Origin of the sequence: Streptomyces puniciscabiei, from assembly GCF_006715785.1 — a bacterium.
Lineage (GTDB): Bacteria > Actinomycetota > Actinomycetes > Streptomycetales > Streptomycetaceae > Streptomyces > Streptomyces puniciscabiei.
In genome coordinates, this window is record NZ_VFNX01000002.1 from 790115 (window position 1) to 1020800 (window position 230686).

The 230686-nt window shown below is 72.0% G+C and carries 192 protein-coding genes and 16 pseudogenes (2 of these 208 cut by a window edge); 103 read left to right on the forward strand and 105 right to left on the reverse strand.

Features of this window, described 5'->3' with window-relative positions:
- A protein-coding gene (glgB, locus tag FB563_RS34585; RefSeq protein WP_055707906.1) for a 1,4-alpha-glucan branching enzyme crosses the window boundary here: on the forward strand, positions 1–2192 show its 3' portion. Its footprint begins 10 nt before the window's first position; 2192 of the gene's 2202 nt are visible here — the last part of the coding sequence; its start codon lies off the left edge, out of view; its stop codon occupies positions 2190–2192.
- 94 nt (positions 2193–2286) lie between these two features.
- Entirely contained in the window at positions 2287–3375 is a 1089-nt protein-coding gene (locus tag FB563_RS34590) for a glutamate--cysteine ligase 2 (protein ID WP_055707905.1), read from the forward strand.
- Positions 3376–3408: 33 nt separating this feature from the next.
- On the opposite strand, the gene FB563_RS34595 is transcribed toward FB563_RS34590, so the two are convergent.
- Positions 3409–3642: a DUF6480 family protein gene (locus tag FB563_RS34595; protein WP_055707904.1), complete on the reverse strand. Its 234-nt coding sequence runs from the start codon at positions 3640–3642 to the stop codon at positions 3409–3411.
- Between the two features lie 150 nt (positions 3643–3792).
- On the opposite strand from FB563_RS34595, the gene FB563_RS34600 reads away from it, so the two are divergent.
- The 4 genes from FB563_RS34600 to FB563_RS34615 all read left to right on the forward strand — a co-directional run bounded on the left by FB563_RS34600 (position 3793) and on the right by FB563_RS34615 (position 10757).
- Complete coding sequence (locus FB563_RS34600) at positions 3793–5691, forward strand: AMP-dependent synthetase/ligase (RefSeq protein ID WP_055707903.1); 1899 nt, start codon at positions 3793–3795, stop codon at positions 5689–5691.
- Between the two features lie 241 nt (positions 5692–5932).
- A complete protein-coding gene (locus FB563_RS34605) occupies positions 5933–6367 on the forward strand; it encodes an ATP-binding protein (RefSeq protein WP_055707902.1) in 435 nt (144 codons plus the stop codon).
- A gap of 201 nt (positions 6368–6568) precedes the next feature.
- The gene (locus tag FB563_RS34610; RefSeq protein ID WP_055707909.1) at positions 6569–7942 is read left to right on the forward strand and encodes an NAD(P)/FAD-dependent oxidoreductase; all 1374 of its coding nucleotides are present in this window, start codon (positions 6569–6571) and stop codon (positions 7940–7942) included.
- Positions 7943–8534: 592 nt separating this feature from the next.
- Positions 8535–10757, forward strand: a complete 2223-nt coding sequence (locus FB563_RS34615; protein ID WP_055706479.1) for an FUSC family protein — start codon at positions 8535–8537, stop codon at positions 10755–10757.
- Positions 10758–10776: 19 nt separating this feature from the next.
- Here the strand turns inward: FB563_RS34615 and FB563_RS34620 are convergent, their stop codons facing one another.
- Complete coding sequence (locus FB563_RS34620) at positions 10777–11631, reverse strand: SigB/SigF/SigG family RNA polymerase sigma factor (protein WP_055706480.1); 855 nt, start codon at positions 11629–11631, stop codon at positions 10777–10779.
- A gap of 233 nt (positions 11632–11864) precedes the next feature.
- A complete protein-coding gene (locus FB563_RS34625) occupies positions 11865–12299 on the reverse strand; it encodes an ATP-binding protein (RefSeq protein WP_055706481.1) in 435 nt (144 codons plus the stop codon).
- Positions 12300–12423: 124 nt separating this feature from the next.
- Here FB563_RS34625 and FB563_RS34630 point away from each other — a divergent pair, with 124 nt between their 5' ends.
- Positions 12424–12666, forward strand: a complete 243-nt coding sequence (locus FB563_RS34630) for a hypothetical protein (protein WP_055706482.1) — start codon at positions 12424–12426, stop codon at positions 12664–12666.
- A 279-nt stretch (positions 12667–12945) separates the two neighbouring features.
- A complete protein-coding gene (locus FB563_RS34635) occupies positions 12946–13404 on the forward strand; it encodes a cyclic nucleotide-binding domain-containing protein (RefSeq protein ID WP_055706483.1) in 459 nt (152 codons plus the stop codon).
- A gap of 1 nt (position 13405) precedes the next feature.
- On the opposite strand, the gene FB563_RS34640 is transcribed toward FB563_RS34635, so the two are convergent.
- A complete protein-coding gene (locus FB563_RS34640) occupies positions 13406–14704 on the reverse strand; it encodes an MFS transporter (protein ID WP_055706484.1) in 1299 nt (432 codons plus the stop codon).
- 95 nt (positions 14705–14799) lie between these two features.
- Positions 14800–15417 carry a LysE/ArgO family amino acid transporter gene (locus FB563_RS34645; protein ID WP_055706485.1) on the reverse strand — a complete coding sequence of 206 codons (618 nt, stop codon included), beginning with the start codon at positions 15415–15417 and terminating at the stop codon, positions 14800–14802.
- 67 nt (positions 15418–15484) lie between these two features.
- Between FB563_RS34645 and FB563_RS34650 the strand changes: the two genes are divergently transcribed.
- Positions 15485–16372, forward strand: a complete 888-nt coding sequence (locus FB563_RS34650) for a LysR family transcriptional regulator ArgP (protein ID WP_055706486.1) — start codon at positions 15485–15487, stop codon at positions 16370–16372.
- A gap of 352 nt (positions 16373–16724) precedes the next feature.
- Entirely contained in the window at positions 16725–16976 is a 252-nt protein-coding gene (locus FB563_RS34655; RefSeq protein WP_055706487.1) for a WhiB family transcriptional regulator, read from the forward strand.
- A 116-nt stretch (positions 16977–17092) separates the two neighbouring features.
- On the opposite strand, the gene FB563_RS34660 is transcribed toward FB563_RS34655, so the two are convergent.
- The 5 genes from FB563_RS34660 to FB563_RS34680 form a co-directional block, all read right to left on the reverse strand.
- A complete protein-coding gene (locus tag FB563_RS34660) occupies positions 17093–17545 on the reverse strand; it encodes a DUF6098 family protein (RefSeq protein WP_055706488.1) in 453 nt (150 codons plus the stop codon).
- 79 nt (positions 17546–17624) lie between these two features.
- Positions 17625–19502, reverse strand: a complete 1878-nt coding sequence (locus FB563_RS34665) for a sensor histidine kinase (protein WP_234357768.1) — start codon at positions 19500–19502, stop codon at positions 17625–17627.
- Positions 19503–20187: 685 nt separating this feature from the next.
- Positions 20188–20892, reverse strand: coding sequence for a response regulator transcription factor (locus FB563_RS34670; RefSeq protein WP_055710496.1), 705 nt, complete (start codon positions 20890–20892; stop codon positions 20188–20190).
- 20 nt (positions 20893–20912) lie between these two features.
- Positions 20913–21455 (reverse strand): hypothetical protein, encoded by a 543-nt coding sequence (locus FB563_RS34675; protein ID WP_142219152.1) that lies wholly within the window; start codon positions 21453–21455, stop codon positions 20913–20915.
- A gap of 42 nt (positions 21456–21497) precedes the next feature.
- On the reverse strand, positions 21498–22907 hold the full coding sequence (locus FB563_RS34680; RefSeq protein ID WP_142219153.1) for a M1 family metallopeptidase: 1410 nt from the start codon (positions 22905–22907) through the stop codon (positions 21498–21500).
- Between the two features lie 171 nt (positions 22908–23078).
- On the opposite strand from FB563_RS34680, the gene FB563_RS34685 reads away from it, so the two are divergent.
- Positions 23079–23435: a DUF488 domain-containing protein gene (locus tag FB563_RS34685; RefSeq protein WP_055705823.1), complete on the forward strand. Its 357-nt coding sequence runs from the start codon at positions 23079–23081 to the stop codon at positions 23433–23435.
- 2 nt (positions 23436–23437) lie between these two features.
- On the opposite strand, the gene FB563_RS34690 is transcribed toward FB563_RS34685, so the two are convergent.
- Together FB563_RS34690 and FB563_RS34695 are read right to left on the reverse strand one after the other, a co-directional pair.
- Positions 23438–25111, reverse strand: coding sequence for an FAD-binding dehydrogenase (locus tag FB563_RS34690; RefSeq protein ID WP_055705824.1), 1674 nt, complete (start codon positions 25109–25111; stop codon positions 23438–23440).
- 17 nt (positions 25112–25128) lie between these two features.
- Positions 25129–25755, reverse strand: a complete 627-nt coding sequence (locus FB563_RS34695; protein ID WP_055705825.1) for a TetR/AcrR family transcriptional regulator — start codon at positions 25753–25755, stop codon at positions 25129–25131.
- Positions 25756–25858: 103 nt separating this feature from the next.
- Here FB563_RS34695 and FB563_RS34700 point away from each other — a divergent pair, with 103 nt between their 5' ends.
- The 3 genes from FB563_RS34700 to FB563_RS34710 all read left to right on the forward strand — a co-directional run bounded on the left by FB563_RS34700 (position 25859) and on the right by FB563_RS34710 (position 28581).
- The gene (locus tag FB563_RS34700) at positions 25859–26488 is read left to right on the forward strand and encodes an alpha-ketoglutarate-dependent dioxygenase AlkB (protein ID WP_055705826.1); all 630 of its coding nucleotides are present in this window, start codon (positions 25859–25861) and stop codon (positions 26486–26488) included.
- Between the two features lie 79 nt (positions 26489–26567).
- Positions 26568–27314 carry an MBL fold metallo-hydrolase gene (locus FB563_RS34705; RefSeq protein WP_055705827.1) on the forward strand — a complete coding sequence of 249 codons (747 nt, stop codon included), beginning with the start codon at positions 26568–26570 and terminating at the stop codon, positions 27312–27314.
- A 31-nt stretch (positions 27315–27345) separates the two neighbouring features.
- Entirely contained in the window at positions 27346–28581 is a 1236-nt protein-coding gene (locus tag FB563_RS34710) for a DUF4032 domain-containing protein (RefSeq protein WP_055705828.1), read from the forward strand.
- 1 nt (position 28582) lies between these two features.
- Here the strand turns inward: FB563_RS34710 and FB563_RS34715 are convergent, their stop codons facing one another.
- The gene (locus FB563_RS34715) at positions 28583–29449 is read right to left on the reverse strand and encodes a universal stress protein (protein WP_055705829.1); all 867 of its coding nucleotides are present in this window, start codon (positions 29447–29449) and stop codon (positions 28583–28585) included.
- 173 nt (positions 29450–29622) lie between these two features.
- Here FB563_RS34715 and FB563_RS34720 point away from each other — a divergent pair, with 173 nt between their 5' ends.
- From FB563_RS34720 to FB563_RS34735, 4 genes and pseudogenes are all read left to right on the forward strand, one after another.
- Positions 29623–31299: an NAD(P)/FAD-dependent oxidoreductase gene (locus tag FB563_RS34720; protein WP_055705830.1), complete on the forward strand. Its 1677-nt coding sequence runs from the start codon at positions 29623–29625 to the stop codon at positions 31297–31299.
- 16 nt (positions 31300–31315) lie between these two features.
- On the forward strand, positions 31316–32785 hold the full coding sequence (locus tag FB563_RS34725) for an ATP-binding protein (protein WP_055705831.1): 1470 nt from the start codon (positions 31316–31318) through the stop codon (positions 32783–32785).
- The gene (locus tag FB563_RS34730; protein ID WP_055705832.1) at positions 32782–33144 is read left to right on the forward strand and encodes a UBP-type zinc finger domain-containing protein; all 363 of its coding nucleotides are present in this window, start codon (positions 32782–32784) and stop codon (positions 33142–33144) included. The genes FB563_RS34725 and FB563_RS34730 overlap by 4 nt, the downstream gene beginning before the upstream one ends.
- A gap of 42 nt (positions 33145–33186) precedes the next feature.
- A pseudogene (locus FB563_RS34735) lies at positions 33187–33890 on the forward strand (AAA family ATPase); the annotation flags it as partial.
- A gap of 128 nt (positions 33891–34018) precedes the next feature.
- On the opposite strand, the gene FB563_RS34740 reads toward FB563_RS34735, so the two are convergent.
- Positions 34019–35275, reverse strand: coding sequence for an SGNH/GDSL hydrolase family protein (locus FB563_RS34740; RefSeq protein WP_055705849.1), 1257 nt, complete (start codon positions 35273–35275; stop codon positions 34019–34021).
- A gap of 610 nt (positions 35276–35885) precedes the next feature.
- Positions 35886–37670, reverse strand: a complete 1785-nt coding sequence (locus FB563_RS34745) for a M4 family metallopeptidase (protein WP_055705835.1) — start codon at positions 37668–37670, stop codon at positions 35886–35888.
- Positions 37671–38010: 340 nt separating this feature from the next.
- Between FB563_RS34745 and FB563_RS34750 the strand changes: the two genes are divergently transcribed.
- From FB563_RS34750 to FB563_RS34790, 9 genes and pseudogenes are all read left to right on the forward strand, one after another.
- Positions 38011–38688, forward strand: coding sequence for an AIM24 family protein (locus FB563_RS34750; RefSeq protein ID WP_055705836.1), 678 nt, complete (start codon positions 38011–38013; stop codon positions 38686–38688).
- 156 nt (positions 38689–38844) lie between these two features.
- Positions 38845–39885, forward strand: coding sequence for a tetratricopeptide repeat protein (locus tag FB563_RS34755; RefSeq protein ID WP_055705837.1), 1041 nt, complete (start codon positions 38845–38847; stop codon positions 39883–39885).
- Entirely contained in the window at positions 39882–40901 is a 1020-nt protein-coding gene (locus FB563_RS34760; protein ID WP_055705838.1) for a polyprenyl synthetase family protein, read from the forward strand. The genes FB563_RS34755 and FB563_RS34760 overlap by 4 nt, the downstream gene beginning before the upstream one ends.
- 189 nt (positions 40902–41090) lie before the next feature.
- The gene (locus FB563_RS34765) at positions 41091–42053 is read left to right on the forward strand and encodes a threonine/serine dehydratase family protein (protein WP_055705839.1); all 963 of its coding nucleotides are present in this window, start codon (positions 41091–41093) and stop codon (positions 42051–42053) included.
- Between the two features lie 198 nt (positions 42054–42251).
- Complete coding sequence (locus tag FB563_RS34770; protein WP_055705840.1) at positions 42252–43817, forward strand: serine/threonine protein kinase; 1566 nt, start codon at positions 42252–42254, stop codon at positions 43815–43817.
- Between the two features lie 50 nt (positions 43818–43867).
- Positions 43868–44839 carry an LLM class F420-dependent oxidoreductase gene (locus FB563_RS34775; protein ID WP_055705841.1) on the forward strand — a complete coding sequence of 324 codons (972 nt, stop codon included), beginning with the start codon at positions 43868–43870 and terminating at the stop codon, positions 44837–44839.
- 244 nt (positions 44840–45083) lie between these two features.
- Positions 45084–45332 (forward strand): annotated as a pseudogene (locus FB563_RS45635) (hypothetical protein); the annotation flags it as partial.
- A gap of 83 nt (positions 45333–45415) precedes the next feature.
- Positions 45416–45841 carry an SsgA family sporulation/cell division regulator gene (locus FB563_RS34785; RefSeq protein WP_055705843.1) on the forward strand — a complete coding sequence of 142 codons (426 nt, stop codon included), beginning with the start codon at positions 45416–45418 and terminating at the stop codon, positions 45839–45841.
- 206 nt (positions 45842–46047) lie between these two features.
- Positions 46048–46461 (forward strand): VOC family protein, encoded by a 414-nt coding sequence (locus FB563_RS34790; RefSeq protein ID WP_055705844.1) that lies wholly within the window; start codon positions 46048–46050, stop codon positions 46459–46461.
- Here FB563_RS34790 and FB563_RS34795 read toward each other — a convergent pair.
- The 5 genes from FB563_RS34795 to FB563_RS34815 all read right to left on the reverse strand — a co-directional run bounded on the left by FB563_RS34795 (position 46458) and on the right by FB563_RS34815 (position 51107).
- Positions 46458–46982, reverse strand: coding sequence for a DUF6328 family protein (locus tag FB563_RS34795; RefSeq protein WP_055705845.1), 525 nt, complete (start codon positions 46980–46982; stop codon positions 46458–46460). The genes FB563_RS34790 and FB563_RS34795 overlap by 4 nt on opposite strands.
- 53 nt (positions 46983–47035) lie before the next feature.
- Entirely contained in the window at positions 47036–48019 is a 984-nt protein-coding gene (locus tag FB563_RS34800) for an aldo/keto reductase (RefSeq protein ID WP_055705846.1), read from the reverse strand.
- 70 nt (positions 48020–48089) lie between these two features.
- Complete coding sequence (locus tag FB563_RS34805; RefSeq protein ID WP_055705847.1) at positions 48090–48698, reverse strand: TetR/AcrR family transcriptional regulator; 609 nt, start codon at positions 48696–48698, stop codon at positions 48090–48092.
- The gene (locus tag FB563_RS34810; protein WP_142219154.1) at positions 48695–50185 is read right to left on the reverse strand and encodes an MFS transporter; all 1491 of its coding nucleotides are present in this window, start codon (positions 50183–50185) and stop codon (positions 48695–48697) included. The genes FB563_RS34805 and FB563_RS34810 overlap by 4 nt, the downstream gene beginning before the upstream one ends.
- A gap of 100 nt (positions 50186–50285) precedes the next feature.
- The gene (locus tag FB563_RS34815; protein ID WP_079048938.1) at positions 50286–51107 is read right to left on the reverse strand and encodes a lipase family protein; all 822 of its coding nucleotides are present in this window, start codon (positions 51105–51107) and stop codon (positions 50286–50288) included.
- A gap of 338 nt (positions 51108–51445) precedes the next feature.
- Between FB563_RS34815 and melC1 the strand changes: the two genes are divergently transcribed.
- Complete coding sequence (gene melC1, locus FB563_RS34820; RefSeq protein ID WP_055708070.1) at positions 51446–51832, forward strand: apotyrosinase chaperone MelC1; 387 nt, start codon at positions 51446–51448, stop codon at positions 51830–51832.
- Positions 51833–51869: 37 nt separating this feature from the next.
- Positions 51870–52691 carry a tyrosinase MelC2 gene (melC2, locus tag FB563_RS34825; protein ID WP_055708069.1) on the forward strand — a complete coding sequence of 274 codons (822 nt, stop codon included), beginning with the start codon at positions 51870–51872 and terminating at the stop codon, positions 52689–52691.
- Positions 52692–52706: 15 nt separating this feature from the next.
- Here melC2 and FB563_RS34830 read toward each other — a convergent pair whose 3' ends face one another.
- The gene (locus FB563_RS34830) at positions 52707–53405 is read right to left on the reverse strand and encodes a ribonuclease H family protein (RefSeq protein ID WP_055708068.1); all 699 of its coding nucleotides are present in this window, start codon (positions 53403–53405) and stop codon (positions 52707–52709) included.
- Between the two features lie 33 nt (positions 53406–53438).
- Positions 53439–54233 (reverse strand): VOC family protein, encoded by a 795-nt coding sequence (locus FB563_RS34835; RefSeq protein WP_055708067.1) that lies wholly within the window; start codon positions 54231–54233, stop codon positions 53439–53441.
- Between the two features lie 161 nt (positions 54234–54394).
- Here FB563_RS34835 and FB563_RS34840 point away from each other — a divergent pair, with 161 nt between their 5' ends.
- The 5 genes from FB563_RS34840 (at position 54395) to FB563_RS34860 (ending at position 60069) form a co-directional block, all read left to right on the forward strand.
- Complete coding sequence (locus FB563_RS34840; RefSeq protein WP_199832914.1) at positions 54395–55402, forward strand: zinc-binding alcohol dehydrogenase family protein; 1008 nt, start codon at positions 54395–54397, stop codon at positions 55400–55402.
- A gap of 253 nt (positions 55403–55655) precedes the next feature.
- A complete protein-coding gene (locus FB563_RS34845) occupies positions 55656–57098 on the forward strand; it encodes a family 2B encapsulin nanocompartment shell protein (protein WP_055708065.1) in 1443 nt (480 codons plus the stop codon).
- 16 nt (positions 57099–57114) lie between these two features.
- Positions 57115–58164 carry a family 2 encapsulin nanocompartment cargo protein terpene cyclase gene (locus tag FB563_RS34850; RefSeq protein WP_055708064.1) on the forward strand — a complete coding sequence of 350 codons (1050 nt, stop codon included), beginning with the start codon at positions 57115–57117 and terminating at the stop codon, positions 58162–58164.
- A gap of 48 nt (positions 58165–58212) precedes the next feature.
- A complete protein-coding gene (locus FB563_RS34855) occupies positions 58213–59091 on the forward strand; it encodes a geranyl diphosphate 2-C-methyltransferase (protein WP_055708063.1) in 879 nt (292 codons plus the stop codon).
- A 102-nt stretch (positions 59092–59193) separates the two neighbouring features.
- Positions 59194–60069 (forward strand): aminoglycoside phosphotransferase family protein, encoded by an 876-nt coding sequence (locus FB563_RS34860; protein ID WP_055708071.1) that lies wholly within the window; start codon positions 59194–59196, stop codon positions 60067–60069.
- A 21-nt stretch (positions 60070–60090) separates the two neighbouring features.
- Here FB563_RS34860 and FB563_RS34865 read toward each other — a convergent pair whose 3' ends face one another.
- Positions 60091–60573 (reverse strand): VOC family protein, encoded by a 483-nt coding sequence (locus FB563_RS34865; protein WP_055708062.1) that lies wholly within the window; start codon positions 60571–60573, stop codon positions 60091–60093.
- Positions 60574–60824: 251 nt separating this feature from the next.
- On the opposite strand from FB563_RS34865, the gene FB563_RS34870 reads away from it, so the two are divergent.
- Positions 60825–61709 (forward strand): RNA polymerase sigma factor SigF, encoded by an 885-nt coding sequence (locus FB563_RS34870; RefSeq protein WP_055708061.1) that lies wholly within the window; start codon positions 60825–60827, stop codon positions 61707–61709.
- A gap of 33 nt (positions 61710–61742) precedes the next feature.
- Here the strand turns inward: FB563_RS34870 and FB563_RS34875 are convergent, their stop codons facing one another.
- Positions 61743–62195 (reverse strand): ATP-binding protein, encoded by a 453-nt coding sequence (locus FB563_RS34875; protein WP_055708060.1) that lies wholly within the window; start codon positions 62193–62195, stop codon positions 61743–61745.
- A gap of 467 nt (positions 62196–62662) precedes the next feature.
- Positions 62663–63886, reverse strand: a pseudogene (locus FB563_RS44550) (DUF6777 domain-containing protein); the annotation flags it as partial.
- Positions 63887–64087: 201 nt separating this feature from the next.
- Here FB563_RS44550 and FB563_RS34885 point away from each other — a divergent pair.
- Positions 64088–65356, forward strand: a complete 1269-nt coding sequence (locus FB563_RS34885; protein ID WP_055708057.1) for a streptophobe family protein — start codon at positions 64088–64090, stop codon at positions 65354–65356.
- A gap of 6 nt (positions 65357–65362) precedes the next feature.
- Here FB563_RS34885 and FB563_RS34890 read toward each other — a convergent pair whose 3' ends face one another.
- The 5 genes from FB563_RS34890 to FB563_RS34910 all read right to left on the reverse strand — a co-directional run bounded on the left by FB563_RS34890 (position 65363) and on the right by FB563_RS34910 (position 70032).
- On the reverse strand, positions 65363–65587 hold the full coding sequence (locus tag FB563_RS34890) for a hypothetical protein (RefSeq protein WP_055708056.1): 225 nt from the start codon (positions 65585–65587) through the stop codon (positions 65363–65365).
- Positions 65588–65620: 33 nt separating this feature from the next.
- The gene (locus tag FB563_RS34895) at positions 65621–66622 is read right to left on the reverse strand and encodes a serine/threonine-protein kinase (RefSeq protein WP_055708055.1); all 1002 of its coding nucleotides are present in this window, start codon (positions 66620–66622) and stop codon (positions 65621–65623) included.
- On the reverse strand, positions 66622–67173 hold the full coding sequence (locus tag FB563_RS34900; protein ID WP_055708054.1) for a hypothetical protein: 552 nt from the start codon (positions 67171–67173) through the stop codon (positions 66622–66624). Before FB563_RS34900 ends, FB563_RS34895 begins: the two co-directional genes overlap by 1 nt.
- Before the next feature lie 38 nt (positions 67174–67211).
- A complete protein-coding gene (locus tag FB563_RS34905; protein WP_142219155.1) occupies positions 67212–69551 on the reverse strand; it encodes an FHA domain-containing protein in 2340 nt (779 codons plus the stop codon).
- A 70-nt stretch (positions 69552–69621) separates the two neighbouring features.
- Positions 69622–70032 (reverse strand): hypothetical protein, encoded by a 411-nt coding sequence (locus FB563_RS34910; protein ID WP_055704659.1) that lies wholly within the window; start codon positions 70030–70032, stop codon positions 69622–69624.
- 326 nt (positions 70033–70358) lie between these two features.
- Here FB563_RS34910 and FB563_RS34915 point away from each other — a divergent pair, with 326 nt between their 5' ends.
- Together FB563_RS34915 and FB563_RS34920 are read left to right on the forward strand one after the other, a co-directional pair.
- Positions 70359–70742, forward strand: coding sequence for a nuclear transport factor 2 family protein (locus FB563_RS34915; RefSeq protein WP_055704658.1), 384 nt, complete (start codon positions 70359–70361; stop codon positions 70740–70742).
- Between the two features lie 98 nt (positions 70743–70840).
- Positions 70841–71125, forward strand: coding sequence for a DUF1905 domain-containing protein (locus FB563_RS34920; protein ID WP_055704657.1), 285 nt, complete (start codon positions 70841–70843; stop codon positions 71123–71125).
- Positions 71126–71292: 167 nt separating this feature from the next.
- On the opposite strand, the gene mgrA is transcribed toward FB563_RS34920, so the two are convergent.
- Positions 71293–72285: an L-glyceraldehyde 3-phosphate reductase gene (mgrA, locus tag FB563_RS34925; protein WP_055704656.1), complete on the reverse strand. Its 993-nt coding sequence runs from the start codon at positions 72283–72285 to the stop codon at positions 71293–71295.
- Positions 72286–72430: 145 nt separating this feature from the next.
- Between mgrA and FB563_RS34930 the strand changes: the two genes are divergently transcribed.
- Together FB563_RS34930 and FB563_RS34935 are read left to right on the forward strand one after the other, a co-directional pair.
- Positions 72431–73333: a LysR family transcriptional regulator gene (locus FB563_RS34930; RefSeq protein ID WP_055704655.1), complete on the forward strand. Its 903-nt coding sequence runs from the start codon at positions 72431–72433 to the stop codon at positions 73331–73333.
- 111 nt (positions 73334–73444) lie between these two features.
- A complete protein-coding gene (locus FB563_RS34935; RefSeq protein ID WP_142219156.1) occupies positions 73445–73960 on the forward strand; it encodes a mycothiol transferase in 516 nt (171 codons plus the stop codon).
- Here FB563_RS34935 and FB563_RS34940 read toward each other — a convergent pair.
- The 9 genes from FB563_RS34940 to FB563_RS34980 all read right to left on the reverse strand — a co-directional run bounded on the left by FB563_RS34940 (position 73942) and on the right by FB563_RS34980 (position 82779).
- Positions 73942–75021: an adenosine deaminase gene (locus FB563_RS34940; protein WP_055704653.1), complete on the reverse strand. Its 1080-nt coding sequence runs from the start codon at positions 75019–75021 to the stop codon at positions 73942–73944. The genes FB563_RS34935 and FB563_RS34940 overlap by 19 nt on opposite strands.
- A gap of 45 nt (positions 75022–75066) precedes the next feature.
- Positions 75067–75459 (reverse strand): VOC family protein, encoded by a 393-nt coding sequence (locus FB563_RS34945; RefSeq protein WP_055704652.1) that lies wholly within the window; start codon positions 75457–75459, stop codon positions 75067–75069.
- A gap of 179 nt (positions 75460–75638) precedes the next feature.
- Positions 75639–76565, reverse strand: a complete 927-nt coding sequence (locus tag FB563_RS34950; RefSeq protein ID WP_055704651.1) for a M48 family metalloprotease — start codon at positions 76563–76565, stop codon at positions 75639–75641.
- Complete coding sequence (locus FB563_RS34955) at positions 76562–76942, reverse strand: BlaI/MecI/CopY family transcriptional regulator (RefSeq protein WP_055704650.1); 381 nt, start codon at positions 76940–76942, stop codon at positions 76562–76564. The genes FB563_RS34950 and FB563_RS34955 overlap by 4 nt, the downstream gene beginning before the upstream one ends.
- Positions 76943–78038: 1096 nt before the next feature.
- Positions 78039–79361: an aldehyde dehydrogenase family protein gene (locus FB563_RS34960; RefSeq protein ID WP_055704649.1), complete on the reverse strand. Its 1323-nt coding sequence runs from the start codon at positions 79359–79361 to the stop codon at positions 78039–78041.
- A 114-nt stretch (positions 79362–79475) separates the two neighbouring features.
- On the reverse strand, positions 79476–80678 hold the full coding sequence (locus FB563_RS34965) for an RNA polymerase sigma factor (RefSeq protein WP_055704648.1): 1203 nt from the start codon (positions 80676–80678) through the stop codon (positions 79476–79478).
- Positions 80679–80801: 123 nt separating this feature from the next.
- Positions 80802–81230 (reverse strand): ATP-binding protein, encoded by a 429-nt coding sequence (locus tag FB563_RS34970; RefSeq protein WP_079048577.1) that lies wholly within the window; start codon positions 81228–81230, stop codon positions 80802–80804.
- A 120-nt stretch (positions 81231–81350) separates the two neighbouring features.
- Positions 81351–82151 carry an anti-sigma factor family protein gene (locus FB563_RS34975; RefSeq protein ID WP_055704665.1) on the reverse strand — a complete coding sequence of 267 codons (801 nt, stop codon included), beginning with the start codon at positions 82149–82151 and terminating at the stop codon, positions 81351–81353.
- Between the two features lie 25 nt (positions 82152–82176).
- Entirely contained in the window at positions 82177–82779 is a 603-nt protein-coding gene (locus FB563_RS34980; protein WP_055704647.1) for a sigma-70 family RNA polymerase sigma factor, read from the reverse strand.
- A 164-nt stretch (positions 82780–82943) separates the two neighbouring features.
- Between FB563_RS34980 and FB563_RS44555 the strand changes: the two genes are divergently transcribed.
- A complete protein-coding gene (locus tag FB563_RS44555; protein WP_234357604.1) occupies positions 82944–83465 on the forward strand; it encodes a cupredoxin domain-containing protein in 522 nt (173 codons plus the stop codon).
- A complete protein-coding gene (locus tag FB563_RS34990; protein WP_055704646.1) occupies positions 83462–84466 on the forward strand; it encodes a metallophosphoesterase family protein in 1005 nt (334 codons plus the stop codon). The genes FB563_RS44555 and FB563_RS34990 overlap by 4 nt, the downstream gene beginning before the upstream one ends.
- Positions 84467–84468: 2 nt before the next feature.
- On the opposite strand, the gene FB563_RS34995 is transcribed toward FB563_RS34990, so the two are convergent.
- Positions 84469–84819: a YciI family protein gene (locus FB563_RS34995; protein ID WP_055704645.1), complete on the reverse strand. Its 351-nt coding sequence runs from the start codon at positions 84817–84819 to the stop codon at positions 84469–84471.
- Between the two features lie 112 nt (positions 84820–84931).
- Between FB563_RS34995 and FB563_RS35000 the strand changes: the two genes are divergently transcribed.
- Positions 84932–85969: an acyl-CoA dehydrogenase family protein gene (locus FB563_RS35000; protein WP_055704644.1), complete on the forward strand. Its 1038-nt coding sequence runs from the start codon at positions 84932–84934 to the stop codon at positions 85967–85969.
- Positions 85970–85984: 15 nt separating this feature from the next.
- Here FB563_RS35000 and FB563_RS35005 read toward each other — a convergent pair whose 3' ends face one another.
- From FB563_RS35005 to FB563_RS45640, 7 genes are all read right to left on the reverse strand, one after another.
- Positions 85985–86524 (reverse strand): HXXEE domain-containing protein, encoded by a 540-nt coding sequence (locus tag FB563_RS35005; protein ID WP_055704643.1) that lies wholly within the window; start codon positions 86522–86524, stop codon positions 85985–85987.
- Between the two features lie 28 nt (positions 86525–86552).
- Entirely contained in the window at positions 86553–87695 is a 1143-nt protein-coding gene (locus FB563_RS35010) for an LLM class flavin-dependent oxidoreductase (RefSeq protein ID WP_055704642.1), read from the reverse strand.
- Between the two features lie 25 nt (positions 87696–87720).
- Entirely contained in the window at positions 87721–88905 is a 1185-nt protein-coding gene (locus FB563_RS35015) for an SfnB family sulfur acquisition oxidoreductase (RefSeq protein ID WP_055704641.1), read from the reverse strand.
- Between the two features lie 5 nt (positions 88906–88910).
- Positions 88911–89465, reverse strand: coding sequence for an NADPH-dependent FMN reductase (ssuE, locus tag FB563_RS35020; protein ID WP_055704640.1), 555 nt, complete (start codon positions 89463–89465; stop codon positions 88911–88913).
- A gap of 65 nt (positions 89466–89530) precedes the next feature.
- Positions 89531–90751, reverse strand: coding sequence for an acyl-CoA dehydrogenase family protein (locus FB563_RS35025; RefSeq protein WP_055704639.1), 1221 nt, complete (start codon positions 90749–90751; stop codon positions 89531–89533).
- Between the two features lie 47 nt (positions 90752–90798).
- A complete protein-coding gene (gene sfnG / locus FB563_RS35030; protein ID WP_055704638.1) occupies positions 90799–91920 on the reverse strand; it encodes a dimethylsulfone monooxygenase SfnG in 1122 nt (373 codons plus the stop codon).
- A gap of 134 nt (positions 91921–92054) precedes the next feature.
- On the reverse strand, positions 92055–92138 hold the full coding sequence (locus FB563_RS45640; protein ID WP_356032329.1) for a putative leader peptide: 84 nt from the start codon (positions 92136–92138) through the stop codon (positions 92055–92057).
- A 137-nt stretch (positions 92139–92275) separates the two neighbouring features.
- Here FB563_RS45640 and FB563_RS35040 point away from each other — a divergent pair, with 137 nt between their 5' ends.
- Both FB563_RS35040 and FB563_RS35045 read left to right on the forward strand, forming a co-directional pair.
- The gene (locus tag FB563_RS35040) at positions 92276–93196 is read left to right on the forward strand and encodes a LysR family transcriptional regulator (RefSeq protein WP_055704637.1); all 921 of its coding nucleotides are present in this window, start codon (positions 92276–92278) and stop codon (positions 93194–93196) included.
- A 90-nt stretch (positions 93197–93286) separates the two neighbouring features.
- Entirely contained in the window at positions 93287–93721 is a 435-nt protein-coding gene (locus tag FB563_RS35045; RefSeq protein WP_055704636.1) for an SPW repeat protein, read from the forward strand.
- Positions 93722–93805: 84 nt separating this feature from the next.
- Here the strand turns inward: FB563_RS35045 and FB563_RS35050 are convergent, their stop codons facing one another.
- From FB563_RS35050 to FB563_RS35060, 3 genes are all read right to left on the reverse strand, one after another.
- The gene (locus FB563_RS35050) at positions 93806–94573 is read right to left on the reverse strand and encodes an ArsR/SmtB family transcription factor (protein ID WP_055704635.1); all 768 of its coding nucleotides are present in this window, start codon (positions 94571–94573) and stop codon (positions 93806–93808) included.
- A 55-nt stretch (positions 94574–94628) separates the two neighbouring features.
- A complete protein-coding gene (locus FB563_RS35055) occupies positions 94629–95159 on the reverse strand; it encodes a hypothetical protein (RefSeq protein WP_055704634.1) in 531 nt (176 codons plus the stop codon).
- Positions 95160–95247: 88 nt separating this feature from the next.
- Positions 95248–96699, reverse strand: coding sequence for an APC family permease (locus FB563_RS35060; protein ID WP_079048575.1), 1452 nt, complete (start codon positions 96697–96699; stop codon positions 95248–95250).
- A 118-nt stretch (positions 96700–96817) separates the two neighbouring features.
- Between FB563_RS35060 and FB563_RS35065 the strand changes: the two genes are divergently transcribed.
- Positions 96818–98002 (forward strand): ROK family transcriptional regulator, encoded by a 1185-nt coding sequence (locus FB563_RS35065; protein ID WP_055704633.1) that lies wholly within the window; start codon positions 96818–96820, stop codon positions 98000–98002.
- Between the two features lie 118 nt (positions 98003–98120).
- Here the strand turns inward: FB563_RS35065 and FB563_RS35070 are convergent, their stop codons facing one another.
- Positions 98121–99581: a M6 family metallopeptidase gene (locus FB563_RS35070; protein WP_055704632.1), complete on the reverse strand. Its 1461-nt coding sequence runs from the start codon at positions 99579–99581 to the stop codon at positions 98121–98123.
- Positions 99582–99793: 212 nt separating this feature from the next.
- Here FB563_RS35070 and FB563_RS35075 point away from each other — a divergent pair, with 212 nt between their 5' ends.
- Complete coding sequence (locus FB563_RS35075; RefSeq protein ID WP_055704631.1) at positions 99794–100057, forward strand: GlsB/YeaQ/YmgE family stress response membrane protein; 264 nt, start codon at positions 99794–99796, stop codon at positions 100055–100057.
- Between the two features lie 7 nt (positions 100058–100064).
- Here FB563_RS35075 and FB563_RS35080 read toward each other — a convergent pair whose 3' ends face one another.
- Positions 100065–100841, reverse strand: a complete 777-nt coding sequence (locus FB563_RS35080; protein ID WP_055704630.1) for a GNAT family N-acetyltransferase — start codon at positions 100839–100841, stop codon at positions 100065–100067.
- A 140-nt stretch (positions 100842–100981) separates the two neighbouring features.
- Here FB563_RS35080 and FB563_RS35090 point away from each other — a divergent pair, with 140 nt between their 5' ends.
- The gene (locus FB563_RS35090) at positions 100982–101224 is read left to right on the forward strand and encodes a hypothetical protein (RefSeq protein WP_055704629.1); all 243 of its coding nucleotides are present in this window, start codon (positions 100982–100984) and stop codon (positions 101222–101224) included.
- A gap of 261 nt (positions 101225–101485) precedes the next feature.
- Here the strand turns inward: FB563_RS35090 and FB563_RS35095 are convergent, their stop codons facing one another.
- The 3 genes from FB563_RS35095 to FB563_RS35105 form a co-directional block, all read right to left on the reverse strand.
- The gene (locus tag FB563_RS35095) at positions 101486–102340 is read right to left on the reverse strand and encodes a GNAT family N-acetyltransferase (protein ID WP_055704628.1); all 855 of its coding nucleotides are present in this window, start codon (positions 102338–102340) and stop codon (positions 101486–101488) included.
- A complete protein-coding gene (locus tag FB563_RS35100; protein ID WP_063797028.1) occupies positions 102337–102858 on the reverse strand; it encodes a hypothetical protein in 522 nt (173 codons plus the stop codon). The genes FB563_RS35095 and FB563_RS35100 overlap by 4 nt, the downstream gene beginning before the upstream one ends.
- Before the next feature lie 91 nt (positions 102859–102949).
- Positions 102950–103570: a chaplin gene (locus FB563_RS35105; RefSeq protein ID WP_055704627.1), complete on the reverse strand. Its 621-nt coding sequence runs from the start codon at positions 103568–103570 to the stop codon at positions 102950–102952.
- Positions 103571–103879: 309 nt separating this feature from the next.
- Between FB563_RS35105 and FB563_RS35110 the strand changes: the two genes are divergently transcribed.
- Positions 103880–105475 carry an alpha/beta hydrolase gene (locus FB563_RS35110; protein WP_055704626.1) on the forward strand — a complete coding sequence of 532 codons (1596 nt, stop codon included), beginning with the start codon at positions 103880–103882 and terminating at the stop codon, positions 105473–105475.
- Between the two features lie 311 nt (positions 105476–105786).
- The gene (locus FB563_RS35115) at positions 105787–106317 is read left to right on the forward strand and encodes a DUF4232 domain-containing protein (protein WP_055704625.1); all 531 of its coding nucleotides are present in this window, start codon (positions 105787–105789) and stop codon (positions 106315–106317) included.
- Here FB563_RS35115 and asnB read toward each other — a convergent pair.
- Entirely contained in the window at positions 106307–108148 is a 1842-nt protein-coding gene (gene asnB / locus FB563_RS35120) for an asparagine synthase (glutamine-hydrolyzing) (RefSeq protein WP_055704624.1), read from the reverse strand. The two genes, FB563_RS35115 and asnB, sit on opposite strands and share 11 nt — an antisense overlap.
- 257 nt (positions 108149–108405) lie before the next feature.
- Positions 108406–109185 carry an alpha/beta fold hydrolase gene (locus FB563_RS35125; protein ID WP_055704623.1) on the reverse strand — a complete coding sequence of 260 codons (780 nt, stop codon included), beginning with the start codon at positions 109183–109185 and terminating at the stop codon, positions 108406–108408.
- 180 nt (positions 109186–109365) lie between these two features.
- Between FB563_RS35125 and FB563_RS35130 the strand changes: the two genes are divergently transcribed.
- Positions 109366–110460 (forward strand): baeRF3 domain-containing protein, encoded by a 1095-nt coding sequence (locus tag FB563_RS35130; RefSeq protein WP_055704622.1) that lies wholly within the window; start codon positions 109366–109368, stop codon positions 110458–110460.
- An 82-nt stretch (positions 110461–110542) separates the two neighbouring features.
- Positions 110543–111577 carry a Gfo/Idh/MocA family protein gene (locus FB563_RS35135; RefSeq protein WP_079048573.1) on the forward strand — a complete coding sequence of 345 codons (1035 nt, stop codon included), beginning with the start codon at positions 110543–110545 and terminating at the stop codon, positions 111575–111577.
- Here the strand turns inward: FB563_RS35135 and FB563_RS35140 are convergent.
- Positions 111567–113591 carry a phosphocholine-specific phospholipase C gene (locus tag FB563_RS35140; protein WP_055704621.1) on the reverse strand — a complete coding sequence of 675 codons (2025 nt, stop codon included), beginning with the start codon at positions 113589–113591 and terminating at the stop codon, positions 111567–111569. The genes FB563_RS35135 and FB563_RS35140 overlap by 11 nt on opposite strands.
- Positions 113592–113722: 131 nt before the next feature.
- A complete protein-coding gene (locus FB563_RS35145) occupies positions 113723–114139 on the reverse strand; it encodes an SsgA family sporulation/cell division regulator (protein ID WP_055704620.1) in 417 nt (138 codons plus the stop codon).
- Between the two features lie 348 nt (positions 114140–114487).
- On the opposite strand from FB563_RS35145, the gene FB563_RS35150 reads away from it, so the two are divergent.
- On the forward strand, positions 114488–115918 hold the full coding sequence (locus FB563_RS35150; RefSeq protein ID WP_055704619.1) for a PP2C family protein-serine/threonine phosphatase: 1431 nt from the start codon (positions 114488–114490) through the stop codon (positions 115916–115918).
- A gap of 93 nt (positions 115919–116011) precedes the next feature.
- On the opposite strand, the gene FB563_RS35155 is transcribed toward FB563_RS35150, so the two are convergent.
- Positions 116012–117505, reverse strand: coding sequence for a DNA-binding protein NsdB (locus tag FB563_RS35155; RefSeq protein ID WP_055704618.1), 1494 nt, complete (start codon positions 117503–117505; stop codon positions 116012–116014).
- Positions 117506–117837: 332 nt separating this feature from the next.
- On the opposite strand from FB563_RS35155, the gene FB563_RS35160 reads away from it, so the two are divergent.
- Both FB563_RS35160 and FB563_RS35165 read left to right on the forward strand, forming a co-directional pair.
- Positions 117838–118983 (forward strand): aminoglycoside phosphotransferase family protein, encoded by a 1146-nt coding sequence (locus FB563_RS35160; protein WP_055704617.1) that lies wholly within the window; start codon positions 117838–117840, stop codon positions 118981–118983.
- A gap of 522 nt (positions 118984–119505) precedes the next feature.
- The gene (locus FB563_RS35165) at positions 119506–121476 is read left to right on the forward strand and encodes an N-acetylmuramoyl-L-alanine amidase (RefSeq protein ID WP_055704616.1); all 1971 of its coding nucleotides are present in this window, start codon (positions 119506–119508) and stop codon (positions 121474–121476) included.
- 12 nt (positions 121477–121488) lie between these two features.
- On the opposite strand, the gene FB563_RS35170 is transcribed toward FB563_RS35165, so the two are convergent.
- The 8 genes from FB563_RS35170 to FB563_RS35205 form a co-directional block, all read right to left on the reverse strand.
- Positions 121489–121986: a glycosyltransferase family protein gene (locus tag FB563_RS35170; protein ID WP_030339601.1), complete on the reverse strand. Its 498-nt coding sequence runs from the start codon at positions 121984–121986 to the stop codon at positions 121489–121491.
- A gap of 147 nt (positions 121987–122133) precedes the next feature.
- Positions 122134–123549 (reverse strand): 3-hydroxybutyrate oligomer hydrolase family protein, encoded by a 1416-nt coding sequence (locus FB563_RS35175; RefSeq protein ID WP_055704615.1) that lies wholly within the window; start codon positions 123547–123549, stop codon positions 122134–122136.
- Between the two features lie 221 nt (positions 123550–123770).
- Entirely contained in the window at positions 123771–124703 is a 933-nt protein-coding gene (locus FB563_RS35180; RefSeq protein WP_055704614.1) for a universal stress protein, read from the reverse strand.
- Positions 124704–124886: 183 nt separating this feature from the next.
- Complete coding sequence (locus FB563_RS35185; RefSeq protein ID WP_055704613.1) at positions 124887–125129, reverse strand: DUF397 domain-containing protein; 243 nt, start codon at positions 125127–125129, stop codon at positions 124887–124889.
- 82 nt (positions 125130–125211) lie between these two features.
- Complete coding sequence (locus tag FB563_RS35190) at positions 125212–126378, reverse strand: thiolase domain-containing protein (protein ID WP_055704612.1); 1167 nt, start codon at positions 126376–126378, stop codon at positions 125212–125214.
- Positions 126375–127424, reverse strand: a complete 1050-nt coding sequence (locus FB563_RS35195; RefSeq protein ID WP_055704611.1) for a thiolase domain-containing protein — start codon at positions 127422–127424, stop codon at positions 126375–126377. The genes FB563_RS35190 and FB563_RS35195 overlap by 4 nt, the downstream gene beginning before the upstream one ends.
- Positions 127421–128362, reverse strand: coding sequence for a Zn-ribbon domain-containing OB-fold protein (locus FB563_RS35200; protein ID WP_055704610.1), 942 nt, complete (start codon positions 128360–128362; stop codon positions 127421–127423). Before FB563_RS35200 ends, FB563_RS35195 begins: the two co-directional genes overlap by 4 nt.
- Before the next feature lie 180 nt (positions 128363–128542).
- Positions 128543–129343, reverse strand: a complete 801-nt coding sequence (locus tag FB563_RS35205; RefSeq protein WP_055704661.1) for a crotonase/enoyl-CoA hydratase family protein — start codon at positions 129341–129343, stop codon at positions 128543–128545.
- A 187-nt stretch (positions 129344–129530) separates the two neighbouring features.
- Here FB563_RS35205 and FB563_RS35210 point away from each other — a divergent pair, with 187 nt between their 5' ends.
- The gene (locus FB563_RS35210) at positions 129531–131147 is read left to right on the forward strand and encodes an acyl-CoA synthetase (RefSeq protein ID WP_055704609.1); all 1617 of its coding nucleotides are present in this window, start codon (positions 129531–129533) and stop codon (positions 131145–131147) included.
- Between the two features lie 397 nt (positions 131148–131544).
- Entirely contained in the window at positions 131545–133146 is a 1602-nt protein-coding gene (locus FB563_RS35215) for an alkaline phosphatase family protein (protein WP_234357603.1), read from the forward strand.
- A gap of 194 nt (positions 133147–133340) precedes the next feature.
- Here FB563_RS35215 and FB563_RS35220 read toward each other — a convergent pair.
- Positions 133341–134192: pseudogene (locus FB563_RS35220) on the reverse strand (alpha/beta fold hydrolase); the annotation flags it as partial.
- Positions 134193–134420: 228 nt separating this feature from the next.
- On the opposite strand from FB563_RS35220, the gene paaK reads away from it, so the two are divergent.
- Positions 134421–135743: a phenylacetate--CoA ligase PaaK gene (paaK, locus tag FB563_RS35225; protein ID WP_055704608.1), complete on the forward strand. Its 1323-nt coding sequence runs from the start codon at positions 134421–134423 to the stop codon at positions 135741–135743.
- Positions 135744–135879: 136 nt separating this feature from the next.
- Here paaK and FB563_RS35230 read toward each other — a convergent pair whose 3' ends face one another.
- Positions 135880–137127 (reverse strand): MFS transporter, encoded by a 1248-nt coding sequence (locus FB563_RS35230; RefSeq protein ID WP_055704607.1) that lies wholly within the window; start codon positions 137125–137127, stop codon positions 135880–135882.
- A 78-nt stretch (positions 137128–137205) separates the two neighbouring features.
- On the opposite strand from FB563_RS35230, the gene FB563_RS35235 reads away from it, so the two are divergent.
- The 3 genes from FB563_RS35235 (at position 137206) to FB563_RS35245 (ending at position 139167) form a co-directional block, all read left to right on the forward strand.
- A complete protein-coding gene (locus FB563_RS35235; protein WP_055704606.1) occupies positions 137206–137769 on the forward strand; it encodes a CGNR zinc finger domain-containing protein in 564 nt (187 codons plus the stop codon).
- 72 nt (positions 137770–137841) lie between these two features.
- A complete protein-coding gene (locus FB563_RS35240; protein ID WP_055704605.1) occupies positions 137842–138174 on the forward strand; it encodes an ArsR/SmtB family transcription factor in 333 nt (110 codons plus the stop codon).
- A 102-nt stretch (positions 138175–138276) separates the two neighbouring features.
- Positions 138277–139167 carry a TIGR03620 family F420-dependent LLM class oxidoreductase gene (locus FB563_RS35245; RefSeq protein WP_055704604.1) on the forward strand — a complete coding sequence of 297 codons (891 nt, stop codon included), beginning with the start codon at positions 138277–138279 and terminating at the stop codon, positions 139165–139167.
- A 9-nt stretch (positions 139168–139176) separates the two neighbouring features.
- Here the strand turns inward: FB563_RS35245 and FB563_RS35250 are convergent, their stop codons facing one another.
- The gene (locus FB563_RS35250; protein WP_055704603.1) at positions 139177–140673 is read right to left on the reverse strand and encodes an acyl-CoA synthetase; all 1497 of its coding nucleotides are present in this window, start codon (positions 140671–140673) and stop codon (positions 139177–139179) included.
- A 350-nt stretch (positions 140674–141023) separates the two neighbouring features.
- On the opposite strand from FB563_RS35250, the gene FB563_RS35255 reads away from it, so the two are divergent.
- From FB563_RS35255 to FB563_RS35265, 3 genes are all read left to right on the forward strand, one after another.
- Positions 141024–142319, forward strand: coding sequence for a cytochrome P450 (locus FB563_RS35255; protein ID WP_234357602.1), 1296 nt, complete (start codon positions 141024–141026; stop codon positions 142317–142319).
- Positions 142294–143310, forward strand: coding sequence for a (-)-alpha-amorphene synthase (locus tag FB563_RS35260; protein WP_167528543.1), 1017 nt, complete (start codon positions 142294–142296; stop codon positions 143308–143310). Before FB563_RS35255 ends, FB563_RS35260 begins: the two co-directional genes overlap by 26 nt.
- 214 nt (positions 143311–143524) lie before the next feature.
- Positions 143525–146395, forward strand: a complete 2871-nt coding sequence (locus FB563_RS35265) for an ATP-binding protein (protein WP_234357601.1) — start codon at positions 143525–143527, stop codon at positions 146393–146395.
- A 36-nt stretch (positions 146396–146431) separates the two neighbouring features.
- Here the strand turns inward: FB563_RS35265 and FB563_RS35270 are convergent, their stop codons facing one another.
- The 5 genes from FB563_RS35270 to FB563_RS35290 all read right to left on the reverse strand — a co-directional run bounded on the left by FB563_RS35270 (position 146432) and on the right by FB563_RS35290 (position 154059).
- Positions 146432–147985: an acyl-CoA synthetase gene (locus tag FB563_RS35270; RefSeq protein ID WP_055704599.1), complete on the reverse strand. Its 1554-nt coding sequence runs from the start codon at positions 147983–147985 to the stop codon at positions 146432–146434.
- Positions 147982–149091 carry an NAD(P)H-dependent flavin oxidoreductase gene (locus tag FB563_RS35275; RefSeq protein ID WP_055704598.1) on the reverse strand — a complete coding sequence of 370 codons (1110 nt, stop codon included), beginning with the start codon at positions 149089–149091 and terminating at the stop codon, positions 147982–147984. Before FB563_RS35275 ends, FB563_RS35270 begins: the two co-directional genes overlap by 4 nt.
- A 77-nt stretch (positions 149092–149168) precedes the next feature.
- Entirely contained in the window at positions 149169–150734 is a 1566-nt protein-coding gene (locus FB563_RS35280) for a phytoene desaturase family protein (RefSeq protein WP_055704597.1), read from the reverse strand.
- Between the two features lie 117 nt (positions 150735–150851).
- Positions 150852–153077, reverse strand: coding sequence for a serine/threonine-protein kinase (locus tag FB563_RS35285; RefSeq protein WP_055704596.1), 2226 nt, complete (start codon positions 153075–153077; stop codon positions 150852–150854).
- Between the two features lie 115 nt (positions 153078–153192).
- A complete protein-coding gene (locus FB563_RS35290) occupies positions 153193–154059 on the reverse strand; it encodes an oxygenase MpaB family protein (protein WP_244329064.1) in 867 nt (288 codons plus the stop codon).
- A 514-nt stretch (positions 154060–154573) separates the two neighbouring features.
- Here FB563_RS35290 and FB563_RS35295 point away from each other — a divergent pair.
- A complete protein-coding gene (locus tag FB563_RS35295; protein WP_142219158.1) occupies positions 154574–154819 on the forward strand; it encodes a hypothetical protein in 246 nt (81 codons plus the stop codon).
- Here FB563_RS35295 and FB563_RS35300 read toward each other — a convergent pair.
- Both FB563_RS35300 and FB563_RS44560 read right to left on the reverse strand, forming a co-directional pair.
- Entirely contained in the window at positions 154792–155661 is an 870-nt protein-coding gene (locus FB563_RS35300) for an NmrA family NAD(P)-binding protein (protein WP_142219159.1), read from the reverse strand. The two genes, FB563_RS35295 and FB563_RS35300, sit on opposite strands and share 28 nt — an antisense overlap.
- Before the next feature lie 110 nt (positions 155662–155771).
- Positions 155772–156501 (reverse strand): annotated as a pseudogene (locus tag FB563_RS44560) (universal stress protein); the annotation flags it as partial.
- Positions 156502–156567: 66 nt separating this feature from the next.
- On the opposite strand from FB563_RS44560, the pseudogene FB563_RS45005 reads away from it, so the two are divergent.
- Positions 156568–156696: pseudogene (locus FB563_RS45005) on the forward strand (CBS domain-containing protein); the annotation flags it as partial.
- A gap of 125 nt (positions 156697–156821) precedes the next feature.
- Positions 156822–156962 (forward strand): SHOCT domain-containing protein, encoded by a 141-nt coding sequence (locus FB563_RS43320; protein WP_167528544.1) that lies wholly within the window; start codon positions 156822–156824, stop codon positions 156960–156962.
- Positions 156963–157210: 248 nt separating this feature from the next.
- On the opposite strand, the gene FB563_RS35315 is transcribed toward FB563_RS43320, so the two are convergent.
- Together FB563_RS35315 and FB563_RS35320 are read right to left on the reverse strand one after the other, a co-directional pair.
- The gene (locus FB563_RS35315) at positions 157211–158686 is read right to left on the reverse strand and encodes a bifunctional aminoglycoside phosphotransferase/ATP-binding protein (RefSeq protein WP_142219169.1); all 1476 of its coding nucleotides are present in this window, start codon (positions 158684–158686) and stop codon (positions 157211–157213) included.
- A 151-nt stretch (positions 158687–158837) separates the two neighbouring features.
- Positions 158838–158930, reverse strand: a pseudogene (locus tag FB563_RS35320) (universal stress protein); the annotation flags it as partial.
- A 281-nt stretch (positions 158931–159211) separates the two neighbouring features.
- Between FB563_RS35320 and FB563_RS35325 the strand changes: the two are divergent.
- Both FB563_RS35325 and FB563_RS45310 read left to right on the forward strand, forming a co-directional pair.
- The gene (locus FB563_RS35325) at positions 159212–159487 is read left to right on the forward strand and encodes a DUF1876 domain-containing protein (protein ID WP_142219160.1); all 276 of its coding nucleotides are present in this window, start codon (positions 159212–159214) and stop codon (positions 159485–159487) included.
- A 40-nt stretch (positions 159488–159527) separates the two neighbouring features.
- Positions 159528–159728: a helix-turn-helix domain-containing protein gene (locus FB563_RS45310; protein WP_341874448.1), complete on the forward strand. Its 201-nt coding sequence runs from the start codon at positions 159528–159530 to the stop codon at positions 159726–159728.
- A gap of 221 nt (positions 159729–159949) precedes the next feature.
- Here the strand turns inward: FB563_RS45310 and FB563_RS35335 are convergent, their stop codons facing one another.
- Complete coding sequence (locus FB563_RS35335; RefSeq protein ID WP_142218408.1) at positions 159950–160699, reverse strand: transposase family protein; 750 nt, start codon at positions 160697–160699, stop codon at positions 159950–159952.
- 1024 nt (positions 160700–161723) lie between these two features.
- A pseudogene (locus FB563_RS44575) lies at positions 161724–161889 on the reverse strand (TetR/AcrR family transcriptional regulator); the annotation flags it as partial.
- 272 nt (positions 161890–162161) lie between these two features.
- Here FB563_RS44575 and FB563_RS35345 point away from each other — a divergent pair.
- Both FB563_RS35345 and FB563_RS35350 read left to right on the forward strand, forming a co-directional pair.
- A pseudogene (locus tag FB563_RS35345) lies at positions 162162–162594 on the forward strand (NF041680 family putative transposase); the annotation flags it as partial.
- 49 nt (positions 162595–162643) lie between these two features.
- A complete protein-coding gene (locus FB563_RS35350; RefSeq protein ID WP_142219161.1) occupies positions 162644–162961 on the forward strand; it encodes a hypothetical protein in 318 nt (105 codons plus the stop codon).
- Between the two features lie 9 nt (positions 162962–162970).
- On the opposite strand, the gene FB563_RS35355 is transcribed toward FB563_RS35350, so the two are convergent.
- Entirely contained in the window at positions 162971–163441 is a 471-nt protein-coding gene (locus FB563_RS35355; protein ID WP_055704727.1) for a hypothetical protein, read from the reverse strand.
- Between the two features lie 750 nt (positions 163442–164191).
- Between FB563_RS35355 and FB563_RS35360 the strand changes: the two genes are divergently transcribed.
- Entirely contained in the window at positions 164192–164686 is a 495-nt protein-coding gene (locus tag FB563_RS35360) for a virginiamycin B lyase family protein (protein ID WP_425281750.1), read from the forward strand.
- 88 nt (positions 164687–164774) lie between these two features.
- Here FB563_RS35360 and FB563_RS35365 read toward each other — a convergent pair whose 3' ends face one another.
- Positions 164775–165248: a hypothetical protein gene (locus tag FB563_RS35365; protein ID WP_055704729.1), complete on the reverse strand. Its 474-nt coding sequence runs from the start codon at positions 165246–165248 to the stop codon at positions 164775–164777.
- Between the two features lie 199 nt (positions 165249–165447).
- Between FB563_RS35365 and FB563_RS35370 the strand changes: the two genes are divergently transcribed.
- Positions 165448–166413, forward strand: coding sequence for a hypothetical protein (locus FB563_RS35370; RefSeq protein WP_055704730.1), 966 nt, complete (start codon positions 165448–165450; stop codon positions 166411–166413).
- A gap of 5 nt (positions 166414–166418) precedes the next feature.
- Here FB563_RS35370 and FB563_RS45645 read toward each other — a convergent pair.
- Positions 166419–166575, reverse strand: a pseudogene (locus tag FB563_RS45645) (IS5/IS1182 family transposase); the annotation flags it as partial.
- 703 nt (positions 166576–167278) lie between these two features.
- Complete coding sequence (locus tag FB563_RS35380) at positions 167279–169480, reverse strand: MMPL family transporter (RefSeq protein ID WP_234357615.1); 2202 nt, start codon at positions 169478–169480, stop codon at positions 167279–167281.
- 235 nt (positions 169481–169715) lie between these two features.
- Here FB563_RS35380 and FB563_RS35385 point away from each other — a divergent pair, with 235 nt between their 5' ends.
- From FB563_RS35385 to FB563_RS35395, 4 genes are all read left to right on the forward strand, one after another.
- Positions 169716–170339: a TetR/AcrR family transcriptional regulator gene (locus tag FB563_RS35385; RefSeq protein WP_055704732.1), complete on the forward strand. Its 624-nt coding sequence runs from the start codon at positions 169716–169718 to the stop codon at positions 170337–170339.
- 432 nt (positions 170340–170771) lie between these two features.
- The gene (locus FB563_RS35390; protein WP_159045450.1) at positions 170772–171353 is read left to right on the forward strand and encodes an IS3 family transposase; all 582 of its coding nucleotides are present in this window, start codon (positions 170772–170774) and stop codon (positions 171351–171353) included.
- 84 nt (positions 171354–171437) lie between these two features.
- The gene (locus FB563_RS45010; protein WP_267888631.1) at positions 171438–171560 is read left to right on the forward strand and encodes a hypothetical protein; all 123 of its coding nucleotides are present in this window, start codon (positions 171438–171440) and stop codon (positions 171558–171560) included.
- On the forward strand, positions 171557–171856 hold the full coding sequence (locus tag FB563_RS35395) for a hypothetical protein (protein WP_142219162.1): 300 nt from the start codon (positions 171557–171559) through the stop codon (positions 171854–171856). The genes FB563_RS45010 and FB563_RS35395 overlap by 4 nt, the downstream gene beginning before the upstream one ends.
- A 167-nt stretch (positions 171857–172023) precedes the next feature.
- On the opposite strand, the gene FB563_RS35400 is transcribed toward FB563_RS35395, so the two are convergent.
- Positions 172024–172773: a glucose 1-dehydrogenase gene (locus FB563_RS35400; protein WP_055704733.1), complete on the reverse strand. Its 750-nt coding sequence runs from the start codon at positions 172771–172773 to the stop codon at positions 172024–172026.
- A gap of 395 nt (positions 172774–173168) precedes the next feature.
- Between FB563_RS35400 and FB563_RS35405 the strand changes: the two genes are divergently transcribed.
- Positions 173169–173756, forward strand: a complete 588-nt coding sequence (locus FB563_RS35405; RefSeq protein WP_055704734.1) for a TetR/AcrR family transcriptional regulator — start codon at positions 173169–173171, stop codon at positions 173754–173756.
- Between the two features lie 604 nt (positions 173757–174360).
- Positions 174361–174804, forward strand: a complete 444-nt coding sequence (locus tag FB563_RS35410; protein ID WP_063797034.1) for a VOC family protein — start codon at positions 174361–174363, stop codon at positions 174802–174804.
- A gap of 262 nt (positions 174805–175066) precedes the next feature.
- Here FB563_RS35410 and FB563_RS35415 read toward each other — a convergent pair whose 3' ends face one another.
- A complete protein-coding gene (locus tag FB563_RS35415; protein WP_055704736.1) occupies positions 175067–175894 on the reverse strand; it encodes an alpha/beta fold hydrolase in 828 nt (275 codons plus the stop codon).
- Between the two features lie 345 nt (positions 175895–176239).
- On the opposite strand from FB563_RS35415, the gene FB563_RS35420 reads away from it, so the two are divergent.
- The 4 genes and pseudogenes from FB563_RS35420 to FB563_RS35435 all read left to right on the forward strand — a co-directional run bounded on the left by FB563_RS35420 (position 176240) and on the right by FB563_RS35435 (position 179629).
- Positions 176240–177727 carry an FAD-dependent monooxygenase gene (locus tag FB563_RS35420; RefSeq protein ID WP_055704737.1) on the forward strand — a complete coding sequence of 496 codons (1488 nt, stop codon included), beginning with the start codon at positions 176240–176242 and terminating at the stop codon, positions 177725–177727.
- Between the two features lie 26 nt (positions 177728–177753).
- Positions 177754–178602 (forward strand): annotated as a pseudogene (locus tag FB563_RS35425) (IS5 family transposase).
- Between the two features lie 153 nt (positions 178603–178755).
- Entirely contained in the window at positions 178756–179250 is a 495-nt protein-coding gene (locus FB563_RS43610; protein WP_208766329.1) for a glycoside hydrolase family 18 protein, read from the forward strand.
- Positions 179240–179629 (forward strand): HIT family protein, encoded by a 390-nt coding sequence (locus FB563_RS35435; RefSeq protein ID WP_234357616.1) that lies wholly within the window; start codon positions 179240–179242, stop codon positions 179627–179629. The genes FB563_RS43610 and FB563_RS35435 overlap by 11 nt, the downstream gene beginning before the upstream one ends.
- A gap of 102 nt (positions 179630–179731) precedes the next feature.
- Here FB563_RS35435 and FB563_RS35440 read toward each other — a convergent pair whose 3' ends face one another.
- From FB563_RS35440 to FB563_RS35465, 4 genes are all read right to left on the reverse strand, one after another.
- Positions 179732–180871 carry an alpha/beta hydrolase gene (locus tag FB563_RS35440; protein WP_055704739.1) on the reverse strand — a complete coding sequence of 380 codons (1140 nt, stop codon included), beginning with the start codon at positions 180869–180871 and terminating at the stop codon, positions 179732–179734.
- Positions 180868–183558: a thioester reductase domain-containing protein gene (locus FB563_RS35445; RefSeq protein WP_055704740.1), complete on the reverse strand. Its 2691-nt coding sequence runs from the start codon at positions 183556–183558 to the stop codon at positions 180868–180870. The genes FB563_RS35440 and FB563_RS35445 overlap by 4 nt, the downstream gene beginning before the upstream one ends.
- Before the next feature lie 89 nt (positions 183559–183647).
- Positions 183648–197405, reverse strand: coding sequence for a type I polyketide synthase (locus FB563_RS35460; protein ID WP_055704741.1), 13758 nt, complete (start codon positions 197403–197405; stop codon positions 183648–183650).
- A gap of 181 nt (positions 197406–197586) precedes the next feature.
- Positions 197587–199314 (reverse strand): fatty acyl-AMP ligase, encoded by a 1728-nt coding sequence (locus FB563_RS35465; RefSeq protein WP_055704742.1) that lies wholly within the window; start codon positions 199312–199314, stop codon positions 197587–197589.
- 746 nt (positions 199315–200060) lie between these two features.
- Here FB563_RS35465 and FB563_RS35475 point away from each other — a divergent pair.
- From FB563_RS35475 to FB563_RS35485, 3 genes and pseudogenes are all read left to right on the forward strand, one after another.
- Positions 200061–201482: pseudogene (locus FB563_RS35475) on the forward strand (HelD family protein); the annotation flags it as partial.
- 32 nt (positions 201483–201514) lie between these two features.
- A complete protein-coding gene (locus tag FB563_RS35480; protein WP_055704743.1) occupies positions 201515–201799 on the forward strand; it encodes a hypothetical protein in 285 nt (94 codons plus the stop codon).
- A 4-nt stretch (positions 201800–201803) separates the two neighbouring features.
- Positions 201804–202421 (forward strand): hypothetical protein, encoded by a 618-nt coding sequence (locus FB563_RS35485; RefSeq protein ID WP_055704744.1) that lies wholly within the window; start codon positions 201804–201806, stop codon positions 202419–202421.
- 243 nt (positions 202422–202664) lie between these two features.
- On the opposite strand, the gene FB563_RS45015 is transcribed toward FB563_RS35485, so the two are convergent.
- Together FB563_RS45015 and FB563_RS35495 are read right to left on the reverse strand one after the other, a co-directional pair.
- The gene (locus FB563_RS45015; RefSeq protein WP_142219163.1) at positions 202665–203027 is read right to left on the reverse strand and encodes a hypothetical protein; all 363 of its coding nucleotides are present in this window, start codon (positions 203025–203027) and stop codon (positions 202665–202667) included.
- Positions 203028–203257: 230 nt separating this feature from the next.
- A complete protein-coding gene (locus FB563_RS35495; RefSeq protein ID WP_055704745.1) occupies positions 203258–203713 on the reverse strand; it encodes a MarR family winged helix-turn-helix transcriptional regulator in 456 nt (151 codons plus the stop codon).
- A 107-nt stretch (positions 203714–203820) separates the two neighbouring features.
- Here FB563_RS35495 and FB563_RS35500 point away from each other — a divergent pair, with 107 nt between their 5' ends.
- From FB563_RS35500 to FB563_RS35510, 3 genes are all read left to right on the forward strand, one after another.
- Entirely contained in the window at positions 203821–204750 is a 930-nt protein-coding gene (locus FB563_RS35500; RefSeq protein WP_055704746.1) for an alpha/beta hydrolase, read from the forward strand.
- Positions 204751–205076: 326 nt separating this feature from the next.
- Positions 205077–205820: a beta-phosphoglucomutase family hydrolase gene (locus FB563_RS35505; RefSeq protein WP_055704747.1), complete on the forward strand. Its 744-nt coding sequence runs from the start codon at positions 205077–205079 to the stop codon at positions 205818–205820.
- On the forward strand, positions 205817–208213 hold the full coding sequence (locus FB563_RS35510; protein ID WP_055704748.1) for a glycoside hydrolase family 65 protein: 2397 nt from the start codon (positions 205817–205819) through the stop codon (positions 208211–208213). Before FB563_RS35505 ends, FB563_RS35510 begins: the two co-directional genes overlap by 4 nt.
- Before the next feature lie 281 nt (positions 208214–208494).
- Here the strand turns inward: FB563_RS35510 and FB563_RS35515 are convergent, their stop codons facing one another.
- From FB563_RS35515 to FB563_RS35525, 3 genes and pseudogenes are all read right to left on the reverse strand, one after another.
- Positions 208495–208992, reverse strand: coding sequence for a peptidylprolyl isomerase (locus FB563_RS35515; protein ID WP_142219170.1), 498 nt, complete (start codon positions 208990–208992; stop codon positions 208495–208497).
- A gap of 207 nt (positions 208993–209199) precedes the next feature.
- Positions 209200–209289 (reverse strand): annotated as a pseudogene (locus tag FB563_RS35520) (IS5/IS1182 family transposase); the annotation flags it as partial.
- Between the two features lie 69 nt (positions 209290–209358).
- Positions 209359–209997, reverse strand: coding sequence for an HAD family hydrolase (locus FB563_RS35525; protein WP_055708354.1), 639 nt, complete (start codon positions 209995–209997; stop codon positions 209359–209361).
- 323 nt (positions 209998–210320) lie between these two features.
- Between FB563_RS35525 and FB563_RS35530 the strand changes: the two genes are divergently transcribed.
- From FB563_RS35530 to FB563_RS35560, 7 genes and pseudogenes are all read left to right on the forward strand, one after another.
- Complete coding sequence (locus FB563_RS35530; RefSeq protein ID WP_055708328.1) at positions 210321–211343, forward strand: hypothetical protein; 1023 nt, start codon at positions 210321–210323, stop codon at positions 211341–211343.
- Between the two features lie 549 nt (positions 211344–211892).
- On the forward strand, positions 211893–213095 hold the full coding sequence (locus FB563_RS35535; protein WP_055708329.1) for a PP2C family protein-serine/threonine phosphatase: 1203 nt from the start codon (positions 211893–211895) through the stop codon (positions 213093–213095).
- A 202-nt stretch (positions 213096–213297) separates the two neighbouring features.
- Positions 213298–213550 (forward strand): annotated as a pseudogene (locus FB563_RS44585) (enoyl-CoA hydratase/isomerase family protein); the annotation flags it as partial.
- 206 nt (positions 213551–213756) lie between these two features.
- On the forward strand, positions 213757–214248 hold the full coding sequence (locus FB563_RS35545; protein ID WP_055708330.1) for a DUF2975 domain-containing protein: 492 nt from the start codon (positions 213757–213759) through the stop codon (positions 214246–214248).
- Positions 214248–214469, forward strand: coding sequence for a helix-turn-helix domain-containing protein (locus FB563_RS35550; protein ID WP_055708331.1), 222 nt, complete (start codon positions 214248–214250; stop codon positions 214467–214469). The genes FB563_RS35545 and FB563_RS35550 overlap by 1 nt, the downstream gene beginning before the upstream one ends.
- A gap of 42 nt (positions 214470–214511) precedes the next feature.
- Positions 214512–215039, forward strand: coding sequence for a hypothetical protein (locus tag FB563_RS45650; protein ID WP_063797114.1), 528 nt, complete (start codon positions 214512–214514; stop codon positions 215037–215039).
- A 432-nt stretch (positions 215040–215471) separates the two neighbouring features.
- Positions 215472–216530 carry a zinc-dependent alcohol dehydrogenase family protein gene (locus FB563_RS35560; RefSeq protein ID WP_055708333.1) on the forward strand — a complete coding sequence of 353 codons (1059 nt, stop codon included), beginning with the start codon at positions 215472–215474 and terminating at the stop codon, positions 216528–216530.
- Between the two features lie 378 nt (positions 216531–216908).
- Here FB563_RS35560 and FB563_RS35565 read toward each other — a convergent pair whose 3' ends face one another.
- Positions 216909–217265 (reverse strand): hypothetical protein, encoded by a 357-nt coding sequence (locus FB563_RS35565; protein WP_055708334.1) that lies wholly within the window; start codon positions 217263–217265, stop codon positions 216909–216911.
- Positions 217266–217492: 227 nt separating this feature from the next.
- Between FB563_RS35565 and FB563_RS35570 the strand changes: the two genes are divergently transcribed.
- Complete coding sequence (locus FB563_RS35570) at positions 217493–217699, forward strand: hypothetical protein (RefSeq protein ID WP_055708335.1); 207 nt, start codon at positions 217493–217495, stop codon at positions 217697–217699.
- 370 nt (positions 217700–218069) lie between these two features.
- On the opposite strand, the pseudogene FB563_RS35575 reads toward FB563_RS35570, so the two are convergent.
- The 3 genes and pseudogenes from FB563_RS35575 to FB563_RS35585 all read right to left on the reverse strand — a co-directional run.
- Positions 218070–218255, reverse strand: a pseudogene (locus tag FB563_RS35575) (oxidoreductase); the annotation flags it as partial.
- Positions 218256–218359: 104 nt separating this feature from the next.
- Positions 218360–219343 (reverse strand): aldo/keto reductase, encoded by a 984-nt coding sequence (locus FB563_RS35580; protein ID WP_055708337.1) that lies wholly within the window; start codon positions 219341–219343, stop codon positions 218360–218362.
- A 215-nt stretch (positions 219344–219558) separates the two neighbouring features.
- Entirely contained in the window at positions 219559–220404 is an 846-nt protein-coding gene (locus tag FB563_RS35585) for an SDR family oxidoreductase (RefSeq protein ID WP_055708338.1), read from the reverse strand.
- Between the two features lie 130 nt (positions 220405–220534).
- Between FB563_RS35585 and FB563_RS35590 the strand changes: the two genes are divergently transcribed.
- Positions 220535–221125 (forward strand): TetR/AcrR family transcriptional regulator, encoded by a 591-nt coding sequence (locus FB563_RS35590; protein WP_055708339.1) that lies wholly within the window; start codon positions 220535–220537, stop codon positions 221123–221125.
- Positions 221126–221244: 119 nt separating this feature from the next.
- The gene (locus FB563_RS35595; RefSeq protein ID WP_055708340.1) at positions 221245–221847 is read left to right on the forward strand and encodes a DinB family protein; all 603 of its coding nucleotides are present in this window, start codon (positions 221245–221247) and stop codon (positions 221845–221847) included.
- A 383-nt stretch (positions 221848–222230) separates the two neighbouring features.
- Here FB563_RS35595 and coaD read toward each other — a convergent pair whose 3' ends face one another.
- Positions 222231–222722, reverse strand: a complete 492-nt coding sequence (gene coaD, locus FB563_RS35600; RefSeq protein WP_063797116.1) for a pantetheine-phosphate adenylyltransferase — start codon at positions 222720–222722, stop codon at positions 222231–222233.
- 599 nt (positions 222723–223321) lie between these two features.
- Here coaD and FB563_RS45655 point away from each other — a divergent pair.
- Positions 223322–223568 (forward strand): annotated as a pseudogene (locus tag FB563_RS45655) (NF041680 family putative transposase); the annotation flags it as partial.
- Between the two features lie 636 nt (positions 223569–224204).
- The gene (locus tag FB563_RS35615; RefSeq protein WP_055708341.1) at positions 224205–224705 is read left to right on the forward strand and encodes a DUF4232 domain-containing protein; all 501 of its coding nucleotides are present in this window, start codon (positions 224205–224207) and stop codon (positions 224703–224705) included.
- Positions 224706–225121: 416 nt separating this feature from the next.
- On the opposite strand, the gene FB563_RS35620 is transcribed toward FB563_RS35615, so the two are convergent.
- Together FB563_RS35620 and FB563_RS35625 are read right to left on the reverse strand one after the other, a co-directional pair.
- Positions 225122–225553 (reverse strand): VOC family protein, encoded by a 432-nt coding sequence (locus FB563_RS35620; RefSeq protein ID WP_063797115.1) that lies wholly within the window; start codon positions 225551–225553, stop codon positions 225122–225124.
- Positions 225554–225979: 426 nt separating this feature from the next.
- The gene (locus FB563_RS35625; RefSeq protein ID WP_055708343.1) at positions 225980–226810 is read right to left on the reverse strand and encodes a dienelactone hydrolase family protein; all 831 of its coding nucleotides are present in this window, start codon (positions 226808–226810) and stop codon (positions 225980–225982) included.
- 138 nt (positions 226811–226948) lie between these two features.
- Here FB563_RS35625 and FB563_RS35630 point away from each other — a divergent pair, with 138 nt between their 5' ends.
- Positions 226949–228034 carry a GlxA family transcriptional regulator gene (locus tag FB563_RS35630; RefSeq protein ID WP_055708344.1) on the forward strand — a complete coding sequence of 362 codons (1086 nt, stop codon included), beginning with the start codon at positions 226949–226951 and terminating at the stop codon, positions 228032–228034.
- Between the two features lie 734 nt (positions 228035–228768).
- Positions 228769–230686, forward strand: partial view of a SpoIIE family protein phosphatase gene (locus FB563_RS35635; RefSeq protein WP_234357876.1) — the 5' portion only. Its footprint extends 1172 nt past the window's final position; only the first 1918 of its 3090 coding nucleotides appear in the window; it begins with the start codon at positions 228769–228771; its stop codon lies off the right edge, out of view.

Genomic DNA, 230686 nt, shown 5'->3' on the forward strand with positions numbered 1-230686 from the left:
GCGACACCTCGCGTCCCGAGGCCGCCGGCCCCGCGCCGGCCCCGGCCCCGCCGCTCGACCCGGCCGACCACGGCCGGCTGCTCGGCGGCGCCCACCACGATCCGCACGCCCTGCTCGGCGCCCACCCGGTCCCGGGCGGCACCCTGTTCCGGGCGCTGCGTCCGAACGCGCGCGCCGTGCACGTCGTGGTCGACGGAGTGCGCAGCCCCCTGCGCTCGGAGGGCGACGGTCTCTTCGCGGCCGTCCTGCCGTACGCGGAGATCCCGTCGTACACGCTGCTGGTGACGTACGACGACGCCGAGCAGGAGGTGCACGATCCGTACCGCTTCCTGCCCGCCCTGGGCGAGCTGGACCTGCACCTGATCCGTGAGGGCCGGCACGAGCAGCTGTGGCAGGCGCTCGGCGCCGAGCCGATGACGCACCAGGGCGTGACCGGCACCCGCTTCACCGTGTGGGCGCCCAACGCCCAGGGCGTGCGGGTGGCCGGGGACTTCACGTACTGGGACGGCACCCAGTACCCGATGCGGTCGCTCGGCGCGTCCGGGGTGTGGGAGCTGTTCCTGCCCGGGATCGGCGAGGGCGCCCGCTACAAGTTCGAGATCACCTCGCGGTACGGCCACCGGTTCCTCAAGGCCGACCCGATGGCGCGGTGCACGGAGGTGCCGCCGGACACGGCCTCGATCGTCACGGCCTCGGCGTACGACTGGGGCGACGCGGAGTGGATGGCCCACCGGGGTGACACGCCCGTGCACCAGGCGCCGTTCTCCGTGTACGAGGTGCATCTGCCGTCCTGGCGCCCAGGGCTGAACTACCGCCAGCTCGCCGAGGAACTGCCCGCATACGTGAAGGAGATGGGCTTCACGCATGTCGAGCTGATGCCGGTCGCCGGGCATCCGTTCAGCGGCTCCTGGGGCTACCAGGTGACCTCCTACTACGCGCCGACACCCCGCCTCGGCTCGCCGGACGACTTCAGACACCTGGTGGACTCCCTGCACCGGGCCGGCATCGGCGTGATCATGGACTGGGTGCCGGCGCACTTCCCCAAGGACGACTGGGCGCTGGCCCGGTTCGACGGGGACCCGCTCTACGAACCCGGGAACGCGACGCGCGCCGAGCACCCGGACTGGGGGACGTACGAGTTCGACTACGGCCGCACCGAGGTACGCAACTTCCTGGTCGCCAACGCGGTGTACTGGTGCCAGGAGTTCCACATCGACGGGCTGCGCGTGGACGCGGTCGCCTCGATGCTCTACCTCGACTACTCGCGGGATTCCGGCCAGTGGGAGCCGAACGTCTTCGGCGGGCGGGAGGACCTGGACGCGGTCGCCTTCCTGCAGGAGATGAACGCCACCGTCTACCGGCGCTGCCCGGGCGTGGTGACCATCGCCGAGGAGTCCACCGCCTGGGACGGGGTGACCCGGCCGACGGACAGCGGCGGGCTCGGCTTCGGGCTGAAGTGGAACATGGGCTGGATGCACGACTCGCTGCAGTACATCCAGAAGGAGCCGGTGCACCGCAAGTACCACCACAACGAGATGACCTTCTCGATGGTGTACGCGTACAGCGAGAACTACGTCCTGCCCATCTCCCACGACGAGGTGGTGCACGGCAAGCAGGCGCTGGTGTCGAAGATGCCGGGCGACTGGTGGCAGCGGCGCGCGAACCACCGCGCGTATCTCGGCTTCATGTGGGCTCATCCGGGCAAACAGCTGTTGTTCATGGGCCAGGAGTTCGCCCAGGGGGCGGAGTGGTCCGAGGCGCACGGCCCCGAGTGGTGGCTGCTCGGCGACGACTACCACTCGGCCGGGGACCACCGGGGCGTGCGGGACCTGGTACGGGACCTGAACACCGTGTACCGGGCGACCCCGGCGCTGTGGCAGCGGGACACCGATCCGGGCGGCTTCCGGTGGGTGCTGGGCGACGCCGCGGACGACAACGTCTTCGCGTTCCTGCGGTTCGCCGCCGACGGCTCCCCCCTGCTGTCGGTGTCGAACTTCTCCCCGGTCGTCCGGCACGACTACCGGCTGTGGACCGGCGAGGAGATCCCGGCCTGGCAGGAGGGGCTGAACACCGACGACCTCCGCTACGGCGGCAGCGGGGTCGGCGACGAGGGGCTGCTGAAGCCCGAGGACGGGTTCCTGACGCTCACGCTGCCGCCGCTGGCCACGGTCTGGCTGGCGCCGGAGCACTGAAACCACAGGTGTCGGCTGCCCGCCCAGGGGCAGTCGGGGGTCGTACAGAGCCTCGACTGCCCGTCGTGGCATGGACACGGAAGGGTGGCACCACGTGCGCACCGTGGGAGTGGAGGAAGAACTCCTTCTGGTCGACCCGGACAGCGGCGAGCCGAAGGCACTGGCGGCGGCCGTCCTGGCGCGGGTCGCCCATGACGATCCGGGGCAGGAGGTCTTCGAGAAGGAGCTGTTCCGGCAGATGCTGGAGTTCGCCACTCATCCGCAGTCGGACATGGCGGACCTCGGCGAGGAGATCGTGCGCTGCCGCAAGGAGGCGGCGCGGCACGCCGGGGAGCTCGGCTGCGCGGTGGTGGCGCTGGCCACCTCTCCCCTGCCGGTCAGCCCCGCCCTCAGCGTGAACGACCGCTACCAGTGGCTGGCCGAGCACTACGGGATACCGACGTGGGAGCAGCTGGTGTGCGGCTGCCATGTGCATGTGTGCGTGGAGTCCGACGAGGAGGGCATCGCCGTCCTCGACCGGATCCGCCCCTGGCTCCCGGTCCTCCGCGCGATCAGTGCGAACTCGCCGTTCTGGCAGGGCCGGGACACCAGCTACGCCAGCTACCGCAGTCAGGTGTGGAACCGCTGGCCGTCGGCCGGGCCGACCGAGCCGTTCACGTCGGCCGAGCGGTATCACCAGCGGGTGGCGGACATGGTGGCCACCGGGGCGGTGCTGGACACGAGGATGGTCTACTTCGACGCGCGGCTGTCCGCCCGCTATCCCACCGTCGAGGTCCGGGTGGCGGACGTGTGCCTCGGCGCGGACACCGCCGTGCTGATCGCGACGCTGACCCGCGCGCTGGTGGAGACGGCCGCACGTGACTGGCGGGCCGGCCGGCCGGCGCCCGGCCACAGCGTGAGCCTGCTCCGGCTCGCCGACTGGCAGGCGGCCCGGTTCGGCCTGGAGGAGAACCTGCTCGACCCGGCGGCCATGCGGCCCGAACCCGCGCCACAGGTGCTGCGGTCGCTGCTCGCCCACACCGGGGACGCGCTGACCGCGACCGGCGACGCGGACCGGGCCGAACAAGGCATCACGGAGCTGCTGCGGCGCGGCAACGGGGCCCGCGAGCAGCGCAGGCTGCTGGAGCACGGCGGCGGCCTGCGGGAGGTCGTCACCGAGTGCGTCCGGCGTACCCAGGGCTGACCGCCGGGCGTGACCAGGGCTCACCGCCCGCGGTCAGAAGATCAGCACCAGGGCGTACACCAGGAAGAACAGCGCGACCAGGGCGACGACGACGAGGATCAGCGTCAGCGGCGCCTTGGCCCACCCGCGGGGCGGGTTGTGCGTCTCCTGGGGCCCCGCCTCGGGCATGCTGCTCTCGGCGGGCGGCGTCTCGCCGGGCGGTACCGAGCCCCCGGGCTCCAGCCCGGTGGTCCGCTCCGGTTCCGGATCGGGGTTCACATGACTCATGTCTGCCGAGTCCCCAGGACACGGCCGCATCATCAGCCGATCACGACTTCCTCGTTCGCGGCACCGAACACGTTCCGCTGGGCTACATTCGAGCACCGCCGACACCGAGCCGGTCGGCGGTGTGACCCTCTGTACACCCAGGAGCAGCGCATGCCCGACGTCGCCCTCGCTCCCGCCGTTGCCCCGCCGCTCACCGGCGGTCTCGCCGACAGCGTCTTCGACACCGCGGAGCGCAGTCCCACCCTGCCGGTGCTCGCCCACCGGGCGGACTCGGCGGCCACCGTGTGGCAGGAGGTGACGGCCGTCGAGCTCCGCGACGAGGTCGTCGACCTGGCCAAGGGGCTGATCGCCGCCGGGATCTCCCCCGGCCACCGGGTGGCCCTGATGTCCCGTACCCGCTACGAGTGGACGGTGTTCGCCCACGCCCTGTGGACCGTGGGCGCCGAGATCGTGCCCATCCATCCGGCCTCCTCGCGGGACCAGGTCGAGTGGATCCTGCGGGACGCCGGCTGTGTGGCCGTGGTCGTGGAGGACGAGCAGGGCGTCATGACCGTCGGCACGGTGTGCGCCGGGCTGCCCCGGCTGCGCCACGTCTGGCAGCTGGACGCGGACGCGCTGCCCGAACTCGCCGAGCTGGGCACGGTCGTGCCGTACACCACCGTGGAGTCGCTGCGCCGGATCGTGCTGCCGGACGCCACCGCGGCGGTCGTGTACACCTCCGGCACCTCCGGCCGTCCCCAGGGCTGCGCGCTGAGCCACCGCAACCTCGCCTACCCCTGCGACACGCTGCTGGCCGGCTGGCTGCACACCGCGGCCCCGCCGGGCGTACAGCCGTCCGTGCTGGCGTTTCTGCCGTTCTCCCATGTGTACGGCCTCATGATCATGCTGATGTGCGTGCGCGGCGGTGCCCTGATGGGGCACGAGCCGGAGCTGACCGAGGCGTCGCTGGCGTCGGCGCTGACCACGTTCCGGCCGACGTACCTGTACGGCGTGCCGTCGGTGTTCGAGAAGCTCTACAAGAAGTTCCTGCAGGCGGCCGGGCAGGCCGGCCGGGGTGCGCTGTTCGAGCGGGCGGCGCAGACCGCGCGGGACTTCGCCGAGTCGCAGGAGCGCCAGCGGCTGGGCACCGGGCCGGGGCCGGGGTTCGAGCTGAGGCTGCAACACGCCCTGTACGAGCGGACGGTGTACCGCAGGCTGCGCGCGGCGCTCGGCGGGCGGGTGGTGCGCGGCACCTCCGGCGGTTCCTCGCTCAGCCGGGAACTGTCGCTGTTCTACGAGGGCATCGGGGTGTTCGTCCACGACGGGTACGGCCTCACCGAGGCCTCCGGCGGGATCACCATGCAGCCGCTCGGCCGGGAGAAGTCCGGCACGGTCGGCCGGCCGCTGCCGGGCACCGAGATGCAGGTGGCCGACGACGGGGAGATCCTGGTGCGCGGCCCGTCGGTGTTCCAGGGGTATGCCGGCGACGAGCCGGCGACGCGGGCCGTGCTGCGCGGCGGCTGGCTGGCGACCGGGGACATCGGGCGGATGGACTCCGAGGGCTATCTGACGATCACCGGGCGCAAGAAGGACATCATCGTCACCAGCGGCGGCAAGAGCGTCGCCCCGGCGCCGCTGGAGGAGCGGCTGCGCATGCATCCGCTGGTCCACCAGGCGGTCGTGATCGGCGACGACCGGCCCTGCGTCGGCGCCCTGATCACTCTGGACCCGGACTTCCTCGCGCACTGGCGGGGCACCCTGGCACTGCCGGGCGACAGTCCCGGCCGGGAGAGCCGTGAGGAGAGCGCGCTGCGGGAGGAGATCGCGCGGGCCGTCGCCTCCGCCAACAGCGCCGTGTCCCGGTCGGAGTCCATCCGGGTCTACCGGGTGCTGCCGGAGCCGTTCGCCACGGACAACGGACTGCTCACCCCGTCGATGAAGCTGCGCCGGGACGCCATCGTGCGGCACTACGCCGCCGAGATCGACGCCATGTACCAGGCGCGGTCCCGGGCGGCGCGATGGCCGCAGGAGCCGGCGGACTGGGACGAGCAGGACGACGTCTTCCGCTGACGCCCGCCGTCCGGGAACATCGTCGGGATCACCAGGCGGCGGGTGCATGGCGTCGCGCGGCCGGGGCACCTTCCGGCCGAGGGCCACGAGGAGGAAGTCCGACTGCAGGACCCGACCGATGCGGACGGATATCCGGCCCGGCTGCGGGAACTCGCAGGCACAGAATGAGATCAGCACCGACAGCCGTCCTGGTCACAGGGCCGAGCCACGGCCCTGACCGACCGGGACCGGGGAATGCGAGATGGCGACGGAGCCGCGTGGGAACGACACACCGCCCTCGGAGGACGGGTACGAGCGCACCTTCTCCTTCGACGGTGAACTGCGCAATGTCACGGAGGCCCGGCTCGCGGCGGAGAACTTCCTGTGCGCGCTCGCCACCCAGGCCCCGCCCGCCGCGCCCGAGTACTGGGACGACATCCTGCTGGTCGTCACGGAGCTGGCCGCCAACGTGATCCAGTACGCGCCCGGGCCGTTCGGTCTGCGGATGCGCCGCACCTTCGACGGCGTGCACGTGACGATGCGCGACACGAGCACCACCAAGCCGGAACCGCGGCCCTTCCACCCGCGCACGGGCGGCGGCGGAATCGGCTGGCACCTGGTGCACACGCTGTGCACGCAGGTCAGCGTCGTCGTCCATGACGAGGGCAAGGACATCCATGTGTTCCTCCCCTGGTGACCGCGGCACGTGTACGACGTGTATCTGTGCGACAACCGGTTACTCCAGCCCCAGCGGGGGCATGCTGGTGCCCACGCGTTCGTCTGCCTGCCGCACCCGGCTGGCGGGACGGCTCGGGGCACGGTGGGATCACAGGTGGTGCGCACCGATCCAGGGCAGACGAACGGTGTGGAGTCGGACCGCCTGGAGCCGCAGAAAGGGATGAACACCGTGACACGACCCAGGATCCTGGTGGTTGGCGCAGGCTTCGCCGGAGTCGAGTGCGTCCGCCGTCTGGAGCGCAAACTCGCGCCCGCCGAGGCCGACGTCACCCTGGTGACGCCGCAGTCCTACCAGCTGTATCTGCCCCTGCTGCCCCAGGTCGCCTCCGGCGTGCTCACGCCGCAGTCGATCGCCCTGAGCCTGCGCCGCAGCAAGAAGTACCGCACCCGGATCATCCCGGGCGGCGCGATCGGCGTGGATCTGAAGGCCAAGGTGTGCGTCGTCCGCACCATCAACGACAAGATCGTCAACGAGCCGTACGACTACATCGTGCTGGCACCCGGCAGCGTGACCCGCACCTTCGACATCCCGGGGCTGACCGAGCACGCCTTCGGCATGAAGACCCTCGCCGAGGCCGCCTACATCCGCGACCACGTCATCTCGCAGCTGGATCTCGCCGACGCCAGTGACGACCCGGCGGAGCGGGCGGCGCGGCTGCAGTTCGTGGTGGTCGGCGGGGGCTACGCCGGCACCGAGACCGCCGCCTGTCTGCAACGGCTGACGCACGCCGCCGTACAGCGCTACCCGCGGCTGGATCCCGGCCTGATCAAGTGGCATCTGATCGACATCGCGCCCAAGTTGATGCCGGAGCTCGGCGAGAAGCTCGGCCGCAGCGCGCAGGAGATCCTGGGGCGGCGTGGCATCGAGGTGTCGCTGGGCGTGTCGATCGACAAGGCCGGCGCGGCGGAGGTCACCTTCACCGACGGCCGGGTGGTGCCGACACACACACTGATCTGGACGGCGGGCGTGGTCGCGAGCCCGCTGATCGCCACGCTCGGCGCGGAGACGGTGCGGGGCCGGCTGGCGGTCACCCCCGAGATGTGCCTGCCGGGCCACGACGGGGTGTTCGCGCTCGGTGACTCGGCCGCCGTGCCGGACCTGACCAAGGGCGACGGCGCGGTGTGCCCGCCGACCGCGCAGCACGCCATGCGGCAGGGCAAGAAGGTCGCGGACAACGTCATCGCGACGCTGCGGGGCGCGCCGATGCAGCCGTACGTGCATCACGACCTGGGCCTGGTCGTCGACCTCGGGGGCAAGGACGCGGTGTCCAAGCCGCTCGGCGTCGAGCTGCGCGGGGTGCCGGCCCAGGTGGTCGCCCGCGGTTACCACTGGTCGGCGCTGCGCACCAATGTCGCCAAGGCCCGGGTGATGACCAACTGGCTGCTGAACGCGGTCGCCGGCGACGATTTCGTCCGCACGGGCTTCCAGGCCCGCAAGCCGGCCCGGCTGAAGGACTTCGAGTTCACCGACGCGTATCTGACACCGGAGCAGGTACGGGCACGGGTGGACGGCACCGGCGCCGACAACCCGTGAGGTGAACCGGATCGTCGACGCCGCCGGTCGCCTGCCCGGGGCCGGCGTTCCTCACCGGTGGCCGGCACCGGTCATATGGACGGGGAACAGGGCATCGGCGCGAACTGGTCGTGCCGCGACTCGGTCAAGGGCGCGGGGCTCTGTTCGTTCCGCGGCCACCGCCGCACGGCCGTGACCCGATCCGCAGGCGCGGCGCACCGTCCCGGCTCGCGACCTGGTACGGGAGCCCGGCGCGGCCAGGCACCCCGTCGGCACCCGCCCCCCGCGGAAACCCGGCAGAATCCGGCGCGTCACCCCCGCCCCCGATGCGGCGCGCCCGGCCAGGATGCCGTACCCGGCCCGGGACCGGCGCCCCCTCGTCCGGGCATGTGCCAGGGACGGCCCGCACCCTGCCATGGACGGCCCGCCACCCGGCCGTGGCGAGGCCGTCTCTGCGGCGCCTACCCGCCCGCGGCCGCGCCCCCGGGTGGCCGCCCCCCTCGCCGAGGGCAAGCAGTCCGCACCGGCGTGCGATGCTGGGTCGGAGATCGATTTCCAGCACGGGAGAGAGCGCGGCGGCGTGAGCACAGCGGGACGACCTGGGCGGGTACGGATGTGGGACCGGCTCGCGGCGTCCGATCCCGGGCTGCTCCGGCTCACCGCGGGACTGCGCACGGTCACCGCGATCGCGCTCACCCTCGCCGTCCTGGCCATCCTGCGGGTGCCGGTGCCCCAACTGGTCGCCGGCGCCATGGCGGCGATGGTGTCGACCTTCGCCATCCGGGAGCAGCAGCGCCCGGCGCAGGCCCTCACCCTCGCGCTCGGTCTGCCGGTGGCCCTGGCGTCGGTGTCGCTGGGCGCGCTGCTGAACGGGCGGGTCGTCGCCGGGGACCTGTTCTTCGTCGTCCTCATCTTCTGCGCGGTCTACGGCCGCAGGTTCGGCGACCGCGGCACGGCGCTCGGCCTGATCGGCTTCCAGATCTACTTCCTCTCCCTGTTCGTGCACGCGACGAGTTCGGTGCTGCCCGCGCTGTACGGGGTCATCTGCGTGGCCTTCGCGTGCAGCGCCGCCGCGCGCTTCGTGCTGCTGCCGCAGACCCCGGCGGGCACGCTGGACCGGCTGCGGCGGGCGTTCCGCGCCCGGCTCGCGCAGCTGATCGCCGTCCAGGCCGAGTTGCTGGACGCCGGGCCGGACGACGTGGACAAGGTCCTGGAGGAGCTGCGCACCGCCACCGCGCGGCTGCACGAGACGGCACTGCTGATCCAGGGGCGGCTGGAGGACGGCACCTCCGACCCGGCGGTGGCCCGGCTGCTGCAGCGCCGGATCGCGGACGCCGAGATCGCCTCCGAGCGGCTCGGACTGCTGCTGCTGACCTCGCGCAGCGCCGAGCGGACCGACACCCTCACCCTGCATCTGCCGGGCGCCGCGCTGCCGTCGGGCGGGGAGCTTCCGGTGCGGGAGGAGGCGACGGAGGCGCTGCGCCGGGATCTGCAGGCGCTGCGGCTGCTGATGCTGCGGCCGGTCGGTGAGGCCCGGGGGACCGCGCTCGCCCAGGTGCGCAACCGGCTGCTCGGCTACCGCGAGGAGGAGCGACTGCCCAAGGCCTCGCCTGCCGTGCAGGACGTCTTCCGTGGGCTCGGCGAGGCCGCCCGGGCCGCGCTGGGGCTGCGGGTCGCGCTGGACGGGCCGCAGGACGAGTCCGACGACACCCCGGCGACAACCCGCTCGCGCGAGGAGCTGGACGCGGAGGACGCCGCGATCGAGGCGGGCGAGGAGGCCGAGGCCGAGGAGCCGGGGCCGAGCGGTCTGCAGCGGCCCACCACGCGGGCCGCGGTCCAGGTGGCCGTGGGCTCCGCGCTGGCCATCGCGGGCGGCGAGCTGTTGTCCAGTCAGCGCTGGTACTGGGCGGTGCTGACCTGCTGGATCGTGTTCATCAACACCGCCTCGACGGGCGAGATCCTGGTCAAGGGCTACCGGCGGTTGCTGGGCACGGTGCTCGGGGTGGTGGCCGGCATCGTGCTGGCCGGTCTCGTCGGGCACCACACGTGGACGGCCTTCGGCCTGGTGCTGGTGTTCATCTTCGCGATGTTCTACACCGCGCCCCTGTCGTACACGCTGATGTCGTTCTTCGTCACGGCGATGCTGGGGCTGCTGTACACGCTGCTGAACACCTACAGCATGGCGGTGCTGGTGCTGCGGGTGGAGGAGACGGCGCTCGGCGCGGCCTGCGGGGTGATCGCGGCCGCGGTGGTGCTGCCGATCCACACCGACCGCCGTACGAACGAGCTCCTCGGTACGGTCCTCGACCGGCTCGCCGAGGTGACCCGGGCCGCCGTGGAGCAGCTGAGCGGCGGGGCGGGCGCCGATCTGGTGGAGCAGGCGCGCGATCTGGACCAGGCGCTGGCCGACCTGCGCGCGGCCACCCAGCCGCTGACCCATCCGATCACCCCGCTGCGCTCGCGCCGCGACACCGCCCGGTACGTGGTGGCGCTGCTGGAGACCTGCGCCTACCACGGGCGTTCGCTCGCGGCCACGGCCGAGCTGCTGCCGACGCATCCGTCGATCGCCGCGGATCCCCGGCTGCGCGGGGCGTGCGGGCGGATCGTGCACAACATCGAGGCGATCGCCGCGCATGTCGCCGACCCGCGGGCCACGGCGCGGATCGAGACCGGCCCCAGCATCGCCTCGATGCTGGAGCCGGGGACGCTGCGCACCCCGCGCTACGGCCGGGTCACCGACCGGGTGCTGCGCCATCTGCAGCGGCTGGACGAGGGGGTCTCGGGTCTGGCCCGGTCGCTGGGCATCACCACCCAGGCGGACCGGCCGGGCAAGTGACGGGCCGTCGGCCGGGCCCTCACGCCGTGCCGGGCCCGTACGCGCGCCGGCCCATGGCCTCGTCGCGGACCCGGGCGCAGCTGCGGCTGATCAGCCGGGAGACGTGCATCTGGGAGATGCCCAGCTGGTCGGCGATGCGGCTCTGCGTCATGTCCTCGAAGAACCGCATGTAGAGGATGGCCCGTTCCCGTTCGGGCAGTCGGCGCAGCCCTTCCTTGGCGGCCTCGCGGTCGACCACGACGTCGTACGAGGTGTCCGCCGCTCCGAGGGTGTCGGCGAGGCTGTAGCCGTCCTCCCCGCCGGCCAGTTCGGCGTCCAGCGACAGGGTGCTGAAGCTCTCCAGCGCCTCCATGCCCGCACTGACCTCCTCCTCGCTGAGGCCCGTGTGGGCGGCCAGGGCGGTGACGGTGGGTTCGGGGCTGCCGGGGTGCTGGGTGAGCTCGCGGCGGGCCACGCGCACCCGGTTGCGCAGTTCCTGCACCCGGCGCGGCACCCTCAGGGCCCACATCCGGTCCCGGAAGTGCCGCTTGACCTCGCCGGTGATGGTCGGCACGGCGTAACTCTCGAAGGCCCCGCGGGACGGGTCGTACCGGTCGACGGCCTTGACCAGCCCGAGCGCCGCCACCTGCCGCAGGTCCTCGACGGACTCGCCGCGGTCGCGGAAGCGGCCGGCGATCCGGTGGGCCATGGGCAGCCAGGCGGCGACGAGTTCGTCGCGTACGGCGTCCCGCTCGGGGCCGTCCTCCAGCTCCGCCAGCCGGTCGAACAGCGCGGCGGTGTCGGGGGCGTCGTCATGGGACCGCCGCGCCGGAGCTGCGGCGGCGGAGTCCGTGGTGGGCGTGCCGGGACGGCTTGTCGACATGTCGGTCAGCATGCGGAATCGCTCCTGAGACGTGGTGCCGGGCACACGGCCGGAATGGGATTCCGGGCCGGGCTCGAACGGTTGTGTCAGGGGTCGCCGCGGGTCGCTCGCCCGGTCCGCCGAAAGGGGGACCCAGGCGGTCCTACGGTTCCCGCTGGGCGCGCGCCTCCGGTCCGAAGCACGAGTTTCCGCCTGCCCCTTGCTCCGGGGGACAAACACCACGGGGGCGGAACTTCCCGCACCGTTCAGCGCAGCGGTACGACGGCCGTGATGCGCTTGCCCCCGCAGGGCAGCTGCGCGACCCGGACGTCCCGTGACAGGCGGCAGACGATGGGCCAGCCACGGCCGCCCGGGCGGGTGCGGCCGCGGTCGTCGCCGGGCGGGGCGACCACCGGCAGCTCGTCGCTGCGGTCGCTGACCGACACCCGTACGCCGCCGGAGTCGACGTCGACGTCGAACCCGGTGATGCCGCCGCCGTGCAGGATGGCGTTGGTGGTGAGCTCCGAGGTGACCAGCAGGGCGTCCTCCATGGCCGCGGCATCGCAGCAGATGGCACATGCCCGGCACCGCTCGGCCACCACGCGCCGCACGGTTCTGCGGGCGTCGGCCGGCCGGCACGGCACTCGGCGGCGAGCTTCCCGCAGGGTCCCGGAGCAGTTGGTCCGGTGCTTGTCGCGCATCCCTTCCTCCTTGAGCGATGCCCGGTTTGCCAAGCTCTCTCCTTTTCGCCTGACCTTTTCCGGAGCTGTCAAACACGCTCGGTGCCGGTGTCATCACCGCGGCCTCGCCGGGTACCCGGCGCGTATGACCGATGTCGTGGACGCGGACGAATTGCTGCGGCGCATCCAGCGCGGCCGGCACCATGCGGCCGAGGCGGAACGGGCCTGGCGGGAACGCGCGCAGAGCCTGACGGCGACGGATCCGGACGGCGCGCGGGAGGCGGCGGCCCGGGCGTGGGCGTTCGAGGCGGTGGCGCGGGTGCTGGGGGAGATCATCTGCCCGGGTGGGCCGCCGGTCGCCGGGGAAGGCGTGAAACAGGTCACCTGACCGGCTACCGATTGGTAGAACACCCGCGAGATGGTTTATCGTTCATACATACGTGATGCCGGAGGTGACCGGAACCGTCCTTCCTCCCTGCCTGGCATCACCGCAGACGGCCCTGGCTGGCTTCCCCCGTCCAGCCAGGGCTTCTTGCTGCCCGGAACCGGCTGTGGACCGGGCCCCGCGGCGAAATCCGCGTCCCCCGAGGTGCCCGCGGGGGCGGCAGCGGCTGAAATGGGCTTAGCGAAAGCACCCGCGAACCGCCTCGGCGAGGAGCCCCGCGCCATGACCAAAGCGATAAAACTGCTGACCGCCCTGCCCCAGGCACAGCGCGAGCGCCTGATGGAACTGGCCAAGGAGGTCTCGTTCCCCGAGGACACCCGCATCTTCGAGGCGGGCGGCACCGCCGACCGGTTCTGGGTGATCCGTTCCGGCGCGGTCCACCTGGACCAGCAGGTCACCTCCCGGCAGCGGGTCACCGTGGCCACGCTCGGCGCGGGCGACATGCTCGGCTGGTCCTGGCTGTTCCCGCCGTACCAGTGGGACTTCGGCGCGGTGGCCTTCACCGACGTGCGCGCCTACGAGTTCGACGGGCCCTCGGTGCTCGCGCTGTGCGTGGAGGACCCGCTGCTCGGGCTGTCGCTGGTGCGGACGGTGGCCGAGATCCTCGCCCACCGCCTGGAGACGACCCGGGGCAAGCTGATGGACCAGTACACGAGCCGACGGCGTCCCGGCCTGATCTGAGTCAGATCCGGTAGCGTCGCAGCGCCGGTACGGAGGCGCCCAGGGCCAGCATCACCACGACGACCAGCGCGCCGCCGCCCGCCACCGCGGCCCGCGGCCCGAAGGCCGAGCCGGCCGTGCCGTGCAGGACGTCGGCCAGGCGTGGCCCGCCCGCGACGACCACCGTGAACACGCCCTGCATCCGGCCGCGCATCTCGTCCGTCGCGGCCGACAGGAGGATGGCGCCACGGAACACCATCGACACCATGTCGGCGACACCGGCCGCGGCGAGGAAGGCCAGGGCCACCCAGAGGTTGCGGCTCAGCCCGAACCCGGCGACGGCCACGCCCCAGCCGACGACCGCCCCGATGACCATCCAGCCGTGCCGACGGGCCCGGGAGAACGCCCCGGAGAACAGGCCTCCGAGTACCGCGCCGACGGGGATGCCGGCGAACAGCACGCCGAGCGCGAGCCCTTCGCCGTACGAGTGGTACGTCTGCGCCGCGAGCTGGGGGAACAGGGCGCGGGGCATGCCCAGGACCATGGCGACGATGTCGGCGAGGAAGGACAGCAGCAGCACCTTGTGCCGCGAGATGTACCGGAAGCCGGCGGCGATCTCCCGCACTCCCGCCCGGCGGGCCGCGCCCTCGCCGAGCGGTGGCAGCGCCGGCAGCCGGAAGACGGCCCACACGGTCACGCACAGCGCCACCGCGTCGATCAGGTACAGCTCGGGGAGCCCGATGACCGGGATCAGCACACCGGCGAGCAGGGGGCCGGCGACCAGGCCGGTCTGCATGACCGTGGAGCCGAGCGCGTTCGCGGCGGGCAGCTGCTCGGCGGGCACCAGGCGGGCGATGGAGGCGTTGCGGGCCGGGGAGTTGAGCCCGAAGAACGCCTGCTGGCACGCGAGCAGCACCATCAGTACGGCGACGGAGTCCATCCCCGTGACGGCCTGGGCCCAGAACAGCAGCGAGGTGACCGCGATACCGGTGTTGGTGACCAGCAGCAGCTTGCGGCGGTCCACGGTGTCGGCGACCGCGCCGCCCCACAGCGCGAACGCCACCATCGGCACGAGACCGGCCAGGCTCGCGTACCCGACCCACGCCGAGGAGTGCGTGACGTCGTAGATCTGCTTGGGCACGGCCACGGCGGTCAGCTGGCTGCCGACGGCGGTGACGATGGTCGACGACCACAGGCGCCGGTAGGCCGGGATGCCCAGCGGGCGGGTGTCCATCGCCCAGCGGCGCCAGCCGCGCCGGGGCGGGGCCGCCGCAGCCGTCGCGGCGTCGGGTGGGGCGGTGCTGCTCTCGCTGGTGTCCACGGGTGTCCTGTGTCCGATTGAGGTTGCTCGCTACATCTTTTCCATTCGAGAGCCTAACTATCTCAGGAACGCCCGCGCACATCGAACGGGTTTGCTCAGGCTCCGGTCAAGAGCGTGGCCCCCAGCGCCAGCACGGTGAGGGCGACCAGGCCGTCCAGGACCCGCCACGCCGCCGGCCGGGCCAGGAAACGGCCGAGCAGCCGGGCGCCGAAGCCGAGCGCCGCGAACCAGCACAGGCTGGCGAGCGCGGCGCCGAGCCCGAAAGTCCAGCGCAGCGCGCCCCGGTCGGCGGCGAGGGAACCGAGCAGGAACACGGTGTCCAGGTACACGTGCGGATTCAGCCAGGTCATCGCCAGGCAGGTCAGGACCGCCCGGCGCCGGGAACCCGCGGCGTCCCCCTCGGCGCTGAGCCCGGCCGTGCCCGGCACGATCACCCGGCGGGCGGCGAGGACCCCGTAGCCGAGCAGGAAGAGACCGCCGACGGTCCCGACCGCCCGGAGAGCCCTGGGCCACGCCACCACGACCGCCCCGACCCCGCCGACGCCGAGCGCGATGAGCAGCGCGTCGGACAGCGCGCAGATCCCCACCACGGCGAGGACCGCGTCCCGGCGCACCCCCTGCCGCAGGACGAAGGCGTTCTGGGCGCCGATGGCGACGATCAGGGAGAGGCCGGTGCCGAATCCGGCGGCCGCGGCGGTCAGGGCGTGGTTCATGCGATCGAACCTAAGAAGGCCGACGGTCCGAAGTACAGCTAAACATTCTTACGTATCCTCAGCAGCCGTGATGACCGACATTCCGCTGGAACAGGTGCGGACCCTGCTCGCCGTGGTAGACGAGGGCACCTTCGACGCCGCCGCGGCCGCCCTGCACGTGACCCCGTCGGCGGTCAGCCAGCGGGTCAAGGCCCTCGAACAGCGCACCGGCCGGGTACTGCTGCAGCGCACCAAGCCGGTGCGGCCCACCGAGTCCGGCGCGGTACTGGTGCGCTACGCCCGGCAGCTCGCCCGGCTGGAACGCGACGCCCGGGCCGAACTCGGGCTGAACGGCGCCGGGGAGCCGACCCGGGTGCCGGTGGCGGTGAACGCGGACTCGCTGGCGACCTGGTTCCTGCCGGCGCTGACCCGGGTGGCGGGGCTCTGCTACGAACTGCACCGGGAGGACGAGGACCACACGGCGGCCCTGCTGCGCGAGGGTCTGGTGATGGCGGCGGTGACCACGGCCGCCGATCCGGTGCCGGGCTGCACCGTCCGGCCACTCGGCCGGATGCGCTATCTGCCCGTCGCCGCACCGGAGTTCACCGCCGCCCACCTCGGCGGACGGCCGCTGCCCGAGGCACTGGCCGAGGCCCCGGCCGTGCTCTTCGACCGCAAGGACGACTTCCAGGACGCCTTCGTACGCCGGCTGGGCCGGGGCTCCGCCGGACGGCACAGGCACCTGGTGCCCACCTCGGAGGGCTTCCTGGACGCGGTCGCCGCCGGGCTCGGCTGGGGCATGGTGCCGGAGGTACAGGCGCATCCGCTTCTGGCCGGGGGCCGGTTGGTGCTCCTCGCGCCCGAGGAGTGGATGGACGTCACGCTGTACTGGCAGCAGTGGAGACTGGACTCCCCCGCGCTGGCCGCACTGGCCGAGGCGGTGACGGCGACGGCCGCCGAGTCCCTACGCCGCTGACGGCCGCGTCACGTTTCATCCGTTTCGCACCCCAGGCAAGGCACTGCGGAGTACGGTGGTCGGGCGGTGGCGCGGCGGACGGCGGTCCCGGCCGGATCCCCGCCCCCAACTCCGCGCCCCCGGTGCCCGGTCGGGTACGGGTGCCCGCGGCCCTGTCGCCCATCCGCCCCCGTTCCCCGGCCTGTTGCACGCATACGACCCGCCCGGGCCGTGCGCGCGCCCGTGGCCGGATCGCGGCCGTCGCCCGATCCCCTGTCGCCCACGCCGTTTCACCCGGCCCCGACCGGTCACCCGAACCCGCAGTACGCATTCGACAGGCACGGACGACTTCGATCGGATCCAGGAGACTTCCATGGACAACTGGCGCGACCATGCCGCGTGCCGCCATGAGGACCCCGACCTGTTCTTCCCCATCGGCACCACCGGTCCGGCGCTCGTGCAGACCCAGCGGGCCAAGGCGGTCTGCGGCCGGTGCCCCGTCCAGGAGGAGTGCCTGGACTGGGCGCTGGAGACGGGCCAGGGCATCGGCGTCTGGGGCGGGACGACCGAGCTGGAGCGCCGGGCACTGCACCGTCGCGCCCGCTCCCGGCCACGCTCCGGCTGACCGGTGCGGCTCGGGCCGGCCTTGGCGGACGCGGCCGACCCGAGCGACTCCGGCTGACCGGATGGCTCGGGATGACCTGGGCGGCTCCGGCCGGCCCGGCGCCCGCGGTCCGGGCCTCAGCGGCCACCGCGGCGCAGGGCCCCCCACTCCCGCTCCTGCCGGGCCACCTCCTCCTTCGCCGCGTCGATCACCTCGTCCGCGATCCAGCACAGCGGCTCGGCATCACTCACGAGCGGCTCGTTGTCGGGGCCCCGGCCGCTCTCCCGGCCGCGCAGGACCCAGGGACGTACGCCGGGGCCCTTGTCGTGCGGCAGGTGCGCGTAGTCGTACAGGCGGCGGGCCACCCACAGCTCCATCGACCGGTCCGCCCACCAGTCCTCGACATCGAGCGGATTGGCGGACAGCCCGGGCATGGGTACGCCGGTGAGGTCGTCGGTGCTGGAGGCCTCGGCCAGGTCGGCGCCGGGCCCCTCGGACCAGCGGACGTACAGGCCCTGGTGCTTCTCCACCAGGCGGGCCACCTCGGCGAGCGTGGACAGGACCGGCAGGTCCGCCTCCGGTGCGCTCATGGCATGACCTCCCTCGACGGCGCCGCGCGACCGGAGTACCCCCTGGCGCGGGCACGGAATCCGACGGCGGCCCGCGCCTTCACGGATCCTCGCGCGGCGGCTCCCGGCCGGGCAGCCGCAGGGTGAAGACCGCGCCCGCGCCGGGCTCGCTCGCGGCCTCCGCCGTCCCCGCGTGGGCGGCGAGCAGGTGGCGCACGATCGGCAGGCCCAGGCCGCTGCCGCCGGTGCGGCGGCTGCGGGACTTCTCGGCGCGCCAGAACCGGTCGAAGACGTGCGTAAGGTCCTCGGGCGCGATGCCCGGGCCGGTGTCGGTGACGGTCAGCACGACGTCGGCGCCGTCCCGGCGGGCGGCCAGCGTGACCGTGCCGTCGGCCGGGGTGTGCCGCAGCGCGTTGGAGACCAGGTTCCCGAGGGCCTGCCGCATCCGCACCGGGTCGGCGTCGAGCCATGCGGTGGCGTCGGCCTCGGTGCGCAGGGCGACTGCGGCGGCGTCGGCGGCGACCCGGTGGGCGGCGGCCACCTGCTCCAGCAGATCGCCGGCGCGCAGCGGCTCGCGGTGCAGCCGCAGGGTGCCGGCGTCGGCGGCGGAGAGGTCCTGCAGGTCGTCGATGATCCGCTGCAGGACGAGCGCCTCCTCGTGCAGCGAGTCCAGCAGGGGCGGGTCGGGTTCGACGACTCCGTCGCGTACGACCTCCAGCCAGCCGCGGATGTTGGTGAGCGGGCTGCGCAGCTCGTGCGCGATGTCGCTGACCATCGCCTTGCGCTGGGCCTCCAGGCGCGCCCGGCGTTCGGTCAGGTCGTTGAAGGCCTCGGCGAGGATGCCGGTCTCGTCCCGGGTGGTCACCGGCACCCGTACGTGCAGTTCGGGCGGCTGCTGGGCGGCCTCGGTCAGCGCGCGCAGCGGCCGTACCAGCCGGGTGGCGACGAGGGCGGTCACGGCGACGGTGACGGCGAGGACCGCTCCGGCCGCGCCGATCACCTTGGCCTTGTTGGCCGGGGACATGTCGAAGCGGGAGGGGTTCTGGTCGCCGATGCCGAGGAACAGGTCGGCCACCGGGGCGACGTACGGCGCCAGTTGGGTGCGCCGGGCGGTCAGGACGCAGTTCCGGGCGGCCCTCGCCGTCGCCGCCTTGCCCGCTCGGGCGTACTTGGCGACGAGGTACCCACCGCCGAACGGGTCCTTGCCGCTGGGATCGAAGGTGAGGAAGAGCTGCCCGCCGAGGTCCAGACCGGCCTGTTTCAGACACGGCCGGGCGAGGTCGGTGAGCTCGGCCAGGGCCCTGCGTTCCGTCGCGGTTGGGGTGTTGAGCCGGCCGTCCTCGCACACCGTCGCCCCGAAGCCCGCGGGGTCGGCGCCGTCCGGGGCGGTGACGACGGGGCGCCCGCCGGCCGTGCGGACGACCGTGGCCTGGAGGCCGTAGCGCTCGTAACAGTGCTTGCGTTCGGCGGCCAGCGCCTCCAGCTTCGCGCGTTCCGGCGCCGGGAGCCGGTAGGGGCCGACCACGCGTGGGTCGATGCCGCTGAGCTGGGCGCCGGTCTCGCTGTAGGTGTCGGTGCGCAGCGGGTCGACGGTGGCGGCGGGCCGGGGCGGCAGCGGGGTGCCGCGCGGCGCGGAGTCGGCGACGAGGGTGCGGTCGGCGGAGGTGAGCGCGATCCGGCGTCCGGTCTCGGCGGCCAGCTGCCGGACGGTGCGCCGGACGTCCGTCCAGTCGGAGTGAGTGGCGGCGTACCCGCTGAGCCGGGCCAGGATGCTGTTGTCGGCCGCGAGGTCCTGGCCCTGTTCCTCCTTCAGGGCGCTGGTGGTGGTGGTCACCGCGAGCCAGGCGGTGGCGGCCACCGAGCAGACGGCGATCAGGGCGGAGACGGACAGCAGCCGGACGAGAAGCCGCTTGCGCAACGGGATCCGCCGCCGCTTCCCGGGCACCTGCCGCCCGGCACCGCCCTGCCCAAGCCGCACGGGCACACTGGGCCGCCCTCGAACCCACCGGCGCCTCACGGCCGCCTTCCCCCGCCCCGCATCCGCCGACACCCCAAGAACGCCTCCCACCCGGCCCGAACCTGCGAACCCGTCACGGACGTGGCCCATCCGGCCAAATCCGGCCCACGCGCCACGGACGCCCGCCGCCGGCTTCGAACCACACCGCTCCCCACGCACACCACCCACCCGGCCGGGGCTTCCCCCCTCCCCCGCACACCTCCCGCCCAGCCCGGGCCTGCCCCACCCTGACGGATACCGGCCGCCCGGAACGGCACCGCGCGACGCGGCGCGCCGACCAGCCGGCCCAGACCTCCCCGCGCCCCACGCACACCACCCACCCCGCACCGATCTGCCCGCGCCCCCGGACACCGCCCACCCAGCCAGAGCTCCCCCACCCCCACGGACGTCCCCCCTCCAACCCGGCCTGTCCCACCCCCACGGCCACCGGCCGCCCGGAACGCCACCGCACGACGCGGCGCGCCGACCGCCCCACCGAGACCTCCCCGCGCCCCACGCACACAGCCCAGCCCACACGGCCAGGGTCTGCCCCCCGGACACCGCCCGCCCGGCCAGGACTCCCCCGCGCCCCGCGAAGCCTCCCGCCGGCCCCAGCCTGCACGTCCCCCACGCACACCGCCCACCCCGCCCGGAGCTCTCCCGTGGCTCACGGGCGGTTGCCGGTCAGTTTGTAGCCGACGCCGAACACCGTCAGCAGGCGGGCCGGTCGGCGGGGGTCGGGCTCGATCTTGCGGCGCAGGTTCATGATGTGCACGTCGACGGCCCGCTCGGTGGAGGCCCGGTCGATGCCGCGGGTGCACTGCAGCAGCTGCCGTCGGGTGAACACCCGTTCCGGCTCGGCGGCCATGGCCAGCAGGATCTGGAACTCGGCGGGCGTGCAGTCGACGGTCGCGCCGTCACAGCGCACCTCGTGCCGTACGGGGTCGACGGTGATTCCGGCGGCCCGGACCACGGGGTCGCCGTCCCGGGTGCCGGTGCCCCGCCCGCTGCGCCTGAGCACCGTGCGGATCCGGGCCATCAGCTCGCGCGGGCTGTACGGCTTGGTCATGTAGTCGTCGGCGCCCAGTTCGAGGCCGAGCAGCAGGTCGTCCTCGGCGGAGCGGGCGGTGAGCATCACCACCGGGATGTCCGGGTCCGCGCCGCCGCGCAGCGCCCGGCACACGCCGAAGCCGTCGACGACCGGGAGCATCAGGTCCAGGACGACGAGGTCGGGTCCGAGGCTGCGGGCGGCTTCCAGCGCGGCGGCGCCGTCGTGCACCACCGTGGCGGTGTGTCCCTCGGCCAGCAGGGAGCGGCGGATCAGTTCGGCCTGCTTCTCGTCGTCCTCGGCGACCAGTACATGTGCGCACACGAGTTCGGATCCTAGGCGGCTCAGGCGGCGAGCCAGTCGGCGTGTCCCATGACGACGGCCGGATGCCGTCCCGGGTCGAGGGTGCGCGGCAGTTCCTTCAGGTGTGCCTTGGCCACGCTGACACAGCCGTGCGTGGGGCCGCCGTGGTCGACGTGCGGCCGCACTCCGCCGCCGCGCTTGGGGCCGAGCGGCCGGGTCCAGTCCAGCGGCAAGGTGCCGGGCCTGCGGTTGTAGTCGATGGCGATGACGTAGTCGAAGCATCCCTCGCGCGGTTCGCCCTCGAAGCCGGTGCGCCGGTGCAGGACCACTGTGCAGAGCGGGGAGTCCTTGCCGCGCCCGGTGACCACGACGGCCTGTCCGCAGCGCTCGGGTATCCCCGCCGACCGGAGGGGGCCGAGGCCGGGTCTGCCGTGGGGTGCCTGTGCCGCCTGGACCTCGGGGGTGGCGGCGGGTGCCGGGCGGGTGGGGGGTGTGCGGCGCTCGGTCGCCTCGGCTCCGCCGCCGCAGCCGGTGAGCAGCAGCGGGGAGGCGAGGACGGCGATTGCGGTTCTGCGATGGATCACGGTGTCGACCATGGCCGACACTTGTTTGGAACTGGTGAGAGTTCAGGCGTCCTTCGGCTTTCCTCCGGTGAACAGCCAGGTGTGGAACAGCCCGTCCAGCCGCTTCCCGGAGATCCGCTCGGCCAGCCGCTCGAACTGTGCCGTCGTACCGTGTGCGTCGCGGTGTGCCGCGGCCCAGGCGCGCAGGATCCGGAAGAAGTCCGGGTCGCCGACGGCCTTGCGCACCTCGTGCAGGGTCATGGCACCGCGGGCGTAGACGGGCGTGTCGAAGATGTTCCGGCCGCTGCCCGGGTCGCCGGGCGGGAAGGCCCACAGGTGGTCGCTCGCGGGGCGGGCGTAGAGGGCGTCGAAGGTCTTCCGGGCGCTGTCGCCGCCGTGCTGCTCGGCGTACAGCCACTCGGCGTAGGTGGCGAAGCCCTCGTTGAGCCAGATGTCCTTCCAGGCGGTCAGGGAGACGGAGTCGCCGAACCACTGGTGGGCGTTCTCGTGGACGAGGGTGCTGATGTCGGGCGCGGAGTCGTAGAGCGGCCGGGTCTGGGTCTCCAGGGCGTAGCCGACGTCCGGGGCGTGGTCGACGATCGACCCGGCGGAGCGGAACGGGTACGGCCCGAACAGCCCTCTCTCCCAGGCGAGTACGGACGGCAGCTTCTTCAGCACCGGTGCCGCCGCGCTCGCCTCGCGCGGGTCGACGGCGTTGTACACGTGGATGCCGTCGGGGGTGGTGTACTGCTCGACCTCGAACGTTCCGACGGTGGCGGTGGCCAGGTAGGCGGCCATCGGCCGGCTCTCGCGCCAGTGGAAGGTCGTACGGCCGTGCTCGGTGCGCCGGCCGAGCAGCTCGCCGTTGGAGACGGCCGTGCGCCCCTGCGGGACGGTGATGGTGATGTCGTACGACGACTTGTCCTCGGGGTGCGCGTTCGCCGGGAACCAGGTCATCGCGCCCTGCGGCTCGCCCGCGACGAAGGCGCCGTCGTCGGTGGGGATCCAGCCGTCCGCGCTGCCGTCGGGGTCGGTGACCGGCCTCGGAGTGCCTTCGTAGGTGACGGTGACCCGGAAGGCGCGGCCCGTGCGCAGGGTGTGGCGGGGGGTGACGACGAGTTCCTGGCCGGCGCGCCGAAAGGCCGCGGGGATGCCGTCGACGGCGACGCCGGTGACCTTCAGGCCCGTCAGGTCGAGGTCGAAACGGCTGAGGTTCTGGCCGGCGCGGGCGGCGATCACGGCCCTGCCGTCGAGGTGCCGGGAGGAGGTGTCGTAGCGGAGCGTCAGGTCGTAGTGCCGGACGTGGTAGCCGCCGTTGCCGCTGAGCGGGAAGTAGGGGTCGCCCGCGCCCGACGCGCCGGGTGTGCCCGCCGCCGTGGGTCCGGCGGCGCCGACGAGTGCCGCTAGGGCGACGGGGACGGTGGCGAGGAGCGCGGTACGGCGTCGGGCGGGCGGTCTGTGCGGTGGCGTCACGGGCGCTCCTCGGGGGGTGGCGGGTGATCGGCTGGCCGACAGACTAGGGGCGCCTGTGCTCCGGTCCCCCTCTCATTCTGGTCAAGTCTGGCCGCGGCGCCGCCGGGCGGACCGGGCGCGCGCCAAGTACGCTCGCAACAGCGACCGCCGTTCCGAGAGGGAGTGACGACCGTGAGCGTGCGTGTGCGCCGGATCTACGACCCGCCCGAGGCCGACGACGGCCTGCGCGTCCTGGTCGACCGGCTGTGGCCGCGCGGCCTCGCCAAGGACGAGGCGCACATCGACGAGTGGCCCAAAGGGCTCACGCCCTCGACCGAGCTGCGCAAGTGGTATCACGCCGGCGAGGGCTCGTACGAGGAGTTCCGCCGCCGCTACGAGGCGGAGCTCGACGCTCCTGAGGCCGCCGAACTCCTCGACGGCCTCAGGAAGTCGGTCCGCAAGGGCAGGGTGACCCTGCTGACGGCGTCCAAGGCACCGGAGCAGAGCCAGGCCGCGGTGCTGGCGGAGCTGCTGAAGCGCACCCGCTGAGGTCAGCCGGTGTGCCTGGCCGCGTGCCGGCCGGCGGCCCGCCCGGAGAACAGGCAGCCGCCGAGGAAGGTGCCCTCCAGCGCGTTGTAGCCGTGCACCCCGCCGCCGCCGAAGCCGGCCACCTCGCCCGCCGCGTACAGCCCCTCGATCGGCGTGCCGTCGGCGGCCAGGGCGCGCGAGTCGAGGTCGGTCTGGATGCCGCCCAGGGTCTTGCGGGTCAGGATGTGGAGCTTGACGCCGATGAGGGGGCCCGCGGCAGGGTCGAGGATGCGGTGCGGCGTGGCCACCCGGCCGAGCCGGTCGCCGATGTAGCGGCGGGCGTTGCGGATGCCCTGGACCTGGGAGTCCTTGCTGTAGGGGTTGGCCATCTGCAGGTCGCGGGCCTCGATCTGGCGGCGCACCTCGGCCGCGTCGAGCAGCGGCTTGTCGGTCAGTGCGTTCATCTTGCCGACCAGCTGCTCCAGGTTGCCCGCGGTCACGAAGTCGGCGCCCTGGTCCAGGAAGGCCTGCACCGGTGCGGGTGCGCCCTTGCCGAGCAGCCGGTCGCGCAGCACGGCCCTGCGGTCCTTGGCGGTGATGTCGGGGTTCTGCTCGGAGCCGGAGAGCGCGAACTCCTTCTCGATGATCTTCCGGGTGAGGATGAACCAGGAGTGGTCGTACCCGGCGATGTCCTCGGTGGTGCGCAGGTACTTGAGGGTGCTGAGGGTGTCGTAGCCCGGCAGGCAGGGGTCGGGCAGCCGGCGGCCGAGGGCGTCCAGCCAGATGGACGACGGGCCGGGCAGGATGCGGATGCCGTGGCCGGGCCAGATCGGGTCCCAGTTCTGCAGGCCCTCGGTGTAGTGCCACATGCGGTCCCGGTTGACCAGCCGGACACCGGCCTCGGCGCTGATGTCGAGCATCCGGCCGTCGACGTAGGCCGGGACGCCGGTGACCATCTCGGCCGGCGGGGTGCCGAGCCGGGCGGGCCAGTAGCGGCGGACGATGTCGTGGTCGGCGCCGATCCCGCCGGTGGTGACGACGACCGCCTGCGCGGTGAGTTCGAAGTCGCCGGCGCGGTCCCGGTTGGAGGCAACGCCGCGCGGCGCGTGGTCCTCGGCCAGGACGGTGCCGCGCACCCCGCGCGCCGTGCCGCCCTCGATGACCAGCTCGTCGACCCGGTGGCGGTGGTGGAAGGTCAGCAGTCCGTCCCGGGCGGCCTGGCGGGCGTGGCGGACGAAGGGTTCGACCACGCCGGTGCCGGTGCCCCAGGCGATGTGGAAGCGGGGTACGGAGTTGCCGTGCCCGCCCGCCCTGAGGTCGCCGCGCTCGGCCCAGCCGACGGTCGGCAGCAGTTCGATGCCGTGGCCCTTGAGCCAGGACCGCTTCTCGCCGGCCGCGAACTCGACATAGGCGCGGGCCCAGCGCACCGCCCAGGAGTCCTCGTCCTCCAGGCGGTCGAACCGCGCGCTGCCCTGCCAGTCGTTCCAGGCGAGGTCGAAGGAGTCCTTGATGCCGAGGCGGCGCTGCTCGGGCGAGTCGACGAGGAAGAGCCCGCCGAAGGACCAGAAGGCCTGTCCGCCGAGGTTGGCGGCGTTCTCCTGGTCGACCAGGGCCACCCGGCGGCCCCGGCGGTTGAGCTCGTGCGCCGCGACCAGGCCGGCGAGGCCCGCTCCGACGACGATGACGTCCGCGTCCATCGTGACTGTGTCCTTCCTCAGATCCTCGATGAGGAGCTGCTGCCGTCGGTGAGAAGTGCGGTGAGCAGTTGCTTCAGCCAGGCCCGGGCGGCCTCGACGTCCTTGTCCAGCAGAAGCTGGACGGTGACGCCGTCGTACGCGGCGACCACCGCGTGCGCGGCGCCGGCCGCATCGCCGAGCACGGCGGGCAGTTCGGTGTGGCCGCGGGCGCGGAACAGGCGGTCGGCGATCGCCTCCCGTAGCCGGGCGCGGTGGTCGAGGAGGGCCCGGGCGACCTCCTCGTCGCGCGCTGCGTGCACCAGGAAGTCGGTCTTGACCAGCAGCCAGTCCACGTCGAGCAGCAGCACCTCGGTGACCCGGTCCACCGAGGCGGGCACGTCGAGAGCGGGGCCGTCCTGGGCGAGGGCGTCGGCCACCTGGGAGGCGATGAGGTCGGCCCGCTCCTGGTAGAGGGCGAAGAACAGTTCGTCCAGGGTGGCGAAGTTGGAGTAGAAGGCGCCGCGGCTGAAGCCGGCCGCGTCGCAGATCTCCTCGATGGAGACCCGTCCGAAGCCCTTGGCCGCGAACACCTCGAACGCCGCCTCGAGCAGCCTGGCCCGGGTGCGGACCCGGCGGCGGGTGACGCGCTTGGGGGTGTCTTCCATCGGCCCTCACTTTCGATACGCGAATGTATCCGATACATCGGTGCATCGAAAGCCCTCGTGATCACATGGGAACGTACATTCGATTAAGGAGTACGCTGGGCTCATGTCCACGCACCTCCAGGGCTCCCTGTTCGACCAGACCGACGAGCTGCGGCTCGGCCCGCTGGACGGGCTGCGCCGGACCGAGCTGGGGTCGGGAGCGTGGATCGACGTCCTGCCGGGCTGGCTGAGCGGGGCCGACGCCCTCTTCGAGGAGCTGGCGGCGGACGTGCCGTGGCGCGCGGAGCGCCGCAAGATGTACGACGCCGTGGTGGCCGTACCACGCCTGCTTGCCTTCTACGCGGCCCACGACCCGCTTCCCCATCCGGTGCTGGACGAGGCCCGCGACGCCCTGTCCCAGCACTACGCCGAGGAACTGGGCGAGCCGTTCACCACCGCCGGGCTGTGCTTCTACCGCGACGGCAGGGACAGCGTGGCCTGGCACGGCGACCGGATCGGGCGGGGTGCCCGGGAGGACACGATGGTCGCGATCCTGTCCGTCGGCGCGCCCCGGGACCTGTTGCTGCGTCCGGCGGGCGGAGGCGGTGCGTCCCTGCGGCGGCCGCTCGGACACGGCGATCTGATCGTGATGGGCGGCTCCTGCCAGCGGACCTGGGAACACTGCGTACCGAAGACCGCCCGGGCCACGGGGCCGCGCATCAGCATCCAGTTCCGGCCGCACGGTGTGCAGTGACGCGACCCCCGCGGTGCGGGGCACGGGCGGATCTGGTTGGCTGTGCCCGACGATCAGCCGCACAGGGCTCGGGGAGATCATGCGGGCAGAGGTACACCAAGTCGCCGACGGCATCCATCTGGTGCACGGCAACCACGTCAACTGGGTGATCCTGAAGGACGGGGACGCCGTCACCCTGGTGGACACCGGCTATCCGGGAGACCGCGAGGGACTCCTGGCTTCCCTGGCGGAGGTGGGCAGTTCACCGGAGGCGGTCACCGCCGTGCTCATCACCCACGCGCACAACGACCACCTGGGCTCGGCCGAGTACCTGCGCGCCACCCACGGCACCCCCGTGTACCTGCACCCGGCCGAAGTACCGCACGCACGGCGGGACTTCCTCCACCAGGCCGGCATCGGCGACGTGGTGCGCAACGCCTGGCGGCCGGGCGTCGTGCCGTGGGCGCGGCACGTGATCCAGGTGGGCGGCACCCAGCACAATCCGGTCACCGCGCCCGAGCCGTTCCCGAACGAGGGCCCGCTGGACCTGCCCGGCGGCCCGGTGCCCGTGCACACCCCCGGCCACACCGACGGCCACTGCGCCTACCACCTTCCCGAGGCGGGCATCGTCATCTCCGGTGACACCCTGGTGAGCGGCCACGCGACCTCGCGCGTCAAGGGGCCGCAGATACTGCTCGACTTCTTCCATCACGACCGCGCCGGCGTCCTGGCCTCCCTCGGGACGATCGGCGCGCTCGACGCCGACACCCTGCTGCCCGGTCACGGGCCGGTCCACCGGGGTTCGGTGCGCGCGGCGGCCGAGCTGGCCCGGGACCGGGCCTCCTAGAACACCCGGCCGGGGCCTTAGGGTTCGTGCCATGGCCTTGCAGATCAGCGCCACGAACCCGGAGCACCCCGCGCTCCTGCTCGCCCTGCCCTGGGACGTGCCCCTTCAGGAGTGGCCCGAGGAGTACCTCGTGCCGCTCCCGAGGGGCATCTCCCGGCACGTCGTGCGATACGCGCACGCCGGCGACGAGGTGATCGCCGTCAAGGAGCTGGCCGAGCGGCCCGCGCTGCGCGAGTACGGGCTGCTGCGCGACCTCGACCGGCTCGGCATCCCCGCCGTCGACCCGCTCGCCGTGGTCACCGGCCGCACCGACCGCTCGGGCGCCCCGCTGGAGCCGGTGCTGATCACCCGGCATCTGCGCGGCTCGATGCCGTACCGCTCCATGTTCGAGACCACCATGCGCCCGGCGACCATGCACCGGCTGATGGACGCCCTCGCCGTGCTGCTGGTCCGGCTGCACCTGGCCGGGTTCGCGTGGGGCGACTGCTCGCTGTCCAACACCCTCTTCCGTCGGGACGCGGGCGCCTACGCCGCTTATCTGGTCGACGCCGAGACCGGCGACCTGCACCCACGGCTCAGCCCCGGGCAGCGGGAGTACGACCTGGATCTGGCCCGGGTGAACATCAGCGGCGAGCTGCTGGACCTGGAGGCGTCCGGCGCGCTGCACCCGTCCGTGGACCCGGTGGAGTTCGGGCACGAGATCTGCACCCGGTACCAGGGGCTGTGGCAGGAGCTGACCCGTACCTCGGTGTACCCGGCGGGCAAGTACCACTACATCGAACGCCGGATCCGGCGGCTGAACGACCTCGGTTTCGACGTGGCCGAGATGCAGATCGAGCACTCGGCGGGCGGCGACACGGTCACCTTCGTGCCGAAGGTCGTCGACGCCGGCCACCACCAGCGCCAGCTGCTGCGGCTGACCGGCCTGGACGCCGAGGAGAACCAGGCGCGGCGGCTGCTGAACGACCTGGAGAGCTGGATGGCCACCCAGGACGACTACGCGCCCGGCGACCCCCTCGCCGCCCGCCCCGAGGTCCTGGCCCACCGATGGGTGCGGGACGTGTTCCGGCCCACCGTGCGGGCCGTCCCGCGGGAGCTGCGCGGCTCCATGGACCCGGCCGAGATCTACCACGAACTCCTCGAACACCGCTGGTACCTGTCCGAGCGCGCCCAGCACGACATAGGACTCGACACCGCCGTCCAGGACTACATCGACCACGTGCTGCCCAGGGCACGGGCCACCCTGCAGCCGACCGAGGCCGAGTGACTCACTCGTGCGGGACCACGGCGACCGGGCACTCGGCGTGGTGCAGCATCCCGTGCGCGACCGAGCCGATCCGGGTGCCCACGGCCGTACGGTGCGCCCGGCGCCCGACGACCAGCAGCTGGGCCGCAGCGGCCGCCACCAGCAGCACCTGGCCCGCGCTGCCCAGCTCGACGTGCTCTGACACGGGCACCTCCGGGAACCGCTCCCGCCACGGCCCGAGCGCCTCGGTCAGCGCCTGCCGCTCGTAGGGCTCGAGACCGCCCGCGTCGTCGAGGAGCCTGAGCGAGCCGGGGCTGTATGCGAAGACCGGCGGCAGGGTCCATGCCCGTACGGCCCGTACGGCCGCGCCCCGGGCCGCGGCCGTCTCGAACGCGAACCGCAGCGTGGCCGCGCTGTCCTCGGGGTCGCCGTGCTGGCCGACCACGACGTCCCGTCCGGCGGCCTCGGCCGCCGGACGGTCCCCGGCACGCACCAGGACCACCGGCCGGGCCGCCTCGGCGATCACCTGCTGTCCGACCGACCCCAGCAGGAACCCGACCACTGGCCCGTGCCCGCGCGAGCCCAGCACCAGCATCTCCGCCTCCGCCGCGGCCCGGGCCAGCGCCTGCACGGGCTCGCCCTCGACCACGTCGACGCTCACCGCGAGCCCCGGATGGCGCCCCGAGACGGCCCGCACCGCCTCCGCCACCCCTTGCGACACCCAGTCGTGCTGGGTGTCCCGGTCGGTGTCGGCGAGCGACTCGGCGTACCGCCACGCGTGCACGACGCGCAGGGGCAGCGCACGGCGCACGGCCTCCCGGCCCGCCCACTCCAGCGCGGCCAGGCTCTCCTCGGTGCCGTCCACCCCTGCCGTGATCGTGCGTGCCATGCGCGGGCCTCCTCGTCGTCGCCGCTCTCCCGGTGCTGGTGCCCACTATCGGGCACCGGCCCGCACGGCTATCCGAGGGCGGATCGGGGCGATCGAACATACGATGGCTGCGAACGGGTGCGGTGGTCCCCACGACACCGGCCCGTGGAACCGACGCTCGGGGTGGGAGACGCATGGCACAGGCCGCCGAGGCAGCGCGGACCGTCATCCTGACCGTGGACGACGACCCGGGGGTCTCCCGTGCCGTCGCCCGCGACCTGCGGCGGCGCTACGGCGAGTCGTACCGGATCGTGCGCGCGGAGTCCGGGGAGTCCGCGCTGCAGGCGCTGCGCGAGCTGAAGCTGCGCGGCGAACTGGTCGCGGTGATCCTGGCCGACTACCGCATGCCGCAGATGAACGGCATCGAGTTCCTGGAACAGGCGCTGGACGTCTATCCGGGGGCGCGGCGGGTGCTGCTCACCGCGTACGCGGACACCAACGCCGCCATCGACGCGATCAATGTCGTCGATCTCGATCACTATCTGCTCAAGCCCTGGGATCCGCCGGAGGAGAAGCTCTATCCGGTGCTCGACGACCTGCTTCAGGCGTGGCGCAGCAGCGCCTACCGGCCCGTGCCCAGCACCAAGGTCGTCGGGCACCGCTGGTCCGCGCGCTCGTCCGACGTGCGCGAGTTCCTCGCCCGCAACCAGGTGCCGTACCGCTGGTACTCGGTGGAGGAACCGGAGGGACAGCGGCTGCTGGCGGCCGCCGGACAGGACGGGCGACGGCTGCCGCTGGTGATCACACCTGACGGCACGGCCCTGGTCGAGCCCGAGGCGCCCGAGCTGGCCGCGCGGGTGGGGCTGGCGACGACTCCGACCGCCGACTTCTACGACCTGATCGTGATCGGCGGCGGGCCGGCCGGGCTCGGCGCGGCCGTGTACGGGGCCTCCGAGGGGCTCAGGACCGTCCTGGTGGAGCGGTCGGCGACCGGTGGGCAGGCCGGACAGAGCTCCCGGATCGAGAACTACCTGGGCTTCCCCGACGGCGTCTCCGGCGCCCAGCTCACCGACCGGGCGCGCCGCCAGGCGGCCAAGTTCGGCGCCGAGATCCTGACCACCCGCGAGGTGACGGGACTCGAGGTCAACGGCGCCGCCCGGGTCGTACGGTTCGCGGACGGTACGGCGATCGCCGCGCACAGCGTGATCCTCGCGACCGGCGTGCAGTACCGGCAGCTTCAGGCGCAGGGCTGCACCGACCTCACCGGCTGCGGCGTGTTCTACGGCTCGGCGCTGACCGAGGCCGCCTCCTGCCAGGGGCAGGACATCTACATCGTCGGCGGCGCCAACTCGGCGGGCCAGGCGGCGATGTACCTGTCCCGGGGCGCGAAGTCGGTGACGCTGCTGGTGCGCGGCCCCGACCTGTCGGCCTCGATGTCCCACTACCTGATCCAGCAGATCAACGAGGCGCCCAACATCTCGGTGCGCCCGCACACGGTCGTGGACGCGGCGCACGGCTCGGACCACCTGGAGCAGCTGACGCTGCGTCACACCGTGACCGGGGCGTGCGAACGGGTCGACGCGCAGTGGATGTTCGTGTTCATCGGTGCCGCCCCGCTGACCGACTGGCTGGGCGACGCGGTGCTGCGCGACGAGCGCGGGTTCATCCTGGCCGGGCCCGATCTGACGGCCGACGGGCGGCCGCCGGCCGGCTGGGAGCTGGACCGGCCGCCGTACCACCTGGAGACCAGCGTGCCCGGCGTGTTCGTGGCGGGTGACGCGCGTGCCGAGTCCGCGAAGCGGGTCGCGTCCGCCGTCGGAGAGGGAGCCATGGCCGTGATGCTCGTCCACCGGTATCTGGAACAGTCATGAGCGATCAGGAGCAGTCATGAGCGGGCAGATCGTGCCGTGCAGTCCCAAGGAGATCGGCTCGCTGTTCCTCTTCGAGAAGCTGAGCCCCGAGCAGCTGGGCCGGTTGTGCTGCGCGGGGCGGGTGGAGCTGTTCCAGCCCGGTCCGGTGTACACCGAGGGCGACCCGGCCACCTGCTTCTTCGTGATGATCGAGGGCACGGTGGTGCTGTCCCGCCGGGTCGGCGGCGACGACGTGGAGGTCACCCGCACCTCGCAGCGCGGGGTGTACGCGGGCGCGATGCAGGCCTACCTCGGCGACCGGGTGCCGCAGGTCTACACCAACTCGATGCGGGTGACGGAGCCGACGCGGTTCTTCGTGCTGCCGGCGGACATCTTCGCGGACGTCATGACCGAGTGGTTCCCGATGGCCGTGCACCTGCTGGAGGGCCTCTTTTTCGGGTCCAAGCGCACCCAGGCGGCGATCGGGCAGCAGGAGCGGCTGCTGGCGCTCGGCTCGCTGTCGGCCGGGCTCACGCACGAGCTGAACAACCCGGCCGCGGCAGCGGTCCGGGCCACCGCGACCCTGCGCGAACGGGTCGCGAAGATGCGGCACAAGCTCGCCGTGGTCGCCGAAGGGCCCTTCTCCCGGGACGCGCTGGCGAGCCTGATCGAGATCCAGGAGCGCACCGCCGAACGGGTCGCCAAGGCCCCGGTGCTCAGTCCGCTGGAGGCCGCCGACCGGGAGGACCTGCTCACCGACTGGCTGGAGGACCACGGCATCGACCACGGCTGGCAGCTGGCGCCGACCTTCGTGCAGGCCGGGCTCGACGTCGACTGGCTGGAGCAGGTCGCGGCGGCCGTGGACGAGGAGATCCTGGGCGGCGCGGTCGCCTGGCTCAACTACACCATCGAGACCGAGCTGTTGATGAACGAGATCGAGGACTCCACCACCCGTATCTCGCACCTCGTCGACGCGGCCAAGCAGTACTCGCAGCTGGACCGGGCGCCCTACCGCGTGGTCGACGTGCACGAACTCCTCGACAGCACCCTGCTGATGCTCTCCGGCAAGATCGGCGCCGGCATCGGGGTCGTGAAGGAGTACGACCGCACGCTGCCGCCGGTGCCCGCCTATCCGGCGGAGCTGAACCAGGTGTGGACCAACCTGATCGACAACGCGGTGTCCGCGATCAACGGCGCGGGCGGCACGGGCACGTTGACCGTACGGACCGCGCTCGACCACGAGCGGCTGCTGGTGGAGTTCCGGGACACCGGGCCCGGGGTGCCGCCGGAGATCAAGGACCGGATCTTCGACCCGTTCTTCACCACCAAGCCGGTCGGCGAGGGCACCGGGCTGGGTCTGGACATCTCCTGGCGGATCGTCGTCAACAAGCACCACGGCAGCCTGCGCGTGGAGTCGGTGCCGGGCGACACCCGCTTCCAGGTGCTGCTCCCGCTGACCGCCGAGCTGCCGGACACATCCGTCGAGCGAGCGGAGGAAGCCGTATGAGCACCAGCGACAAGGCCGACGCGATCGACCCGGGCGTCCCGCCCAGCGGCACCGGCTGCGTGGAGTGCGAGGAGGCCGGCGGCTGGTGGTTCCACCTGCGCCGGTGCGCGCGGTGCGGGCACATCGGGTGCTGCGACGACTCCCCCGCGAAGCACGCCACCGCGCACTACCAGGCCACGGGGCATCCGGTGATCCGGAGTTTCGAGCCGGGTGAGGAGTGGTTCTGGGACTACACCACGGAGGAGTTGTACACCGCGGGGCCCGAACTGGCGCCGCCCGAGAGCCATCCCGTCGATCAGCCGGTGCCGGGGCCGGTGGGGCGGGTGCCGAAGAACTGGGCGGAGACGCTGCGGGGTTGAGTACCGGTCCCGTCCCCTGCGTCACAGGCCCCATGTCAGTCCCTGGTGACAGGAAGAGGGCGTGTCGCAGATCGTCTTCAGACACGGCTGCTGGACGAGGTCGCGGGGCAGGCGGCGCGGGCGGGGAGCACCGTGGTCACCGGGCACTGCGTCGGCCTCGGTGACGTGGGCCTGCCGTATCTGCCGTTCACCGAGATCCTGGGCGCGCTCGCGGCCGACGAGCGCTTCGCAGCCGTGCCGGCCGCGCATCCCGCGGTGGACCGGCTGCCGGGCGCGGGCACGGAGCCCGCGGGCGGCCCGGACGGGCGGCCCGGACTGCGGAGGACATGGCCGGGCTGCTGACCGAACTGACCGTCGTGGCACCGCTGCTGCTGGTCCTGGAGGACCTGCACTGGGCCGACCGGTCCTCCCGGGACCTGCTGCGCTTCCTGCTCAGCCGGGGTGTGCTGCACCGGCCGGGCGGCGGCCCCGAGCGGCGCCTGGCGGTCCTCGCCTCCTACCGTGCGGACGATCTGCACCGCCGCCACCCCCTGCGCCCGCTCCTCGCCGAGCTGGTCCGGCTGCCGGCCGTAGAGCGGCTGGAGCTGCGGCCGCTGCCGGATCCGCAGGTCGCCCAGCTGGTGCGGGCCCTGGAGGACCGGCCGCTGCCCGAGGCCGTCGTACGGGGCATCGTGGCCCGTGCCGAGGGCAACGCGTTCTACGCGCAGGAGCTGTTCGCGGCGGCCGGCACGCACGCCGGCGGGGTGTGCACGTCTCCAACCTCCTGGCCAAGCTGGGCGCCGCGAGCCGTACCTAGGCGGTGGCGATCGCCTACCGCCGCGGGCTGATCGCGCCGGAGCCGAGCGGGGCGGGGTGAGCCGGCCGGAACTGCCGGTCAGCGGGTGCAGTCGAGGCTGCGGAAGTCGACGGCGTCGGCCAGTGCCCGCATGCCCTTGTCGTCGGGGTGGAGGTGGTCACCGCCGTCGAGGAGCGGCAGCAGCCGTGCGGAGTCGTGGGGGCTGCTCAGGGTTCGGTCGAAGTCGGTGACCGCGTCGAACTCCCCGCTGGTGCGCAGGAACCGGTTCACCTCCCGGCGTACGGCCTCGGCGGCCGGGTCCCATTCGGGCCGGCCTTCGAAGGGGGCGATCGTGGCGGCGACCACGCACTTCCCCGCCGCGTGCACCCGCTCGGCGATCTTCCGGTAGCCCCAGATGAGGTCCTGCGCGCTGACACCGGTGTGCGCCTTGAGGTCGTTCACCCCCTCGAAGAGGAAGACGGTGCGCACTCCGGGCAGGGACAGCACGTCCCGGTCCAGCCGGTGCAGGGCGCTCTGCCCGGTGCCGTCGGCGAGCACCTGGTTGCCCGCGATGCCTTCGTCGGCGACGCCCTGGACGGCCGTCCGGGCCGTGTGCAGGCGCCTCGCCAGGTAGTCGGGCCAGCGGCGGTTCAGATCCGCGGTGGAGTGCCAGCCGTCGGTGAGGGAGTCGCCGAGCGCGACCACGCTCCCGGTGCTGCGGGAGGGCTGTACGGACACGGCGTCGAGGTACCACCAGGAGCCGGTGGTCCGCGTCCAGTTGGTGCCGCTCTCCTCGGCGGCGTGGTCGCCCCCGCCCGTGTAGGAGGTCTGCATCGCCAGCAAGTGGCCGGTCGCCGGTCCGGCCGCGGCCGGGGTGTGCAGGCTGACCACCAGGTCGGTGCCGGCCCGCAGCGGAGCGGGCAGGGGGTCGCTCCAGGCGGCGGCACCCTCCGGGACGACGACGGTACGGGCGCCGCCGAAGGTCAGCGGCCGGTTGCTGCCCGGCCGCAGGGCGGCGCCCTCGCTGCGCACTCCGGCGTAGACGCTGTCCACGGTCAACGGCCGGTCACCGAAGGCGTTGCTCAGGCGGACGCGGAGATCGTCGCCGCCGACGCTGGTGTGCACGATCAGCCGGTAGCCCTCCGCACCGGTGGTCTCGCCCATGCGGTCGGCGCTCGCCGCCCAGGTGACGACCCCGGAGGCCTGCTCGGCGGACGCGGGCAGAGCGGTCGCCCGCGCGGGCGCTGACTGGCAGACGACGGCGGTGAGCAGGGCGGCGGCGACGCGGCGGACGCGTCCGAACCGGCCGGTCCTCGCGCGAGGTCCCGGGGCACGACGGACCTGCCGGGGTGGCATCAGGACCGTCCGGGACGTGCCTGCGTATCCCACGCAGGTCATGGTCGCGCCGACACGGCGGTCGCGCACCTCGGTGGGCGGTCGCCTGCCGGCGGCGCGGGTCGGCCACGCACCCCCGCGAGCGGCTCCGGTCCTGGTCATCGGGCGGACGCTCGGGCCGCCACCCGCCGAGGGACGAGCGGGCCGTACCCGGCCGCAGGGCAAGAGGGCCGCGGCGGGCGAGCCGGCCGTACGTGGTCGCGCCGACACGGCGGTCGCGCACCTCGGTGGGCGGTCGCCTGCCGGCGGCGCGGGTCGGCCACGCACCCCCGCGAGCGGCTCCGGTCCTGGTCATCGGGCGGACGCTCGGGCCGCCACCCGCCGAGGGACGAGCGGGCCGTACCCGGCCGCCGGGCAAGAGGCCCGCGGCGGGCGAGCCGGCGGTACGTGGTCGCGCCCGGACTGCCCCGGGCACATCACCTTCTCCCGCCGGTCGGGGCGCTCACCACAGCCGGGATCGGCAGCTCAGGCGTCGCTCGTGGCACCGGCGGCGGTTGGGGCAGTCCGTCCGCCGCCCCGGACATGCGGATGCCCCGCGCGGGGCGGGGCATCCGGTGGTGCGGCGGCTGCGTCAGTGATGCGCGGCCGGGGTGTTGGCGGCGGTGACGTTGACCGCGGCCCACGCCTTGTCCACCGTCTTGTACTCGGTGCTGTTCGCGCCGTACAGGTCCTTGGCCGCCTTCAGCGTCGCGACGCGCGCGTCGTGGAAGTCGGTCGTGGAGACCATGTAGCGGGTGAGCGCACGGTAGAAGATCGCGGTGGCCTTGGCCCGGCCGATGCCCTTGACCGTGGAGTGGTCGTAGGTCGGCGAGTCGTAGTTGACCCCGTTGATGGTCTTCTTGCCGCTGCCCTCCGCGAGGAGGTAGTAGGCGTGCGAGGAGACACCGGACCCGGCGTGCACCTCGGTGTAGTAGGTGTCCGGCGACCAGTAGTCGATCGTGCCCTCGAGCTTGTCGAGCGACGGGTGGTCGAGACGGCGCAGGAACTTCTGGGCGAGGCCCAGCTTCTCGCCGATCAGGTAGTCCGGCGTGTCCTTCTTGTTGTTGGTGAAGAACTCGACGTTGGAGCCGAAGACATCGGCGAGCGACTCGTTCAGCGCGCCGGGCTCGCCGTACTGGTTGCCGTCGGCGTCGACGTAGGTCGGCTGCAGCTTGGCGGTCGCGTCCACCACGCCGTGGGTCAGCTCGTGACCGGTGACGTCGAGGACGACGAGCGGCTTCTTGAAGGTCTGGCCGTCGCCGTCGCCGTACAGCATGCAGTTGCAGGTCGGGTCCCAGAAGGCGTTGGCGACCTTCTTGCCCCAGTGGACCATGCCCTGGGCCGCCTTGCTGTTGTTGGCTATGCCATTGCGGCCGAAGGTCTTCTTGTAGAAGTCCAGGGTCTGGGTGATGCCGTACTGGGCGTCGGCGGCGGCGCTGGCACGGTTGCTGGTCGTGCCGTTGCCCCACACGTTGGTGGTGCTGGTGAACTGCGCGCCCGCGCCGAACTTCTCGGTGTACGAGCCCTTGGCGTCCCGGGTCTCGGTGCCGTACCGGCTCGGGTCCTTGAGCTGGTAGTGGCCGCGCGAGGTCGCCGTGGTGGTCAGGCCGACGCTGCCCACGAAGAGGGTCTTGCCGGTGCCCTTCGCGGCCGACGGGTAACGGGTGGCGCCGGAGACGCCGGAGCCGAGGAGCGACTCGGGGGCGGGGGAGGCGGTGCCGGTGGCCGGGTCGATCGTCTCGCCGTGCTTGCGCAGGTTCTCGAGCAGCTTCGGCGACAGGAACTCGTCGCTGTCGGGCGTGTTGCTGCGCACCTTGCCGGTGACGGCGTCGATGACGACGGTGTTGGTGCCGTCCTGGCCGGTCACGGACACCTGGTAGGCGAGGGCGGAGGATCCGCCGCGCGCGTCGACGACGAGCTGGGCGGTGCCCGCGTCGCCCTTGGCGGCCTGGGCGGCCTTGGCGGCGGCCTGGTCCGCGGTCAGCTTGGCCTGGGTGGCGGAAGGTTCGACTGCGTGGCCGGCGGCGCGGGTCACGCCGGTGTAGCCCAGCTGGTGGTCGAGGTGGACGATGAGGTCGCCGCCGAGCACCGGCATGCCGTCGTGCGTGCGGACGAACCGGACGTGCCGGGCGCCCTCGGGGTCGAGCATGACGTCCTGCGCGTGCAGTTCGTCGCCCTGGGAGACGCCGGTCGCCGAGGCGTGGGCGAAGGCCGCGGTGCGCGCCGCCTCGGCCACCGCGGTGGCGTTCGTGGTGGTGGACGTCGAGGACCGCTCCGCCCCCGTGGAGGGACCCGCGAAAGCCGTTCCGGCCAGGCCCGTGGCAGCGGTGGTCACCGCGATGGCGACTGCGACGCTGCGTATGTGCGGTCTACGCAAGGATCAGGGTTCCTTCGTACTGAGGCAGCCGGGATCCCCAACTGCCTTGACGCATGACGCGGTTTCACGTCACGGGGGCTGGTCGGGCCCCAAGGCGTAACCCTTACGGATCAGTCATGTCCACGTAAAGGTGGAATGATCGATTTCGCAACCTTCTATGGCAATCCTTTACGAATGCGCTCCATAGAGTGGCCACTGCCTGACCAACTGTGTGTCGGCTGTGGAGACGTCGGCTCAATCCCCCGGGTTCCGAGGGCGGAATGTGACCGAGGTCTCATCAAGCCTCGTGCACTTTGCGTGATCTTGGCGGAATGGCATCCTCCGGGACACCATGCCCCGCATGAAGGGTGATCTCTTTTCCAGTGAGCACGTGGTGCAGCCGGCGGTGGAGCCGGGCATGTCCGTCGAGAACGCCAAGTGCGTCAAGTACGCGGTGAACGGCGAGATGTACGCCCGTCAGGGCGCGATGATCGCCCATCGCGGGGACCTGAAGTTCGAGCGCAAGGGGCAGGGCGTCGGCGGCATGCTGAAGCGTGCGGTCACCGGTGAGGGGCTGCCCCTGATGGCGGTGCGGGGACAGGGCGAGGCCTGGTTCGCGCACGAGGCCCAGAACTGCTTCATCGTCGAGATCGAGCCCGGCGACCAGTTCACCGTCAACGGGCGCAACGTGCTGTGTTTCGACGCCTCGCTGTCGTACGACATCAAGACGGTGAAGGGGTCCGGCATCGCCGGCGGCGGCCTGTTCAACAGCGTGTTCAGCGGGCAGGGCCGGCTCGGTCTGGTCTGCGAGGGCAACCCGCTGGTGATACCGGTCTCCGCGCAGTCCCCGGTGTACGTCGACACGGACGCGGTGGTCGGCTGGACCGCGCATCTTCAGACCTCGCTGCACCGCTCCCAGTCCATCGGCTCGATGCTGCGCGGCGGTTCCGGCGAGGCCGTGCAGCTGATGCTCCGGGGCGACGGCTTCGTCGTGGTGCGCCCGAGCGAGCTGACCCCGAACAAGACCCAGCAGCACTGAACGTTCACAGGGTGATCCGCGTCGCACGAGCAACCCCCCTCGCCGTCCCCGCGTCTTGATCGGCAACAGACCGACACGCCCCGGTCCCCTCGGCCGGGGCGTCAATCCGAGATGCTATACACGCTGCGTATACACGCCGTGTATAGAGAGGTACGTATGTACGGCAAGGCTTTCGCCCCGGAGTACCAGGGCGCCCTGACCACCCTGTCCGTGAACTCCTCGCTGGTCGAAGTGCTGGCGGAGGGCACCGAGAAGCTGCGCGAGGCCGAGCGGTCGGGGCGCAGCGCCGAGGCGGCCCGTTGTGGGCTGGCCGTCGCCGAGGCGCACCGGCGGCTCGGCCACACGGCGGAGGCGGACCGGGCCTGGAAGGCGAGTTACCGCGCCGCCCGCGCGGCCGGCGACACCGCCGCGATGGCGTGGGCGCTGTGGAGCGGCGGCACCCTCGCCCGGCAGCGCGGGGCCTTCCCGCTGGCCTGGCGGCTGCTGGGACTCGCGGCCGAACTCGGCGAGCGCGGCGGCGACATCGTCGTCCGCGGCTACTCACTGGCCGGCCTCGCGGAGACCGGCCGGATCCAGGGCGACTACGCGGCGGTCGGCCGGCTGCACGAGCAGTTGCTGGCCGAGGCGCGCAGGCGCGGCGAGGCCCGGCACACGGTGTGGGCGCTGGAGGGCATCGCGCAGATGCACCGCAACACCGGCGACCACGACACGGCGTACGCGCTGTTCGAGGAGGCGGCGCAGATAGCCGAGCAGGCGGAGGACCGGCGGGGGCACGCCTGGGCGCTGCGCGGACTCGCCGACATCCTGTCCGTGCGCGACAAGGACACCGAGCGGGCACTGGAGCTGCTGTCCCGCGCGGAGGCCTCCTGCCGGGCGATGAACCTCTCCAGCGCCCTCGCCTACAACCACAAGATGCGCGGCAACGTCCTGTACCGGGCGGAACGTTACGCCGAGGCGCGGGAGATGTACGAGCTGGCCCTGGAGGAGTTCCGCGCGATGAGCGAACCGCGCGGCGAGGCGCTGGCCCGGCTGGGCCTGGCCAAGTCACGGGCGCAGCTGGGCCGGGACCGAGCGGAGACCGCGGCCGAACTCGCCGAGCTGGCAAGGACGTTGGAGCGCAGCGGGCTCAAACACGCCCGGGAGATGGTGGCCCGGGCCCAGGAGGAGTTCGGTCTGGACGCGGAGGCGGCCCGGTGACCACCGTACAGGCGCCGCCATCGGCGCAGGATGTCCTCGTCCGCTGCGGTGAGTTGGTCCGCCCGGCACTGCGCGAGGCGGTGGGCCGGCTGCATCCGTGGGTGGCCGAGATGGCCGGGTACTCCTTCGGCTGGTGCGAGGTCGGCGGGGCGCCCGCCACCGCGCCCGGCGGCAAGGGCGTACGGCAGGCGCTGGCGGTGCTCGGCGCCGAGGCGGCGGGCGCCGACGGGCGGGCCGGTGTCCCGGCGGCGGTCGCGATGGAGCTGGTGCACGCCTTCTCCCTGCTGCACGACGACATCATGGACGGCGACGCGACCCGGCGCCGCCGCCCCGCCGTGTGGAAGGCGTACGGCACGGGACCGGCGGTGCTCGCCGGTGACGCCCTGTTCGCGCTGGCGGTGGAGACCCTCGCGACCGCTCCGCAGGGCGCCGGCGCCGTACGACTGCTGTCGGCGGCCCTCGCCGATCTGGTGCGCGGGCAGGCCGACGACCTGCTGTTCGCCACCCGGCCCTGGACGGGCCCGGAGCGGGTCAGGCCCGAGGAGTACCGGTCGATGGCGGAGGGCAAGACCGGCGCGCTGCTGGGCTGCGCCGCCGCGCTGGGCGCCGTGCTCGGCGGGGCGGACGAGGCCACGGCCGGCGCGCTGGACCGGGCCGGACGGTATCTCGGCGTCGCCTTCCAGCTGGTCGACGACGTGCTGGGCATCTGGGGCGACCCGGCCGTCACCGGCAAGCCGGTGGGTGGCGATCTGCGAGAGGGCAAGAAGACGTACCCGGTGCTGGCCGCGCTCGCCTCCCCGGCGGCCCGCGCCCTGCCCGGACTGCTCGACGCGCCGGTCCGCGCCGCGGAGGCCGCCGCGCTGATCGAGGCGGCGGGCGGCCGTACCGCGGCGCTGACCGAGGCCCGTGCGCACACGGCCGCCGCCCGGGCACTGCTCGCACAGGCACCGCTGGCCGCCGAGGCGGCCGGGGACCTCTTCCGGCTGCTGGACTTCCTGGTGGGCCGCGAGGTGTAGGCCCTGTCGCGGACCCCCCTCGCCCGGCCTGCGGCCGGGGCCGCCGGCCACACCCCGGGCAGCCGCACCACCGACCACTCCGGTCAGCACACCCGGGCCGGCTGCGACACCGTGTTGACCCCGGGCGTCCACGCGGGTCAGGGTGCGAACGGCGCGCCCCTCGTCCCCGCGCCGGAAGGGTGGAGCACCTTGATCGGCATCAAGGAGATCGAAGCCGCGGCGGAGCGGATCGCCGGACATGTCGTACGGACGCCCACCGTGCCGAGTCCGGGGCTGACCGAGCTGCTCGGCGTTCCGGTCACCGCCAAACTCGAACTGCTGCAGCGCACCGGCTCGTTCAAGGCACGCGGGGCGACGGCGAAGCTGCTGTCGCTGAGCGAGGCCGAGCGGGCGGCGGGCGTGGTCGCGGTCAGCGGCGGCAACCACGGGATCGCCCTCGCGGTGATGGCCGCGGCCCTGCATGTGAAGGCGACCGTGGTGATGCCCCGTACCGCTCCCGGGCGATCCATCGCGCTCGCCGAGCGGGCGGGGGCGCAGGTGCGGCTGACCGACGGCATGGACAGCGCCTTCTCGCTGGTGACACGGCTCAGGGACGAGGGGCTGACACTGGTCCACCCGTTCGACGACCCGGTGGTGATCGCCGGACAGGGCACGGTCGGGCTGGAGTTGGCCGAGGACGCGGTGGACGGCCTCACGGACGTCGTGGTCAGCATCGGCGGCGGCGGGCTGATCGCCGGGGTCGCGGCGGCCCTCGCCGCCCGGCGTCCCGGCGTGCGCGTCTGGGGCGTGGAGACCGAGGGCGCCGAGGCCGCGTCCGGCGCGCTGAGGGCGGGCGGACCGGTGCCGGTGCGCCTGTCGTCCCTGGTCACCACGCTCAGCGCGCCCTCCGTCTCCCAGCTGACGTACGACCATGTGTCCGCGCTGGTCGAGGAGGTGCTGGTGGTACCGGACCGGGACGCGGTGCAGGGCTCGCTGGACCTCGCCGAGCACGCCAAGGTGTGGGCCGAGCCGGCCGCGGGCTGTCTGCTGTCGGCGGCCCGCCGGATCGCGGCCCGGGTCGGCGACGGCGCCCGGATCGGGCTCGTGGTCTGCGGCGGCAATACGACACCACGGGAGCTGACGGGCTGGGCCGAGCAGTTCGGGCTGTTGTGATGCCAGGGCCGTCCCCGGGAATTTACCCTCGGTTACCCGCAGGTCGAACGGCCCCGGGCGCGGCCATCCCAAACTCGAAAGCCCTTTCGAAGAATTGAATGAAAGGCAGGAACGGCGCCGGACTCGCGGATTCTTTGAACGCACCCCCGCACGCCCCGCGTACCTCTGTGAGACACGCAACAGGGGTTTCAGCGAGGGATGACCATGACCAAGGCGCACGTCTCCGCACACGAGTTGGTCGCCGGACGGTACCGGCTCCTGGAGGTCTTCGCCCGCGAGACCAACCGCCTGTGGTGGTACGCCGAGGACGTGGCCGCGGACCAGCCCCGGCTGGTGGCCCAGACCACCCTGCCGGAGCCCGCCGGTGACGACACCGCGCGCCGGGTCACGGCTCGCGTCGTGCGGACCGCCGAGACGATGCGGCTGGTGTGTCCCGGCCAGGTGGCCACGGTCGTCGACGCCGTGGTGGAGGCCGGCACCCTGTGGACGGTCGTCGAGTGGATCGACGGCACACCCCTCGTCGAACTCCTCGACCGCGAGGGTGCCTTCAACGTCGCGCGGGCGGCCCGGATCGGCCTGGAACTGCTCGACGTGCTGCAGGCCGCGCACGCCGAGGGCATCACGCACGGCGAGCTGAGCCCCGGCCAGGTCTTCGTCCGGGACAGCGGCCCGGTCGTCGTCACCGGGTTCGGGCTGGCCGGTGCGACCCTGGTGCCACGGCTCGCGGCACCGTCCTACGCCTCGCCCGAACAGGCCCGCGACGAGCGCATCGGACCGGCCGCCGACCTGTGGGCACTGGGCGCGCTGCTGTACACGATGGTGGAGGGCCGGCCGCCGTTCCGTGACCGCGGCCGGCCCGACGCCACCCTGAAGGCCGTGGACCGGCTGCCGCTGCGCACCCCGCTGCGCACGGGCTCACTCACCCAGGCCGTGCAGGGGCTGCTGCGGAAGAACTCGCGCGAGCGGCTGACCCGGCAGGTGGTCCAGGAGGCCCTGATCCGCACCCTCGACGAGGACGCCGACGCCGACCGCGAGCCGGCCCCCGTACCCCGGCTGCGCGGCGCGTACGCCGGCGTCCGCCTGGCCGGGCGGCAGCCGAGCAGGGGGATCCTGGCGGCCGGTACCGCGCTGGCCGTGGTCACCGTCGCCGCCGCCGTCCTGGCCGCGACCCACCAGCTGCCGGGCACCGGCAGCGCCCAGGCACCGGCCCGCCCCACCGCCTCGGCCGCCCCGTCCGGCAGGCACACCGCGGGCACGGCGTCCTCCTCCCCGGCCCCGGCTCCGAACGGCTCACCCGCCCTGCCGGCCGGTTATCACCCCTACACCGCCCCGGAGGGCTTCTCCGTCGCTCTGCCGGACGGCTGGAAGCGGCTGACCACCTCCCGCGTCGGCGGCGCCTACCGCGTCACCTTCGGCCCGGACGGCACCTCCCCCACCCTCGCCGTCACGCACAGTGAGCACGTGGGCCCGGATCCCGTGGCCGTCTGGCGGGACGACGTCGAACCCGATCTGCAGCGGCTGCCCGGTTACCACCGCGTCGGCACCGTCCGGGCCACCGCCTACCAGGGGTACAAGGCCGCCGACCTGGAGTGGCTGGCGGGGACGGGAGACGCGCGGGTCCACACCTTCGGGCGCGGCTTCCTGACCGGCGGCGGCGACGCCTTCTCCCTGCGCTTCACGACCCCGGCCGCGACCTGGGACGATGCCACGAACCGGCTGGCACTGAGGACGTTCCTGCAGACGTTCCGGGCACCGGCGGACTGACGGGAGCCGGTGGTTCGTTTTCCTCCCCGCCACCCGGGGACTCGCCGGTCATGGTGCAAATCGGATACACGATGATGACCGAGCAGGCAGGTCCCCGGGAACTGGTGGACCACGTGGTGCGGGCCGAGGAGGCCGGGTTCGACTTCTCGGTGATCTCCGACCACTACTTTCCGTGGCTGCGCTCGCAGGGCCACTCCTCGTACGCGTGGAGCGTGCTGGGCGCCGCCGCCCAGGCCACCTCGCGGATTCCGCTGATGACCTATGTGACCTGCCCCATCCTGCGCTACCACCCGGCGATCGTGGCGCAGAAGGCGGCCACGGTGCAGCTGCTGTCCGAGGGAAGGTTCCGGCTCGGGCTGGGCGCCGGGGAGAACCTGAACGAACATGTGGTGGGCGGCGGCTGGCCTCCGGTGGACGTGCGCCACGAGATGCTCGAGGAGGCCGTGGGGATCATCCGCGCGCTGTTCGAGGGCGGCCATGTCACCCACCACGGGCCGCACTACGACGTGGACTCGGCCCGGCTGTGGGACCTGCCGGACCAGCCCCCGCCGATCGGGATCGCCGTCTCCGGCGACCAGTCCTGCAAACTCGCGGGACACCTCGCCGACCTGGTCATCGCGACCGAGCCGAAGCCGGGGCTGCTGGAGGCCTTCGACCGGCACGGCGGCGCCGGCAAACCCCGGGTGGGCCAGCTGCCGGTGTGCTACGACCCCGACCGGGACACGGCGGTCAAGCGCGCCCACTCCCAGTTCCGCTGGTTCGGGCTCGGCTGGAAGGTGAACGCCGAACTGCCGCACCCCGACTCCTTCGAGTCCGCGACACAGTTCGTGGACGAGGACGACGTCGCCGCCTCCATCCCGTGCGGCGACGACCCGGACGCCTTCGTGGAGGCCGTACGGCCGTACGCCGAGGCCGGGTTCGGGGAGATCGCGCTCGTGCAGATCGGCGGCGACGCGCAGCAGGAGTACCTGGACTGGTCGGCGAAGACCCTGCTGCCCGCGCTGCGGGAGGCCTTCGGCTGACAGAACGGTCCCTGGGGTCCCTGTGGCCCTTTCTGTCCGCGCCCGCTGCGGCCGACGCGCCGCTGTCCGACCTGGCGGCGCGCGACGCCCGTGAGCGCGGCCGGCCGGCCGCTCCCCGGAGGGGGTCATGCGCTGCTGCAAGGCCTGGGACCGGGCCGCCGACGACGGGTTCGTGCGCACTTCGTTGCCCTGCGGCCGGGCCGGGAGACCGAGCTGCCGGACGCGGACGAGTGGCCCGGGCCGAGGGCATCCGCCCACCAAGACACTGGAGGCCGCCGAGAACCCGACCCCGCTGCGTGCCGCGATCCCCGCCGACCCCGCCACCGCCCGCACGGCCCGCGCCGCCCTGCTGGACCGGGTGCCGGAGGACCCCGAGCTGCCGGACGAGCCGGTGCGTGACGTCGTACGGACCGACGACCTGGAGAAGGCCGTCGGCACCGGGAGCCGGGCCTCCGACCGGATCGGGTACGTCCGGCAGATCGCCGGAGCCGGCGGGAATCCGCCGCCTGGTTGAGCATTCCGGGCGTCACGGGGGTACTGGAGGACCCTGAGCCGATCGTCGCCGGAGGCCCTCGCGTGACCGTTTTCGTGCACAAGACCCTGGTGGTACAGCTGCGCTCGGAAGGCACCGGCCGGTGCCCCGTGCTCGCCCATCTCCGTTACGACGCCGACGACCCGTTCGCCGTCACCGCCGTCTTCGGCCACGACGGCCGGGTGCTGGCCTGCTGGCGGCTGGACCGGGAGATGCTCTCCGAGGGCCTGGTGCGGCCCGTCGGCGTCGGCGACGTACGGCTGCGGCCGGCCGCGACCGGTGCCTGGCACGAGCTGCGCATGGAGTTCCTCGGGGACGTCCGCCCGGACGGCGGCCGGCAGCACGCGGTGGTGTTCGCCTGGGCGCCCGCGGTCGCCGCGTTCCTGCGGGAAACCCATCGGCTCGTGCCGCCGGGGCAGGAACGCGCCCCCGTCGACGAGCTGTTGGCCGAGATCCTCTCCGCGGGCTGAAGATCTCGGGCGGTTGCCCCGGCCCGTAGTGATCAGTAAGGTCACCCGGGTGACTGCCGGGTCGGCCATGTGCCACGCACGAGTGAGGTTCCCGGCCTCGGCGTGAGCGCGAGGCGGGCGCGAGGCCCGCCGTTGTCTCCGTGTGCTCCAGCCCCGGCGCCCAGGCCGGCGCCGCTTCCCAAGGACCCCGACACCCGGAGACACCCATGCAGAGCTCTGTTCAGCACACCCGGACGACCGCCGTCCGGCTCGACCACACCGCCGTCCTCGCCGCGGACCGCCGGCTGTCGGCGGAGTTCCTCGCCGCCGTCCTGGGGCTGGAGGTCGGCGCCCCGTTCGGGCCGTTCCTGCCGGTCGACCTCGGCAACGGGGTGACGCTCGACTACTACGAGAAGCGTGACGAGCCGATCCAGCCGCAGCACTACGCGTTCCTCGTGCCCGACGAAGGGTTCGACGGCATGATCGCCCGCCTGGAGGCGCTCGGCGTCACCTACTACGCCGACCCGCACCACGGCGAGCCCGGCCGGATCAACCGCCTCTTCGGGGGCCGTGGCGCGTACTTCGCCGACCCGGCCGGGCACAACATGGAGGTCATGACCCGGCCGTACGTCCGCCCCTAGCCGGGGCCCCCGGACGGGCGCGCGTCCCCGTCGCCGGACGGGGACGTGTGCCGGCGGCGGGTCCAGAGGGGCAGGCCGAGCCACCACAGCAGGTACCAGGCGACGACCAGTGACACCAGGACCGGCACACAAGTGCTGTGCGTGGCCACCCGGAGGATCAGCAGCAGCGCCGACGTCATGGTGGCGAGCAGCATGACCAGGCCCACCAGGGTCATCCGGGATGCCAGCCGCACCGCCCGCGGCTTGACCTGGCGGCCGGAGACCAGCCGGTGCAGGGAGACCGGCCCGATGAGGGCCCCCGTGGTGCAGGCGCCCAGGACGACCGTCACGATGTAGATGACCTGGTCGGCGTGGGGCAGCGTGGCGTACTTCGGCTGGAAGACGACGGTCAGCAGGAAGCCGAACAGGATCTGCACGCCCGTCTGGGCGACGCGGACTTCCTGGATGAGATCGCCCCACATCCGGTCGGCCCGCTCCTCCTCGGTCTCGTTGCGCCCCCTGCGCTGTCCTTCCGCCGTCATGCGGTGTCGTGTATCCGCCCGGCCGTTCGTTCAAACGGTGGGTACGGGAGTGCCTACCACCGGTGCTCGACCTGTTCCCTGATCCGCCGCTCGTACAGCTCGCGGATCGCGGTGACCGTCTCCGGCGGCAGCGGCGGCAGCTTGGCCGCGGCCGCGTTCGCGCGGGCCTGCTCGGGGTTGCGGGCGCCGGGGATCACCGTGGTCACGCCGTCCTGCTCCATGATCCAGCGCAGCGCGAGCTGGGCCGGGGTGTAGCCCTCGGGTGCGAGCGCGGCGAACTCGGCGGCGGCCTCGACCCCGCTCTCGTAGTCGACGCCGGAGAAGGTCTCGCCCTGGTCGAAGGCCTCGCCGTGCCGGTTGAAGGTGCGGTGGTCGTCGGCCGCGAACACCGTGTGCCTGGTGTACCTGCCGGACAGCAGACCGGAGGCCAGGGGCACGCGCGCGATGATGCCGACGCCGGCCTCGCGGGCGGCGGGGAGCACCTCGTACAGGGGCTTCATGCGGAACGGGTTGAGGATGATCTGCACGCTCGCCACGTGCGGCCGGGCGATGGCGGTCAGCGCCTCGGCGCAGGTCTCCACGCTCACCCCGTACGCCGCGACGCGCTCCTCCTCGACCAGGGTGTCCAGGGCGTCGAACACCGCGTCGGAGGAATACACGGGCGTCGGCGGGCAGTGCAGCTGGACCAGGTCGATGCGGTCGACGCCGAGATTGCGGCGGGAGCGGTCGTTCCAGGTACGGAAGTTGTCCAGGACGTAGTTCTCGGGGATCTGCTCGACCCGGCGGCCCATCTTGGTCGCCACCAGCACATGCAGGTCGGGCCGGCCGCGCAGGAAGGAGCCGATGGTCTCCTCGCTGCGTCCGTCGCCGTACACGTCGGCCGTGTCGAAGAAGGTGACGCCCGCCTCGGCCGCGGCCTCGAGGACGGCGAGCGCCTCCTTGTCGTCCACGTCGCCCCAGTCGGCGCCCAGCTGCCATGTGCCGAGTCCGATCACCGATGCCCACTGACCCGACCTGCCGATCACGCGTTCGTCCATGGCGCCAGTGTGTCATCCGGCACCCGGCTACTGTGGGAACGAGCTGCTCCGGCGGGCGGGCCGGGTGGCTTCACCCTCGTGGGCGAGGGGCGTCGTTCGGCGTCAACTGGGCTTGGACGAGCGGGCCGTAGCGGTCGGCGATGGTGTCGGCGTCGGTCTCGCGCAGGTGCGGGCCGCGTGCGATGCCGTACATCACGCCGAGGCCGACGAGTGCGGCGACGGCGAGTTCGGCGCGCAGCCCCGCGTCGGGGCCGGTGAGCCGGGCGGCGAGGCGTTCGGTCACCTGGGCGCGGAAGTTGGCACGCAGGATGTCGCCGTGGTCACCGTGCAACGGGGCGAAGGCGATGCGCAGCAGCGGGTCGGCGCCGCGCTCGCGCTGGCTCGCGAGGACGTGCCGGACCATGTGCCGGCCGAGGCCGGCGAGCGGCGCGTCCAGCAGGGCGTCCGCGTCGGTGTCGAAGGACATCACGCGGGCGAACAGGGCGTCCTTGTTGCCGAAGTACTTCACGATCAACGGCGGGCTGACTCCGGCGCGTTCGGCGACCGCCTTGAGCGTGATGTCGGCGTGCGCGTGCCGGGCGAGGAGGTGGCGGGCCGCTGTGAGGATGGCCGCCTTGGTGGCCTCGGCGTCACGGCGCGCGGACAGGCTCGGTGCGGGTGGAGTGCTCACGCCTCTCATGCTCCCTCCATCGCCTGGTCGCGGGGGCCGCGGGTGGGGTCCGTGGCGTGCCGGGGGCCGCCCAGGGTGCCGTCGCCGGGGATGGACAGGGCGGCGGCGCAGGCGGCGAGGGCGACGGCGCCGGCCATCGCGAACGCGAGCAGATAGCCGTGCAGGGTGGGTGTCGCGACGCCGGCGACCGGGCTGCTGTGGTGCACGAGGACGGCGGCGACGGCGGCGCTGGAGGTGGCCTGGCCGATGGTGCGCATGAGGACGTTGACGCCGTTGGCGGAGGCGGTCTGTCCGGCGGGGACGGCCCGCAGGATGAGCGTGGGCAGCGCCGAGTAGGCGAGGGTGGTGCCGGTCGCGACCACGGTGGCACCGGCGATGATCATCCACAGGTCGCGGCTGTCGGCGATGCGGACCGCGTAGCCGCAGGCGATGACGGCGGCGCCCAGCGCGAGGGTGGTCCGCGGGCCGCGCGCGGCCGAGATGCGGGCCGACAGCGGCGAGAACAGCAGCATGGTCACGCCGCCCGGCAGCAGGCACAGACCGGTGGCGACGATCGACAGGCCGAGGCCGTAGCCGGTGGCCTTCGGCGCCTGCACCAGCTGGGCGGTGACCAGCGAGTTGGCGTAGAAGGCGAACCCGGTCAGCAGGGCGGCCACGTGCGACAGGCCGACGCGCGGCCGGCCGACCAGCCGCAGATCGACAAGCGGCCGTTCGGCGCGCAGTTGCTGCCACCACCACAGGGCGAGCACGACGGCGGCGCCGAGGAACAGCCCGAGGACCCGGGCGCTCCCCCAGCCCCAGGAGCCGCCCTGCGAGACGCCGAGCAGCAAGCAGACCAGGCCGGCGGCGAGCCCCAGCGCCCCGGTCACGTCGAACCGTCCGGGCTCGCGCACCGGTGACTCCTTGACCGCCCACCAGGTCGCCGCCACGCCCGCCGCGCCCAGGGCGCTGGTCAGCCAGAACATGGTGTGCCAGTCGGCGTACTGGACGACCAGCGCGGCGAGCGGCAGGCCGAGCGCGGCGCCGATGCCGACGGTGGAGCTCATCAGCGCCACCGCCGAGCCCCGCCGGTCGGGCGGGAGTTCGTCGCGCAGGATGCTGATGGACAGGGGGACGACCGAGGCGGCGGCGCCCTGGAGGGCGCGGGCGGCGATGAGCAGGCCGATGTCGGAGGTCAGTGCGCACAGCACCGAGCCGAGGGTCATCAGGGCCAGCGCGCAGGTGAGCACCCGCCGCTTGCCGTACATGTCGCCGGCCCGGCCGAGCACCGGGGTGAGGACCGCGCCGGACAGGAGGGTCGCGGTGACCGTCCAGGAGACGGTCGCGGCGGACGCGCCGGTGAGCCGGGGCAGGTCCGGCAGGAGGGGGACGACGACGGTCTGCATGACCGCCATGAGGATGCCGCCCGACGCCAGCACCGGGATGGTGAGCCGGTCCCGCAGCGGGGGCGCGAGGGCCGGGCCGGGCGGCTGGGGTATGGGGGCGGGCTGGTCCATCCGGCGCTCCTGGGTACGACACGACTGCTCGGTGAATGGCCATTCACCCTACCGAGTGAATGGCCATTCACCAACGTGCGTGGCAGGCGGCTCGGATCATTCAGTCGAGGTTCTTCTCCAGAGCGGCGAGATAGTTGTGCATGAAGTGGTCGCGCAGGCCGTCGGAGGCGGGAGCGAAGGCGTCGGCGGTCAGTCCGGTCGCCCGGTCGGTGAGCGCCGACAGCATCGGCATGCTCTCGTGCAGCCGGCCGTGCGAGTCGATGTATCGCAGGGCGCGGACATGGGTGAAGACGGGCTCGGGCGGCAGTTGGGGAACGATGTCGTTGTTGTTGACGAAGCGGTACATCCGGCCGCCGAATCCCTTGTGGAACGCCTCGGCGAGCAGCCGGTCGCAGGTGCGCGGCTGGCCGTAGGTGTACACGCCGTCGGCGGCCAGGTGCGGGTCCTCCAGGTACATCCGGGCGCCGGCCAGCATCGCGAGGGCGCCGCCCAGGCTGTGCCCGGTGAAGTACACGCTCTGACCGTCGGTGCGCAGTTCTGCGAGGGTGGTGTGGACGGCCGGGTAGACCGATTCCAGGGCCTCGGCGAATCCGTGGTGGACGTATCCGTTGCCGCCGGGTCCGGGCCTCGGCGGGGTGGTGGAGTCGGTGAGCCAGTCCTTGATCTGCGTGGGTTCGGTGCCGCGGAACGCGGTGACGATCATCCGGTCACTGGCCAGGGTGTACGCCTGGGTGTCCTGCAGCGGGAAGGGCGGGGTGAACCGGGTCTCGTGGTGGCGGACCTGGTCGAAGCCCCACTGGGCCGCCTGTTCCTCGATGACGGCGCGGTCCTTGTAGGCCAGGTCGGCCGCTCGGGCCAGCCAGTAGGCGCGTTGCAGGCTGTAGCCGGACGAGGTCTGGTCGAACGAGACGGGCACGGCCATGGGCGGGACTCCTCGGTCACCCTGTGTAGTCATATGGAACGGCAGGGTAGCAGCGCGCCCGGGCTGCCCGATCGCGTCAGTTTGGCGTGGTGAGCCGGGCCACTCGAACGGAGGGCGGACGGCAAGGTCCGCCGGGAACGGGGCCGGCGCGGCAAGGAATTCCCCGTTCCGGAGCGCGTCACGCCCCGGCCACGGCAAGATCATCTTGGTTCAACTCTGTATGACATGTGGCTAATTGTCCGGATCACAGCCAACCGGTTCCGAGGGATTTCCTCCCGTCCCGGAGTCCCCGATAGGCATGCGGCGTCACCACCGGAACACCCTCCAGGAGGACCCGTATGCCCGACATCACCCGGCGCCGCGCACTCACCGCGACCGCGGCCCTCGCCGCGACGGCCACCGTGGCCACTCTCGCGGCACCCGCCGCCTCGGCCGCCGGCCATGAGCACCCCATGCCGATGCCGGGGAGCTTCGACGAGGTCTACAAGGGCCGCCGGATACAGGGCCGGCCGATGACCACGGGCTCCGGCGGTCACCACCACGACCACGGCGGCGGTTACGAGGTGCTGGTCGACGGCGTGCAGCTGCACGTGATGCGCAACGCCGACGGCACCTGGATCAGCGTCGTCAGCCACTACGCCCCGGTGCCCACCCCGCGCGCCGCCGCCCGGGCCGCGGTGGACGAGCTGCAGGGCGCCCCGCTGCTGCCCTTCCCCGCCAACTGACCGCCCCCCCCAAGGACTTTCCGGAGCATCGCGCACCATGACCGTACGCAAGAGCCAGGCCACCCTGACCGCCGACGAGAAGAAGCGGTTCGTGTCCGCCGTCCTCGAACTCAAGCGCAACGGGCGCTACGACGAGTTCGTCCGCACGCACAACGAGTTCATCATGTCGGACACCGACACCGGCGAGCGGACCGGCCACCGCTCACCGTCGTTCCTGCCCTGGCACCGCAGATTCCTGCTCGACTTCGAGCAGGCGCTGCAGTCCGTGGACCCCTCGGTCGCACTGCCGTACTGGGACTGGAGCACCGACCGCACGGTGCGAGCCTCGCTGTGGGCGCCGGACTTCCTCGGCGGCACCGGTCGCAGCACGGACGGCCGGGTGATGGACGGCCCGTTCGCCGCGTCGGCCGGCAACTGGCCGCTGACCATACGCGTCGACGGCCGTACCTTCCTGCGCCGCTCGCTGGGCACGGCCGTGCGCGAGCTGCCGACGCGCGCCGAGGTGGAGTCGGTGCTGTCGATACCGGCGTACGACATGGCGCCGTACAACAGCGCCTCGGACGGCTTCCGCAACAACCTGGAGGGGTGGCGCGGGGTCAATCTGCACAACCGGGTCCACGTCTGGGTCGGCGGGCAGATGGCCACCGGGGTGTCCCCCAACGACCCGGTGTTCTGGCTGCACCACGCCTACGTCGACAAGCTGTGGGCGGAGTGGCAGCGGCGGCACCCCGGCGCGGGGTACGTGCCGGCCGGCGGCACGCCGGACGTCGTGGACCTCGACGAGACGATGAAGCCGTGGAACGACGTGCGTCCGGCGGACCTGCTGGACCACACGAGGTTCTACACGTTCGACAGCTGACCGGACCCGGTGTGGTCAGGCCTCGGCGGTACGGCACTCCGGGTGGCCCCAGCCCTGCGCGTTCTTGGCGATGGACTCGCCGGCCGCGTAGGAGCGGCCGCACAGGCAGCGGCCGGGGAACTTCGCCTTGATGGTGCGCGACGAGGACGCTCCGCCGCCGGTGCGGCGGGGCGCCTTACGGCGCGGGGCGGCCGCCTTCGGGGTGTCGGGCGAGGGCGGCGGCGCGGGGGAACCGAGCGCGCTGCCGGCGGCCTCCTGCACGGAGGCGGCCTGGCTGGCGGCGCGGTCGGCGAAGTCGTTCAGCGGGTCGCCGTCGACCTGGTGGGCGGGGACGTAGCGGAACTCGACCGTACGGCCGTCGAGGAGCGCGTCGATGCGGACGACGAGGTCCTGGTTGGCGACGGGCTTGCCGGCGGACGTCTTCCAGCCGTTGCGCTTCCAGCCGGGCAGCCAGGTGGTGACCGCCTTCATCGCGTACTGGGAGTCCATCCGGATCTCCAGCGGTACCTCGGGCTCGACGGCCGCGAGCAGCCGCTCCAGGGCGGTGAGTTCGGCGACGTTGTTGGTGGCCCGGCCGAGCGGGCCGGCCTCCCAGCGGGCGGGGGTCCGCTCGTCGCCGTCGGAGATCACCCACGCCCATCCGGCCGGTCCGGGGTTGCCCTTCGAAGCCCCGTCGCACGCGGCCACCACACGTTCACGCATGCGCACGATCATGCCATGGCCGCGCCGGGCCCCGCCGCGGCCGGGTCAGGCCTCCTCGACCTTGGGCATCTCGCCCTCCGTGGTCGTGATGTCGATCACGGAGAAGTTCGCGCCCTGCGGGTCGCTCAGCGCCGCGAACCGGCCGAAGGGGCTGCTCATCGGCCCGAACCGGAGGACACCGCCGAGCCTGGTGGCACGGGCCACGGCCGCGTCGCAGTCGTCGACGGTGAAGTAGACGTTGATGTACGAGGGCACCTCGGGCGGGAAGTCGTCGGTCATCCGCATCCGGCCGAGGACGGTGTCCTCGCCCACGTCGAACATGCGGAAGTCCACCGCGTCGTCCACGATGTCCTTCATCCGGTACGGGAAGATTGCGGAGAGGAAGGCGTCGGCCTTCTCCGGCTCACGGGTGAAGACCTCGGCCCAGCAGTAGGCCCCCGGGGTCGCCGTCGCCTCGAAGCCCTCGTGGCTGCCGGCCTGCCAGACGCCGAAGACGGCCCCGCTGGGCTCGCGGGCCAGACACATCGTGCCGAAGTCGCCCACCTGCATCGGCTCCATCAGCACCTCGCCGCCGTTCTCCCGGATCTTCTCCGAGGTGGCGGCGGCGTCGGGGGAGGCGAAGTACAGGCACCACTGCGACTGGCCCTCCTGCCCGGGCATGGGCGGGACGACGGCCGCCACCGCCTTGCCGTCCGCGTAGGCCTGCGTGTAGTTGCCGTACTCCGACGACGACTCGCCGAAGGTCCAGCCGAGGACGTCGCCGTAGAACCGTTTGGCTCCCTCGACGTCGCTGAACATCGCATCGGCCCAACAGGGCGTTCCCTCGGGTTGCACGGCCATGCTCGCGGCCCTCCTGGTCTTCGCGTCCGTACGGATGATCCCCACCTCAGGCGGTATGTCCCGAAGCTCACGCTAGCCACACCGGGGGCGCCCCGCGCGCCGAACCGGGAAGCCGCCGGACACTGGGTGGTGGAGGCGACGGCGCGATGACGGCAGACACGATGCGAGCGTGGTCGGTGGTGCGGCCGGGGCCGGTCGAGGGGCATCCCCTGCGACTGGTGGAGCGGCCCGTGCCGGTGCCCGGGGCGGACGAGCTGCTGGTGCGGGTGCGCGCCTGCGGGGTGTGCCGGACCGATCTGCACGTCGCCGAGGGCGATCTGCCGGTGCACCGGTCCGGGGTGACCCCCGGCCACGAGGTGGTCGGCGAGGTCGCGGGCGCCGGGGCCGCGGTGCGGGGCTTCACGGCCGGGGACCGGGTGGGCGTGGCCTGGCTGCGGCGCACCGACGGGGTGTGCGCGTACTGCGCACGGGGCGCCGAGAACCTGTGCCCGCGCTCGCGGTACACGGGCTGGGACGCCGACGGCGGATACGCCGAGTACACGACCGTGCCGGCGGCGTTCGCGTACCGGCTGCCCGGCGCCCTGGCCGATCTGGCGGCGGCGCCGCTGCTGTGCGCGGGGATCATCGGATTCCGTGCGCTGCGGCGGACCGGACTGCCCGAGGGCGGGCGGCTCGGCCTGTACGGGTTCGGGGGCAGCGCCCATCTGTGCGCCCAGGTGGCGCTCGCCGAGGGGGCCACCGTGCATGTGATCACCCGGGAGCCCGCCGCCCGCAGGCTGGCCCTGGAACTGGGCGCGGCCTCCGCGCGGGGCCTGCACGAGGCGCCGCCGGAGCCGCTGGACGCGGCGATCCTCTTCGCCCCGGCCGGCGAGCTGGTCCCGGTGGCACTCCGCGCCCTCGACCGCGGCGGCGTGCTGGCCCTCGCCGGGATCCACCTGACCGACGTACCGCCGCTGCACTACGAGACCGAGCTGTTCTACGAGAAGGAGCTGCGCAGCGTCACCGCGAACACCCGTGCCGACGGCCGGGAGTTCCTCGCCCTGGCCGCCCGGCACGGCGTCCGCGCGACCACGCACGCGTATCCGCTCTCCCGCGCTCCCCAGGCGCTTCGCGACCTCAAGGCCGGACGGTTCGACGGGGCGGCCGTCCTGTACGCCGACCTGTCCTGAGCAGCGGGGAGGCGCACCACACCGGCGCGCGGGAACACCGCCGGGGGGCGCAGTGCACCGGCGCCCGGGCACACCGTTTGCCGCTCGTGCCCCGATCAGCAGGTTTACGCACCCGAGTGCCGGGTTCTGCCCCCTTCGCGCTGTATCGGGCACCTCACCAGGACTGTTTGGCTTGGCCTGGGTGCAGGATCACCACGTTCACCATCCGGCGATCCGGCCACCCCTGTTCGCACACAGCTCCGCTGGAGGGAATGTGACCACACCGGACAGCGCCACCGGTCCCGCCGTCGACGAGCCCGCCCGCGACCCATCGGCCGACGGGCAGCTCACCAGCCTGAGCACCCGGGCGGCACGCCAGCTCGCCACGACCACCAAGTCCGAGCCGCAGATGCAGGCCATCACCTCACGATGGCTGCTGAAGACCCTGCCGTGGGTGGACGTCAAGGGCGGCGCCTACCGGGTCAACCGCCGCCTGACGCTGCGCGCGGGCCGCGGCCGGGTGCACTTCGAGCAGAACGGCGCCGACGACATCCGGGTCATCCCTCAGACGCTGACCGAGCTGCCCATCCTGCGCGGCTACCCCGACGTCGACGTGCTGCGTGAGATCGCCGGCCGTTTCCGGCCCCGGGAGGTACGCGCCGGGCAGGTGCTGTTCGAGGCCGGCCAGCCGGTGACGGAGGCGTATCTGGTCGTCCACGGCCGGTTCACCCGCTACGCCACCGGCAAGTACGGCGAGGAGGAGATCACCGGGGTCGTCACCGACGGCGACCAGATGGGCGACGAGGCGGTCGGACAGTCCGATCCGCTGTGGCTGTCCTCGGTGCGGGCCGAGACCGCGGGCGTGGTGCTGGCGCTGCCCTGGGCCGTGGTGCAGGAGTTCACCGAGCGGGTGCCGTCCCTCGCCGCGCATCTCCAGGCGTATGTCGAGCGGCAGCGGCGGCCGACGAACCGCAAGGGCGAGGCCGAGGTTCCGGTGCAGGCGGGCCATGTCGGCGAGCCCACGCTGCCCGGCGGCTTCGTGGACTACGAACTCGCCCCGCGCGAATACGAGTTGTCCCTCACCCAGACCGTGCTGCGGGTGCACACCCGGGTCGCCGACCTCTACAACCACCCGATGGACCAGACCCAGCAGCAGCTCCGCCTCACGGTCGAGGAGATCCGCGAGCGTCAGGAGTGGGAGCTGGTCAACAACCGGGAGTTCGGGCTGCTGCACAACGTCGACTACGGCCAGCGGATCAGCACCTTCACCGGCCCGCCCACCCCGGACGACATGGACGAACTGCTCTCCATGCGGCGCAAGACGAAGGTGTTCCTCGCCCATCCCAAGGCGATCGCGGCGTTCTTCCGACAATGCAACCGGCGTGGACTGGTTCCCGGCACCGTCAGCGTCGACGGCCACGAGGTACCGGCGTGGCGCGGTGTGCCGATCTTTCCCTGTGGCAAGATCCCGATCAGCGACGACCACACCAGCAGCATCATCGCCCTGCGCACCGGCGAGGCCGACCAGGGGGTCATCGGCCTCTATCAGACCGGCATCCCGGAGGAGCACCAGCCGGGCCTGAACGTCCGGTTCATGGGCATCGACTCTGCCGCGATCGTCAACTACCTGGTGACCGCTTACTACTCGCTGGCCATTCTCGTGCCCGACGCGGCCGGGATCCTGGAGAACGTCCAGATCGGCCGGCTCCCCGAATGACCGCCTGGAGCACCCCATGACCACACCCACGACCGGCTACCGGCTGCCCGGCCCCCCGAACCTCGCCCAGAGCCTCAAGAACCGGCGCAGCGGAGCCATCCCCGGGCTGCTGTACCGGCCCGCGGTGCCCGCCGACCCCGAGAAGACGGCCGAGGTCGACCGCCGCCTGGAGACCTGGGCACGGGAGCTGGACCTGTTTCCCACGGCCTGGAAGGGAGACTTCTCCGGCTTCCAGTTCGGCCGGGCCGTCGTGCTCCAGCACCCGGGCGGCCTCGACCTGGACCGTCTCACCGCCGCCGGGAAGCTGCTGCTGGCCGAGAACATCGTCGACTCCTGCTACTGCGAGGAGGACGAGGGCAGGGGCGGATCACGGCGCGGCCTGGGCGGCCCGCTGATCATCGCGCAGTCGGCGCTCGACCCCTACCACGGCATCCCGGAGCTGGAGGAGGAGTGGCGCCGGGGCATCCAGGCCGACGGTCCGCTGCGTTCGTACCGCTTCGCCCTCGAGGACTACGCCACGTTCGCCACGCCCAGCCAGACCGACCGGTTCGTGCACGACATCGCCCGGCTGCACATGGGTTATCTCGCCGAGGCCGCCTGGATGGAGACGGGGTACGTGCCGCGGGTCTGGGAGTACCTGGTGATGCGGCAGTTCAACAACTTCCGTCCCTGTCTGTCGCTCGTCGACGCCGTGGACGGCTATGAACTGCCCGAACAGATCTACGCCCGCCCCGAGATCCAGCGGATCACGGCCCTGGCCTGCAACGCCACCACGATCGTCAACGACCTCTACTCCTTCACCAAGGAACTGGCGAGCGACCCCGACCATCTGAACCTGCCGCAGGTCGTCGCCGCCAACGAGCGGTGCGGGCTGAAGGCCGCCTATCTGAAGTCCGTCGAGATCCACAACCGGATCATGGAGGCCTTCGAGGAGGAGTCGGCCGTACTGTCCGCCACCTCGCCCCTCGTGGAGCGGTACGCCCGGGGGCTCGCCGCCTGGGTGTCCGGCAACCACGAGTGGCACGCCACCAACACCCACCGCTACCACCTGCCCGACTACTGGTGACCGCCCCTCTTTCCGAAACACCGTCACATGCACCACGAGGAGCCATCGTTGACCACTGCCCCCGTTGACCGGACCACGCCCGTTCCGGTCCCGGCCCAGTCCACCTACCAGAGCCGGGTCGCGGACTACTGGAACGCCGAGGAGAACCCGGTCAACCTCGAACTCGGCAAGATCGACGACTTGTACCACCATCACTACGGCATCGGGGCGGCCGACTGCTCGGTGCTCGACGAGCCCGATCCGGCCCTGCGCCGGGACCGCCTCACCGCCGAACTGCACCGACTGGAGCACGCACAGGCCGAGTTGCTCGCCTCGCACCTCGGTCCCCTGACCCCCGCCGACCGTGTCTTCGACGCGGGCTGCGGCCGGGGCGGCGGCAGTGTCGTGGCACATCTGCGCTACGGCTGCCACGCCGACGGCGTCACCATCTCCGCCAAACAGGCCGGGTTCGCGAACGAGCAGGCGCGGGCGCGGGGCATCGACGACAAGGTGCGCTACCACCACCGCAACATGCTCGACACCGGCCTCGAGACCGGCGTGTACGCGGCGTCCTGGAACAACGAGTCCACGATGTACGTCGAGCTGGACCTGCTGTTCGCCGAGCACGCCCGGCTGCTGCGCCGCGGCGGACGCTATGTGGTGATCACCGGCTGCTACAACGACACCTACGGGCAGGCCTCGCGCGAGGTGTCGCTGATCAACGCCCACTACATCTGCGACATCCACCCGCGCTCGGAGTACTTCAGGGCGATGGCACGCAACCGCCTGGTGCCGGTGCACGTCGAGGATCTGACCGAGGCGACGATCCCCTACTGGGAACTGCGCAGGGAGGCGGGCCATCTGGTCACGGGCATCGAGGACACGTTCCTGGACGCCTACCGCAACGGCAGCTTCCAGTACCTGCTGATCGCGGCCGACCGGGTCTGAGGCCCGCAAGGGCGCCACGGGGGAAATTCCGTGGACGGCGAGGGCGCCGAGGCGCTGGGATGGGCCGTGATGAGCGCCCACGACAGCCAGAGTCCGCCGAGGATGCACGCGGACGAACTCGACCTCGACGCCCCGCTGGTCCAGCGCCTGATCGCCCGCCGGTTCCCGGAGTGGGCCGCGCTGCCGGTACGCCGGCTGGCCTCCTCCGGGACCGAGAACGCCATGTTCCGGCTGGGCACCGACCTGCTGGTACGGCTGCCCCGGCGGCCCGGCGCCGTACCGGACGTGAGGCGGGAACAGCGCTGGCTGCCCCGGCTCGGGCCGCTGCTGCCGTTCGCCGTGCCCGAACCGGTGGGCACCGGCGAGCCGGACGAGGGCTACCCGTGGCCCTGGTCGGTCCACCGCTGGCTTCCAGGGCGCAATCCGGTGACCGGTGCCGTGCGGGAGCCGGAGCGGCTCGCCGAGGACCTCGCGGGGTTCGTGCGGGCGCTGCGCGGGATCGACCCGCAGGACGGACCGCCCGGTTACCGGGGCGGCCCGCTGCGGGGCCGGGACGAGCCCACCCGCGCGGCGGTCGCCGAGCTGGGCGCTCGGGTCGACCGTGGCGCGGTCACGGCGCTGTGGGAGGAGTCCCTGCGCGAGCCGGAGCACGCGGGGCCGCCGGTGTGGGCGCACGGCGACCTCTCCCCCGGGAACGTACTGGTCGACGAAGGACGGCTGAGCGCCGTCATCGACTTCGGCTGCGCGGGAGTGGGTGATCCGGCCGTGGATCTGATCGTGGCCTGGAACCTGCTTCCCGCGTCCGTCCGGGACGCCTTCCGCAAGGCCGTCGGCGCCGACGACGCCCAGTGGGCGCGGGGGCGGGGCTGGGCGCTGTCGATCTCACTGATCCAGCTGCCGTACTACTGGCACACCAACCCGGCGCTGGCGGAGAACTCCCGGCATGTGATCACCGAGATCCTCGCCGAGGCCGGGTGACGGCCGGCGGACCCAGGTCCGCTACTCCCCCGCGTACGCCTTCTCCAGTGCGGCGACGTCCAGCTTGCCCATGGCCATCATCGCCTTCATGGTGCGGGCCGCCTTCTCCTGGTCGGGGTCGCCGAGCAGGTCCGGCATCCGGTCGTAGACGACCTGCCAGGAGACGCCGTACCTGTCCTTGAGCCAGCCGCAGGGGCCGCCCTCGCCGCCGTCCTCGGTGAGCCTGGTCCAGTAGTAGTCGATCTCCTCCTGGTCGGCACACATGATCTGGAAGGAGATCGCCTCGTTGAACGTGAACTGGGGGCCGCCGTTGAGTGCGACGAACTTCTGGCCGTTGGCCGTGAACTCGACGACCAGCACGGAGCCGGCCGGGCCGGGACCGGCCTCGGTGTAGCGGCCGACGCGACCGATGGCGGAGTTCTTGAAGATCGACACGTAGTACTGCGCGGCCTCCTCGGCCTGGCCGTCGAACCAGAGACAGGTGATGAATCCGTCGGTGGTCATGAGCACCTCCTGAGCGGGGAACGCGGTCGTGAATGTGGACCGATCCTCGCGGCGAAACTCATCGGCCGGAACGCGAATGGCGGGATCCGGCGCCGACGCATGCATGCGTGGCGTGACCGGGGGTACCCGGCCGGTGAGCGCATCCGTCGGGACGTATGAAACACCAGATTTCGGGTACAAACCGGCGCACAGTCCAAAAAGGATGAACAGCCACCGAGGCGGACACAAACGTGACTTTCGTGGGAGAGGCAATGAACACCGCCGGGATCCGGTCGGAAGCAGAGGTCGCCGAGAGCACCGAGCAGGACAGGACGGGCGAGGAATCTGTATCACTGCCTGGCATCGCGGACCCGACGTCCGTCGCGCCGCGTGACGCACGGGAGCTGTCCCGCCAGTTCTTCCGCCGGCTGGCCGAGCTGGAAGAGGGCACGCACGAGTACCAGTACGCGCGCAACACCCTCATCGAGATGAACATGTCGCTGGTGCGGTTCGCGGCCGGACGGTTCCGGGGCCGCGGCGACGACATGGAGGACATCGTCCAGACCGGCATGATCGGCCTGATCAAGGCCATCGACCGGTTCGAGCTGGCCCGCGAGGTGGAGTTCACCTCCTTCGCGCTGCCGTACATCGTCGGTGAGATCAAGCGGTTCTTCCGGGACACGACGTGGGCGGTGCACGTGCCGCGCCGGCTCCAGGAGCTGCGGGTGGAGCTGGCCAAGGCGCGCGAGGAGCTGTCCAGCCGGCTGGACCGGGATCCGACGGTGGCCGAGCTGGCGACCCTGATGAACCTCTCCGAGGACGAGGTGGTCGAGGCCCAGCTCGCCTCCAACGGGTACAACTCCTCTTCCCTGGACGCCGCGCTCACCAGCGGCGGGACGGAGGACGGCGAGGCGGTGCTCGCCGACTTCATCGGCGTGGAGGAGGAGGGGCTGCGGCTCGTGGAGGACTTCCACGCGCTCGCCCCGCTGATGGCGGAGCTCAGCGACCGGGACCGGCAGATCATCCACCTGCGGTTCGTCGAGGAGGCCACCCAGGCGGAGATCGGGGCACGGCTCGGCTGCTCCCAGATGCATGTGTCCCGGCTGATCAAGCGGATCATCAGCCGGCTGCGCCAGGGGATGCTCGTCGACGCCTGAGCCTTCAGCGCCTGAGCCTTCAGCATCCAGCGTTCAGCGGCTCAGCTCGAAGCGGGCACGCACCCGCTTGCCCACGGGCACACGCTCCGCCGTGACCTCCGAGGCCAGGGCGTGCACGATCTCCATGCCGTGCCGTCCGACACGTTCGGGGTTCTTGGGGAAGCGGCGGGGCAGGGCGGAACTGCTGTCGTAGACGCTCACCGTGACGGCGTTGTCCGTGCCTTCCAGTTCCAGGATGTACGGGCCGTTGCTGTGCTGGTCGGCGTTGGTGACGAGTTCACTGACGACGAGGAGCAGCTCGCCGTCGGCGCGGCGGTCGGCGGTGGCGCACCACTCGGTGCGCAGCTGCTCCAGGAAGTGGGCGGCGAAGGCGCGCGCCTCGGCGATGCAACCGGGTTCACCGGTGTAGTGCGCCGCGCGCCGCAGCGGCTCCACGGGTACGTCGAAACCAGTCGGTATCACTGTCCCGCCCAGGTGCTTGGTCATGCTGTCTCTCTCGGAAAGCCCGGCCGGGCCGGTCGCCTGTTGCACCTGTCCTCGTACCCCGTGCCGGGCTCCGCAGTCCCCCGGGGCGTTCGCCGACCGCGCACAGTGGCGATGCTCACGCTGCCCCGGCCGCGACCGCAGGCCGCGCCCGCTCACTCCGAAGGCGAGCCCTGCGGCTGCTCCTGAGTGGGGGTGATGGCCGACTCGCCGGGCGTTGCCGGGGTCGCCGGAGCCGGAGCGGAACTCTCCGAGGGCGGCGCGGCGGAGCCGGCCGTCCGCTGCTCCGACGACGACCTCTCGCTCGAGGTCCGGGCCGAGGGAGGGCCCGCGGACGGCGACGACGGCCCGGCGGAGGACCGCTCGGTCGACGGCGCCTGCGACTCGGACGATGTCGACTCCTGTGACTTCGACTCCGACGGTGTCTTCGACTCGGACGGTGTCTTCGACTCCGGCGACTTCGACTCGGACGACTTCGACCCCGACGGCGAGGACGGCGACGACGACTTCGACCCCGACGGTGACGACGGCGAGGAAGAGCGCGAGGACGAAGAGGATGAAGAGGACGGCGACGGAGACGAGGACGTGGACGTGGACGAGGGTGACGCACTCGACGACGACGGCGAGGAGGACGGGGAGGACTTCGACGGCGACGGTGACGAGCTCGATGAGGACGACGAGGGCGACGCAGTCGACGTCGACGGGCTCGGCCGGCCGGACGTGGGCCGGCACGTCGTACCCGGCGGGCACGGATGCTGCGGCGGGTTCCAGGGGTGCGGGAACTTCGGCGGGCTCGCGTGCTGGTCGTGCCGGCAGTTCTGGTCGCCGCGGTGGCGCTGGATCCAGTTGGCGTGGTGGGGGTCGTAGAGCACGAAGACGTTGACGACCTTCGGTGCGGGCGTCACCACGACCACCTTGGAGGGCCGGTACGCCGACCACGGGGCGCCCACCAGCTTCGGCGCGCTCTTCTGGGCCACGGGCGGGGTCAACGGGTTGCCGCAGGCGCAGCGCACCCGGGGCACGCCGTGGCCGTCCACCAGTACGGCGGTGCCGGCCTGGAGCACCGACTGGTAGGTGGTGGGGGCGCCGTTGCGGTACCCGTGGTTGGTGACCCGGGTGTCGACGCGCAGCTGAACGGGGGTCAGAGAGCGCAGATAGGCGGGTACGCCGGAGGGCTGGACGCCGGCCACGGAGGCGAACGCCTGCTCCTTGCCCGGGTCGGCCTGCAGGAACTTGATCTGCTTCTCGACGTCGCAGGCGGGCGTGCGGTTGGTGCCGCCGTACAGGCCGGGCGCCCCGCCCTCGACTCCCTGCACCGCGTTGGCGGTTGCGGAGGGCGCTGCGGAGGTGGAAGGCGGGGGCGGGGCGGCACTCTGCCGCGCGGTGGAGTCCGTGAACGGGTCCTGGCCGCTGCTGTTCGCGGACTGCAGGAAGACCTCGCCGCCCTTGGCAGAGGATCCGCCACCCGGACGGGTGAAGACCACCGCGAGGACCACGGCGGCGACGACCGCGGCGGTGAGGGCCGCCACCCGCGGCACGGACCTCCACCACGGCCCGTGCGGTCCCCTGGCTCCGCCACCGCCTCCCGGCGGCGGCCCGGACGGCGGTGGTCCGGACGGGGGCCGGGAGGAGCCCGACAGCGGGCCGGAGGGCGGCCCGGTCGGGCGGCCGGAGGACGGAGGTTCGGCGCTCACGAGCACTTCTTCCCGTCGCGATCGTCGCGGTACGCGGTGCGACGCGCGGTGCGATACGCGGCTTTTCTCAGTCAAGTACCGTTTGGTGCATTTGGCTGCACATTGATCCCATTGTGTGTCGCAGGGAGGTGACGCTCGCAAGCCGACGCGAACGGCCCACCCGGGGGGCGGGGTGCCCGGCCGCTGCATAGCGTGTCAACCGTGAGCGTTCCGACCGTGTCCCCGCGGCCCGCCGCCCGTCATGGCTGGGCGCAGGCCGTGGCCGCGGTGCTGACCGGGCTGGCCGTCATGGTGCTGGTGGCGGCGCTGGGGCTGTGGGCGGCCGGAGCGGGTGACCTGCCGGACGGCGCCTTCCCACGAGTGGTGGCCGCGACCCTGGTCACGGCGGTCGGCGGCAGCGTGGAACTCTCCGGCAACGCGGGCGCGCTGGCGCAGACCCAGGCCGGGATCACCGTGATCCCGCTGTCGGTGACCCTGGTCGGCGCGCTGGCGATCGGCGGGGGATTCCTGCGCCCGCTGCGGCACCGGGCGGTCGCCTCGGCCCGTGAACTGGCCGGCTGGGCCGCCCGGATCGCAGCGCTGTGGCTGCTCTCGCTGATCGGCCTGGCCCTCGGCGCCCGGCAGACCTTCGCCGTCGACGTGGGCAGCGGCACGCTCAGCGACCTGACCGGCCTGTTCGACGTCACGCCCCGGGTCGGTTTCACCACGGACGTGCCGCTGACGGTGCTGTTCGGCCTGCTGTGGCTGGCCGGGGTGCTGGTGCTGGCGCTGCTGGTCGCGCGCGGGGCGCCGGTGCCGGGGCGGCTGCTGCGGTTCCAGGAGTCGGTGCGCCCGGCGGCGCACGCGATGGTGGTGCTGCTCCTCGCGTACGTCGTCGTCGGCCTGGTCATCGCGCTGATCACGGCGGCCACTCGCGATCACGCTCCGGCGACCTTCGCGCTGATCCTGCTCGGCCTGCCCAATCTGGCCTGGCTGGCCCTCACCATCGGCCTCGGGGCGACCTGGAACGGCCGCGTGGACGGTCCGTTCGGCCTGCCCGTCCCGCACGTCCTGGACGCGATCCTGCGCACCCCGGACGTCTCCGCGCTGAACCTCGGCTCGCTCACCGACTACGACGGCCGGTGGTGGTGGCTGGTGGCCGTCGACGCGATCCTGCTGCTGGGTGTGGCCTTCCAGATGGCCGCTAGCTCACCGGCCCGGGTCCGCCTGTGGCAGCACGCCGTACACCTGGCCGTGGCGCTGGCGCTGGCGGTGCTGATGATCTGCCTGGTCGGCCGTGTCTCGGCGCACTACGGACTCTCCCTGCTCGGCATCGGCAACCTGGGGGGCGGGCTGTCCGGCGAGCTGTTCCTCAGGCCCGAGCTGTGGCGGGCGGTGGGCCTGGGGGCGCTGTGGGGACTGGTCGCCGGGTTCCTGGGCGGCCTGCTGGCCCGGCGGGTCCACCGGCGGGGCGAGGTGAGCGGGCCCTGAGCGGTCTCACGACGTCGCCCCGGACCGGTACACCGGGTCCGCCCAGTGCGGGGGGCTCGGCGGCCCGCTCACCTCGTGGTCCGTCTCCGTGTCGGGCCCCGGCGCCGGACGGGCATCGGCCGGGCCGGCGCCGGAATCCAGGGTGGCACGCAGGGCGGCGACGAAGGCGAGACAGGTGTCGTGGCGGGCGTCGGGGCTCTTGGCCAGTGCCTTGGCGAAGACCGGGTCCACCGGCGGGGCGAGGTGAGCGGGCCCTGAGCGGTCTCACGACGTCGCCCCGGACCGGTACACCGGGTCCGCCCAGTGCGGGGGGCTCGGCGGCCCGCTCACCTCGTGGTCCGTCTCCGTGTCGGGCCCCGGCGCCGGACGGGCATCGGCCGGGCCGGCGCCGGAATCCAGGGTGGCGCGCAGGGCGGCGACGAAGGCGAGACAGGTGTCGTGGCGGGCGTCGGGGCTCTTGGCCAGTGCCTTGGCGAAGACCGGGTCCACCGCGGGGTCGAGGCCGGGGCAGGCCTCGCTCGGTGCGGGCGGATCGTCGTACTGGTGGGCCCAGAGCAGGGCCATGTCGTCGTCGCGGAGGAACGGCGGGCGGCCGGCGAGGGCCTCGTAGACGACGCAGGCCAGGCCGTAGACGTCGCAGCGGCCGTCGACCGGGCGGCCGGAGATCTGCTCCGGTGCCACGTAGTCGAGGGTGCCGACGAACTGGCCGACGCTGGTGAAGCCGGTCAGCGACAGCGACTTCTTGGTCAGCCCGAAGTCGGTCAGGTACACGTGCTCGGGGTGGTCGGTGTCGATGCCCTCGGCGACCAGGATGTTGCCGGGCTTGACGTCCCGGTGCACCAGGCCGTGCTCGTGGGCGGCGTCGAGGGCGGAGGCCACCTGCGCGGCGATCCGCACGGCGTCGGGCAACGGCAGCGGTCCGCGCAGGTCGAGCAGACGGCGCAGATCGCTGCCGGAGACGTACCGCATGGCGATGAAGAGCACCCCGTCGGTCTCGCCTGCCTCGAAGACCGGCACGATGTGCGGGTGGTCGATCGCCGCGGCCACCTGGGACTCATGGGTGAATCGCTTGCGGAAGGTGTCGTTGCGGGCGAGTTCGGGGGCGAGCAGCTTGAGGGCGACGATGCGGTCCAGGCGCAGGTCGCGGGCGCGGTAGACGACGGCCATGCCGCCGCGCCCGATCTCGCTCTCGACGAGGTAGCCCGCGATCCGCCGGCCGATCAGCTCCGAGGGCCGGCCGGAGAACAGGCTGGTCTCGCGCGCCATCAGCGCTCGCCCTCGGGCGCGACCAGCCGGGTCGGGGCGTGCCCGGTACCGTCCTCGCCGGTGACCTCCCGGTCGGTGGCGTAGGTGGTCAGCCGCCGTCCGTCGCCGTACACCCAGCGGCCCTCCTCCGGGTCGTACAGCCACATGGACTCCCCGTCGACCACGATCCCGATCCTCAGGCCCCGGGTGCGGTCCTGGAAGTCCTCGCCGTCCAGGGTGCCGGCGGCCAGCTCCTCCACCGCCGACCGGTAGTCGGCCAGGGCCTGCTCGGCGCGGGCCAGCGCGGGCCGTGGATCGGCGGTGTCCGCCGAGCCGTCGGCGGCGGGCGGGTCCTCGGGTACGGCGACGAGCCGGCGGCCGTCGACCCAGGCGCCCCAGCCGTTGGCGCAGCGGATGTACCCCCAGTCGCCGCGCCGCTCCACGAGCTCGACCGGCAGCAGCGGGTCGAGGGGCAGGGTGGGCCGGGCCGGGTCGGGGGCCTCCCAGGCGGGCATGCCGCGCGGCGGCACGACGTGCGTGGGCCGGAATCCGGGACTGGGCGCTTTGCTCATCGGGACGCCTGCTTCCGCGTGGGGGCCATCGCGTTCGCCTACTTCCGCATCACGGCGGGCTCGCGGCGGCGCAGCAGCACGGCGACCACGAGCCCGTAGACGACGGAGAGCACCACCAGCATGGCCAGGTCGAGCAGCCAGACACCCGTCGAGTGACGGAACAGGGGGTCGGCGGTCAGCTTGCCGGGGACGATCCGGGACAGCCCGACCGTGCCGGCCATGGCGCCGAGCGCCCAGCGGGAGGGCACGAGCCAGGACAGCTGCTCCAGTCCCGGCACACCGCTGAGCGGGAGCAGCGCCCCGCAGAACACGACCTGGACGATGGCGAGCAGCACCAGCAGCGGCATCGTCACCTCCTCCTTGCGCACCAGCGCGGAGACGAGCAGGCCGAGCATCATCGCGGTGAACGCGAGCAGGGCGGCGGCCAGCGTGATCTCGGCGAGCGGCGGCAGCAGGACGCCCCGGCCGCCGGGGGTGTTCAGGTCGACGCCGAGGAGGGCGACCAGGGTGAGGACGACGGCCTGGACGACGCTGATCGTGCCGAGCACCACGATCTTGGACATCAGATAGGCCGAACGGGGCAGGCCGACGGCGCGTTCGCGCTGGTAGACGACGCGTTCCTTGACGAGTTCGCGCACCGCGTTGGCGGCGCCGGTCAGCACGGCGCCGACGCACAGGATGAGCAGCGCGTTCATCGCGGTGTCCCGGGCGAGCCGGCCGCCGGCCAGGGCGCGTGCCATGGCGCCCATGACGAACGGCAGGGCGATCATGACGAGCAGGAAGGTGCGGTCGGAGCCGAGGACGGCCGCGTAACGGCGGATCAGGGTGCCGAGCTGGGCGCCCCAGCCGCGGGGGCGGGGCGGCGGTGCCGGGGAGACGGGGGCCGGACCCGGGTGGTGGGGCTGGGTGGAGGCCTCGGCGACGTAGTGCCGGTGGAACGGCGACTCGCGGTACTCCCTGGCCCAGTCGCGGTCGGGATCACGGTCGAAGGCCTCGAAGGCCTCCGGCCACTGCTCGAAGCCGAAGAAGGCGAGGGCGTCGTCGGGTTGCCCGTAGTAGGCCACCTTGCCGCCGGGGGCCAGCACCAGGAGGCGGTCGCAGACACCGAGGCTGAGGACGCTGTGGGTGACCACGACGACGGTGCGGCCGTCGTCGGCGAGGCCGCGCAGCATGGTCATCACGGACCGGTCCATGCCGGGATCGAGGCCGGAGGTCGGCTCGTCCAGGAAGAGCAGCGAGGGTTTGGTGAGCAGCTCCAGGGCCACGCTGACCCGCTTGCGCTGTCCGCCGGAGAGGCTGTGCACGGGCTGGCCGGCGCGCTGTTCCAGGCCGAGTTCCCGGATGACCTCGTCCACCCGGGCCCGTCGCTCGGCCGCGGCGGTGTCCTCGGGGAAGCGCAGTTCGGCGGCGTAGGTGAGGGCCGCCCGGACGGTGAGCTGGGGGTGCAGGATGTCGTCCTGGGGGACCAGACCGATGCGCTGGCGCAGTTCGGCGTAGTCGCGGTAGAGGTCGCGGCCGTCGTACAGGACGGTGCCGCGGTCGGCGGGCCGCTGCCCGGTCAGGGCGTTCAGCAGCGTGGATTTGCCCGCGCCGCTCGGTCCGACCACCGCGAGCAGGCACTTCTCGCCCACCGGGAAGGACACGTGGTCGAGGAGCACCTTGCGCCCGCCGTCGACGGCGACGGTGAGGTCCTGGACGTCGAGGGAGATCTCGCCGGTGTCGACGTACTCCTGGAGTTGGTCACCGACCAGGCAGAACGCGGAGTGGCCGATGCCGACGATGTCGCCGGGGCCCAGGGCCGCGCGGGTGACGGGCCGGCCGTTGAGATAGGTGCCGTTGTGGCTGCCGAGGTCGACGATCTCGTAGGTGCCGTCGGAGTGGGCGCGCAGTTCGGCGTGCCGACGGGAGACGATCAGGTCGTCCACCACCAGGTCGTTGTCGGTGCCCCGGCCGATGCGGACCGAGCGCACCGGCAGCGGGCGCACACTGCTGGGCCGGCGGAAGGTGCCGGTCAGCAGGGGCAGCGACACGGAGGAGGGGCGGTCAGGGGCGGGCCGTGGGGCGCCGGCGAGGACCGCGCGGGGGCCGTCGGTGGGGTTGCCGAAGCGGATCACACTGCCGGGGCGCACGTCCGACTCGGCGATCCGGCGGCCGTCGGCGTAGGTGCCGTTGGTGCTGTGCCGGTCCGTCAGGGTCCAGCGGTCGTGGTCACAGCGCAGGACGGCGTGGTGCCACGAGACCCGGGCATCGTCGAGGACGATGTCGCTCAACGGGTCGCGTCCGACGTGGTAGTCATGGCCCGGGCTCATGAGCGTGGAGCCCGTGTCGGTCTCCAGGACGAGTTCGGGCGCCGTCGGGGCGATCGGCCGCTCCGCCATGGCCAGAATTCTACCGATTCGCCCACATACGCGCCCGGAGGCGGGGGCGGCACCGGCCGACGGACACGTGTCAGGCGACGGGCATGACCAGCGCCGGCAGGGTGCGCTGCATGCGCAGCGCGTCGACGGACTCGGCGAGCAGCTCGTACTCGGTGGTGTCGTCGCTGGCGGCGATCCGTACCAGCCGTCCGCCCGCCAGCTCGTCGGCCACCCGCTCCTGCCGGACGTCGTCGGCGCACCAGGCGCGCAGCAGGGCGGGTACGTCGGCCACCGCGTCCCCGACCGGCACCAGCGAGCCCGCCGGGAAGGCGGGGTCCGCCGGGCTCGGGTCCAGGCGCTCGGCGATCCAGGACGCGCGGTCGCGCAGCCACCACAGGGCCAGGGCCAGCGTCGGCGCGCGATAGGTGCCGAGCGGTACCCCGATGCGCCGGCCGTCGCACATGCCGTACGCCGTGACATGGCACAGGAATTCGTCGTGCACGCCTCACTCCCCCGTCGCCTCGCTGGTCGCGCCCGGCCCGACCTCGCTCTCCGTGCGGCTCCTGTGCGGTGAAGTGCCCCTGACGTTCGAGTATCGCCACTCCCGAAACACTGTCACCATGACTTTCCGGCCAGTCTGTTGGCATATTCACCGTCCGTTCTGGCCTGAATGCACCCACGCCTTCGCACCCCCGGGCATTACCGGGCAGGTAATCGACCCGCCCCTCGGCGCTCCGGCATGGTGGTCACACCGGATCGGCGAAGCCCCGGATCCGGCCCTGACCAGCGATTATCAGCAGCTACGACCTCGATGGAGGCTGACCCACCATGTCCGCGAACACGAACCGTTACGAGATCGCCGCCGCCCGTTACTTCGAGGCCTGGAACGCCACCGAGCCGGAGGCCCTGAAGAAGGCGGTCGCCGCCGCGTGGACCGCCGACGGCGGCTACACCGACCCGCTCGCCGACGTCCGCGGTCACGAGGGCATCGCGGCGGTGATCGCGGCGGCCCACGAGCAGTTCCCCGGGTTCGTCTTCCGCCCGCTCGGCGCGGTGGACGGACACCACGACACGGCGCGCTTCGGCTGGGAGCTGGTCGACGAGGCGGACGGCTCGGCGCCCGTGGCCGGCTTCGACGTCGTCACACTGGACGACGAGGGCCGCATTCGGCAGGTCCTGGGCTTCCTGGACCGGGTACCGGCGACTGCCTGACAGCGCCTGGCCTGCGATGAGTTCCGCCGCGCGCGGGGGTCTGTCCTGGCGGACGATGACCGACGGAGCGCCGCGCGCGGCGGAGGAGGAGGCACACCATGCAGGCGAGCGGTCCGGTGGACGTGGAGTTCACCGCGGTCCTGGAGAAGAGCGGGCAGGACGGCGGCTGGACCTATGTGGTCTGGCCGCGTTCGGCCGAGTTCTTCGGCACCCGCGGCCTGGTCAAGGTCCGCGGCACGGTCGACGGCCACCCGTTCCGGAGTTCCTTCATGGCTCTGGGCGACGGCCGGCACAAGCTCCCCGTGAAGGCAGGCATCCGGAAGGCGATCGGCAAGCAGGAGGGCGACGCCGTGACCGTACGCCTCGAAGAGCGGCTCGGTTGATGCGTTGCCCGCGGGAACGGCTCGGCCGGCCCCGCAGCCGCTGCCACCGGCGGCCGGGCCGGGGTGTGCCGGGCGGGCCTGCACCAGGCGCGGAGCGGGTGCCGGCCGACGCCGGCAGCCGATGACCCCTCGTCACCGACCACCGGCCGGCATCGACCCCGGCGCGATCAGCCCCGCAGGATCGCGTCGATCCGTGCCAGTTCCTCGGTGTCGAAGTCGAGGTTGCGGATGGTGCCGACGCTGTCCTCGAGCTGCTGCGGGCTGCTCGCGCCGACCAGGGCGGAGGTGACCCGGCCGCCGCGCAGCACCCAGGCCAGGGCCAGCTGGGCCAGGGTCTGGCCGCGGGACTTGGCGATCTCGTCGAGGGAGCGCAGGCGGGCGACGAGGTCCTCGGTGACCGCGTCCGAGTTCAGGAAGGGGCTGTCGCTCGCGGCCCGCGAGTCCTCGGGGATGCCGTCGAGGTAGCGGCCGGTCAGCAGGCCCTGCTCCAGCGGGGAGTAGACGATGGAGCCGATCTGGAGCTCGTCCAGGGTGGTGAGGAGGTCCTGCTCCTCGGGGCGCCGGTCGAGCATCGAGTAGCGCGGCTGGTGGATCAGGAGCGGAGTGCCGAGGTCGGCGAGGATGCGGGCGGCCTCGCGGGTCTGCTCGGCGGAGTAGTTCGAGACGCCGACGTACAGCGCCTTGCCCTGCTGCACCGCCGCGTGCAGGGCGCCCATCGTCTCCTCCAGCGGAGTGTCCGGGTCGGGGCGGTGCGAGTAGAAGATGTCGACGTAGTCCAGGCCCATGCGCGAAAGGCTCTGGTCGAGCGAGGACAGCAGGTACTTGCGGGAGCCCCATTCGCCGTACGGGCCGGGCCACATGAGGTATCCGGCCTTGGTGGAGATGACCAGCTCGTCGCGGTACGGCCCGAAGTCGGCCTTCAGCGCCTCGCCGAGCGCGGACTCGGCGGCGCCGGGCGGCGGGCCGTAGTTGTTGGCGAGGTCGAAGTGGGTGACGCCGAGGTCGAAGGCCCGGCGCAGAATGGCCCGCTGCGTCTCGGCGGGCCGGTCCGGGCCGAAGTTGTGCCACAGGCCGAGGGACAGTGCGGGCAGCATCAGTCCGCTGCGTCCGGTGCGCCGGTAGGGCATGTCGGCGTAACGGTCGGGGTGTGCGGTGTACAACGCGACTCCAGAGGGGGTTGGCACACGGTGTTCCCGGCGCCCCGGAGCCGTAGGGCTCCTGGTCACCGGTCCCACTCTTGCCCGCGCCCCGGGCAGCGGTCCAACAGAAGAATCCGATGGAATTCTGCGGCTAGGCTTCTCAATCATGGAACTGCGCCATCTCCAGCACTTCGTCGCCGTCGCCGAGGACCAGCATTTCACCCGGGCCGCCGAACGCCTGATGGTGTCCCAGTCGGGTCTTTCGGCGTCCATCAGGGCGCTGGAGCGGGAGCTGCGGGCGCCGCTGTTCGTGCGGACCACCCGGCGGGTGACGCTCACCGAGGCGGGTCGGGCGCTGCTGGTGGAGGCCGAGCGGATCCTGGGGCAGGTCCGTGCGGCGCACGAGGCGGTCGCGGCGGTGCAGGGGGTGCTGCGCGGCACGCTGGCACTGGGCACCGAGCAGTGCATCGCCGGGGTCCATCCGGCACGGCTGCTGGCCGCGTTCCGGGGCCGGCATCCGGACGTGGAGATCCGGTTGCGCCAGGCCGGTTCGGGCGCGCTGGCCGAGGAGGTCGGGGCCGGCCGGCTCGACCTCGCCTTCGCCTACCGCACCCAGGCAGACAGCGACCAGCTGCGTTCGGTGGCGCTGACGAGCGAGCCGATGACCGTGCTGTGCCATCCCGGCCACCGGCTGGCCTCGACGGGCGCGGTGCTGACCCCGCAGGACCTGGCCGGCGAGGTCTTCGTGGACTTCCACCCGGACTGGGGCCCGCGCCGCACCACGGACGCCGCCTTCGCCGCGGCCGGTGTCCGGCGCACGGTCGCGCTGGAGGTCAACGACGTGCACAGCCTGCTGGACCTGGTGGACGAGAACCTGGGGATCGCGGTCGTGCCCCGGCACTTCCGGCACAAACGGCCTTCGCTCACGGCGCTGCCGCTGAAGGGTACGGGCGAGACGGAGTACGAGACCGTGGCGCTGCTGCCGCCCGACCGCGCCACCAGCCCCGCCGCGCGGGCGCTCGTCGCGCTCCTGGAGACGGAGGGCGGGCAGGGGGCCCAGGTCTCCTGATTCCGGCCGCCGGTCCGGCACCTGACGGCGGCGCGCCGCCCGACGGCGCGCGGTTTCACGGAAGCGGCATTGCGGACGCGTGGGCGCCCGCTGTTTGGGATGGTGGACGGTATGCATGCGAAGGACATCCTCATCGACGGCTACGGCCGCATCCAGGAAGAAGTCCATGCCGCCCTCGACGGCCTCGGACCGGACGCGCTGCACCACCGCCCGGCGCCCGACGCCAACTCCATCGCCTGGCTCGTCTGGCATCTCACCCGGGTGCAGGACGACCACATCGCCGACGCCTTCGACCTCGACCAGGTGTGGCTGGGCCAGGGCTGGGAGAAGCGCTTCGGCCTCGACCTGCCCCGCCACGACACCGGGTACGGGCACAGCCCCGCCAAGGTCGCGAAGGTGCGGGTCGACTCCGCCGACCTGCTGACCGGGTACTACGACGCCGTCCACGAGCAGACCCTGGGCGCGCTGCGGGGCCTCGCCGCCAAGGATCTGGAACGGATCGTGGACGAGCGCTGGGATCCGCCGGTCAGCCTGGGCGTGCGGCTGGTGAGCGTCCTGTCCGACGATCTTCAGCACATCGGACAGGCCGCCTACCTCAGGGGACTGGTTCAGAGCGCGGCCGCGTAGCCGGGCAGGACGACGTCCTCGATGAGGGCCTTGCGCTCGTCGAACGGGATGAAGGCGCTCTTGAGGGCGTTCACCGTGACCGTGCGCAGGTCCTCGACCGTCCAGCCGGCCTCCTCGACCAGCAGGGACATCTCCCGGGTCATCGTCGTCCCCGACACCAGCCGGTTGTCGGTGTTGAGGGTGACCCGGAAGCCGAGGTTCTTCAGCGCCGTGATCGGGTGCTCGGCGATCGAGGTGGCGCAGCCGGTCTGCAGGTTGGAGGTGGGGCACATCTCCAGGGCGATGCGGCGGTCGCGCACCCAGGAGGCGAGCCGGCCGAGCTTGCCGGACGCGAGGTCGGGGATGTCCTCGGTCAGGCGCACGCCGTGGCCGATGCGCTGGGCGCCGCACACCTGCAGCGCCTGGTGGATGCTGGGCAGGCCGTGGGCCTCGCCGGCGTGGATGGTGAAGGGGACGCTCTCGCGGCGCAGGTACTCGAAGGCCTCGAGGTGGTCGGCGGCCGGGAAGCCGTCCTCGGCGCCGGCGATGTCGAAGCCGACGACGCCGGCGTCGCGGTAGGCCACGGCCAGGTCGGCGGCCTCACGGACCCGGTCGAACATCCGCATGCCGCACAGCAGGGTGCCGACCCGGACCGGGGTCCCGGCGGCGGCCGCCTTGGCCATACCGGTGGCGAGGCCCTCCTGGACGGTCTCCACGACCTCGCTGAGCGACAGCCCGCCGTTCGTGTTCAGCTCGGGGGCGTAGCGCACCTCGGCGTAGACCACACCGTCGGCGGCGAGGTCCAGCACGTACTCCTCGGCGGTGCGCAGCAGTCCCTCGCGGGTCTGCATGACGGCCAGGGTGTGCTCGAAGGTGGCTATGTAGCGCACCAGGTCGCCGGAGTTGGCGGCCTCGAAGTACCAGGCGGCCAGCTCGTCGGGGTCGGTGGTGGGCAGGGTGTGACCGACCTCCGCCGCGAGTTCCACGACGGTGGCCGGGCGCAGGCCGCCGTCGAGGTGGTCGTGCAGCACGGCCTTGGGGAGGCGGCGGATCACATCGGTGTCTATGCGCGTAGCGGTCATGGCGGGTCTTTCCTTGAGCAGGCGGTTCGAAGCGGCGGGGAAGGGTCAGTCGGCGGGCTGCAGGAGGTCCCAGCGGTTGCCGTACAGGTCCCGGAAGACGGCGACGGTGCCGTACGGCTCGTGCCGCGGCTCTTCCAGGAAGGTCACGCCGGCCGCGGACATCCGGGCGTGGTCGCGGGCGAAGTCGTCGGTGTGCAGGAAGAACCCGACGCGTCCGCCGGTCTGGTCGCCGACGCGGGCGCGCTGGGCCTCGTCCTTGGCACGTGCCAGCAGCAGGCCGGTGCCGGTGTCCGGGCCGCCCGGCTCCACGACGACCCAGCGGGAGCCGTCGGGGCGCGGGGCGTCCTCGGCCAGCCGGAAGCCGAGGGCCTCGGTGTAGAAGCGGATGGCCTCGTCGTAGTCGTCGACGACGAGGGTGACCAGGGCGACGCGTCGCATCGGGACCTTCCGGTGTGGGTGGTTAGCGGGTGAGGTTATACGTAAAACCCAGCCCGCGCCAGTCCTTGTTCTACGCGCGTTGCTCTGCGGTGTTGCATGGGTGCGGTGTTCCAAGGAGTGGGGTGTTCCAAGGGGTGGGGTGATGCGAGGCGGCGCGTCAGGGACCGTGGGCCGGCTCGTCAGGGTGTCTCGTCGCCCTGGGCGATCTCCACCCGGTGGTGGAAGTCGGCCAGGCCCGCGACCGAGGCGGCGCAGGAGACGGCCGTACAGGCGATGAGCAGGGCGGCGATCGCACGGCCGGCCCGCGGCACACCAGGCGCGGCCAGCAGGGCATGGACGCGCTGGGGGACCGGGCCGGTGGTCGCGGCGGCCGCGAAGTCGGGGCGCTCGCTACGGACCGTCTGTCCGGCGAGGGCCGCGCGGGCGATGGCCCGGGCGGTCAGGCGCCGGTCGCCGACGCTGGCGGCGGCGGCCTCGTCGGCGGCGCGCTCGGCGGCGAGGCGGATGGTCTCGCGGACCGGGCGCAGCGCCGGATGGCAGTGCGCGGCGAGTTCGGCGGCGGCGAGGAAGTAGTGGTGGCGGCCGTCGTTGTGCGCCCGCTCGTGCGCGAACAGCGCCTCTCGCTCGGGGCCGTCCAGGCTGCGCAGCATCGCGGTGGTGACGACGATGCGGTGGGGGCGGCCGGGCAGCGCGTAGGCGTCCGGGCGCGGCGAGTCCACCACGCACAGGTCGCCGGCCGAGGGGCGGCGCCCGGCCTCCGTGCGGGCCGCGCGGAAGGCGCGGCTCTGGTGCAGCACCGAGCGGACGAGGGCCCAGCCGCAGACGGCGAGCGCACCGACCGAGGTCGCGGCGGCCGGCAGGACGACGAGGTCCGAGGCCGTGCGCAGCGGGTGGATCAGCTCGCCGACCGCGGCGAAGAGCGGGACCTTGAGCAGTCCGATGAGCACGAACGAGCCGAGCGCGGCCAGCGAGCAGCCGGCGAGCACGACCGCACAGCCGGTGACGGCCCACAGCGCGGCGACCGGGGCCAGCCGGTCCAGGGCCCGGCGGGCCAGGGCCGGCAGGGCGAAGGGCAGCAGCAGGGGCAGCAGCAGGAGTGCGGTCATCGTTCGTCGGATTCGAGCAGGTCCCGCAGGATCCGCTCGTCGTCGGGGCTGAGCTGGGCGACGAAGCGGGCGAGGACCGTTTCACGGTCGCTGTCCCGGTCCAGTTCGCTGTGCATCCGGCGGGCGGTGAGGCCGTGCGCGTCCTGGACGTCCCGAACCGGGAGGTAGGCGTAGCCGCGGCCGTGGCGGTGCCGCTCGACGACGCCCTTGTCGTACAGGCGGGTGAGGATCGTGGTCACCGTCGTACGCGCCAGGTCGGCGCCGAGGCTCAGCTGGACCTGGCCGGGCGTCTGCGGGGCGCCGGCGGCCCACAGCGCGGCCATGACGCTCGCCTCGAGCTCACCGGCCGGCCGGCGCTCGTCCTTCGCCTCGGTCATGGAACGTCCCTCACCCCGTCTTCGTGTGCGGCCCGGACGACCGTCTACACGATGGTAGTCAATCGAGCCTTCGTACGGCTGTGACCCGGCCCCCATTATGGGAGGGCCGCTTCGCACGGGGACCGCCGTCAAGGGTTGGCAGGCCCCCAGCAGCAAGCCTGGGACCCCGTCCTCGGACCGGGGGCCTGGCAGGACGGCTGGGAATGCCGTCCCGGGACCGGGGCCCGGGCTGGGTTGGCGCTGAGGCCGCCGTTGCGAGACCGGGGCCCTTTGCGGCCAGGACCGCCGTCCCGGAGACCGGGGGCCCGGGGCTGGGGCCGCCGTCCCGAGACCGGGACCCCGGGGCTGGGGCCGCCGTCCCCGGACTGGGGACCAGGCAGGACGGCTGGGGCTGCCGTCCCGAGACCGGGCCCGGGGCTGGTTGGCGCTGAGGCCGCCGTTGCGAGACCAGGGCCCTTTGCGGCCAGGACCGCCGTCCCGGAGACCGGGGCCCGGGGCTGAGGCCGCCGTCCCGAGACCGGGACCCCGGGCTGAGGCCGCCGTCCCCAGGACCGGGGCCCCGGGGCTGAGGCTGCCGTCCCCAGGACCGGCGCTCCGCGCGGCAACTCGGGCCGCCGTACCCGCAGACCGAAGGACCGGGCCGAGGGCACGGCCATGGCCCCGCAGCCCAGGGACCGGCAGCCACGGCTCGGGCTCCCGTCCCCGAGGCCAGGACCTGGGCAAGGGCTGGGGCCGCCGTTCCCGGGACGATGGGACCCAGGTGGACAGCTGGGGCGGCCGTCCGAGATCGGGACCCACGGCCGGCCACCTTCGGGGAGCCGCCGTACAGGAGCCCGAGAACCGAGGCGAGGCCCGGGCCCCCGTCCTCCAAGACCAGGAAACGGGCCACGGCCCGGGCCGCCGGTCCCGAGACGATGGGAGACCGGACCCGGGGCGGCGCCCGGTGCCGCCGTTCCGGAGAAGGATCCTGCGGCGGCCGGGGTGATCAGCTCGCTGGGCAGGTCGCCGAGCCGGCAGGTGGCGGAGGCATCCGCGGTGATCAAGTCAGCGGTCGTTCGGCGGAGTTTCGCACATCCGCCGTGCCGCGCAGGGGAATTCAGTGCAGGGGCTTGGCCAGGACCGCCTTGCGGTGGCTGAACGTCTCGATGGAGTAGCGGCCGTGGTAGCTGCCCATGCCGCTCTCCCCCACGCCGCCGAACGGCAGGTCGGAGACGGTGAGATGGGCGAGGGGCAGGCCGTGGCCGAGGCCGCCGGAGGAGGTCTCGGCGGCGATGCGGGCGCGGGTGCGCTCGGACTCGCTGAAGACGTACAGCGCCAGCGGCTTGTCACGGTCGTTGATGAAGTCGATCGCCTCGTCGAGGCCGGACACGGTGACGATGGGCAGGATCGGGCCGAAGATCTCCTCCTGCATCACGGGCGACTTCGGGTCGACGTCCGCGAGGACGGTCGGCGCGATGTACTTGGCGTCGCGGTCGCCGTGGCCGCCGACCGCGACCCGGCCGGAGCCCAGCAGGCCGCAGAGCCGGTCGAAGTGCCGCTCGTTGACGATGCGGCCGTACTCCGGGGACTGCGCCGGGTCGGCGCCGAACAGCGTCTCCACCGCGCGCACCAGGGCGGTCTCCAGGGCGGCGGCGGTCTCCGGGTCGGCCAGGACGTAGTCCGGGGCGACGCAGGTCTGGCCGGCGTTGAGGAACTTGCCGCGGGCGAGCCGGTCCGCGACCACGTCCAGGTCGGCGTCGCGGTCGACGAACACCGGGGACTTGCCGCCCAGTTCGAGGGTGACCGGGGTGAGGTGCTCGGCGGCGGCGCGCATCACGATCCGGCCGACGGTGCCGTTGCCGGTGTAGAAGATGTGGTCGAAGCGCTCCGCCAGCAGGGCCGTGGTCTCCGGGACGCCGCCCTCGACCACGGCGACCGCGTCGGTGTCGAGGTAGGCCGGGATCAGCTCGGCGAGGGCGGCCGAGGTGGCGGGGGCCAGCTCGCTCGGCTTGGCGACCACCGCGTTGCCGGAGGCGAGGGCACCCACCATGGGGGCGAGCAGCAGCTGCGCCGGGTAGTTCCAGGGGGCGATGACGAGCACGACGCCCAGCGGGTCGTACTGCGTCCAGGCCGTCGCGTCGGCGCCCAGATGGGCCGGGACCGGCGCGGGCTCCGGGCTCAGCCACTCCTGAAGGTGGTCCAGGGTGTGGTCGATCTCTCGGATCGTGAAGTCGATCTCGGTGCGGTAGGCCTCGGTGCTGCTCTTGCCCAGGTCGGCGTGGAGGGCGGCGGCGAGGTCGGCGCCGCGCTCCGTGAGCATCGTGCGCAGCCGGCGCAGCTGGCCGGTGCGCCACTCGACGGGCTTGGTGCGGCCGGTGGCGAAGGTGGCGCGCAGCCGGGCCACGATGTCGGCGGGCTGCTCGCTGGCGGGATGGGTCACGGATGCCTCGCTGGGGGTGCACGGGCGGATTCGGCCCGAGCCTAGGTCTCGGTGGATGTATTTGCCAACCTTTAAGGTCCTCAAGTTCATTCCGGGGGCCCGCGGTGACACCGGTCACGTCGCCATGGGCTCGGTCTCGCGCCGGCGGCGCTCCAGGTAGGCCCGCTCGGCCTCGCTCCCGGCCAGCTCGGCGGCCCGGCTGTACTCGGTGGCCGCCTCGGTGGTGCGGCCCAGGCGGCGCAGCAGGTCGGCGCGGACGGCGTGCAGCACGTGATAGCGGTCGAGACCGAGGGCGTCGACCAGGTCCAGCGCGACGGCCGGCCCCTCCGTCTCCGCCACGGCGACCGCACGGTTCAGGGCGACGACCGGGGACGGCGCCACGGCCATCAGCTGGTCGTACAGGCGCAGGATCTGCTCCCAGTCGGTGGTCCCGGCGGCGGACGCGTCGCTGTGCACGGCGTTGATCGCGGCCTGGATCTGGTACGGCCCCGGCCGGCCGTGCCGCAGGCAGCGCCGGACCAGGTCCTGGCCTTCGGCGATCAGCTCGCGGTCCCACAGCGTGCGGTCCTGCTCGGGGAGCGGCACCAGGACGCCGTCCGCGCCGAGCCGGGCCGGCCGCCGGGACTCGGTCAGCAGCATCAGCGCGAGCAGGCCGACAGCCTCGGGTTCCTCCGGCATGAGCGCCGCGAGCAGCCGGCCGAGGCGCAGGGCCTCCGCGCACAGGGCGGGATCACCGGTGTAGCCCTCGTTGAAGATGAGGTAGACGACCGCGAGGACGCCGCCGAGCCGCTCGGGCAGGTCGGCGTCGCGGGGAACCCGGTACGGGATGCCCGCGTCGCGGATCTTGGCTTTGGCCCGGACCAGGCGCTGGGCGAGGGTCGGTTCCGGCACCAGGAAGGCGCGGGCGATCTGGGCGGTGCTCAGTCCGCCCAGCAGGCGGAGGGTGAGGGCGACCCTGGCCTGCAGGGCGAGCGCGGGGTGGCAGCACGTGAAGATCAGCCGGAGCCGGTCGTCGCGCACGGGGCCCTCCTCGGGCGGTGCGTCGGGCGCGTGCAGCCGGGCGGCCTCCAGGTGGCGGGCGTCCCGGGTGGATTCGCGGCGGAGCCGGTCGATCGCCCGGTTGCGGGCAGTGGTGATGATCCAGCCGGCCGGGCTCGGCGGCACCCCGGTCTCCGGCCAGGTGCGTACGGCGGTGGTGAAGGCGTCCTGCACGGCCTCCTCGGCGAGGTCGATGTCACCGAGGTAGCGGACGAGGACGGAGACCGCGCGTCCGTACTCGGCGCGGAAGACGGCCTCGACATCGACGGTGTCCGGCATGGGCGCCCGTACCCTTCTGTCCGATCACGCCGCGCCCCGGACGACACCGGCCGTGGGTGGGGTGCGGCCGGGTGGACGGCAGCGGTCCTGCGGTGGCCGGTCGCCGGAAGCGTACGGGCTCGATCACGCCGAGCACCGCAGGCAGGCGCGGACCTCCCGGCCGCCGCACGTCTGGTGGACCTCGGTCGACTGGGCGAGGGAGTCGACGATGCCGGTGCCGCGCCCGTGCTCGTCCGGGGCCACGTCGTGGCGGACGCGCTCGACCGCCGTTCCGGAGTCGCTGACCACGATGTGGAGGGTGCCGCCGTCGAGGGCGAGTAGCAGCGTCATGCGTTCGCGGCCGTACTGGGCGGCGTTGGCGGCGAGTTCGTCGACGATGAGGACGGCGGAGTCCCGGTCGCTCTCGGGCACGTGCCAGCACTCCAGCAGCTCGGCCGCGAGATGACGGGCGGCCGGGACATGCGCTTCCTGCGCGGGCAGGGTGAGGGTCGCCTGGTGCCGGCAGAACGGTGCGGCGGGCGGGCCGGCGCGGGCGGAATCGGTCACGTACATGGTCTTCTGGCTCTTCTGCGTAGGAACCTGTGGGCACTCATTCAGTTCTACGGACGACGAGCAGATATGGTTCGAGCGATTCACGCCTTTTGTTCAACTTTTTGGATGTGAACCCACTCCTCACGCCCGGATCGTGACCAGCTTCTGACCGTTTCCCGCGACGATCTCGAAGTGCTCGATGGCCGACGGGGACAGGGGGACCGCGCCGGGGACGGTGGTGCCGGCCGGGTACTCGCCCGCGCGCCAGGTGGCGGCGTCCGCCCTGGTTCCACCGGGGCCGACCGCCTGCAGCCGGCAGGTGATGCCCGCGGGCGCGCCCCGGGCGGAGATCTGCACCACGCTGCCCCACGCCGAGGGCGAGACCCGCACCGTGGCCGTGACACCGGTGCCCGGGTCGCTTCCGGCGAAGACGCGCGACGGAGCGGGCGTGACCGGTGCGGGCTGTCTCGCCTGACCGGCCACGGACCCGCTGATCGCCAGCCAGGTGCCGCCGACCGCCGCGCCGGCGACCAGCGTCAGCGAGGCGACCGCACCGGCCAGTTGCCGCCGCCAAGTCCTGCGGCGCCTGGCGGCGGCCTTCTCGAGCAGCCGGTCGAGCAGGCTCGCCTCCTGAGCCCGGGGCACCTCGGCCGTGCCGGTCGGCGGCCGGCGTGAGCCCCCGGCACCCTCCGCCGCCCGGCGCACCAGCCGGTCCGCCGGGTGCTCCTCACCGACCGGCACGGGCCGGCCCTCGGCCTCCGCCGCGGTGACCGTCGCCAGCAGCGCCGGAAGCCCGGCCAGCTCGGCGTGTTCCGCCCTGCACGCGTCGCAGTCCTCGAGATGCGCACGCACCCGGGCGGTCTCCGCCGGGGACAGCGCGCCCAGAACGTACCCGCCCAGCGACAGCCGGAGGGCGTCATGGTCGTCATGGTCCGCGTTCACGGCCGGCACCTCCTCCACGCCGTGGTCATGGCTCGATGCCCCGTTCCCGCAGCGCCAGCTTCAGGGCGTGCAGGGCGTAGTACGACCGCGACTTGACGGTGCCCGGCGGGATGCCCAGCACCCGCGCGGCCTCCGCCACGGTCCGGCCCCGGTAGTACGTCTCCAGCAGTACGGCGCGGTGGTCCGCGGACAGCGTCCGGATGGCGTCGGCCACGGCCCAGCTCTGCAGCGCCTGCTCGATCCGGTCCTCGCCCGGCGTCCGCTCCGCGGCCCGCTCCAGGGCGTCGCCGCCCACCTCCGCCGGCCTCGCCTGCCGGGCCCGGTGCGCGTCGATGACCAGGCGCCGGGCGACCGTGCACAGCCAGGCGCGCGCCGGACCGCGTTCCGGGTCGAACGCGGCGGGGTGCTGCCATGCCCGTAGCAACGTCTCCTGCACGACATCCTCGGCCCACTGCCGGTCTCCTGACGTCAGTCGCAGCACGTAGTGGAACAGAGGGCCCGCGTGCTCGGCGTACAGGGCCCGGAGCAGTTCCTCGTCCGTGGTCGAAATGGTCCCGTTACCCGAGACACGGCGCCCGGAGCGATGGGGATCGGCCGCTTCGCCACGTTTTCGGGCACTCCATGGCATACGCCGATCATCACTCATATGCACTGGTTTGTCGTGCCATGCCCAGTTAGTTCAGGGAAATCCATAAAAACATGTATATCCACCGAACCCCGCGGCACCGCCACCCGTGAAACCAGGCATGAGCCGTCGCACACGGCATCACCTGATCAGTGGGGATGAACATCATGTACCTCAACTTCCGCTCCCCGGGGCGCCGATCGCGCGGTGCGGCGGGGCTGGCCCTTGCCACCGCCGGTGCACTGGGACTCCTGAGCGCGTGCGGCCAGTCGCCGCGCTCCTCGGGCACCGGCTCCCTCACGCCCGGCCCGGGTCAGCATCGGCTCGCCGGGATGCCCGGCACCCCGGCGTCGCCCGGCATGAGCTCGGCGCCGCCCGGCATGACCATGCCCATGACCTCGCCGGGGAGGACCACCGCCGCGACGCCGGTGTCCGCGGACACGGTGGCGATCAAGAACTTCGCCTTCTCCCCGGCCACGCTGAGGGTCAAGGCGGGCACGACGGTGACCTGGACCAATCAGGACACCGACGCCCACACCGTCACCAGCACCGGCCCGGGCGGCCCGCTGCACTCCCCCGCCCTCGCCACGCACGGCACCTACACCCACACGTTCACCAAGCCGGGCAGCTACGCCTACGTCTGCACCATCCATCCGTTCATGACCGGCACGGTGGAGGTGACCCCATGACCGCGCACGACACGACCGCGTACGACGATCAGCCGAGCCCGGACCCGGCGGGCGGCGCCGAGGGACCCGCTGCGGAACACGGCATGACCCGGCGCCAACTCATGCGTCACGCGGGGTGGTTCGGCGGCGCCGTCGTGCTCACCGTGGCCGGCGGAGAGGTGTTCAGCCATGTGGCCGGCCCCCAGGACGCCACCGCCCGGGCCGCCGCGGCACCGAGTTCTGCGCTGCGGTTCGTGCAGGTCTCCGACAGTCACATCGGCTTCCAGGGTCCGGCCAACACGGACGTGGCCGGCTCGTTCGCCGAAGCGATCCGTCAGGTCAACGGGCTCGGGTTCAGGCCCGACTTCGTCATGCACAGCGGCGACCTGACCCACCTGTCCACGGCGGGGCAGTTCGACCAGGTCAGGCAGATGATGACCGGGCTGCGGACGGACCGTGTCTTCACCGTGCCGGGCGAGCACGACTCCATCGGGGACGCGGGCCGCACCTACCGGCAGGTCTTCGGCAGGGGCACGCTCGGCGACGGCTGGTACAGCTTCGACACCCACGGTGTGCACTTCATCGCCCTGGTCAACACCCTGAGCCTGGAGAAGCTCGGCCATCTCGGCAACGCGCAGATCGACTTCGTACGCAGGGACCTCGCGGGCCTGCCGTCGGACACCCCTGTGGTGGTCTTCAGCCACATCCCGCTGTTCGCCATGTACCCGAAGTGGGGCTGGAGCACGGACGACGCGCTGAAGGTGATCGCGCTCCTGCGCCGCTTCTCCTCGGTCACCTGCCTCAACGGACACGTCCACCAGCTGTTCACCAAGACGGAGGGCAACATCACCTTCCACTCGGCCACCACGACCGCCTACCCGCTGCCCGAGCCGGGGCGGGCACCCGCCCCGGCCCCGCAGGTCGTGCCCGCCCGGCAGCTGAAGGACGCGCTCGGCATCCGCACCGTGGACTACCGGCGGGGAGACCAGCAGCTGGCGATCAAGGACGAGCGGCTGGCATGAGGCTAGTGCTGGTCCACGAAGGGCCGTACCTCGATGGGCAGCGTCGTGGCCAGTGCGGCCTTGCGGCCCCACTCCAGGGCCTCGTCGAGGTCGGCGGCCCTGATCAGGCACAGCCCGCCCAGGTACTCCTTGCCCTCGGCGTACGGGCCGTCGGTGATGAGCACCTCGCCGTCCTTGGGGCGCAGCATGGTGGCGGTCTCCGGGCCGTGCAGACCGCCGGCGAACACCCAGGCTCCGGCGGCGCGCAGCTCGTCGTTGAAGGCCTCGACGTCGCGCATGATCGCGGCGAGCGCGTCGGGGGCGGGCGGGGTCACGCCGGTCGGCTGGACCACGCTGAGCAGGTAGTGCTTCATGATGTCCTCCTCGATGACTTCAGGGTCTCTCGGCTGCGAGACGCCTCCTACACGAACGGCCGGCCCCCGGATCGACACGTCGCCGGAAGAAATCTTCGGAAGAATCTCCCGTATGACAGCCACCACCGCGCACCCCCTCCTCGACCGCGCCCACCGGCTCGCCACGGACCTGCTGATCCCGGAGGCCGAGCGGGTGGACCAGGAGAGCGTGCCGACGAGCCACATCGAGGCGGTGAAGCGGGCGGGGCTGCTCGGGGCGGGCGCTCCGGTCGCGTGCGGCGGCTCGGGCGCACCGCCGGACGTGGTCCGCCGGATCGCGGAGATCCTGGCCGGAGCGTGCTGTTCGACGTGGTTTGTGCAGACCCAGCACCACACGCCCGTGCAGATCCTGGCCCAGAGCGAACTCCCGGTCCGCGAGAGGCTGCTGGGGCCGCTGTCGCGGGGCGAGCTGATGTCCGGGGTGGCGTACGCGCATCTGCGGTCGTATCCGCGCGTCCCGGTGCGCGTCCGCCGGGAGGGCGGCGGCTGGCGGTTCGAGGGGACCGTGCCCTGGTACACCGGGTGGGGCCTGAACGACGTGATGCTGCTCGCCGGGGTGACCGACGCGGGCGAGGCGCTGCTCGCCTTCGCCGAGGCGCGCGACCAGCCGGGGCTGCGGGCCTCGGAACCGGTGCGCCTCGCGGCGCTCACCGCCGCGCGCACGGTGTCACTCGAGCTGACCGGCCTGTGGCTGCCCGAGGAGTCGGTGGCCCTGCGGATGCCGTACGAGCGCCTGGCGCCCCGGGACCGGGCCAGGACGCTGAACGCGGGCCCGGCGGTGTTCGGCCTCACCGAGACCGCCCTTTCCCTGCTGGACGCGGAGACGGCGGCCCCGCTCACGGCCCGGCTCGCCGACGTCCGCCGCCGGGCCTACGCCCTGGCCGATCATCCGGAACCGCTGGAGCGGGTCGCGGAACGGCTGGCGGTGCGCGCGGAGGCGTACGAGGTGCTGCGTACGGCCACCACGGCAGCCGTGGTGGCCGGGGGCGGCCGCTCGATGGCCCTGACGAGCCGCGCCCAGCGCCTCGCCCGCGAGGCGCTGTTCCTGCTGGTGCAGGGGCAGACGGCCGAGACCCGGGCGGCACATCTGCGGGCGCTGGGAGGTACTTGAGCCGGGCCCTCGCCGTCAGCGGCGTCGCAGCACGCCCTGGGCCAGTGCGTGGGTGCCGGCCGCCGCCACCGCGGCGAGGGCGAGGCCCTGGGCCACATCCCGTGGCCGGGCCGGGCGCAGGACGCCGGAGCGGCGCAGCCGGCCCCGGGCCCACACGGTGAACGGCAGGACCACCAGGGGTGTGGTCGCGGAGCCCGGTGTGTAGCCGCGCAAGGCCGCCGCCTGGGCCAGGTGGACCAGGCCGTGCAGGCCGAAGGCGTTGAGCGCCGTCCGGTAGACGGCGGACCGGCCCCCGGTGCGGTGGCCGTCGGCGCACGCGGCGGCCAGCACCACCGCCATCGCGCCGACGGCGGTGCCGAACTCCCGCGCGTCCACGGCCTCCAGCCGCCGCCACACGGACTCCGGCACCCGGGGGAACCACTTGCGCAGCTCCGGCACCCGGGTGCGCACCCAGCGCGGCACCATGACCACTTCCTCCGTGTCGTGCACGGCCCACGCGGCCAGCAGTCCCCAGGTGACGGCCGCCCCGGCGGCCTCGTTCGGTCCTCGTGTCATGAACCCGCAGTCTGCCAGGGCCCGTTGGTCAGCTCGCGAACGGCACCTGGGCCGAGGGAGCGGGCGCCCCGCCGTCGGGATGCGTCCACAGGCCCCGTGCGGCGAGCCGGGGCAGCACCCCCTCACCGAACCAGTACGCCTCCTCCAGGTGCGGGTAGCCGGACAGCACGAACTCCTCAATCCCCAGGGCGTGGTACTCCTCGATCCGCTCGGCGACCTCATCATGACTGCCGACCAGCGCGGTGCCCGCGCCGCCGCGCACCAGGCCGATCCCGGCCCACAGGTTGGGGTGGATCTCCAGGCTCTCCCGGCTGCCGCCGTGCAGGGCGAGCATGCGCTGCTGGCCCTCCGACTCGCTGCGCGCGAGCCCCGCCTGCACGGCCTGGACCGTCTCCGGGTCGAAGCCGTCGAGCAGCCGGTCGGCCTCCGCCCAGGCCTGCGCCGAGCTGTCGCGGGTGATGACGTGCAGCCGGATGCCGAAGCGGAGGGTCCGGCCGTGTGCCGCGGCCAGCGTGCGGATCCAGGCGATCTTCTCGGCGACCTGGGCGGGCGGCTCGCCCCAGGTCAGATACACGTCCGCGTAGCGGGCGGCGACCTCGCCCGCGGCCGGCGAGGAGCCACCGAAGTACACCTCCGGCACCGGATCGGGCACCCGGCTGAGTCTGGCGTCCTCGACCCGCAGGTGCTCCCCGTCCAGGTCGACGCTCTTGCCGTCCCACAGGTCCCGCACGATGTGCAGGAATTCGCCGGTACGACGGTACCGGGCGTCCTTGTCGAGGAAGTCGCCGTAGGCCCGCTGCTCGTGGCTCTCGCCGCCGGTGACCACGTTCAGCAGGAGCCGTCCGCCGGTCTGCCGCTGGAAGGTGGACGCCATCTGCGCGGCGAGTGTCGGCGAGACGAAGCCGGGCCGGAAGGCGACGAGGAACTTCAGCCGCTCGGAGTTCTGGCTGACCATGGCCGTGGTCAGCCACGCGTCCTCGCACCAGGCGCCGGTCGGGGTGAGCGCGCCGGTGAAGCCGAGGTCCTCGGCGGCCCGGGCGATCTGGCTCAGGTAGGCGACCGTCGGGGGCCGGTCCCGGCCGGAGGCGGTGGCCGGGGTGCCGTGGCCGCCGCCGACGACATGGCGGCTGTCGCCGTTGGTGGGCAGGAACCAGTGGAAGGTGAGGGACACGTGGGTCTCCGTTCGCGAGTGTCCGTCAGAGCAGACCGTGCCGGGGCGGCCGGGTTCCGCTGAGCACGTACCGGCCGATGTGCTGGACCTTCCAGCGGACCGGGTCGTGCAGGGTGTGGGTGCGGGCGTCGCGCCAATGCCGGTGCAGATTGAGGGAGTTCAGGGCCGAGCGGGTACCGGCCACCTCGAACAGCGCGCTCGCCACCTCCACCGCGGCCTCGGCCGCCCGCACCTTGGCGGCGGCCACCGCGATGGACGCCTCGGCCGCCGAGTCGTCGGTAAGGTGCCCGCGGGCCACGTCGACCGTGCGGGCCGCCTCCTTCAGCAGTGCCTGGGCCGCCCGCACCTGGAGGGCGAGTTCACCGAAGCGCTGGATCAGGAGCGGATCCTCGGCGGCGGTCTCGGTCCCGCTCTCGAACCAGGGCCGGCTCCGGGTGCGGACGAACTCCGCCGCCTGGGCGAGCGCCCCCTGGGCGATGCCGGTGTCGATGGCCGCGTGCAGCAACTGCGCGACGGCGCCGTGCAGTTGGGGTCCCTGGAAGGTGAGGTGGTGCGGCAGGACGCGGTCGGCGGGCACCGGCACGGCGTCCAGGCGGACGGTTCCGCTGGCCGTCGTCCGCTGGCCCATGCCGTCCCAGTCGTCGACCACGGTCACCCCAGGGGCGTCCCGGGGGACGTACGCGACGTGCAGGTTGTCGTCCTCGGCGCGGGCCAGCACCGGGATCCAGTCGGCGAACAGCGCTCCCGTGCTGTAGTGCTTGACGCCGGTCAGCAGGTACGACCCGTCGGGGCGCGGCTCCAGGCGGGTGCGGATGTCCTGGACGTGCCGGGTGCCGGCCTCGGACTGCGCGTTGCCGAAGCGGCGCCCGGCCAGCAGCTCGGCGAAGAAGAACTTCCGCTGCTCCTCCGTCCCCTGGCGGCGGATCACATTGACGTAGACGAAGTGGCTCTGCGGGATCTGGGCGAGGCTGCCGTCGGCCGAGCCGAGCAGCCGGAAGATCTCCGCCAGGGTCGCGGCCCGTACGTCGGCGCCGCCGTGCTCGGCGGGCACGGTCACGGAGAGCAGCCCGGAGGCGGACAGCCGGTCCACCTCGGCCCGGGGCAGCCGCCGCTGTGCGTCCCGCTCGGCGGCCCCGGCGCGGAACTCGGCGGCCAGGGCCTCGGCGACGGCGAGCGCCTCGGCGTCGTCGGCGATGACATGTGCGCTCATGACGGTCAGCCCGCCGCCGCCAGCACCGCGGTGCGGTCGAGGGCGGCGGAGAACTGGTCCACCACCTGCCCCAGCGCCTCGGCGGTGGCCGGGGCGACGGTCACCGAGCCGTCCTCGCGCACGGTGATGTCCTTGTCGAGGGTGAACCAGCCCTGGACGACATGGGCGGCGCCCATGGAGTTCAGCACCGGGCGCAGCGCGTAGTCGATGGCGAGGACATGAGCGGTGGAGCCGCCGGTGGCCAGCGGCAGCACGGTCTTGCCGGTGAGCGCGTACTGCGGGAGCAGGTCGAGCAGCGCCTTGAGGACTCCGGAGTACGACGCCTTGTAGATGGGTGTGCCGACCAGGACGCCGTCGGCGCGGGCGAACAGCTCGGTGGCCCGGGCGATGGCCGGGTGCCGGAAGTCGGCGCCGAGCAGGGCCTCGGCCGGGATGGTGCGGACGTCCAGCGGGATCACCTCGTGGCCCCGGGCGGTCAGCCGCTGATCGAGGTGGCGCAGCAGGCGGCCGGTGCGCGAGGAGGCGGAGGGGCTGCCGGAGACGGACAGGACGGTGGCCATGGGTGCCTCGTTTCTGGGGTGCGCCGGGCGCCCGTACGGGGACGGGCGCCCGGGGAGGAATGCGGTCAGGAGTACCAGGTGGGTTCGGGCAGTTCCCCTTCGAGGACCCAGCGGCCGACCTCGCGGCGCTTGTAGGCGACGGGGTCGTGCAGGGTGTGCGTGCGCACGTTGCGCCAGAACCGGTCGAGGCCCTCGGCGGTGGCGGTGGAGCGGGCGCCGGTCGCCTCGAAGATGCGGCTGGTGATCTCCAGCGCGACGTCGGTGGCGCGTGCCTTCACCGCGGCCACCCGTACCTCGAACTCGCCGCGCGCCTGCGCGGTCACCGCGTCGGGATCGTCGTGCAGCCTCTGCCCCTCGGCGGCGACCGCGTCGGCGAGCGCCTCCACGGCCCAGAGTTTGGCGGTGAGGTCGCCGTAGATGTCGATGACGTACGGCTCGTCGACCGCGCGCTCATGGCCGCCGTGCAGCCAGGAACGTGACCTGGTACGGGTGTAGGTGGCCGCCGTCCGAAGCGCGCCGGCCGCGATGCCGAGGTAGAAGCTCGCGAAGACGAGCTGGATCGTGGGGACGTTGAGGGTGTTGTAGACCCGGGGCCGGAACTCCTTGTCCACGTATCCGGCGGCCGAGGACCACGGGGTGCGGACGCCGTCGAGGGTGACGCTGCCGCTCTCGGTGAGCCGCTGGCCGATGTTGTCCCAGTCGTCGTGGAAGGTCAGGCCCGGGGAGTCGGAGGGCACGATGGCGAAGACGTGCTTGTCGGTGCCCTCGAAGACGCCTTCCAGGACGGTGACGTCGGAGACCCTGCTGCCGGTGGAGAAGGACTTGCGGCCGGTGAAGACCAGGTCGTCGCCGTCCTCGGTGACGGTCACGTCCTTGTCGCGCGGGTTGACGGCGCCGCCGAAGAACCAGCGGCCGCGGGAGGCCTCGGCCTCCACCTGCTCCCACTGCTCGCGGGTGCCGACCAAACGGGCGGCCCAGAACCACAGGTAGTGGTAGCCGAGGAGCTGTCCGATCGAGCCGTCGGCCTTGGCGATCTCCCGGACGACCCGGTAGGCCGTCGGCCAGTCCTGGCCCCCGCCGCCGTGCTCGACGGGACCGAGCAGGGTGACGAGTCCGGAGTCCTTCAGCAGCCGGACCTCGGCGTGCGGGGTGGCGCCGGCCCGGTCCCGGGCGGCGGCGTCGGTGGCGAGGACGGCGGCCACCTCGGTGGCGCGGGCGATCCAGTCCTGGGCGGTTGTGGGGGCGGGGCGGGTGGACCAGTCGGTGGGTGCTTGCGTGCTGCTCATGCTGGGTCGACCTCTTTCTCGCGGTGCGGCGCGAAAGCGGGGGCAGGTCAGGCGTGGGCGGGGACGGACTCGGGCTCGCGGTCGGGGAGTTGGGCCTCCAGCTCCCGTACGAGGGGCAGCACGCGCTTGCCGAAGTACTCGACCTCCTCGTGGTAGTGCAGGAAGCCGAGCAGGAGGAGGTCGACGCCGAGCTTCTTGTAGGCGACGACGCGTTCGGCGATCTGCTCCGGCGTGCCGATGAGCCCGGTGCGGAAGCCGTCGTTGTACTGGACCAGGTCCTCGAAGGCGGAGTCCTGCCACATGCCCTTCCTGTCGGCCGTGGACTGCCCCGCCTGCTTCACGGCCGCGCCGAACCCCTCCACCGCCTCGGTGTCGGCCTTGGCGACGATCTCCCGCAGCGTCTCGCGGGCCTCGGCCTCGGTGTCCCGGGCGATGAGGAAGCCGTTGAGGCCGAACTTCGGTGCCGTGCGGCCCGCTTCGGCGGCGGCCGCGCGGACGTCCGCGAGCTGCTCGACGACGCCGTCGAAGTCCTTGCCGTTGGAGAAGTACCAGTCGGAGACCCGGCCGGCCATCCGCCGGGCCGCGGTGGAGTTGCCGCCCTGGAAGATCTCCGGGTGCGGGCGCTCGGGGGTGTTGAGCGGCTTGGGCTTGAGGGAGAAGTCCCGCAACCGGTAGAAGTCACCGGCGAGTTCGGCGTGGTCCTCGGTCCAGATCCTGCGCAGGGCGGTGATGAACTCCTCGGAGCGGCGGTAGCGTTCGTCGTGCTCCAGCCAGGGCTCGCCGAGCGCGGTGAACTCGCCCTTGAACCAGCCGGACACGACGTTCACGGCGAAGCGGCCGCCCGACAGGTGGTCGGCGGTGGCGCCGAGTTTGGCGAGGACACCGGGGTGCCACAGTCCGGGGTGGACGGCGGCGATGACCTTCAGGCGCTGGGTGGCGAGCAGCAGGGCGAGGCTGAAGCTGGTCGACTCGTGCTGGTACTCGGCGCCGTAGCTGGCCATGTAGCGGACCTGGCTGAGGGCGTACTCAAAACCGTTGTTCTCGGCCAGGACGGCGAGTTCGCGGTTGTAGTCGTATCCCCAGTCGGTGCGTTGTTCGATCGTGCTGGTGACGAGTCCCCCGCTGACGTTGGGGACCCAGTAGGCGAATTTCACGGGCGCTGCGGGCATGCGGAACTCCTGGTGCGGAATTGCTCGGTGATGTTTTCCGGGCACGTCGAATTCCGGGCGCGGGACAGGCCGGGAATTCGGGCGGTGCCGGAAGGTGAGCGAAGAGCGGCGCTTCGACGGGAAGAGTCGGGCGATCAGGCCGCGGCGCAACAGGAGGCGCTGGAGACGCGCGCGAGGTCGACATGGCGTCGCCGCGTGAGGTCCAGTCGCATCGTCATGCCGTCGATCGTGGCAGCCGCCGGCGAGGAGCGTCAAGGAAAACCCGACCGGTCTCGTATCGCGGACCATTGAATTTCACGAAGGTGTGACAGGAAAACCCTTGAACCGGGCCTCGGCGCGCACGCATTGTGCGACGGTGCGGACCGAACAGCTGGAATACATAGCGGCCGTGACCCGGCTCGGCTCACTGCGCCGGGCGGCCGACGAACTGCGCCTGTCCCAGCCCGCGTTGAGCGAGACCGTGCGCAATCTGGAACGGGAACTCGGCGTCGACCTGCTGGAGCGGAAACGGTCGGGGGCCACGATGAGCGCGGCCGGCCGGGAGCTGCTGCCGCACATCGTGAGCGTGCTGGAGGCAGTGGACCGGCTGCGGGCGGCGGCGGGCGAGCAGCACCGCATCAGCCGCATGGTGCGCGTCGGCACGGTCAACGCGGCGACCGTGGCGCTGCTGATTCCCGTGCTGCGGGAGTTCCGGTCGGCACACCCCGTCACCCAGGTGGAGGTGGTGGGCGCACAGCAGACGGAGATCCAGCGCGGGCTCGCCGAGGGCGGCTTCGACCTGGGGCTGGTCAATCACCTGGACGGCGACGACGTGCCGGCCGGCATGGAGTCCACGGAGCTGCTGCGCGGCCGCCCGGTGGTGTGCCTGCGTCCGGACAGCCCGCTCGCCCGGCTCCGGGTGGTGGGCGTGGAGGACCTGCTCGGTGTGCCACTGATCGCGATGCGGACCGGCTATGTGATGCACCGGTATGTGCACCGGCTGCTGTCCGGCCGTACGCCGGCGTTCTCGTACTCCACCGACGGGGCCGAGATGGGGAAGCTGATGGTCGCCGAGGGGCTCGGGGCCACGGTGCTGCCGGACTTCAGTGTCGTCGGGGATCCGCTGGAGCGGTCCGGCACGATCACCTTCCGGCCGATCGCCGACGACACCACCCGGGTGCTGCTGATGCTGCAGCGCCGACGCGCGGAGTCGGTGCCGCGGGCGGCCCGCGACCTGCACGCGGCGTTCGTGCGCCGGGCGCGGGAACTGACGGAGACGGCAGAGACCTACACATAAAGAAAAAATAAGAGCAAACTGGGTGTATGCGGTGGTAACCGCACAGCGCACCAGACGCAGTCCGGCCTGCACAGTCAAAGGAGACGAGTCATGGCCAACCTGCACAGGGGTGATCTATCGACCCACCCCGATGTCTCCGAAATGCGGGAACGCTACGCCCGCATGCTCGGTGGTCGTGATGTGGCACTCGTGGACGGCCCGGTCTTCCTGCTCGGGCTCTACTGCGCCGCATCGCCGTGGATAGTGCACTACACGACGAGCCAGCCCGCGCTGATGACCCACAACCTGATCATGGGCATCGCGATAGGTCTGCTGGCACTGGGATTCACCCGGGCCCCCGAGCGGATGTACGGCCTCAGCTGGGCCATGTGCGCCATGGGCGTCTGGCTGATCATCGCTCCCTGGATCGTGGGCAGCGGCCCGGACAAGGGAGTGATCATCAACAACGTCATCATCGGCGCACTGGCGCTCGTACTCGGCCTGGTCTGTGCCGGTACGGCGGCGCGGAGCACCCCCAGGCCGTAAGGGAGACGCGAGGAAAGGACACGAGAGAGAACCGGCGGGCGGGAGGCCGGTCCGCAGGGCGGGCCGGCCTCCCGCCGCGTCCGCTCAGCGGCCCGGCACCAGCCAGGGCTGCTGCGGCAGGGTCCGGCCGGTCTCCAGCAGCGACTTCAGGTTCGACAGCACCGCCGCCCAGCCGGCGGCGGCGTTCGAGCGCTCGTCCTCGTCGCGCAGGTCCTCGTGGACGACGGTCAGCCGGACGATGTCCTCGTACGGCTGGATCTCGAAGGTGACGCGGGAGTGGCGGTCCTCCCGGCCCTCGTCGTCGGGCGCGGCCCAGGTGGTCACCAGCCGGGTGGGCGGCTCGCTCTCCACCACCTTGCCGACCACGTCCTCGATGCCCGAGCCGTCGGTGCGCACGTGCGCCCAGCGGGAGCCGGGCCGCCAGTCGGACTCGTTGCGGTGGCCCCAGTAGGCGGCCGTGAGGTCGGCGTCGGTCAGCGCCTCCCAGACCTTCTCGGGGGTGCCGGCGATGTAGGTGACGTACACGAAACTCGGCTTGTCGGTCATGGCTTCCTCGGCTCGTCGCTTCAGGTCGCCGAGCGCGGCGAGGCGCGGGCGCTCGAACTTGTCGATCCACCGCTCCTGGATCTCATGGAGCGGTACGGGGTTGAGGTAGTGCAGCTTCTCCCGCCCCCGCCGCACCGTGCCGATCAGGTTGGCGGCCTCCAGGACCGCCAGGTGCTGGGTGACCGACTGACGCGTCATGGCGATGCGCTCGCACAGCTCACCCAGGGTCTGGCCGTTGTTCTCGTGGAGCCGGTCCAGCAGGCGTCTGCGCGTGTCGTCGGCCAGCGCCTTGAAGACCTGGTCCATCCCGGTGTCGTCTCCTGATCGCACACGCAACGTTATGCAGGCAATCACTTGCATGTCAAGGATGGCCAGACCCGGCCGCCCCGGCGTGGAAGGACAGCCATACGTCCGGGGGCAGTTCGGGCCGCTCCGGAACCGGCCGGAGTTCCCGCGTCCAGGCACCCCCGGCGACGTCCGCGGCGACCCGGGGCCAGAACGCCACGGCGGCCGGGTTGTCGTGCTGATGGGCGATCTCCCACGGGCCGGGGTGCCGGGTGAGCACCGCGCGCACGGCCCGCAGCCCGACGCGCCTGCGCCGCGCGCCGCGGACCACGAAGAAGCTGTTCAGCACCCGCACCGGACCGTCGAGTCCGCGCACGAACGCGAAGCCGGCCGGGTGGGTGCCGCACTCGAACAGGTAGGCCGTCCAGCCGGGGCCGGTGAAGGCGCTCTCGACCCGCTCGCCGCGAAAGCTGCCGTCGGGGGCGGGCAGGTCGCCGCGGAAAGCGGACAGGTCATGGCGGAACATCAGCCACAGCCGCTCCACGGTCGGCCGGTCCGCGGCGGTCGCGGGGCGGACGGTGACATCCGGAAGGAGAGTTTCGGTCATGAAACGAAAGCCTCCCCGGCGGACTCGGGTCCGGGCCGGGGAGGCTTAACCGATACTCCGTAACCATAGCCCGTCACAGGCCTGTTGGTCAGCCCACGGGGGCCACGTCCGGGTCCGTACCGGCCAGGTACTCCTCGCTGATCTCCTTCTCCCCGAACGGCCAGACCCTCTCCAGCCGCGCCCAGACGGCGAAGGCCACACAGCCGAGGGCCAGCCAGGCCAGGGACCACTCGATGGGGTGGCGGCCCGGGGAGTTCCTGTCCGCGTAGCCGTAGATCACACACCAGCCGGCGAACGCGACGAGGCTCGGCAGCGGGTACAGCCACATTCGGTAGGGGCGGCGCAGATCCGGCTGACGCCGCCGCAGCACGGTGAGGGCGACGATCTGGGCGAGCGCCTGGACGATCACCATGACCGTGGTGAGCAACTGGATCAGAGTCGCGAGGTCGGTGTGCCGGCCGATCAGGAAGCCGACGGCGGTGATCAGGCCCATGGTCGCGAGGCCCAGCGTCGGGAAGCGGTGCTTCGGGTGGAGCTTCTCGTACGGCCGGAAGAAGACGCGGTCGCGGGCGGCGTCGTAGGGCACCCGGGAGCCGCCGAGCAGGCCGGTGAAGACCGAGGCGAAGGCCGTGATCAGGATCAGCACGGTGACCGTGTCGGCGGCGCCCTTGCCCCAGGTCTTCTCCAGCACCGCCGAGGCGACCGAGGTGGCGGCGATGTCGTGCGGGTCGGTCATCCGGCGCCAGTCGACGACACCGAGGGTGCCGATCTGCAGGAGCAGGTAGATCGCCATGATGCCGAGGACGGAGTAGAGGATCGAGCGCGGGAGGGTACGGCCGGGGTCCTTGATCTCGGCGCCCATGTACGCGGTGGTGTTGTAGCCGAGGTAGTCGTAGATGCCGATGGTCAGTCCGGCGGCGAAGCCGAGCCAGAAGTGGTTGCTCGTCAGGTCGAAGGCGCCCGCCGGGTAGGTGAAGGCCAGGTGCGGGCTGAAGTCCGAGGCCGCGGCTGCGATCACCAGCAGCACCGAGGCGATCATCACCGCCCACATCACGGCGGTGATCCGGGCGATGTGCTCGATGCCGCGCCAGAGCAGCAGCACGACCAGGGCGATGACGCCGAGGCCGATCAGATCGCCCGCTCGCTGCCCGAGATCCGGGGCCAGATAGCCCAGGTACTGGACGAAGCCGACCACGCCCGTGGACATGATCAGCGGGATGAAGAGCATCGCCGTCCACACGAAGAGGAACGGCATCAGCCGGCCCGTGCGGTACTGGAAGGCCTGGCGCAGATAGACGTAACTGCCGCCGGAGCCGGGCATCGAGGCACCCAGCTCGGCCCAGACCAGTCCGTCGCACAGCGCGAGGACGGCGCCCGCGACGAAGCCGACGACCGCCTGCGGACCACCGAAGGCGGTGACCATCAGCGGGATCGTGACGAACGGCCCGATGCCGCACATCTGGCTCATGTTGATGGCCGTGGCCTGGAACAGGCCGACACGGCGGAGAAAACCACCCGTGGGCGGCGGGCTACCGGACATGGGGACTCCTGACGGGACGGGCGTCCTCGACGGCACCCGATGGGCTGACTGGCCGATAAAGTTAAGGAGACTTACTAGAGGCGTCAAGTATGCGCCGCACATAGCCGAGAATGGCCTGATGACCGTCAGTGACGCCGCAGAACAGCAGGAACAGCCCTGGAGCCGGCGCCGGCTGCGCAGCACCAACGAGCGGCTGCTGCTGGACCGGCTGCGCGCCCTCGGCGCGGCGTCGCGCGCCCAACTGGCCCGGGAGACCGGCCTGTCGAAGCCGACGGTCTCCAGCGCGCTGGCCTCCCTGGAGGGGGCCGGCCTGGTGCACGAGGTCGGCACCCACGCCCCGGAGCGCGGACGCACCGCCGTCCTCTACTCCCCCGACCCGGCCGCCGGGTACGCGCTCGGCGTGGACATCGGCCGCGGCTGGCTGCGGGTGGCGGTGGCCGACCTGGACGGCACGGTCGTCGCCCGGGCCGACGTACGCAACCGGGCCCGCGCCTCCGCCGCACTGGCCGACCTGGTCGTGGGCACCGCCCGGCAGGTGATCGGCGATTCCGGCGTGGACCCGGCCGAGGTGGTGCACGGGGTGGTCGGCACGCCCGGCGTCTACGACGAGAAGCAGCGCCGGGTGCGGTACGCGATGCATCTGCCGGGCTGGGGGCGCGCGGGGCTCGTCGACCGGATGCGCGAGGAGCTGGGCGTACCGCTGGAGGTGCACAACGACGCCAATCTGGCGGCGCTCGGCGAGTACACGTACGGCGTCGGCACCGGCAGCCGGCTCTTCGCCTACATCCTGATCGGCACCGGACTGGGCATGGGCGTCGTCAGCGAGGGACGGCTCTTCACCGGTGCGCACGGGCTGGCCGGTGAGATCGGCTTCCTGCCCTGGCCGGGCCGGCAGAAGCCGGAGCGGCTGGAGGACGCGGTGTCGGGGGTGGCCGTGGTGGAGGCCGCCCGGGAGTTCGGGATGAGCGGGCAGCTCACGGCGAAGGCGGTCTTCGACGCGGCCCGGCAGGGCGATCCGGCCGCTCTGCGGGCGGTGGAGCTGGAGGCCGAGCGGATCGCGCACACGGTGGCGGCGGCCGCCGCGGTGCTGGACCCGGACCTGGTGGTGCTCGGCGGCGGTGTCGGCCACAGCGTCGACCTGCTGCTGCGCCCGGTCCAGGAGCAGGTGCGCGCCCTCACCCCGCTGCGGCCGCGGATCGCGCCGAGCCGGCTCGGCGCGGACGCGGTGCTGCTCGGCGCGGTGGCCACGGCCCTGGACACCACGCGCAACCAGGTGTTCGAGCGCAGGACGGCCGGATCCTGACGGGCCGCCGGCGCCGCCGCACGGGGTCATCGGCATCACCCGGGGAGCGCCCTGGCTCGAGCATCCCTCCGGTGAGCAGGAACCGGGGGCGGACCGGTACGGCCCACCCCCGGGCGGTTCAGCCGACGTTGAGCGCGGTGTCGTCCAGGACGAACGACGTCTGGTACTGGGAGCCCTCGGTGCCGGTGAACTTCAGCGTGACGGTCTGCCCGGCGTAGCCGCTGAGGTCGAAGCTGCGCTGGGTGTAGCCGGAGGCGGCGTTGAGGTTCGAGTACGTCGCCAGGGTGCCGAGGACCGTGCCCGAACTGTTCAGCACCTGCACCTTGAGGGTGTCGTAGGCCGTGCTGGTAGAGGTCTCGGCCGTGTCGACGTGCAGATAGAAGCTGAGCGTCGCCGACGAGCAGCCGGACGGAATGGTCACCGACTGGGACAGGGTGTCGGTGGTGGCGGTGCCGTAGCCGTCGAGCCAGGCGTAGTACGAGCCCGAACGGGCGGACTCACCGGTCGAGTTGGTGATGACTCCGCTGGACGCGCTCCACGTCGTGTTGCCGGACTCGAAGCCGTTGTTGCCCAGCAGCTGGGCCGCGGTGCAGGTGCCGGTGCCGCCACCGCCACCGCCTCCCCCGCCACTGCTGGTGCCCGCACCCGCCAGCCAGGCGGTGGCGTTGAGAGCGAGGGCGGCATTGGTGGCACTGGAGTCGTTCCAGCCGTCGTACAGGGTGTTGCCGGACTGGCCGGTGCCGTCGTCGATCGGGGAGCTGTCGCCCCAGAAGGCGACGCGGCCGTTGCCGAAGGTGCTGGTCAGGAAGAAGGCGCCGGTGTTGCCGGAGTAACCGGTGCGGTACAGCAGGCCCTTGACGGCGGAGTTGTCGGCGGGCTTGAGGGTGGCGGTGGTGCCGTTCGCGATGAGGCTCTTGGTCACGGTACCGAAGGAGCCGTGCAGCACCGGGTCGGCGCTGTCGCCGATCGCCGCCGGGTGGTCGGAGCTGATGTTGAGCGAGTCGATCGAGAAGCCGAACGGGTCGGTGGAGTCGACGCTGTTGTTCGTCATCAGGTCGTTCAGGATCTTGACCGCGTCGTAGCCGTCGTTGTTGCGGTCGGCTCCGGTGTGGTCGGAGATCATGAACAGACCGCCGCCGTTCTTCACGAAGTTCATGATCGCCGTCTTCTCGGCGCTCGTGAACAGCGTGTTGGGCTCCGGCAGGACCAGCGTGTCGAAGTTCGACAGGTCGGTGGAGGACGAGCCGCCGTAGCTGAGACTGGAGCCCGACGGCAGCGTCTTCAGGCTGTAGCCGCCGGTCTTCTGCAGCGCCACGCCCCAGGAGGACAGGGCGCCGGTCCAGTCGGTCTCGGCGGACGGGGAGGGGTTCTCGCCGAGCGGGTCGGGCTGGCTGGTGGAGATGATCCAGTCGGCGTTGCCGGCCGTCTCGGCGTGGGCGTTGTCGAACAGGACGCGGTGCGTGGTCGCCGCGTGGGCGGCGGTGCCGCTGCTGACCTGGACGGCGGCTCCGGTGAGGAGCAGCCCGAAACCGGCCAGAGCGGTGGTGAGTCTGCGGCGGGATCTCCTGGATCCGAGCATCCGGCGAACCTCCATGAGGGGTGGGGAGAGGCGGTGCGGGCGCCAAGTCTGCGCGCGTAGAGCCCGCTTGAGGGTTCTACACGCGTCGAGTGGTTGAAAGGTACATGGCATGAAGCCCGGATGAACAGAAAGTCCCGGCAATAACCGGAGCGGACTGCCTCCGCTTACAGCGGGCAGATGACTGACGGGAGTCATGACCAAAAGGGGTGCACATGGAGATCTCGGGCATCATCAGTGCCATCGTCATCGGGCTCATCATCGGGGTGCTGGGCCGCCTGGTCGTCCCCGGGCGGCAGCACATCGGCATCCTGTGGACCATCGTCGTCGGCATCGTGGCCGCGCTGCTGGGCTCGGCGATCGCCGCCGGGTTCGGGGTCGCGGACACCAAGGGGCCCGACTGGATCGAGTGGTTCATCCAGATCGCCCTGGCCGCGCTCGGGATCGCCGCGCTGGACCGGTCCCGGGTAGGCCGCTGACGGGCAGTCAGCTCCCGTAGAGGTACGGCGTGGTGGTGCTCAGCGCGTGGAAGCCGAGGCGCTCGAGGATCGGGCGGCTCATGGGCGAGGCGTCGACCTGGAGGTAGCGGTAGCCGTGCGCGGCGGCGACGCGGGCGCGGTGGGCGACCAGGGCGCGGTAGACGCCCCGGCCCCGCCAGGCCTCGACGGTGCCGCCGCCCCACAGTCCGGCGAACCGGGTGCCGGGGACCAGCTCCATCCGGGCGGCGCTCACGGGTTCGTCCCCGGCCAGGGCGACCACGGCGACGACCGTGTCCGGGCCGGCGGCCAGGCGCGTGAGCAGCCGGTGCCGCAGCCTGCTGCCGTCCGCGCCGAAGGCCTTCTCGTGGACGTCCACGAGAAGGTCGACGCCGGCCGGGTCGGTGACCCGCACGAGACGGACACCCTCGGGAGGTTCGGCGTCCACGGCGAGCCGGCCGGTCTCGCCGATCATCAGGGTCTCCTCGGGCTCGGCCCGGAATCCGGCCGCGGCGAGCCGGGCACCGAGATCGTCCGGCCGGTCGTGGCCGTAGAGCTTCCACTCGAAGTCGCGGCCGAGGCCGGTGAAGTACGCGACCTGCTCGCGGATCGCCCGGTCCGCGCCCTCCGCGTCGAGAGCGGACCACAGGACGCCGTTCCACCCCTGTGCGTCCGCGACGTGACGCACCACCGCGCCGGCCCGTTCGATCCGGGCACCGGGTCCGTCGGGAGCGGCGTTCTCGCGCATGTCACGGTCGTAGAGGGCGAGCACCGCCGAGTGATCCATGCCCCGACTCGACCATGCCGGACCGGCCCCCTGCAACGGGATAACGCCTCACGGGCCTCCGGGCGTACGGCGGCCGGGTAGGCGCTGAGCCGGTCGCGGTTGCGGGCCAGGCAGTCGATGCGGGCCTGGACGCGGTCGAGGTGACCCCGTTCCTGCTGCGGGGGCACCAGGTCATGCACACCTGCGTCGCCCCGTTCGCCGGCCACGCCGGGTACGGCCGCCGCACGCCGCTCACCGCGCTCACCCTGTTCACCGGCGTACTGCTGACGCTGGGCCTGGGCGCGCGGGCGCACACGCTGCCGGTCGGCGCGGTGGCCCTGTGGGGCGTGGCCTTCGGGCGGGGCGCCGACGCTGATCCGGACGCGCTGGTGGACGCCTCGTGACCGGCCGGGGCCGATGTCGCGACCTCTCTGCGGACGACCGTGGACAACGCCGGCATCGCCGCCGGTTCCCTCACCGGCGGTGTGGCGCTGGACGCCCTGGGCCCGGGCGCCTCCCCTGGACCGCCCTTGCCCCGGCCGTGGCGGCGCCGGCGACGGTCACCGCGGCCGGCCGCCACGCCTTCCCCGCCTGCTGCCCTGACCGGGCATTCGGACACCGGGCGGGTGTGGCGCCCCGAAAGGCGCGGATCGCGCTCCTGGGCCTCAGCCCAGTTCGAGCGTGGTCACGCCGAAGACGCGGTGCCGGGCGTGCTCACGAACCGGCCCGGTGTACATGCGGGCGGTCTCGAACGAGGCCTGGAACCCCGCCCCTTCGGCCAGCGCGACACCGGCCGCGTTCGGCTCGGGCACGTCGATGGCCACCTCGTGCCCCGCGGCCTCGGCCGTGAGAGCGGCGAACAGCGCGCGGGCGTCCTCGGCGGTGTCCGCGAAGAGGGGGCCGATGCGCAGGGTGTCGTGGCCGGGGCGGAGCACACCGTAGCCCGTGAGGCGGGCGCCGTCGTGGCGGACGAAGGCCCGGTGTCCGGGGCCGGTGAGCCACGCGGCGAGGAAACGCGGCCGGTCGGCCGGGTGGCAGGCGCTGTCGTAGGCGGTGATCGCGGCGAGGTCGGCGGGTCCGGCCGGGCGGACGCCCGCGGGCGTCCCCGGCTCGCGAGCCGTACCGGTGTACCGGATGGTGCGGTAGGCGAGTTCGAACCCGGACTGGCGGTAGTTGTCCTGCTGGGCGACGACACCGTCCAGGCCCACGGTGCGGTTGCCGGCGTGGGCGAGGGCCGTCTTCCAGGTGGTCAGGCCGTGGCCCTGGCCGCGCAGGTCGGGGCGGACGAGGTAGCAGCCCAGGAAGGCGTATTCGGGGCCGTAGTTCACCACGGAGACGGCCGACACCGGCTCCCCGTCGATCCGGCCGAGGAAGAACCCGTCGGGATCCTGTGCGAAGAACGCGGGCCCGTCGGACCGTCCGGGGTTCCAGCCCTCCGCCGCCGCCCAGCCGGCGATCACCGGCCAGTCGGCGAGGGTGGCCTGGGTGACGACGAGGTCGTGGGGGGCCGCAGAGGTCATCGATGCGCTCCATTTCCGTCGGGACCGGACTGCCGTGCCGCATCCTTCCGGATCAACGGGGGCCGCGCCACGGGAAGATCGGCCGTTGCACCCCCCACGCCCCGGCCATCCAGGGCACGCAGCAACGCCGGCGCCGACGCCAGGACGAACACCCCGAACAGGGTGATCGGCAGCAACCCCACCGGGTGCAGCAGCCGTGCCGGATCCGCTTTCACCCAGGACCGGTTGACGTACCAGTTGGCGAGGACGTCGAGCGTCATCACGGCACTCCCCAGCCGGATGCCCGAGGGCCGCGCCCGCAGCGTCAGCAGGACGGCCAGTGGGTCGAGGACGACCAGGGCGACGAAGAACACCTGCAACGGCAGCGGGCCGAAGGCGGCGTAGGCGTGGAGCCCGCCCCGCACCAGATCGACGGCATGGGAGCAGGCCCCCTCCAGGAATCCGCCGGCGTACAGCACGAGGGCCCAGCGCGCCCGGCGAGGCAGCGCCCGCCATCGTCCGCGTACACCGTCCGTCACCCGGTCAATTTACTGCAGAGGCCCCACCGTCGGGCCGTGCCGGGCCCCACCGGCCGGTGTCCGGTGGGGCCCGGCGAGGGGAAGGGCCGGATCAGTCGGTGTCGGTGGAGCGGAAGCGGCGGTAGAGGGCCGTGCCGGTGAGGAGGAGTACGGCGCTGCCGGCGACGGCGGGCACGGCGATGTCCATACCGGTGTGCGCCAGCGTGGACGTCGTCGGCTCGGCGACGGGGGCTGCCGCGCGCGGGCGGTGTCTGGGTGCCGGGGACTTCGGGGCCGGGGTGCGGGGCCGCCCGCCGGTGCCGTTGACCGAGTGGTTGCCGTGGGCCGGGTTGCCCACCCCGACCACGTTGACGCTGTTGCCGCTGACGTTCACCGGCACATCGACGGGGAGCTGGACGCCGTTGCCGGAGAGCACGCCGGGCGAGTCCTTCGCGCCGCCGTGGGCGACCGCCCCGGCGGAGGCCGGCGAACCGGCCCGGGCCGAGCCGCGGTTCGCGCAGGCGTTTCCGGCAGCCGGGTTGAGCAGCCCCACCACGTTCACGGTGTTGCCGCACACGTTCACCGGCACGTGCACCGGGAGCTGGATGCCGTTTCCCGAGATCAGCCCGGGCGAGTCGGCCGCGGAGCCGTCGGCGGCGGCACCGCCGGCCGCGAAGGCCGCGGACACGGGCAGCGTCACGGCCATCGCTCCGGAGGCGGCGACGACGGCCATCACACCGTTACGGGTAGCCCGTCTCATAGGTTCCCTGCCTTCCACACTTCGTCGCGGGCACTCACCCGCATCCCGTAAAACGGCGGCGAACCATCCGAGTTATGGCTTATCGGTCTTTCACCCCGTCGAGCGACAGTGTTATCGAACTGCATGTAAAGACGCTCAATGATCGATAACGGGCATGAAGGGCGCGCAGGATACGGCACAGGAGGGCACCCCGCTCGCCGGGAGGCGAACCGTCCGGGGCCCGCTTATGGTGAGCCGAGGGCGCCGTCCCCGGTCCGCGACAGGCGTCCCGGGAGGCGATCGATGCTGGCCAAGCTGTCCACACGGCCCGCCGTGCGGCGCTGCGCGGGTACAGGAGCCCTCGCCCTGGCGCTGCTCGGCGCCGGGCTGCCCGCGACCGACCGGCCGCAGCCCGACCTGTCCCGCTTCTACCGGCAGAAGGTGACGTGGGCGGCCTGCAAGGGCCCGGACATGCCGCAGGACCTGCAGTGCGGGAAGGTCACCGTCCCGCTCGACTACGCCCGGCCGCGCGCGGGCACGCTCGACGTGGCGCTCGCCCGTTACCGGGCCACCGGCAGGAAACTGGGCTCCGTGCTGCTGAACTTCGGCGGCCCCGGCGGTGCGGGCATCAGTGGACTCGCCGCCGACGGCAGGGAGTTCATGGACCTGACCAACGGCTACGACGTCGTCACCTTCGATCCCCGCGGCGTCGGCCGCTCCTCCCCCGTCAGCTGCGGCGAGGGCAGCGACGAGGCCTCGTCCGCGCTGGACGACGAGACCGCGCTGGACCATCCGCAGACGCTGCTCGCGACGTTGCGCACGGCCGCCGGCGAGTGCGCCCGGCACTCCGGCCCGGTGCTGCCCCACATAGGCACCGTGAACGCCGCCCGCGACCTGGACGTCATCCGCCAGGCCCTCGGTGACAAGAGGCTCAACTACCTCGGCTTCTCCTACGGCACGCGGCTCGGCGCGGTGTACGCGGCGCAGTTCCCGCACCGGGTCGGCCGGCTCGCCCTCGACGGCGTGGACACCCTGACCGAGCCGCTGTCGGAGCAGGGGGTGGCCGGCGCCGAGGGGCAGCAGACCGCGCTGGACGATTTCCTGGACTGGTGTGCGACGGACGTCGCCTGTCCGTTCGGCCAGGACCGGCGTGCGGCCGACGACCAGGTGGTCGGGCTCGTGCACTCGCTCGACGCGAACCCGCTCCCGATGGAGTTCGGCGGCTCGTTCTCCGGGCAGGACCTGGTCGGCGCCTTCGGCCAGGCCCTCTACAGCAAGCAGCTGTGGCCCTCCCTGGAGCGCGCCCTGGCCTCGCTGGTCCAGGACGGCGACACCCGGGGCGTACAGAACTTCGGCACCGGTGGCGCCGGGCTGCCCCCCGTCGGCCACCACGACGGCGGCCTGGTCGATCCGCAGGACGTGCCGGCGGACAACCTCGAGGCCGCGCTGATGGCGATCAACTGCGCCGACGACCCCGACCGGCCCGGCGCGGCACAGATCGCCAAAGACCTGAAGAACCTGCGGGCCGCGTACGACCGGGCCTCGCCGGTCTTCGGCCGCTACCGGCTCACCGAGCTGCTCATGTGCTACGGCCGCCCCAAGGGCACCGACTTCATCCGGGACCGGGTCAAGGACGTCGGCTCGGCGAAAATGCTGCTCGTGGGCACACGCGGCGACCCGGCGACGCCGTACCGGTGGACGGTGGAGACGGCCGCACGGCTCGGCCCGTCGGCGGTGGTGCTCGACAACAAGGGCGACGGCCACACCGGCTACACCTCCTCCACGTGCGTGCACCGCAAGATCGACGACTTCCTGCTCTACGGCTCCCTGCCGCCGAGCGGCAGCTCCTGCCCGGCGGACGGCAACACCTGGAGCGCCACCACGAACACCACCGGCTGAGGACGGCGCCGACGCACGCGGGTGACAGCGGCGAACCGGGCACAACCTCCCGGCCCTCCCGGCCGTCACACCGGGCAGAGCACGCTCCGGCCGCCGCGTCTACGGCTCCCTGCCGCCGAGCGGCAGCTCCTGCCCGGCGGACGGCAACGCCTGGAGCGCCACCACGAACACCACCGGCTGAGGACGGCGCCGACGCACGCGGGTGACAGCGGCGAACCGGGCACAACCTCCCGGCCCTCCCGGCCGTCACACCGGGCAGAGCACGCTCCGGCCGCCGCGTCCCGCACCTGACCACGACAGGGGGAACCACCATGCGCATCCGCGCCGCCCTCGCCGTACCCGCCGCCGCGTCCGCCGCGATGGGCCTGCTGCTCACCGCACCGCAGAGCCAGGCCGCCCCGGCGGACCACGCCCGGCCCGTCCGCTGCGCCGAGCAGTCGCTGACCGTCCGGGCCAGGGCCGCGTCCGGCGATCCGACCGTGCTGCGGATCAGCGTCACCCAGCGCGGCGCCCGCGCGTGCGTGGTCGACCGGGTGCCCACGGTCACCTTCGGGGATCTGGACGGGGCCGCGCTGCCGACGCCCGCGGGCGGCAGCGGCGGCTACCGGCTGGCGGCCGGGCAGACCGCATACGCCGATGTCCGTACGATCGGCGACCCGGCGGACCCCGAGGCCCGCCGGGTGGACACCGTGACCGTGGCCGCCTCGGCCGCCCACCGGGGCCGCTCCCTCACCGCCGCGCAGCTCGGCGCCGGTCGGCGGGTCCTGGTGTGGGAGCCGGTGACGACGTGGTGGCAGCCCACGCGGGCGGCCGCGGACCGGGCCATCGGCCTCAGCCGGTGACCACCTCGGGTGCGTAGACCTCCAGCCACCGCGCGAGGTCCAGGGCGCGCTCCAGCCCGCGCCGGCCCGCCTGGGTGCTGACCGGCGCCTCACGCTCGGCGGCCTGGCGGAGCCGGTCGCGGTCGACGAGGTCGAAGACCTGGTGCGAGGGCCGGGTGAGCAGCTCCTTGGCCTGCTCCTGGAGGGCGCGGGCGTACCGCGGGTCCTGCGTGGACGGGTACGGGCTCTTGACCCGCTCGTACACCGACCGCGGCAGGACGTCCGCGGCCGCCTCGCGCAGCAGGCTCTTCTCCCGGCCGTCGAAGGACTTCAGCGCCCACGGGGCGTTGTAGACGTACTCGACCAGCCGGTGGTCGCAGAACGGCACCCGGACCTCCAGGCCGACGGCCATGCTCATGCGGTCCTTGCGGTCGAGCAGGGCGCGGACGAAGCGGGTCAGGTGCAGATGGCTCATGCGCCGCATCCGGTACTCGAAGTCGCTCTCGCCGTCGAGCCGTTCGATGCCGGCGACGGCGGTGCGGTAGCCGTCGGCGACGTAACTCTCCAGGTCCAGGGACTTGGAGAGGTCGGCGCGCAGCACGTCGGCGTCCTCGCCGAAGTGGCGCCCCATGGTGGCCAGCCAGGGGAAGGTGTCGGCGTGGCGTGCCTCCTCGTCGAAGAACTGCAGATAGCCGCCGAAGACCTCGTCGGCGGACTCTCCGGACAGGGCCACCGTGGACTTCTCCCGGATGGCGCGGAACAGCAGGAGCAGCGAGGCGTCCATGTCGCCGAAGCCGGCCGGCAGATCGCGGGCGCGGATCACCTGCTCGCGCACCGCGGGGTCGGCGAGTGCCTGTGCGTCCAGCACGATGTCCTGGTGGTCGGTGCCCGCGAGCCGGGCCACGTCGTGCACGAACGGCGTGTCGGGGGTGCCACGCAGTTCGTCGGCGACGAAGTTGTCGGTCTGGCCGACGAAGTCGACGGCGAAGCTGCGCACCTTCTCGCCCTGTCCGGCGAGTTGCCGGGCGGCGATCGCGGTCATGGCGGAGGAGTCGAGGCCGCCGGAGAGCAGGGTGCAGCGCGGGACGTCGGCGACCAGCTGGCGGCGCACGATGTCGTCGAGGAGCGAGCGCACGGTCGCGATGGTGGTCTCGCGGTCGTCGGTGTGCGGACGGGTCTGCAGGCGCCAGTAGACGCGGCTGGACAGGCCGGAGCGGTCGACGGTGACGACCGTGCCGGGTTCCACCTCGCGCATGCCGTCCCAGATCGCGTGTCCGGGCGTCTTGATGAGGACGAACAGTTCCCGCAGCCCGTCCGGCGTCACCCGGCGGCGGGCCAGCGGGTTGGCGAGGATCGCCTTCGGCTCGGAGCCGAACAGGACTCCGTCGGAGGTGGGGTGGTAGTAGAACGGCTTGATGCCCATCCGGTCGCGGATCATCACGAGCTTGTCGTGGCGGCCGTCCCAGATCGCGAACGCGTACATGCCGTTGAGCCGTTCGGCGACCGCGTCACCCCATTCGAGGTAGCCGTGCAGGACGACCTCGGTGTCGGAGTCGGTGGTGAACCGGTGGCCGCGGCCCTGGAGTTCCCCGCGCAGCTCGGTGAAGTTGTACGCCTCCCCGGAGTACACCATGGCGACGGTTCCCTCCGGGGTCGCCACGGACATCGGCTGGCGGCCGCCGGGGAGATCGATGATCGCGAGCCGGCGATGACCCAGGGCGGCCGGGCCCTCGGCCCACACACCGCGGTCGTCCGGTCCGCGGCAGGCCATCGTCTCGGTCATCGCATGCAATGTGGTGGCCTCGGCGGTCAGGTCGCGGTCGAAAGAGACCCATCCTGTGATGCCGCACATGCGCTGCCTCCTGCCTCCGGCTCGCATCGAGAGCAAACCAGTTGTATCGAGCACCTATATGACGAGCCTCCGTCAGGTGTTCGACGCGGTCAACGCGGGCGTAACACGAATGACCCACACTCCCCCATGGTTTCGGCCGGGTTTTGCCATCGCGGGATCCCCGGATCGCCGGGACTCCGGGCCGGCGGCGCAGCGAACCGGCCACGGGCAAAAACTTGGCCAAGGGACTCGCTCGTCACCGCTTCACGGTCGGAGGGTCACGCCTTCACGGCCAGGAACGAGTCGAGCGCCCCGGTCAGCTCGGCCGGCCTCTCCAGCGGCAGTTCATGGCCCGCGTCGAGGATGCGGACGACCGCGTTCGGGTAGGCCTTGGCCATCCGCAGCATCTGCCGCACGGGCAGCTGGACGTCGTGATATCCGTGCACCATCAGCGTGGGCGTGCGGATCTCCCCGACCCGGTCGAGGACGTCGAAGGCGCGCATCGCCCCGTACAGCGTCATCACGACCTCGCGCGGGGTGGCGGCGGAGGCACGGATGTGCGCGCGGATCTCCTCGCGCGGATAGCCGGGCGCGAAGGCGCGCTGGATGTTGGCGGCCACGAACAGCCGGTACGGCACCAGGGTGGAGGCGGCCATGAGCAGGCCCCGGCCACGGCTGTACGTCATCCGGCCGATGGAGCCGACCAGTGCCATCCGCTCCACCCGCTCGGGGTGGGTCAGGGCGATGGTCTGCGCGATCATCCCGCCCATCGAGTGCCCGACCAGCACGAACCGTTCGACCTGAAGGTGGTCGAGGAGAGCCAGGACGTCCCGCGCCAGCTCCGCGATCGTGCGCACCCCCGTCCCGGTGCTCTCCCCGTGCCCGCGCAGGTCCAGGCGGATCACCCGGCGCGTCTTCGAGAAGTGGTCGATCTGGTGGTCCCAGCGGTGCCGGTTCGCGGTCCAGCCGTGCACGAAGACCAGGGGCACCTCCGGTGCGTCGCGGGGGCCCTCGTCGTCGTAGGTCAGGGCCGCTCCGTCGACTTCGAGCTGCGGCATGTGAGGCCTCCTGCGGTGTGCCGAGTTCCGGGTTACTGGCCGGTACGGTAGCCGTCCGCGGGGCGCCGCGTCACCGTTGTCCGCCAAGGGATCCACGACCTCTGCCCCGGAGGTCCAGGGCGGCCTGCGGTCCGGATTACCCCGAATGCCGTACCTGTGAATCCGACCTATCGTGCTGTCATGGAGCACGCACTGAGTCCCGCGACCCTTGCCGAACTGCGGCGGCCGCGTCCGTATCCGGCGGTGTCGGTGCTGACCCCGACCCACCGCCGCGAACCCGAGACCGGCCAGGATCCCGTCCGGCTGCGCAATGTCGTCACCGAGGCCCGCAGGCGCCTGGAGTCCGATCCCGCCGTCACCCGTGAGCGGCGCAACGACGTCGTCGCGCAGCTCGACCGGGCACTGGCGGAGGTGGATCTGACGCATGCCGAGGACGGCCTGGTGATCTTCGCTGCCCCGGGTGAGCACCAGGTGTGGTCCCTGGCCCGTACCGTCCCCGAGCGGGTGGTGCTCTCGGACACCTTCCTCACCCGCAACCTGGTCGCCGCACAGGCCGCCGAACGCCCCTTCTGGGTCCTGTCGGTCTCCGCCGACCGCGTCGCCCTGTGGAGCGGCGGCGAGGACCGAGTGGTGGAGGACCGCTCGGGCGGCTTCCCGCTGGAACGCAGACAGGTGAACTTCGACCCCGAGCGCCAGATGCGCACCGGCGGCCTGCCGAGCACGTTCAGCGACGAGGGCACCCGGCAGTTCCTGCGCGAGGCGGACACCGCCATGACCGCGCTCCTGCGCGACCAGCCCCGGCCGCTGTACATCACGGGCGAGCAGGCGGCGCTGTCCCTGCTGGAGGAGGTCGGCAGCGCGGCCAAGGAAGCCACCCTGGTCCCGCACGGCGGCCTCGCGCACGCCGGTCGCGAGGCGGTGTGGCAGGCGCTGCGGCCGGTGCTGGAGGAGGAGGCCCGCAAGGACACCGCGTCCGTGGTCGACGAACTGACCTCGGCGCGCGGCCACAAGACCTACGCGGCGGGCCTGGACGAGCTGTGGCAGAGCGCCCGCGACGGCCGGATCCGGCTGCTGGCCGTGGAGGAGAACTTCCGGGCGACCGTCAACGACCTCGGCGGGCATCTGGTGCCGGCCGAAGCCGGCGACCTGGACGCCCGCGAGGACATCGTGGACGAGATCGTCGAGCAGTGCCTGGAGACCGGCGCCGAGGTCCGCTTCGTGCCCGACGGCACGCTGGGCGACGCCAACGGGATCGCGGGCGTACTCCGGTACTGAGCCGTCCCCGGGCGGCTCCCCCGGCAGCGCTCCCTGCCCGGCGTACGCTACGGCGTGATCGTCGGCGTAAGGGAGCGCACACATGGGTGACCTGCTGGGAGTGGCGGTACTGGGTGCCGGGCACATGGGGGCCGACCACATACGACGCCTCGATCAAGTGGTCAGCGGAGCCAGGGTCGCGGCGGTGGCCGACCCCGATGTGGAGCGGGCCCAGCAGGCCGCGGCCGGCGTCGACGCAGTGACGGTGCACGCCGACCCGGTGGCCGCGCTCGACGCGCCCGGCGTGGCGGCCGCGCTGATCGCCTCGCCCGGCCCCGCCCACGAGGAGGCGCTGCTCGCCGCCTTCGCCCGGGGGCTGCCGGTGCTGTGCGAGAAGCCCATGGTGCCCGACTCCACGGGTGCGCTGCGGGTGGTGGAGGCCGAGGCACGGCTGGGCCGCCGGCTCGCGCAGATCGGCTTCATGCGCCGCTACGACGCCGAGTACCGTCGGCTCAAGGCATTGCTGGACGGCGGCGAACTGGGCCGCCCCCTGATGCTGCACTGCACCCACCGCAACGTCTCCTCCCCCGGCCACTTCACCAGCGCCATGCTGATCAACAGCTCCGTCTCGCACGAGATCGACGCGGCCCGCTGGCTGCTCGGGCAGGAGCTGACCGCGGTGACCGTGCTGCGTCCCACGCCGTCGTCCGGCGCCCCCGAGGGACTGCTCGACCCGCAGTTCGTACTGTTCGAGACGGCGGGCGGCGCGCTGGTCGACGTGGAGGTCTTCGTCAACTCCGGCTTCGGCTACCAGGTGCGCTGCGAGGCCGTGTGCGAGAGGGGCAGCGCGCGGATCGGCGACGAGCACACCATGGTGGTCACCACGGCGGGCAGCGCCCGCGAGGAGGTGGCGCAGGACTACCTCGTCCGGTTCGCCGACGCCTACGACCGGGAGGTGCAGGCCTGGGTGGATGCCACCCGGCGCGGCGAGGTCACCGGCCCGAGCGCCTGGGACGGTTACGCCGCGTCGGTCGTCGCCGAGGCGGGCGTCCGGGCGCTGGAGAGCGGCGGCCGGGAAGCCGTCGAACTCGCCCCGCGCCCGGACCTGTACGACCCCTGCGCCGGGGTCAGCCGCTGACGCTCGCGGCTCCCGTCTCCAGATGCCCGGTGAACCGGCGCGACCAGGTCGCGTCGGAGTCGACGCTCACCGTGAAGTCGTACCAGCCGTTCTGGTACGCGACGGCGTTGAAGTAGTCCTCCGTCGAGGCACCGGCGGCGACGGTGTAGGTCCACGGGCCGTCGCCGCGGTAGTGGTGGGAGGTGATGGTGAACTTCACCGAGGACGAGCCCGAGTTGGTCATCTTGAAGTAGATCGCGAGCTTGCCCGTCCCCGGTTCGACCGCGTAACGGGTGCTCACCTCGGCCGTCTTGCCCGCCTTGGTCGCGTCGCCCTGGAAGCGGCGCAGGAAGCGGTTCGGGCCGACCATGGTGAAGTCGTACTTCCCGCCGCCGAAGCCCGTACCGATGTTGAAGTAGTCGGAGGCGGTGCCGCCCGCGTCGACCGTGTACTGGTAGGGCGTGGTGTCCCGGTAGGCGTTCGGGTGGATGGAGAAGTGGGCCGCACGGGACGCCGGCCCGCCCTGGTTGGCCATGGTGAACCAGGCGAGGACCTTGCCTGCGGCGCCGAACTCCAGGTGGTCCAGGTAGCCGTTCGGCTGGTACGGCAGCGCGCGGGCCGGGCGGGTGCCGGGCTCCTGCGCGGGCAGGGCGTTGTCCGTCGGGACCGGGTTGGGCAGCGGGCCGCAGGTGCCCATGCCGATGACGCTGGTGGCGGGCAGGGAGACCGAGCCGTAGACGGGGTTGGCGAAGTCGAAGACCCCGGTGAGGTCGCCGCTGACCTTGCGCCGCCAGTCGCTGATGTTGGGGCACTTGGCGGGCTTGCCGATGGCGGACGTCCAGGTCTCCAGGAAAAGCAGCACCGAGGTGTGCTCGAAGACCTCGGAGGAGACCCAGCCGCCGCGCGTCCAGGGTGAGACGACGATCATCGGGACGCGGAAGCCGAAGCCGTACGGCACCCCGTTCAGGAACTCCCCGGGCGTTCCGGCGGGCGGGGACGGCGGGGGCACGTGGTCGAAGTAGCCGTCGTTCTCGTCGTAGTTGAGGAACAGCACGGTCGAGTCGAAGACGTCCGGGTCGGCGGCGAGGGCCTGGTAGACGAGGTTCACGAAGTGGGCGCCGTCGCCGGGCGGGGCGTAGGGGTGCTCGGAGAAGGCCTGGTTGGGCACGATCCAGGAGACCTGTGGGAGGGTGCCCGCGACAACGTCGGCCTTGATCGCGGCGGCGATGTCGTCGGGGGTGGAGCCGGTCACCCTCGGCACCGAGGACATGCCCCGGTCGTACAGCGGGTCACCGGCTCTGGCGTTCGCGAAGTTCTTGAAGTAGGCGCAGCCGTTGTCGCCGTAGTTGTCGGCCGCGTTCTGGTAGACCTTCCAGGTCACCCCGGCGGCCTGCAGCGCCTCGGCATAGGTCTGCCAGGTCAGGCCGGATTCGTCGCCGCCGTCGTAACTGGTGGAGTCGACCTTGCCGCTCCACAGGTAGGTGCGGTTGGGGCCGGTCGCGCTGAGCGTGGAGCAGAAGTAGGCGTCGCAGATGGTGTAGTTGTCGGCGAGCGCGTAGTGGAAGGGGATGTCGGAGCGGTCCAGGTAGCCGAGCGAGCGGACGTTGCCGACGCCCGCGACCCAGTTGTCCATGCGGCCCTTGTTCCAGGCGGAGTGCTGCGAGGACCACGAGTGGGGCAGGTCGCCGTTGCACTGGGCCAGGGTCTCGCCGTCCTTGCCGCCGGCGGACGGGGTGGCGCTGAGCTTCCACGGGTACTGGCGGCCCGTCCCGTTGGGCTGGTCGAAGACCGGGTAGCCGCCGCCGAGGGTGATGCCGCTGCGGTCGTCGAAGCCGCGCACGCCCTTCAGACGGCCGAAGTAGTGGTCGAAGCTGCGGTTCTCCTGCATGAGGATCACCACGTGCCGGACATCCTGGATGGTGCCGGTCGCGGTGGTCGCCGCGGCGGCCGTGGCGCGCGTGCCGGCGCCGAGTGCCGCTCCCGCCGCCACTGATGCGCCGAGCCCCACGAAGCCTCTTCGGCTGATCGGTGTCATTCGCCCCGTCCTCGTCCCCTTCGGTGCCCCTGCGGCACGCCGCGCGCCAGGGTGCCCGCGGCGATCGTCGGGGTCCATACCGAAGCGGTGAGGCGAAGGTGAACAGAAGTCAAAGTCGCCCGGGGCTCGCCTCACACCCCGCCGAACAGCGCGCCCAGCCCCCGCTCCACCACGTGGGCCAGGTCCTCCTGTCCCGCAGCCACCACCCCGTAGGTGCGCAGCAGGAAGCGGCGCAGGGCCGACGCGGGGAACTGCAGCAGGGCCAGGCCGTGCGGCGAGTGGAACTCCAGGACCGTCCGGGTGCGGCCGTAGGGCCAGATCTGCACGTCCCCGTGGCCGGCCGGGGTCCGCAGCCCCTGGTCGAGCAGGGAGCGTGCGAAGATCCAGGTGACCTCCTCGCCGTCCAGGGCGGCCTCGGCCGGGAAGTCCACGTAGACGGCCAGGGGGTCGTCCGTGGTGTAGCGCAGCGTGGCCGACACGGGGATCTCCTGGTCCTCGGCGGTGATGAGCCGGGCCTGGGCGGGCTGTTCGACTGTGATGGCGTCCATGCCTTAATGGAGTCTCCGAAGGCGCCTCGCATGCCGCGAAATCCGGTCAGACTTCGACAGGTACAAGACGCTTCCCCGAGGCCGGAACACAGAAGCGACGAACACGCGTGTGAACGCCGGGGAAAAGGCGGCCTGAGGGATACAACTCGCGTAGCTCACCTAAGACTTGGCCCGCCCGGCGCGTACGTCATTCGTGCACTGGGATCACTCCGGGAAGACTCTGGCATATGCCGGAAGCACCACCGTATCGTGTGTTGCCAAATCCCTTACGGGGCGTCGCGGGCTGTGCGAAAGTCGTAACCGGTCCCCCCGTCGTTCCCGGCCGTCTCGTCCCCAACGGAGTGCGTCATGCCGTCACCGGTCTCCGCGGACCGCCCAGCCGCCCAGCCACCCGGACGTGGCTCGGTCGAGGCGCTGATCACGCAGACGCGACGGCTCAAGGGCGACGTGGACGCCGTACGGCGGGACACCCCCGGCGACGGCGCGGACCCCGAGGAACGCTGGCAGCGTGCCCTGTACGACCTCGCGCTGCACCAACTCGAGGATCTGGACGCCCACTTGGCGCAGCTCCGCGACGGACCGGCCGCCGAGCCCGCGGAACCGGCCGAGACGCACACCGTCCGGCCCGCGCCCGCGGCGGCCCCGCGCGGCTCGCTGCTCAGCCGTGTCGGCAGCGCGGAGTGGAACCTGCTGACGGACGAGGCGACCTGGTCCGGGGAGCTGTACCAGATCCTCGGCCTGGACCCCGACGCCCCCGCCCTGACCCTGGACGAGCTGCCCTCGCTCGTCCTGGAGGAGGACCGGCCGAAACTGACCGCGATGGTGACGGACTGCCTGGTCGACGGCAAACCCATCGACGGCGAGTTCCGCGTCGTACGGCCCGAGGGCGCCGTGCGGGCGGTGCACATGATGGGCGAACCCGTGCTCGGCGCCGACGGCGGCACGGCCTCGATGTGGGCCGTGCTGCGCGACGTCAGCGAACTGCGCCGCTGCCGGCGGACGGAGCGCGAGACCCGTGACTCGCTGCGGCGTCATCGCCGGCAGGAGCAGACCGAGCACCGGATCGCGGCCGAGCTGCAGGAAGCCGTGCTACCGCCATGGCGCGGCTCCCTGCGGCTCCCGCACCAGGGGCCGCCAAGCCTCGATCTCGCCGCCCGCCGCCTCCCCGCGGCCACGACCACACCGCTCGGCGGCGACTGGTACGACGCGCTGGAACTGTCCGACGGTGACACCCTGCTGAGCGTCGGCGACCTCACGGGGCACGGGGTGGCCGTCGCCTCCGGGATGGCGATGCTGCTCGGCGCCGTACGCGGCATGGCGCTGGCCGGCAGCCCGCCCGGTGAACTGCTCGGCATGCTCAACCGGTTACTGGACGCCACGGTGCAGCCCGCCCTCGGCAGCGCGGTCTGCTGCCGCTACCGGCCGGAGGACCGCACCCTGGTCTGGGCGCAGGCAGGACACCCCGCCCCGCTGCTCTACCGCGACGGGACGGGGCGCATGCTGAACGCACCGGACGGCGTCCTCCTCGGCGCCACCTCGGGCGCCGTCTACGGACAGGCCGTGGACACCCTTCAGCCGGGTGACCTGCTGCTGCTGCACACCGACGGGCTGGTGCCGGGCCACAGCCCGGGCACGGCCGTGGACCGCCTGCTCGACCTCGCCCCACGGTTCGGCGCGGCGCGCACCGCGCAGGACTGCCTGCGGACGGTGGTCGAGGAGTTCGGCGGAACCGGGCGCGAGGACGACGCCTGCGTGCTCGTCGCCAGGGTCACCGCGTGAGCTGAGGCAACCGGCCCTGCTGAGGCAACCGCCCCTGCTGACGCAACCAGCCTTGTCGAGGGAATCCGGCGCACAGGCCCCGTGCCTGTGCGCTCACGCCTGAGCGCTGCCCGCGCCCTTGGCCCTCGGCTTGGGCAGGGCGAGCCGGATCTCCTCCCGCAGTTCGTGGATCCTCGGATAGCCGGCGTACTCCGCGGTCAGCCGGTACATCTGCCGCAGCCGGTCCCAGGTGCGCCGGGAGGAGTTCGAGCCCATCGACATCAGGGCCAGCCGGGCGTAGCGGTCGGCCTGTTCGGGGTCGTCGGCGATGAAGCAGGCCGAGGCCATGGACAGATGGTCGAAGATCTTCGACCGCTCCCGCCCGTCGACGCGCAGGGCCAGGGCCTTCTCCGCGTAGTGCTGGGCGTGCACGGCCGCGCTCGGGTCGAACTCTGCCAGGGTGCGGTAGGCCAGGGCCTGCATGCCGTACAGGTCCTCGTCCTTGAAGGTCTGCATCCAGTCCAGCGGTTCGCCGTCGCCGCGGTCGGCGACGAACATGTCCTCCGCCTGTCCGAGCGTGCGGCGCATGGCCTGCCCCTTGCCCATCGAGGCCTGCGCCCAGGCCTCGATGGTGTGGAACATCGCCTTCGTGCGCGGCTGCAGGCGGTCGCCGGCGCCGTCCTGGGCGAGTTTCATCAGGTCCAGTGCGTCGTCGGGCCGGCCGAGGTGCACCATCTGCCGGGCCGCCCGGGACAGGGCCTCGCCGGCGCGGGGGCGGTCTCCGCCCTCGCGGGCGGCATGGGCGGCGATGACGAAGTACTTCTGCGCCGTGGGCTCCAGGCCGACGTCGTGCGACATCCAGCCCGCGAGGACGGCGAGGTTGGCGGCGACGCCCCACAGGCGCCGCTGGAGATGGGGTGGATGGTGGTAGGCGAGCATGCCGCCCACCTCGTTGAGCTGGCCCACGACCGCCTTGCGCTGAAGCCCGCCGCCACGGGCCGCGTCCCAGGCGCGGAACACCTCGACCGAACGCTCCAGTTCCTCGACCTCCTGCGACCCGATGGGGGCGGCCTCATAGCGGTCGAACCCAGCGGGGTCGGCGTGCAGGGGGTCGTCGAGGACGGGGGCGTCGGCCTTCAGGGCCGGGTCGGTGTGCAGCCAGTCGTACATGGCGCTGCTGAGTGCGGATCCCGCGGCGAGCGCGGCACCCGCGCCCACCAAGCCGCGTCGGTTGAGCATGAGGTCCATTCCCGTGAATTCGGTGAGGACCGCGGCGGTCCGCTCGGGCGCCCACGGCACGCCGTCGGGATGTTCCTCGATCCCGTCGCCCTGCCGTTTCCCCGCACGCCCGTGCCGTACCAGACCGAGGTCCTCGATGGTCACGACACGGCCGAGACGCTCGGTGAACAGGGCCGCCAGCACCCGCGGTACGGGATCGCGCGGGATCTCTCCCATGTCGATCCACCGACGGACCCGGGAGGTGTCGGTCGACAGCTGGGGGTGGCCCATGGCCGCCGCCTGCTTGTTGACCAGCCTCGCGAGTTCGCCCTTGGACCAGCCGGCCAGGCCGAACAGGTCCGCCAGGCGGGTGTTGGGTTGTCCGCTCACGTCAAGCCCCCAGGTTCTCGGCTGAGTTGACAGTAGCCCCGTGGAGGTTGCCGGGCGACTATTCGCCAGGGTTCGCCAGGGTCCGCCAGATGGTGTGCCACTGGGCATCGGGTGTCGAGTAGGAACGCGCCACCCCGACCCGGTCGCCGCTCGGCCTCACGAGCTGACGGTTGCATTCCCCAGGGTGCACCCGGGCGACCGGGCCGGGCAGGCGCACGCTCGCCGTGCATGCGAAAGGAGTACGGGCTCCCCTGGGCCCGGGCCCCTGGCATGTGCGCCGAGCACGCACCACAGGCAGGCACCGCAGGCACACGAAGGGATCTGTATCTCCCATGTACGCAGCATCGTCCTCCGTGTCCGCCCCGCCCCGGCCGCTGCGCTCCCGCCCCGCGGGCGGCGGGCCGTACCTGGACCCGGCTGCGCGTCCGGGCGGCCCCGTGCCGGTCGCGGGCCGGCTCCGGCGGGTGCCGGGCCAGGTCGGCACCGGGCCGCTCAGCGGCAGACTCGACCTGTCCGGTCCCCAGGGCGCGCAGTTGCGCACCGCGATCGCATCGGTGCACCGGATCTGTCCGGAGTTCACTCCGGTGCAGGTGCTGCGGCGCAGCGGACGGTCCGTCCTCCTGGTCGGCACGGCGGGGCGCGGCACGGCCGTGGCCAAGTGTCTGCTGGACCACTCGCCCGCCTGGGCCGAGCGGATCCGCCACGAAATAGCCGCATACCGCTCGTTCGTCCGGCATCGGCCACCGGTCCGTGTGCCCCGGCTGATCGCGGCGGACCCGGACAACTGCACCCTGGTCATCGAGCGGGCGCCGGGCCGGGTGGCAGCGCTGCAGCGTCATCCGGTGGAGGTGCCACCCCGCCCGGACATCCGGGCCGCGCTGGGCGCGATCTGCCGGGTGAACGCCTGGCGGCCCCCGGCGGGCACCTTCGACATGCCGCTGGACTACGGCGCCCGGATCTCCCGGTACCACGAGCTGGGCCTGCTCACCGACCGGGACCTCGGCGACCTCCAGAAGCTGCTGCACGGCATCGCCCACGAGGTGGGCCGGCACGGCATGCTCCAGTTCAACCACGGCGACGCCCTGCTGTCGAACATCCTGCTGTCACCGGCCGGTCCAGTGCTGGTGGACTGGGAGCACGCGGGCTGGTATCTGCCGGGGTACGACCTGGCGACGCTGTGGCTGGTCCTCGGGGACGCGCCGGTGTCCCGGCGGCAGATCAGCCAGATCGCCCAGTCGGCGGGCCCGGCCTCCCGGGACGCCTTCCTGGTGAACCTGATGCTGGTGCTGACCCGGGAGATCCGCACGTACGAGACGGCCGTGCAGCGTTCGATGCACGAAGTGGCCCCGGCGGCACCGGGCCCGGCCCACCCGGGTGCCGCGCCGTCCGGCGAGGAACAGCGGCTGCTGCTCAGGCGGCTGCACGACGACTGCCAGATGGCCCGCAGGGCCGTCCGGGCGGCGGTCGGCACTCGCTGACGGCGACGAAGGTCCGCGGCGCGCCAGAGCGGCGGCGCACCGCGGACCTTCGTGCGCTCGGACCTTCGTGCGCTCGGGCGGTCGCGGGCGCGGGCCGCCGTGCGCTCGGGCGGTCGCGGGCGCGGGCGGTCATGCGAGGGCGGTCGCGGGGGCAGGCGGTCATGCGAGGGCCGTCGCGGGCTCGGGCCGTCGCGGGCGCGGGCCGTCATGCAAGGCCGTCGCCGGCTCGGGCCGTCGTGCAAGGGCCGTAGCGGGCTCGGGCCGTCGGTGGCTCGGGCGTTCGCGTGTCGGGCGTTCGAATAGGCGGACCTTCGTGCGTTCGCGCAGGCTGTGGCCACTGGTGTACGCCAGTGACGCCCCGCAGGCCCGCGCACCGCCGTGGCGAAACTCGCCGAAAACCCCTCGTGACAAGGGAAATCGCCTTCGCGGAGGCATCATTGACGGATCGTCGGCCAGCCGGTACCACTGACCCAGCTCGGCGCCGCACGCCCCGCCACTGCCCGCCCGTCACAGGAGGCCGCATTGCGAGGTTCCGCCACTGATTCCGCGTCCGCACCCGGCCACAGACAACTGCGGCGGGCCGCCGGCCCGCTCGCCTCGGCGGCCCTGCTGCTGCCGCTGCTCGGCGCGGCCCCCGCCCAGAGCGCCACGGACGCCTCCGCCGGCCGGCTGCAGCACGCGTTCGCCACCGCTGCGGCCGAGTACCACGTGCCGCAGAGCGTCCTGCTCGCCGTCTCCTACCTCCAGTCCCGCTGGGACTGGCACGCCGGCGCGCCGAGCGTGAGCGGCGGCTACGGCCCGATGCACCTGACGGACGCCCGCACCGCGATCGCCACCACGGAGCACTACGCCGAGGGCGCGGAGGACGCCCGGGGCGACGCAGCCCGCGCGGCCGTGCATCCGGACATCCAGGTGCCGGCCGAGTCCACGCTGCCGGCCCGGCTGAAGACCCTGCCGAAGGCTGCGCGGCTGACCGGGCTGCCGGCCGGGGAGCTGCGCAGCGACCCGACGGCGAACGTGGCCGGCGGCGCCGCCCTGCTCGCCGCCGCGCAGAAGGAGCTGGGCGAGCCGCTGAGCGCCGACCCGGCCGACTGGTACGGCGCGGTGGCCCGCTTCTCCGGTGCCGTCGACACGGCCACCGCCGCGGCGTACGCCGACGACGTGTTCGACGTGCTGCGCACCGGCGAGGAGCGCGTCACGGACGACGGCCAGCTGGTCGCGCTCGCCGCCCAGCCCCGGCTGACCGCCGACACCGCCCAGCTGCGGCGGGCCGGGCTGGGCACGCTGCCCACGGACGGCGTCGAGTGTCCCAACTCGGTCTCCTGCGAGGCGGTCTGGGCGCCGTACGCGCAGTTCGGGAACAACGACTACGGCAACCACGACCTCGGCGACCGACCGGTGTCGCAGAGCATCAAGTACATCGTCATCCATGACACGGAGGGCACCTGGGACGGGGTGCTGAACCTGATCCAGGACCCGACCTATGTGTCGTGGAACTACACGATCCGCTCCACGGACGGTCTGATCGCCCAGCACGTCAAGGCGAAGGACGTGGCCTGGCACGCGGGCAACTGGTATGTCAACGCCAAGTCCGTCGGCATCGAGCATGAAGGTTTCCTCGCCAATCCGGACGCCTGGTACACCGAGGCGATGTACCGCTCCTCGGCCCGGCTGGTGAAGTACCTCGCCGCCAAGTACGGCATCCCGCTGGACCGGCAGCACATCCTGGGCCACGACAACGTGCCCGGCCCGACCACGTCCACGATTCCCGGCATGCACACGGACCCGGGTCCGTACTGGGACTGGCGGCACTACTTCCAGCTGTTGGGCCACCCCTTCAAGCGCACGGCCGGCAAGAGGGGCGGGCTGGTGACGATCCTGCCGGACTACGCCGCGAACCAGCCGGTGTACACGGGCTGCACCACCAGCGGCGAGCCGTGCACGGCGCACGGCTCCAGCGAGGTGCGGCTGTACTCGGACCACGACGTCAACGCGCCGCTGATCAAGGACATCGGGCTGAAGAAGGACCCGACGGAGGACGTGAACGACCTGTCCTCCCGGGTCTCCACCGGCCAGCAGTACGCGGTCGCGGACCGCTGGGGCGACTGGACCGCGATCTGGTACCTGGGGCAGAAGGCCTGGTTCCGCAACCCGCCCGGGGCGCCGGCGGCGGTGCCCGCCAAGGGGCTGGTGATCACCCCGAAGGAGGGTCTGACGAGCATTCCGGTGTACGGCAGGGCCTACCCGGAGCAGGCGACCTACCCGGCGGGGGTCCCCGCGCAGTCGGTCGTCCCGCTGCCGTACACGATCCCGGCCGGGCAGAGGTACGTGGTCGGTGACGAGGTGCCGGGCGAGTACTACTACTCGGTCACCTTCACCACCGACTCGCACCGGGTCGTGGTGGGCAAGGACCTGTACTACGAGATCCAGTACGGCCACCGGGTGGGATTCGTCCGCGCCGCGGACGTGACCCTCGAGGGCTCGGCAGGCTAGGCGCGAGCGGCCTCAGCCCTGCTGGAAAAGCTCCGCCGGGAGCGGCTTCAGCAGGGCGTACAGGTCGTCCGTGATGGGACGGTCCCAGGCGGCGATGGTGACGAGGACGCCGTCGCTGCGGTCGAACTGGACGCAGGAGATCCGGGACTCGGACAGCTTCAGCCGCCGCACGATGAGGAGGTTGTCGCCCTGGAGGACCGGGGTGTCCTCGACGCCGACGACCGTGACCTCCTCGTCGTTCTCCAGCGCGAGCAGCAGCTGGCCCACCTCGAAGGGGATCTCGCCCTCGGCGACCTCGCGGGCCGGGGAGCCCTCGGGGAGGTTGCCGATGATCATGGCAGGGCCTCGGCCGCCGAAGAGGTCGTAGCGCAGGAAGACACCCTGGCAGGTGCCGTCGGGCGCGGGCAGCAGACCCGCGCCGAGGTTGCCCGGCCAGTCGCCCGGGTCCATGGCCAGCACGTCGAAGTCGGGTCCGGCGGGGGTGGCGCTGCGGCGGCGGAGGAACGACATGCGGCCATGGTACGTGGGCTCTGCGAGGCGCGCCGGGAAGGGGCCGTCAATGGCTGCGGTGATCTTTCGCCCGCGGCGCTCATCATGGCCGGTCGCGCAGTTGCCCGCGCCCCTTCGGGCGCGTCCGTCGGGCCGCGGGGGTGCCACTCAGCTCAAGGGGCAGCTGGTCAGCAGGGTGGCCGCCGTCGCACCGGGCGGGCGCGGGACCGTGTGGTCGGCGGGCGGGAGGGCGGCGCCGGTGATCCAGTCCTCCAGGGCCGCGAAGGCCGCGTGGTGGCAGGGCACCATCGGGCGGAGCCGGTCGGGGAAGGCGTCGACCAGGGAGTCGGTGTGGGTGCCGTCCTCGATGCGGTAGTAGCGCAGCAGGGTGCCGCGTCCGACCGCGTGGACCATGCGCGCGTAGACGTCGGAGTCCTGGCTGATCGGCAGCAGTGCGTCGAGGGTTCCCTGGAGGGTGATCAGCGGTTTGCCGATGCGCCCGGTCAGGGCGATCCGGTCGACGGCGCGATGGACGGCCGCGGGCCGGGCCGCGTAGTCGTAGTCGGCGTCGCAGCCCGGTGTGCCGGAGGCGCAGAACGGGGTGCCGGCCTCGGTGGAGCCGTCGTAGCCGGGGTCGAGTTCCTCCCGGTAGATGCGCTGGGTGAGGTCCCAGTAGACCCGGTAGTGGTACGGCCACAGAAACTCCGAGCCGGCCGGGAAGCCGGCCCGGTGCAGGGCTGCCTCGGCGTCGCCCGCTCCGGGGCCGCCGGCGGCGTACGCCGGGTAGTTGCGCAGCGCCTGCGGCAGGAAGGTGAGCAGGTTGGGCCCGTCGGCGCGCCAGAGGGTGCCTTCCCAGTCGACTCCGCCGTCGTACAGCTCGGGGTGGTTCTCCAGCTGCCAGCGGACCAGGTAGCCGCCGTTGGACAGGCCGGTGGCGATGGTGCGGACGGGCGGCCGGTGGTAGCGCTGGGCGACCAGGGCGCGGGCCGCTCGGGTGAGCTGGGTGAGGCGGCTGTTCCATTCGGCGATGGCGTCGCCGGGCCGCCGGCCGTCGCGGTAGAAGGCCGTGCCGGTGTTGCCCTTGTCGGTGGCGGCGTAGGCGTAGCCGCGGGCGAGCACCCAGTCGGAGATGGCCTTGTCGTTCGCGTACTGCTCGCGGTTGCCGGGCGTGCCGGCGACGACCAGGCCGCCGTTGAAGTGGTCGGGCAGCCGGACGACGAACTGGGAGTCGTGGTTCCAGCCGTGGTTCGTGTCGGTGGTGGAGGTGTCCGGGAAGTAGCCGTCGATCTGGATGCCCGGCACGCCGCTGGGCGTGGGCAGGTCCTTGGGGGTGAGCCCGGCGTAGTCGGCCGGGTCGGTGTGCCCGGAGGCCACGGTGCCTGCGGTGGTCAGCTCATCCAGGCAGTCGGCCTGCTGGTGGGCGGCACCGGGCACCCGGAGCTCGGTACGGCCGGCGCAGTGGCCGTCCGGTGCGCCGGTGGGTGCCGCCGTGGCCGGGGTGGCCAGGAGCAGGCAGGCCGCGGTGAGCGACAGGGCGGGGAGGGTGGCTCGGCGGGTGGGCCGTCTGTGCGGCGTGGTCGGCATGCGGGTTCCTCCGGCTGTGGGTGGACGCGCTGGAGGCTAGGCGCGGAGTGGGCGCGCCGGACATGTGTGGGGCCGCTATGAAGACGGCCCCGGCAGCGTTGTCCGCCACCATGACCGATCGTGGTTGACTTGATGTCAGGGCAGCTGCTGCCGGTGTGGGTGGACGAGGCCGTGCAGGCGTCCACCGGCCGCGCGGCTCCGCAGTGTTGACTCTGTGCGGCCTACTGCGCCGCCTCGGCCCTGCCCGGCGCTCCCTCCTCCGGCGGCACCGGGGGCACCACCGCGATCGGGCTCGCCGCGTGCAGCAGGACGGCCTGGGTGACGGAGCCCATCATGCGGGCCGGTGCGAGCAGGCGCCGCCGGTGCCGGCCGACGACGACGAGCTCGGCGTCCTTGGAGGCGGCCACGAGATGGCCGGCCGCGTCACCGGGCAGCGCCTCGGCGTCGGCGCGGACCTCGGGGTGCCGCTCGCGGTGCGGGGCGAGGAAGCCCTCGGCGAGGGCGCGGGTCTCGTTCTCGACGGCGGCCTGGTCGACCTGGGGCGGCACCAGCTGGCCGGGGGCCGACCAGGTCTGCACCGGCCACGGATAGGCGGCGATCACCTGCAGGCGCGCGCCGCGCAGCGCGGCCTCGGTGAAGGCGAAGGCGAGGGTCGCCTCGTCCGGGCTGTCGGCGTGCAGGCCGACCACCACCCGGGGCCCGGGCTCGGCCGGCCCGCCGCCGTGCACCTGCCGGCCGGGCCGGGGTACGACGACCACCGGGCACTCGGCGTCCCGGGCGGCGGCGAGCCCGTTGGAGCCGAGCAGCAGGCTGGCGAAGCCGCCGCGGCCCCGGGATCCGAGGACCAACAGCTGGGCGTCGGCGCCGAGTTCGGGCAGGACGGCGCCCGGTACGCCCTCCAGGGCGACGTACTCGACGGCGGTTTCGGCGCCGCGGTCCGCGAGTCGGATGTGCACGTCGGCCAGCACCGGATCCCCCTCCGCCCGGGGCGGCGCAGCGACCAGCACATCGGCCTGGCCCCAGGCGGCGTACTGCCGTACGTGCACCACCCGCAGCGGTGCGGCGCGGCGGCGGGCGGCGTCGAAGGCCCACTCCAGCGCGCGCAGGCTGTCCTCGGAGCCGTCGACCGCGGCGATGACCGGCGCAGTGCTCATCGTCCCTCACCTTTCGGAACACGACCTCCCCGTGCTGGGGCCAGCCTGGCGCAGGCGTCGGTCCCAGCGGGGTCCTGGTGGTCGCGTGTCCGGGAATCCGCGCGGAACACCCCCGGTTCGGCTGCCGGTGTCCGCGTGATGCCGGTTCGGTGCCGGTGGCGCCGGTCGCGCCGCCGGGCGGGGTCAGGTGAGGTCGAACTCGCCTTCCCGGGCTCCGGAGACGAAGGCACCCCACTCCGCCGGCGTGAAGATCAGGGATGGGCTTTCCGGACGGCCGCTGTTGCGCATGGCGATGAAGCCCTCGACAAAGGCGATCTGGACATCGCCCAGACCTCGGCTGCTGGACTGCCACTCGGCCTTGCTGAGGTCCAGCTCCGGCTTGTCCCAGCCCGCGAGCGGCTTGTGCTGGGTGGTGGTCTCGGCCACGTCCGTGCTCCTCCCGGTTCGTCGTCCGCGGGTCAGCCTAGCGACCGCTCACGATGCCCGACAGGCCACGTGGGGAGGACTTTCAGGTCTGCGGTGGCCGCGCTCCCACGAGCCACATGGAGAAGAACTGCGAGCCGCCGCCGTAGGCGTGTCCGAGCACCCTGCGGGCGCCGTCGACCTGGTGTTCTCCGGCCTGGCCGCGCACCTGGAGCGCGGCCTCGGCGAAGCGGATCATGCCGGAGGCGCCGATGGGGTTGGTGGACAGCACGCCGCCCGACATGTTGACGGGCAGGTCGCCGTCGAGATCGGTCACCCCGGACTCGGTGAGCTTCCAGCCCTCGCCCTCCTCCGCGAAGCCCAGGTTCTCCAGCCACATGGGCTCGTACCAGGAGAACGGCACGTACATCTCGACGGCGTCGACGTCCCGGCGCGGGTCGGCGATGCCGGCCTGCCGGTAGACGTCGGCGGCGCAGTCCTTGCCGGCCTGCGGGGAGACGAAGTCCTTGCCCGCGAACAGGGTGGGCTCGCTGCGCATGGCGCCGCCGAGCAGCCAGGCCGGAGGGCGGGGCGCGCGGGCGGCTCCGGCGCGGTCGGTGAGGACCATGGCGCAGGCGCCGTCGGAGGAGGGGCAGGTCTCGGAGTAGCGGATGGGGTCCCACAGCATGGGCGAGGCCTGGACCTTCTCCAGGGTGATGTCGTGCTCGTGGAGGTGGGCGTAGGGGTTCTTCAGGGCGTTGCGCCGGTCCTTGTAGGCGACGAGGGAGCCGACGGTGTCGGGGGCGCCACTGCGCCGCATGTAGGCGCGCACGTGGGGGGCGAAGAAGCCGCCGGCGCCGGCGAGCAGGGGCTGCTGGAAGGGGATCGGCAGGGACAGGCCCCACATGGCGTTGGACTCGGACTGCTTCTCGAAGGCGAGGGTGAGGACGGTGCCGTGGACGCGGGCGGCCACCAGGTTCGCGGCCACCAGCGCGGTCGACCCGCCGACGGAGCCCGCCGTGTGCACCCGGAGCATGGGCTTGCCGACGGCGCCGAGCGCGTCGGCCAGGTACAGCTCGGGCATCATCACGCCCTCGAAGAAGTCGGGCGCCTTGCCGATGACGACGGCGTCGATGTCGGCCCAGGTCAGCTCGGCGTCCTGCAGGGCCCTGAGGGCCGCCTCGCGGACGAGGCCGGCGATCGAGACGTCCCGGCGGGCGGCGACGTGCTTGGTCTGGCCGATGCCGACGACGGCCACGGGCTCCTTGCTCATCGTGGATCCCCTTCGAGTACGGCGACCAGGTTCTGCTGCAGGCAGGGGCCGGAGGTGGCGTGGGCGAGGGCGCGGTCGGACGCGCCGCGGTGGATGCGGGCGGCGGCCTCGCCGATGCGGATCAGTCCGGCGGCCATGACCGGGTTGGCAGCGAGCGCTCCGCCGGAGGGGTTGACCCGGACGTCGTCGCCGAGGCGGAGCGCCCGGCGCAGGATCACCTCCTGCGAGCTGAACGGCGCGTGCAACTCGGCGGTGTCCACGGGCCGTTCGAAGGCTCCGGCCTTCTCGGCGGCGAGCCGGGTGGACGGTGAGTCGGTCAGGTCGCGGACGCCGAGGCCGTGGGCCTCGATGCGGTGGTCGATGCCGCGGATCCAGGCGGGCCGCTCGCACAGCTCCCGGGCCCGCTCCCCCGCCGCGAGGATCACGGCCGCGGCGCCGTCGCCGACAGGCGGGCAGTCGCCGGAGCGCAGCGGCCGTACGACGTAGTCGCCCTGCGGCACCTGCCCCTTGAGCTGGGCATGCGGGTTGGCGGCGGCGTCGGCCCGGCTGCGGGCGCCGACGGCGGCGAGCGCGGGCTCGTCGGTGTGGCCGGCGTCCATGAGGGCCTGTGCCTGGAGGGCGGCGAGGGCTATGGAGTCGGGCCACAGGGGGGCGACGTAGTAGGGGTCGAGCTGGCGGGTGAGGACGTCCCGCACCGAGCCGGGCGAGCACTTGCCGTAGGAGTAGACGAGCGCGGTGTCGGCGTCGCCGGTGAGCAGCTTGGTCCAGGCCTCGTACAGCGCCCAGGCTCCGTCCATCTCGACGTGGCTCTCGGAGATGGGCGGCCAGGCGCCGACGCCGTCGAGGGCGAGGGTGAAGGAGAAGGCGCGGCCGGCGAGGTAGTCGCTGGAGCCGGAGCAGGTGAAGCCGATGTCGGCGGTCCTGAGGCCGGTCCGGTCCAGCGCCTCGTGGAGCACCGGCATGAGCATCTCGACCTCGGAGGACTCCTCTGTGGAGCGCCGGTGGTCGGTCTGGGCGAAGGCGACGACCGCGATCTCCCGGGTCACAGCAGCTCCTTGTAGGTGTCGTAGTCGGCGTCGGGTTCGCCGGTGGGCCGGTAGTGGTCGGGGTAGCGGGCGCCCTCGGTCCACACGGGCTCCACGCGCAGGCCCATGCGCACCTGGTCGTAGGGGATGCCGCCGATCCGGGCGTGCAGGGCGAGGTCGGCGCCGTCGAGGGCGATGTGCGCGTAGACGTACGGGACCTCGATGTCGAGGTTCTTGGCCTTGATGTTGACGATGCAGAAGGTGGTGACTGTGCCGCGGGGGCCTACTTCGACCTGTTCCTGTGTGGCCACGCCACATGTGGGACACGCACCCCTCGGGGGGACGTACACCTTGCGGCAGGAGGGGCAGCGTTCGCCGACGGTCCGCCGTTCGGAGAGGGCGTCGATGTAGGCGGACTGGGCGCGGCCGGGTGAGTAGGTGTAGTCCAGGCGGGCGGGGGCGACGATCCCGGAGAGCGGGTCGGTGAACTCACCGGTGTGGTCGCCCGGTTGCTCCGGCTCTCCGGCGTACGGCTCGAAGCAGGCGATGTCGGTGATGGCGCCCGTGCGCTCCCCGGCCCAGCGGACGCGGACGCGCATCCCAGTGTGCACGGCGTCGGGGCCGGGGACGTCGAGGGCGTGCAGCAGGGCGGTGTCGGCGCCGTCGAGGCGGACCAGGACCCAGGCGAAGGGGGTGCCCAGTGGCTGGCCGCGGCGCGGCACGTGGTTCCACGCCCAGGTGGTGACCGTGCCCGTGGGGGCGACCTCCACCAGGTCGCGCAGCTCCTCGGCGGTGACGGGGTCGTACTCGACGGGCGGGACCAGGGTGCGTCCGCCGGCGGTCCTCACGCCGAGGACGACGCGTTCGCGCAGGCCGGTGAGGAAGGCGCTCTGGACGGGGCCGAGGGAGCGGGTGAAGGGGAACTCGAGGACGAGGGGGGCTTTGAGGACTTCGGGCATCGGGGCTTGCCTCCTTCGAGCAAGGTCGGTGAGGTCGTGCCCCGAAGGGGCACGGGGCGGTGACATATGCGGCTCCGCCGCGATGGGGGTCCCCCGGGTTCGAGCGAAGCCGAGAATTCGGGGGAGCGACCAGCCACACGCGGGCCCGCGGTTTCCGAACCGGCCTGAGCCGGCGCAGCGCTACGCACGTTTGTAGACGGGGGGCCGTTTCTCCGCGAAGGCGCGGGCGCCTTCCTTGGCGTCGGCGGTGTCGAAGACCGGCCAGCCACGGGTGAGTTCGGCGGCGAGCCCCTCGGTCTCCGTCATCTCCGCGGTCTCGTACACCGACGCCTTGACGGCCTCGACGGCGAGCGGGCCGCAGGCGTTGATCTGCTCGGCGGTCTCCAGGGCCGCCTCGAGCGCGGTGCCGTCGGGCACGACACGGCCGATGAGTCCGATGTCCGCGGCCTCCCGGGCGGTGTACGGACGCCCGGTGAGCAGCATCTCCAGGGCGTGGGTGCGCGGGATCTGGCGTTGCAGCCGCACGGTGGAGCCGCCGATCGGGAACAGACCGCGCCGGACCTCGAACAGGCCGAAGGTCGCGGACTCGCCCGCGATCCGGATGTCGGAGCCCTGGAGGATCTCGGTGCCGCCCGCCACGCAGTACCCCTCGACGGCGGCGATGACCGGTTTGCGCGGGCGATGGTGGCGCAGCATCGCCTTCCAGTGCAGGTCGGGGTCGGCCTTGAGCCGGTCGCGGTACCCCTCCCCCGCCATGCCCTTCCCGGCCAGCGCCTTCAGGTCCATGCCGGCGCAGAAGGAGCCGCCTGCCCCGGTGAGCACGATCGAGCGGATCCCGTCGTCCGCGTCGGCCGTGAGCCAGCCGTCGTACAGGCCGACGAGCATCGGCAGCGAGAGCGCGTTCTTCGCGTCGGGCCTGTTGAGCGTGAGCACCAGTGTGGCGCCCTCGCGCCGCACGGTGAGGTGTTCCGTCCCGCCCATGGGCTTGTCTCCCCTCGGTGAGAACGAGAACAGGTTGCAGTAGGCGGCGAGGCACTTCAAGGGAGCTTCCAGGATTTTCTGACAGACAGTCAGATTTGTTGGCGCGGGCCCTTCACAGTTGCGGCGCCCTTTGCTCTGATGACCCGCTAGCGGACGCATACGGGCACGATCGGGGTCAGGAGGAGCGGTGGAGTACAACCTTGCCGACCTGTTCGAGTCGGTCGTCGACGTGGTCCCGGACCGTGAGGCGCTCGTGTACGTCGACCATCCCGGCACCGGCGCGGAGCGCCGCCTGACCTACGCCGAGCTGGACGCGGCCGCCAACCGCATCGCCCACCACCTGATCGACAGCGGGATCAGGCCCGGAGAACACCTCGGCCTCCACCTGTACAACGGCGTCGAGTACCTGCAGACGGTGCTGGCCTGCCTGAAGGCGCGGATCGTTCCGGTCAACGTCAACTACCGCTATGTCGAAGAGGAGTTGGTGTACCTCTACCGGGACGCCGATCTGGTCGCGCTGGTCTTCGACGCGGAGTTCGCGGACCGGGTGGCGGCGGCGCTGCCGCGGGCGCCGAAGCTGCGGCATCTGCTGCGGGTGGGCCCGGCGGCGGCCGGGGTGCCCGGGGCGGTGCCGTTCGGCCACGCGGAGGCGTCCGGCTCGCCGGCCCGGGGCTTCCCGGCCCGCTCCGCCGACGACCAGCTCATCATCTACACCGGCGGCACGACCGGCATGCCCAAGGGGGTGATGTGGCGGCAGGAGGACCTGTTCTTCGCCGGCCTCGGCGGCGGGGCGCCGACCGGGGAGCCGGTGAAGGCACCTCAGGAGCTGGCCGAGCGGGTCGCCGCCGGGGGCTCGGGAATCACCTTCTTCCCCACTCCCCCGCTGATGCACGGCACCTCCACGCTGACGGCGTTCATCGGCTTCAACTTCGGCCAACGCGTCGTGCTGCACCGCAAGTTCGTGCCGGAGGAGGTGCTGCGGACCGTCGAGAAGGAGAAGGTCACCAGCATGTCTCTGGTCGGCGACGCCATGCTCCGGCCGCTGATCGACGCGCTGAGCGGACCGCTCAAGGGCACCGACTGCTCGGCCCTGTTCAGCGTCTCCTCGTCGGGCGCGATCATGTCCGAGACGGTACGCCGGCAGTTCCGGGAACTGGTCCCGAACGCCGTGCTGCTCAACAACTTCGGCTCCTCCGAGTCCGGCTTCAACGGAACGGCGACGGAGGACTCGGGACCCGAGCGCGGCTTCCGTCTGCGCGTCAACTCCCGTACCCGCGTGGTCGATCCGGTGGACCACGAGCCGGTCGCCGCGGGGGAGACCGGCCGGGTCGCCCAGTGCGGGCACGTCCCGCTCGGCTACTACAACGACCCGCGGAAAACCGCCGAGACGTTCTTCGAGAAGGACGGGCAGCGCTGGGTCCTGCTCGGCGACATGGCGACGGTCGACGAGGAGGGCGTGGTCACGGTGCTGGGCCGGGGCTCGCAGTGCATCAACACCGGGGGCGAGAAGGTCTATCCGGAGGAGGTCGAGCAGGCGCTCAAGGCGCATCCGGACGTGTACGACGCGCTGGTCGCCGGGGTCCCGGACGCCACCTGGGGCAACCATGTGGCCGCCGTCGTACAGCTGCGCGAGGGAGCCGCGCAGCCCTCGCTGGCCGACATCCAGAGCCACTGCCGTACCCGGCTGGCCGGCTACAAGATCCCCCGCCAGCTGGTGATCACCGACTCCATCCAGCGGTCCCCGAGCGGCAAGGCCGACTACCGCTGGGCGCGGGAGGTGGCGGTGGCGGCAGACCAGCGGTGACGCCGGGGCGCCCCCCCTTGCCCACCACCCGGTAGCACCACTCCGTGCGCGCAACCGACACCGCTCGACTACTTTGGGTAACTGTCGGTCGGTCGAGTTGTGCCGGTCCAGGCCTTCCGCACCGGCACCGGGCCACGCACGGAAGGATCTCCGGGTGTCTCACCACACGCCCAGTCACCCGCCGGGGAGCGCAGACGAGACGGACAGCGGCCCGGCGGCATCCGGGGCTCCCACGACGGCCGGGGAGGCGGAGCGGGCCGCGGCGCCCGGCAGGCGCGGGCGCGGTGCCCGGCGCCTCGCGGCACGGGCCGGCCTCCTCGGCGGGTGGAGCCGCCTCGCTCGGGGCTTGGGCGCACTGGCCGGTCCACCCGGCCGGCGGGCGCGCATCGGGCGGTGTGTGGCCGTGGGCTCGGCCGTGCTCGCCGTCGGCCTCCTGCTCGCGGCGCTGCTGCTGCCGAACCGGCCCGACCGGCTCACCCCGGCCGCGTTCGTACGCCTGCCGGCCGAGGGCATTCTGCTCGCCGCCGTGCTGCTCGTGCTGCCGCCCCGGGGGCGGCGGACCGCGGCGGCGGCCATCGGCGTGCTGATCGGGCTGCTCACGCTCCTCAAGTGCCTGGACCTCGGCTTCTATTCGGTGCTGTACCGTCCCTTCGACCCGGTGCTGGACTGGGGTCTGCTGGGCAACGCGGCGGACTATCTGCGCGGGACGTCCGGCCGCACCGGCGAGCTGGTCGCCATCGCCGGTGCCCTGCTCCTCGCGGTCACCGTCGTCCTGGCGAGCGCGGGCTCCACGGTACGGCTGAGCACCCTGGTGGCCCGGCACCGCGCCCGGTCCGTCGGTGCCGTCCTGGTGCTGTGCACCGCCTGGATCACCTGCGTCGTGTTCGGCCTGCGGCCGGGCGGTGTGCCCGTCGCCTCGACGCTCGACGCCGGCCTCCTGCGCGACCGCGCCCAGCAGGTCCGCGTCTCCCTCGCGGACGCCCGCCTCTTCCGGCGCCAGGCCGCCCACGACGCCTTCGCCCACACGCCCCCGGACCGGTTGCTGACCGGCCTGCGCGGCAAGGACGTGCTGTTCACGTTCGTCGAGAGCTACGGCCGTTCGGCGATCGAGGACCCGGCGATGGCCCCGCGGATCGGCGCGGTGCTCAAGGAGAGTGACGACGCCCTGACGGCGGCCGGATTCCGGGCCCGCAGCGGCTGGCTGCGCTCGCCGGTGACCGGCGGCGGCAGCTGGCTGGCCCACTCGACCTTCCTGTCCGGCCTGTGGATCAGCAACCAGCAGCGCTTCCGCTCCCTCACCTCCAGCGACCGGACCACCCTCACCGGCGCGTTCCGCAGAACCGGTGCCTGGCGCACGGTCGGCGTCGTGCCCGGGGTGCTGGTGGCCTGGCCGGAGGGCCGGTTCTTCGGCCTTGACCATGTCTACGACGGGCATCACCTCGACTACCACGGCCCGGACTTCGGCTGGTCCCAGGTGCCGGACCAGTTCACCCTGCAGACGTTCCAGCGGCGGGAGTTCGGCAGGCGGGGCAGGGGCCCGCTGATGGCGGAGATCATCCTCACCTCCAGCCACTACCCCTGGGCGCCCGTGCCCCGCATGGTCGACTGGGCGAAGTTCGGCGACGGCTCGGTCTTCCAGCGGATCAGGCGCGAGGGCCGGTCCCAGGAGGAGGTCTGGAGAAGCCCGGAGAGCGTGCGTGACGCATACCGCGCCTCCATCGTGTACTCGCTGAGCAGCCTCGTCGGATTCCTGAGGCGCTACGGCAACGACAACACGGTCCTGGTCTTCCTGGGCGATCACCAGCCCGTGCCGACCGTCACCGGGAACAGTCCGCGCAAGGACGTGCCGGTCACCGTCGTCGCCCGTGACCCCAAGGTGCTGGACCGGATCTCCGGCTGGGGCTGGACGGAGGGCCTCAAACCCGCGGCGAACGCCCCCATCTGGGGGATGGACGGCTTCCGCGACCGGTTCCTGAGGGCGTTCGGACCGCAGGGGTAGCCGTGCATGGGTCAGGTGTCGAGGAGTGCGGCCGGCGGGCCCACCACCGATGACCTAGTCGGCATGGTGATCCGGTCCATGTGGTCCCACCACACAGGATCGGGTGCGTTGCCCTGCCCGTCGGTGGCACCGCGGTGTCCATGCCGGGCACGCCAGCCGGGCGGTGCGGTCCCGGCCGGCTGCTCCGCCGAGGGCGGAACGGCGGCGGACGGCCCGTCGAGGAAGGCGAGGGTGCGGTGCCGGAACCACCCCGGGTCGTCCAGCCAGGGGTAGTGACCGGCGCCGGGCTGGACGGCGACCTCGGCGTTCGGGAAGGCCTTCGCGGCACGGCGCGCGAGGTCCGGTCGGGGGCCGCCGTCCAGTTCCCCGGCGAGCAGGAGGACCGGCGCGGTCAACGCGGCGAGGGCGGTTCGCGTCGCGTCCGGGGTGAAGGCGCCGTCCCCGAAGTAGCGCTCCCCCGCCTCCTCGTTGGTCTGCTCCGGTTCGGCGTCGCTGTGCGCCCGGGCGGCGTCGTCCCAGCGGCCGTGGAAGAACGGCAGGAACACCTCGTCGAAGTCCGCCTCGCCCGCCAGCCAGGCCCGGAAGGCGGGGAACGCCTCCGTGAACCACGGCTCGTCCGCGCGCAGCCGGGCCGCCGCCAGCCGGTCCTCGGGGGTCGCCCGCAGGCCCAGGGCGGACGGGTTGGGCGTGACCAGCAGCAGTCGCCGTATCCGCCGCGGGTGGCGGGCCGCGTAGAGCATGGCGAGGGCCGCGCCCGCCGAATGGGCGAGCAGATCCATGTGTTCCAGACCCATGTGTGCGCGCCACACCTCGACGTCCTCGACCATGCGGTCGCACCGGTACGTCGCCGGGTCCGCCGGCGGCGCGGAGTCCCCGGTGCCGCGCAGGTCCAGCAGCGCCAATTGGCGGTGGACGGCCAGCCCGCCGAGATCTCCGAGGTAGGCGGAGGCGCGCATGGGGCCGCCGGGCAGGACGACGAGGGGTGCGCCGTCGCCCCGCAGGTGGTAGGCGAGCCGGGTGCCGTCGGACGTGAGGAAGGTCGACATGGTCGTGATCATGTCGGTCGGGCCCCGTACTGTGCAATGTCTTGCCGAGCGGGTGCGAGAAGCCCGCTGTCGTGGCTCCACGTTCTCCGGCGCGGCCGTGCTCCGGGGGCACGGAAAAATCCCCGCAGGCCTCTTGCCTGGAGCCGCATGGCCTGAATTACTGGCCCCGAACGGATCGACCGAATGATCGGTCGCCCGGAATGTGAGTGTGACGAGGGAGTCGAATCGATGGCGGATGCGACGGACCTGCTCGATGCGGGCGAACGGCTCGGGCCCGAGGAGCTGCGGGAACTCCAGCTGGAGCGGCTGCGCGCCTCGCTGCGGCACGCCTACGACCACGTGCCGTTCTACCGGGAGTCCTTCGACAAGGCCGGCGTCCGCCCCGAGGACTGCCGGTCCCTCGCCGATCTGGCTCGCTTCCCCTTCACGACCAAGGCGGGCCTCCGGGAGAACTACCCGTACGGCATGTTCGCGGTGCCGCGGGAGCGCATCCGCCGGCTGCACGCCTCCAGTGGCACCACCGGGCGCCCCACGGTGGTCGGCTACACGGACAGCGACCTTTCCATGTGGGCCGACATGGTGGCGCGGTCGATCCGGGCGGCCGGCGGACGGCCCGGTGACATCGTTCATGTGGCCTACGGCTATGGGCTCTTCACCGGTGGTCTGGGCGCCCACTATGGTGCCGAGCGCCTGGGCTGTACGGTCGTCCCGGCCTCCGGCGGTATGACGGCCCGGCAGGTGCAGCTGATCCAGGATCTTCAGCCGGCCGTCATCATGGTGACCCCGTCCTACATGCTCACGCTGCTGGACGAGTTCGAGCGGCAGGGCGTGGACCCGCGGGGCACCTCGCTGCGCGTGGGGATCTTCGGTGCCGAGCCGTGGACCGAGCAGATGCGGCGCGAGATCGAGGAGCGGTTCGCGATCGACGCCGTGGACATCTACGGGCTGTCCGAGGTGATCGGCCCGGGTGTGGCACAGGAGTGCGTGGAGACCAAGGACGGGCTGACGATCTGGGAGGACCACTTCTATCCCGAGGTGGTCGACCCGATCACGGGCGAGGTCCTGCCCGAGGGCGAGCGTGGCGAGCTGGTGTTCACCTCGCTGACCAAGGAGGCCATGCCCGTCATCCGGTACCGCACCCGTGACCTCACCCGGCTGCTGCCCGGCACGGCCCGGGTGTTCCGGCGGATGGAGAAGATCACCGGGCGCAGTGACGACATGGTGATCCTGCGCGGGGTCAACCTCTTCCCGACCCAGATCGAGGAGATCGTGCTGCGCACGCCCGGCGTTGCGCCCCACTTCCAGCTCCGGCTGACCCGCGAGGGCCGGCTGGACCGGCTGACCGTACGGGCCGAGGCCCGCGCGGACGCCGGTACAGAGGCGCGGGACGCTGCGGCCCGGTCCATCTGCGCGGCCGTCAAGGACGGGATCGGGGTCTGGGTCGACGTGGAGATCGTGGAGCCGGAGTCCCTGGAGCGCTCCGTCGGCAAGATCCGCCGGATCGTGGATCTGCGCCCCAAGGCTGCCGGTCCGGGCGGCGGGCTGGGGTGACGTACGGCCGGTACGGCAGGTCGACGGACGTGGCGCTTCGTCGCCCACCGCCCGTGCCGGCCCTGTGTCTTGTGTCGCCGGGCGCCGCCCGCCCCCGCCGGACCGGCCGTACGTCACGGCACTCACCGGTGCCGCATCACGGCACCCGGCTCGGGGTCACCGTGCCCTCGACGGGACCGACCGCTGTACGCCGCCGGGCCAGATGCGTCAGGTGCCGGGTCAGCGCGATCACTGCGGACAGGGCCACCAGCCCTGTCACCCCCGGCCAGCCGAGTCGGTCGTACGCCCGTATCCCGAGCCAGGACCCCGCGCTGCCGCCGAGGAACGCGCACGTCATGTAGGCGGTGTTGACCCGGGCCCGGGCGTCCGGACGGAGCGCGAGGTTGCGGGCCTGGTTGGCCACTTGGCCGCTCTGCACCGCGACGTCGAGCAGCAGCATGCCGCCGGCCAGCACGATGAGCCCCGCCGTGCCGCCGAGGCCGGCGAGGGCCAGCACCCCGGCCGATCCGATCACCCCGAGCAGGCACCACAGGCTCACGGTGTCCGGTCCCCGGCGGTCGGCGGCCCGGCCGGCGAGCGGAGTGCAGAACATGCTCGCGGCACCCACGAGTCCGAGCACCCCCACGGCCTGGGCGCCCCTGCCGTACGCCGGCCCGGTCACCAGCAGGGTGAGCGCGGTCCAGGCGGCGCTGAAGCCGGCGAAGACGGTGGCCTGGTAGAGGCAGGAACGCCGCAGGTCCGGTTCCTCGCGCAGCAGACGCAGCGGGGCGGATATGAGGGTCGCGTACCGGTGTCCGGACGAGGGTGTGGTGTCCGGCACCACTCGGGCGAGCGTCCCCGCGAGGGCGAGCACGAGCGCCGCGGCGACGAGATAGGGGGCGCGCCAGCCCAGCCACTCCCCGAGGGTGCCGCCGAAGGTGCGGGCGAGCAGGATGCCCCCGATGAGTCCGCTGAGCAGGGTGCCGGTGACGGCGCCGCGTCGCTCGGGGGGCACGAGCCCCGCGGCCATCGGGATGATGATCTGCGGGACGACGGTGGTGACGCCGATGGCCGCGCTCGCTGCGACGAGGACGGGCAGCGTCGGTGCGGCACCGGCGACGACCAGGCCCGCCGCGGTCAGCGCGAGCAGGGTGACGATCAGCCGGCGGGACGGCAGCCGGTCACCGAGCGGGACGAGCAGGAAGATGCCGCCCGCGTACCCGAACTGGGCCGCGGTGACGACGAGGGATGCGGAGCCCGCCGGGATGTCCAGGTCGGTGGCGATCAGCGAACTGATCGCCTGCGGGAAGTAGATGGTCGAGACGCTCACTCCGCAGGCGAGTGCCAGGACGAGGATCACCCGGCGGGGCGCGGTCGGTAACGCCAGGGACGCGGGCACGGACACGGGGACACCTCTCGGAGAACCGGTTTGAACGGTTCCCGCACGGTACCAGTCAAACCGGTTCTCCCGTAGGGTGGGGCTGTGCCGACGACCATTCGCTTCCGCCAGGGCGCGGGCCGCCCGTGCCTGGACTTCATCCGGACCCTGCGCCACCGGGGCACGGCCGACGCGGTGGAGGAGCTGCCCGACCCCGAAGCCCTGGCCGCCTGGGTACGGCAGTGCGGCCCCTGCCCCGTCGAGGTCCGCCGGGCGACGGCCGGCCTGGTGCGTACGGCACAGGAACTGCGTGAGGCGATCCACCGGCTGATCGGCGCCGCCCGCGCCGGACGGACACCCGACGCGAAGACACGCGCACGGGTCAACGAGGCCGCGGCACACGCAGTGCCGGTACCCGCCCTCACCCCCTCGGGCCGACTGGCCTGGGGCGCCGAGGACCCGGTGCGCGCCACGCTCGCCCTGGTCGCCCGGGACGCGCTGGACCTGGTCACCTCCCCGGCGCTGGACCGGGTGCGCGACTGCGCCGGAGCCTCGTGCGGTGCGCTCTTCCTGGACACCTCGCGCCCGGGCACCCGGCGCTGGTGCTCGATGGACACCTGCGGCAACCGCGCGAAGAAGGAGGCGCTGCGCCGCAGGACCGCCGACTGACCCGGGCGTATCGACCGACCTGGGCGTATCGACGTACCCCGATACGTCGTAGCGCCCCTATACTCCGAACCCATGACGGACATCGCCCCCAGCCCCGACCCGGACCTGGTCAACGCGCTGCGGGCGCTGTCCAATCCGATGCGGCTGCAGATGCTGCGCTGGCTGCGCGAGCCGGAGCGGCACTTCCCGATGGAGGCGCCCATGGCCGATCCCGCCGAGGTCGGTGTCTGCGTGAGCCACATCCAGGCCAAGGCGGGCCTGGCCCAGTCGACCGTGTCCGCTTACCTGGCCGAACTCCAGCGCGCGGGTCTGGTCCGGGCCACGCGCGTCGGCAAGTGGACCCACTACAAGCGCGACGAGCAGCGCATAGCCGACCTGGTCGCGGAGCTGGGGCAGACCCTCTAGCCCATCAGGTGCCGCCCGGCACCGGCAGCGGCTTGCAGTTCATATCGAAAGTCTGCGATATTCCGAATCATCGCATCGAACCGGCTCATGGGGAGAGACACGATGACCGCGAAGAACGGCCTGGACCTCGGCACGTTCGGGATCTACACCTTCGACTTCGAGCACCAGCCGGCCGCACGGATCCGGGACTCGGTCCAGGAACTTCAGGATCTGGGCTGGCCGGCCGTGTGGATCCCGGAAGCGCTGGGGCGGGACGCGTTCACGCACGCCGGGTATCTGCTCGCGTCCACGCGCCGGCTGAGCGTCGTGAACGGCATCGCCCGGATCTGGTCCCGGGAGGCGGCCTGGACGCACGGCGCCGCACTCCTGCTCGCGGACGCCTACCCGGGGCGGCATGTGCTGGGCCTGGGCTTCGGCGGGCAGCCGCGCCCGGGGGTCAGGCCCCTCGCCGCGATGGCCGGGTACCTCGACGAGCTGGACGCCATGCGGACGCCCAACCCCCGCCCGGCACAGCCCCTTCGGCGCCTGCTGGCGGCGTACGGCCCGAGGATGCTGGAGCTGGCCCGCGACCGCGCCGAGGGCGCCCACACCTACCATGTGAACACGGCGCACACCGCGCAGGCGCGCGAGATCCTCGGACCGGACGCCTTCCTGGCCGTCGAGCACGCCGTGCTGTTCGAGGCCGACCCGGACCGCGCCCGCACCCTCGCCCGCGAGCATCTGCGCGGCTACCTCGAAACCCCCTACAACATCGCCAAGTTCCGCCGGCTCGGATACACCGACGAGGACCTCTCCGGCGGCGGAAGCGACCGGTTCGTGGACGACCTCGTCTTCTGGGGCGACCCGGACACGGTCGTACGCAAGCTGCGCGGGCAGGTGGAGGCGGGCGCCGACCACGTCGCCGTGCAGGTGATCGGCGTCGTGCCGGGCGAATCGGCGCTGCCCCAGTGGCGGTTGCTGGCCGACGCCCTGCTGCCGTCGAAGGCCTCCTGACCGCCTCGGCTACCGGCTGAAGCGGTCCCGCAGTTCGCGCTTGAGGATCTTCCCGCTGGCGTTGCGCGGCAACGCGTCCACGAACAGCACCCGTTTGGGCGCCTTGAAGGGTGCGAGCTTCTCCTTCACATGCGCGATGAGCTGATCCTCCGTCACCTCACCGCGCCGGACGACGACCGCCGTGACGGCCTCGATCCACCGCTCGTCGGGAAGGCCGATCACGGCGGCCTCGGCGACCGCCTCGTGCGTGTACAGGGCGTCCTCGACCTGGCGCGAAGCGACCAGGACGCCACCGGAGTTGATGACGTCCTTCACCCGGTCCACGATCGTGAAGTAGCCGTCGGCGTCGCGCACCGCGAGGTCCCCGGAGTGGAACCAGCCCTCCCGGAAGGCCTCGGCGGTCTCCTCGGGCTTGTCCCAGTAGCCCTCGCACAACTGCGGTGAGCGGTAGACGATCTCGCCGGGCGTGCCGTCGGGCACCTCCTCGCCCTGCTCGTCCACGACCCGTGCGTCCACGAACAGCACGGTCCGCCCGCAGGAGTCCAGCCGGCCCTCGTGCTCGTCGGGGCCGAGGACCGTGGCCAGCGGGCCGATCTCGCTCTGCCCGAAGCAGTTGTAGAAGGCGAGCCGCGGCAGGCGCTCGCGCAGCCGCTGCAGCACCGGGACGGGCATGATCGACGCGCCGTAGTAGGCCTTGCGCAGTCCGTCGAGGTCCCGGCCGGCGAAGTCGGGCCGGCCCGCCAGGCCGATCCACACCGTGGGCGGCGCGAACAGGCTGTCCACGCGGCCCGCCTCGATCAGGTCGAGCAGCCGGTCCCCGTCGGGCGCGTCGAGGATGATGCTGGTCGCGCCGACGGCGAGGTACGGCAGCAGGAACACGTGCATCTGCGCCGAGTGGTACAGCGGCAGCGCGTGCGCCGGACGGTCACCGGCGCTCAGGTCCAGGGCGGTGATCGCGCTCAGGTACTCGTGCACGAGGGCCCGGTGGGTCATCATCGCGCCCTTGGGCAGGGCGGTCGTACCGGAGGTGTACAGCAGCTGCACCAGGTCCTCGGTGCGGGGTTCGGGCCCGTCGTACGGCGGTGTTCCGGGCAGCCGGTCGAGCAGCGAGCCCGCGGTGTCCCTGAGCGGCAAGACCCGTACGCCGTCCGGGAGTCGGCCGGCGAGGTCCGGGTCGGCGAGGACGAGGGTGCTGCCGGACTGGCCGACCAGGTACGCCAGGTCGTCCCCGGTCAGGTTGTGGTTCACCGGCACATGGACCAGGCCCGCGCGGGCGCAGGCCAGGAAGCCGATCAGGTAGGCGTCGGAGTTGTGGCCGTAGGCGCCGACCCGGTCGCCCGGCGTGAGGCCCTGGGCGAGCAGCACCGAGGCCGCGCGGGAGACGGCGTCGTCGAGTTCCTCGTACGTCCAGCGGCGCCCGCCGTACTCCACCGCCAGGCGGGCCGGGGTGCGCCGGGCACTGCGTCGCAGCACCCCGTCGACCGTGCTGCCGTGTCCCTGCGTCATGGCTCATGATCCTGGGTCCGTCGCGGAGGCAGGTCAAGCACCGAGGGACGATCAGGAGGCATCAACGGCCGTTCGCCGAATGCGACTTTTGCATCTGTGTGCTTCTGTGCGCCCCTTTGGAGAAAGGATTCGGGACACCGAGCACCACTGAACCTGGGCAGGACAAGTCTCGGGCGCAAAGTCCGTAGCAGTTCACACATTTCCTGTGTGACATTGAGCAGGAGGCATTCATGAGTCGTGCTGTGCCCGAACAGAAACCCACGTGGCGGACAGGTACTGCTCCCGGCATATTCCCACTCCTCGGCCACGGTATCGCCTTGTACCGCCGCCCGCTGGCTTTTCTGAATTCCTTGCCCGCGCACGGGGATCTGGTCGAGATACGACTGGGCCCCCAGCGCGCCTGGATGGTGTGCCACCCGGAGCTCACCCACGAGGTGCTCATGGACCCGCACACCTTCGACAAGGGGGGCCCGCTGTACGACAGGCTCGGAAAGCTGATGGGAGACGGTCTCGTCACCTGCCGCCGGCCGACGCACCGGGACAAGCGCAGGCTGCTGCAGCCCGCCTTCCGCCCCTCCCACGCCGCCGCGTACACCGACCTCGTCACCGAGGAGGCCGAGTCGGTGTGCCACGGCTGGCGCACGGGCCGCACGGTTCCCGTCACCGAGGCGATGATGACCCTCACGACCCGCGTGATCAGCCGGGTCCTGCTCTCCGACTCGCTGGACGACACGACGACCGCCGAGGTACGGGACTGTCTCACGGACGTCGTCCGCGGCCTGTTCATCCGCACGGTCGTACCGATCGACCCCCTCTTCCGCCTCCCCACACCCGCCAACCGACGCTACCGGCACGCGCTCTCGCGCCTGCACGCGATCATCGACGCGGCGATCGCGGAGCGCCGCCGCGGCCCCGACCGCGACGACGTGCTGGGGACTCTGCTGGCGGCCGCGCGCGGCGACGGCGCAACGCCGCCGATCACCCATCAGGAGGTCCACGACCACCTGATCACACTGCTGCTCACGGGCGTCGAGGCGCCGGCATTGTGCCTGGCCGACGCCTTCAGCCTGCTGGCCCGTCATCCGGAGGCGGAGCGCCGCCTGCACGCCGAGCTCGACGCCGTCCTCCCCGGCGGCCGACGGCCCGGCCCCGACGATCTGCCGCACCTCGTCCAGACCCGGTGCGTCGTCACCGAGACGCTGCGGCACTCGTCCCCCGGCTGGCTCTTCACCCGTGTGGCCACCAGGGAGACGGAACTCGCCGGGTGCCGGCTGCCCGAGGGAGCCACCGTTCTGTACAGCCCCTACCTCCTGCACCACGATCCCTCGTCGTTCCCCGAGCCCGAACGGTTCGACCCCGACCGCTGGTTGCCGGGCCGGGCCACCGCCGCACAGCGCCGTGCGCTGATGCCGTTCTCCGCGGGCAACCGCAAGTGCCTCGGCGACGAGTTCGCCATGGTGGAGGCCACCCTGGCGCTCGCGACCATCGCCGGCCGACGGCGGCTGCGGCATGTGCCCGGGTATGTCGAACAGCCACCGCGCCCCGCGATCACGCTGGGCCCACGTGCCCTGGTGATGGCCTGCGAAGCCCGTTCCCGTGCCTCGGATTCCCGGACGGCAGGTGACCACGTTGTCGACAACGCATGAGGAACTCACGGTCGGGGTTCCCGAGACAGTTGCGGTCCCCACCCTCAGGGACCTCATCGACCGCCACCTCCACATGCCCTTCCCCTTCCAGCGCAACCCCCATGAATCCGAGGCCGCGGCCGGTGTCGACGCATGGCTGAGGACGTGGGGGCTCACCGACGAACCGGGTGTGGCGGCGATGATCATCCGCACGCGTCCGGCCGAGCTCGCCTCCTACAACAGCCCCACCATGGATCCCGGTCTTCTCCAGATCATGGCCGATCAGATCGCCTACCAGTTCGTGTTCGACGACCGTGCGGAGGACACGGGTCGCCGCTCACCGGGCAGGCTGCTGCCCATGCTGTGCGAGAGCATCGCGATTCTGCGGGACGGCCAGCCGCCCCGCACCCCTCTGGGAGCGGCTCTGGCCGATCTCCACCGGCAGGTCCGGGAACGGTGCACACCAGCGCAGACCGCGCGCTGGGCCTGGAAAAGCCGGGAATACGTACACGGCCTGCTGTACGAAGCGGTGGCTCAGACCCACCCCTTTCTCCTGCGGACCGGAGAGTGCACCTCGATACGGTCGCTGACCGCCGGCGTCGAACCGTTCTATCCGTTGTGCGAAGCCGCCCAGCCGTATGAGCTGTCCCCTGCCGAACTCCACCATCCCGTCGTACGGCGGCTGACCCGGCTGTCGGCCGATGCGGCGGTGTGGATACCCGACCTCTTCTCCGCGGTGAAGGAACAGCGCGCCGGCGAAATGGTCAATCTGGCCCTCGCCCACCAGCGCGAGCACCGGTGCTCGCTGCAGACCGCCGTCCTCCTGGCCATCCAGCAGATCAACGACACCATCGAGGAGTTCCAGAAGCTCTACGCGGGGATCAAACCGCAGTTGAGCCCGGCAGGCGTCGGCTATGTGGAGGGCATGATCGGCTGGATCCGCGGGTGTTACCACTGGTCACGCACCGTGCCGCGCTACGCGGACGTGACGTCCGTACCCGCCGAGCCGTAGTCGCCCTGCCGGATCGCGGCGGGAGCGGGTGCATTCAGACCCCATACCCAGCGAGCGGGCATTCTCCCATCCCCCGGCCGCGGATTCACCTCATGGAGTCCGGTCCGACCTGCCTGACCGCCTCGAGGCGTACGCTCGGCTTCCCCGGGCCGAACGAAAGAAGGCGGTACGGCACATGGCGATGGAGCCGCGGCAATCGATCACGGAGCAGCGGATGTTGATCGAGCGCCGACAGGAACTTCAGGCTCTGGACGCCGCGTTCCAGGAGTTGCGGCGCACCACGGACGGCGTGCCGCGGGCGAGGCGCAGCGGAGTGCTCGCCTTCACCGGGCCGGCCGGGCTGGGCAAGACCGCGCTCGTCACGGAAGCACGTGCCCGGGCCGCCGCGCATGGATTCACGGTGCTGTCGGGCAGGGGCGGGGAGACGGAAACGGGGTCGGCGTTCCGCGTGGTGCGCCAGTTGGTGCAGCCGTCGCTGGCCGCCATGGACGGGACGGAACTCCGCTCCTTCCTCGGAAGTTGGTACGACATCGTCGCCCCCGCGCTCGGTCTCGAGGCAAGGGGATCGGCCCCCGCGCCGGACCCGACCGGGGTGCGCGAGGGCCTCGACTGGGTCATGACGCGTCTCACCGTGCAGAAGGCCCCCGTCGTCCTGCTGCTCGACGATCTGCACTGGGCGGACGCCGAGTCACTGAGCTGGCTCGCCTCCTTCGCCCCGCGGGTCGAGGACCTTCCGCTGCTGATCGTGACGGCCTACCGGCCCGACGAGCTGCCGCCCGAGGCGAGCGAGTTCCGTTCGCTGGCCGGACACCGGGGCAACCGCCCCCATGACCTGGCACTGCTCACCGCCGACGGCGTGGCGCAGATCGTCAGGAGCGAAATCGGGGAGGCGGCCGAGGACCGGTTCTGCAAGGAATGCTGGTCGGCCACCGGCGGAAGCCCCTTCGAGGCGGTGGAGCTCGCCATCGGACTCGCCGAGCGGAAGCTGAGCGGCACCGAGGACGAACTGCCCGTGATGCGCGAGCTCGCGGCGGCGATCAAGGGGCCGGGGCTGATCGAGCGGCTGGAACGGCTGGACACGGCGACCGTCCGCTTCGCGCACACCGCGGCCGTACTGGGTTCACCCTTCTCACCGCGACTTGCCGCGAGCATCGCGGTGCTCGGCGACGAGGCCGTCGCCGAGGCCACCCAGAAGTTGCGCGCGGCCCGGATCCTCGCCGACGGCCACGGACCCGAGGGCGAGCTGGAGTTCGTTCATCCGCTCATCGCCACGACCATCTACCGCTCCATCCGCACGGGCTTCCGGGTCGGTCTGCACAACACCGCCGCGCAGACCGTGCTGGCCGCGGGATACGGCCCCACCGCCGCCGCGCGGCATTTGCTGGAGGTCCCTTGCGAGGGCAGTCCGGAAACGGTCGCATGCCTGCGCGAGGCAGCTCGCGCATACCTCCGCGCCGGGGCGACCGAGGCTGCCCGGCGTCTGCTGGCCCGCGCGCTGCAGGAGCCGCCCCTCCCCGAGGACCGGGCCGCGCTCCTTCACGAACTCGCATGCGCCACGTTCCTGATCGAGCCGACAGCCACGGTGCGCCATCTCCGTCAGGCCCTGGCGGAGCGCGACATCGACCCCGATCTGCGTGCCTCCATCGTCTTCCGGCTGACGCAGGCTCTGGCGCACACCGATCAGCTGGCCGAGGCCGTGACCGTGGCCGCGCAAGAGGCGAAGCAGGCCGGGAGTCCGCGCGTCAAACTGCGGATGCAGGCCGATCAGTTCGTCTGGAGCATGGTCCGCACCGACGACCCCGACTCACCCGCCCGCTCCCGGACACTGGCACGGCTGGCCGAGCAGTTGCCCGGCCGCAGTCTGGAGGAGCGCTACATCCTGGGACTGCGGGCCTGGGACGCCGTCAAGCGCGGCGAACCGCGGGAGACCGCCCTCGCGTATGCCGAGAAGGCACTCCACGGCGGCATGAGCTGGATCGACGAGAACCACGGTTTCGAGGTACCCGTGTCGGTCGCCCTGGTGTTCATGTACGGCGACCAGCCGCGACGGGCCGAGGAGTTGTTCAACAAGGGCATCGCCGAGTGCGTGGCCAAGGGCTGGCGCGGCTCCCATCTGTCCCTCGGCCAGACGCTGGCCGGCTACATCCGCTACCACCGCGGCTGCCTGGCCGAGGCCGAGGATCTCGCACGGGAGGGTCTGCGCATCGCCCACAAGGTGCCGGGGGCCGTGCCCGCGCAGTGGTTCGCCGTCGGCATCCTGATCCAGACACTGCTGGCCCGTGGCCGCATCGGTGAGGCGCGCGCACTTGCCGACGAGCACGGCTTCGGTGAGACGACTCCGAACGCCGTCATCTACCCCGATCCCCGGACGGTGTACGCGGAACTGCTCCTGGCGGAGGGACGGCACGCCGATGCGGCGGTGCTGTTGTCCTCGGTCGGGGGCTGGCTGGACGGGCGGGCGTGGCGGAACCCGGCCTGGTGCCCGTGGCAGCTCCGCCTCGCCTCCGCGCTCGCCCCGACCGCCCCGGACGAGGCGGTCGGCCGCGCCCGGGACGCCGTGAAACGCGCCCGGGACTTCGGCGCCGCCTCCACCATCGGCCAGGCCCTGCACACCCTCGCCGAGGTGACCGGCGGGCCGGCGGCACTCGACCTGTACGCCGAGGCCGTCGACCACCTGGAACAGTCCCCCGCCGCCTACGAGCTCGCCCGCGCCCAGATCGGGCACGGCGCCGCGCTGTCCCGCAACGGGCGGCTGCAGGAGGCCGCCGACCGGCTCTACCAGGGCCTGGAAGGCGCCGTCCACTGCGGGGCCGAGGCACTGGCCGCCCGGGCCCGGGAAGAACTCTCGGTGGCCGGTCTGCGCCCGCTGCCACTGCGTTACGTGCAGGCGGACACCCTGAACGCCCAGGAACGCCGGGCCGCCGAACTGATCGCGCGGGGACACCCGATGGCGGTCGTCGCCAAGGAACTGCGCCTCACCGAGCAAGGCGTACGGTTGTTGCTGTCCTGTGTGTACCGCAAGACCGGCACCGACGCCGCCGGCCTCGCCGCATTCCTGGAGAGCTGTCCGCGCCATCGCCCTTGAAGCCGTCGGACCCGGGCCGCGGCGTGGCGCCCGTGGTCACACCGCCCGCGCCCGCCCCTCCCAGTACGGCTCCCGCAACCGCCGCTTGTACAGCTTGCCGTTGGGGTCGCGGGGCATCTCGGTGATGAAGTCGACGCTCTTGGGCCGCTTGTAGCCGGCCAGCCGTTCCGTGCAGTGGTCGAGGAGGGCGGCGGCGAGGGCCGGGCCGGGCTCGTGGCCGGGGGCGGGTTCGACCACGGCCTTGACCTCCTCGCCCCAGTCGTCGTGCGGGATGCCGAAGGCGGCCGCGTCGGCGACGGCCGGGTGGGAGAGCAGCACGGACTCGATCTCGGCCGGGTAGATGTTGACCCCGCCGGAGATGATCATGTCGATCTTGCGGTCGCGGAGGAAGAGGTAGCCGTCCTCGTCCAGGTAGCCGAGGTCGCCGACGGTGAAGAAGTCGCCGATGCGGTTCTTGCGGGTCTTGTCCTCGTCCTTGTGGTACGAGAAGCCGCCCGTGCTCATCTTCATGTAGACCGTGCCCAGTTGACCCGCGGGGAGCCGGTTGCCGTCGTCGTCGAAGACCGCCAGCTCGCTGATGGGCCAGGCCTTGCCGACGGTGCCGGGCTTCTTCAGCCAGTCCTCGGCGGTGGCGAAGGCACCACCGCCCTCGCTGGCCGCGTAGTACTCCTCCACACAGTGGCCCCACCAGTCGATCATGGCCCGCTTGACGTGGTCCGGGCAGGGGGCGGCGCCGTGGATGGCGTGCCGCATGGACGAGACGTCGTAGCGGGCCTTCACCTCGTCGGGGAGGGCGAGGAGCCGGTGGAACTGGGTCGGGACCATATGGGTGTGCGTGCACCGGTGGGTGTCGATCAGGCGCAGCATCTCCTGCGGGGTCCACCTGTCCATCAGGACCAGACGGTGGCCGATGTGCAGGGACGCGCCCGCGAACTGCAGGACCGCCGTGTGGTACAGCGGCGAGCAGACCAGGTGGACGTTGTCGTCGAAGGGCTTGATGCCGAAGATCCCGAGGAAACCGCCCAGGTAGGCCTCCTCGGGGATCTTGCCGGGCAGCGGGCGGCGAATGCCGCGCGGGCGTCCGGTCGTACCGGAGGTGTAGTTCATGACCCAGCCGAGTTCCCGGCCGTCGGGTGCGGACTCCGGTCGCCCGTCCAGCAGGTGGGCGTACGGCCGGAAGCCCTCGACCGCGCCGACCGCGTACCGGTGCGTGCCCGGCAGCCCGGCCTCGTCGGCGGCCCGGCGCGCCGCGTCGCCGAACCGCTCGTGCGCGATGAGCACCTTGGCGCCGGAGTCGGCGACGATCCAGGCGATCTCGGGGCCGACCAGGTGGTGGTTGACCGGGACCAGATAGAGGCCGGCCTGGGTGGCGGCCAGGTAGGCGGTGAGGAACTCGACGCCGTTCGGCAGGACGACGGCGAAGGCGTCGCCGCGCTCCAGGCCGGCCGCGCGCAGGCCGTGGACGAGCCGGTTGGCGGCGCCGTGCAGCCGTCCGGCGGTCCACTCCTCGCCGTCGGGGGCGATGAGCACCGTGCGGTCGGGGTCGCCCGTGGCCTGGGCCCAGAATCCGGCGGGGGGCGTGCTGGTCACTTGCCGCTCCTTCCGGCGATGCGGTTGATGCGGTCCACGGCCTTCTCGAAGCCGCGGGTGAGGTCGTCGAAGACGGCCTGGACGCTGCGTTCGCTGCTCATCCGGCCGACGATCTGCCCGACCGGCGTGCCGAGCAGCGGTTCGACCTCGTACTTCTGGATCCGGGACACCGCCTCGGCCACCAGCAGCCCCTGCAGCGGCATGGGCAGGGTGCCGGGACCGGCCGGGTCGTCCCAGGCGTCGGTCCACTCGGTACGCAGCTGGCGTGCGGGCTTGCCCGTGAGGGCACGGGAGCGGACGGTGTCGCCGGACCCGGCGGCGAGCAGCTTGCGGGTCAGGGCGGGCGAGTGCAGGTCGGCTTCTGTGGTGGTCAGCCATATCGAGCCAAGCCACACACCCTGCGCGCCGAGTGTGAGTGCGGCAGCCACCTGTTGCCCGCTGCCGATGCCGCCCGCGGCCAGGACGGGCAGCGGGTCGACGGCGTCCACGATCTCGGGGGTGAGCACCATGGTGGCGATCTCGCCGGTGTGACCGCCGGCCTCGTAGCCCTGCGCGACGACGATGTCGATGCCCGCCTCCTGGTGCTTGCGGGCGTGCCGGGCGCTGCCGGCGAGGGCGGCGACCAGCACGCCCCGGTCGTGGGCGCGGGCGACGACGTCGGGGGGCGGCGAGCCGAGGGCGTTGGCGAGCAGCTTGATCGGGTAGTCGAAGGCGACGTCGAGCTGGGTGCGGGCGACCTGCTCCATCCATCCGGTGATGCGCCACCCGGACGCCTCGCCCTCGGCCAGTTCGGCGACGCCGTACTTGGCGAGGGTGTCCCGCACGAACTGCCGGTGCCCCTCGGGGATCATCGCCTCGACCTCCGCCTCGGTCACGCCCTCGACCTTCTTCGCCGGCATGACGACGTCCAGCCCGTAGGGCCGGCCGCCGGCGTGCTCGTCGAGCCAGTCGAGGTCGCGCTTGAGGTCGTCGGGGGCGGTGTAGCGGACCGCGCCGAGCACGCCGAAGCCGCCGGCCCGGCTGATGGCCGCGGCGACGGCGGGGAACGGCGTGAAGCCGAAGACGGCGTGCTCGACTCCCAGTTTCCTGCTCAGCTCCGTCTGCATGGGCGCAGGATGCCGCAGCCGGCCGGACGACGGAAGAGGATTTCTGACGTTCCGTCAGATTCTTTTCGGGCGGCGCCTCACGAGGCGGCCTCCAGCACCGCCATCGCCGCATTGTGTCCCGGTACCCCGCTCACCCCTCCCCCGCGCACCGCGCCCGAGCCGCACAGCAGCACGTTCGCGTGCCGGGTCTCCACTCCCCAACGGCCCGTCCCCTCCTGGACGTAGGGCCAGGACAGGGCGCGGTGGAAGATGTTGCCGCCGGGCAGCCGCAGGTCGCGTTCGAGGTCGAGCGGGGTCTTGGCCTCGATGCAGGGGCGGCCGTCGGCGTCGGTGGCCAGGCAGTCGGCGAGGGGTTCGGCGAGGTGGGCGTCGAGCTGGGCGAGGGTGGACTTCAGCAGCTCCTCGCGTACGGCGTCGTTGTCCCGGTCGAAGAGCCGGGCGGGGGTGTGCAGGCCGAACAGGGTGAGGGTCTGGTAGCCGCGCCCGGCGAGCTCGGGGCCGAGGATGGTGGGGTCGGTCAGGGAGTGGCAGTAGATCTCCGAGGGCGGCACGGCGGGGAGTTCACCGGCAGCGGCCTGGGCGTGGGCGGTGGCGAGCTGCCGGTAGCCCTCGGCGATGTGGAAGGTGCCGGCGAAGGCCTCGCGCGGGTCGACGGCCGTGTCGCGCAGCCGGGGCAGCCGGGTGAGCAGCATGTTGACCTTGAGCTGGGCACCCTCGGGAGGCTCGGGCGACGGGTCTCCCGTCAGGCCGGCCAGCTCCTGCGGAGAGGCGTTCACCAGGACGTGCCGGGCGGCGGCGACGCCCTCGCCGTCGGCCGTGCGGTAGGTGACCTCGGCGGTGTGTCCGTCGGTGGCGATGCGGACCGCCTCGTGTCCGGTCGCGATGACCGCGCCCGCCGCGCGGGCCGCGGCTGCCAGGGCGTCGGTGAGGGCGCCCATGCCGCCGACGGGCACGTCCCAGGCGCCGGTGCCGCCGCCGATGACGTGGTAGAGGAAGCAGCGGTTCTGGGTGAGGGAGGGGTCATGGGCGTCGGCGAAGGTGCCGATCAGGGCGTCGGTCAGGACCACGCCCCGGACCAGGTCGTCCCCGAAGTTCTCCTCGACGGCGACCCCGATCGGCTCCTCGAACAGGGCTCGCCAGGCCGTCTCGTCGTCGATGCGGCGGCGCAGTTCGTCGCGGGTGGGCAGCGGTTCGGTGAGGGTCGGGAAGACGCGTTCGGCGACGCGCGTGGTCATGCCGTAGAAGCGCTGCCAGGCCTCGTACTCGCGCTCGCCGCCGGTCAGCCGGGCGAAGGCCTCCCGGGTGCGCTGCTCGCCGCCGCCGACGAGGAGTCCGGTGTGGCGTCCGCCGCGCTCCACGGGCGTGTACGAGGAGATGGTGCGCCCGCGCACCCGGAAGTCCAGACCGAGGTCGCGCACGATCTTCTGCGGCAGCAGGCTGACCAGGTAGGAGTAGCGCGACAGACGGGCGTCCACCCCGGCGAACGGGCGGGTGGAGACGGCGGCGCCGCCGGTGTGCCCGAGCCGTTCCAGCACCAGCACGGAGCGGCCCGCCCGGGCCAGGTAGGCGGCGGCGACCAGGCCGTTGTGGCCGCCGCCGACGATGACGGCGTCGTACGTCCGGGTTCCCTCGTTGGCAGGCATGGTCCTTCGTAACACGTGGTGATCTACGGCGGCCAGAGGCGTGCCGACGGGATGCGACAGGGAGGGCCGCATCCGAAACCGCCCGACCCGGGAACCGCCGCTGGGGGCAGGCCCGGCTCAGTGGCCGCCGAACGCCCGTTGCTGCCGCAACACCGCCACGCTCCGGTAGAGCTCGACCGCCTCCGCGCCCCGGCCGAGCCGTTCCAGGCAGTGGGCCTCGTCGTTGCGGGCGGCGAGGGTGTCGGGGTGGTCGGCGCCGAGGAGCTGTTCGCGGGTGGCGGCGACCCGCCGGTACTCGGTCAGGGCCTCGGCCCAGCGCCCCAGCCAGCCGAGGGCGACCGCGATCTCGCGGCGGCTGACGAGCGTGTCGGGGTGGGCGGGCCCGAGGACCTGCTCGCGGAGCAGGCAGACGTCCCGGGCCTCGGCGAGGGCCTCCGCCCAGTGGCCCAGCCGGCCGAGGTTGACCCCGAGGCCGTGCCGGGCGCGCAGGGTCTCGGGGTGGTGAGGGCCCTGGACGCGGGTGCGGTCCACGATCAGCTCGCGGTACACGTGCAGGGCGTCCGCGCTGCGGCCGAGGCGGCCGAGGCTGAGGGCGGTCTCGTAGCGGGCGGCGAGGGTGTCGGGGTGGTCGGCGCCGAGGACGCGCGCTCTGGCCCCGGCGACCTCCCGGTAGATGCGCAGCGCCTCCTCCCAGTGGCCCGACTGCCCCTGGGCGTAGGCAAGTTCACAGCGCGATACGAGCGTTTCGGGGTGGTCGGGGCCGAGCACCCGGGCCCGGGCCGCGGCCACCTCCCGGGCCGTGCGGCAGGCGTCGTCCAGGCGGCCGAGCCGGCCGAGGGTGCAGGCGAGGTTGTGGCGGCAGCGCAGGGTGTCGGGGTGGTCGGGGCCCATGACGCGCACCCGGGCGGCCAGCACCTCCGCGTACACCTGGTGGGCCTCGAAGTGACGGCCCAGACGGCCCAGCGCATAGGCGGTCTCCTGGCGGACGGCGAGCGTGTCGGGGTGGTCGGGGCCGAGGACGCGGGCCCGGGCCGCCGCGAGATCCGTGTAGGCGGCCAGCGCCTCGGCGACCCGGCCGGCGCGGACGAGCGCGAAGGCGGCCTCGTAGCGGCCGGCCAGGGCCTCGGGGTGGTCGGGCCCGGTGCGCTCCACGGGTGGTGCCGGGCGCTCCGCGGGGAGGGGCGGTACGGGCCGCCGAGCGTCCCGGGGGCCGTGGTGGCTGGTCGCTCCCCCACGTTCTCGGCTCCGCTCGAACCCGGGGGGTCCTCCCTCGCGACGACAGTCGCCTGTCGGGTACAGCCCCGCGCCCCTTGGCGGCGTGTCCCGCCGGGGCACCTTCCATCGGCCCGACAGGGCCGCCCCCGGGTCCGGCGGCAAGGCACCGGGCCCGGCACCCAGCGCCTTGTGGCCGGTGGTCATGCCGCACGTCCAGGACGGCAGGCGGGCGGCGCCGGTCACCTGCGGGATCTCCGCGGCCGGGATGGAGGCGGCCGCCCCGCGTGGCTCCCGGATCCGGCGGGCCAACTCCCCCGCGTCGCAGGGCCGTTCCTCGGGCCGTTTGGCCAGCAGGTCGAGGATGATCCGCTCGAGGCGGCCGGGCAGCTCCGGGCGCACCTCGCGTGGGGGCCGGGGCGGGGTGTCGCGGTGGCCGACGAGGATCGCCCAGGCGTCCTCCAGGTCGAACGGCGGTGCGCCGGTGGCGATTTCGTACAGCACGCAGCCCAGCGAGTACAGGTCGCTGCGCCGGTCCACCGCATCGCCGCCGATCTGTTCCGGAGACATGTAGTGCGGGGTGCCCAGCGCGACCCCGGTGCCGGTCAGCCGGGTGGTGAAGCCGATGTCGTGGCCGAGGCGGGCGATACCGAAGTCGCAGATCTTCACCGTTCCGTCGGTGAGCCGGACGATGTTGGCCGGTTTCAAGTCGCGGTGGACTATGCCCTGTTGATGGGTGTAGGCGAGAGCGGCGGCGACCTGGGCGGCGATGTCCTCCACGTCGTCCACCGGCAGCGGATGACCCTTGTTGTCCTGCAGCAGCCGGCTCAGATCGCGGCCCTCGAGGAGTTCCATCACCAGATACGGGACCCCGTCGGACTCGCCGAAGTCGTGGACGACGGTCACCCCGCGGTGCGAGAGGCCGGCGGCCACCCGGGCCTCTCGGCGGAAGCGCTCGCGCAGGACCTGGGCGAGGGACGGGTCGTGGTGCGGGCCGAGCGGCTTGAGGCACTTGACCGCGACCTGCCGGCCCAGGGATTCGTCCCGGGCCCGCCACACCTCGCCCATACCGCCCCGCCCGATCAGGTCGAGCAGCCGGTACCGGCCCTGAACCAGCCTGTTCTCCCCCATAGCGATCCGCCGCCCCCGTCGCCGTCCGCCCCGCCGCCAGGAGGCCGGCCCCGAGCCGCGCCCCACGCACCGGCCCGATCCGCGCAACACCCCCCTGCTCGTCCAGTATGGCGGCCTATCGTCCGACTTTGTACGGTGCCGGACGCGCCGCCGGTCCGAGCCGCGCCATGGCCCGCAGGATGTGTTTGGGCGGCAGCTGCCAGCGCAGACGTGCGGGAATGCCGCGCAGCAGCGCGCCCATGGCCCGCAGCCGGCGGGTGACGACGGTGGGTGCGGGGGCCGGTCTGCCGTACAGCTCATGGGCGTACGGCGGCAGTGCGGCGTACGCCAGTTGGGCCACGCGCCGCCACAGCACCTCGCGCGCCGGGATGAGAAGGGGATGCGTCGGCGGCCGGAGGAGGAAGTCGTCCACCTCGCGTGCCTCGGGTCCCGCCGCCAGTTGTGGCCGCACCTTCTCGAAGTACGCGGCGAGTTCGGCCCGGCTCGCCGGTACGGTCTCCGGCTCGAGGCCCACCAGGCGGGCGCTGACCCGGTGTTCGGCCATGTACCGGTCGGCCTGGGCGTCGGTGAGCGGGAAGCCGGAGCGCCGCAGGACGTGCAGATAGGAGTCGATCTCCGCGCAGTGCACCCAGAGCAGCAGCCCGGGTTCGTCGACGCCGTACCGCTCGCCGGTCTCCGGGTCGGTCGCCGTCAGCATGCGGTGGATCTTCCGCACCCGTGCGCCGGCCCGTTCGGCGGCCTCTGTGGTGCCGTACGTCGTCGTCCCGACGAAGTTCGCGGTGCGCATCAGCCGGCCCCACGCGTCGCGCCGGAAGTCGGAGTTCTGCAGGACGCCGCGCACCGCGCGCGGGTGCAGGGCCTGGAGGTAGAGCGCGCGGATGCCGGCGACCCACATCATCGGGTCGCCGTGCATCTGCCAGGTCACCGAGTTCGGCGTGAACAGCCCGGGGTCGCCCATGCCCAAAGGTGTGATCACAGCCATTGGTTGTCACCTCGTGTCGCCGTCGACCTGAGTATCTGCCCGGTTTGCCAGTGGATCATTCACTCGCCGCGAAGGGTGAGACGGCAGGAGGGAAGAGCCCGGACGTGGCCTGCCCGGCGCCCACACGCAGACCAGCAGGCAGCGACCCGGCGGAGCGACAAGGGCGCCGGTCACGACCGTCTGCAAGGGCGCCGCGGTCCCGGTGACGGGCGCGGGCTCGTCTCCCGTGTGCGCCGAGCCGTCCGCGTCGGTCCGGCGAACGGCAGCCGGGACCCTCGCCGCTTGAACGGTGAGGACGGCGTGCACGGCGAGAACCCCTGGCGAGTAGAGCGATCACCCGGGGGACGAGCAGGATCCAGGCCTCGGCCACATCGCTGTGCCGCCGCAGCGGGTTCCGCCGGCGCACAGACGCACCGGGGTGACCGTCGCGGGACGTGTCCGTGTCATCGTCACCTCTCCTGACCTCTCGGCCGGGTCCGAGGAGCCGGCGCCCGACCTGCTGCCATGACTGGAGATGAGCCCCGTGCGCCGCGCGGTGGTTCTCGACGAGGGAGGTGTCATCGGCATCCTCGCCGTCGCCGGCGTCACCCGCGACCTGGCCTGGCCGGGGGCCCGCCGAGACCCCGCCGCGCCCCACCACCCCGCACCGCGCGAAGGAGCCCAACAGCCGCGCGTGGCGGCGGACTTCACGGTGGCCGACGACCGGCCTGCCCGCGCGGGCAGCCCGTCGGGTCACAACCGGGGACGGAGCACGTCGTAGGCCCAGGCCGCCAGCGTGGTGGGCGTGGTGGTGTACGGAGTTCGCGGCTGTTCCGGGACGAAGCCGTCCCGCAGGCCGGTCGACATCCCGATGACCGCCTCGACCAGGCCGTCGGTCATCCCGGATGCGCGCAGCAGGTTCCGCATCGCGTCGTCGCTGATCCGCTCGACGCGCAGCGGACGACCGATGGCGGCGGACACGATCTCGGCGGCCTGCGGCCAGGTGAGGTCGGCCGGACCGTGCACGGCCTGGACACAGCGTCCGGACCAGTCGGTCGACAGCAGCCGTGTCACGGCGACCTCCGCTATGTCGCGCGGCGCCACCCAGGCGAGAGGCTGGTCCAGGGGCAGGATCACGGGTATGACGCCGGAGCGTACGGCCTGGAGCTGGAGCTCCAGGTTGGTGAAGAAGTAGCCGCAGCGCAGGTGTGTGACGGTGGCACCGAGGGCGTCGAGGGCGAGCTCGGTGCCCGCGAGGCCGTCGATCTCGCCGGCTCCGTCGCGCTTTTCGGCGCCGACGCTGCTCTGGAAGACCGTCCGCTCGATGCCGTTCGTCCTGACGGCGCTCACCAGAGCCTCCGTGGCCAACTCGTAGTCCGCGAGCGGATCTTCGCCCGACGACGGGGGATCCACCCAGAACAGCGCGTCGACCCCGGCAGTGGCGGCGACGACCGCCTCGGCGTCGCGCTGGTCCACCTGGACCGCGTCGACCTCGTGGCGCATGTCGGGGGCGAGCCGGCCGGGTTCGCGCGCGAGTACCCGTGGGCGGACTCCGGCTCGCAGGAGCATGGCGACCACGTGCCGTCCCACGTTGCCGGTGGGCGTCGTGACTGCGATGCGCATGGCTTGGTCTCCTTTCGGCGGGTTCCGGCATCACGACGCTAGAGGCCAATCCGGACACCTCCTGTCTCCTTGGCTCACCGTGTGTGCGGCGGCCGCCGTACGTGCGGGGATCAGCCGGGCTCAGGTACGACCGCCACCGGGGAGGCCGCGTGGTGGAGCACGCCGTGGGCGACACGACCCAGTTGGAGCCCGAAGTGGCCCTGGCGCCGCCGGGCACCGACGACGAGCAGGTCGGCCTCATGGGACACGGCCGGCAGGACGTCGCGCGCGTGGCCCTCGACCGCACGCCGTGCCACCTGCAAGTCGGAGGGGGCGTCCCGCAGCGCCTCCTCCACCATTTCCACAGCCCGCTGCTCCTGCAAGTGGGCCGGCTCGCCGACCAACAGCGGCGGGCTCGTGCAGGGGCCGGCGCCAGGCCCGTACGGCCTCGATCGGGACCCCGCGCAGCAGGGCCTCTTCGCACGCGAACCGTGCCACGGCCGAACCCGGGGACCTCTCCCCCACACCCAGAACGATGCGACCGCGCGCCCCAGAGCCTGCCCGGTTGTCGTGGCTCCCGCGCAGCACGATCACGGGACAGTGCGCGTGCCCTGCTACAGCGACGCTGACCGAGCCGAGGAATGCCCCGGTCACGCCGCTGCGACCGCGCCGGCCCAGCACCATCACCACAGCGTTGCGGCTCTCCCGCACCAGTGCGTACCCCGGCTCCTCGGGCAGCACGTCGGTGGTCACCTCCACACCCGGCTGCCGGCGGCGAGCACGCCGCTCCGCAGTTCCGACGATGTCCTCGGCCATCACCTCCTCCGACGGCGCACCGAGGTCGGAGGCCACGGAAACGCCGACCGCGACCTCGCCGTCCGTGGCCTGGGAGGCGGCCTGGGCCCGAGGGCCCGGGCCGATGCCGTCATGTCGCCGCGCGTCGTCACGGTTGAGGCCGTCGACGACCTCCAGGTGGCCTACCGGACGTTCCGCCGCACCGGGGTCCGTCGCCTTCCGGTCCTGGACGCGGGCCGGGTGGTGGGCGTGCTGACGGTCGACGACCTGTTCCTCGATCTCTTCCGCCGGTTCGCCGACCTGCTGGGTCCGGTCGCCTGGAGCGTGCTGCAGGAGCCGCCGGGGCCGCCTCCTGAGGCCGGAGCCGAGCATGGGCCCTCAGCGGCATGGGGCAAAGCCCGGGGCAGCCGCCACGAGAGACACCGGAGGAGATCCTCGACCGCCGCTTCGCCTCGGGCGAGATCGACGCGGACACCTACACCGAGGCGCACGAACGGCTCGCCGCCCACAGGCCGAAACCCCGGTGACCGTGTCCTGCGACACAGTGGACTCACGGTGAGACGGCGTACCACGTCTGCCAGGACAGACGACTGCTCGCACCGGTGCCCGGACCTCACTCGCGGCGCAGAACGACTTTGAGGGCGCCCGTGGCGATGCCCTGTGCGAACACCACGGTGTGGAGATCGGGGACGGTGTCCCAGGAGGTCCCCCTCGTTCCCCCCACCTCCACGGTCGTCCTCGCCGTGCCCCTGGGCAACGCGGCCACCCGCACGCCTCAGTCCGGTCCCCTGTACGGGCGGCGGAAGACCGGTGCCTGACCGGTGCCCCACGGGCGTACGGCCGCCAGCGCCTGAGCGACGGCGGACTCCAGCGCACCGCTGGTGTCGACCGGTACGGCTTCGGGCCACGGCGGTTCCCTCGCGGCCATGGCGCTGACGATCTCGGGGCCGGCGTCGGACGGGCCGGGGGCGCGCGTGCGCAGCCGGGCCGCCGACACGTCGCCCGGCACGTGGCAGTGCAGCGCGACCAGGTCGGCGTCGGCGCGTTCGGCCGCGCGGACAGCGGCTTCGCGCTGTGCGGCATCGGACCAGGTGGCGTCGAGGACCACCGATTCGCCGGAGGCGAGCAGTACGGCTGCGCGGTCGAGCAGTGCGGCGTACGTCCGGGCCGTCCACTCGGGCGTGTACAGCCCCTCGCCGTAGCCCGCCGCGGCGGACTGCTCCGCCGGGATGCCCGCCAGCTCCTTGCGGACGCGGTCGCTGCTGAGCAGGGTGACCCCCAGCCGGTCGGCCAGGGCTCCCGAGAGCGTCGACTTCCCGCTGCCCGGCAGTCCGCCGACAAGGGTGAGGCCGACGGCGGAGGTACGCAGGTGGCGCAACGCCATGGAAGCGAGCCGCCGCGACGCCGTTTCGGAACCGGCGGCGCCCTGGCGCGTCTGGATCGCAGAGACCTTGGCACGGACGAAGGCGCGGTAGGCGACGTAGTGGTGCCACAGGGAAGGGGGCGCGGGATCCCCTGAGTACTCGCCGTACCGGGCAAGGAAAAACGTCGCCGCCTGAGGGGCTCCGAGCTGCTCCAGATCCATGGCGAGGAAGGCGGCGTCGTCCAGGCCGTCGACATAGCGGAGACGGTCGTCGAACTCCAGGCAGTCCAGGACGCGTGGACCGTCGTCGAGACAGAAGACGTCCTCGGCGAGCAGGTCGCCGTGACCGTCGACGACCCGTCCTTGCTCGATGCGGGTGTCGAACAGCCGCTCGCGACCGGCGAGATAGCGCCGCACCAGCTGTTCGGTCTCCGTCAGGCAGTCGAGCACGACGCCCTCCGCCGCCAGCGCGTGAACCTGCGCGAAACTCGCCTCCCAACGTGCCGACAGCGCATCGCGCGTGCCCTGTTCGTCCACGTCGCGGCCGCGGGGGGCAGCCGCGTGCCACGCGGCCAGCTGCCGGGCGACGGTGCGCAGGACGTCGTCGACGGCAACGCCCACCCGCACCAGGCGGGAGAGGCGGCGTTCCTCCGGCATGCGGCGCATCACCACGAGCGGTTCGGGTGTCTTCCCCTCAGGGCTGCGGAATTCGCCCAGACCCACGTAGACGTCGGGGGCGAACCGGCGGTTGAGGGCTATTTCCCGCTCGCACCCGGCCCGGCGTGCCTCGACCGTGGTGTAGTCCAGGAATCCCAGATCGACCGGCTTCTTCACCTTGTAGGCCCGGTCGCCCACGAAGAACAGCGTCGCGGTGTGGGTCTCACACACCCCGGCGCGCGACAGGGCCACGCCGTCGTCCCGGCCACCCGACGTGGGGGCGGGCGTGCCGGCCCGCGGCTGGTGGAGGCTTGGCTCAGTCATGAGCACCGACAGCGACCGGGCAGCGCCCGTGATGGACGGCGGCCCGCGCCAACCGGGCGAGTTCGCGCCTCTCGGCCTCGTCGGCGGTCCGAGGTGCGGCGGCCGGACTTTCGGGCGAGCCGTCGAGGCCCACGGTGACGACTGGTTGCATGGCGGCGGCCTCCGTCTCGTAAGAAGCTGGAGGGGACGGTGGACGAGTCCGACCGTGTGGATGGTCCGGACGTCGCCTGCATACCGGGCGCGACGCGTTCTCCCATTCGAGGATCCCCCTCGCTTGGCCACGGCGCATGTGGACCCGTGGAGAGGCGGGCCGCGGCCGTGGCAGGCGGCGGAGAGGAGGTGTCGCACGGTGACGCGGCGACCGCCCTTGGGCGACAGGGGGCTCGGAGGTCTTTCCGGACGTGACCGCATCGCGAAGGCAAGGAGAGGGCGATGTCGCACACAGGACAGTGGAAGGTACGTCTCGACCTCTTCGAGGACGACGACGGAACGACGAAGGCGCACCTGGTGCTGGACACCGGCACCACGGCGCTCACCGGCCGCGGAACCGCGCACTGCCATCCGGCGGACATGAACGTGCCGGAGATCGGCGACGAGCTGGCGGCGGGCAGGGCCATGGTCGATCTGGCTCACCAGCTGCTGGAGACCGCCGAGCGCGACATGCAAGGCGTGGCGGCACGCCGGCCCAACAGCCCTCGGACCGCTTGAGGTCCGGCCTCGGACGCCACACCCGACTCCCCCCTACGACGTGCCGGCCCCGGAGGAAACAGCAGGCCGGGCCCGGATGGCGCCCGGCTACCTGGCCCACCTGGAGGAAGGGCCTGCCGACCCGACCTCGGCGACGCTCAACAGGCCGGCGGACGCCCTGGGCACCTCGGTCGCCGGGCAGCAGCTGTTCGAGGCCGCGCACACTGTCCTCGTCATCGACGTGTGTGACCACAGACGCTAGGTGTCTCCGGAGCACTGCGCTGACCTGCACTTTTGCCAACCACATTCAGCAGTATGGGGAGCTGTCTGCCGAGGATTCTTGGCACATCGGTACAGATTCGAAGGCCTCCCTGCCTGCACTGACGACGCCCCTTCCTCCTCCGGTTGCCTCCAATGGCCCATCCCCAACCACGACGTCACGTCGGCATCCTTCCCAGAGGGCCGCTGGATCACTGAGCCTTTTCAACGTTGCCTCTCCAGGGTGAGGACTGCGGCGGCGATGTCCGTCATGCGGTTCGGGCTGCAGCGGCTGCGGCGGAAGATCCGCCAGGACTTCAGGCGGGCGACACCTCGTTCGACGGGAGCGCGGGCCTGGGCGAGTGCCCGGTTCAGCGTCCGCTCGGTCGGTGACAGTTCGCCGTTGGGCGGGCGGCGGATGGCGGTGGTGGCCCAGGAGCCGGCGCCGATGTAGGCGCGGTCGGCGACGATCGGGACGCCCTGGCGTTCGCAGATTCGGATGATGCGGTGGGTGCGTGCGGCGGTCAGATCGTGAGCACGGCCCGGCAAGGCCGGCGAGATCCACAGAAGCTGGCCTACGGGATCGGTGACGACCTGCACGTTCACGCCGTGGCGCCGGTGCTTGTGGGAGTAATCGGCGCGTCCGTCGCCCAGGCGGTCGCACTCGCTGAGGGTGCCGTCCAGGAGTACGTAGTCCGGGTCGTGCTCGCGCAGGGTCTTGAGCAGGCCCGGCGCCCGGTCGGCGAGGAGCCGCACGACGGCGGTGGTGTAGGCGTGGGCGGTGCCGACGGATATGCCGAACCCGGCGGCGATCTGCGCGAGAGTCTCGTGCTTGCGCAGGTAGGCGAGAGCGACGAGGGCGCGCTGGTGCGGCGGGAGCTTGCAGCGGCGGTCACCCTCGCGGGTGACGATAAGCATCGTGACCCACTCGACCAGCGCATGAGGCAGGTCGAGTGCGGCAGGATAGGGAACCAACAGGGCTCCTGGACCGGCAGGTTGAGACTTCGAACACCTCACCCAACGGCACGGGAGCCCTGTCCGTTGCGGGCACCAAGGTCATCACCCGATCGGTGGCCACGCTGAAAAGGCTCACTGATCCGCACTGTCCGCCCATTGGAAAGGGACGGCCCGCCGGCGACCGCGCTTGCGGACAGTCGCGGGGATTCACGGATGCCGGGAGCCGACGCCACAGGCACGACCGCTGCGGCTGCCGCGACCAGGCAAGCAAGGCTGGCCAACGCCACTATGAGCCTGCTGCCCCACATCTTCGTGAGGAAGCCGCTTGATGGGATGTCGCCTCTGCCGACCGCACCACCCGTACCGTTGCTGCCATTCAACGAATCAGCCGCCATGACCATCCAGCATGCCGATCACCTCTGACGGTGTCTCCCGTTTCAGCGCACACGTCCTCCTTCATGCAGCGGGCGGGAGGGCTCTTTCGGTAGCAGCTTGGTCTGTCCCCAAGACTGAAGCACCGGTCAGTGAGCCCACCGGCGGTGCAGGTTCGGGGCGGTTTGCGCCGGCTGCTGAAGCGAGGCCGCTTCCGCGCGGTGTCATGATCGGGGTGATCTGTACCGGCGGTGAGTGCAGATCCGGCGGAGAGGGCACCGTGGCCATCGCGTTCACGTACGCCCCTGACACAGATGCCCCTCAACCCCCGGGCCGACACCGACCTCCATGCCCAGACCCGCCTGCACGTACCCAACATGCCTGCAAGCCCTTCGGGTACCGTCACGGCTAGCGATATTTCGTCCTCTTCGCGGGGACCAACGGCTTTCTTGCACCGGTCCGACAACCAGTCCGGCTACGCCTGGACGAAGTACGCCGGCGGACCGGACATCCCCATGCCCGAGGTCATGCCCACGGCCCAGAAGGCCCAGTCACCCCTGGTATGACCACATCAACTTCCTCGGCCGCTGCTCCTGCATTCGGCTTTCGGGTAACCGGGCCTGGGGCAGCGGCGCGACATGACCGCATGGCATCCGGGATCAGGCGTGTCAGGGGAACTGGGCCTCGAGTGAGCGAGTTGGGCGGCGGGGATTTCTTCGAATGCGGCGCGGCGGTCTGCTCCCAGGGGGCGGATGTCGCGGGCGAAGTGGGCCAGGGCGGGGGAAGTGTTCGGGATCGGCGCCGAGCACCGCGACACGGAACCGCTCCAAGCCCCTCGGCGGCGGCCACGCAGGTCGAGAGCGAGATGACGGCGGGCTTCGGCGAGCAGGTGCCGACGGTGGAACCGGCAGCCGCCGTTCATCACGGACACAGTCGCGGCGACGTCGACGGCCGCCAGGGCGACATCGACCACGGCGGCGACCCGGCCCGGATCGCCGCCGCCGCGGCACGGGCGTACTCGAGGCTGGGTTGTTCTTCCGGAGTGCTCACGAGCGCTGTACGGCCACTGGTTCACCGTGATGACCGGGCACCCGGGGCAGGTCGTCCGCAGTGCTTCCTTCGCCGCTTCGACATCGAGCGCACATTCCGCCTGCTCAAGCAGACCCTAGGTTGGACCAAGCCCCGGCTTCGCAGCTCGGAAGCAGCCGACCGCTGGACCTGGCTCGTGATCGCTCCCTATGCCCAGCTCCGGCTCGCCCGACCACTGGCCACCGACCTCCGCAGGCCCTGGGAGAAGCCGACCGAGTCAACAAGCTCACGCCCGCCCGCGTCTGCAGAGCGTTCAGGAACCTGCACACGCGAAGACCGGCTCCCCGGCTGGTGCACCGAAACCGACCTGCCCCGGCCCCGGCAGGCCGCCAGGCTCGAATAACCAGCTACCGACCTTCCGTCACGACGTCAGGCGGGTCCTCGCCACCGGCGAGGCGTTCAGCCGTCCCGCCCACCACAAAGTCGGCACCAACCCCCGCCGCGGGACCTGAAGCTCTGCCCGCCTGAACCGTCAGGAAGCCGACGAGGTTGGATGGCTCCATGGTGAGACGAAAGCGGGAGAAGAAGAGGCGACCTCCCTTCGGCATGCCGAAGGGCATCGTCCTACTGGCGACGCCGGAAGGCTGGCGGCACAGTGTCCTCACCGTTGAAGGCGGGATGCTCTGCGGGCGCCTCGCCGGCGTCCCGGTCAACGCCGGACCAGCCGAGGCACGGGCCGCCGCGGCGGCCATGGTGGTGGGGCTGGCACACGACTTCCACGAAGTACCTGTCGACGTGACCTGGGATCCGCCCCGGGAACACGGGTCCTGGACCGCCCAGGTCACCGTTGCCGCGACCCCGTCGAACGCCTGTGGTTAAACGACAAGCTCAGCGGTTGTTGGGGTTCAGCAGGGCGGCGGCCGCGGCGATGAAGGCGACGGATGCTTCCTTGGCCGCCTGCCGCCGGGCGTCCAACTCGGTCCGGTCGGTGGCCTTGCGCAGCGCGTACGTGGCATCTGCGGCCTGCTGGGCGGGGCCGGCCAGCTCGGGGACCAGGACCTGAAGGCGGATGTGGGGCGCTGTGATTGCCGCCCTGGTGTCGTGTGACCTCGTCTGGGCCTCCAGCTGATGCTCGGTGCCTGCCTCGGTCAGGGCCAGACGCTCCCGGTGAAACATCGCCGAGCGGTGCGCGTCCAGGGCGGCCGCGAAGTCGGTGACGGCACTGAGTTGGTCCTGGCGGTGGCTGTCGGCGCGCTCCTCGACGCGTGCGCTGCGTGCCGAGCGGTGCTGGAGGAGTCCGGCGGTCAGGGCACCGGCGAGGGTACCGAGTACGGCAACGATCGAAGGCCATATCGACATCAGGTGTCGGGTCCTCTCGGATATCGGTTTCGGTGGTGAGGTCGGCGGACGGCGAGGTACGCGGCGGCGCTTTCAGTAGTGCTCCGATCCTCCCGGCCGGGCGGACCCTCGCCGTCGGCGCCACGGTGCGACGGCGCGGGGCTGCGTGATCTTGTCAATGTGTGCTGCTCCACCTGTGAGCCGCGCGACGGACCAACCCACCGATGTGCGTCCGGCACCCCGCCGTGGCCGCATACCCCAAGGAACCGCGTATGAGCGACCTGCCAACCCGCGCAGACCACAGCACTGCCCCGAACCCCGTGCGCAGCGTGTACCTGAGTCTGGTCGCCGAGGAATCGATGCCCTATGGAAGCAGGAGGGCAGTTCAGCCACCTGCAACCGCTGGCCACAAGTGGGACACCCTCGCGGCCTCGGCGCGTACCAACTTGCTCAGCGAGCCGGTCAACTACGACACCTGCCACCCGGAGTCGGTATTCGCGGCCAGCAAGGTGCTCGTCTTCGACGAGGCGGTGCGGGCCGCCGACGGCCCCGAGATACCGGACGAGGGTGCGCTGCTGGTCGTCCCGAACCGGTACAACCTCGCGTTCCACCCGCTCGCCGGCAGGCACGTGGCCGAGGCCGTCAACGCCTTGGCACAGTTTGGGCAGGGCGCCTACGAGGATGGCCCGGGGCGCCTCTCCCCCCGGGTGTTCTGGTGGCGCGCCAGCACCCTGACATCGATCACGCAGCTGCCCACTCGACATCGGCCGCATCACACCGAACGGAAAAGTCACTCTCTTACACCGTCCCCCCTTGGTCTACGGCTCACCCGACGCCATCACCGCGGATACCGACGCCTCGATCTGGTACGGCGGCACCACCGCCAACGGATGGCGGCTGGTCCACATCACCGCCTCGCTCTCGGCCTCCCACATCCCCATTCCGCTGGCCCACTTCGCACCGCACATCACCGGGCTTGCCTTCGGCCCGGGCAAACGCCTGTGGTTCACCTCCGCCCCCATCGACAACGAACGCGGCAAAGTCGGCTACACGGACTCCCGCGGCCACACCAGGATCTGGCCGACCGCCACCACCTCCCCCGGGTCGATCACTCCCGGCCCCGACGGCGCGCTCTGGTTCAGCGAAACCGACGCCATCGGACGGATCACCTCCAGCGGCGCCATCTCGTACCACCGGGCACCAGCGATGAAAAACACGGGAGGCAGTGACGGCTCTCTGGCCTGCACGCCGAACTCCACGCACTGAAGAACTGCGAGTCGTTGGTGTTGCGGCCGGCGTTCGCCAGTGGTTGCTGAAATCATCGCCCTGCAACATGAACTCAGGGACACCCAGGTCAGCAGTAGGTGCTCTGGGACGCCGGGACGAACTTCACACTGGTGTGGTAGCGGGCGAACTGAACCCGGTTGTAGTCGCGGCGGTCGACGCGGTACCAGACGTTGTCCCGGTCCTGGTCGCCATTGACGTCGTCCAGGCGGACGCACCAGCGTTCCGGGCGGATCTCCTTGCGGTAGGTCTCGGTGCCCTGCTGCACCTTGTGGCAGTTCTGCCGCCGTTCGGTGGTGTACCAGGTGCGGGTCCGGCGGTGGCTGCCGGAGCCGGTTGTGGAGGAGTGGCCGGCACGGACGGTGTTCGTCGTGCATTGCTTGACCATGTGCGGGCGGGTGGCCGGGGTGGTCTTTCGGGGGATGTGCCGGAGGTCGTCCTTGAGGCCGTAGACGGGATCGGGGCCGTCGAGGCCACAGGCGGTGAGCGTGGCCAGCAGGACCGCTGCCAAGCCGAGCGCCGCTCTGAGTCGTCCGTCGAACATCCGTTGCTCCCCCCATGCGTCGTTCGAACGCGTAGCGTATCCGAGGACGTGGCGGCCGTGGCCGACTCATGACGAAGGGCTGTTCCTCTGGAGACGGCTGCGGAAGGACGGCCCTTCGCCGCATCGGTCCGGTCCGCAAAACGCCGGAGGTGTGGCTTCCGCCATAGCGGGGGTGGTCCGCGCCTGGTGGGCTGTCCGGATGCGCCAGACCACCCCTCTCGCCGCGGCGGCCGTCGCAGTGTTCGCCCTCGCCACCGCTTGCGGCAGCCTTGAGCCGGCCTCCGGGCGGCACGAAGAGCCGGCCGGCTCCGCTGGTTCCTCGGCCTTACCCGTCGACCGCTTCCAACTGAGCGAGACGGACGAGGAAACCGTGGACAGGGCCCGGTGGGCCCTGGCTCGTTCCTGCATGGTCGACCTGGGATTCCCCGAGCTGCGTACGCTGAGCCTCGACCCGCCGCCGGCGTGGCCGATGCCCCCGCAGCAGGCCGGAAGGCTGGTCGCCATCAGCGTCATCACCGACACCGACCGATACGGCGTCAGCGACCCCGAGCAGGCAGCCGTCCATGGCTACCAGGGCGCGTACCTGGAGTGGAAAGCGAACCGGAAGACCGTCGACCGGAAGTGGACCCTGCCGCAATACGTTGCTCTGACCGGCGAGTTCGTGTACCTGCGCAACAAGAACACCGTCCATGGGCACACCGTTCCCCCGCACGGCTGTCTCGGCCAGGCCGACCGCACCTTGTACGGTTTCCGGCCCCAGGACCGCCGGGACCCGGTGCTGTATGTGAAAGGAGCGGGCATCACCGAGGGCGAGAAGACGAACGAGTGGAAGGCTGCGGACCGCGCCTGGTCAGCGTGCATGAAAGCCCACGGCTACCACTACGCCAAGCCCTCGGAAGCCCGCAACGACCCCAAGCGGGAGGAGAAGGAGTTCGAACAGAACCCCCACCGCGACCCCCATGTTCCCTCCGGACTGGAGAAGGCGACCGCGGTGGCGGACGCAGTGTGCAAGGAGAAGACCCACTACGTTCCAACGGTCCGCGCGATCGACATTCGCGTCCAGAAACGCCTGATCCAGAAGAACCGGACCGCTCTCGAAGAGGCACACCGTCAGAGCAAGGCCGCCGCCGACAAGGCCCGAGCGATCCTGAGGAAACTGTCCTGACCGGCGGCCACGGACTTCGAGACACCGAACAGCGGTGCCACCTGCCGCAACGTCAAGTTCGTGCGCTGCACATCGCGACCGGCAACACCCGGTCCGGGCCGGCCGGCCGGTCAGGAGGCTTTCCCTCCTGCGCTCGGTGTCGGCCCGGCGGCGATGGAGAAGTCGAGGACGAGGCCGTCGGCGGCGGCGTGCGCCGATGTGAGCGCGACGCCGTGGGGCAGTGCGGTGACGGCCACGGTCCTGCGCTCCAGTTCGTCGCGGAGTCCGGAGGTGGCCGGCAGCCCGGCGAGGTCGTCGACGGGCACGCTTCGGCCGAGGACGCTGACCGTGGTGGGCGTGATGGTGAAGGCGTGCGCGGTCGTGGACAGGGTCGTCCGCACGGTGACCGGCAGGCCCAGGCGGCCGACGCTGCCTGCGAGGATCAGGTCGCCGTCCTCTCCGCCGGCGGTCAGGCCGTTGCCCGGCGCGCCCAGGCGCCGGGTCACCTGGTCGTATCCGACGATGGCGGTTGCGGTGCCGCCGGCGCTGTCGCCGTTCGTCGTGACGTCTTTCAGGCGGACGGTCACATCCGACACGACGTGCTGACGATGCACGCCTTTCGCGTGCACCTCGATGTCTCCGACCTCCCCTCCCAGGGTGCGCAGGCCAGCGAGGGGGGTGGTGAGGTCGGCGTGCACCGGGCCGTCCGGCTTCAGCCGGCGCTCCGCCCGGGCGACGACCCGTTCCTCGGTGCGGTGCTCGGCCCAGAGGTCGGTCGCGCTGGTGACCAGGGCAAGGGTGGCGGCGGTCGCGGACAGGACGAGGCGGGTTCTCCCGCGGGGGCTCGGTTTCATGTGGGCACTGCTCCGGATCGGTCGGCGGGCGGTCAGGCGTGCAGGCACAGGAGGATCCGGTCGAGCCGGCGGGGTATCCACCAGTTCGCCCGGCCGATGAGGAACATGGCGGACGGCACCAGGATCAGGCGGACCAGCGTGGCGTCGACGATCACGCTGATCGCCAGCCCCAGGGCGAGCATCTTCACGACCACGGTCGGTGAGGCGGTGAAGGACAGGAACACCGCGGTCATGATGAAGGCGGCGGCGGAGATCACGCGCGCCGTCGCGGACAGCCCCTCCCCCACGGCAAGCCGGTTGTCACGGGTGCGGTGCCAGGCCTCGGCGATGCGGGACAGCAGGAAGATCTCGTAGTCCATGGACAGCCCGAAGACGATCGCGAACATCATCATCGGCACGTACGACTCGATGGGCACCGGCTCCGAGAGTCCCAGCAGCGATTCGCCCCATCCCCACTGGAAGACCGCGACGAGCACGCCGTAGGACGCGGCTGTGGTGCACAGGTTGAGCACGACGGCCTTGAGCGGGATCACCAGGCTGCGGAAGACCGTCATGAGCAGCAGGAAGGCGAGGACCAGGACGATGCCGATGACGATGGGCAGCCGTTCGCCGAGCGTGTCGCGGAAGTCGGCCTGGCCGGCCACGGTGCCGGTGAGATAGGCCTTCGCGCCCGTGCCGTGCAGGGCCTTCGGCAGTGTCCGCCCGGAGAGGGCGGCGAGCAGGTCGCCGGTGGCGGCGTCCTGGGGGCCGGTGGTCGGGGTGAGCGTGGTGACGAGGATCCTTCCGTCGTCGCTCGCCTTGACGGGGGTGAAGGCGGCCACGCCGTGGGTGGTTTCCAGGGCCGTGGTCACGTGGGCCGTGATCCGGTCGGCGGGCGCCTTTGCGCCGCGCACGTCGACGACGGTGACGATCGGGCCGTTCGCCCCCGCTCCGAAGCCCTGCCCGTCGGCGTGCGCGAGCCAGTCGTACGCGGTTCGGGTGCTGCTGCCGGGTCGGTCGGCACCGGCGTCGACGTGGCCGAGGCGCATCGACAGCAGGGGCAGGGAGCACACGCCGAGGACGGCGACTCCGACGGCGAGGAAAGTCCAGGGGCGCCGGGCGACGAGGTCCGCGTAGCGGTTCCGGCCGTCGCCGGCCGCGGTGCCCTCCGCGACCGGGCGGCGCAGCCCGAACCGGTCGATGCGCCTGCCGACCAGCCCCAGAGCCGCCGGTACGAGGGTGAGGGCGGCAGCGGCGGTGATGACGACGGCACAGGTGGCCGCGAGGCCGATCTTGCCGATGAAGGTCAGCCCGCAGGCATAGAGGCTGAGCATGGCGACGGCCACGGTCACAGCGGCGACGAGGACGGCGCCTCCGCTGGTGTGCGCGGTGCGGGCCGCGGCATCGGCGGGGTCGCGCCCGTCGATGAGGTCCTGGCGGAAGCGCGTCGTCAGGAACAGGGCGTAGTCGATGCCGACGCCCAGGCCGATCATGCCGGCAAGGGTGGTGGCCGAGGTCGCGAAGGAGAGCGTGGCGGCAACGATGCCCACGATGGCGAGGCCGACCCCGACGCCGATCAGCGCGGTGATCAGCGGGAGCAGCGCGGCGAGGACGCTGCCGAAGACCAGCAGCAGGATGACGAGGGCGGTGACGACGCCTACGCCCTCGCTCAGCTTGTCGTCGGCCGGTGCGCGCACCACCTGATCCAGATCCCCGCCGTAGGCGACGCCGAGCCCCGCCGCCCGGGCGGGGCCGGTCGCCTTGTCCAGTTGCCCGGTGTAGTGGTGGCCGAGGTTCTTCAGCTGCTCGTCGAAGGAAACGGCGGTGTACGCGGTACGTCCGTCGGCGCTGGTGACGGGCGCGGATACAGCAGTGACGTGCGGCAGATCGCGCAGCTCGGCCAGGGTCCGCTCGAGCGCGGACCGCTGGTCGGCGACGGCGCCGGAGCTGGTGTGGAACACGACCTTGCCGCCCGGCCTGCCCGCCTCGGGCATCGAGGTGGCGAGGAGATCGGCGCCGGTGTGGGAGGCGGTGCCGGGCAGGCTGACCTGGTCGCTGAAGGTGGGCGCGGCGAGGTGCCGTCCGGCCAGGGCCGCGACGAGGACCAGCAGCCAGACGGCGATCACCGCCGTCGGGTGTCGGGCGCAGAAGCCGCCGAGGCGGCCGAGTCCGCGGGCCGCGGCGAAGTCCGTCGCCGGAGGGGAGGCGGTGTGCGCCCCGCTCGACGCGCATGGGTGCTGCAGAGGTCGGGCCACCTGGGCCTCCAAGAAGAAAGTGTCACGAGTGACACGAACTCTAGAGAGGAAGTGGCATGAATGACAATTGGCAGTGCTGTCATTTTTGGCGCCGACGACTCTGGGAGAGTGCGCGCCAGAAGGCGACGCTTCGGAGCGGCACGTGTCAGCGGTCGGTAGCACTGCGTGCGTCGGCCAGGGGGGTGGCATGCATGTCAATTGACAGTCGTGACACCATGGCGGGAGGCTTCGGACCATGCCCAGTGAGATCGCCCCCGCCGGACTGCGCGAACGCAAGAAGGAGGAGACGCGGCGCCGCCTGCTGGAAGGGGCCGCACGCCTGTTCAAGGAACGCGGCTTCGAGGCCACTACGATCGCGGACATCGCCGCATACGCGAACGTCTCCGTGCGCACCTTCTTCCGCTACTTCGAGAGCAAGGAGGCGCTGCTGCTGCCGGACGGCGTCGAGATCTTCGCCTACGTCGAAAACGCCCTGGCCCGGCGTCCGGCGGACGAGGAGCCCCTGGACGCGGTGTGCAACGCCCTGCTGGAGGCGGCCGAGCCGTTCGCCGCCTCCACTCTGACCGCCCTCAGCCATCCGGTCCAAGGCATCGAGAACGTCGTCACGGCCCGGCTCGTCCAGGCCTTCTCCGACTTCGAGGAGCGGCTCACCGTCCTGGTCGAGCGCAGACTGCCGCCCAACACGCCGGACGCCGACCTCACAGCCGCGGTGATCGCCTGCGCCGCCCTGTCCGCAGTGCGCGCCGTACTGCGCACCCGCAGGGCGCGCCGGGCGTCCGGCCTCACCGACACCGGCCCGGCACCCCTGCCACGGGCCTTCGCGATACTGCGGGGGATCAGCGCAGCCGAACAGCCCTGACAGCGGCAGGGGAGCCGCTGACCGGGAGCCGCTGACCGGGAACCCCGCCCCCCCGGCTCGCTGTCCGACCCCGGGAGCACGGACACCCTCGACACGTCGGCGCAGCTCGCCGAGACTCTGCGAGCGCATCGGCTATGCGAGTGCGGCGGTGCCCAACTGGGGTCGGAACACCGGGGTCGTCTGGTCGGTGTTCGTGCTTCTGGCTGCAGTCAGTGCCGGACTGGCGCTGGTGAGCCACTGCCTCGACGGGCCGACCGGTGCTGAGGGCAGTCCTCTCAGAACGGACCCGGTCACCGGTGCCGCACGCACCACCGTGCGGTTCACCTCGCTATGGCGTCCGTACCTTGAATCAGTCGCGGTGCGCAGGCACGGGCTCGCACTCGACCGGCTGGCGGGGCTGCTGCGGCGTCCGCGCGGTCGCTTCGCGGTGGTGTGCGGGGCCGGGGGTTTCCGGAAGACGACGTTGGCCGCCGCGCTGACACCCGCCCGGACCTGGTCCTGCGCGACTTCCGACCCGACCCGAGCGCGGTCGACATCCGCTGGTGCGGCGACATCACCTACATCCCCACCGACGAGGGCTGGCTCTACCTGGCCACCGTCATCGACATCGCCTCCCGCCGGGTGGTCGGCCGGGCCACTGCCGACCACCTGCGCACCGAACTGGTCGCCGACGCACTGCGAGCCGCCTGCCACCAGCGCCGCCCAGCAGGTTCCGTGATCTTCCACTCCGACCGCGGCTGCCAATACACCAGCCTAGAACTCGCCCTGTTGGCAGACCAGTTGGGTGTCCGGCTATCCGCTGGCCGTACCGGCCAGTGCTGGGACAACGCGCTGGCCGAGTCGTTCTTCGCCGCCCTGAACAACGAGCTGATCGGCATCCAGCCCTGGCCCAGCAGGTCCGCCGCCCACACCGCGATCTTTGAGTGGATCGAAAGCTGGTACAACTTGGACCGACTCCACAGCAGCCTCGACGACCGCAGCCCCGCCGACTACGAGGCCGCACTCGCAGCCTGACCACCACACCGTTGGGGTCCGTCAAAGCGGAACAAGCTCACCGTCCATGCCCGGCCCTATGACCCGGCACGTCCGGTGATGTGCATGGACGAGAAGCCCTTCCAGCTCCTCGACCATGTCCGCGGCCCGCTCCCCGCCCGGCCTGGGCACGACGCCTGCCAGGACAGCGAGTACATCTCCGGTGTGGCACGTGCTCCATCTTCGTGAGTCGAACCTTACGCGGATGGCGTGGGGTTCAGGCACTGTCCCAGTGGACCCGGATCGACTGGGCCGGCCAGGTCAAGCAGCTGCCCAAACACGAGTCATGGCTCAACATCGCCGAGACCGAACTCTCCGCGCTGACCAGGCAATGTCTCGACCGCAGGATCGGCGACCTCGACACACTCAACACCGAACTCTCAGCCAGGCAGAACGTCACCAACACCGACCAGCGTCAGGTGGACTGGCAGTTCACCACCCACGCTGCACGCATCAAACTGCGCCACCTCTATCCCAGACATTAGCCGCGACAGTCCACTAGCCTCGATCTTGCATGAGGGTCCGTCAGCTTGCTGATGGACCCTCATGCAAGATCGAGGCTAGGTTCGGTGTGACTACCGGTGTGATCGCGACGCGGACAGGGCGGCTGTCGTCTTCGCCGGGACAGGCACAGCGCATCCTCTTGCGGCGATCAGATCTGGTTGAGTCCGCCATCCACGAAAAGCTCGGATCCGGTGACGAAGCTGCTCTCATTGCTGGCGAGGAACAGCGCAGCAGCAGCGGCCTCGTCCGGCTGCCCCATGCGACCCAGCGGAACCTGGCTGGCGAAGGCGTCCCTCATCTGTGCGGCCTGGTCGGCGTCGGCGGCCAGGCCGGTGATGCCCGGGGTGACGATCGGACCGGGGACCAGGGTGTTCACCCGGATCGCGCGGCCGCTCAGTTCGTTGGCCCAGGTGCGCGAGAAGGAACGGACCGCAGCCTTGGACGCGGCGTACACGCCAAAGGCGGCGCCGCCTGAGGTCGCGGCAGTCGATCCGGTCAGGATCACCGAGGCGCCGTCGTTGAGCAGCGGAATGGCCTTCTGAACAGTGAAGAGCATCCCCCGTACGTTGATGTTGAAGGTGGCGTCGAAGTGCTCCTCGGTGACCTGCTCAAGGGCAGCGAACTCACCGCCGCCCGCGTTGGCGAACAGTACGTCGATGGGCCGGCCTCGCTCGGCGACAGCCGCGTACAGGCGGTCGATGTCCGCGAGATCCGCGACGTCGCCCCTGACGGCGGTGGCTTCGCCGCCGATCTCGGCCAGCGCGGCGTCGAGGGCCTCCTGCCGGCGGCCGGTGATGAACACGTGGGCGCCTTCGCGTGCGAATCGCTTGGCGGTGGCCAGTCCGATTCCGCTGTTGCCTCCGGTGATCACTGCCGTCTTCCCGTCGAGCTGTCCCATGATCGTTTACTCCTGTCCGGTGCGAACGCCAGAAGTCGTGCACCGAGTGTCACTGCGGTTTTACAGCCCGAACCGGACGGCCCCGAGCCCAGTTATGGACTATACGGTAAAGAACCTGGTTATGGACCGCACGGACAAAAACGTGACCGTGGGCATACCGTCGAGGCGCGACAGGACGGCCGGCACGGGCCTGCCCGCGAGGGCGCCGGGAAAGCCCCTGAGGGGGAGCCATGCACGGCACGGCTCCTGTCGCCCGGCCTTGCCCTGCACGGCAGCCCCGCACGGCGGCGACGAGGGGAACGCCCAGGTCCTCCCGCGTCACCGCGAGCAGCCGGGCCTGTGCTGCATGCCCCACGATCTGGACCGATAGGTCAAGAAGAAGGTAGGCTGCAGTCATGGGGCGACCGCGGAATTTCGATGACAACCAGGTACTGGAGTCTGCGCGCGAGCAGTTCTGGAATCAGGGGTACGCGGCTACGTCACTGCAGAACCTGACGGACGCCACCGGACTGGGCAAGGGAAGTCTGTACGGCGCCTTCGGCGACAAGCGGCAGCTGTTCTTGCACGTGCTGGACGGCTACCGCGAGGAACAGCTGAACGGCGTCCGGGCGGTCCTCACCGGGCCCGGGACGCCCTTCGAACGCCTGACCCTGTTCGTTGAGGGAGTGGCCAAGGGATTCACGGAGGACCCGCAGCGCCGCGGCTGTCTTCTGGTCAACAGTACATCCGAGCTGCACAGCAACGATCCGGATGTGGTCTCCCGGGCCCGGTCCACCTATCAAGCGGTCGAAGATCTTCTGATCGCCTGCGTAAAGGAAGCCCAGGACGACGGGACGGTCGAACCGAGCGCGGACGCCCAGGAGCTCGGGCGACTGCTCCTCGCCGTCATGCAGGGCATCGAGTTTCTCGCCAAGACCGACATGGACGGCTCGGCTCTGCTGCAGATAGGCCGGGCCGCCCTCAAGCAGCTGTCCCGGCACTGACCATCCTGCGGGTCGGCATCGTCCACAGGTGATGTGCCGACAAACAGCGATCCGGGTGGGCCCGCCTGGGTCGGCACGCGAGCGTCCAGCTCACCTACCTTTCGAATGTTCCCACGAGTGGCCCGGCCGCCCGCCCCGGCACAGTTGCCGGCCCGCCCCTTTCGTCATGCCCTTGAGGGGGCCCTCTTCGGCCGTGCGGCTGCGCCATCGACTGCGCCTCACCGCGGGCCGGACGACGCTCTGGCAGCCGACGGCGCCGGACCGTTTCACACGAGCACTGCGGGCGAGCTCTACAGATTCCCGCACAGGACCTTATTCGCGGCTCTCTTTCGAATGCCGACGGCGCGGCGAGCGCTCAAATAGTGCATTGATCGACTGACTTCGCAACGCAAGTGAAGGAGCCCTACGTTCTTGACTGAACGGTCCATAAGTTCTACCTTTGAAGTGCGACCTGCGGATTCGCTACTGCAAGGGGACGTCGGGTCGGCGGTAGACAGGTACAGACTGTTCCGCTGCACGGCAGGGAAACCGCCGGGCGGGACTGCGCGAGGTCTCGCGTGCCCCTCCGCAAACGACTGCACACGCCCAACGAAAAGTGATCACCATGACCACCCCTCCCCCGCCGCTCTTCACCTACAGCCTCCACAACGTGACGATTTCCGTCAGTGACCTCGACGCGTCGATCCAGTGGTGGAACCGGGTGTTCGGCCTCACCCTGCTGGCGAAGTCCCGCTTCGACGCCATCGGAGCGGACGTTGCCTTCTTGGAGGGGCCCGGTTTTCGGCTGGAGCTCCTTCAGCCCGCAAACGGTGTGCGGATCCCTGAACTGACGGCAGAGCCTCCCGCCCACATCCGCCCGATCGGCAACAAGGCCCTGGTCTTCCGTGTCGAAGACCTCGAGAGCGTGACCCGCACCTTCCGTGATCTGGGGGTGACGACCGTCTGGGAGCAGATGGACCTCGGCGACGGCAGTATCTCGACCGCGATCCGTGACAACGACGGAAATCTCATCAACGTCTTCCAGCAAGGCGCAAGCCCGGTCGGCTGACACGGGCGAACCGATCAGCCTGGCCGCCGAGCCAGATTCAGCCGCTCCGGACGTAGTGCCCGGGACATGGTTCGGGAGCGCCGCCGACCGCCGCCGCTGCCTGACGCAGGTTTGCGGCGGGCGGCCGGCGAATGCCCTTTGCGCATACGGCCAACGCGCGGTCTGTCAGGCGATGAGCCGGCCCTCCGGGCGGCCAATTCGCAGCGCCGGTTCCCAGCAGTTCCAGCGGCAGTGCTGCCGTTCACCGGGGCGCGAGCCGTCGCTAGCTCCGCGCGAACTCAAGCAGGTCCTTGTTGAAGATCTCGGCGTACTTGGGCACCATCGCAAGGCCATGAGGTGCGCCCTCGTAGACCTTGTACTGCGCACCCTTGACGATCTTGGATGATTTGGCGCCCGCGGAGACGATGGGCACGATCTGGTCGTCGTCGCCATGCACGATCAGTGTCGGCACATCGACCTTCTTCAGGTCCTCGGTCGTGTCCGTCTCGGAGAACGCCTTGATGCAGTCGTAGGCGCCCTTGATGCCGACTGTCATGCTCCAGAGCCAGAACTCGTCACGCGTTCCCTGGGAGACGGTCGAGCCCTCACGGTTGGCACCGTAGAACGGGGCACTGAGGTCCTTGTAGTACTGCGAGCGGTCCGTGAGCACACCCTGGCGGATCTCGTCGAACACCTCGATCGGCAGGCCCTCGGGGTTGGCCTCCGTCTTCAGCATCAGCGGCGGGATCGCGCCGAGCAGGACCAGCTTGGCGACCCGTGACGTGCCGTGCCGGCCGATGTAGCGGGTGACTTCGCCGCCGCCGGTGGAGTGCCCGACCAGAATGACGTCGTGCAGGTCTTCGGTTTCGATGACCGCGGCCAGGTCGTCGGCGTACGTGTCGAGGTTGTTGCCGTCCCAGGGCTGACCGGAGCGGCCGCCACCGCGCCGGTCGTGAGCGATGGCGCGGAATCCGTTGTCCACCATGAGCTTCATCTGGGGGTCCCAGGCGTCGGCGGTGAGCGGCCAGCCGTGGGAGAAGAGCACGGGCTGGCCCGAGCCCCAGTCCTTGTAGAAGATCTGCGTGCCGTCCTCGGCGGTGGCGAAGGGCATGGTTGCGTTCCTCTCGATGTCCGCTTGCGAGCCCCTTACGTGACGCCCTCCGGGATGTGACGCGAAAGGGGCGCCGCATGAGGTCAACGTTAATTGCGGGGCAGCGATTCAGCGCGTCTGGAACCACCGCTTCCGTAACGAGTGGGACGGTCGTTGCCTGACAGGCGAGGAAGTGGTCTGTCTCGTACGGTGGTCCTTGCGGTCAGGAGAATTCACCGTCACGCCACCCGAGTGAACTCCCGGGCACGGTCACCCACCCGCCCTGAACATCACCACCGCTGGCGGGCGGCAGCCAGGTGATCACGGGTCGTTACTACTCGTTCTGTGACACGCGGAGGGCGGGACATGGGATCCGACGTTGAGGTGCTGGTCGTCGGTGCTGGTCCAGCGGGGTTGCTGCTCGCAGGTGACCTGGCCGAGGCCGGAGTCCGCTGCACCGTCGTGGAACGGCGAGAAGGGGAATCCCAGCTGACACGCGCATTCGCCGTTCACGCCCGAACGATGGAGCAACTGGACGCCCGCGGCCTGGCCGACGACCTGCTGCTGACCGGCCTCCGCAACCCGATCTTGCAATTTCTGCGGATCGATCTGTCGCACCTGCCGACCCGTTACCCCCACGTGCTCGTGACGCCCCAGTACAACACCGAGCGACTGCTCCTGTCCCGCGCCCTGACACACGGCGTGAACATCATGCGGGCCCACGAAGTGACTGGCGTCCAGCAAGATCCGAGCGGTGTCGACATCACCGTGAAGACACCAGCCGGCACTGAACACAGCCTGCGCGCAGACTTCGTCGTCGGCGCAGACGGACGAAACAGCTGCGTGCGCCAGTCCCTCGGCCTCCCATTCCCCGGCCGCTCCGCCGTTCGCTCCATGATGCTCGCAGACGTCCGGATGGCTGATCCGCCGAAGAAGCCGCCCACCGTGGCAGCGACCGGAAACGCCTTCGCCATTGTCGTCCCGTTCGGCGACGGCTGGTTCAGGGTCATGGCCTGGAATCGCCACCACCCCATGCCCGACAACGCCTCGGTCGATCTGGAAGAAGTCAAAGACGTCGCCCGCCAGGCGCTCGGCAGCGACTTCGGCATGCACGACCCTCGCTGGCTCTCCAGATTCCACAGCGACGAACGCCAGTCACCCCGCTACCGAGTAGGCCGAGTATTCCTCGTCGGCGACGCCGCCCATGTCCATTCCCCGGCCGGCGGCATGGGCCTCAACACCAGCATCCAGGACTCCGCAAACCTGAGCTGGAAACTCGCAGCCGTGCAGCGTGGCCGCGCACCGGACACCCTGCTCGACAGCTATCAGAACGAACGGCACCCGGTGGGACACCGGGTTCTGCGGATGAGCGGGGCACTGCTCCGCGGCGTCCTCACCACGCCACGGGCATTGTGCGGCCTCCGTGACTTGTCAGCGCGTACGGTGCTGCAAGCCCCACCAGTGGCCCGACGACTGGCCATGGCAATCTCGGGACTCGACATTTCCTACGCCGCCGCGGCCGGCGCGCATCCCCTTGTCGGGAAGCGGGCACCTGACGTCCCCCTCAGCGACGGACGCAGACTCTACGAAGCCCTCCGTAAGCGACGGTTCGTCCTTGTCACACCGTCCGACACGGAGCGCTTCCCCTCACTGATCACAGAGTGGGCCGGCGAGGTGGAGATCGTATCCCCGAAGGGCGCTACCCAAAAGAGTGTTCTGGTCAGACCAGACGCCTATATCGCATGGGCCATCTCGGACGAGTCACCTGAACATCGCATCGACGCGGCCCGTCAAGCATTGACCGAATGGTGCGGCACACAGGGCTCCAGCTCTGTAGCCCCTTCACCCGACTAGGGTCTGTCTTCAAATGATCTTGAGTGATGGATCGTGATCGGGTGATACGTCGCCATGAACTGTCCGCTGCTGAACGGGAGTTCGTCCGGCCGTTGCTGCCCGTGTCGTCGCGTGGGCGCAAGCGGCTGGACGAGCGCAGGGGCCTCAACGGGATCATGTGGAAGTTCCGTACAGGCACGGCCTGGCGGGACGTGCCCGAGCGGTACGGGCCGTGGGCCACGCTGCACACCCGTTTCCGCCGGTGGGCGACGGACGGCACGTTCGAGCGAATGCTCCGCGCCGCCCAGGTCCGGGCGGACGCCGCCGGGGACACCGACTGGCTGGTATCGGTCGACTCCGCGATAGTCCACGCCCACCAGCACGCCGCCGGCGCCCGAAAAGGGGGGCCCCGCAACCCCGCGCTCGGACGCTCCCGAGGCGGCCTGACCAGCAAGATTCACCTGGCCTGCGACGGCGCCGGCCGCCCGCTCGCCTTCACCGTCACGGGCCGCAACACCAACGACTGCACCCAGTTCATCGCCGTGATGGAGGCGATCCGGGTGCCCAGGACGGGTCCGGGACGGCCCCGGGTGCGGCCCTCAACGTCCTGGGCGACAAGGGCTACGGCTCCAGGGCGATCCGCAGCTGGCTGCGTCGGCGCGGGATCAGCCACACCATTCCCGAGCGAGCCGACCAGGTCCGCAACCGGTTGAACCGCGGCAGCCGTGGTGGACGGCCCCCCGGCCTTCGATCGCGACGCCTACAAGCGGCGCAACGTGGTGGAACGGTGCTTCAACGAGCTGAAGCAGTGGCGCGGCATCGCCACCCGGTACGACAAGACCACCGAGTCCTACCAAGCAGCAGTCACCCTCGCAGCCCCGCTGATGTGGGCGTGACATTTGACGAACAGAACCCAGGGCCCGCCGAGCCGGCCGGTACGCAGGGACCCACGCGCTGCACATCCAAAAGGCGTGACCGCTCCGGTCTTTCCGGCCCACTGCTCCAAGGCGGATCTGCACGCGGAGGGGGACCCGCGCGGTGGCGTGGGCATGACCATGGACTTCGGCGACGGACACAACGCGCTCGCCGACGCCGAATCGGCCGCACAGGCCACCGCCCAGCAACTCGCCACCATCTACGGCGTTTCCACCCCGCAGGCGTACCGGATGATGGGCCTGACGCCGATCGCCGGCAAGAACGACGACGACGAAAACTTCTCCCAGTCCGACGCTGCCACGCTGGAGAACTTCACCGCCTCCAACGGAGTCCGGGAACTGTCCTTCTGGGAGGTCGACGGGTACGACAAGGCGACCGGCTACGCCTACTCCAATATCTTCAACCAGATCAGCACCACCCGGTGTCTCTCGAGACCCCCTGAGCCGACGCGATGCGCCGGCTCTGTTGGGTTGGTTGCGAGGTCCGCGGTGGTCCGGAAGGGGAGGGCGCCGGGGGAATGCCGTCGCACCTGTGGCAAGCTCGCGCCACGTGGATTCCACTTTCTGCCGACTCATCGACGAAGACTCCGCGCGCTGGGTGGCGTATGAGACCGAGGCCTGCGCGTTCCTGCCGCTGGATCCGTTGGCGCCCGGACATACTCTGGTCGTTCCCACACAGCACTACGCGGATGTCTTCGACACCCCACGCGACGTCCTCGCCGCGACGGTTACGCTGGTCCAGCGTGTGTCCGGTGCTATGAGGGCTGCCCTGGACGCCTCAGGCGTGAACATCCTGAGCGCCAGCGGCCCGGCATCCGAACAGTCGGTGCCGCACCTTCACTTCCATGTCGTGCCGCGGTGGGCGGACGACGGGATCTCGACATGGCCGGCAGGGCGATCCGCGCATCAAGTGGCCGGCGACCCCGGCACGAGGCTTGCCGAGTACCTCGCTGGAGGGCAGCATCACGGGAGCCAGAGCCGCAACTGATGAACAGAGCCAGCCCGCGCGGCTCGAGCTGCGTGACGGGAGGGGGTGTGGCGAACCTGTGGGTCTGCGCGCGAGTTCGGTAGTCGGCCGACCGGCCGTCCATCACCCCCGTCCGCCGAGAAATTCGAGGATGTGACCGAAGACGTCGAGGGCGGCGCCCCGGCCCAGGAACGTGTCCAGGTGGCCGTACCCGGGGATCTCGGTGTAGGACACGTCCAACTGGGGCTGGCGGTGGGCGAGTACGTCGTGGCAGAGTCGCTGGGAGTCCAGCCACAAGCCGTTCTCGCTGCCCGCGAGCAGCAGCACGGGGGTGTCGATACGGCCGGCCGCGTCCAGCGCATTGGGCGGCAGGGCACGGTAGCGGTGGTCGGTTTCGTGCCAGCGGACCACGCTGCGGGCCAGCTCGATGCGGCGCAGGTGGGGCAGGATCCACAGCGGCGCGGGGCCGAGGAGGTCGGCGAGGCGGGCGTGGGTGGCCTTGGAGAGGTTCTCGTGCACGAAGAGCGAGGCGCCCGTGCCCCAGGCGGAGTTGTGCAGGATCTGGCAGGTCGGGTCCGGGCAGCTCGCCTTCCGTGACGCCAGTGCGAACAGCGGGGTGTACTTCGACCACAGGCCCACCTTGCGGAAGTCGACCGGGATGTGGTCGATCCGCGTCTTCAGCAGCTCCCCCGCCAGCGACATCCGCAGCGATGTGCGGCCGGCGAGCTTGGGCGTAAGGAACACACCCTGGGACACCACACCGGCAAGGCCCGGCACCAGGCCCGCCGCCATGCTCAGGGACAGCGTGAGCGAGCCGATGCAGTGGGCGACCACGAACAGCGGGCGGTCGCCCGTGCGCTCGCGTACGTGCCTGACGGCCGCGGGGATGTCGTACAGGGCCACGTCGTCGTACGTGTACCTCTGGCCGGTCTCGTTGTACGGCAGCCGGCAGCTGCCCCGCCAGTCGAGCAGCCAGGGCTCGTAGCCGTCGTCGAGGAGGACGTCGACCAGGTTGCGGGTCTCCGGCAGCAGGAACATGTCGGCGGACGCGGTGTGTCCGTGCAGCAGCAGCACGGCGGGGCGGTCCGTGGCGCCGGTGTGGATGCGGGTCAGGCCGAGGCGGACGCCGTCGTCCGCCCGGAAGGGGATCTCCTCGACGCGGGCCGGGTCGAGGCGGTGGTGCAGCGGGCGCAGGGCCGCGGTGGTCCTGACCCGGGGCAGCGCCGGCCGACTGGTGCGGGAGGTGGTCGTCCTGAAGATCATCGGTGGTGCTCCGTGGGGGTCGGGGTGCGGCGCAGGTCGAGCAGGTCCGCGGCGGCGCGGGCGAAGGGGCCGAGCAGGCCACGGCCCATCTCCAGGCCGAACCAGGCGAGCCAGGTCAGCTTGGCGGCCCGCCTCTCCTGGCTGGTCAGGCGCGGGTCGACCTTGATGCCGTCGATCTGGTCGCGGACGTAGGAGTCCGCGGGCACGACGACCTCGCCCGCCAGGCTCGCCGCCTCGCCCTCGCGGCCGATCCGCACGGTCAGCGCGCGGGTCTGCCGCCACAGGTCGCGGCGGGCCCGGGCGTACTTGTGGCCCTCCAGCCACCAGTGGCCACCGTCGGCGTCGCGCAACCGCAGCCGGTACCGCAGAAGTTGGTGCCTGAGCCCGTGCTGCTGCGGTATCCCCTCCTCGGGGCGGATCCATAGGTCGCCGCGCTCGACGGTCAGCGGCTCGGGATGTACGGCGGTACAGACGACCTCGCCGGTCACGTCCACCCGGCGCTCCTTCACCAGCTGGTACATGCTCGCGATGGAGAGGGTGAGCGCCATGGAGCAAGGGCTGGCGGCGGGGGCGCCGACCGGTCCCACGCTGCCCTCCGTCGTCTCCGGGAACCACAGGTAGGGCTGGTCGTCCGGGTGCGGCAGCCTGGCGAGACCGTCCTGGGCGAGCCGCTCGAAGGTCCTCAGCTGGGCCTGCGCGTCGTAGCGGGCCGCGGGTGGCAGCCCGAGCGCCTCGACCAGCGCGGCGGTGCGTGCGCCCTTGGCCGCCGGGCCCTTCAGGGTCGCCTCGCACAGCTTGAGAGCGGTGGGGCTCTGCAGCACGCGCGTGAGGAAGGCCAGTTCGGGCACGGGGTCGGCCGCCAGGCGGGCCAGGGCGTCGGTGCGCCACTCGTCCCAGTCCTGGACGCGCACGTGCATGCCTCCGAGCGCCATGTCACGTACGACGTCGTCGAGGGTGTTGGGCACGCCGGTGAGGTTGTAGTCGTAGCCCCAGGCGTCGGCCTCGCAGATCGCGGCGACGGCGACCCGGCTCACCCAGTCCACCGGGGCCGCGTTCAGGTAGCGGAAGGCGGGGACGGTGCGGAAGCGGCCGAAGGCCGAGATCAGGCCGCTGCTGAGGTCCTGCGGGTTGTAGGCGCCGGTCTTCGTGTGGCCGCCGATGCCGCCGGGGCGCAGCGCCGTGACGACCAGGCCGTGGTCGCGGGCACGGCGCAGGGCGACCTCCGCGGTCCACTTCGACTGGTCGTAGCCCGAGACGAGCCGGTCGACGTGGGCGAGGGGGTCGTCCTCGCCCATGGAGGTGATGCCGACCTCGTTGAAGACGGCGATCGAGGAGATGTGGTGCAGCGGCTTGGGCCGACCGGTGGCCGCGAGTTCGGCGAGGGTGAGCGCGCCGAGGACGTTGCTCGCCCGCAGCGACTGGTAGCCGCGCAGGAAGTCCACGGCCGCGGCCACGCCCACGACGCTGTCCAGTTCGTGGGCCAGCGTGTGCCACAGTCCGTCGGGCAGGCCGAGCCGCGGCCGCCGGATGTCGCCGGACAGCACGGTCACCCGGCGCCGCACCTCCGACGACCAGGGCAGCCGGTAACTCTTCAGCGCCTCGCCGAGCCGGGCGACGGCCGCCTCCTCGTCGGCCGCGCGCACCAGGCAATAGACATGTGCGTCGCTGTGCCGGAGCAGATCGAGCAACATGTGGCTGCCGAGAAAGCCGGTGGCGCCGGTCAGCAGGATCCGGCGGGGCGGCAGCGGCTCGGGCACGTCGGCGAACGGCAGGCGGTCGGCGAGGGCCAGATCGGCGAGGATCTGGTCGAGGTCCTCGCGACGGGCCCTGGCATACCGTTCGTCGCCACTGCCGACACGGGGGCGGAGCGCCGGTGGGGTGCGCGGGGCGTGGGCCGGAGCGCTCGCCGCGGAGAGCGGAAGTGCGCCGGGGGCCGGAGCCGCGACAGCGCCCACGCCGGAAGGCGGCAGCGTACCGGCGGCCTGAACCGCGACAGCACCCGCAGCGGCAAGCACCGGCCCGCCAGGGGCCGAGACCGCAGCAGCACCCGCATCGGAAACCGTCGGCGCGCCAGCGGCCGAGGCCACAGCAGCTCCCCCAGCAGACGGCGGCAACACGCCAGAGAACGGGTCCGCGACAGCCCCCGCACCGGAACCCGTCGGCGCGCCGGGGGCGGGGACCGCAACAGGGCCCGCGCCGGAAGGCGGCAGCGTGCCGGTGGCCGGAACCGGCAGAGCGCCCTGGGCGGTGGGCGCCGGGGTGGCCGCGTGCGCGGCCGGCGCGGCGGCCGCGCTCGACGCTTCGGTCCCGGTCGTCTCCATCCAGCGCCGCGCGAGGCTGATCGGACGGGCGTCGGCGAACACCTCGTCCAGATCGAACACTATGCCCAGCTCGCTCTCCAGCTCGGAGACCAGCTCCACGGCGTGCACGGACGTGCCCCCCGCGTCGAAGAAGTCGGCGTCGGGCGACAGGTGTCCCGCGGGCAGGTAGCGGCCCGCCGCGGCGGCGATGGCCGCGGCCACGTCGTCCACGTTCCGGATGGGCAGGGCGGGGGCGGCACCGGAGTCCGCGCCGGGGGCGGCCTGCATCACCCTGGCCAGCAGGTCGTCCACGCCGAGCCCGCCGCCACCGCGCTCGATCGCCTCGGCGGTCGCCCGCTGCCCGGAGTCCTGCGTCACGTCACGCATGAGAGCCTTTCCACGATGTGCCCGTCCTTTTCCGTGCTTTCCGGCCAGGTCCTTGCTTCCGGTGAAGTCCTCACCTGCTGCGGACGTCCTCACTGCTGCTCCCAGGACCGGAACGCCCTGAGGTGGTCCGGTGCGACCACGGCCTCCAGGCGCTCGTCGTCCTGGTCACCGCCGCCGAGCGCGGCCACCAGTCGCCGTGCCGGCATGTTGCGCTCCGTGCGCTCCGCCGTCAGCCGGACCTTCGCGCAGCCCAGTTCCTCGGCACGGTCGGCCAGCCACTGCAACAGGCGTTCCTCGACCCCTCGGCCGAGCGCCCGACAGCTCATCAGCCAGCCCAGGACATCCAGTTGATCGCCTTCGGCACAGAGCGCGAGCAGCGCGATCTGGCCGTAGTCGCCGAACCGGTCCCGGGCCGCCGCCGTCCACACCTCGCCCCGCTGCCGCCACCGGGCGACGTCGCCGCCGTCGGCCGAACGGTGGTGGAGGGTGAACTGGTTGGTGCGACGCACGAGTTGCTCGGCCCGCTGCACGTCCGCCTCGGACAACGCCCGGATGTCGACCGCCAGCTGAAGTTGCGCGAGGAACTCCTCGAACCCGGCGGCTTCGCGGACGGCCTCCCGCTCCCGCTCGTGTGCGTAGAACCGGGATCGCAGCGCGTCCTCGGCGGTCACCGCCGCGGGGACCAGCGGCCACAACCGGCCGAGGAACTCCTCCAGTTCGTCCGCGGACGGGCAGGTCACCGAGAGCACCTGCGGCAGCGCGGAGCGCATCTTGGCGATCTCGGCCGGGTTGTCGTCCAGGAACAGGAAGCTGTCCAGACCGAGGTTGAGTGTGCGTGCGGCCTCGGTCAGGCGGCGCGGCTTCGGTTCCCAGGCGGCCGACAGGACGCTGAAGTGCTCCGCCTTCAGCAGGCTGTCCGGGCGGTCCAGGACGGCCCGGACCGTGGCCTCGTCGTTGTTGCTGACGAGCGCCAGCAACGCGCCGGCCTCGCGCCACTGCAGCAGCCTGCGCGCGAACAGAGCACGCGGGCCGGTCAGGTCCACGGCCTCGGGGCCGATCTCGCCGGCGACCCCGCCCCACAGGGTCTCGTCGCCGTCCACCGCGATCACCTTGGGCGCGGGGCGCAGCGCAGCGCGTACGACCTCGGCGAGCCGCAGTGCCACGGCCGCCTGGAAGGGCGGGGTGAAGGGCAGGTGGGCCAGCCGCTCGGTCCGCTCGTCGAAGCGTTCCCCGACGGGATGGCGCCGGGTCCAGTCGTCGGGGCCGAGCACGGCGATGCCGGGCAGGCGGTCCAGGTCGGCGGCGACCTCGCGCTCCCACTGCCGCAGGCGGTCCTCCTGACGGGCGGCGGGCAGGAAACCGACGATCAGCGGCTTGCCGGTGCGTTCGGACAGGGCCTTCAGCGCGGCCGGGTAGGCGGCGCGCAGTTCGGCGAGCAGCGCGTCGTCGACCGGGCCGAAGCGCTCCAGGTCCACCGCCCGCAGCAGCACCGCACCCACCGCCGTCGAGGGGTCGGCGAAGACGCCCGAGGGGTCCTGGAGGCTCGCGAGCACGTGGTGGTACGGCGCCTCGGTGATCGACAGTGCGCCGTCCCCGGCCCCGTCCTCGACGGCTGCCGCGCACATCAGCGGGAGGTTGCCGAGGGCGAAGGTGGCGGCGAGGGCCAGGGACCGGCGAGACGCGGGCGCCGTACCGGCGGGGGCCCGGGTGCCGGCGCGCGCCGGCACCGCCGGGTTCTCGGCCGTCTCCGCGAGCAGCTTCAGGAACTCCTCGCCCAGCTCGGTGGTGGTCGCGGCGTCCAGGATGTCCAGGTTGTGGTCGAGCCGGATGCGTGCCGCGTCCGGGGTCATGGTGATCATGAGGTCGAGATCGGAGTAGCCGGTGCCGGCCGGCAGCACCTCCAGCTGGGCGAGGCGGTGTGAGGAGCGTACGTAGTTGAAGTAGACCTCGACGAGCGGTGCGTTCTCCCGGTGCAGGCCCTGCCGGGCCAGGATGGCCAGGACGTCGGAGAACATGGCGCCCTTGGCCAGGAGGTGCTGCAGGCGCGCGTCGGTGCGGTGCAGCACCTCGGCGACCTGTTCGCCTGCGCGGGCCTCGGCCGGGAACGGCACCGGCACGCCGAAGAAGCCCACCGCGTCGTACGCGTCGGCGTGGATGCGGGTGTCCACGGGCACGGCGAGCACGAACCGCTCCCGTTGCCGCTTTCTTGCCAGCAGCACCGTCAGCGTGCCGAGGCAGAAGGCGGCGGGAGTGACGGCCAGCCTGCTCGCGGCCGCCGTAACCCGTTCCATCAGCCCGTCGGGAATCGTCACGGTCACGCTGCCGGCCCGGTACGACCGGGTCGCCGGGCGCGGCCGGGCCAGCTCCAGGTCGAGCCGTTCGCTGCCGTGGAAGCGCTCGCGCCACTCGGCGCCCGCGCCCTCACCGCCCTGCTGGGCCGCGATCAGCAGGACGACGTCGCGGTTGGTGGCGGTGGCGTCGAGCGGGGTGCCGGACAGTTCCGCGTCGATCTCGCCGGCCACGAGCAGCAGCGACTGCAGGTCGCTGACCGCGTGGTGGGCGCCGAACACCAGGATCTGGCCGTGCGCACCGCCGTCCAGCAGCTCGAACCGCCACAATGGGGTCCTGGCCAGGTCGAACGGCGGCTCCAGCAGGGCGCGCAGGCGCTCGGCGGCGTCGAGGGGGCCGTCGACGACCGTGCAGCGCAGCACCTGCTCCGCCGGCTCCCGGTCCACGCGCAGCTGCCGGACGCCGTCCTCCCCGGTGACGATGGCGGTGCGCAGGGCCGCGTGTCGCGCGACGAGTCGGGTGAGGATGCCGGCGAGCGTCTCCGGGGTGGTCGGCACGGTCAGCCGTACGGCGAGGCCGATGCCGTGCGCCGCGTCCGGCATGTCCGGCCGGGCGCTGCGCAGCAGTCGTACGACGTCGCGCGTCGCGGGCCGCCGTTCGGTCTCCGGGACCTCATCCGGGAGTTCGCCGGACTCCTCCTGCGCCACGGCGCCCCGCTCCGGAAGGCCCTCGGCCAGGGCCCGGGCGAGGCCGCGGATGTCGGAGGCCGCGAACACGTCCGCTGCCGGGATCTCCACGCCCAGTTCGCGGACGAAGGCGTTGCGCAGGCGCACCAGCATGAGGGAGTCGAGGCCCAGTTCCTTCAGGGCCGTGCTCGCCGACACGTCGACCACTCCCCCGGAGACCTCGCCGACCCGGGCCCGGACGTACGCCTCCAGCCAGGTGGCCCGGTCCTGGTCGGTCGTCGCCGTGAACACCTTCTTGACGAGGTCGTCCGAGGCGGCCGTGCCCGTCGGGACGGTGACCAGGTCGCCCAGGATCGGGCGGGTGCGCACGGCGTCGGGGACGAGCGTGAGCATGTCCCGGTCCAGGGCGATCGGCGCGAGCTGGCGGCGGGCGGTGTCCAGCACCCGCTCGAACAGCTCGCCGCCCTCCTGCGGAGAGAAGGCGACCAGGCCCGAGCGGCTGGTCTCGGCGGCCCGGGTGCCGGACCCGGCGACCATGCCGACACCGGCCCAGGCACCCCAGTCCAGGCTCAGCGCCCGGCGTTCGGAGCGGGAGAGGTGGTGTGCCCAGGCGTCGAGGAAGGCGTTCGCCGCCGCGTACGGGCTCTGCCCGGCCGACCCGAGAAGCCCGGCCGCGGAGGCGAACAGGACCAGGTTCCGGGCCTCCGGGATCAGCTCGGTGAGGAGAGCGGTGCCCAGGACCTTCGGGGCGAGGACGCGCAGGACGCGGTCGTCGGTCAGGTTCGCCACCGTGGCGTCGTCGAGCACACCGGCCGCGTGCACGACCGTGGCGATCGGGCCGCAGGCGTGCCGTACGGCGTCCAGGGCGGCCGTGAGACTCCCCCGGTCGGCAACGTCGGCGCGGGCCAGGTGGACGGTGACTCCCCGTGCTTCGAGACCCGTGATCCAGTTCCTGGCCTCCGCGTCGGGCGTGCCCCGGCTCATGAGGGCCAGTCGGCGGGCCCCGCGGCGGACCAGCCGCTCGGCGACGACGTGGCCGAGGCCGCCCAGACCGCCGGTGATCAGGTGCACACCGTCCACGGAGGTCTCACCGTGACCGCCGTCGTCCGGGCGGGTGTGGGCCAGGCGCGGCACCAGGCGGCCGGTGTCGCGCAGCGCGACGAGCCGTTCGTCGTCGGCGTGCCTGAGCTGGGTCCACAGGGCGTCGACGCCGTCGGTGGGCGGCAGGTCGATCAGCGTGGTCGACAGCTCCGGGTACTCCTGCGCCACCGTGAGCCCGAAGCCCCAGGCGAGCGCCTGCTGCGGGTTGGTCACCGAGGTGCTGTCACCGGCGGCCTGGCTGCCGCGTACGACCACGAACAGGCGCGGAGCCCGGCCCTGCGGACGGGACGCGAGGGCGCGCACCAGGTGCAGGGTGCTCAGGCAGCACAGCCGCGCCGCCTGCTCGGCCGATCCTGCGTCGCCGATGGCCGGGGCGTCGAGGGCGGTGAGCTGGACCACCTGCTCGGGCTGTCCGCCCGCGAAGGCCTCCTCCAGCAGCCGGGAAAGGTGGTCGGGGTCGGCCGGATCGAGGACGTAGCGTCCCGGTCCCTCGACGGCGAAGGTGCTGCCCCTGCGGGCGACCACGTGCGGCACCGAGGTGCCGAGCCGCTCGCCGAGCGCGTCCGCCACCCCCGTGTCGTCGGCCAGGATCAGCCAGCTGCCCTTCACCGGCGGTTCCTGCGCCACCGGGCGCGGGTGCCAGCGGGTTTCGAGGAGGGCGCCGTCCAGCGGCGAGAGCGCGGCCAGCCGGAACCCCTCCATCTCCAGGACGAGTTGCCCGTCCTCGTCCCAGATCCTGAGGTCCAGGGTGGCCATGTCGCCGGACACGGAGCGCAGTTCGCAGCCGGCCCAGGCGGGCGTGGTGCGCAGGCCGGTGAACCGCAGCCGTCCCGCCCCGGCGGGCACGAACGCCCGGCCCTCGGGCGCGTCCCCGGGCAAGGCGGCGGTGTGGAACGCGGCGTCGAGGACCGCGGGGTGCAGCAGGTGACCTGCGGCGGCCCTGGCGGCCAGTCGGCCCAGTCCCGTCGAGTTCCCGCGGCGGCCCTGTTCCAGGCCCCGGAAGGCGGGGCCGTAGTCGATGCCGAGGGCGGTCAGCCCGGTGTACACCGCCGGCAGGTCCACGTCCTGCGTGCACCGCTCACGCATGGTGGCGAGCGGCACCTCGTCGAACCGCACGTCGTCGAACCGCACGTCGTCGGGTCGCACGTCGGCCGGGGGCTGCTCGCCGGACACCGCGACGCGTCCGCTGACATGACGCTCCCACCGCGGGCGCCGCTCACCGGCGGCAGCGGAGGCGACTGTGAAGGACCGGAAGCCGTCCCGGGCGGGCCGCAGCACCAGCTGCACCCGTACGGGCCGTTCGGGATCCATCCGCAACGGCTGCGCGAACTCGATGTCGCTCAGGTGGACTTGGCGCCCGTCCTGCACCGCGGAGGCGGCCTCCAGCACCATGTCGAGGAAGGCGGCGGCGGGCAGCCAGACCTCGCCGTCCACCCGGTGGTCGTTCAGATAGGCGAAGCGGCTGTCCCGCAGGTCGATGTCGCTCTGGAAGAGGTGCCGGTCGGGCTCGTCGCTGGACTGGACGTGCGTGCCGAGGACCGGTGAGGAGCCCGTGGCGGCGGCCGGGGCGGGCGTGAGCCAGTGGCGTTCGCGGGCGAAGGCGTACGTCGGCAGATCGACGCGACGGCCATGGGGGAACAGCGCCTGCCAGTCGGGGGTGTGCCCCGCGACGTACAACTCGCCGACTCCGCGGAGCAGGGCGTCGGGTCCGTCCTGCTGACGGCGCAGCGAGCCGACGCCGGCCACGTCGATCCCGGCCTCGGCCGCCACCGCCTCGATGGCGGACAGCAGCGAGGGGTGCGGGCTGAGTTCGACGAAGTAGCGGTAGCCGTCGTCCAGCATCCGCCGGACGGTGTCGGCGAAACGGACGGGCTGCCTGAGGTTATCGTACCAGTAGTCGGCGTCCAGCCGGTCGCCGGAGACGGGTTCGGCCAGCACCGTCGAGTACAGCGGGGTCGACGCCTGCGCGCCCCGGATACCGGAGAAGCGGCCGAGCAACTCCGTGCGCAGAGGTTCCATCAGCGGGGTGTGCGAGGCGAACGGCGTCGACAGCCGTCGTACGGTGATCCCCTGCTTCTCGAGCCGGCGGCGCAGCTCTGCCAGTGCGTCGGCGGCGCCGGAGACGGCCGTGGAGCCCGCGCTGTTGACCGCGGCGACGAACAGCCGGTCCGTGTAGGGGGCGAGCAGTTCCTCGACCTGCGCCCGCGGCAGTTCCACCGCGACCATGCCGCCCTGCCCGACCAGCGGGACGACGGCCTGGGCCCGACCCGTCACCACGGCCACGGCCTCGTCCAGGCCGAGGGCGCCCACGCTGTAGGCGGCGGCGATCTCGCCCAGGCTGTGCCCGACCACGGCGTCCGGGGCCACTCCGAGCTGCCGCCATGCGGCGGCCAGCGCCGCGTTGACGGCGAACAGCACCGGTTGCAGGCACTCGGTCCGGTGGAGCGGGGAGAACTCCTCCGGTGCCCGCAGCGCGTTGAGCACCGACCAGCCGACGTGCCGCTGGACCGCCTCGTCGATCCGGGTCAGCTCCTCGCGGAACGCCTGGGAACCGGCCAGCAACTCCAGGCCCATGCCCGGCCATTGGCCGCCGTGCCCGGAGAAGACGAGGGCCACCTTGCCCGTCTCCTCCTCGCGGGGCGTGGCCGGCTGCGCCCGTCCGCTGCCCAACGCATCGAGCGCGGCGCGCAGTTCGTCCATGTCGCCCGCCGTGACCGCCGCCCGCCAGGGGAAGTGGCTGCGGTGCCGGGCCAGGGTGTGGGCGACGTCCGGCAGCGCGGTGTCCCCGGTCAGGTGCCGGGCCAGCCGTGCGGCCTGCCCGCGCAGCGCGGCCTCGCTCCGCCCGGACAGCACGAACAGCCGCTTGCCGGCCGGAGGTTCACCTGCGAGGCCGGGCTCCGGCGCGGACGGCGGGGCCTCCTCCACGATCACATGGGCGTTGGTCCCGCTGATCCCGAAGGCGCTGACCCCGGCCCGCCGGACGCGCTCCCCCGCCGCCGGCCAGGGCACGGCTTCCTGCAGCAGGTGCAGGCCGCTGCCGTCCCACTCGACGTGCCGGCTGGGTGTGTCGGCATGGAGGGTGGCCGGCAGCATCTGGTGGCGCAGCGACTGCACCACCTTGATCAGTCCGGCGATGCCCGAGGCGGCCTGCGTGTGCCCGAGGTTGGACTTGAGCGAGCCCAGGTGCAGCGGGCGGTGCCGGGGGCGGGAGGCACCGAAGACCTGCGCCAGGGCATTGGCCTCGATCGGGTCGCCCAGCGTCGTGCCCGTGCCGTGCGCCTCCACGCAGTCGATGTCGGCGGGTTCGAGGCCGGACAGCTCCAGGGCCCGCCGGATCACCTGTTCCTGCGCCGGGCCGTTGGGCGCGGACAGGCCCTGGCTGCGGCCGTCCTGGTTGACGGCCGTGCCGCGCAGCACCGCAAGCACCTCGTCGCCGTCCCGCCGCGCGTCGCTCAGCCGCTTCAGTACGAGCATGCCGGCGCCCTCGGCCCAGACGGCGCCGTCGGCGTCGTCGGAGAAGGAGCGGCAGCGGCCGGTCGGGGACAGGCCCCGCAGCCGGCTGAACTCCACGAAGGTCTGCGGGGTCACCATGAGCGTCACACCGCCGGCCAGCGCCAGGTCGCACTCGCCCGACCGCAGTGCCTGCGCCGCCAGGTGCACCGCGACGAGCGACGAGGAGCACGCCGTGTCCACCGTCAGCGCCGGGCCGTGCAGCCCGAGCGCGTACGCCAGCCGGCCCGAGGCCACGCTGAGCGCCGACCCGGTGCCGACGTACCCGTCCAGCTGGTCGAGCCGGGAGCCCGACAGGTAGTCGCTGCCGAACATGCCGACGTACACGCCTGTGGTGCTGCCCGCCAGTCCGGCGGGCACGAGCCCGGCGCGCTCCAGCGCCTCCCAGGCGGTCTCCAGCAGCAGCCGCTGCTGCGGGTCCATGGCGGCGGCCTCCTTCGGGGTGATGCCGAAGAAGCCCGCGTCGAAGGACTCGATGTCGTCCAGGAAGCCGCCCTCCCGGGCGTACGACTTGCCCGGCGCCTCCGGGTCGGGGTCGTACAGCGACTCGACGTCCCAGCGGCCGGCCGGGAACGGGCCGACCGCGTCACGGCCCTCGGCGACCAGCCGCCACAGCTCCTCCGGGTCGCCGACGCCGCCCGGCAGGCGGCAGGCCATGGCCACCAGGGCGACCGGCTCGTCGTGCGCCGCGGTGCGGGTGTGGGGCGCGGCGGGCGCGGGACGGCGGGCGGCGGGCCCGCTCGTCGCGATCACGGTGGTCAGCAGGTGCTCGGCGAGGCGGGCCGGGGTGGGGTGGTCGAACAGCAGGGTGGCCGGGAGGCGGGTGTCGAGGCGGGCACCGATGCGGTTACGGAGCTCCACCGCCGTCACCGAGTCCATGCCGAGGTCACGCAGCGGCTGGTCGGCGCGGACGGACTCCGCCGAGCGCAGACCGAGGGCGCGGGAGGCCTCCTCGCGGACCAGGGCCAGGACGCGGTCGGCGCGCTCGGCCTCCGGCAGCCGGGCCAGCCGGTCCGCCAGGCCGTCCGCGCCGTCCTGCCCGGTGCGGGGCGTGGGCAGCAGGGAGCGCCACAGCGCGGCCGCACCGCCGCCCGCGCCGACCGTGGTCTCGCGCAGGCGGGGCAGGTCCAGCGCACAGGCGAGCAGGTGCGGGGCGTCCCGGCGCAGCGCGAGTTCGACGAGGTCGCGGCCCTGTTCCGGAGTCAGGGCGCGGTGGCCGAGGCGGGCCATCCGCGTCAGGTCGGCGTGTTCGGCGGCGAGGCCCTCGCCCGCCCAGGCGCCGAAGGAGATCGACACCGCGGGCAGCCCGAAGGCGCGGCGGTGGTGGGCGAGTTGGTCGAGGAAAGCGTTGGCGGCGGCGTAGTTGGCCTGGCCCGCGTTGCCGACGACACCGGCGGCGGAGGAGACCAGCAGGAACAGGTCGAGCTGCGCGTCCGCGGTGAGCCGGTGCAGGTGGGCGGCGCCGTCCACCTTGGGGCTGAGCACCCGCGCGAGTCGTTCGGGGGTCAGCTCGGCGACCACCCCGTCGTCCAGGACGCCGGCGCAGTGCACGACGCCGCGGAGTTCGCCGGCGACGGCACCGACGATGTCGGCCAGGGCAGCGGCGTCGGCGACGTCGCACGCGGCCACCTCGACCGCGGCGCCGAGCGCTGTGAGTTCCGCGGTGACCTCGGCGGTGCGCGGGTCGTCGGCTCCGCGCCGGGACGTCAGCAGCAAGCGGGGCACGCCCTGTTCGGCGAGGACCCGGGCGATGTGGCGTCCGACGGCGCCGAGGCCTCCGGTGATCAGTACGGTGCCGTCGACGGGTGTCCGTGCAGGGGGCGTGTCGGCGACGCGGGCGGGCACGAGCCGGGGCACGAGCAAGGTGCCCGCGCGCCCGGCGAGTTCGGGCTCGTCCCGGTGCGCGACGGCGGCGAGCAGGGCAGCCACGGGATCGGTGTCGTCGAGGTCGAGCAGTGTCAGCCCGAGGTCCGGATGCTCGGCACGGGCGCTGCGGGCCAGACCCCACAGCGTGGACAGGGCAAGGCCCGGCACGGTGTCCCGGTCCTCGGCCGCGACCGCGCCACGGGTCACCCAGATGGTCCGGGCGGGTGGCTCCGCCTGTGCGGCGAGTGTCTGCAGTTCGGCCAGCGCGGCCTCCGCCGTCTCCCGTGCGGTGGCGGCCGGTTCGGCGTCCTCGGCCGGTTGTGGCCAGAACCGCACGAGCACCTCGCCACCCGTGTCACGGCACTGGATCCCAGCGGCTTCGAGGCCGCGCAGGGCCGCGGCGACGTCGGGGTCGGACGGGTCGCCGACGACGGTCCAGGCACCGGTCGGTTTCTCGGCGGGCGGTTCGGGTGCGGCCGTCCAGGCCACCTCGTACAGGTGCCGCCCGTTGCCCGAACCGCCGGCGAGATCCGCCGGGCTCGCGGCCCGCAGCCGTACCCCCTCCAGTCGGCCCACGGGGAAGCCGTCGGCGTCCCACAGCGTCACGTCCAGCGTGGGATCCGTGCCGGCGGCGCCGGTGCGGCGCACGGACACGGTGAGGTCGTCGCCGCCCGGCGACAGCGCGGCGCGGCCCACGGCGACCGGAAGGAGCACCCGGCCGTCGGAGGCGGCGCCCCCTTCGAGGGCCGCGGCCACGTGCAGCGCGGCGTCCAGCAGCGCCGGGTGGACCGGGTAGGGGTCGGCCAGGTCGTGGGCCACGGACGGCAGCGTCAGCCGGGCGAGCAGCTCGCCGGCGCCGGTCACCACCGCCTCTCGTACGCCCTGGAAGGCCGGGCCGTAGCCGAGGCCGAGCCCGGTCAGCCGCTCGTAGGTGTCCGGGCCCCAGGCGGGGTCCGCCGCCTGAGGCCACACCGGCGGCCGCCCCGCCACCTCGGTCGCCCCGGCCGCCGAGGCGGTGGCGTGCAGGGTCCAGCCGGTGGCCTCCTGGCCGCGCGGGCGGCTGTGCACGGTGATCTCCGGCGCCGGGCCGGCGGTGACCACCTCGACGGACACCTCCACCGTGCCGGACGCGGGCAGCACGAGGGGTGCGAGCAACAGCAGGTCGGTCACGTCGGCCGGGTCGTCCGGGCGGGCCACGGCGAGGGCGGCCCGGCACAGCTCCAGCAGGGTCGTGCCGGAGACCACGGTCCGGCCGAACACGGTGTGGTCGGACAGCCAGTCGGCGATGGCCGGGGACCACTCGTTGCGGAAGGTCCAGCGGGTCTCGTCGGCCGACTGCAACTGGACGCCGAGCAACGGATGCGCGGCACGGTCGAACAGGCCGGGGCCGATCGAGGCGGACTCCGGTTCGATCCAGTGGCGCCGGGTGTCCCAGGCGTAGGTCGGCAGGTCCGCCCGGACGGTGTCGGCGACCAGGCGCGGCCAGTCCAACCGCCGTCCGTGGACGTGCAGTTCGGCGGCGGCGCGGTCCAGGCAGGCGGGTCCGTCCTCGTCGCGGCGGAGGGAGCCGACGGCGACCAGCTCGTGGCCGGATTCCTCGCCGATCGTGTGCAGGGCGGTGAGCAGGGACGGATGCGGGCCGAGTTCGACGAAGTGGCGGTAGCCGTCGGCCGCCATGCGCTCCACCGCGGGCGCGAAGCGGACGGGTTCGCGCAGGTTGGTGTACCAGTAGTCGGCCTCCAGCTCCTCGGTGACCGGCTCACCGGTCACGGTGGAGTACCAGACGACCGACGTGGGGTACGTGGTCACGCCGTCGAGCTCGTCGAGGATCGTCGCGCGGACCGGCTCGACGCGGGCGCTGTGCGAGGCGTAGTCGACGTCGAGGCGACGGACGAAGACCTGTTCCCGGTCGAGGTCGGCGAGCAGCCCCTCCAGCGGCTCCACGTCACCGGCGATCACGGTCGCCCGGCCACTGTTCACGGCGGCGACCGAGACCCGGCCGCCGAGACCCTCGAGGCGGGTGACGACCTCGGCGTGCGGCAGGGCGACGACGGCCATGGCGCCGGTGCCGGACAGCCCGGTCAGGGCCCGGCTGCGCAGGGCGACCACCGCGGCCGCGTCGTTGAGGCTGAGCGCGCCGGCGACGCAGGCCGCGGCCACTTCGCCCTGGCTGTGCCCGATCACGGCGTCCGGCCGGACGCCACGGGCCCGCCACACCGCGGCCAGGGAGACCATCACCGCGAAGAGCACCGGCTGGACGACGTCCACGCGGTCCAGGGACGGGGCTCCCGCCTCGCCGCGCAGAACCGCCGCCGCGGACCAGACGGTGAACGGTCGCAGGGCGGCGTCGCAGCGGTCGAGTTCGTCGGCGAACACGGGATCGCGTTCGAGCAGGTCACGTGCCATGCCGGCCCACTGGGCGCCCTGGCCGGGGAAGACGAAGGCCACCTTGCCCGCGGGCAGCGTCCGCCGGGGGCCGGCGGTCGGCCCGGGATCGGGCCGGCCCTCCGCGAGGGCCCGCAGCGCGGTCAGCAGTTCGTCCCGGCCGGCCGCCTGGACGACGGCACGGTGCTCGAAGTGGGTGCGGTGGTGGGCCAGCGTCGCGGCCACTGCGGGCAGGGGCAACTCCGGCCGGGCAACGAGGTGTGCGTGAAGGCGAGCGGCCTGGCCCTGGAGCGCGGGGAGCGTGCGGGCGGAGAGCGGGAAGAGGGTCGGGCCGGGCAGCTCCGCCTCCGCCCCGGCCGGTGCGACGGCGTCCTGCGGTGCCTCCTCCAGGACGTCCTGCGGTGCCTCCTCCAGCACGACGTGCGCGTTGGTGCCGCTGATGCCGAACGCGCTGACCCCGGCCCGCCGCACGCGGTCGCCGCCGCGCGGCCACGCCCGGGCGCTGCCGTGCACGGCCAGGCCGCTGTGCGCCCAGTCGATGTGCTCCGTGAGGGTCTCGGCGTGCAGGGACGGCGGCATGAGCTCGTGCCCGAGCGCGAGCACCGTCTTGATCACGCCGCCGATGCCCGCGGCGGCCTGGGTGTGACCGATGTTGGACTTCAGCGAGCCGAGACCGAGAGGCCGGTCGGCGGGGCGGCCCGGTCCGAAGACGGCGGCCAGTGCGCGGCCCTCGATGGGGTCGCCGAGCCGGGTGCCGGTGCCGTGCGCCTCGACGTGGTCCACGTCGTCCGGTGCGAGTCCGGCGGCGTCGAGGGCGGCGCGCAGCACCCGTTCCTGCGCCGGGCCGTTGGGGGCGCTCAGCCCCTGGCTGCGGCCGTCCTGGTTGACGGCCGAGCCCTTGACCACGGCGAGCACCCGGTCGCCGTCGCGGCGGGCATCGGCCAGCCGCTTGAGCAGCACCACACCGCAGCCCTCGGCCCACACCACGCCGTCCGCGTCGACCGAGAAGGGGCTGCACCGCCCGGACGGCGACAGCCCGCGCAGCCTGCTGAACTCCACATGTGCCCGCGGGGTCACCAGCAGGCTCGCGCCGCCCGCCAGGGCGAGGTCGCACTCCCCTGCCGCCAGCGCGCGGGCCGCCAGGTGCAGGGCGACGAGTGAGGAGGAGCAGGCGGTGTCGACGGTGACCGCCGGGCCCTGCAGACCGAGGGTGTAGGCGATGCGCCCGGAGGCCACGCTGGTCGCCGAGCCCGTGCCGACGTGCCCGTCGAGCTGGGCCAGCGAGGCGGAGGCGAGGTATCCGCTGTCGTACAGGCCGATGTAGACGCCCGTGGAGCTGCCGTGCAGGGTCTCGGGGACGATCCCGGCCCGCTCGATCGCCTCCCAGCTGGTCTGCAGCAGCAGCCGCTGCTGCGGGTCCATGGCGTCGGCCTCGCGGGGCGAGATCCCGAAGAAGGCGGCGTCGAAACGGTCGATGCCGTCGAGGAAGCCGCCGCGCAGCGTGTACGCCTTGCCGGTGGCCTCGGGATCGGGATCGTAGAGCCTCCGGGTGTCCCAACGGTCCGCCGGTGCCTCTGAGATGGCGTCCTCGCCGACGGCGAGCAGCCGCCACAGCCCTTCGGGGTCGTCGGCGCCGCCGGGGAAGTGGCAGGCCATGGAGACGATGGCGATGTCGTCGTCCGCCGCCCGCGGCGGAGCCTCGGCACAGGCCGGTCCGGCCGCCGGGGCGGGCGGCTCGCCGAGGACCGCGTCGGCCAGCGCGGCGATCGTGGGGTGGTCGAAGACGAGCGACGGCTCCAATGGTCGGCCGGACCGTGCAGAGAGTTCGGCGGCCAGCGTCACCAACCGGCGTGATCCCAGCCCGAATTCCGCGATCGGTCGGTTCGGGTCGACGGCCAGCGGGTCGAGTCCGGCGGCCTCGGCGACGGCCGACCCCAGCCAGGCCCGTACGTCCTCGGCGGTGGTGAGGGGCGTGATGGTGGACTGCTTCCGGGGCTCGTTCGCAGGCATCTGGGCAGGTGTCCTCAGCAACGGTGGTGCGGGCGGATTCCGCACGACCGCGTGCGGCAGCGGCGTACGGCTGACATCGGGGTGACGGACGGCTGAAGTCGACGGGTGAGGTCGACGGGTGAACGGCCGCGGAGGGCGGAGGTGCGGCCGGCGCGGGCGCGCGGCGCCGGCCGCGGTGGGGTCATCCCGTGACGGGCACGTCGACCAGGACGAGGGTGCCGTCGAGGTAGGCCGCCCGGGAGGCGCGGCGCTGGATCTTCCCGCTGGAGGTCTTCGGGATGGTGCCGGGGTGGACCAGCAGCACGTCCCGCACCGACAGGCCATGGGCCTCGCCGATCGCGCTGCGCACCAGGTCGGTGATCTTCTCGGCCTCGCCGGCCGCCTCGGGCGCCACCTCGGCCACCACGACGACCTGTTCGCCCTCCGCACCGCCGGCGTCCACGGAGAACGCCGCGGTGCAGCCGGGCCGCAGTGCCGGGTGGGACAACTCCGCGGACAGCTCCAGGTCCTGCGGGTAGTGGTTGCGCCCGTCGATCACGACGAGGTCCTTCAGGCGGCCGGTGACGAACAGTTCGCCGTCCCGCAGGAAGCCGAGGTCGCCCGTGCGCAGAAAGCGGCCCTCGCGGCCGGTCAGGGTGGCGCGGAAGGTCTCGCGGGTGGCCAGGGCGTTGCGCCAGTAGCCCTTGGCCACGCTCGCGCCGGCGACCCATATCTCGCCGACCTCGCCCTGGGGCAGTTCCTCCTGCCGCTCAGGGTCGGCGATCACCACGGTGATCCCGGTCCCGGGCCGGCCGCAGCCCACGGCGGCCGCGTCCGCCTCGCCGGCGTGCGGGCCGGTCTCGGCGGCCTCCAGCAGGGTGGGCGGGGCGTCCACCGCACCGCCGGTGACCATCAAGGTGGCCTCGGCCAGGCCGTAGCAGGGGTAGAACGCCTGTTGGCGGAAGCCGGCCGCGCGGAAGGTCTCGGTGAACCGTCGCAGCGTGGCCGCGCGCACCGGTTCGGCGCCGTTGAAGGCGACCTTCCACGCGCTCAGGTCGAGGCTGTCGACCAGGTCGGCGGTGGCGTGCTTCAGGCACAGCTCGTAGGCGAAGTTGGGGCCGCCGCTGGTGTGCGGCCGGTAACGGCTGATCGCGGTCAGCCAGCGATCGGGGCTCTGCAGGAAGTGCAGCGGCGAGAAGAGCGTGGCCGTGGCGCCCAGGTACAGCGTGTTCAGCACCGGGCCCATGAGGCCCATGTCGTGGTAGACGGGGAGCCAGCTGAGGATCAGTTCCCGGTCGTGTTCCGCGAGGGCGTCCGGGGTGTGCCCCATCCGCTCGGTGATGATCCGCTCGTTGTCCAGCAGGTTGCCGTGGGTGACCACCACACCGCGCGGGGCGGAGGTGGAGCCGGAGGTGTACTGGAGGAAGGCCACCGAGTCGGCGGTGAGGTCGGGGGCGTGCCAGGAGTCGGCCGCGTCGTCGGGAATGTCCTCCGTGGCGACGCTGGGGACCGTGTCCAGTTCGGGCAGGTGCTCGGTCCATGTGCGCACGGCGCGGATGACTTCGCGGCCGCCGAGGATCACCTTGGCGTCGGAGTCGGCCAGCAGACGCTTCATCCGGATGAGAGCGCGGTGGTTCTGCGACCGGCCCTGCGGGGGTACGCCCGGCACGGCGACCACGCCTGCGGCGAGGCAGCCCAGAAAGGCGGAGACGAACTCCAGGCCGGGCGGATGGAGCAGCAGGGCGCGCGAGCCGGCCAGGCCGCGGTCCTGAAGCCAGGCGGCGACGGCCCGGGAGCGGTGGGCCAGCTGTCCGTAGGAGATCTCCTGGGTGTCCCCGTCGCAGTCGCCCGTGAGGAGGTACCGGTAGGCGGTACGGTCGGGCTGTTGCTGGGCGTGTACGGTCAGTAATTCGACCAGGGAACGGGCCATGTGTCGAGTCCCACCTGTCCGGGTCAGCGGGTGAGGGAACTGGAGTTCGATGGCCGCGTGATGCCCACGCGCAGAAGCCGTTGACCCGGCCCCCTTGCCAGGTCATCCGTCTCGCCACTCGCCCGGCGGCGAGATGGCCACAGGTCTCCCCGTGCCCCCCACTCAGCTTGCTACCAATGAGTAACACCATAACAAGTCGCGCCGGTCGACGGGTCGAACGCATGTAAACGCTGCGTGTCCAAAAGGAGTTGGCTGTCCGCCGGTTCCGCCGGGCCGACTCACCCGTCCACGCCCCGGCGCCCGCCCGACAGTCGGAGCCGCCCACTCGCCGATGGCTGGGCCCCGGGACACTTCTCGCAGTACTGGCCAGGGGCATACAAGGGCTGTACCACCACCAGACGAAGAACCTGCTGACAGACCGGGTCGCCGGTCTCCCGGCTCGGCTGACGACGGTGGTTCGACACAAGCCGTTTCCGATGGGCGCGCCAATCACGTGGGCAGACACGATCGGCTGACTGGCACTTGACGTCTTGGCCGAGTCCGAGCGTCCATGGTCGCGGCCGACGGGACCAACCGGCACGGGACTGTCCCCCGACCATGCCGCCGAGGATCCAGGTGAGGGCGTCCAGGAGCCGGTCGGTGGAGATGTGGGCAAGGTTGGAGGGGTCGTGGCTGTACCGGTAGTCGGTCTTGCCCACGCCGCGTTCGCCGGTGTCGCGGGTGGAGCGGACGTGCCCGTGCGCCGAGTTGCAGGCCCGCGGTTCCTCGACTACATCAGCCAGGTCCTGCCCTCGCTCGGGGAGAACGACGTCGTCCTGGCGACGTGCGAGGAACTGGCCGGCGTCGTACCTGGCGCTGGGGAGCACTTCGAGGTGGCGCGTCTGAAAGGGAGTGCCGCGCTGGCCGACGCGCTGGCAGCTGTGGTCCGCTCACGGCAGGCCCAGGGCGGTGACTTCGACGTCCGGGTCGGGCAGGAGTGGATTCGTCTGCAGGACAGGGATGTCGCACAAGCGCGGGAGTCGGCACAGACCAGTGGGCTCGCGCACAACCGGGCGCGTCGGCTGTTCAAGGAACTTCTGGTCGACGCCGTCGTCCGTGAGCTTGCCCGCAGTGGTGCCGAGGTACTTGAACGTATTGACGCTGAGGTCGCGCAACTGACCGGCCTCGATCTGGACCGGGCTGCGGCAGCGGACCTGCGCCGCCTCGGTCTTGACGACGCGCCCGCCACCGGCGCCGACGAGTTCCACGCGGACGCCGTGCGCGCCGACCTCCTGGACGATGCCCTGCTCGATCAGGCCGTGGAGGACCTGTGGCCGCGGCTCACGCCCGGCGATGTGGTCCACGCCCTGCTGACGGACGGCGACGCGCTGGCCGCGTGTGCGGGGCAGTTCAGCGCCGACCAGCGGGCCCTGCTGTGGCGAGCGCCCGGCGCGCCCTGGACGGACGCCGATGTGCCGCTTCTCGACGAGGCGGCGAGCCTGGTCGACGGCCCGCCTGAGCAGGTCTTCGGGCACGTCGTCGTCGACGAGGCTCAAGAGCTCACCGCCATGCAGTGGCGGATGATCATGCGTCGTTGCCCGGGCAGGTCGATGACACTGGTCGGGGATTTCGCCCAGGCAGGCCCGGGAACGGTGGCCCGCGACTGGCAGGAAGCGCTCGGCCCGCACCTCGGACGGCGCTTCGACCTGCGCACCCTGACCGTCAGCTACCGGACCACGCAGGAGATCCTCGCCGCCACAGGTGACTTGCTCGCCCGGATCGCCCCGGGCCGGCCACCGATCCGATCGATCCGGCGCGGCGAGGTGCCTCGGACCCTTGCCGCGGACCCCGAATCCCTGGTTGGCGCCCTCCTGCGGGAGGTGCGAGAACAGGGCGCGGCCTATCCGGGCGAGTTGGTCGGTGTGATCTGCGCCGATGGCCGGGTGGAGCAGCTCGCGGCTGCGGGAATCGAGCAGCATGCCCGGCTGGTGCCGGCCTCACAGGCGCGCGGCCTGGAGTTCGACGCCGCCGTCGTGGTCGACCCGGAGGGGATCACCGCCGCCCGTCCCGGGGGTGAGCGCGACCTGTACGTCGCCCTCACCCGGGCCACCAAGCGACTGTGCACCATCACCGTCCTGCCTACAGGACCCGGTAGCGGTCACTCAGCGTCCGCGGACCACAGGGGTTGAACCAGCACCGTAACTCGTGAACAAAGCCACCTGTGACATTGCGCGACAGTTGGCGGCATTGCACGGTCGTTGGCGAGGTCCGCCGCAGCGAACACGCGGCGCTGCTCTACCTGGCCAGGCAGACGAAGACGGCCGCGCAGCACGCGCGCGTGGCCGTCGAGCAGGCCGAGGTGAGCAATGTCGTGGCGGCGCACCGTTCAATCGCCCCGCTGGGGTTCGAGGCGAGATCAGCGGACGGGCGCGAATCCGAAGCGGGCGTTCTTTCTTTTGCCGCGCAGCTTCAGCGCCGCGTAGGGTCACCGCGTCCCAGGAGGTGAGGCCGTGACCACGTACGGCACGATGCTGATTCCCGTACCGCTCGAAGAGGCGGCCCACATCCTGCGCGAGGCCCGCGCAGCCGGCTACGCGATTCCAGCCGGGCCTGGATTCTGCCTCGTCCATCCGGACCGGTCCGTCGACGACAACAGTGTCTTCGCGCTCGCCGGCCCGATCAGCGCCGAGTTGGGCGCCCCGGTGCTGGCCGCCTTCCAGTACGACGGCGACCGACTCGAGTTGGAGGTCTGGCGGGGCGGAGTGCGCGCCCACCGCTATGACTCCTGGCCGGACCGGGACGATGAGAGCGCCGACGACGCACCCCTGGGTGCTGACCCCGCTGCGTTCCTGGACTTCGCCGCCGGGCCCGTCGACAACCACCGCTTGGCCTCCGCGCTCGCGAACACCCCGATCGACGTGCGGGACATGGACGTTGACGGCGAACCGGGCTACGTCTGGGCCCAGGCCCTGCACTGGGACGTGTTGCGCGCGCTCGGCCACCCGGAACAGGTGATCCGCCGCGCGCAGTGGGACTACTTCCACATGCGTGGCGCGCCGCAGGCGCTCGCGGAGGTGCTGGACAGCACCGAACTCGTCGTCCTGGGTACGACCGATCGCCCGTTCTGAAGCCCCACCACCCACGTACGGCAAGAGCTCTCGCCAGGCGGCACCCACGGTGTCAGCCGGCCAGGCCCGGAGGCGGGAGGGACTGTACAAGCTGGTGAGAGGCCGGCCGGGGGGCTCCGCCACAGGCGCCCTGCGCCACCTGCTGCGAGCACATCCCACTTGGTGGCCGCATCTGCCGTCAGTACTGCCCGACCACCTTCTGCAAGCCGACGGTCCGAGCCGCGTGTCGGCACCCGGCGGAGGTCAGGTAGGCGCTTGAGCGTCCACCAGCTCCCGCTGTGTGCTTCGGGCGTTCGATGAAGACCCTCGCAGCACGCCGGCCACATCATGGTTCATCAGGTTCTCGCCCCGAGCGCAGGCAGTGTCCAGGACAGCGTTGATCGCGGTGACACCGGTGCCGTGGCGCTGCCGGTCAGGCAGGACCGCGCACGGGGCAAGCGCCAGCGCTCCTGCCCGTCCACCCGACAGCGGATCAGCAGCACATGGCCGACCACCGCGCAGGTCGGCCTCGGGTCCAGGTTGGCATGGAATGACCGTGATCAGGACCTCCACCATCGAGTAGCCCACCTCGCAGGACAGCACCTCCTGCGTGACGGAGACAAGCACTGAAAATCCACAGCCCTGCACTTGCTACTGAGCTCCCTGCGGCCGGCAGTCGTCAGATCCTGCCCTTGGACTGCCGTCAGGTTGGAACGTTCCTGCCACCCGGTGAAGTGCCGGGCAGAGAAGCTCCTCGATCAACTCGGGCACCTTGAGATCAGCGGCGGCGGCGCCAAGGCCCAGATCTCCTTGAAGCAGCGTCACCCAACTCTGGACAGTCGGATGCCATTCGCGGGTCATGTCCCCTCGTCCGGGCCGGCCGTGGGGCCCGCCTCGAGGGTTGCGCGAAGAGCGGCCAGGGTTGAGGCGATGCGGGCCAGGCCGTCGGGGGGAACCGCCGCGGTCAGTGAGATGAGCTCGCTTTCGACAATGGGGCGGGAAGCGGACAACTTCTTCTCCCCCGCGGACGTGAGGCGGAGGACGGACGAGCGTCGGTCGTGTGGGTGCGCGACCCGCAGGCACCAGCCCGCAGCCACCAGCCGGTCGACCGCCTTGCTGACGGCCCCCACGGTGATCCCCAGTTCGCCGACGATGTCGAGCACGCGGCACCCCGGCACGCGGTCGATGATCTCCAAAAGCTCGAACTGTCCCAGTCCCAGCCCCTGTTCGGCGCGCAACCGGGCGCTCACCGCGTTGTAGAGCCGGGTCTCGACGCGGACCAGATCGGTGAAGATCGGGGTGATGTGACTCACATTAGCTCCAGTAGATTCCCGGGAATCATCTTCCTTGGAATCCGGTTGGGTCGGGCAGGTGGATTCCCAGGAATCCATCCTCGCACCCCGCCCCATGGAGGCCCCGCATGTCCCGACAGCAGCGCGACGCCCTGGACGCCATACTCCGTTCCGCCCCTCGTAGCGAGAGGCGGCCCACTCCCGAGGAGCAGCGCAGCGGTTTCGCCGCGGCTGTCACCCGTCCAGCGCCGGAGGGCATGGTCACCCGCAGGACCGTCCTGGGCGGGCGGCCGACACTGGAGCTGGAGCCGGCCGAAGCCTCCGGCCGGGGCCGACTGCTCTACCTGCACGGTGGCGGCTACGTCATCGGCTCACCGGACACCCACGCAGGGCTGGTCGGTGAACTGGCCCGCCGCGCCGGGCTGCGCGCGACGTCGGTGGATTACCGGCTGGCACCCGAGCACCCATTCCCCGCGGCTGTCGACGACGGGCTCGCGGCCTACCGCGAACTGCTGGCGTCGGGCACCGACCCACGGGACCTCGTCATGGCCGGTGACTCCGCCGGTGGCGGATTGAGCATCGCCACGCTGCTCGCCGCCCGGGAGGCCGGGCTGCCGCAACCAGCCGCCGTGGTCGTCTTCTCCCCCTGGGCCGACCTCACCCTCGCTGGAGGAAGCATCCGTTCCAAGGAGAGCGCCGACCCCATTTTCACAGAGGCCGACGTGCGCGCGTACGCCGATCTCTACGTCGGCGCAGGCGACAGGGCGCATCCCCTGGCCAGTCCGGTGTTCGCCGACCTCACCGGACTGCCCCCACTGCTCGTGCAGGTCGGGGCGAACGAGGTGCTCCTCGACGACGCGGTCCGGCTGGCCGGCCGCGCGGGCGCCGACGGCGTCGAGGTCACGCTCGAAATCGGCCCCGGCCTCCCCCACGTCTTCCAGCACCACTACGGCCACCTCGAGGAGGCGGACGCCGCACTCGACCGCGCCGCCCGCTTCCTCACCGCCCGCCTGGGCGCCGGGCGCCCAGACGCCGACCATCTCGAACCGGCCCACTGACACCGACCCCGGCGGCCTCCACGTGATGCCGGCGACGGCCGCAGGAGCACCCTTGCCGAGATCACGGGTTCACTGTCAGTAAGTTCAACCTCCGCGGGATCAGACGTGGACCACTTCGCGTATGCGCGTCCTTCGCCGGCAGGAAGTCACACCGGGGTCGACAGGTCCATGAGCGCGAGTTCGGCCGGGTCGGCATGCCGGCGCGATCAACCCCCCGTGCCACGGCATGGGGTGCGCCCACAGGGCCTCGACCGAGCGGGTGCCTTCCGGCGCGCCGGAGGGTGACCTGGCGCGTCCGTCCGCAGGTGCCTTCTAGCCTCGTCGGCATGCTGGGGCTTCCTGCACACGTCCGTGCCTGCCTGTTCGATCTCGACGGGGTGCTCACCCAGACCGCGAAGGTGCACGCGGCCGCCTGGAAGGAGATGTTCGACGGCTATCTCCGCGAACGCGCGACGCGCGAGGGGACCGGGTTCGTGCCGTTCGACGCGGCCGGCGACTACGACGAGTATGTGGACGGCCGTCCCCGTGAGGACGGCGTGCGTACGTTCCTCGCCGCACGCGGGGTGCACCTGCCCGAGGGGTCGCCGGACGACCCGCCGGACGCGGAGACGGTGAACGGCCTGGGCAACCGGAAGAACGAGCTGGTCCTGCGGCGCATCCGCGAGGAGGGCGTGGCACCCTACGACGGCTCGGTCCGCTTCGTGCGCGCGGCGCGGGCGGCGGGCCTGCGCTGCGCGGTGGTGTCGTCGAGCGCGAACACACGGGACGTCCTGCGAGCGGCCGGCATCGAGGACCTGTTCGACGAGCGGATCGACGGCGTGGTCGCCCACGAGCGCCGGCTGCGGGGCAAGCCCGCCCCGGACACCTACCTGGAGGCCGCCCGAGGGCTCGAAACGGATCCTGGGCAGGCCGCGGTGTTCGAAGACGCCCTCGCCGGCGTCGAGGCCGGGCGGGCAGGACGGTTCGGCGTGGTCGTGGGCGTCGACCGGGTCGGCCAGGCGGAACAACTGCGCGCCCATGGTGCCGATGTGGTGGTCCGTGACCTGGCGGAGCTCCTGGAGGAACGGTGATCACCCATCCCAGCTTCACGGTCGAGCCGTGGTGTCTGCGCGAGACCGAGCTGAACCTGGACGTGCTCGCGCAGAGCGAATCGGTCTTCGCCCTCTCCAACGGGCACGTCGGGTGGCGCGGCAACCTCGAGGAGGGAGAGCCCCACGGACTGCCCGGCGCATACCTCAACGGCGTCCACGAACGGCATCCGCTGCCCTACGCCGAAGCGGGCTACGGATATCCCGAGTCCGGCCAAACGATGATCAACGTCACCGACGGCAAGATCTTCCGTCTGCTGGTCGACGACCACCCGTACGATCTGCGCTACGGCCGACTGGTCGCGCACGAGCGGGTGCTGGACTTCCGCTCGGGCATCCTCAGCCGCACCGCACGATGGACCTCACCCGGCGGTCGTACGGTGCGGATCTCCTCGCGGCGGCTCGTGTCCTTCACGCAGCGCTCGGTGGCCGCGGTGGTCTACGAAGTGGAGCCGGTCGACGGACCGACCACGGTGGCCGTGCAGTCCGAGCTCGTCGCCAACGCGCAACTGCCGCGGTTCCAGGGCGATCCGCGCGTGGCCGCGGCCATCGAGTCACCGCTGCTGACCGAGGAGTATTTCGCGCAGGACACCCGGCTGCGGCTGGTGCACTGCACCGACCGCAGCGCGCTGCGGGTGGCCGCAGCGGCGGACCATCTCGTCGAAGGGCCGCAGACCACCCGCTGGACGGCGCAGTGCGAGGCTGACGTCAGCCGCCTGACGGTGACCGCGGACCTGGTGCCCGGGCAACCGCTCCGGCTGGTCAAGTTCGTGGCCTACGGCTGGTCGGGGGAGCGTTCGCTGCCGGCCGTGCACGATCAGGTGGACGCGGCGGTGGCGGCCGCGGTCAGCACCGGCTGGGACGGTCTGGCGGCGGCACAGCGGGCGTACCTGGATCGCTTCTGGGCGGGCGCGGACGTCGAGGTCGAGGGCAGCGCGCGCATCCAGCAGGCGGTGCGTTTCGCCCTCTTCCATGTGCTCCAGGCGGCGGCCCGGGGCGAGAACCGGGCGATTCCGGCCAAGGGCCTGACCGGAACCGGGTACGACGGTCACTGTTTCTGGGACACCGAGTCCTACGTGCTCCCGGTGCTGACGTTCACCGCGCCGGAGGCCGTCGCATCGGCACTGCGGGCGCGTCACCGGATGCTGCCGACGGCGCGGGAGCGCGCGCGTCAGCTCGGGCTCGCGGGCGCAGCGTTTCCCTGGCGGACCATCGACGGTGCCGAGTGTTCGGCCTACTGGCCGGCCGGGACGGCCGCCTTCCACATCAACGCGGCCATCGCGGTGGCCGCCGACCGGTACGTGATGGTTACCGGGGACGAGGACTTCGAACGCGGTGAGGGCCTCGAACTCCTTGTGGAAACGGCCCGGCTGTGGCGCTCGCTCGGACACCACGACGCGGAAGGCGTCTTCCACATCGACGGGGTCACGGGCCCCGACGAGTACAGCGCGATCACCCGCGACAACCTGTACACCAACCTGATGGCGCGACAGAACCTGATCTCGGCCGCGGACGCCGCCGTGCGTCATCCGGAGCGCGCCGCGGCACTCGGTGTCGACGACGAGGAGACTGCCGCGTGGCGGGATGCCGCGGCCCGCATGGCGATGCCGTACAACGACACGCTCGGCGTGCACGAGCAGTCGGCCGGTTTCACGAGTCTCCAGCGCTGGGACTTCGAGGCGACCCCGCCGGAGAACTACCCGCTCCTGCTGCATTACCCCTACTTCGACCTGTACCGCAAGCAGGTCGTGAAGCAGGCCGATCTGGTGCTGGCGATGATGGAGTGCCCGGATGCCTTCTCCGAGGATCAGAAGGCCCGGAACTTCGCCTATTACGAGGCGCTGACGGTCCGTGACTCCTCCCTGTCGGCGTGTTTCCAGGCGGTACTCGCCGCCGAGACCGGGCATCTGCGCCTGGCCTACGCCTATCTCGGCGAGGCAGCGCTGATGGACCTGGAGGATCTGGAGCACAACACCCGGGACGGGCTCCACATCGCCTCCCTCGCCGGTACGTGGATCGCGCTGGTCGCCGGTCTCGGAGGCTTGCGCCGGTACGGCGGTGACGATGGGCGGCAGGCCCTGTTGGCGTTCGCACCGCGCCTGCCGGAGGCGCTGTCCAGGGTGGCTTTCACGCTGCTGGTACGCGGACGCAGGCTGAAGGTGGACATCGGTCCGTCCCAGGTGCGGTATCGCCTGGTGGAGGGCGAGCCCCTGGTCGTGCTGCATCACGGACAGCCGACGTCCCTGACCCCGGACGCGCCGGTGGACCGCCCGATGCCGCCCGCACCCGTGCTCCCCGAGCCGCAACAGCCCCCGGGCCGCCGCCCGGTGGGCCTGCCCATCGAGGAGGAGGACCCGGCGGCGGCACCGGAGTAGCGCACAGGAGCCGCACCGAGGAGAGACGGACAAGCGGCTCGATCTCGGGGTGCTGGTCGCGTTACTCCGTCCTCGCACATGGTCGGCGTCCGGGGACCCCATGCCGACGAGCGAGGGAAGCCGGCAGGGGGCGCCAGGTCCGCAGTCGGCGAACAGGCGCCCACCCCGACGCGAGTGAAGAGAATGGCGTCCAGCGGCACTGGTGGTCGGCTTCCAGACCGCCTTCACGCCGGCTTCGCACGCTTCTGCTCGGCGGATCGAGCCAGGCCGAGAGGCCGGGATCAGTCGCCGTCGACGACTCCGGAGGCCGCGATCTCGACCTTGCCCTTGGGGGCACCGGACTGCGAGCCCAGAGCCTCGATCTGGTCGACGAGCTCCTGGCCCTCGACGACCTCGCCGAAGACGACGTGCTTGCCGTCGAGCCAGGGGGTGACGACAGTGGTGATGAAGAACTGCGAGCCGTTGGTGTTGCGGCCGGCGTTCGCCATCGACAGCAGGTACTTGCGGTCGTGCTTCAGCTCGAAGTTCTCGTCCTCGAACTTCTCACCGTAGATGCTCCTGCCACCGGTGCCGTTGTGGTTGGTGAAATCACCGCCCTGCAGCATGAACTGGGGGATGATGCGGTGGAAGCCCGAGCCGGCGTAACCGTAGCCGTGCTGGCCGGTGGCCAGCTCACGGAAGTTGCGCGCGGTCTTCGGGACGACCTCGTCGAAGAGGTTGAAGACGATACGGCCGGCGGGGGCGCCGTTGATGCTGATGTCGAAGTAGACGTTACTCATGGGACTCATCCTGTCATCCCTGCACCGGCCACGCCGAACGGGCCGCAGGTCACCGCACATCCCAGGACAGACACGGGCGCCAGGCGTCGTGCGGTCGTACGGCCCGACGCCATCGCGCTGGACCACATCACCGAGGAGCACCACCCTCCCCCCCCTCCCACCACCGCACCCGGCCCGACCGCCAGTGACCTGCCCGGCCGGGACCCGGATGCGGTCGGCGGCCGGCTTCGCGATGCCGAGAAGAGGGGCAAGCTGTCGCAGCGCCAAGTTGGTGCGCCGGTACACGGCGAGCAGCAGCACCGGACGCCGTGATCACACCAGCCGCACGAAGATCAAACCGGTGCCACCTGGTGCCGGCGGACGCAGTCAGGCTGCGACGTTCCCGTGACGCCCGGTCGCGAAAGCCAGGATATGAGGGACTGCCTCGCGCAGACTGACAAAGTGGCGGTGCACGCCCTCCACCGCGACGGCGGCATTCACCCCCCACACCGTCATCCCGGCGCGCAGCCCGGACCGTACCCCGGACGGGGCGTCCTCGATGACCAGGCAGTCTTCCGGCTCGGCTCCCAGCTTCTCAGCGGCTCGCAGATACGGGACGGGCGAGGGCTTGCCCTCCTCGACAGCGGCCGCGTCCACGATCAGCCCCGGTACCGGCAAACCGGTCCGCAGGAAACGACCGCGCACCCGGTGCTCGTAGTTCGAGGTCACCAGTGCCCAGCACTCCGGTGGCAAACCCTGCAGCAGCTCGGAGGCACCGTCGAAAGCCGCATAGACGCCGGAGCGGACGTCTTCGTCCTCCAGCTCATGCAGCGCGGCCAGGCACTCGGCCGGATCCCGGTCCACGGCGACCTGGGCGAACGTTTCCATCGGCCGCGTCCGCAAAGCGACCCGGTAGACCTCATCTCCATCCAGCCCGTACCGCTCCGCCCAGGTCCCCCAGACCCGACGCTGGTTGCTCACCGCGTCGATCAAGGTGCCGTCCACGTCGAACAGGACGTACTTCATGCGGTCCGGCCGCGTGGGTTCACTGGTCACCCGGCGATCATGCCAGGCAGCGAACATGCGATTGCGGGACAGCCCGTACCGACTTCTCCATGCCGACACCACTGAAGCCGCGGCCGGCGGTCGAGCGCCCTCCCGCCTGTTACCTGGCAGTGACGATTCCGGCACAGACCATCCCAAGTTGGCGGGTGAGGATGATCACGTCGCGCGCCTCACCAGTGTTACGGCGACCGAGGGACATCGTGACCGGATGGCCCGCTCGGCGCCGCAAGGCACAGCGCGCGAGGGGATGAACCACCGACCGTTACACATTCCCAGGGGGAATCATGTCCTTGACCCGTCCGACCGCTCGGCGCCTCGGCCTGCTGTGCGCCGCCACGGCCGCCGCACTCGTCCCGGTCGTGGGCGCCGTGCCCGCCGCCATGGCCGCACCCGCCGCGATCGCCGCCGCGCACCAGGGTGCCGTGGCCCGGCAGAACCCGGGCGGCACCATGGTCCGTACCGAGCAGCTCGCCTCCGGTGGCGGATTCGTGGAGATCTACCGTGTCTCGGCCTCCCACTACTGGGGCCGGATCATCACCTACTACGGCACCAGCGTCATCGACGCCAAGGGTGAGACCGTGGCGCTCCAGGACAACGGCGAGTACACGTTCCTCACCCCGCAGGGGCACTTCGGGGACTGGATCGCCGTCTCGGGCAAGAACCAGTTCCGCGGGCCCGGCACGTTCACGATCTCCCGCGGCTACACCGCGATCGTCGAGCAGACCGGCAAGAACCAGTGGCGGGCGAAACTGAAGCGGCCTGCGGGCGGTGCCTTCCTGACCCTTCAGACGCACGCGGTCGACGACGGCCACGGCGGGCTGTCAAACGTCTACGCCGGGGAGGAGATCGTCGACCCGGGCGGAAAGGCGATCTACGTCGTCCTGAGTGCGGACGGCATCATCACCTCCTTCGACCCGCAAGCCGCCACGGGCGGTGAGCCCCCGGCGGACAAGTGCACCGCGACCCGCGTGCAGTCCATCGGGGCGGGCACCCTGGCACACATGAGCAACCGCCCCAGTGGGCCCCGGGTCTCCTTCACATCGGTCTACGACGACGGCAAGGAGCGGCCGGTACTGATGCCGCTGGACAAGAACCACCCCTCGCTGCCCGCCGACGCCGGCATCCTGGCGCGGATAACGGGTGCGAACACCGCGGCACCTGAGCTGGTCACCCGTGTCGAGGGCGGCAAGGGTGCTCCGGAGACGGTCACAGCGTTCCCGGCGATCCCGAAGGGCTGCCGCGGCACGGGCACCGGTACGTCCACTGTCTCTGGCACGTCTGGTCTTCCGGAACGCACAGCACGCTGATCGAGACCGGCCACCGCCGTGCGGCGTCCTCGTCCGCCGCACGGGGGCCGAGCCTCGCCGACGCCTGTGCGTCGTGCACCTGCTGGTCGGGCGTCGGCCGTGAAGTTCGCTGCCGACGCCCGACCGCCCGGTGGAGCGGCAGCTCGCCCACACCCAGCAGCTTCCGGTGAACCGCAGGTCTTCACCTGAGGCCACGGCCCGAAAGTGCCCAGCCTCCCGCCAGGGCCGCAGTCGCCCCTCCGGCCCGGTCACCGCCGGGTCGGCACCGGCGCGGACCAGCAGGCGCAGCAGTTCTCGCCCGGCCGCGTCAAGGCGTTCCTCCCCTTCGGCGTGGGTCCAGGTGGTCGCCGGACTGCCACAGGGTGTGCCTCAGCGTCTTCGGCCGGCACCGGCGGGTGGTGGGGGTTGTCCAGACGCTGGGCCGGCGGGAGTACCCATGGTCATGCCGGTGCTGTAGGTATCAGGTGAAGTCGAAGACGCAGCGCCACAGGCGCCAGGCGAAGATCTCGCTGTGGGACATGGACTCCAGCCGGGTGTATACCGATATGTATGGGTGCGGGGCGTGTGCCGGTGGACCGCCTCCCGGAGCAGCAGCTGGGCCGCAGGCTGGTGGCAATCCCCCTTGCGCTGATCGTCGTGATCACCGTGGTGGACATCCATTCCCCGCCGGACGTCCACCTGGGCCCCTTGCTGGTGATCGCGCCTGCCCTGACCGCGTCCCTGGCCGGGCCACGCCTGACCGCCCTCGTCGGAGCACTGGCCGTGGCGGCCCAGGTACTCATCGCCGTGTTCCACGGCGGACTGACCACACCCAACCACCTCTCGCAGATCACCGGCTTGACCCTGCTGTCCGCCCTGGTCGTCTTCGTCTGCCATGTGCGCGAGCGGCGCAGCAGGGAGCTGACCCGGGCACGATCGGTGGCCGAGACGGCGCAGCTCGTACTGCTGCGGCCACCACGCCGCCGGATCGGGCCACTGCGGGTGGCGTGGCTGTACCTGGCAGCCGAGGACGAGACGCGTATCGGCGGCGACCTGTTCGCGATCGCCCGCTCCGACCGCGGCACCCGCGTGATCATCGGCGACGTGCGCGGCAAGGGGCTGGCCGCCATCGGTGAGGCGTCCATGGTGCTCGGCGCGTTCCGCGAGGGCGCGCACCGCTACGACACCCTGCCCGAGCTCGCCGCGGGCCTGGAGGCGAGTGTGTGCAGGCACCTGAAGGACGTCGCCGACACCGAGCACGACGCGGGCGAGCACTTCATCACCGCCCTGCTGCTCGACGTCCCCGACGAGGGCACTCAGGTCGAGATGGTCAACTGCGGTCACCCCCCGCCCCTGCTGCTGCACGACGGCCAGGTCACCGTCCTGCACCCACGACGCCCCGTACCCCCCTTGGGTATGTGCGAGCTGCCTGCCCCCTGTCACCGCGCCGACCCCTTCACCTTCGAGGACGGCGACACGCTGCTGCTCTACACCGACGGCGTCACCGAAGCCCGCTCGCCCCAAGGAGACTTCTACCCCCTCCCCGAGCGCGCCGCCTCCGCGCCCACGTCCGGACCCGAGGCCCTGCTCCGCCACATCCACCGCGACCTGCTGAACCACATCGGCCACGAACCCGGGGACGACGCCGCGCTCCTGGCCATCGAACGCTACGGCGCCCACCCTCTCCACCGACCGCACCCCACGGGCCACCCCCTCGAGGGCCGCCGTCGACTCGACTCCGGCTCAAGGCCGGTTGCGGAGGACCCTTCCTGAGCCTTCGAGCCTCGCGGCCAAGAGAAGTTCAAGGGAGACGGAGTCACGAGGCGCGTTACGGCCGACGGGTCGGGGAGGTGGCGGAAATGACCGTTCTGTTCGATGCCAGGTCTGGCGGGGCGGAGAGGTTCCGCCAGAACGCCGCCAAGACAAGCGGATCCCGTCCGCTTCCCCATCTCGGTGACGGCGAAGCCGGGCATCGAAGGCGGAGAAGCCGGAAGGCCCCCGCGCCCTGGTGACCGCCGCGACCGGGAGGTTCTGCTCCAACGGTCTCGATCTCGAATGGCTCGCTGCGCGCAACACCCCTCCCGCTGATCACCGAAGCCGCACTGCAGGACACGTTCGCCACCGGAGCGATGTTCTCCCCGGCCGACGACCTCCGTCTCATGCGCACCGACCGGGGCTTCTGGCGCCTGCCCGAGGCAGAGATCAACATCCCCTTCGCTCATGGCATGCCGGGGCGGGGCACGAAGACTGCCCACCCACCTCCCGGCCGGGGGTCACCCCTGTGCGGATGCGCCGCGGCAGGGCAACCCACCTCCTCGGCGCACCGAATTTCTTCGGCGAGACTCTGACCACCGCCGCCCGCCCTCCCTCCCAGCCTTGCTTCACCTATCGAGAATCGATAGGTTTCCATCGTAGCTCGATGGAAGGGTGGGTCATGGGAAAGCTGACAGTGCACGCGCTGCGCGCCGTGCTCACGGTGGTGCTCACCGGCACCGTGTTCGTACAGGCATTGATGGTGTGGGCGTTGGTCAGCGGGAGAGACCCGGAGGACGGGTCACTCCCGCTGACCCCGCTGCGCGTGATCACCATCCTGGGCATCGGCACGGCCCAGGTCGCCCTGGTCTGTGTATGGCGGCTGGTGACGATGGTGCGACGCGGAACCGTGTTCTCCCACGCCGCCTTCCGGTACGTCGACGTCATCATCGGCGCGATCGTGGCGGCTGCCCTCATGTGGTTCGCGGTCACTGCCCTGAACGCGCCCGGCCAGCGGGACGACCCGGGCGTCACCCTCATCATGGGCGGGATCGGCGTGGCCATCCTGGGAGTCGCGCTCATCGTGCTCGTGCTGCGGATGCTGCTCGCCCAGGCCGTCGCACGCGACGTCGAAGCGGCGCAGCTGCAGGCCGAGTTGGACGAGGTGATCTGATGCCGATCGCCGTCGACATCGACGTGATGCTGGCCAGGCGGAAGATGTCCGTGGGCGAACTCGCGGACCGCGTGGGGATCACGCCCGCCAACCTGGCAGTACTCAAGAACGGCCGCGCCAAGGCGGTGCGCTTCACGACGCTCGCCGCCCTCTGCGAGGTGCTCGAGTGCCAGCCGGGCGACCTGCTGCGCTGGGAGGCCGAGGACACCGCGGGCGAATGAAGCGGTTCCGGCCGGAGCAACCTCCCTGCTGGCGCTGGGTGAGTGGATCAACGACGCCCCGCCGTCCATCCTGGAGCGTCTCGCCGTACGGCCCGACGGCTGCTGGGCCACGTCGACGGCGACGCGTGGACGGGCGGTGGGCCACCGCGGCTGGCGGACCGGCGCGCCGGGGCCGACCGCCGGCTGCACGCAGCGGCGGTCGACGGCAAGACCCTGCGCGGAGCGGCCAGGGCCACGGGCCGCAAGATTCCTCCACTCGCCGCCTGCGACGCCTTCTCGGACCTGGTCCTGACCCAACTCGACGTTGGTGAGAAGACCAACGAGATCACCTGTTTCCGGCCTCTGCTGGAGACCCTCTCCGATCTGGTGGGCTTGGTCGTGACCAGCGACGCCATGCACACCCAGCGCGAGCACGTGATCGCGAGAGGGAACCAGAAGAAGCTCCACAAGCAGCCGAAATCCCCTCCGCGGAAGGGGATCCCGCTGCAGGGCCACATCCACGTCACCGGCCACTTGCGCGGTTGCAGCAGGCCCTGTACGGAGCAACGATGGACCCAGAGAGTCCACTGATCCTTTACGAGGGCAGATCCACCACAAGTCTTGAGGGCGAAGACGACGGCCACTTGTCGGCCGGTCGACATAGATGTCCGGAGTCGGCGAGGTACCGTGACCTGCATCCCGTCGCCTGCCCCGAGAACTCACTCACCACTGAGCAAAAGGAGCAGCTCGCCCGGCTGCTCATCGCTTGTTGGGGAATGAGCCGTTCTGGCTCGTCGGGGGCATAACCGCCGCCGGATTCTTCACCCGACAGCGACGTCCGGCCGCGCACGCAGCCGTGCTCGGCGACAACGGCTCGCAGATCGAGATGAATGGCGCCACATGTCCTCGTCCTCCGGCGACCCGCACCAGCGGCGAGGGCGCCGGCCCCAGCATCAAGCTGACCGGAGCGCCCGCCGGGTTCCTCACGGGCTGAGAGACGAAAGGCCACTCATGTCTCGATCCATGCGCGCCCTCGTAGCCGTAGAGGCCGGCGAACCCACCGATGTCCTGCAGCTGGAATCCCGGCCCGTTCCCAGGCCGGAAGCCGGGCAGGCGTTGATCCGGGTGAAGGCGACCCCGGTTCACGCGAGTGATCTGCACGTGCTGCGCGGCCGCTACGGCTTCTCCCCGGAGTTTCCCGCTGTCGGAGGCAACATGGAGTGCGTGGGCCGTATCGCGGCCCTGGGCCCGGAAACCCAGGGGCTGACGGTCGGTGAGCGCGTGGTGGTCGCTGCGGTCCCGGCTGTACCCGGGCCCCCTATGGCCGGCACCTGGCAGGAATACCTCGTGGCCGACACACACAGGCTGCTGTCGGTCCCCGACCGTCTGAGCGACTCCAGCGCCTGCCAACTCGCCGTCAACCCGTTGACCGCCCTGCTCCTCGTGACGCAGGAACTCGATGTACAGCCTGACGAATGGCTGTTGCAGACGGCCGCGGGCTCCACCGTAGGCCGGCTCGTCATCCAGCTGTCCCGGCACCTGGGGATTCGCACGATCAATGTCGTGCGGCGACGCACCGCCGTCGAGGAGATCACAGCGCTCGGTGGGGATGAGGTCATCTGCACCGAGGACGAAGACCTGGTGCAGCGTGTCGCCGAGACAGCGGGACCGGCAGGCGTGCGCAAGGCCATCGACTGTGTCGCGGGCCCCATCGGCGCCCAAGTGTCCCAGGCCCTGGCACCGGGAGGGCAGGTCGTGGTCTACGGCGCACTCTCCACCCACCGGCAGACCGATCCGGCGGCACTGACCATCCCGCTCCAGGCACGCTCGGTCATCTACGAGACCAAAGCAGTTCGTGGCTTCTGGCTGAACCGCTGGTTCGGCACCGTCTCACCCGAGGACGCGCTGCACGCGCTGTCCCGGGTGCGCAGCCTCGTCACCGATGAGGTGCTGAGCATCCCCCAAGGCCGGCCGTTCCCGCTCGAACGCTTCACTGAAGCCGTCCCGCTCGCCGAAGCACCCGCACACGGCACCAAGCCACTGTTCGTCTTCGAGGACGGCCAGGACGAAGGTGGTGGGTAGGCAGCGGGGGTCGGCTCCTGCGCTGGTGTTCTGGGGAGCCTCGTACGTCGTCTCGGCGGAGGTCGCACTGTGTGGACTGGTCGCTGCAGGGCCTGCTGTCGTGCAGGTTCGCTTCCGAGTCGGGCTCGCCGCGGGAGCCGAGTTCATCCAGGACCAGGCGAACGATCCCCCTCACGACCAGCGGTCCACCCAGTCAGCCAAATGAGATGACGTCTTGCCTCCGGTCGGCCGAGGACGCAGGCGCCCGGGCACGTCGGCGGTCAAGCAGCCACATCGGCGTCCTGCTCTACGTCCCCACCCCATGTTCACCGTCTCAGTTCACAGCGAAAGCCCCGCCTCAATGAGGCGGGGCTTTCCCCTGTCAATCTCGCACAGTCCTCAGGCGAGGGACTTTTCTCTCTCCTCGGCATACAGGGCCGTCGCCCATGGCTCCCCGTCCATGAGAGCGTCCCAGAATCCTGGCTGCTCCCACGCCGTGGGCCCGAACGTCACTCCCCCCTCGGCACCGATCGATGCCGACCAGTTCGAGGGAATCCGACCGTCGGTCACGACGAAGAGGCGCGAGTGGAAAAGGCCGGGCAGCTCGTCTCGGATTGATTCGATCCGGAGGAGGTTCTCACCGTCGGCCCTGGAGAATACTTCCAGGACGCTGTATTCACGGTTCTCCCTGAGAGTCCCTGCTCCGAGAGTCACCGCTTTCGGATGTCCGCTCAGCCCCTTGAAGAGGACCTTCATTCTCGTCCGTACCTATCGCGCGAGGGAACTTGGCCTTGTAGTCGCAGCACTGCCGGGTTAGGAAAACTCTACTGTCTCTGATCCCCTTCCGGAGAGCACACTGCTGCGGCCGGCCTGCGCCTGGCGGCCTCCGTACTCCGCCGTGAGAGCTGCAGGCCCGATCAGGTGAGTTCGCCAAGCAAACCTCCGAGGACGCCGGATCCGTTCGCGAATGCGGTCCTGGAGCGGTGGGTGGAGCACATGCTGAGCGCCGAGAACCCGGTCGCGAGCTCCTCTACCTGCCCGGAGGGGAGCTCGGCTCACTGAGTCTTGGCGTAGCGCTGTGCCTGCAGCGGGCCGGCGATCGCCTGCTCACCCGGCCGGTCTTCCTGTCCTCCGGCACCATGGACGACGGCTACACCAAGCTGGCCAGGGACGCCTGGGCCATCTCCTGAACTGACGGAGGACTATGCAGCCCGCCGGGTCAGCCTCGACTGCTGCCAGTCCCATACCTGTGCGGTCGCCCTGCCCAGACAGGCGGGTGCCGGTGACCCCCACGGCCGGCCTGCCCGTAGCCGCAGGTAGCTGGGACGCCGCAGACGAACTCGCCGCCCTGCTCGGGCGGTCGGTGCCGGGTGTCTTCGGTGGCTGCGCTTCCCAGCGCCGCCTGACCGGCGTGCTGGAGCTGTTCTGCGCCGCGTCCAACAAGCACCTGCAGTTGATCGGGGACCCAGCGAGCATGCGTGCTCGACACCTGCAACCAACTGACCGGTCCACGACACCGGTCCACGCTCACCGGGCGGTTGCCCCCGGCGGTCCCCCCAGGCGGCGGACGGCGACGACGACAGTCGCGCCGGCGCCCCGCAGGGCGCGTGTGGTCTCCTGCCCCAGTCCGGAGCTGCCGCCGGTCACGACGGCGAGCCGTCCGGTGAGGTCGAGGCCGGCCAGGACCTCGGCCGCGGTGCTGTGGGCCCCGAAGCCGGAGCCGATGGGCTGCTGTGCCGTCGTGATCGCCGTTCCTTGCGCGGGGAGCGGTGCGGCGGCGGGGAGCGAGCCGCTGGGGCGCCGCATGGTGGGGACTTGTCCTGGCCGCCTTTCGCGGCAGGCCCCCGGGTTCAGCCGTTGAGGGTCTGCATCAGCGCGGGGGCGTAGCGGTCGCCGGAGACGATGCCGCGCGGGGCGACGGCTTCGATGGCGGCCACGTCCTCATCGGTGATCGTCACGGTGACGGCTGCGACGTTCTCCTCCAGGTAGCGGCGACGCTTGGTGCCGGGGATGGCGACGGCGCCCTGGTGGAGCACCCAGGCGAGAGCCAGCTGGGACGGCGAGACCTGCTTGGCGGCGGCGATACGGCGCACCTCGTCGACCACGGCCAGGTTGCGGGCGAAGTTCTCGCCCTGGAAGCGCGGGTCGGTGCGGCGGAAGTCGTCCGCGGCGAAGTCGTCCGGGCTGGTGATCGCACCGGACAGGAACCCGCGTCCGAGCGGCGAGTAGGCGACCAGGCCGATCCCGAGCTCGTTCAGGGTGGCCATGACTCCGTCGTCCTCGATGCCGCGCTCGAAGAGCGAGTACTCGGTCTGGACCGCCGTGATCGGGTGGACGGAGTGGGCGCGGCGGATGGTCTGCGGGGCGACCTCGGACAGGCCGATGTAGCGGACCTTGCCCGCGGCCACCAGCTCGCCCATGGCGCCGACGGTCTCCTCGATCGGCACCTGCGGGTCGACCCGGTGCAGGTAGTAGAGGTCGACGTGGTCGGTGGCCAGGTGGCGCAGGGAGCGGTCCAGCGAACGACGGATGTACTCGGGGCGCCCGTTGTGGCCCACGAGCGTGCCGCCGTCGGTGAACTCGACGCCGGTCTTGGTGGCGACGACGGCCTGCTCGCGGCGTCCGGCGAGGGCCTTGCCGAGGAGTTGCTCGTTGATGAACGGGCCGTAGCTCTCGGCGGTGTCCAGCAGGGTCACGCCCAGTTCCAGGGCGCGGTCGATGGTGGCGAGGGACTCGGCCTCGTCGGTGCTGCCGTAGAAGGCGCTCATGCCCATGCAGCCGAGTCCTTCGGCGGAGACGGTCAGGCCCTGGCTGCCGAGGGTGCGGAGTTCCATGGTGATCTTCCTTGCTGTTGCGGGTCGTACCGCGGTGTGTGACTGGTTGGTTGTGCGTCCGGTGCGCTGCGGCCCTCGACGCGGACCACGTGCGGCCGGGCGCCGGTCGCGGTCGGGCGGGGCGCGGCGCGGCGGCGGTGTGGCGCCGGCGGGCGGGGATGCCGTGCGGCTGCCGCGCCCGGCGTCGGCAGGCCACCCACCGGGACGCGGGACGGTCAGCGCACCCAGGTGCCGGTGAGAGTCTGGACCGCGGAGCCGTCGAGGTCGGCGAGGGTGGTGGCGACGAAGTCGCGGGCCCACTGCGAGGTCTGGATGCGAAAGGCCGGGCGGGCGACGGTCAGGGCGTCGACGATCGGGGCGGCTGCCTCGGCCGGGGTCTGGGCGTTGCCGAACGACTGCCGGGTGCGGGTGATGTAGGCCTCGAGCGCCGGGCCGTAGGGCCCGGCGGCGGCGAGCAGCGCCGGGACGTCCAGGCCGAGATTGGCGACGAACTCGCTCGCCACCGCGCCCGGCTCGACCACGGTCACATCGACGCCGACGGTGGCGGCGACCGGCGCGAGGGACTGCATGAAGCCCTCGACGGCGAACTTGGCCGCGCAGTACGCCTCGTTGAAGGGCTGGCCGACGACGCCGCCGACGCTGGTGACGGTGATCACCCGGCCCTTCGACGCCCGCAGGTGCGGCAGGGCGGCCCGGGTCATCGCCACCACGCCGAAGAAGTTGACCTCCATGGCCGCGCGGACGTCGTCGACGCTGCTCTGCTCGATGGTGCCGACCTGGGCGGCGCCGGCGTTGTTGACCAGCGCGTCCAGCCGGCCGTGCTCGGCGACGGCCTCGTCCAGGCAGGCGGTGATGCCGGCGGAGTCGGTCACATCCAGGCGCTTGACCTGGATCCGGTCCGCGACGCCCGCCTCGCCGGCGGCCTCGAGCAGGGCCCCGGCCTTGCCGGTGTCGCGCATGGTGGCGATGGTCGCCCAGCCCGCCCGGGCACTGCCGATGGCGGCGGCCAGGCCGATGCCGGAGGACGTACCGGTGATCAGAACCGTCTTCGGGGAGGTCATGAGGATCTTCCTTGCCTGGGGTACCACGGGCCGACACCCGTAACCGGGGAGTTCCCCGGTTAGCCGCAACGGTAAGCGGGGAACTCCCCGGTTGTCCAGCTAGACTGGTCCCTCGAGGAAGGGAGCAGCCTTGACCACCAAGCCGAGCGTGTTGCGCGCCGATGCCCGCCGTAACCGGGAGCGCATCCTCGAAGCAGCCGTACGCGCCTTCTCCGAGAAGGGCCCGGACGTCGCGATCGACACGATCGCCAAGGCCGCGGGCGTCGGCTCGGCCACGCTCTACCGCCACTTCCCCACCCGCGAGGCGCTCATCGAGGCGGCCTACCGCAACGAGCTGGCCCGCGTCTGCGACAGCGCCGCGAAGCTGCTCACCGACAACCCGCCCGACCGCGCGATCCGCCTGTGGATGGACAACTTCATCGACTACCTGGCAGCCAAGCAGGGCATGGCGGACGCCCTGCGGGTCGCGGTCGCATCCGGCGCTGATCCGTTCGCCGAGACCCTCGACAAGCTCGGCACCGCGCTCGGCACCCTGCTGGACGCCGGCGCAGACGCCGGCCTCCTGCGGCCGGACATCGATCCCCTCGATGTCGGCTTCAGCCTGGCCGGGGTCGCGCTGATCACCAGCGCTCCCGACCAACGCGAACGAGCCGGCCGCCTCCTCGACCTGCTCCTCGACGGCCTCCGGTACGGAGCGGACGGGCCGGCGTCCAGCTCGTGACCCGGCTCCGGCCGGGTGTAGTAGCCGTCGATGATCTTCAGCGGGTCGACAGAAGCGAGCGGCACGAGCGTTGGAAGACCCTGGTGAGTAGGCGACGGTCCGTGACAAGCTCCTGGCCCGTGATCAATGATTTCGCGAAAAAGTATCTGCACAACAATCTGCGAGAGATTCGCAAGGCGATGCTCTGGAAGCTCGACGGGCTGAGCGAGTACGACGTCCGCCGCCCCCTGACTTCGACGGGTACCAACCTTCTCGGACTGGTCAAGCACCTGTCGCTGTGGGAGTCCAGGTACTTCGGCGAGGTCTTCGACCGACCCTTTCCCGAGCGCCTGCCCCGGTGGGACGATGCCGAGGCGCGTGGCGCCGACATGTGGGCGACCGAGCACGAGACACGCGAGCAGATCACCGACCGCTATCGCCGCGTAGGGGAACACTCGGACGCGACGATCAACGCCCTCGCCCTTGACTCCCCCGGCTACGTGCCCTGGTGGCCGCGCCCCAACGTGATGCTGTTCAACATCCTGGTCCACACGCTCACCGAGACCAGTCGGCACGCCGGACACGCCGACATCCTGCGCGAACATCTCGACGGCTCGACAGGGACAGCGGCCGAGTACGCGATCACGAACCGCGACGCGGCCTTCTGGGCAGCCCAGCACGCGAAGATCGAGCGAGCCGCAAAAGCAGCAGTCGCCGCCGAACCTGACCGCATTGGTCGTTGACGATCCTCTGCCCCTCGGCCCGGACAGCGCCAGGAATCGGCCACCAGTCAGCTCTTGATCAGTAAGGCCGAACCAGGCCGGGTCATGAACGCCCGCCGGAACTGCCGGGACCATGAGCGACTGGCCAGTGCGCTGAAGCCCCCTTGAACTAGGCATTCATCACCCTCACGACCCGGCGTCCGGCCCGCAAAGAACCGCCGGCACCGCGGTCGGCGCGCTCGTCGGCCTGCTTTGCCGCTATCGCATGGACGCGACGGTCCGGCTTGGCGGCGCCGACGAGCGAACTGTTGACCAGGCTATCCGCGAGGGCCAGCCAACCCGAGAACCGTCAGGTCCCCCTCGAGCCACACCGTCGCGTTCGTGACAAGGACGACTTCCCGCAACTACCTGACCTGGCCTTCCCCGGCCTCGCTGCCGCCCCCACCTGCTGGACGAAGAGCGCTCACATCATCGTTCGGGACACGGCCCTGTTGACTCATCGCCGTGACGAGGGTGGAGGAGATGTGGGCCAGGGTGGGGTCTGCAGCGATGAAGAACGTTTCGACTCCGGCCAGTTCGTAGTTCGTCCGGGCCATCGGCATTTCGTAGTCCAGGTCGGCAACGCCGCGGACACCGCGGATGACGACGTCGATTCCGACTCGGCGGCAGTAGTCGACCAGCAGGCCGCCGGTGTGGGAGTCGACCGTGACGTTGCTCAAGTCAGTTGCTGCCGCACGGAGCCGGTCCAGCCGTTCCCTGATGGGGAAGCGGCCGGTCTTGTTCGAATTGCACATCACGCACACGACGACCTCGTCGAACAGGAGGGCAGCGCGCCGGAGTACGTCCCGGTGCCCTTGAGTGACCGGGTCGAAGGACCCCGGGAAGAGGGCTCGCATGATCGGAAAGAGTAACAAGCGGCCGCCCCCCGGCAGTGAAGTGCCAGGCAGCCATACCGCCAAGAAGACGTCACCGCCGCCGACTCGGGCCTCGACCACCGTATCGAACCTGATCGCTCGGATGGGCATTCGCCGGTTACGGAAGCGGCCGTCGTCTGATCATGTGCTCCGGCCGACGTCACCGATCAGCACGAAGGCCATGAAGGCAGTCACGCTTCCGCGTTTCGGACCGTGCGGGGCGATGAGTTGTTCGAGCTCCTGCCAGCCGGATCCACACCGCCCGGCCACGGTCGGACGCGCCATGCTCGCCGGATCGGCTGTTCTGCCCCGTCTACGGCCGCCAGACGGGTGCCACCTCCTGGACGCGGTCCGGTTCGGCCCGGCCGACGACGCCACCGCGGTCACCGGCACTCAGCTACGGATCTCGAAGAAGGGCTCATCACCGCCGGGCAGTGGCAGCCCCGCGACCCGGACATCGTCATCGTCATCGTCACCGACGCCGGATACGACGTCACCCGCCTGGCATGGGTCGCAAACCGTCCCGGGTCTACGACCCCAAGGCGGCCGCCCAAGGCTGACCCATGGGCCGCCCGGCGCACGCGTTCCTGCGCAGATTCGACCTGGAGCACACCTTCCGGCTGTTCGAGCGGACCTGGCTGATCATCGCCGCCTGCACCCAGCTCCGACCCGCCCGCCCACTCGCCCAGGACCTGCGGCACCCGTGGGAGAACCGGCTGCATCAAGCCGGCTCACCAAGCACCGAAACCCCACCGGCCAGGCCCTGGACGACCACCCGGCGCCGGGAACAGTCGCCGGGTGCCCCGCTGCGACGTGGGGAAAGCCGTCCGACGCGAGAAGACACTCATCGCCCTACGGCAGGCGATGCCGCGGCTGCGGTCGTCCCCTTGGCGTGGGTGGGCTGGTCCGAGGTGGAGCAGGCCATGTGACCTCGGCGACGCGCTCGCCGCCGTGGATGGGCTTGCGTGCGGCCCAGACCTTGCCGCTGCCATCGGTGACGTAGACGGCGTCCGGTGCAGGAGCCTGACCAGGCAGTGCGCGGGAGGTGGACGTCAACGGGGGTACTGGAGGAGTCGCAAGCCGGCAGAGTAGAACTGTCCACGCCGGTGCGGGTGTGCGTAGCGGCCGGGCGCTGTACCGAGCCGGACCCCGACCTGCCAGAGCCGGCGGCCCCCCATGCACCGCGGCTGGCCGTGGTCGGAGGATGAGCCCTGGCGGCGCTTCCTCGCACGGGGTACGCCCCGGCGTCTGTCCCTGACACCTGCACCGCTCGTGAGCCGGCGGAATCGCATCTGACCGACGTCGCCCGCCCGGGTTGCAGCCACTGCCCCGGCCTGGCCCGGCCACGGTGACATGAGGTGCGCTCCGCCGGGCCGGTGGTTCACGGTTCAAGAGGGGTCGGTCGTCCCATCCGCGGTACCAGAAACCTGCCACTCACTCATGCCACACTCAACGGAGATACTCATGCAGCGCCCCCGGAACATCGCACTGTGCGTCGCCGCCGGTGCCCTGGTCTCGTCCGTCTCCGCCGCCGTCCCGGCCGTGGCCGTACCCGGCTCACCTGCCTGCAAGAACGTCGCCCTGGCCTGGGCAGGCGGTACGGCCAGGCCCGGCGGCGGCAGCGACCAGCAGGAAACGGCACGCGTCCAGGTGAAGAACAGCGGGGGCCGCACATGCTCCCTGCTCGGCGCGCCGTCGGTCATGCTCACCACGAACGGCGCGCCGGAGACTCTGCTCCAACAGCCGGGAGGCAACAGCGTGAATCTCACCCCCGGCAGGACCGCGAGGTTCACCATCACCTTCCTCAGCGACAGTGGGAAGAACGGGAACGAGATTGTCCGTCCCGACCAGGCCGTGGTCACCCTCCCCGGCGGCACGGTGAAGACCCTCACGTGGAAGTGGGGCGGTGTCACCCGGCAGGAGGCCGCCAGTCGCCCTGGCAACTTCGTCAGCCCGATCGCCTGACCCAGCTGCCCCGCCACCGACGAACCGCTGGGCCACCGAGAGGTCGAGAACATCAGTCCTGATCCTGCACGGCCATGGCGGGCAGTCCGGCGCGGTGGTCGAAAGCGTCTGTCCACGGTCACGTAATCGAGGGCGCGACCGTACGCACCCCGGCCGACGCGGCATCCGGTCCATCATTCCTCGTCCCGCCGACCAAGCCGGTCACCGGCCGCGACGAGGTCGCGCGGGAGGCCGCCCGCATGCGATGCCGAGACATACGAGCAGCGCAACTCCGTCGAGCGATGCGTCAACCGGTTCACGCGGCGGCGGGGCCGGGCCATGCGGACAAGTCGCCCTCCGTGAGAGGCGCCAGTCCCGTTCCGGGTGACGGTCCGCTCTGCGGGACACGCCCGATGAGAGGGGACAATCAGGGCCCCTCAGTCGATGCAGAACTCGTTGCCCTCGATGTCCAGCATCGGGATGCACGCATCATTGCCGTCATACAGCGTTCGCACGTGGACCGCTCCGAGTGGGACCAGCCGTGCGCACTCTGCCTCAAGTGCGGCGAGACGCTCTTCGCCCACGAGTCCGGTGCCGACCCGCACGTCGAGATGCAGCCGGTTCTTGGCCGCCTTCCCTTCGGGGACGCGCTGGAAGTACAGTCGCGGACCCACGCCTGAGGGGTCAACGCAGGCAAACCACGCGTCCTGCTGCTCAGGTGGTGGCTGCGAGCGCTTGAAATCGTCCCAGGTGGCGAATCCCTCGGGTGGCGGCGGTACGACATACCCCAGCACCTCACACCAAAAACGAGCGAGGCGCTCGGGTTCCGCGCAGTCGAAGGTCACTTGGAACTTCTTGATCGACATCACCGGGCCACCGTATTGGCCGGTGCTCTTCCGCGAAACCCCCAGGTACGGTGCACGCACTACAGACCCTTACCGGCCCACGGTTTCAGATGCCGAGAGGGAGTCCGAGGGGCGTGCCCACAACAGTTCTGACGGGTTGTTCGAGAAGACCGTCGGTGACGTCGTCGGGGTCCGGCGCCTGGGCGGCTGTGGCGGGAACAATCGCTCCTAGGGAAAGCAGTGCGCTCACTGCAGCAACGGTCAAGATGTGGCGGACAGACATCACGGTGATTCCCCATCGGTGAGAGGAGACGCTGGACGTATGGACGGGCAAGAGACTTCCCACTCGTCAGGCCCGTGCACGCTCTACATCACTCGTTCAAGGGACGACCGCCACCGCCGCTCAGCGCTTGACCGAGGCATGTGAGAGGCCTCCTGACGGGCGCTGGGTCAGGTGGCGGGCAGCGGTCTGTTCGCGTGCGGGTGCAGGCGGTCGGTGAGGAAGGCGAGGATCTCGTCGCGAGCCCGGACCGTGGGATGGCCCGCTTCGTCGACGAGATGGGCGGTAACCACACTGTGCGGAGTGCCCACCAGCTCGGCGAAGAAGGGCGGCGGGGCGGGGTTGGCGACGCTGTCGGGCAGGACGCGCCCGTCGAAGGCGTCGCCGAGCAGAGCGCGGTAGGCGGCGAAGCGCCGGCCCGTGCACCAGCGGTCGCCCTCGAAGCGATAGGCGAGGACGGTGAGTCCGTCGCGGTGGAGCCGGTCGCGCACCGCCCGCGCGTCCGCCGCGTCGAGTTCGAGTCCGCCGGGGTCGTCGAGCGGCAGCGACGGGTGGTTGACCACCGGGGCGATCACCGCCGGCTCCAGGGCCATGGTGAGGGCGAAGTTGCCGGTGAAGCACAGGCCGATCGCGCCCACCCCCGGGCCGCCGCACGCGCTGTGGGCATGACGCGCCAGGCCGCGCAGCCAGATCGTCACCGGGCTGGTGCCACCCCCGGCGAAGGCGCGGAACTCCGCACTCACACAGGCGCGGCGGACGACCTCCCGGCCGGCCTCGACCGTCGGGAAGGCGCCGTCCGTCCCGAACAGGGAGGGCACATGGACGGTGAAGCCCGCGTCCCGCACCCAGCGCGCGAGCCGCAGAACGTCGGGGCTGATGCCCGGCATCTCGGGCAGCACCACGACCGCGGGCCCGGCCCCGGCCACGTACACCGTCTTCTCCACCCCCTCCACGGCCACGCTCCGGCGGGTGAAGTCGTTGATCGCATCGTCGTCGCTCATGGGGCCAGCCTGGTCCCCCAGCCGGCCGCCGGATGAGGGGCGGGATCGCCAGGACCGGGGGTAATCTCGCCACACGCGAGGGAGACGGGCGGCACGCGGCCGGCGACCGGGCCGGGACACCAGGGGGGTACGGGAGCGATGGCAAAGGCGGCGCGACAGGCGGAGGAGGGCGCGGGTCCGGGCGCCGGACCGGGTGCGCTGCGGGTCGGGGTCCTGGCGTACCCGGACTGCTTCGCGTCCGAAGTGTTCGGCATCCCGGACCTGTTGACGATGGCCGGCCATGTCGCCGGACCGGACGCGCCCGGCTACCGGGTGTCGGTCGTCTCACCCCGCCGCCGGGTCACCGCCTCGGGCGGCGCCGACCTGGACGTGCGTCCCTTGCGCGAGGTCGACGTCCTCGTGGTCCCCGGCTTCGAACTGCGCCCGGACACGGACCTCGACGCGCGGCTCGCCCGGCTCGCCCCCGAGATCGCGGCGATCCGCGCGCAGGCCGCCGTCGGCACCGCCGTCGTCTCCCTCTGCGTCGGCGCGTTCCTGCTCGCCGGGGCCGGGCTCCTCCACGGGCGCCGGGCCACCACCTCGTGGCTGCACGCCGGTGAACTGGCCAGGCGCTGCCCGGACGCCGACGTGCGGCCCGAGTGTCTGGTCGTCACCGACACGGGCGTGACGACCACGGCCGCCTTCAGCGCCATGTACGACTTCGCGCTGGACCTGATCCGCCGGCACGACGGCGCCCGGGTGGCCCGTACCACGGCACGGTTGGCGCTCGTCGACGACGCGCGGACCTCCCAGACCCCGTACGTCGACCCGCGGCTCCTCCCGCAGCCCGGCCGGGAGTTCTCCCAGCGGGTCATGCGGCACCTCGACCAGAACCTCGCCGAGAAGTACGACCTGGCCGCGCTCGCGGACGCCTTCCGGGTCAGCACCCGCACGCTGCTGCGCCGCTTCGCCGAAGAGACCGGACGCAGCCCGCTGGCCCATCTGCAGGCCTCCCGGGTCAGCCGCGCCCGCCATCTTCTGGAGACCACCGACCGCACCGTCGCCGCCGTCGCCGCGACCGTCGGCTACCAGGACCCCGGCACCTTCGCCGCCCTCTTCGCCCGCCACACCGGCCACCGCCCGAGCGCCTACCGGGCTGCCTTCCGCCGCACGGCCCGGGCGTCCGCCCCGGACGGCGGCGTCCAGGGCCTGTTGTCAGAGGCGTTGGGGACCAAGGAGTCGTGATACCTCGCCGGCGCGGGAACCGTCGCCCCGGAGGAGCCGTGCATCACGGGCGCAAACAGCGGCAGGTGCACCGACGACGTCAGGCAATCAGGCTGGCGGGAGGAGTCCGGCCGTTCGCACTGGGTCACGAGGACGCGACGGGTCAACTGGTGGCGGTCAACTGGTGACGCAGGGGCGGCAGTTGAGCCGATCCTGGATGACGAATCCGAGGGCGATCAGGCCGTGGCGTGCTGCACCGTGACCAGGCCGTCCCGCTCTCGCCGAGTACCTGGCCCCCTGCACGGCAGTTGGCCGCCTGGCACGCACTCGCGGAGTTCGCACAGGTGCGGCCGGGGCAACGGGTACTGATCCGCGGTGCGAGCAGTCGGCTCGGGCATGTCGCGGTGCACCTGGCCGAGCACGGCGGCGTAGCGGCTCAGCACCACTCTGCCGGACCCGGCCGGCCTGGAGGCGCTGACCGGGCTGGTCGAGGCGGGGAGGCTCCGGGTGCACAGCAAGATCACGCCCGCGCCCGAAGGACCCGAAGGAATGGTGGACAGCCCTCGGCGGTAACAAAGAGTTAGCTGACGCGGCACATAGTTAGCGGGGTGTGAGAGGTTCCCCGGGACAGATGAAATCACCTAAGTTGAACCGATTAGCATGGATCCTGCAGATATAGATCGCTAAAGGTCCAGATCTGATCGCATGCGGCCCAGCAGGCCCCAGGCGGTGAGCGGAGGCGACAGTCGGCAGTGGTGAACACCAGAGGCGGCGACGCGGACAACACCGGCCCGTCCCCCCACGTCCTGCATCCGGTGCGCCCACCGCAGGGCCTGCGGACCATGGGGACCGTACGGCCCGTGGAGCGGCACCGGATGCGCATGCGGCTGCTCGACACCGTGGACGAGGAGCGCTGCGATGTCGACGTGCTGCTCACCGCGCTTCAGCAGGCGGTGGCCGAGGTGCAAGGCCTGGGCGGCATGGTGCATCTCCCGGGCGGCGGCATGAGTGGCGTCCTCTACCTGGTCGCCGACAGTGGCCTGCCGGAGTCGATGACCCGGCCCTGGCTGATCATCCGGGTACGGGGCACGGCGCCCCCCAGCAAGGCCGCCCGCGACGACGCCATCACCTGGCAGCCCGACCTGGCCCCGCCCGAGCCGGTGCCCGGCCGGGACCCCGCCGCCCTGTGGCCTTCCCGGCTTCCCGCCGGCATCGGTCACCTGGCCGTCCCCATCCCGAGCGGTGGCCCGCGACGCGGCGCGCTCTCCGTCCTCTTCGCCCCCGGCGACGGGCCCGGCCCGGCGGAGTGCGCGTTTCTGACCGAGGTGGCGGCCTGGATGTCGAAGAGACTCAGGTCGTCCGAGATCCTCAATCCGTCCACCACACTGCTGCGGGCCCTGGAGAACGGGTCAGGGCCGCGGGAGGCCTCCCAGTGGGACGCGGAAGGGGCGCCCTCCCTCACGTACACCTGGGACCTGCGCACCGGCGAGCTGACCTCCGACCGGCCCGTCCAGGAGGTGCTGGCCGGCATCGATCCGGAGGTGATGTACGGCGGCATCGAGGCCTGGGCGGCGCTGATCCACCCGGACGACCTGCCAGGGGCGGTCGCCGGCTTCGACACGGGTATCCAGCTGCGTGGCGGTTTCCAGAACGAGTACCGGATCCGGCGCGAGGACGGCACGTACGTCTGGATCGAGGCCCGAGCCCGGACGATCACGGACGATGAGGGGGCACCGGTCAAGGTGATCGGCACCCTCCGGGACACCAGCGAAACACACGCCGCCGCCGAGTCGGTGGGGCGGGCGCTGCGCCACATGAGCGACGGCTTCGTCTCCCTGGACCCGGACTGGCGCATCGAATTTCTCAACCAGGCCGCCGAGCAGCTCCTCGGCGCCGCGGGAGACGTGGCCGGAACCCTGCTCTGGAACGTTCCCGCCGTGCGTGCCGTGCCGGGGCTGGAGCAACGGTGCCGGGCCACGGCGGCCGAGGGACAGCCGGCCGGGTTCGACGTGCCGGGGCCGGACGGGGGGTCCTGGTACCACCTGCGGCTGGTGCCCGTGCCGGAAGGCCTCACGCTCTACATCACCGACACCACCGAGCGGCATCTGCGGGAGGCCGAGCGGGCCGCGGCGGAGCGGGCGGCCGCGGAACGGGCGGCTTTGGTGCAGCGGATCACGCGGGACCTGGCCGAGGCCGTCACGGCCCAGGATGTGATGGGGGCGGTGGCCGACGGCGTGATGACACCGCTCGGGGCCACCGGGCTCACCATGCTCGGCGTGGTCGGCGACCGGCTGACCGTGGTCGGCTCCCGGGGACACGCGGAGCGCTTCATCCGGCTGCTGGACGGTGAATGGACGGTGGGTGCCACCACGAACCCGGTGGGCGACGCCCTGCGCACCCGCACGCCGCTCTGCATCTCCTCCCCGGAGGAGTTCGTGAAGCTCTACCCGGAGGCCGAGACCCTGATCCGGGAGAGCGGCAAGCAGGCGTGGGCGTTTCTGCCGCTGGCGGTGTCGGGGCGCGAGATCGGATCGGCGGTGATCTCCTTCGGCCGACCGCGGGTGCTGGACGATGACGAACGAACGCTGCTGACCGCGCTCAGCGGACTGATCGCACTGGCCCTGGAGCGGGCCTGGCTGTACGACGAGGCGACGACCCGGGCCCGTACCCTCC

What these genes read in the sequence shown, in the direction of transcription:
- FB563_RS35290 (WP_244329064.1), bottom strand. Translation starts at nt 154,059, where the DNA reads ATGGCTGTGATCACACCTTTGGGCATGGGCGACCCCGGGCTGTTCACG.
- FB563_RS34615 (WP_055706479.1), top strand. Translation starts at nt 8,535, where the DNA reads ATGTGGGACCGGCTCGCGGCGTCCGATCCCGGGCTGCTCCGGCTCACC.
- FB563_RS35560 (WP_055708333.1), top strand. Translation starts at nt 215,472, where the DNA reads ATGCGCGCCCTCGTAGCCGTAGAGGCCGGCGAACCCACCGATGTCCTG.
- FB563_RS35125 (WP_055704623.1), bottom strand. Translation starts at nt 109,185, where the DNA reads ATGCCGCAGCTCGAAGTCGACGGAGCGGCCCTGACCTACGACGACGAG.
- FB563_RS34730 (WP_055705832.1), top strand. Translation starts at nt 32,782, where the DNA reads ATGAGCACCAGCGACAAGGCCGACGCGATCGACCCGGGCGTCCCGCCC.
- FB563_RS35180 (WP_055704614.1), bottom strand. Translation starts at nt 124,703, where the DNA reads ATGAGCACTGCGCCGGTCATCGCCGCGGTCGACGGCTCCGAGGACAGC.
- FB563_RS43610 (WP_208766329.1), top strand. Translation starts at nt 178,756, where the DNA reads ATGACCATGGACTTCGGCGACGGACACAACGCGCTCGCCGACGCCGAA.
- FB563_RS35190 (WP_055704612.1), bottom strand. Translation starts at nt 126,378, where the DNA reads ATGAGCAAGGAGCCCGTGGCCGTCGTCGGCATCGGCCAGACCAAGCAC.
- FB563_RS34915 (WP_055704658.1), top strand. Translation starts at nt 70,359, where the DNA reads ATGTCCGCGAACACGAACCGTTACGAGATCGCCGCCGCCCGTTACTTC.
- FB563_RS35350 (WP_142219161.1), top strand. Translation starts at nt 162,644, where the DNA reads ATGGTGAGACGAAAGCGGGAGAAGAAGAGGCGACCTCCCTTCGGCATG.
- FB563_RS35280 (WP_055704597.1), bottom strand. Translation starts at nt 150,734, where the DNA reads ATGCCTGCCAACGAGGGAACCCGGACGTACGACGCCGTCATCGTCGGC.
- FB563_RS35565 (WP_055708334.1), bottom strand. Translation starts at nt 217,265, where the DNA reads ATGAAGGTCCTCTTCAAGGGGCTGAGCGGACATCCGAAAGCGGTGACT.
- FB563_RS35150 (WP_055704619.1), top strand. Translation starts at nt 114,488, where the DNA reads ATGCCGTCACCGGTCTCCGCGGACCGCCCAGCCGCCCAGCCACCCGGA.
- FB563_RS35055 (WP_055704634.1), bottom strand. Translation starts at nt 95,159, where the DNA reads ATGACCGAAACTCTCCTTCCGGATGTCACCGTCCGCCCCGCGACCGCC.
- FB563_RS35460 (WP_055704741.1), bottom strand. Translation starts at nt 197,405, where the DNA reads ATGCCTGCGAACGAGCCCCGGAAGCAGTCCACCATCACGCCCCTCACC.
- FB563_RS35445 (WP_055704740.1), bottom strand. Translation starts at nt 183,558, where the DNA reads ATGCGTGACGTGACGCAGGACTCCGGGCAGCGGGCGACCGCCGAGGCG.
- melC1 (WP_055708070.1), top strand. Translation starts at nt 51,446, where the DNA reads ATGCCCGACATCACCCGGCGCCGCGCACTCACCGCGACCGCGGCCCTC.
- FB563_RS35400 (WP_055704733.1), bottom strand. Translation starts at nt 172,773, where the DNA reads ATGGGACAGCTCGACGGGAAGACGGCAGTGATCACCGGAGGCAACAGC.
- FB563_RS35420 (WP_055704737.1), top strand. Translation starts at nt 176,240, where the DNA reads ATGGGATCCGACGTTGAGGTGCTGGTCGTCGGTGCTGGTCCAGCGGGG.
- FB563_RS35410 (WP_063797034.1), top strand. Translation starts at nt 174,361, where the DNA reads ATGACCACCCCTCCCCCGCCGCTCTTCACCTACAGCCTCCACAACGTG.
- FB563_RS34995 (WP_055704645.1), bottom strand. Translation starts at nt 84,819, where the DNA reads ATGAAGCACTACCTGCTCAGCGTGGTCCAGCCGACCGGCGTGACCCCG.
- FB563_RS35050 (WP_055704635.1), bottom strand. Translation starts at nt 94,573, where the DNA reads ATGGACCAGGTCTTCAAGGCGCTGGCCGACGACACGCGCAGACGCCTG.
- FB563_RS35200 (WP_055704610.1), bottom strand. Translation starts at nt 128,362, where the DNA reads ATGCCCGAAGTCCTCAAAGCCCCCCTCGTCCTCGAGTTCCCCTTCACC.
- FB563_RS35275 (WP_055704598.1), bottom strand. Translation starts at nt 149,091, where the DNA reads ATGCAGACGGAGCTGAGCAGGAAACTGGGAGTCGAGCACGCCGTCTTC.
- FB563_RS44555 (WP_234357604.1), top strand. Translation starts at nt 82,944, where the DNA reads ATGTACCTCAACTTCCGCTCCCCGGGGCGCCGATCGCGCGGTGCGGCG.
- FB563_RS35515 (WP_142219170.1), bottom strand. Translation starts at nt 208,992, where the DNA reads ATGAGTAACGTCTACTTCGACATCAGCATCAACGGCGCCCCCGCCGGC.
- FB563_RS34980 (WP_055704647.1), bottom strand. Translation starts at nt 82,779, where the DNA reads ATGCCATGGAGTGCCCGAAAACGTGGCGAAGCGGCCGATCCCCATCGC.
- FB563_RS34865 (WP_055708062.1), bottom strand. Translation starts at nt 60,573, where the DNA reads ATGACCACCGACGGATTCATCACCTGTCTCTGGTTCGACGGCCAGGCC.
- FB563_RS35365 (WP_055704729.1), bottom strand. Translation starts at nt 165,248, where the DNA reads ATGTTCGACGGACGACTCAGAGCGGCGCTCGGCTTGGCAGCGGTCCTG.
- FB563_RS45640 (WP_356032329.1), bottom strand. Translation starts at nt 92,138, where the DNA reads ATGACGATGCGACTGGACCTCACGCGGCGACGCCATGTCGACCTCGCG.
- coaD (WP_063797116.1), bottom strand. Translation starts at nt 222,722, where the DNA reads ATGCGAGCCCTCTTCCCGGGGTCCTTCGACCCGGTCACTCAAGGGCAC.
- FB563_RS35175 (WP_055704615.1), bottom strand. Translation starts at nt 123,549, where the DNA reads ATGCCGACCACGCCGCACAGACGGCCCACCCGCCGAGCCACCCTCCCC.
- FB563_RS34625 (WP_055706481.1), bottom strand. Translation starts at nt 12,299, where the DNA reads ATGCGCGACAAGCACCGGACCAACTGCTCCGGGACCCTGCGGGAAGCT.
- FB563_RS34740 (WP_055705849.1), bottom strand. Translation starts at nt 35,275, where the DNA reads ATGCCACCCCGGCAGGTCCGTCGTGCCCCGGGACCTCGCGCGAGGACC.
- FB563_RS35550 (WP_055708331.1), top strand. Translation starts at nt 214,248, where the DNA reads ATGCCGATCGCCGTCGACATCGACGTGATGCTGGCCAGGCGGAAGATG.
- FB563_RS35025 (WP_055704639.1), bottom strand. Translation starts at nt 90,751, where the DNA reads ATGAGCAGCACGCAAGCACCCACCGACTGGTCCACCCGCCCCGCCCCC.
- FB563_RS35355 (WP_055704727.1), bottom strand. Translation starts at nt 163,441, where the DNA reads ATGTCGATATGGCCTTCGATCGTTGCCGTACTCGGTACCCTCGCCGGT.
- FB563_RS35580 (WP_055708337.1), bottom strand. Translation starts at nt 219,343, where the DNA reads ATGGAACTCCGCACCCTCGGCAGCCAGGGCCTGACCGTCTCCGCCGAA.
- FB563_RS34920 (WP_055704657.1), top strand. Translation starts at nt 70,841, where the DNA reads ATGCAGGCGAGCGGTCCGGTGGACGTGGAGTTCACCGCGGTCCTGGAG.
- FB563_RS35285 (WP_055704596.1), bottom strand. Translation starts at nt 153,077, where the DNA reads ATGGGGGAGAACAGGCTGGTTCAGGGCCGGTACCGGCTGCTCGACCTG.
- FB563_RS35170 (WP_030339601.1), bottom strand. Translation starts at nt 121,986, where the DNA reads ATGTCGTTCCTCCGCCGCCGCAGCGCCACCCCCGCCGGACCCGACTTC.
- FB563_RS35585 (WP_055708338.1), bottom strand. Translation starts at nt 220,404, where the DNA reads ATGACCTCCCCGAAGACGGTTCTGATCACCGGTACGTCCTCCGGCATC.
- FB563_RS34905 (WP_142219155.1), bottom strand. Translation starts at nt 69,551, where the DNA reads ATGGCGGAGCGGCCGATCGCCCCGACGGCGCCCGAACTCGTCCTGGAG.
- FB563_RS45010 (WP_267888631.1), top strand. Translation starts at nt 171,438, where the DNA reads ATGGACGAGAAGCCCTTCCAGCTCCTCGACCATGTCCGCGGCCCGCTC.
- FB563_RS34770 (WP_055705840.1), top strand. Translation starts at nt 42,252, where the DNA reads ATGACCATGACCAAGGCGCACGTCTCCGCACACGAGTTGGTCGCCGGA.
- FB563_RS34895 (WP_055708055.1), bottom strand. Translation starts at nt 66,622, where the DNA reads ATGGCGCGCGAGACCAGCCTGTTCTCCGGCCGGCCCTCGGAGCTGATC.
- FB563_RS35205 (WP_055704661.1), bottom strand. Translation starts at nt 129,343, where the DNA reads ATGGGCGGGACGGAACACCTCACCGTGCGGCGCGAGGGCGCCACACTG.
- FB563_RS34610 (WP_055707909.1), top strand. Translation starts at nt 6,569, where the DNA reads ATGAACACCGTGACACGACCCAGGATCCTGGTGGTTGGCGCAGGCTTC.
- FB563_RS35000 (WP_055704644.1), top strand. Translation starts at nt 84,932, where the DNA reads ATGACAGCCACCACCGCGCACCCCCTCCTCGACCGCGCCCACCGGCTC.
- FB563_RS35240 (WP_055704605.1), top strand. Translation starts at nt 137,842, where the DNA reads ATGACGGACATCGCCCCCAGCCCCGACCCGGACCTGGTCAACGCGCTG.
- FB563_RS34875 (WP_055708060.1), bottom strand. Translation starts at nt 62,195, where the DNA reads ATGACCAAGCACCTGGGCGGGACAGTGATACCGACTGGTTTCGACGTA.
- FB563_RS35295 (WP_142219158.1), top strand. Translation starts at nt 154,574, where the DNA reads ATGAGCCCCGTGCGCCGCGCGGTGGTTCTCGACGAGGGAGGTGTCATC.
- FB563_RS34795 (WP_055705845.1), bottom strand. Translation starts at nt 46,982, where the DNA reads ATGACGGCGGAAGGACAGCGCAGGGGGCGCAACGAGACCGAGGAGGAG.
- FB563_RS35115 (WP_055704625.1), top strand. Translation starts at nt 105,787, where the DNA reads ATGCGCATCCGCGCCGCCCTCGCCGTACCCGCCGCCGCGTCCGCCGCG.
- FB563_RS34630 (WP_055706482.1), top strand. Translation starts at nt 12,424, where the DNA reads ATGACCGATGTCGTGGACGCGGACGAATTGCTGCGGCGCATCCAGCGC.
- FB563_RS35160 (WP_055704617.1), top strand. Translation starts at nt 117,838, where the DNA reads ATGTACGCAGCATCGTCCTCCGTGTCCGCCCCGCCCCGGCCGCTGCGC.
- FB563_RS34700 (WP_055705826.1), top strand. Translation starts at nt 25,859, where the DNA reads ATGTCCACGCACCTCCAGGGCTCCCTGTTCGACCAGACCGACGAGCTG.
- FB563_RS34805 (WP_055705847.1), bottom strand. Translation starts at nt 48,698, where the DNA reads ATGAGAGGCGTGAGCACTCCACCCGCACCGAGCCTGTCCGCGCGCCGT.
- FB563_RS34620 (WP_055706480.1), bottom strand. Translation starts at nt 11,631, where the DNA reads ATGCTGACCGACATGTCGACAAGCCGTCCCGGCACGCCCACCACGGAC.
- FB563_RS35140 (WP_055704621.1), bottom strand. Translation starts at nt 113,591, where the DNA reads ATGACACCGATCAGCCGAAGAGGCTTCGTGGGGCTCGGCGCATCAGTG.
- FB563_RS35500 (WP_055704746.1), top strand. Translation starts at nt 203,821, where the DNA reads ATGTCCCGACAGCAGCGCGACGCCCTGGACGCCATACTCCGTTCCGCC.
- FB563_RS35060 (WP_079048575.1), bottom strand. Translation starts at nt 96,699, where the DNA reads ATGTCCGGTAGCCCGCCGCCCACGGGTGGTTTTCTCCGCCGTGTCGGC.
- FB563_RS35545 (WP_055708330.1), top strand. Translation starts at nt 213,757, where the DNA reads ATGGGAAAGCTGACAGTGCACGCGCTGCGCGCCGTGCTCACGGTGGTG.
- FB563_RS35440 (WP_055704739.1), bottom strand. Translation starts at nt 180,871, where the DNA reads ATGATCTTCAGGACGACCACCTCCCGCACCAGTCGGCCGGCGCTGCCC.
- FB563_RS34715 (WP_055705829.1), bottom strand. Translation starts at nt 29,449, where the DNA reads ATGGCACGCACGATCACGGCAGGGGTGGACGGCACCGAGGAGAGCCTG.
- ssuE (WP_055704640.1), bottom strand. Translation starts at nt 89,465, where the DNA reads ATGGCCACCGTCCTGTCCGTCTCCGGCAGCCCCTCCGCCTCCTCGCGC.
- FB563_RS34970 (WP_079048577.1), bottom strand. Translation starts at nt 81,230, where the DNA reads ATGTACGTGACCGATTCCGCCCGCGCCGGCCCGCCCGCCGCACCGTTC.
- FB563_RS34930 (WP_055704655.1), top strand. Translation starts at nt 72,431, where the DNA reads ATGGAACTGCGCCATCTCCAGCACTTCGTCGCCGTCGCCGAGGACCAG.
- FB563_RS35300 (WP_142219159.1), bottom strand. Translation starts at nt 155,661, where the DNA reads ATGCGCATCGCAGTCACGACGCCCACCGGCAACGTGGGACGGCACGTG.
- FB563_RS35265 (WP_234357601.1), top strand. Translation starts at nt 143,525, where the DNA reads ATGTTGATCGAGCGCCGACAGGAACTTCAGGCTCTGGACGCCGCGTTC.
- FB563_RS34695 (WP_055705825.1), bottom strand. Translation starts at nt 25,755, where the DNA reads ATGGAAGACACCCCCAAGCGCGTCACCCGCCGCCGGGTCCGCACCCGG.
- FB563_RS34655 (WP_055706487.1), top strand. Translation starts at nt 16,725, where the DNA reads ATGGACAACTGGCGCGACCATGCCGCGTGCCGCCATGAGGACCCCGAC.
- FB563_RS34990 (WP_055704646.1), top strand. Translation starts at nt 83,462, where the DNA reads ATGACCGCGCACGACACGACCGCGTACGACGATCAGCCGAGCCCGGAC.
- FB563_RS35625 (WP_055708343.1), bottom strand. Translation starts at nt 226,810, where the DNA reads ATGAGCGACGACGATGCGATCAACGACTTCACCCGCCGGAGCGTGGCC.
- melC2 (WP_055708069.1), top strand. Translation starts at nt 51,870, where the DNA reads ATGACCGTACGCAAGAGCCAGGCCACCCTGACCGCCGACGAGAAGAAG.
- FB563_RS34840 (WP_199832914.1), top strand. Translation starts at nt 54,395, where the DNA reads ATGCGAGCGTGGTCGGTGGTGCGGCCGGGGCCGGTCGAGGGGCATCCC.
- FB563_RS35525 (WP_055708354.1), bottom strand. Translation starts at nt 209,997, where the DNA reads ATGAAGTACGTCCTGTTCGACGTGGACGGCACCTTGATCGACGCGGTG.
- FB563_RS34595 (WP_055707904.1), bottom strand. Translation starts at nt 3,642, where the DNA reads ATGAGTCATGTGAACCCCGATCCGGAACCGGAGCGGACCACCGGGCTG.
- FB563_RS35135 (WP_079048573.1), top strand. Translation starts at nt 110,543, where the DNA reads ATGGGTGACCTGCTGGGAGTGGCGGTACTGGGTGCCGGGCACATGGGG.
- FB563_RS34950 (WP_055704651.1), bottom strand. Translation starts at nt 76,565, where the DNA reads ATGACCGCACTCCTGCTGCTGCCCCTGCTGCTGCCCTTCGCCCTGCCG.
- FB563_RS34710 (WP_055705828.1), top strand. Translation starts at nt 27,346, where the DNA reads ATGGCCTTGCAGATCAGCGCCACGAACCCGGAGCACCCCGCGCTCCTG.
- FB563_RS35095 (WP_055704628.1), bottom strand. Translation starts at nt 102,340, where the DNA reads ATGACCTCTGCGGCCCCCCACGACCTCGTCGTCACCCAGGCCACCCTC.
- FB563_RS34635 (WP_055706483.1), top strand. Translation starts at nt 12,946, where the DNA reads ATGACCAAAGCGATAAAACTGCTGACCGCCCTGCCCCAGGCACAGCGC.
- FB563_RS35325 (WP_142219160.1), top strand. Translation starts at nt 159,212, where the DNA reads ATGTCGCACACAGGACAGTGGAAGGTACGTCTCGACCTCTTCGAGGAC.
- FB563_RS34810 (WP_142219154.1), bottom strand. Translation starts at nt 50,185, where the DNA reads ATGGACCAGCCCGCCCCCATACCCCAGCCGCCCGGCCCGGCCCTCGCG.
- FB563_RS34790 (WP_055705844.1), top strand. Translation starts at nt 46,048, where the DNA reads ATGCAGAGCTCTGTTCAGCACACCCGGACGACCGCCGTCCGGCTCGAC.
- FB563_RS34815 (WP_079048938.1), bottom strand. Translation starts at nt 51,107, where the DNA reads ATGGCCGTGCCCGTCTCGTTCGACCAGACCTCGTCCGGCTACAGCCTG.
- FB563_RS34835 (WP_055708067.1), bottom strand. Translation starts at nt 54,233, where the DNA reads ATGGCCGTGCAACCCGAGGGAACGCCCTGTTGGGCCGATGCGATGTTC.
- FB563_RS34955 (WP_055704650.1), bottom strand. Translation starts at nt 76,942, where the DNA reads ATGACCGAGGCGAAGGACGAGCGCCGGCCGGCCGGTGAGCTCGAGGCG.
- FB563_RS34830 (WP_055708068.1), bottom strand. Translation starts at nt 53,405, where the DNA reads ATGATCGTGCGCATGCGTGAACGTGTGGTGGCCGCGTGCGACGGGGCT.
- FB563_RS34860 (WP_055708071.1), top strand. Translation starts at nt 59,194, where the DNA reads ATGCACGCGGACGAACTCGACCTCGACGCCCCGCTGGTCCAGCGCCTG.
- FB563_RS34940 (WP_055704653.1), bottom strand. Translation starts at nt 75,021, where the DNA reads ATGACCGCTACGCGCATAGACACCGATGTGATCCGCCGCCTCCCCAAG.
- FB563_RS34775 (WP_055705841.1), top strand. Translation starts at nt 43,868, where the DNA reads ATGGTGCAAATCGGATACACGATGATGACCGAGCAGGCAGGTCCCCGG.
- FB563_RS35080 (WP_055704630.1), bottom strand. Translation starts at nt 100,841, where the DNA reads ATGGATCACTCGGCGGTGCTCGCCCTCTACGACCGTGACATGCGCGAG.
- FB563_RS43320 (WP_167528544.1), top strand. Translation starts at nt 156,822, where the DNA reads ATGGGGCAAAGCCCGGGGCAGCCGCCACGAGAGACACCGGAGGAGATC.
- FB563_RS35405 (WP_055704734.1), top strand. Translation starts at nt 173,169, where the DNA reads ATGGGGCGACCGCGGAATTTCGATGACAACCAGGTACTGGAGTCTGCG.
- FB563_RS34945 (WP_055704652.1), bottom strand. Translation starts at nt 75,459, where the DNA reads ATGCGACGCGTCGCCCTGGTCACCCTCGTCGTCGACGACTACGACGAG.
- FB563_RS35075 (WP_055704631.1), top strand. Translation starts at nt 99,794, where the DNA reads ATGGAGATCTCGGGCATCATCAGTGCCATCGTCATCGGGCTCATCATC.
- FB563_RS34660 (WP_055706488.1), bottom strand. Translation starts at nt 17,545, where the DNA reads ATGAGCGCACCGGAGGCGGACCTGCCGGTCCTGTCCACGCTCGCCGAG.
- paaK (WP_055704608.1), top strand. Translation starts at nt 134,421, where the DNA reads ATGGCGGATGCGACGGACCTGCTCGATGCGGGCGAACGGCTCGGGCCC.
- FB563_RS35145 (WP_055704620.1), bottom strand. Translation starts at nt 114,139, where the DNA reads ATGGACGCCATCACAGTCGAACAGCCCGCCCAGGCCCGGCTCATCACC.
- FB563_RS35015 (WP_055704641.1), bottom strand. Translation starts at nt 88,905, where the DNA reads ATGAGCGCACATGTCATCGCCGACGACGCCGAGGCGCTCGCCGTCGCC.
- FB563_RS34755 (WP_055705837.1), top strand. Translation starts at nt 38,845, where the DNA reads ATGTACGGCAAGGCTTTCGCCCCGGAGTACCAGGGCGCCCTGACCACC.
- FB563_RS34720 (WP_055705830.1), top strand. Translation starts at nt 29,623, where the DNA reads ATGGCACAGGCCGCCGAGGCAGCGCGGACCGTCATCCTGACCGTGGAC.
- FB563_RS35415 (WP_055704736.1), bottom strand. Translation starts at nt 175,894, where the DNA reads ATGCCCTTCGCCACCGCCGAGGACGGCACGCAGATCTTCTACAAGGAC.
- FB563_RS35005 (WP_055704643.1), bottom strand. Translation starts at nt 86,524, where the DNA reads ATGACACGAGGACCGAACGAGGCCGCCGGGGCGGCCGTCACCTGGGGA.
- FB563_RS35615 (WP_055708341.1), top strand. Translation starts at nt 224,205, where the DNA reads ATGCAGCGCCCCCGGAACATCGCACTGTGCGTCGCCGCCGGTGCCCTG.
- FB563_RS35045 (WP_055704636.1), top strand. Translation starts at nt 93,287, where the DNA reads ATGGCCAACCTGCACAGGGGTGATCTATCGACCCACCCCGATGTCTCC.
- FB563_RS35130 (WP_055704622.1), top strand. Translation starts at nt 109,366, where the DNA reads ATGGAGCACGCACTGAGTCCCGCGACCCTTGCCGAACTGCGGCGGCCG.
- FB563_RS35385 (WP_055704732.1), top strand. Translation starts at nt 169,716, where the DNA reads ATGCCCAGTGAGATCGCCCCCGCCGGACTGCGCGAACGCAAGAAGGAG.
- FB563_RS35070 (WP_055704632.1), bottom strand. Translation starts at nt 99,581, where the DNA reads ATGCTCGGATCCAGGAGATCCCGCCGCAGACTCACCACCGCTCTGGCC.
- FB563_RS34870 (WP_055708061.1), top strand. Translation starts at nt 60,825, where the DNA reads ATGAACACCGCCGGGATCCGGTCGGAAGCAGAGGTCGCCGAGAGCACC.
- FB563_RS35370 (WP_055704730.1), top strand. Translation starts at nt 165,448, where the DNA reads ATGCGCCAGACCACCCCTCTCGCCGCGGCGGCCGTCGCAGTGTTCGCC.
- FB563_RS34800 (WP_055705846.1), bottom strand. Translation starts at nt 48,019, where the DNA reads ATGGACGAACGCGTGATCGGCAGGTCGGGTCAGTGGGCATCGGTGATC.
- FB563_RS35250 (WP_055704603.1), bottom strand. Translation starts at nt 140,673, where the DNA reads ATGACGCAGGGACACGGCAGCACGGTCGACGGGGTGCTGCGACGCAGT.
- FB563_RS35530 (WP_055708328.1), top strand. Translation starts at nt 210,321, where the DNA reads ATGTCCTTGACCCGTCCGACCGCTCGGCGCCTCGGCCTGCTGTGCGCC.
- FB563_RS34725 (WP_055705831.1), top strand. Translation starts at nt 31,316, where the DNA reads ATGAGCGGGCAGATCGTGCCGTGCAGTCCCAAGGAGATCGGCTCGCTG.
- FB563_RS35105 (WP_055704627.1), bottom strand. Translation starts at nt 103,570, where the DNA reads ATGGCCGTCGTCGCCGCCTCCGGAGCGATGGCCGTGACGCTGCCCGTG.
- FB563_RS35110 (WP_055704626.1), top strand. Translation starts at nt 103,880, where the DNA reads ATGCTGGCCAAGCTGTCCACACGGCCCGCCGTGCGGCGCTGCGCGGGT.
- FB563_RS35505 (WP_055704747.1), top strand. Translation starts at nt 205,077, where the DNA reads ATGCTGGGGCTTCCTGCACACGTCCGTGCCTGCCTGTTCGATCTCGAC.
- sfnG (WP_055704638.1), bottom strand. Translation starts at nt 91,920, where the DNA reads ATGCCCGCAGCGCCCGTGAAATTCGCCTACTGGGTCCCCAACGTCAGC.
- asnB (WP_055704624.1), bottom strand. Translation starts at nt 108,148, where the DNA reads ATGTGCGGCATCACAGGATGGGTCTCTTTCGACCGCGACCTGACCGCC.
- FB563_RS34965 (WP_055704648.1), bottom strand. Translation starts at nt 80,678, where the DNA reads ATGCCGGACACCGTCGATGTCGAGGCCGTCTTCCGCGCCGAGTACGGA.
- FB563_RS34605 (WP_055707902.1), top strand. Translation starts at nt 5,933, where the DNA reads ATGGCGACGGAGCCGCGTGGGAACGACACACCGCCCTCGGAGGACGGG.
- FB563_RS34750 (WP_055705836.1), top strand. Translation starts at nt 38,011, where the DNA reads ATGAAGGGTGATCTCTTTTCCAGTGAGCACGTGGTGCAGCCGGCGGTG.
- FB563_RS35065 (WP_055704633.1), top strand. Translation starts at nt 96,818, where the DNA reads ATGACCGTCAGTGACGCCGCAGAACAGCAGGAACAGCCCTGGAGCCGG.
- FB563_RS34850 (WP_055708064.1), top strand. Translation starts at nt 57,115, where the DNA reads ATGACCACACCCACGACCGGCTACCGGCTGCCCGGCCCCCCGAACCTC.
- FB563_RS35535 (WP_055708329.1), top strand. Translation starts at nt 211,893, where the DNA reads ATGGGTGCGGGGCGTGTGCCGGTGGACCGCCTCCCGGAGCAGCAGCTG.
- FB563_RS34935 (WP_142219156.1), top strand. Translation starts at nt 73,445, where the DNA reads ATGCATGCGAAGGACATCCTCATCGACGGCTACGGCCGCATCCAGGAA.
- FB563_RS34705 (WP_055705827.1), top strand. Translation starts at nt 26,568, where the DNA reads ATGCGGGCAGAGGTACACCAAGTCGCCGACGGCATCCATCTGGTGCAC.
- FB563_RS34600 (WP_055707903.1), top strand. Translation starts at nt 3,793, where the DNA reads ATGCCCGACGTCGCCCTCGCTCCCGCCGTTGCCCCGCCGCTCACCGGC.
- FB563_RS35465 (WP_055704742.1), bottom strand. Translation starts at nt 199,314, where the DNA reads ATGGCCCGTTCCCTGGTCGAATTACTGACCGTACACGCCCAGCAACAG.
- FB563_RS34690 (WP_055705824.1), bottom strand. Translation starts at nt 25,111, where the DNA reads ATGGACGCGGACGTCATCGTCGTCGGAGCGGGCCTCGCCGGCCTGGTC.
- FB563_RS34900 (WP_055708054.1), bottom strand. Translation starts at nt 67,173, where the DNA reads ATGAGCAAAGCGCCCAGTCCCGGATTCCGGCCCACGCACGTCGTGCCG.
- FB563_RS35245 (WP_055704604.1), top strand. Translation starts at nt 138,277, where the DNA reads ATGACCGCGAAGAACGGCCTGGACCTCGGCACGTTCGGGATCTACACC.
- FB563_RS35630 (WP_055708344.1), top strand. Translation starts at nt 226,949, where the DNA reads ATGGCAAAGGCGGCGCGACAGGCGGAGGAGGGCGCGGGTCCGGGCGCC.
- FB563_RS34645 (WP_055706485.1), bottom strand. Translation starts at nt 15,417, where the DNA reads ATGAACCACGCCCTGACCGCCGCGGCCGCCGGATTCGGCACCGGCCTC.